The sequence below is a fragment of the Variovorax sp. 10L426 genome (genome assembly GCF_056395305.1).
The window spans coordinates 1-222,083 of sequence record NZ_JBFTJF010000001.1; the positions used below are offsets into that span (position 1 = coordinate 1).

General features: G+C 64.8%; 230 protein-coding genes and 7 pseudogenes (1 of these 237 running past the window's edge). 101 read left to right on the forward strand and 136 right to left on the reverse strand.

From position 1 onward, the window contains the following. From AC1DHL_RS00005 to AC1DHL_RS00020, 4 genes are all read left to right on the forward strand, one after another. Window positions 1-843: electron transfer flavoprotein subunit alpha/FixB family protein (locus tag AC1DHL_RS00005; RefSeq protein WP_478159638.1), on the forward strand; the 843-nt coding region annotated here is incomplete at its 5' end. A gap of 43 nt (window positions 844-886) precedes the next feature. Next, window positions 887-1,855, forward strand: coding sequence for a Bug family tripartite tricarboxylate transporter substrate binding protein (locus AC1DHL_RS00010; protein ID WP_478159640.1), 969 nt, complete (start codon window positions 887-889; stop codon window positions 1,853-1,855). Window positions 1,856-1,902: 47 nt separating this feature from the next. Beyond that, window positions 1,903-3,060 carry an acyl-CoA dehydrogenase family protein gene (locus AC1DHL_RS00015; protein ID WP_478159642.1) on the forward strand — a complete coding sequence of 386 codons (1,158 nt, stop codon included), beginning with the start codon at window positions 1,903-1,905 and terminating at the stop codon, window positions 3,058-3,060. A gap of 41 nt (window positions 3,061-3,101) precedes the next feature. Further along, complete coding sequence (locus AC1DHL_RS00020) at window positions 3,102-3,905, forward strand: enoyl-CoA hydratase/isomerase family protein (RefSeq protein WP_478159644.1); 804 nt, start codon at window positions 3,102-3,104, stop codon at window positions 3,903-3,905. A gap of 21 nt (window positions 3,906-3,926) precedes the next feature. On the opposite strand, the gene AC1DHL_RS00025 is transcribed toward AC1DHL_RS00020, so the two are convergent. The 5 genes from AC1DHL_RS00025 to AC1DHL_RS00045 form a co-directional block, all read right to left on the reverse strand. Further along, window positions 3,927-4,832: a LysR family transcriptional regulator gene (locus AC1DHL_RS00025; protein WP_478159646.1), complete on the reverse strand. Its 906-nt coding sequence runs from the start codon at window positions 4,830-4,832 to the stop codon at window positions 3,927-3,929. A 19-nt stretch (window positions 4,833-4,851) separates the two neighbouring features. After that, window positions 4,852-6,339, reverse strand: coding sequence for an aldehyde dehydrogenase family protein (locus tag AC1DHL_RS00030; RefSeq protein ID WP_478159648.1), 1,488 nt, complete (start codon window positions 6,337-6,339; stop codon window positions 4,852-4,854). A 42-nt stretch (window positions 6,340-6,381) separates the two neighbouring features. Further along, window positions 6,382-8,076 carry a GMC family oxidoreductase gene (locus AC1DHL_RS00035; protein ID WP_478159650.1) on the reverse strand — a complete coding sequence of 565 codons (1,695 nt, stop codon included), beginning with the start codon at window positions 8,074-8,076 and terminating at the stop codon, window positions 6,382-6,384. A gap of 142 nt (window positions 8,077-8,218) precedes the next feature. Continuing rightward, window positions 8,219-9,007 (reverse strand): SDR family NAD(P)-dependent oxidoreductase, encoded by a 789-nt coding sequence (locus AC1DHL_RS00040; protein ID WP_478159652.1) that lies wholly within the window; start codon window positions 9,005-9,007, stop codon window positions 8,219-8,221. A gap of 33 nt (window positions 9,008-9,040) precedes the next feature. Beyond that, complete coding sequence (locus AC1DHL_RS00045) at window positions 9,041-9,832, reverse strand: SDR family NAD(P)-dependent oxidoreductase (protein WP_478159654.1); 792 nt, start codon at window positions 9,830-9,832, stop codon at window positions 9,041-9,043. A gap of 113 nt (window positions 9,833-9,945) precedes the next feature. On the opposite strand from AC1DHL_RS00045, the gene AC1DHL_RS00050 reads away from it, so the two are divergent. Together AC1DHL_RS00050 and AC1DHL_RS00055 are read left to right on the forward strand one after the other, a co-directional pair. Then, window positions 9,946-10,980, forward strand: coding sequence for a zinc-binding dehydrogenase (locus tag AC1DHL_RS00050; protein WP_478159656.1), 1,035 nt, complete (start codon window positions 9,946-9,948; stop codon window positions 10,978-10,980). Window positions 10,981-11,125: 145 nt separating this feature from the next. Further along, window positions 11,126-11,713 carry a histidine phosphatase family protein gene (locus AC1DHL_RS00055; protein WP_478159658.1) on the forward strand — a complete coding sequence of 196 codons (588 nt, stop codon included), beginning with the start codon at window positions 11,126-11,128 and terminating at the stop codon, window positions 11,711-11,713. A gap of 13 nt (window positions 11,714-11,726) precedes the next feature. On the opposite strand, the gene AC1DHL_RS00060 is transcribed toward AC1DHL_RS00055, so the two are convergent. The 13 genes from AC1DHL_RS00060 to AC1DHL_RS00120 all read right to left on the reverse strand — a co-directional run bounded on the left by AC1DHL_RS00060 (window position 11,727) and on the right by AC1DHL_RS00120 (window position 24,846). Further along, a complete protein-coding gene (locus AC1DHL_RS00060; RefSeq protein ID WP_478159659.1) occupies window positions 11,727-12,872 on the reverse strand; it encodes a CaiB/BaiF CoA transferase family protein in 1,146 nt (381 codons plus the stop codon). Between the two features lie 19 nt (window positions 12,873-12,891). After that, a complete protein-coding gene (locus tag AC1DHL_RS00065) occupies window positions 12,892-14,448 on the reverse strand; it encodes a class I adenylate-forming enzyme family protein (RefSeq protein ID WP_478159661.1) in 1,557 nt (518 codons plus the stop codon). A gap of 26 nt (window positions 14,449-14,474) precedes the next feature. Further along, entirely contained in the window at window positions 14,475-15,662 is a 1,188-nt protein-coding gene (locus AC1DHL_RS00070) for an ABC transporter substrate-binding protein (RefSeq protein WP_478159663.1), read from the reverse strand. 31 nt (window positions 15,663-15,693) lie between these two features. Continuing rightward, the gene (locus AC1DHL_RS00075) at window positions 15,694-16,389 is read right to left on the reverse strand and encodes an ABC transporter ATP-binding protein (RefSeq protein ID WP_478159665.1); all 696 of its coding nucleotides are present in this window, start codon (window positions 16,387-16,389) and stop codon (window positions 15,694-15,696) included. After that, window positions 16,386-17,084, reverse strand: a complete 699-nt coding sequence (locus tag AC1DHL_RS00080) for an ABC transporter ATP-binding protein (protein ID WP_478159667.1) — start codon at window positions 17,082-17,084, stop codon at window positions 16,386-16,388. The genes AC1DHL_RS00075 and AC1DHL_RS00080 overlap by 4 nt, the downstream gene beginning before the upstream one ends. Further along, window positions 17,071-18,129: a branched-chain amino acid ABC transporter permease gene (locus AC1DHL_RS00085; RefSeq protein ID WP_478159669.1), complete on the reverse strand. Its 1,059-nt coding sequence runs from the start codon at window positions 18,127-18,129 to the stop codon at window positions 17,071-17,073. The genes AC1DHL_RS00080 and AC1DHL_RS00085 overlap by 14 nt, the downstream gene beginning before the upstream one ends. Then, the gene (locus AC1DHL_RS00090) at window positions 18,129-19,001 is read right to left on the reverse strand and encodes a branched-chain amino acid ABC transporter permease (protein WP_478159671.1); all 873 of its coding nucleotides are present in this window, start codon (window positions 18,999-19,001) and stop codon (window positions 18,129-18,131) included. The genes AC1DHL_RS00085 and AC1DHL_RS00090 overlap by 1 nt, the downstream gene beginning before the upstream one ends. A 12-nt stretch (window positions 19,002-19,013) precedes the next feature. Continuing rightward, on the reverse strand, window positions 19,014-19,880 hold the full coding sequence (locus tag AC1DHL_RS00095; protein WP_478159673.1) for a MaoC/PaaZ C-terminal domain-containing protein: 867 nt from the start codon (window positions 19,878-19,880) through the stop codon (window positions 19,014-19,016). Between the two features lie 97 nt (window positions 19,881-19,977). After that, window positions 19,978-20,643 (reverse strand): nitroreductase, encoded by a 666-nt coding sequence (locus AC1DHL_RS00100; protein ID WP_478159675.1) that lies wholly within the window; start codon window positions 20,641-20,643, stop codon window positions 19,978-19,980. 3 nt (window positions 20,644-20,646) lie between these two features. Beyond that, window positions 20,647-21,696, reverse strand: coding sequence for a phosphotransferase family protein (locus AC1DHL_RS00105; RefSeq protein ID WP_478159677.1), 1,050 nt, complete (start codon window positions 21,694-21,696; stop codon window positions 20,647-20,649). Between the two features lie 61 nt (window positions 21,697-21,757). Further along, complete coding sequence (locus AC1DHL_RS00110) at window positions 21,758-23,005, reverse strand: acyl-CoA dehydrogenase family protein (protein WP_478159679.1); 1,248 nt, start codon at window positions 23,003-23,005, stop codon at window positions 21,758-21,760. 137 nt (window positions 23,006-23,142) lie between these two features. Beyond that, window positions 23,143-24,051, reverse strand: coding sequence for an acyl-CoA thioesterase (locus AC1DHL_RS00115; RefSeq protein WP_478159681.1), 909 nt, complete (start codon window positions 24,049-24,051; stop codon window positions 23,143-23,145). Window positions 24,052-24,054: 3 nt separating this feature from the next. After that, window positions 24,055-24,846: an enoyl-CoA hydratase/isomerase family protein gene (locus AC1DHL_RS00120; RefSeq protein ID WP_478159683.1), complete on the reverse strand. Its 792-nt coding sequence runs from the start codon at window positions 24,844-24,846 to the stop codon at window positions 24,055-24,057. 126 nt (window positions 24,847-24,972) lie between these two features. On the opposite strand from AC1DHL_RS00120, the gene AC1DHL_RS00125 reads away from it, so the two are divergent. Further along, window positions 24,973-26,088, forward strand: a complete 1,116-nt coding sequence (locus tag AC1DHL_RS00125; protein WP_478159685.1) for an Rv3169 family protein — start codon at window positions 24,973-24,975, stop codon at window positions 26,086-26,088. A gap of 22 nt (window positions 26,089-26,110) precedes the next feature. Here the strand turns inward: AC1DHL_RS00125 and AC1DHL_RS00130 are convergent, their stop codons facing one another. From AC1DHL_RS00130 to AC1DHL_RS00170, 9 genes are all read right to left on the reverse strand, one after another. Then, complete coding sequence (locus tag AC1DHL_RS00130; RefSeq protein ID WP_478159687.1) at window positions 26,111-26,884, reverse strand: enoyl-CoA hydratase; 774 nt, start codon at window positions 26,882-26,884, stop codon at window positions 26,111-26,113. A gap of 17 nt (window positions 26,885-26,901) precedes the next feature. After that, the gene (locus AC1DHL_RS00135) at window positions 26,902-28,113 is read right to left on the reverse strand and encodes an ABC transporter substrate-binding protein (protein WP_478159689.1); all 1,212 of its coding nucleotides are present in this window, start codon (window positions 28,111-28,113) and stop codon (window positions 26,902-26,904) included. A 22-nt stretch (window positions 28,114-28,135) separates the two neighbouring features. Next, window positions 28,136-28,630 (reverse strand): hypothetical protein, encoded by a 495-nt coding sequence (locus AC1DHL_RS00140; protein WP_478159691.1) that lies wholly within the window; start codon window positions 28,628-28,630, stop codon window positions 28,136-28,138. Then, the gene (locus AC1DHL_RS00145; RefSeq protein ID WP_478159693.1) at window positions 28,627-29,661 is read right to left on the reverse strand and encodes a phosphotransferase family protein; all 1,035 of its coding nucleotides are present in this window, start codon (window positions 29,659-29,661) and stop codon (window positions 28,627-28,629) included. The genes AC1DHL_RS00140 and AC1DHL_RS00145 overlap by 4 nt, the downstream gene beginning before the upstream one ends. A gap of 6 nt (window positions 29,662-29,667) precedes the next feature. Next, entirely contained in the window at window positions 29,668-30,279 is a 612-nt protein-coding gene (locus AC1DHL_RS00150; protein ID WP_478159695.1) for a histidine phosphatase family protein, read from the reverse strand. A 4-nt stretch (window positions 30,280-30,283) separates the two neighbouring features. Further along, entirely contained in the window at window positions 30,284-31,153 is an 870-nt protein-coding gene (locus AC1DHL_RS00155) for an SDR family oxidoreductase (protein WP_478159697.1), read from the reverse strand. A 13-nt stretch (window positions 31,154-31,166) separates the two neighbouring features. Further along, the gene (locus AC1DHL_RS00160; RefSeq protein ID WP_478159699.1) at window positions 31,167-32,312 is read right to left on the reverse strand and encodes an acyl-CoA dehydrogenase family protein; all 1,146 of its coding nucleotides are present in this window, start codon (window positions 32,310-32,312) and stop codon (window positions 31,167-31,169) included. A gap of 25 nt (window positions 32,313-32,337) precedes the next feature. After that, a complete protein-coding gene (locus AC1DHL_RS00165) occupies window positions 32,338-33,894 on the reverse strand; it encodes a long-chain-fatty-acid--CoA ligase (protein WP_478159701.1) in 1,557 nt (518 codons plus the stop codon). Between the two features lie 112 nt (window positions 33,895-34,006). Next, a complete protein-coding gene (locus AC1DHL_RS00170) occupies window positions 34,007-35,272 on the reverse strand; it encodes a 3-hydroxyacyl-CoA dehydrogenase family protein (RefSeq protein WP_478159703.1) in 1,266 nt (421 codons plus the stop codon). A 49-nt stretch (window positions 35,273-35,321) separates the two neighbouring features. Between AC1DHL_RS00170 and AC1DHL_RS00175 the strand changes: the two genes are divergently transcribed. Next, a complete protein-coding gene (locus AC1DHL_RS00175; RefSeq protein ID WP_478159705.1) occupies window positions 35,322-36,308 on the forward strand; it encodes a ketopantoate reductase family protein in 987 nt (328 codons plus the stop codon). Window positions 36,309-36,323: 15 nt separating this feature from the next. Here the strand turns inward: AC1DHL_RS00175 and AC1DHL_RS00180 are convergent, their stop codons facing one another. The 11 genes from AC1DHL_RS00180 to AC1DHL_RS00230 form a co-directional block, all read right to left on the reverse strand. After that, window positions 36,324-37,118: an enoyl-CoA hydratase/isomerase family protein gene (locus AC1DHL_RS00180; protein ID WP_478159707.1), complete on the reverse strand. Its 795-nt coding sequence runs from the start codon at window positions 37,116-37,118 to the stop codon at window positions 36,324-36,326. Then, on the reverse strand, window positions 37,111-38,928 hold the full coding sequence (locus AC1DHL_RS00185) for an AMP-dependent synthetase/ligase (protein WP_478159709.1): 1,818 nt from the start codon (window positions 38,926-38,928) through the stop codon (window positions 37,111-37,113). Before AC1DHL_RS00185 ends, AC1DHL_RS00180 begins: the two co-directional genes overlap by 8 nt. Beyond that, complete coding sequence (locus AC1DHL_RS00190; protein ID WP_478159711.1) at window positions 38,925-39,758, reverse strand: ABC transporter ATP-binding protein; 834 nt, start codon at window positions 39,756-39,758, stop codon at window positions 38,925-38,927. Before AC1DHL_RS00190 ends, AC1DHL_RS00185 begins: the two co-directional genes overlap by 4 nt. Further along, window positions 39,743-40,945, reverse strand: a complete 1,203-nt coding sequence (locus AC1DHL_RS00195) for an ABC transporter substrate-binding protein (protein WP_478159713.1) — start codon at window positions 40,943-40,945, stop codon at window positions 39,743-39,745. The genes AC1DHL_RS00190 and AC1DHL_RS00195 overlap by 16 nt, the downstream gene beginning before the upstream one ends. 23 nt (window positions 40,946-40,968) lie before the next feature. After that, on the reverse strand, window positions 40,969-42,006 hold the full coding sequence (locus AC1DHL_RS00200) for a branched-chain amino acid ABC transporter permease (protein ID WP_478159715.1): 1,038 nt from the start codon (window positions 42,004-42,006) through the stop codon (window positions 40,969-40,971). A 2-nt stretch (window positions 42,007-42,008) separates the two neighbouring features. Next, window positions 42,009-42,896: a branched-chain amino acid ABC transporter permease gene (locus AC1DHL_RS00205; RefSeq protein ID WP_478159717.1), complete on the reverse strand. Its 888-nt coding sequence runs from the start codon at window positions 42,894-42,896 to the stop codon at window positions 42,009-42,011. Further along, window positions 42,896-43,759, reverse strand: coding sequence for an ABC transporter ATP-binding protein (locus tag AC1DHL_RS00210; RefSeq protein ID WP_478159719.1), 864 nt, complete (start codon window positions 43,757-43,759; stop codon window positions 42,896-42,898). The genes AC1DHL_RS00205 and AC1DHL_RS00210 overlap by 1 nt, the downstream gene beginning before the upstream one ends. Window positions 43,760-43,909: 150 nt before the next feature. Then, on the reverse strand, window positions 43,910-45,556 hold the full coding sequence (locus tag AC1DHL_RS00215) for an AMP-binding protein (RefSeq protein ID WP_478159721.1): 1,647 nt from the start codon (window positions 45,554-45,556) through the stop codon (window positions 43,910-43,912). A 162-nt stretch (window positions 45,557-45,718) separates the two neighbouring features. Continuing rightward, window positions 45,719-46,186, reverse strand: coding sequence for a MarR family winged helix-turn-helix transcriptional regulator (locus AC1DHL_RS00220; RefSeq protein WP_478159723.1), 468 nt, complete (start codon window positions 46,184-46,186; stop codon window positions 45,719-45,721). A gap of 119 nt (window positions 46,187-46,305) precedes the next feature. Further along, window positions 46,306-47,238, reverse strand: coding sequence for a 3,5-dioxohexanoate:acetyl-CoA acetone transferase (gene kce, locus AC1DHL_RS00225; protein WP_478159725.1), 933 nt, complete (start codon window positions 47,236-47,238; stop codon window positions 46,306-46,308). 28 nt (window positions 47,239-47,266) lie between these two features. Beyond that, window positions 47,267-48,181 (reverse strand): SDR family NAD(P)-dependent oxidoreductase, encoded by a 915-nt coding sequence (locus AC1DHL_RS00230; protein ID WP_478159727.1) that lies wholly within the window; start codon window positions 48,179-48,181, stop codon window positions 47,267-47,269. 139 nt (window positions 48,182-48,320) lie between these two features. Here AC1DHL_RS00230 and AC1DHL_RS00235 point away from each other — a divergent pair, with 139 nt between their 5' ends. The 9 genes from AC1DHL_RS00235 to AC1DHL_RS00275 are packed head-to-tail and all read left to right on the forward strand — an operon-like array spanning window position 48,321 to window position 56,759. Next, the gene (locus AC1DHL_RS00235; protein ID WP_478159729.1) at window positions 48,321-49,799 is read left to right on the forward strand and encodes a 3-oxoacyl-[acyl-carrier-protein] synthase III C-terminal domain-containing protein; all 1,479 of its coding nucleotides are present in this window, start codon (window positions 48,321-48,323) and stop codon (window positions 49,797-49,799) included. Continuing rightward, a complete protein-coding gene (locus AC1DHL_RS00240) occupies window positions 49,800-51,005 on the forward strand; it encodes an acetyl-CoA acetyltransferase (RefSeq protein ID WP_478159731.1) in 1,206 nt (401 codons plus the stop codon). It abuts the gene before it with no gap. Between the two features lie 50 nt (window positions 51,006-51,055). Beyond that, window positions 51,056-51,826, forward strand: coding sequence for a glucose 1-dehydrogenase (locus AC1DHL_RS00245; protein ID WP_478159733.1), 771 nt, complete (start codon window positions 51,056-51,058; stop codon window positions 51,824-51,826). Between the two features lie 13 nt (window positions 51,827-51,839). Continuing rightward, window positions 51,840-52,637, forward strand: coding sequence for an enoyl-CoA hydratase-related protein (locus AC1DHL_RS00250; protein ID WP_478159735.1), 798 nt, complete (start codon window positions 51,840-51,842; stop codon window positions 52,635-52,637). 25 nt (window positions 52,638-52,662) lie between these two features. Continuing rightward, window positions 52,663-54,192 (forward strand): enoyl-CoA hydratase-related protein, encoded by a 1,530-nt coding sequence (locus tag AC1DHL_RS00255; protein WP_478159737.1) that lies wholly within the window; start codon window positions 52,663-52,665, stop codon window positions 54,190-54,192. Next, a complete protein-coding gene (locus AC1DHL_RS00260) occupies window positions 54,189-54,641 on the forward strand; it encodes a MaoC family dehydratase N-terminal domain-containing protein (protein WP_478159739.1) in 453 nt (150 codons plus the stop codon). The genes AC1DHL_RS00255 and AC1DHL_RS00260 overlap by 4 nt, the downstream gene beginning before the upstream one ends. Further along, the gene (locus AC1DHL_RS00265) at window positions 54,638-55,036 is read left to right on the forward strand and encodes a MaoC family dehydratase (RefSeq protein ID WP_478159741.1); all 399 of its coding nucleotides are present in this window, start codon (window positions 54,638-54,640) and stop codon (window positions 55,034-55,036) included. Before AC1DHL_RS00260 ends, AC1DHL_RS00265 begins: the two co-directional genes overlap by 4 nt. Continuing rightward, complete coding sequence (locus tag AC1DHL_RS00270) at window positions 55,033-56,271, forward strand: acetyl-CoA hydrolase/transferase family protein (RefSeq protein ID WP_478159743.1); 1,239 nt, start codon at window positions 55,033-55,035, stop codon at window positions 56,269-56,271. The genes AC1DHL_RS00265 and AC1DHL_RS00270 overlap by 4 nt, the downstream gene beginning before the upstream one ends. Next, window positions 56,268-56,759 (forward strand): PaaI family thioesterase, encoded by a 492-nt coding sequence (locus tag AC1DHL_RS00275; protein WP_478159745.1) that lies wholly within the window; start codon window positions 56,268-56,270, stop codon window positions 56,757-56,759. Before AC1DHL_RS00270 ends, AC1DHL_RS00275 begins: the two co-directional genes overlap by 4 nt. On the opposite strand, the gene AC1DHL_RS00280 is transcribed toward AC1DHL_RS00275, so the two are convergent. Continuing rightward, complete coding sequence (locus AC1DHL_RS00280; RefSeq protein ID WP_478159747.1) at window positions 56,756-57,775, reverse strand: NADP-dependent oxidoreductase; 1,020 nt, start codon at window positions 57,773-57,775, stop codon at window positions 56,756-56,758. The genes AC1DHL_RS00275 and AC1DHL_RS00280 overlap by 4 nt on opposite strands. Before the next feature lie 118 nt (window positions 57,776-57,893). Between AC1DHL_RS00280 and AC1DHL_RS00285 the strand changes: the two genes are divergently transcribed. From AC1DHL_RS00285 to AC1DHL_RS00310, 6 genes are read left to right on the forward strand one after another with little or no spacing between them, the layout of a single operon-like run. Next, window positions 57,894-58,346 (forward strand): MaoC family dehydratase, encoded by a 453-nt coding sequence (locus AC1DHL_RS00285; RefSeq protein WP_478159749.1) that lies wholly within the window; start codon window positions 57,894-57,896, stop codon window positions 58,344-58,346. Further along, window positions 58,343-59,224, forward strand: a complete 882-nt coding sequence (locus AC1DHL_RS00290) for an HpcH/HpaI aldolase/citrate lyase family protein (protein WP_478159751.1) — start codon at window positions 58,343-58,345, stop codon at window positions 59,222-59,224. Before AC1DHL_RS00285 ends, AC1DHL_RS00290 begins: the two co-directional genes overlap by 4 nt. A 33-nt stretch (window positions 59,225-59,257) precedes the next feature. Next, window positions 59,258-60,424 (forward strand): acyl-CoA dehydrogenase family protein, encoded by a 1,167-nt coding sequence (locus AC1DHL_RS00295; RefSeq protein WP_478159753.1) that lies wholly within the window; start codon window positions 59,258-59,260, stop codon window positions 60,422-60,424. Window positions 60,425-60,440: 16 nt separating this feature from the next. Further along, window positions 60,441-61,640, forward strand: a complete 1,200-nt coding sequence (locus AC1DHL_RS00300) for an acyl-CoA dehydrogenase family protein (RefSeq protein ID WP_478159755.1) — start codon at window positions 60,441-60,443, stop codon at window positions 61,638-61,640. A gap of 10 nt (window positions 61,641-61,650) precedes the next feature. Beyond that, window positions 61,651-62,553: an SDR family oxidoreductase gene (locus tag AC1DHL_RS00305; RefSeq protein ID WP_478159757.1), complete on the forward strand. Its 903-nt coding sequence runs from the start codon at window positions 61,651-61,653 to the stop codon at window positions 62,551-62,553. A gap of 5 nt (window positions 62,554-62,558) precedes the next feature. Continuing rightward, window positions 62,559-64,103: an AMP-binding protein gene (locus tag AC1DHL_RS00310; RefSeq protein ID WP_478159759.1), complete on the forward strand. Its 1,545-nt coding sequence runs from the start codon at window positions 62,559-62,561 to the stop codon at window positions 64,101-64,103. A gap of 48 nt (window positions 64,104-64,151) precedes the next feature. Here the strand turns inward: AC1DHL_RS00310 and AC1DHL_RS00315 are convergent, their stop codons facing one another. Continuing rightward, window positions 64,152-65,027, reverse strand: a complete 876-nt coding sequence (locus AC1DHL_RS00315) for a DMT family transporter (RefSeq protein WP_478159761.1) — start codon at window positions 65,025-65,027, stop codon at window positions 64,152-64,154. Window positions 65,028-65,191: 164 nt separating this feature from the next. Between AC1DHL_RS00315 and AC1DHL_RS00320 the strand changes: the two genes are divergently transcribed. The 5 genes from AC1DHL_RS00320 (at window position 65,192) to AC1DHL_RS00340 (ending at window position 71,007) form a co-directional block, all read left to right on the forward strand. Beyond that, window positions 65,192-66,463, forward strand: coding sequence for a phosphotransferase family protein (locus AC1DHL_RS00320; RefSeq protein ID WP_478159762.1), 1,272 nt, complete (start codon window positions 65,192-65,194; stop codon window positions 66,461-66,463). Then, a complete protein-coding gene (locus tag AC1DHL_RS00325) occupies window positions 66,463-67,017 on the forward strand; it encodes a hypothetical protein (protein ID WP_478159764.1) in 555 nt (184 codons plus the stop codon). Before AC1DHL_RS00320 ends, AC1DHL_RS00325 begins: the two co-directional genes overlap by 1 nt. Before the next feature lie 40 nt (window positions 67,018-67,057). Further along, a complete protein-coding gene (locus tag AC1DHL_RS00330) occupies window positions 67,058-68,893 on the forward strand; it encodes a TRAP transporter large permease (RefSeq protein WP_478159766.1) in 1,836 nt (611 codons plus the stop codon). A 64-nt stretch (window positions 68,894-68,957) separates the two neighbouring features. Continuing rightward, entirely contained in the window at window positions 68,958-69,962 is a 1,005-nt protein-coding gene (locus AC1DHL_RS00335) for a TRAP transporter substrate-binding protein (RefSeq protein ID WP_478159768.1), read from the forward strand. A 25-nt stretch (window positions 69,963-69,987) separates the two neighbouring features. Continuing rightward, complete coding sequence (locus tag AC1DHL_RS00340) at window positions 69,988-71,007, forward strand: DUF7064 domain-containing protein (protein ID WP_478159770.1); 1,020 nt, start codon at window positions 69,988-69,990, stop codon at window positions 71,005-71,007. A 366-nt stretch (window positions 71,008-71,373) separates the two neighbouring features. Here the strand turns inward: AC1DHL_RS00340 and AC1DHL_RS00345 are convergent, their stop codons facing one another. Both AC1DHL_RS00345 and AC1DHL_RS00350 read right to left on the reverse strand, forming a co-directional pair. Then, window positions 71,374-71,889, reverse strand: coding sequence for a CinA family protein (locus tag AC1DHL_RS00345; protein WP_478159772.1), 516 nt, complete (start codon window positions 71,887-71,889; stop codon window positions 71,374-71,376). Window positions 71,890-71,907: 18 nt separating this feature from the next. Next, complete coding sequence (locus AC1DHL_RS00350; RefSeq protein WP_478159774.1) at window positions 71,908-72,813, reverse strand: LysR family transcriptional regulator; 906 nt, start codon at window positions 72,811-72,813, stop codon at window positions 71,908-71,910. A 103-nt stretch (window positions 72,814-72,916) separates the two neighbouring features. Here AC1DHL_RS00350 and AC1DHL_RS00355 point away from each other — a divergent pair, with 103 nt between their 5' ends. From AC1DHL_RS00355 to AC1DHL_RS00370, 4 genes and pseudogenes are all read left to right on the forward strand, one after another. Further along, complete coding sequence (locus tag AC1DHL_RS00355) at window positions 72,917-73,780, forward strand: aldo/keto reductase family oxidoreductase (protein WP_478159776.1); 864 nt, start codon at window positions 72,917-72,919, stop codon at window positions 73,778-73,780. A gap of 108 nt (window positions 73,781-73,888) precedes the next feature. Then, the gene (locus AC1DHL_RS00360; protein WP_478159778.1) at window positions 73,889-75,061 is read left to right on the forward strand and encodes a M20 aminoacylase family protein; all 1,173 of its coding nucleotides are present in this window, start codon (window positions 73,889-73,891) and stop codon (window positions 75,059-75,061) included. Window position 75,062: 1 nt separating this feature from the next. Further along, window positions 75,063-76,259: pseudogene (locus AC1DHL_RS00365) on the forward strand (diaminopropionate ammonia-lyase); the annotation flags it as partial. Window positions 76,260-76,283: 24 nt separating this feature from the next. Continuing rightward, the gene (locus AC1DHL_RS00370; protein WP_478096818.1) at window positions 76,284-77,480 is read left to right on the forward strand and encodes a M20 family metallo-hydrolase; all 1,197 of its coding nucleotides are present in this window, start codon (window positions 76,284-76,286) and stop codon (window positions 77,478-77,480) included. Between the two features lie 26 nt (window positions 77,481-77,506). On the opposite strand, the gene AC1DHL_RS00375 is transcribed toward AC1DHL_RS00370, so the two are convergent. From AC1DHL_RS00375 to AC1DHL_RS00425, 11 genes are all read right to left on the reverse strand, one after another. Then, window positions 77,507-77,863, reverse strand: coding sequence for a hypothetical protein (locus AC1DHL_RS00375; protein WP_478096614.1), 357 nt, complete (start codon window positions 77,861-77,863; stop codon window positions 77,507-77,509). 145 nt (window positions 77,864-78,008) lie between these two features. Further along, the gene (locus AC1DHL_RS00380) at window positions 78,009-78,449 is read right to left on the reverse strand and encodes a hypothetical protein (protein WP_478159780.1); all 441 of its coding nucleotides are present in this window, start codon (window positions 78,447-78,449) and stop codon (window positions 78,009-78,011) included. A gap of 125 nt (window positions 78,450-78,574) precedes the next feature. Continuing rightward, window positions 78,575-79,258, reverse strand: coding sequence for a murein hydrolase activator EnvC family protein (locus tag AC1DHL_RS00385; protein WP_478159782.1), 684 nt, complete (start codon window positions 79,256-79,258; stop codon window positions 78,575-78,577). Window positions 79,259-79,292: 34 nt separating this feature from the next. Then, window positions 79,293-79,916: a hypothetical protein gene (locus AC1DHL_RS00390; protein WP_478096608.1), complete on the reverse strand. Its 624-nt coding sequence runs from the start codon at window positions 79,914-79,916 to the stop codon at window positions 79,293-79,295. A gap of 150 nt (window positions 79,917-80,066) precedes the next feature. After that, a complete protein-coding gene (locus AC1DHL_RS00395) occupies window positions 80,067-80,303 on the reverse strand; it encodes a hypothetical protein (RefSeq protein ID WP_478096606.1) in 237 nt (78 codons plus the stop codon). 58 nt (window positions 80,304-80,361) lie between these two features. Next, on the reverse strand, window positions 80,362-81,555 hold the full coding sequence (locus AC1DHL_RS00400) for a multidrug effflux MFS transporter (protein WP_478159784.1): 1,194 nt from the start codon (window positions 81,553-81,555) through the stop codon (window positions 80,362-80,364). Next, on the reverse strand, window positions 81,555-83,021 hold the full coding sequence (locus AC1DHL_RS00405) for an efflux transporter outer membrane subunit (protein ID WP_478159786.1): 1,467 nt from the start codon (window positions 83,019-83,021) through the stop codon (window positions 81,555-81,557). The genes AC1DHL_RS00400 and AC1DHL_RS00405 overlap by 1 nt, the downstream gene beginning before the upstream one ends. After that, window positions 83,018-83,947: an efflux RND transporter periplasmic adaptor subunit gene (locus AC1DHL_RS00410; protein ID WP_478159788.1), complete on the reverse strand. Its 930-nt coding sequence runs from the start codon at window positions 83,945-83,947 to the stop codon at window positions 83,018-83,020. The genes AC1DHL_RS00405 and AC1DHL_RS00410 overlap by 4 nt, the downstream gene beginning before the upstream one ends. A gap of 7 nt (window positions 83,948-83,954) precedes the next feature. Continuing rightward, a complete protein-coding gene (locus tag AC1DHL_RS00415) occupies window positions 83,955-84,161 on the reverse strand; it encodes a DUF1656 domain-containing protein (RefSeq protein WP_478159790.1) in 207 nt (68 codons plus the stop codon). After that, window positions 84,158-86,251 carry an FUSC family protein gene (locus tag AC1DHL_RS00420; protein WP_478159792.1) on the reverse strand — a complete coding sequence of 698 codons (2,094 nt, stop codon included), beginning with the start codon at window positions 86,249-86,251 and terminating at the stop codon, window positions 84,158-84,160. The genes AC1DHL_RS00415 and AC1DHL_RS00420 overlap by 4 nt, the downstream gene beginning before the upstream one ends. 4 nt (window positions 86,252-86,255) lie before the next feature. Beyond that, the gene (locus tag AC1DHL_RS00425; protein WP_478096594.1) at window positions 86,256-86,762 is read right to left on the reverse strand and encodes a MarR family winged helix-turn-helix transcriptional regulator; all 507 of its coding nucleotides are present in this window, start codon (window positions 86,760-86,762) and stop codon (window positions 86,256-86,258) included. 118 nt (window positions 86,763-86,880) lie between these two features. Between AC1DHL_RS00425 and AC1DHL_RS00430 the strand changes: the two genes are divergently transcribed. After that, the gene (locus AC1DHL_RS00430) at window positions 86,881-87,453 is read left to right on the forward strand and encodes a DedA family protein (RefSeq protein WP_478096592.1); all 573 of its coding nucleotides are present in this window, start codon (window positions 86,881-86,883) and stop codon (window positions 87,451-87,453) included. Window positions 87,454-87,634: 181 nt separating this feature from the next. On the opposite strand, the gene AC1DHL_RS00435 is transcribed toward AC1DHL_RS00430, so the two are convergent. Both AC1DHL_RS00435 and AC1DHL_RS00440 read right to left on the reverse strand, forming a co-directional pair. After that, on the reverse strand, window positions 87,635-87,946 hold the full coding sequence (locus AC1DHL_RS00435; protein WP_478159794.1) for a type II toxin-antitoxin system RelE/ParE family toxin: 312 nt from the start codon (window positions 87,944-87,946) through the stop codon (window positions 87,635-87,637). Then, the gene (locus AC1DHL_RS00440) at window positions 87,943-88,242 is read right to left on the reverse strand and encodes a YlcI/YnfO family protein (protein WP_478096588.1); all 300 of its coding nucleotides are present in this window, start codon (window positions 88,240-88,242) and stop codon (window positions 87,943-87,945) included. Before AC1DHL_RS00440 ends, AC1DHL_RS00435 begins: the two co-directional genes overlap by 4 nt. Before the next feature lie 275 nt (window positions 88,243-88,517). Between AC1DHL_RS00440 and AC1DHL_RS00445 the strand changes: the two genes are divergently transcribed. Continuing rightward, window positions 88,518-89,759 carry a D-alanyl-D-alanine carboxypeptidase family protein gene (locus tag AC1DHL_RS00445; protein ID WP_478096586.1) on the forward strand — a complete coding sequence of 414 codons (1,242 nt, stop codon included), beginning with the start codon at window positions 88,518-88,520 and terminating at the stop codon, window positions 89,757-89,759. 150 nt (window positions 89,760-89,909) lie between these two features. Here the strand turns inward: AC1DHL_RS00445 and AC1DHL_RS00450 are convergent. From AC1DHL_RS00450 to AC1DHL_RS00465, 4 genes and pseudogenes are all read right to left on the reverse strand, one after another. Then, a pseudogene (locus tag AC1DHL_RS00450) lies at window positions 89,910-90,552 on the reverse strand (IS6 family transposase). Between the two features lie 73 nt (window positions 90,553-90,625). After that, window positions 90,626-91,591: a tripartite tricarboxylate transporter substrate-binding protein gene (locus AC1DHL_RS00455; protein ID WP_478096585.1), complete on the reverse strand. Its 966-nt coding sequence runs from the start codon at window positions 91,589-91,591 to the stop codon at window positions 90,626-90,628. Between the two features lie 27 nt (window positions 91,592-91,618). After that, window positions 91,619-93,142, reverse strand: coding sequence for an argininosuccinate lyase (gene argH, locus AC1DHL_RS00460; protein ID WP_478159796.1), 1,524 nt, complete (start codon window positions 93,140-93,142; stop codon window positions 91,619-91,621). Window positions 93,143-93,164: 22 nt separating this feature from the next. After that, window positions 93,165-94,511, reverse strand: a complete 1,347-nt coding sequence (locus tag AC1DHL_RS00465) for an MmgE/PrpD family protein (RefSeq protein WP_478096581.1) — start codon at window positions 94,509-94,511, stop codon at window positions 93,165-93,167. Window positions 94,512-94,603: 92 nt separating this feature from the next. Here AC1DHL_RS00465 and AC1DHL_RS00470 point away from each other — a divergent pair, with 92 nt between their 5' ends. Then, entirely contained in the window at window positions 94,604-95,527 is a 924-nt protein-coding gene (locus AC1DHL_RS00470; RefSeq protein WP_478096579.1) for a LysR family transcriptional regulator, read from the forward strand. 196 nt (window positions 95,528-95,723) lie between these two features. On the opposite strand, the pseudogene AC1DHL_RS00475 reads toward AC1DHL_RS00470, so the two are convergent. Together AC1DHL_RS00475 and AC1DHL_RS00480 are read right to left on the reverse strand one after the other, a co-directional pair. Beyond that, window positions 95,724-95,988, reverse strand: a pseudogene (locus AC1DHL_RS00475) (transposase); the annotation flags it as partial. A 342-nt stretch (window positions 95,989-96,330) separates the two neighbouring features. Continuing rightward, window positions 96,331-96,843, reverse strand: coding sequence for a Bug family tripartite tricarboxylate transporter substrate binding protein (locus AC1DHL_RS00480; protein ID WP_478096577.1), 513 nt, complete (start codon window positions 96,841-96,843; stop codon window positions 96,331-96,333). On the opposite strand from AC1DHL_RS00480, the gene AC1DHL_RS00485 reads away from it, so the two are divergent. From AC1DHL_RS00485 to AC1DHL_RS00515, 7 genes are all read left to right on the forward strand, one after another. Beyond that, window positions 96,825-97,712, forward strand: a complete 888-nt coding sequence (locus AC1DHL_RS00485) for a LysR family transcriptional regulator (protein ID WP_478159798.1) — start codon at window positions 96,825-96,827, stop codon at window positions 97,710-97,712. The genes AC1DHL_RS00480 and AC1DHL_RS00485 overlap by 19 nt on opposite strands. Window positions 97,713-98,022: 310 nt before the next feature. Continuing rightward, window positions 98,023-99,366, forward strand: coding sequence for an NADP-specific glutamate dehydrogenase (gene gdhA / locus AC1DHL_RS00490; RefSeq protein WP_478096573.1), 1,344 nt, complete (start codon window positions 98,023-98,025; stop codon window positions 99,364-99,366). Between the two features lie 369 nt (window positions 99,367-99,735). Further along, on the forward strand, window positions 99,736-100,137 hold the full coding sequence (locus tag AC1DHL_RS00495) for a GreA/GreB family elongation factor (RefSeq protein WP_478096571.1): 402 nt from the start codon (window positions 99,736-99,738) through the stop codon (window positions 100,135-100,137). 120 nt (window positions 100,138-100,257) lie between these two features. Continuing rightward, window positions 100,258-101,217, forward strand: coding sequence for a universal stress protein (locus AC1DHL_RS00500; RefSeq protein ID WP_478096569.1), 960 nt, complete (start codon window positions 100,258-100,260; stop codon window positions 101,215-101,217). Between the two features lie 61 nt (window positions 101,218-101,278). Next, window positions 101,279-102,109, forward strand: a complete 831-nt coding sequence (locus AC1DHL_RS00505) for a universal stress protein (RefSeq protein ID WP_478096568.1) — start codon at window positions 101,279-101,281, stop codon at window positions 102,107-102,109. A 5-nt stretch (window positions 102,110-102,114) separates the two neighbouring features. Continuing rightward, complete coding sequence (locus tag AC1DHL_RS00510) at window positions 102,115-102,720, forward strand: hypothetical protein (RefSeq protein WP_478096567.1); 606 nt, start codon at window positions 102,115-102,117, stop codon at window positions 102,718-102,720. A 5-nt stretch (window positions 102,721-102,725) separates the two neighbouring features. Continuing rightward, window positions 102,726-103,358: an N-acetyltransferase gene (locus AC1DHL_RS00515; RefSeq protein ID WP_478096565.1), complete on the forward strand. Its 633-nt coding sequence runs from the start codon at window positions 102,726-102,728 to the stop codon at window positions 103,356-103,358. A gap of 250 nt (window positions 103,359-103,608) precedes the next feature. Here the strand turns inward: AC1DHL_RS00515 and AC1DHL_RS00520 are convergent. The 3 genes and pseudogenes from AC1DHL_RS00520 to AC1DHL_RS00530 all read right to left on the reverse strand — a co-directional run. Continuing rightward, window positions 103,609-104,568, reverse strand: a pseudogene (locus tag AC1DHL_RS00520) (DUF6351 family protein); the annotation flags it as partial. Between the two features lie 535 nt (window positions 104,569-105,103). Next, window positions 105,104-106,624, reverse strand: coding sequence for a tripartite tricarboxylate transporter permease (locus tag AC1DHL_RS00525; protein WP_478096563.1), 1,521 nt, complete (start codon window positions 106,622-106,624; stop codon window positions 105,104-105,106). A gap of 16 nt (window positions 106,625-106,640) precedes the next feature. Beyond that, window positions 106,641-107,129 carry a tripartite tricarboxylate transporter TctB family protein gene (locus AC1DHL_RS00530; RefSeq protein WP_478096561.1) on the reverse strand — a complete coding sequence of 163 codons (489 nt, stop codon included), beginning with the start codon at window positions 107,127-107,129 and terminating at the stop codon, window positions 106,641-106,643. Window positions 107,130-107,376: 247 nt separating this feature from the next. On the opposite strand from AC1DHL_RS00530, the gene AC1DHL_RS00535 reads away from it, so the two are divergent. Together AC1DHL_RS00535 and AC1DHL_RS00540 are read left to right on the forward strand one after the other, a co-directional pair. Further along, window positions 107,377-107,796, forward strand: coding sequence for a MarR family winged helix-turn-helix transcriptional regulator (locus AC1DHL_RS00535; protein ID WP_478096560.1), 420 nt, complete (start codon window positions 107,377-107,379; stop codon window positions 107,794-107,796). Continuing rightward, complete coding sequence (locus tag AC1DHL_RS00540; protein WP_478159800.1) at window positions 107,741-108,310, forward strand: DUF4158 domain-containing protein; 570 nt, start codon at window positions 107,741-107,743, stop codon at window positions 108,308-108,310. Before AC1DHL_RS00535 ends, AC1DHL_RS00540 begins: the two co-directional genes overlap by 56 nt. Window positions 108,311-108,464: 154 nt before the next feature. Here AC1DHL_RS00540 and AC1DHL_RS00545 read toward each other — a convergent pair whose 3' ends face one another. The 5 genes from AC1DHL_RS00545 to AC1DHL_RS00565 are packed head-to-tail and all read right to left on the reverse strand — an operon-like array spanning window position 108,465 to window position 113,210. Beyond that, entirely contained in the window at window positions 108,465-109,142 is a 678-nt protein-coding gene (locus AC1DHL_RS00545) for a GntR family transcriptional regulator (RefSeq protein WP_478096557.1), read from the reverse strand. 48 nt (window positions 109,143-109,190) lie between these two features. After that, window positions 109,191-110,162, reverse strand: coding sequence for a tripartite tricarboxylate transporter substrate binding protein (locus AC1DHL_RS00550; protein ID WP_478159802.1), 972 nt, complete (start codon window positions 110,160-110,162; stop codon window positions 109,191-109,193). A 39-nt stretch (window positions 110,163-110,201) separates the two neighbouring features. Continuing rightward, on the reverse strand, window positions 110,202-111,188 hold the full coding sequence (locus AC1DHL_RS00555; protein ID WP_478159804.1) for a zinc-binding dehydrogenase: 987 nt from the start codon (window positions 111,186-111,188) through the stop codon (window positions 110,202-110,204). 19 nt (window positions 111,189-111,207) lie between these two features. Further along, entirely contained in the window at window positions 111,208-112,017 is an 810-nt protein-coding gene (locus AC1DHL_RS00560) for an enoyl-CoA hydratase (protein ID WP_478159806.1), read from the reverse strand. Between the two features lie 2 nt (window positions 112,018-112,019). Continuing rightward, complete coding sequence (locus AC1DHL_RS00565; protein WP_478159808.1) at window positions 112,020-113,210, reverse strand: CaiB/BaiF CoA transferase family protein; 1,191 nt, start codon at window positions 113,208-113,210, stop codon at window positions 112,020-112,022. Window positions 113,211-113,346: 136 nt separating this feature from the next. Here AC1DHL_RS00565 and AC1DHL_RS00570 point away from each other — a divergent pair, with 136 nt between their 5' ends. The 7 genes from AC1DHL_RS00570 to AC1DHL_RS00600 all read left to right on the forward strand — a co-directional run bounded on the left by AC1DHL_RS00570 (window position 113,347) and on the right by AC1DHL_RS00600 (window position 118,750). Beyond that, window positions 113,347-114,039: a GntR family transcriptional regulator gene (locus AC1DHL_RS00570; protein WP_478159810.1), complete on the forward strand. Its 693-nt coding sequence runs from the start codon at window positions 113,347-113,349 to the stop codon at window positions 114,037-114,039. A gap of 44 nt (window positions 114,040-114,083) precedes the next feature. Next, window positions 114,084-115,055, forward strand: a complete 972-nt coding sequence (locus AC1DHL_RS00575; RefSeq protein ID WP_478159812.1) for a Bug family tripartite tricarboxylate transporter substrate binding protein — start codon at window positions 114,084-114,086, stop codon at window positions 115,053-115,055. Window positions 115,056-115,116: 61 nt separating this feature from the next. After that, window positions 115,117-116,487 (forward strand): MmgE/PrpD family protein, encoded by a 1,371-nt coding sequence (locus tag AC1DHL_RS00580; protein WP_478159814.1) that lies wholly within the window; start codon window positions 115,117-115,119, stop codon window positions 116,485-116,487. Window positions 116,488-116,620: 133 nt separating this feature from the next. Further along, window positions 116,621-116,809 (forward strand): hypothetical protein, encoded by a 189-nt coding sequence (locus AC1DHL_RS00585; RefSeq protein WP_478096542.1) that lies wholly within the window; start codon window positions 116,621-116,623, stop codon window positions 116,807-116,809. 73 nt (window positions 116,810-116,882) lie between these two features. Continuing rightward, window positions 116,883-117,272, forward strand: a complete 390-nt coding sequence (locus AC1DHL_RS00590; RefSeq protein ID WP_478096540.1) for a nuclear transport factor 2 family protein — start codon at window positions 116,883-116,885, stop codon at window positions 117,270-117,272. Between the two features lie 21 nt (window positions 117,273-117,293). Next, on the forward strand, window positions 117,294-118,298 hold the full coding sequence (gene glsA, locus AC1DHL_RS00595; protein ID WP_478159816.1) for a glutaminase A: 1,005 nt from the start codon (window positions 117,294-117,296) through the stop codon (window positions 118,296-118,298). A gap of 62 nt (window positions 118,299-118,360) precedes the next feature. Then, the gene (locus AC1DHL_RS00600) at window positions 118,361-118,750 is read left to right on the forward strand and encodes a hypothetical protein (RefSeq protein ID WP_478159818.1); all 390 of its coding nucleotides are present in this window, start codon (window positions 118,361-118,363) and stop codon (window positions 118,748-118,750) included. A 12-nt stretch (window positions 118,751-118,762) separates the two neighbouring features. Here AC1DHL_RS00600 and AC1DHL_RS00605 read toward each other — a convergent pair whose 3' ends face one another. Genes AC1DHL_RS00605 through AC1DHL_RS00615 form a run of 3 tightly spaced genes read right to left on the reverse strand, consistent with a single transcriptional unit; the run spans window position 118,763 to window position 121,464 of the window. Then, a complete protein-coding gene (locus AC1DHL_RS00605; protein WP_478159820.1) occupies window positions 118,763-119,617 on the reverse strand; it encodes an ABC transporter permease in 855 nt (284 codons plus the stop codon). Between the two features lie 39 nt (window positions 119,618-119,656). Continuing rightward, the gene (locus AC1DHL_RS00610; protein ID WP_478159822.1) at window positions 119,657-120,457 is read right to left on the reverse strand and encodes an ABC transporter ATP-binding protein; all 801 of its coding nucleotides are present in this window, start codon (window positions 120,455-120,457) and stop codon (window positions 119,657-119,659) included. After that, a complete protein-coding gene (locus tag AC1DHL_RS00615) occupies window positions 120,454-121,464 on the reverse strand; it encodes an ABC transporter substrate-binding protein (protein ID WP_478096530.1) in 1,011 nt (336 codons plus the stop codon). Before AC1DHL_RS00615 ends, AC1DHL_RS00610 begins: the two co-directional genes overlap by 4 nt. A 171-nt stretch (window positions 121,465-121,635) precedes the next feature. Between AC1DHL_RS00615 and AC1DHL_RS00620 the strand changes: the two genes are divergently transcribed. Together AC1DHL_RS00620 and AC1DHL_RS00625 are read left to right on the forward strand one after the other, a co-directional pair. Beyond that, window positions 121,636-122,310, forward strand: coding sequence for a response regulator (locus tag AC1DHL_RS00620; RefSeq protein ID WP_478159824.1), 675 nt, complete (start codon window positions 121,636-121,638; stop codon window positions 122,308-122,310). A gap of 1 nt (window position 122,311) precedes the next feature. After that, window positions 122,312-123,748, forward strand: a complete 1,437-nt coding sequence (locus AC1DHL_RS00625) for a sensor histidine kinase (protein WP_478159826.1) — start codon at window positions 122,312-122,314, stop codon at window positions 123,746-123,748. Window positions 123,749-123,767: 19 nt separating this feature from the next. Here the strand turns inward: AC1DHL_RS00625 and AC1DHL_RS00630 are convergent, their stop codons facing one another. Continuing rightward, window positions 123,768-124,004 (reverse strand): hypothetical protein, encoded by a 237-nt coding sequence (locus AC1DHL_RS00630; RefSeq protein ID WP_478096525.1) that lies wholly within the window; start codon window positions 124,002-124,004, stop codon window positions 123,768-123,770. A gap of 110 nt (window positions 124,005-124,114) precedes the next feature. Next, window positions 124,115-125,104: a hypothetical protein gene (locus AC1DHL_RS00635; protein WP_478159828.1), complete on the reverse strand. Its 990-nt coding sequence runs from the start codon at window positions 125,102-125,104 to the stop codon at window positions 124,115-124,117. A 272-nt stretch (window positions 125,105-125,376) separates the two neighbouring features. Between AC1DHL_RS00635 and AC1DHL_RS00640 the strand changes: the two genes are divergently transcribed. Next, window positions 125,377-125,874, forward strand: a complete 498-nt coding sequence (locus tag AC1DHL_RS00640; RefSeq protein ID WP_478096521.1) for a hemerythrin domain-containing protein — start codon at window positions 125,377-125,379, stop codon at window positions 125,872-125,874. Between the two features lie 25 nt (window positions 125,875-125,899). Here AC1DHL_RS00640 and AC1DHL_RS00645 read toward each other — a convergent pair whose 3' ends face one another. Next, window positions 125,900-126,922, reverse strand: coding sequence for a lysylphosphatidylglycerol synthase domain-containing protein (locus tag AC1DHL_RS00645; RefSeq protein WP_478159830.1), 1,023 nt, complete (start codon window positions 126,920-126,922; stop codon window positions 125,900-125,902). Between the two features lie 310 nt (window positions 126,923-127,232). On the opposite strand from AC1DHL_RS00645, the gene AC1DHL_RS00650 reads away from it, so the two are divergent. Together AC1DHL_RS00650 and AC1DHL_RS00655 are read left to right on the forward strand one after the other, a co-directional pair. Continuing rightward, window positions 127,233-127,385, forward strand: a complete 153-nt coding sequence (locus tag AC1DHL_RS00650) for a hypothetical protein (protein ID WP_478159832.1) — start codon at window positions 127,233-127,235, stop codon at window positions 127,383-127,385. A gap of 118 nt (window positions 127,386-127,503) precedes the next feature. Beyond that, window positions 127,504-127,887: a hypothetical protein gene (locus AC1DHL_RS00655; RefSeq protein WP_478159834.1), complete on the forward strand. Its 384-nt coding sequence runs from the start codon at window positions 127,504-127,506 to the stop codon at window positions 127,885-127,887. Window positions 127,888-127,938: 51 nt separating this feature from the next. Here the strand turns inward: AC1DHL_RS00655 and AC1DHL_RS00660 are convergent, their stop codons facing one another. The 6 genes from AC1DHL_RS00660 to AC1DHL_RS00685 form a co-directional block, all read right to left on the reverse strand. Continuing rightward, window positions 127,939-128,850, reverse strand: coding sequence for a hypothetical protein (locus tag AC1DHL_RS00660; protein ID WP_478096517.1), 912 nt, complete (start codon window positions 128,848-128,850; stop codon window positions 127,939-127,941). A 93-nt stretch (window positions 128,851-128,943) separates the two neighbouring features. Next, entirely contained in the window at window positions 128,944-129,234 is a 291-nt protein-coding gene (locus tag AC1DHL_RS00665) for a DUF1330 domain-containing protein (protein WP_478159836.1), read from the reverse strand. Between the two features lie 107 nt (window positions 129,235-129,341). Continuing rightward, the gene (locus AC1DHL_RS00670) at window positions 129,342-130,022 is read right to left on the reverse strand and encodes a TetR/AcrR family transcriptional regulator (protein ID WP_478096513.1); all 681 of its coding nucleotides are present in this window, start codon (window positions 130,020-130,022) and stop codon (window positions 129,342-129,344) included. Window positions 130,023-130,105: 83 nt separating this feature from the next. Then, a complete protein-coding gene (locus tag AC1DHL_RS00675; RefSeq protein ID WP_478159838.1) occupies window positions 130,106-132,385 on the reverse strand; it encodes a DUF6351 family protein in 2,280 nt (759 codons plus the stop codon). 135 nt (window positions 132,386-132,520) lie between these two features. Continuing rightward, complete coding sequence (locus AC1DHL_RS00680) at window positions 132,521-134,065, reverse strand: nitronate monooxygenase (RefSeq protein WP_478159840.1); 1,545 nt, start codon at window positions 134,063-134,065, stop codon at window positions 132,521-132,523. Window positions 134,066-134,078: 13 nt separating this feature from the next. Then, window positions 134,079-134,522: a universal stress protein gene (locus tag AC1DHL_RS00685; protein ID WP_478096510.1), complete on the reverse strand. Its 444-nt coding sequence runs from the start codon at window positions 134,520-134,522 to the stop codon at window positions 134,079-134,081. Between the two features lie 333 nt (window positions 134,523-134,855). Between AC1DHL_RS00685 and folE the strand changes: the two genes are divergently transcribed. Continuing rightward, window positions 134,856-135,602, forward strand: a complete 747-nt coding sequence (gene folE / locus AC1DHL_RS00690; RefSeq protein ID WP_478096508.1) for a GTP cyclohydrolase I — start codon at window positions 134,856-134,858, stop codon at window positions 135,600-135,602. 27 nt (window positions 135,603-135,629) lie between these two features. On the opposite strand, the gene AC1DHL_RS00695 is transcribed toward folE, so the two are convergent. Then, window positions 135,630-136,985, reverse strand: coding sequence for a class II 3-deoxy-7-phosphoheptulonate synthase (locus tag AC1DHL_RS00695; protein ID WP_478159842.1), 1,356 nt, complete (start codon window positions 136,983-136,985; stop codon window positions 135,630-135,632). Window positions 136,986-137,129: 144 nt separating this feature from the next. Here AC1DHL_RS00695 and AC1DHL_RS00700 point away from each other — a divergent pair, with 144 nt between their 5' ends. Further along, window positions 137,130-137,399, forward strand: coding sequence for a hypothetical protein (locus AC1DHL_RS00700; protein WP_478096505.1), 270 nt, complete (start codon window positions 137,130-137,132; stop codon window positions 137,397-137,399). Between the two features lie 88 nt (window positions 137,400-137,487). On the opposite strand, the gene AC1DHL_RS00705 is transcribed toward AC1DHL_RS00700, so the two are convergent. The 7 genes from AC1DHL_RS00705 to AC1DHL_RS00735 are packed head-to-tail and all read right to left on the reverse strand — an operon-like array spanning window position 137,488 to window position 143,823. Then, window positions 137,488-138,195, reverse strand: coding sequence for an HAD-IA family hydrolase (locus AC1DHL_RS00705; protein ID WP_478159844.1), 708 nt, complete (start codon window positions 138,193-138,195; stop codon window positions 137,488-137,490). A 4-nt stretch (window positions 138,196-138,199) separates the two neighbouring features. Then, window positions 138,200-139,084 (reverse strand): phosphoribulokinase, encoded by an 885-nt coding sequence (locus AC1DHL_RS00710; protein WP_478096502.1) that lies wholly within the window; start codon window positions 139,082-139,084, stop codon window positions 138,200-138,202. A 25-nt stretch (window positions 139,085-139,109) separates the two neighbouring features. Next, window positions 139,110-140,204 (reverse strand): class 1 fructose-bisphosphatase, encoded by a 1,095-nt coding sequence (locus AC1DHL_RS00715; protein ID WP_478159846.1) that lies wholly within the window; start codon window positions 140,202-140,204, stop codon window positions 139,110-139,112. A 28-nt stretch (window positions 140,205-140,232) separates the two neighbouring features. Beyond that, complete coding sequence (locus AC1DHL_RS00720) at window positions 140,233-140,961, reverse strand: HAD-IA family hydrolase (RefSeq protein WP_478096499.1); 729 nt, start codon at window positions 140,959-140,961, stop codon at window positions 140,233-140,235. Beyond that, entirely contained in the window at window positions 140,958-141,905 is a 948-nt protein-coding gene (cbbX, locus tag AC1DHL_RS00725; protein WP_478159849.1) for a CbbX protein, read from the reverse strand. The genes AC1DHL_RS00720 and cbbX overlap by 4 nt, the downstream gene beginning before the upstream one ends. Next, window positions 141,902-142,342, reverse strand: coding sequence for a ribulose bisphosphate carboxylase small subunit (locus AC1DHL_RS00730; protein ID WP_478159851.1), 441 nt, complete (start codon window positions 142,340-142,342; stop codon window positions 141,902-141,904). Before AC1DHL_RS00730 ends, cbbX begins: the two co-directional genes overlap by 4 nt. A gap of 14 nt (window positions 142,343-142,356) precedes the next feature. Continuing rightward, window positions 142,357-143,823, reverse strand: a complete 1,467-nt coding sequence (locus AC1DHL_RS00735) for a form I ribulose bisphosphate carboxylase large subunit (RefSeq protein WP_478096495.1) — start codon at window positions 143,821-143,823, stop codon at window positions 142,357-142,359. A gap of 114 nt (window positions 143,824-143,937) precedes the next feature. Here AC1DHL_RS00735 and AC1DHL_RS00740 point away from each other — a divergent pair, with 114 nt between their 5' ends. From AC1DHL_RS00740 to AC1DHL_RS00760, 5 genes are all read left to right on the forward strand, one after another. Then, window positions 143,938-144,864 carry a LysR substrate-binding domain-containing protein gene (locus AC1DHL_RS00740; protein WP_478159853.1) on the forward strand — a complete coding sequence of 309 codons (927 nt, stop codon included), beginning with the start codon at window positions 143,938-143,940 and terminating at the stop codon, window positions 144,862-144,864. 94 nt (window positions 144,865-144,958) lie between these two features. Continuing rightward, entirely contained in the window at window positions 144,959-145,129 is a 171-nt protein-coding gene (locus AC1DHL_RS00745) for a hypothetical protein (protein ID WP_478159855.1), read from the forward strand. 81 nt (window positions 145,130-145,210) lie between these two features. Further along, window positions 145,211-145,861 (forward strand): glutathione S-transferase family protein, encoded by a 651-nt coding sequence (locus AC1DHL_RS00750; protein ID WP_478159857.1) that lies wholly within the window; start codon window positions 145,211-145,213, stop codon window positions 145,859-145,861. Then, complete coding sequence (locus tag AC1DHL_RS00755) at window positions 145,861-146,202, forward strand: ArsR/SmtB family transcription factor (RefSeq protein ID WP_478096489.1); 342 nt, start codon at window positions 145,861-145,863, stop codon at window positions 146,200-146,202. The genes AC1DHL_RS00750 and AC1DHL_RS00755 overlap by 1 nt, the downstream gene beginning before the upstream one ends. After that, on the forward strand, window positions 146,199-146,681 hold the full coding sequence (locus AC1DHL_RS00760; protein ID WP_478096488.1) for an SRPBCC family protein: 483 nt from the start codon (window positions 146,199-146,201) through the stop codon (window positions 146,679-146,681). Before AC1DHL_RS00755 ends, AC1DHL_RS00760 begins: the two co-directional genes overlap by 4 nt. Here AC1DHL_RS00760 and AC1DHL_RS00765 read toward each other — a convergent pair. Then, window positions 146,673-146,840, reverse strand: a complete 168-nt coding sequence (locus AC1DHL_RS00765; RefSeq protein WP_478159859.1) for a hypothetical protein — start codon at window positions 146,838-146,840, stop codon at window positions 146,673-146,675. The genes AC1DHL_RS00760 and AC1DHL_RS00765 overlap by 9 nt on opposite strands. A 107-nt stretch (window positions 146,841-146,947) precedes the next feature. Beyond that, complete coding sequence (locus AC1DHL_RS00770; protein WP_478096485.1) at window positions 146,948-147,448, reverse strand: hypothetical protein; 501 nt, start codon at window positions 147,446-147,448, stop codon at window positions 146,948-146,950. Window positions 147,449-147,626: 178 nt separating this feature from the next. Here AC1DHL_RS00770 and AC1DHL_RS00775 point away from each other — a divergent pair. Further along, window positions 147,627-148,582: pseudogene (locus tag AC1DHL_RS00775) on the forward strand (flavodoxin family protein). Between the two features lie 6 nt (window positions 148,583-148,588). On the opposite strand, the gene AC1DHL_RS00780 reads toward AC1DHL_RS00775, so the two are convergent. After that, window positions 148,589-149,086 carry a DUF421 domain-containing protein gene (locus AC1DHL_RS00780; protein ID WP_478159861.1) on the reverse strand — a complete coding sequence of 166 codons (498 nt, stop codon included), beginning with the start codon at window positions 149,084-149,086 and terminating at the stop codon, window positions 148,589-148,591. Window positions 149,087-149,155: 69 nt separating this feature from the next. Here AC1DHL_RS00780 and AC1DHL_RS00785 point away from each other — a divergent pair. After that, window positions 149,156-149,766 (forward strand): annotated as a pseudogene (locus AC1DHL_RS00785) (ParB-like protein). A gap of 6 nt (window positions 149,767-149,772) precedes the next feature. On the opposite strand, the gene AC1DHL_RS00790 reads toward AC1DHL_RS00785, so the two are convergent. Both AC1DHL_RS00790 and AC1DHL_RS00795 read right to left on the reverse strand, forming a co-directional pair. Continuing rightward, window positions 149,773-150,903: a YihY/virulence factor BrkB family protein gene (locus tag AC1DHL_RS00790; RefSeq protein ID WP_478159863.1), complete on the reverse strand. Its 1,131-nt coding sequence runs from the start codon at window positions 150,901-150,903 to the stop codon at window positions 149,773-149,775. Window positions 150,904-150,945: 42 nt separating this feature from the next. After that, window positions 150,946-151,656 carry a glycosyltransferase family 2 protein gene (locus AC1DHL_RS00795; protein WP_478096479.1) on the reverse strand — a complete coding sequence of 237 codons (711 nt, stop codon included), beginning with the start codon at window positions 151,654-151,656 and terminating at the stop codon, window positions 150,946-150,948. 181 nt (window positions 151,657-151,837) lie between these two features. Here AC1DHL_RS00795 and AC1DHL_RS00800 point away from each other — a divergent pair, with 181 nt between their 5' ends. The 3 genes from AC1DHL_RS00800 to AC1DHL_RS00810 all read left to right on the forward strand — a co-directional run bounded on the left by AC1DHL_RS00800 (window position 151,838) and on the right by AC1DHL_RS00810 (window position 154,223). Then, a complete protein-coding gene (locus AC1DHL_RS00800) occupies window positions 151,838-152,875 on the forward strand; it encodes an acyl-CoA dehydrogenase (protein ID WP_478096477.1) in 1,038 nt (345 codons plus the stop codon). A 122-nt stretch (window positions 152,876-152,997) separates the two neighbouring features. Further along, window positions 152,998-153,621: a PIG-L deacetylase family protein gene (locus AC1DHL_RS00805; protein WP_478096476.1), complete on the forward strand. Its 624-nt coding sequence runs from the start codon at window positions 152,998-153,000 to the stop codon at window positions 153,619-153,621. Beyond that, complete coding sequence (locus AC1DHL_RS00810) at window positions 153,618-154,223, forward strand: methyltransferase domain-containing protein (RefSeq protein WP_478096474.1); 606 nt, start codon at window positions 153,618-153,620, stop codon at window positions 154,221-154,223. Before AC1DHL_RS00805 ends, AC1DHL_RS00810 begins: the two co-directional genes overlap by 4 nt. 8 nt (window positions 154,224-154,231) lie before the next feature. Here AC1DHL_RS00810 and AC1DHL_RS00815 read toward each other — a convergent pair whose 3' ends face one another. From AC1DHL_RS00815 to AC1DHL_RS00845, 7 genes are all read right to left on the reverse strand, one after another. Then, complete coding sequence (locus AC1DHL_RS00815; protein WP_478096472.1) at window positions 154,232-154,606, reverse strand: response regulator; 375 nt, start codon at window positions 154,604-154,606, stop codon at window positions 154,232-154,234. A 119-nt stretch (window positions 154,607-154,725) separates the two neighbouring features. Then, window positions 154,726-156,735, reverse strand: a complete 2,010-nt coding sequence (locus AC1DHL_RS00820) for a hybrid sensor histidine kinase/response regulator (protein WP_478096470.1) — start codon at window positions 156,733-156,735, stop codon at window positions 154,726-154,728. Between the two features lie 3 nt (window positions 156,736-156,738). Next, a complete protein-coding gene (locus AC1DHL_RS00825; protein ID WP_478096468.1) occupies window positions 156,739-157,629 on the reverse strand; it encodes a sensor histidine kinase in 891 nt (296 codons plus the stop codon). Between the two features lie 2 nt (window positions 157,630-157,631). Further along, window positions 157,632-158,657 carry an ATP-binding protein gene (locus AC1DHL_RS00830; protein ID WP_478159865.1) on the reverse strand — a complete coding sequence of 342 codons (1,026 nt, stop codon included), beginning with the start codon at window positions 158,655-158,657 and terminating at the stop codon, window positions 157,632-157,634. Beyond that, window positions 158,648-158,947 (reverse strand): anti-sigma regulatory factor, encoded by a 300-nt coding sequence (locus tag AC1DHL_RS00835; protein WP_478159867.1) that lies wholly within the window; start codon window positions 158,945-158,947, stop codon window positions 158,648-158,650. Before AC1DHL_RS00835 ends, AC1DHL_RS00830 begins: the two co-directional genes overlap by 10 nt. Before the next feature lie 101 nt (window positions 158,948-159,048). Then, window positions 159,049-159,423: an STAS domain-containing protein gene (locus AC1DHL_RS00840; protein WP_478096462.1), complete on the reverse strand. Its 375-nt coding sequence runs from the start codon at window positions 159,421-159,423 to the stop codon at window positions 159,049-159,051. 7 nt (window positions 159,424-159,430) lie between these two features. Continuing rightward, window positions 159,431-160,276, reverse strand: a complete 846-nt coding sequence (locus tag AC1DHL_RS00845; RefSeq protein WP_478096460.1) for an STAS domain-containing protein — start codon at window positions 160,274-160,276, stop codon at window positions 159,431-159,433. A gap of 281 nt (window positions 160,277-160,557) precedes the next feature. Between AC1DHL_RS00845 and AC1DHL_RS00850 the strand changes: the two genes are divergently transcribed. Next, complete coding sequence (locus tag AC1DHL_RS00850; RefSeq protein ID WP_478159869.1) at window positions 160,558-161,028, forward strand: hypothetical protein; 471 nt, start codon at window positions 160,558-160,560, stop codon at window positions 161,026-161,028. A gap of 22 nt (window positions 161,029-161,050) precedes the next feature. Here AC1DHL_RS00850 and AC1DHL_RS00855 read toward each other — a convergent pair whose 3' ends face one another. Genes AC1DHL_RS00855 through AC1DHL_RS00870 form a run of 4 tightly spaced genes read right to left on the reverse strand, consistent with a single transcriptional unit; the run spans window position 161,051 to window position 165,209 of the window. Beyond that, window positions 161,051-162,220, reverse strand: coding sequence for a HupE/UreJ family protein (locus AC1DHL_RS00855; RefSeq protein ID WP_478096456.1), 1,170 nt, complete (start codon window positions 162,218-162,220; stop codon window positions 161,051-161,053). A 34-nt stretch (window positions 162,221-162,254) separates the two neighbouring features. Then, window positions 162,255-163,454 (reverse strand): tetratricopeptide repeat protein, encoded by a 1,200-nt coding sequence (locus AC1DHL_RS00860; protein ID WP_478159871.1) that lies wholly within the window; start codon window positions 163,452-163,454, stop codon window positions 162,255-162,257. After that, window positions 163,454-163,714, reverse strand: a complete 261-nt coding sequence (locus tag AC1DHL_RS00865; RefSeq protein ID WP_478096452.1) for a hypothetical protein — start codon at window positions 163,712-163,714, stop codon at window positions 163,454-163,456. Before AC1DHL_RS00865 ends, AC1DHL_RS00860 begins: the two co-directional genes overlap by 1 nt. A gap of 10 nt (window positions 163,715-163,724) precedes the next feature. Beyond that, entirely contained in the window at window positions 163,725-165,209 is a 1,485-nt protein-coding gene (locus tag AC1DHL_RS00870; protein WP_478159873.1) for a DUF4331 domain-containing protein, read from the reverse strand. Window positions 165,210-165,462: 253 nt separating this feature from the next. On the opposite strand from AC1DHL_RS00870, the gene AC1DHL_RS00875 reads away from it, so the two are divergent. Next, window positions 165,463-165,978 carry a hypothetical protein gene (locus AC1DHL_RS00875; RefSeq protein WP_478096448.1) on the forward strand — a complete coding sequence of 172 codons (516 nt, stop codon included), beginning with the start codon at window positions 165,463-165,465 and terminating at the stop codon, window positions 165,976-165,978. A 15-nt stretch (window positions 165,979-165,993) separates the two neighbouring features. Here the strand turns inward: AC1DHL_RS00875 and AC1DHL_RS00880 are convergent, their stop codons facing one another. From AC1DHL_RS00880 to mprF, 3 genes are all read right to left on the reverse strand, one after another. Beyond that, window positions 165,994-166,203, reverse strand: a complete 210-nt coding sequence (locus AC1DHL_RS00880) for a hypothetical protein (RefSeq protein WP_478096446.1) — start codon at window positions 166,201-166,203, stop codon at window positions 165,994-165,996. Window positions 166,204-166,644: 441 nt separating this feature from the next. After that, window positions 166,645-168,060: a virulence factor family protein gene (locus tag AC1DHL_RS00885; protein ID WP_478159875.1), complete on the reverse strand. Its 1,416-nt coding sequence runs from the start codon at window positions 168,058-168,060 to the stop codon at window positions 166,645-166,647. Beyond that, window positions 168,057-170,657, reverse strand: coding sequence for a bifunctional lysylphosphatidylglycerol flippase/synthetase MprF (gene mprF / locus AC1DHL_RS00890; RefSeq protein WP_478159877.1), 2,601 nt, complete (start codon window positions 170,655-170,657; stop codon window positions 168,057-168,059). The genes AC1DHL_RS00885 and mprF overlap by 4 nt, the downstream gene beginning before the upstream one ends. Window positions 170,658-170,841: 184 nt before the next feature. Between mprF and AC1DHL_RS00895 the strand changes: the two genes are divergently transcribed. From AC1DHL_RS00895 to AC1DHL_RS00910, 4 genes are all read left to right on the forward strand, one after another. Further along, window positions 170,842-171,258, forward strand: coding sequence for a universal stress protein (locus AC1DHL_RS00895; RefSeq protein ID WP_478096814.1), 417 nt, complete (start codon window positions 170,842-170,844; stop codon window positions 171,256-171,258). A gap of 303 nt (window positions 171,259-171,561) precedes the next feature. Continuing rightward, window positions 171,562-173,064: a Do family serine endopeptidase gene (locus AC1DHL_RS00900; RefSeq protein ID WP_478096441.1), complete on the forward strand. Its 1,503-nt coding sequence runs from the start codon at window positions 171,562-171,564 to the stop codon at window positions 173,062-173,064. A gap of 154 nt (window positions 173,065-173,218) precedes the next feature. Next, a complete protein-coding gene (locus AC1DHL_RS00905; protein ID WP_478096439.1) occupies window positions 173,219-173,695 on the forward strand; it encodes a DUF3619 family protein in 477 nt (158 codons plus the stop codon). A gap of 238 nt (window positions 173,696-173,933) precedes the next feature. Continuing rightward, window positions 173,934-174,359 carry a hypothetical protein gene (locus tag AC1DHL_RS00910; protein ID WP_478159879.1) on the forward strand — a complete coding sequence of 142 codons (426 nt, stop codon included), beginning with the start codon at window positions 173,934-173,936 and terminating at the stop codon, window positions 174,357-174,359. Window positions 174,360-174,463: 104 nt separating this feature from the next. Here AC1DHL_RS00910 and AC1DHL_RS00915 read toward each other — a convergent pair whose 3' ends face one another. The 3 genes from AC1DHL_RS00915 to AC1DHL_RS00925 form a co-directional block, all read right to left on the reverse strand. Beyond that, window positions 174,464-175,102: a cupin domain-containing protein gene (locus AC1DHL_RS00915; RefSeq protein ID WP_478159881.1), complete on the reverse strand. Its 639-nt coding sequence runs from the start codon at window positions 175,100-175,102 to the stop codon at window positions 174,464-174,466. 61 nt (window positions 175,103-175,163) lie between these two features. Beyond that, window positions 175,164-175,640 carry a cache domain-containing protein gene (locus AC1DHL_RS00920; RefSeq protein WP_478096433.1) on the reverse strand — a complete coding sequence of 159 codons (477 nt, stop codon included), beginning with the start codon at window positions 175,638-175,640 and terminating at the stop codon, window positions 175,164-175,166. A gap of 91 nt (window positions 175,641-175,731) precedes the next feature. Continuing rightward, the gene (locus AC1DHL_RS00925; protein ID WP_478096431.1) at window positions 175,732-176,097 is read right to left on the reverse strand and encodes a SpoIIAA family protein; all 366 of its coding nucleotides are present in this window, start codon (window positions 176,095-176,097) and stop codon (window positions 175,732-175,734) included. Between the two features lie 252 nt (window positions 176,098-176,349). Between AC1DHL_RS00925 and AC1DHL_RS00930 the strand changes: the two genes are divergently transcribed. The 5 genes from AC1DHL_RS00930 to AC1DHL_RS00950 all read left to right on the forward strand — a co-directional run bounded on the left by AC1DHL_RS00930 (window position 176,350) and on the right by AC1DHL_RS00950 (window position 180,471). Then, entirely contained in the window at window positions 176,350-176,775 is a 426-nt protein-coding gene (locus tag AC1DHL_RS00930) for a hypothetical protein (protein ID WP_478096429.1), read from the forward strand. 98 nt (window positions 176,776-176,873) lie between these two features. After that, a complete protein-coding gene (locus AC1DHL_RS00935; protein WP_478096427.1) occupies window positions 176,874-177,290 on the forward strand; it encodes a MarR family winged helix-turn-helix transcriptional regulator in 417 nt (138 codons plus the stop codon). 195 nt (window positions 177,291-177,485) lie between these two features. Continuing rightward, a complete protein-coding gene (locus tag AC1DHL_RS00940) occupies window positions 177,486-178,196 on the forward strand; it encodes a hypothetical protein (RefSeq protein WP_478159883.1) in 711 nt (236 codons plus the stop codon). 125 nt (window positions 178,197-178,321) lie between these two features. Beyond that, on the forward strand, window positions 178,322-180,241 hold the full coding sequence (locus AC1DHL_RS00945; protein WP_478159885.1) for a hypothetical protein: 1,920 nt from the start codon (window positions 178,322-178,324) through the stop codon (window positions 180,239-180,241). A gap of 53 nt (window positions 180,242-180,294) precedes the next feature. Further along, on the forward strand, window positions 180,295-180,471 hold the full coding sequence (locus AC1DHL_RS00950; protein WP_478096421.1) for a hypothetical protein: 177 nt from the start codon (window positions 180,295-180,297) through the stop codon (window positions 180,469-180,471). Window positions 180,472-180,499: 28 nt separating this feature from the next. Here the strand turns inward: AC1DHL_RS00950 and AC1DHL_RS00955 are convergent, their stop codons facing one another. Then, on the reverse strand, window positions 180,500-181,249 hold the full coding sequence (locus AC1DHL_RS00955) for a metallophosphoesterase family protein (RefSeq protein WP_478159887.1): 750 nt from the start codon (window positions 181,247-181,249) through the stop codon (window positions 180,500-180,502). A gap of 182 nt (window positions 181,250-181,431) precedes the next feature. On the opposite strand from AC1DHL_RS00955, the gene AC1DHL_RS00960 reads away from it, so the two are divergent. Then, the gene (locus AC1DHL_RS00960) at window positions 181,432-181,764 is read left to right on the forward strand and encodes a cell envelope biogenesis protein TolA (RefSeq protein WP_478159889.1); all 333 of its coding nucleotides are present in this window, start codon (window positions 181,432-181,434) and stop codon (window positions 181,762-181,764) included. 70 nt (window positions 181,765-181,834) lie between these two features. Further along, entirely contained in the window at window positions 181,835-182,218 is a 384-nt protein-coding gene (locus tag AC1DHL_RS00965) for a DUF1622 domain-containing protein (RefSeq protein ID WP_478096417.1), read from the forward strand. Between the two features lie 17 nt (window positions 182,219-182,235). On the opposite strand, the gene AC1DHL_RS00970 is transcribed toward AC1DHL_RS00965, so the two are convergent. After that, window positions 182,236-182,619: a glutaredoxin gene (locus AC1DHL_RS00970; RefSeq protein WP_478096415.1), complete on the reverse strand. Its 384-nt coding sequence runs from the start codon at window positions 182,617-182,619 to the stop codon at window positions 182,236-182,238. Window positions 182,620-182,746: 127 nt separating this feature from the next. On the opposite strand from AC1DHL_RS00970, the gene AC1DHL_RS00975 reads away from it, so the two are divergent. Both AC1DHL_RS00975 and AC1DHL_RS00980 read left to right on the forward strand, forming a co-directional pair. After that, window positions 182,747-182,980, forward strand: a complete 234-nt coding sequence (locus tag AC1DHL_RS00975; RefSeq protein WP_478096413.1) for a hypothetical protein — start codon at window positions 182,747-182,749, stop codon at window positions 182,978-182,980. 157 nt (window positions 182,981-183,137) lie between these two features. Next, on the forward strand, window positions 183,138-183,584 hold the full coding sequence (locus AC1DHL_RS00980) for an SRPBCC family protein (protein WP_478096411.1): 447 nt from the start codon (window positions 183,138-183,140) through the stop codon (window positions 183,582-183,584). A gap of 10 nt (window positions 183,585-183,594) precedes the next feature. Here AC1DHL_RS00980 and AC1DHL_RS00985 read toward each other — a convergent pair whose 3' ends face one another. Beyond that, window positions 183,595-183,861: a hypothetical protein gene (locus AC1DHL_RS00985; RefSeq protein WP_478096410.1), complete on the reverse strand. Its 267-nt coding sequence runs from the start codon at window positions 183,859-183,861 to the stop codon at window positions 183,595-183,597. 55 nt (window positions 183,862-183,916) lie between these two features. Between AC1DHL_RS00985 and AC1DHL_RS00990 the strand changes: the two genes are divergently transcribed. Further along, window positions 183,917-184,405 (forward strand): OsmC family protein, encoded by a 489-nt coding sequence (locus AC1DHL_RS00990; RefSeq protein WP_478159891.1) that lies wholly within the window; start codon window positions 183,917-183,919, stop codon window positions 184,403-184,405. On the opposite strand, the gene AC1DHL_RS00995 is transcribed toward AC1DHL_RS00990, so the two are convergent. From AC1DHL_RS00995 to AC1DHL_RS01010, 4 genes are all read right to left on the reverse strand, one after another. Beyond that, window positions 184,389-184,811 carry a hypothetical protein gene (locus tag AC1DHL_RS00995; protein WP_478096407.1) on the reverse strand — a complete coding sequence of 141 codons (423 nt, stop codon included), beginning with the start codon at window positions 184,809-184,811 and terminating at the stop codon, window positions 184,389-184,391. The genes AC1DHL_RS00990 and AC1DHL_RS00995 overlap by 17 nt on opposite strands. A 16-nt stretch (window positions 184,812-184,827) precedes the next feature. Next, complete coding sequence (locus tag AC1DHL_RS01000; protein WP_478096405.1) at window positions 184,828-185,142, reverse strand: NIPSNAP family protein; 315 nt, start codon at window positions 185,140-185,142, stop codon at window positions 184,828-184,830. Window positions 185,143-185,229: 87 nt separating this feature from the next. Further along, a complete protein-coding gene (locus tag AC1DHL_RS01005) occupies window positions 185,230-186,009 on the reverse strand; it encodes an adenylate/guanylate cyclase domain-containing protein (RefSeq protein ID WP_478159893.1) in 780 nt (259 codons plus the stop codon). Next, window positions 186,009-187,097: a carboxymuconolactone decarboxylase family protein gene (locus AC1DHL_RS01010; RefSeq protein WP_478159895.1), complete on the reverse strand. Its 1,089-nt coding sequence runs from the start codon at window positions 187,095-187,097 to the stop codon at window positions 186,009-186,011. Before AC1DHL_RS01010 ends, AC1DHL_RS01005 begins: the two co-directional genes overlap by 1 nt. Window positions 187,098-187,266: 169 nt before the next feature. Between AC1DHL_RS01010 and AC1DHL_RS01015 the strand changes: the two genes are divergently transcribed. Then, window positions 187,267-188,187, forward strand: a complete 921-nt coding sequence (locus tag AC1DHL_RS01015) for a protein NO VEIN domain-containing protein (RefSeq protein WP_478159897.1) — start codon at window positions 187,267-187,269, stop codon at window positions 188,185-188,187. On the opposite strand, the gene AC1DHL_RS01020 is transcribed toward AC1DHL_RS01015, so the two are convergent. Next, the gene (locus AC1DHL_RS01020) at window positions 188,133-189,170 is read right to left on the reverse strand and encodes an SDR family oxidoreductase (RefSeq protein WP_478096399.1); all 1,038 of its coding nucleotides are present in this window, start codon (window positions 189,168-189,170) and stop codon (window positions 188,133-188,135) included. The genes AC1DHL_RS01015 and AC1DHL_RS01020 overlap by 55 nt on opposite strands. 94 nt (window positions 189,171-189,264) lie before the next feature. On the opposite strand from AC1DHL_RS01020, the gene AC1DHL_RS01025 reads away from it, so the two are divergent. The 10 genes from AC1DHL_RS01025 to AC1DHL_RS01070 all read left to right on the forward strand — a co-directional run bounded on the left by AC1DHL_RS01025 (window position 189,265) and on the right by AC1DHL_RS01070 (window position 197,497). Continuing rightward, window positions 189,265-190,158, forward strand: a complete 894-nt coding sequence (locus AC1DHL_RS01025) for a LysR family transcriptional regulator (protein WP_478159899.1) — start codon at window positions 189,265-189,267, stop codon at window positions 190,156-190,158. A 159-nt stretch (window positions 190,159-190,317) separates the two neighbouring features. Next, window positions 190,318-190,725 carry a hypothetical protein gene (locus tag AC1DHL_RS01030; protein WP_478096395.1) on the forward strand — a complete coding sequence of 136 codons (408 nt, stop codon included), beginning with the start codon at window positions 190,318-190,320 and terminating at the stop codon, window positions 190,723-190,725. 48 nt (window positions 190,726-190,773) lie between these two features. Further along, the gene (locus AC1DHL_RS01035) at window positions 190,774-191,028 is read left to right on the forward strand and encodes a hypothetical protein (protein ID WP_478096393.1); all 255 of its coding nucleotides are present in this window, start codon (window positions 190,774-190,776) and stop codon (window positions 191,026-191,028) included. 99 nt (window positions 191,029-191,127) lie between these two features. Further along, window positions 191,128-193,020, forward strand: coding sequence for a GAF domain-containing sensor histidine kinase (locus tag AC1DHL_RS01040; RefSeq protein ID WP_478159901.1), 1,893 nt, complete (start codon window positions 191,128-191,130; stop codon window positions 193,018-193,020). 11 nt (window positions 193,021-193,031) lie between these two features. Further along, window positions 193,032-193,643 carry a response regulator transcription factor gene (locus tag AC1DHL_RS01045; protein ID WP_478096389.1) on the forward strand — a complete coding sequence of 204 codons (612 nt, stop codon included), beginning with the start codon at window positions 193,032-193,034 and terminating at the stop codon, window positions 193,641-193,643. Window positions 193,644-193,756: 113 nt separating this feature from the next. Next, window positions 193,757-194,188, forward strand: a complete 432-nt coding sequence (locus AC1DHL_RS01050; protein WP_478096387.1) for a response regulator transcription factor — start codon at window positions 193,757-193,759, stop codon at window positions 194,186-194,188. Window positions 194,189-194,209: 21 nt separating this feature from the next. Further along, complete coding sequence (locus AC1DHL_RS01055) at window positions 194,210-194,764, forward strand: hypothetical protein (RefSeq protein ID WP_478159903.1); 555 nt, start codon at window positions 194,210-194,212, stop codon at window positions 194,762-194,764. A 146-nt stretch (window positions 194,765-194,910) separates the two neighbouring features. Next, window positions 194,911-195,696, forward strand: coding sequence for a DUF3313 domain-containing protein (locus AC1DHL_RS01060; RefSeq protein ID WP_478159905.1), 786 nt, complete (start codon window positions 194,911-194,913; stop codon window positions 195,694-195,696). A 16-nt stretch (window positions 195,697-195,712) separates the two neighbouring features. Further along, entirely contained in the window at window positions 195,713-196,474 is a 762-nt protein-coding gene (locus tag AC1DHL_RS01065; protein ID WP_478096381.1) for a porin family protein, read from the forward strand. Window positions 196,475-196,483: 9 nt separating this feature from the next. Then, window positions 196,484-197,497: a formylglycine-generating enzyme family protein gene (locus AC1DHL_RS01070; RefSeq protein WP_478159907.1), complete on the forward strand. Its 1,014-nt coding sequence runs from the start codon at window positions 196,484-196,486 to the stop codon at window positions 197,495-197,497. On the opposite strand, the gene AC1DHL_RS01075 is transcribed toward AC1DHL_RS01070, so the two are convergent. Next, a complete protein-coding gene (locus AC1DHL_RS01075) occupies window positions 197,482-198,714 on the reverse strand; it encodes a cation:proton antiporter (protein WP_478096377.1) in 1,233 nt (410 codons plus the stop codon). The two genes, AC1DHL_RS01070 and AC1DHL_RS01075, sit on opposite strands and share 16 nt — an antisense overlap. Before the next feature lie 189 nt (window positions 198,715-198,903). Between AC1DHL_RS01075 and AC1DHL_RS01080 the strand changes: the two genes are divergently transcribed. Beyond that, the gene (locus AC1DHL_RS01080; protein ID WP_478159909.1) at window positions 198,904-199,347 is read left to right on the forward strand and encodes a YidH family protein; all 444 of its coding nucleotides are present in this window, start codon (window positions 198,904-198,906) and stop codon (window positions 199,345-199,347) included. 131 nt (window positions 199,348-199,478) lie between these two features. Further along, window positions 199,479-200,972 carry an arylsulfatase gene (locus AC1DHL_RS01085; RefSeq protein ID WP_478096373.1) on the forward strand — a complete coding sequence of 498 codons (1,494 nt, stop codon included), beginning with the start codon at window positions 199,479-199,481 and terminating at the stop codon, window positions 200,970-200,972. Between the two features lie 72 nt (window positions 200,973-201,044). Here the strand turns inward: AC1DHL_RS01085 and AC1DHL_RS01090 are convergent, their stop codons facing one another. From AC1DHL_RS01090 to metE, 5 genes and pseudogenes are all read right to left on the reverse strand, one after another. Beyond that, complete coding sequence (locus AC1DHL_RS01090; RefSeq protein WP_478159910.1) at window positions 201,045-203,456, reverse strand: DUF6351 family protein; 2,412 nt, start codon at window positions 203,454-203,456, stop codon at window positions 201,045-201,047. 75 nt (window positions 203,457-203,531) lie between these two features. Then, the gene (locus AC1DHL_RS01095) at window positions 203,532-203,798 is read right to left on the reverse strand and encodes a hypothetical protein (RefSeq protein WP_478159912.1); all 267 of its coding nucleotides are present in this window, start codon (window positions 203,796-203,798) and stop codon (window positions 203,532-203,534) included. Next, entirely contained in the window at window positions 203,773-204,633 is an 861-nt protein-coding gene (locus AC1DHL_RS01100; protein ID WP_478159914.1) for an isocitrate lyase/PEP mutase family protein, read from the reverse strand. The genes AC1DHL_RS01095 and AC1DHL_RS01100 overlap by 26 nt, the downstream gene beginning before the upstream one ends. Window positions 204,634-204,666: 33 nt before the next feature. Beyond that, window positions 204,667-204,756 (reverse strand): annotated as a pseudogene (locus AC1DHL_RS01105) (PrpF domain-containing protein); the annotation flags it as partial. A 92-nt stretch (window positions 204,757-204,848) separates the two neighbouring features. Next, window positions 204,849-207,140 carry a 5-methyltetrahydropteroyltriglutamate--homocysteine S-methyltransferase gene (gene metE, locus AC1DHL_RS01110; RefSeq protein ID WP_478159916.1) on the reverse strand — a complete coding sequence of 764 codons (2,292 nt, stop codon included), beginning with the start codon at window positions 207,138-207,140 and terminating at the stop codon, window positions 204,849-204,851. A 108-nt stretch (window positions 207,141-207,248) separates the two neighbouring features. Between metE and AC1DHL_RS01115 the strand changes: the two genes are divergently transcribed. Beyond that, complete coding sequence (locus AC1DHL_RS01115) at window positions 207,249-208,148, forward strand: LysR family transcriptional regulator (RefSeq protein ID WP_478096363.1); 900 nt, start codon at window positions 207,249-207,251, stop codon at window positions 208,146-208,148. A 15-nt stretch (window positions 208,149-208,163) separates the two neighbouring features. On the opposite strand, the gene AC1DHL_RS01120 is transcribed toward AC1DHL_RS01115, so the two are convergent. From AC1DHL_RS01120 to AC1DHL_RS01145, 6 genes are all read right to left on the reverse strand, one after another. After that, window positions 208,164-208,418 (reverse strand): hypothetical protein, encoded by a 255-nt coding sequence (locus tag AC1DHL_RS01120; RefSeq protein ID WP_478159918.1) that lies wholly within the window; start codon window positions 208,416-208,418, stop codon window positions 208,164-208,166. A 12-nt stretch (window positions 208,419-208,430) separates the two neighbouring features. Continuing rightward, the gene (locus tag AC1DHL_RS01125; protein ID WP_478159920.1) at window positions 208,431-209,645 is read right to left on the reverse strand and encodes a pyridoxal-phosphate-dependent aminotransferase family protein; all 1,215 of its coding nucleotides are present in this window, start codon (window positions 209,643-209,645) and stop codon (window positions 208,431-208,433) included. 102 nt (window positions 209,646-209,747) lie between these two features. Continuing rightward, window positions 209,748-210,146 carry a hypothetical protein gene (locus AC1DHL_RS01130; protein WP_478159922.1) on the reverse strand — a complete coding sequence of 133 codons (399 nt, stop codon included), beginning with the start codon at window positions 210,144-210,146 and terminating at the stop codon, window positions 209,748-209,750. 75 nt (window positions 210,147-210,221) lie between these two features. Continuing rightward, window positions 210,222-210,935 (reverse strand): hypothetical protein, encoded by a 714-nt coding sequence (locus AC1DHL_RS01135; protein ID WP_478159924.1) that lies wholly within the window; start codon window positions 210,933-210,935, stop codon window positions 210,222-210,224. Window positions 210,936-210,947: 12 nt separating this feature from the next. Next, window positions 210,948-211,964 carry a phospholipase D-like domain-containing protein gene (locus AC1DHL_RS01140; protein ID WP_478159926.1) on the reverse strand — a complete coding sequence of 339 codons (1,017 nt, stop codon included), beginning with the start codon at window positions 211,962-211,964 and terminating at the stop codon, window positions 210,948-210,950. 8 nt (window positions 211,965-211,972) lie between these two features. Next, window positions 211,973-213,823, reverse strand: coding sequence for an ABC transporter ATP-binding protein (locus AC1DHL_RS01145; protein ID WP_478159928.1), 1,851 nt, complete (start codon window positions 213,821-213,823; stop codon window positions 211,973-211,975). 285 nt (window positions 213,824-214,108) lie between these two features. Here AC1DHL_RS01145 and AC1DHL_RS01150 point away from each other — a divergent pair, with 285 nt between their 5' ends. Together AC1DHL_RS01150 and panD are read left to right on the forward strand one after the other, a co-directional pair. Then, window positions 214,109-215,494: an aldehyde dehydrogenase family protein gene (locus AC1DHL_RS01150; protein ID WP_478159930.1), complete on the forward strand. Its 1,386-nt coding sequence runs from the start codon at window positions 214,109-214,111 to the stop codon at window positions 215,492-215,494. Between the two features lie 126 nt (window positions 215,495-215,620). Further along, window positions 215,621-216,022 (forward strand): aspartate 1-decarboxylase, encoded by a 402-nt coding sequence (gene panD, locus AC1DHL_RS01155; protein ID WP_478096348.1) that lies wholly within the window; start codon window positions 215,621-215,623, stop codon window positions 216,020-216,022. 22 nt (window positions 216,023-216,044) lie between these two features. Here the strand turns inward: panD and AC1DHL_RS01160 are convergent, their stop codons facing one another. Genes AC1DHL_RS01160 through AC1DHL_RS01180 form a run of 5 tightly spaced genes read right to left on the reverse strand, consistent with a single transcriptional unit; the run spans window position 216,045 to window position 221,558 of the window. Beyond that, the gene (locus AC1DHL_RS01160) at window positions 216,045-217,727 is read right to left on the reverse strand and encodes an ABC1 kinase family protein (protein ID WP_478159932.1); all 1,683 of its coding nucleotides are present in this window, start codon (window positions 217,725-217,727) and stop codon (window positions 216,045-216,047) included. Between the two features lie 3 nt (window positions 217,728-217,730). Beyond that, a complete protein-coding gene (locus AC1DHL_RS01165) occupies window positions 217,731-219,452 on the reverse strand; it encodes a Cj0069 family protein (protein WP_478159934.1) in 1,722 nt (573 codons plus the stop codon). Next, window positions 219,449-219,613: a hypothetical protein gene (locus AC1DHL_RS01170; protein ID WP_478159936.1), complete on the reverse strand. Its 165-nt coding sequence runs from the start codon at window positions 219,611-219,613 to the stop codon at window positions 219,449-219,451. The genes AC1DHL_RS01165 and AC1DHL_RS01170 overlap by 4 nt, the downstream gene beginning before the upstream one ends. Before the next feature lie 5 nt (window positions 219,614-219,618). Then, a complete protein-coding gene (locus AC1DHL_RS01175; RefSeq protein WP_478159938.1) occupies window positions 219,619-220,488 on the reverse strand; it encodes a hypothetical protein in 870 nt (289 codons plus the stop codon). Continuing rightward, window positions 220,476-221,558 carry a type IV toxin-antitoxin system AbiEi family antitoxin gene (locus tag AC1DHL_RS01180; RefSeq protein WP_478159940.1) on the reverse strand — a complete coding sequence of 361 codons (1,083 nt, stop codon included), beginning with the start codon at window positions 221,556-221,558 and terminating at the stop codon, window positions 220,476-220,478. Before AC1DHL_RS01180 ends, AC1DHL_RS01175 begins: the two co-directional genes overlap by 13 nt. Before the next feature lie 289 nt (window positions 221,559-221,847). On the opposite strand from AC1DHL_RS01180, the gene AC1DHL_RS01185 reads away from it, so the two are divergent. Further along, window positions 221,848-222,083: the 5' portion of a nuclear transport factor 2 family protein gene (locus AC1DHL_RS01185; RefSeq protein WP_478159942.1), read on the forward strand. The gene runs 166 nt beyond the window's last position; only the first 236 of its 402 coding nucleotides appear in the window; the start codon lies at window positions 221,848-221,850; its stop codon lies beyond the right edge, outside the window.

The window sequence follows — 222,083 nt, forward strand, 5'->3', positions numbered from 1 at the left end:
GTCCACGTGCTGGTGGCTGGCGCCAACGCCGCCGAAGCCGGCAAGGCTGCCGCCCAGGTGGCAGGCGTTGCCAAGGTGATCGTGGCTGACAGCCCGAGCCTGGCGGACAACCTCGCGGAGAACGTCGCAGCCCAGGTGCTGGCGATCGCCAAGAACTACAGCCACATCCTGTTCCCCGCTACCGCCAACGGCAAGAACGTGGCGCCTCGCGTGGCTGCCTTGCTGGACGTGGCCCAGATCAGCGACATCACCAAGGTCGACAGCCCCGACACCTTCGAGCGTCCGATCTATGCGGGCAATGCGATCGCCATCGTGCAAAGCTCCGACGCCATCAAGGTCGTCACCGTGCGCACGACGGGCTTCGATGCGGCGGCAGCCACGGGTGGCAGCGCAGCGGTGGAAACTGTGGACGGCGTGGCCGACAGCGGCAAGTCGAGCTTCGTGGGCCGGGAAGTGACCAAGAGCGAGCGTCCCGAACTCACCGCTGCCAAGATCATCGTCTCGGGCGGCCGTGCCCTGGGCAGCGCGGAGAAGTTCACCGAGGTGATGGCGCCTCTCGCGGACAAGCTCAACGCGGGCCTCGCTGCCAGCCGCGCCGCAGTGGACGCAGGCTACGCGCCGAACGACTGGCAAGTGGGCCAGACGGGCAAGATCGTGGCGCCGCAGCTCTACATCGCCTGCGGCATCTCGGGCGCCATCCAGCATCTGGCAGGCATGAAGGACTCCAAGGTGATCGTGGCGATCAACAAGGACGAAGAAGCCCCGATCTTCTCGGTGGCCGACTACGGCCTCGTGGCTGACCTGTTCGTTGCCGTGCCAGATTTCGCCCGCGAACTCGGCTGACCCGGACCACCCCGATCCAGGCGATACCTACAACGGAGACAAGATGAAACCCCTCGAACGCATCCTCGGTGTGCTGATTGCAGCCGCCCTCCCCCTCGCCGCCCAGGCCGCCTACCCCGACAAGCCGATCCGCCTGGTCGTGCCCTATGCCGCGGGTGGTCCCACCGACGCGATGGCGCGCATCCTCCAGGCGCCGCTGCAGAAGGCGCTCGGCGGCGCCACGGTGATCGTCGACAACGTGCCCGGCGTCGGTGGCGCTCTCGGCGCGCAGCAGGTGTTGCGCGCACCAGCGGACGGCTACACGCTCTTCCTCGGCAACAACGGTCCCAGCGCCGTGACCCCGCTGCTGCAGAAGAACGCAGGCTTCGATCCGATCAAGGACTTCGCACCCGTCTCGATGGTCGCGAAGTCGACGATGGTGCTCGCGGTCGGTGCCGGCGTGCCTGCGAACAACATGAAGTCCTTCCTCGCCTGGGCGAAGAACAGCGGCGGCAACGCCAACTACGCCAGCGCGGGCATCGGCTCGCTCGGCCACCTGGGCACCGAACTGCTGCTCAAGCAGGCGGGGCTCAAGATGACACACGTCCCCTACAAGGGCCAGGCGCCGACGCTCAATGCCCTGCTCGGCGGCGAGGTGCAGGTGTTGCTGACGACACCCACCGAAGCGATGCGCGGCCAGATTGCCTCCGGCAAGATCAAGCTCGTCGGCGTGACCTCCGAAACTCCTTCCCCGCATGACCCGAACGCCGATGTCATCGCCAAGTCCGTTCCCGGCTTCACGCTGTATTCGTGGTTTGCGATTCTGGTCAAGGCCGGAACACCGCCCGAGATCATCGACCAACTGCACAAGGCTGTCGTCACCGCCGTCGCATCGGACGACGTCCGCAAGCGCTTCGATTCGCTCGGCGTCGACGCCGAGAGCAGCACACCCGCCAAGGTAATGGACTACGTCAATCAGGACGTTTCGCGCTGGAGCGCCATCATTCGCGAGCAGAACATCCAGCCCGAATGAACGCGACCGAGCCGCCCCGCCCCATACGTTGAATACAGGAAGCCTTCATGGACTTCACAACCGAAGAACTGGCCTTTCGCGACAGCGTTCGCCGGATGGCTGAAAAACATGTGGCGCCGATCGCCGCCGAGATTGACGAGAACGATCGCTTCCCAACCGAACTGATCCCGATCTACGGCGACATGGGCCTGCTGCAGCTTTGGGTGCCCGAGGAATACGGTGGACCGGGCGCGAATCTCACGATGGTCTGCATGGCGCGCGAGGAGATCTCGCGCTACTCCGAAGCCTGCGGGCTGCTGGCCGGCGAGACGACGATGTTCGTGCTACCGCTCATGCACTTTGGCACCGAGGCGCAGAAGACGCGCTTCCTGCCTATCGTGGCGGAGGGCCGCACGCTGACCGCCATCGCGCTGTCCGAGCCCGGCGCCGGCTCGGACGTGAGCGCCATCCGCACCCGTGCCGTTCGCGACGGCAACGACTATGTCATCACGGGCCAGAAACAGTGGTGCTCCTTCGGCAGCGTGGCCGACTACATCATGGTGTTCGCAAAGACCAGCGATGCGGGCGGCGTCGACAACATCAGTCCCTTCATCGTCGATGTCAAGGCCAGCCCGGGTGTGAGCTTCGGCAAGAAGGAACGCAAGATGGGCATGCGCGGCGCCGTGAACGTGCCGGTCTACCTCGACAACGTGCGCGTGCCGGCCGAGAACATGCTCGGCGAGGAAGGCAAGGGCTTTCGTGCGGCGATGCGGGCGCTGGACCTGAATCGCCCAGCCATCGCTGCAGCGTCCGTCGGCCTCGCGCAGGGAGCGCTTGAAGCGGCGGTCGCGTACGCGCAGGATCGCAAGCAGTTCAAGCGTGCGATCTCGGAGTTCCAGGGCATCCAGTTCATGCTGGCCGACATGGCGATGCAGATCGAAGCCGCGCGTTGCCTGCTCTATGAATGCACGCGCGCCGGCGATCGCGGCGAGTGGGAGCGCCTGCCGATGCTGGCGAGCATGGCCAAGTGCTTTGCGAGCGACATGGCGATGAAGGTGACCACCGATGCCGTGCAGGTTCTCGGCGGCTACGGCTACGTCAAGGACTATCCAGTCGAACGGATGATGCGCGACGCCAAGCTCAACCAGATCTTCGAAGGCACGAACCAGATACAGCGCGTCGTGATCGCGCGCGAGTTACTGCGCCATGGCGCGCAGCGCGCCTGATCGTCTCCGCTCTTCTCCATCAGCCACCCAGGAACTGTTCGATGACCTCGCCCGAATACACCAGCCTTCTCTATGAGCGCCGCGGTAGCGTGGCCATTCTCACTTTCAACCGGCCCGAGCGCATGAATGCGATTGGCGGCACGTTGAAGCAGGACATCGTGGCCGCCATGACCCACGCCGAGCAGGATGCTGATGTCAGGGTCATCGTGCTGACAGGCGCTGGCGCAGCCTTCTGCGCGGGCGGCGACGTCAAGGAAATGGCCGAGTCCCGCAGCAGCGGCGCCAGTCGCAGCTTGCAGGAGAAGATCCGCCCTGCACGCGACGCGATGCTCCTCGCGATCCATGAAGCGTGCAAGCCTGTCATCGCCGCCGTCAACGGCGCGGCGGCCGGCGCCGGCATGAACATGGCGCTGGCCGCCGACATCCGCATTGCATCGACCACGGCCCGTTTCGCGCAAGCCTTCGTCAAGCGCGGCCTTCCACCGGACACGGGCGCCACCTACCTGCTGCCTCGCATCGTCGGCATGGCCAAGGCCTGTGAGCTCGCGTTCACGGGCGACACGATCGAAGCCGATGAGGCGCTGCGACTCGGCGTCGTCTCGCGCGTCGTGCCGGCCGACCAGCTGATGCCGACTGCCCTCGACCTGGCCGATCGGATCGCCGCAGGTCCGCCCATCGCGATCCGACTGGCCAAGCAGTCGCTCTATCGCGGACAGCATGGCGACTTGCGCGATGCGCTCGGCCGCGAGGCCGCCGCCTTCAACGTCTGCTTCGAAACCGAAGACGCGGCCGAGGGAGTCAATGCCTTCTTCGAGAAGCGCACGCCCCAGTTCAAGGGTCGCTGATCGACGGGCCCCAGAAAGGGTTCAGGCTTCGACCCAGCCGGCGCGAAACTTCTCGTTGATGAAGTCGAGAAACGCCCGCACCCGCAAGCTCTGGTTGCGCTTGCTCGCATAGACCACATACAGTGGCTCTTCCGCATCCACCTGGAGCCCCTCCAGCACACGCACGAGGCGACCGGATTCGATGTCCGGTCCGATGTGGATGTCCGACAGTCGCACGATGCCGAGGCCGTTGACGGCGAATGTGCGCAGCAGCTCCGCCGAGTTGCTGCCGATGTTGCCCTTGACGTCGAGCGTGATGTGCTCGTCTCCGTTGCGCAACGGCCAGCCGCTTCGGAAGGATCCGGCCAGGAAGTTCAGGCAGTTGTGTTGCGACAGGTCTTCGAGCGTCAGCGGGATGCCGGCCCGGGCCAGGTACTTGGGCGCTGCGCACATGCTCCAGCGCGTGGTGGCGATGCGCCTCGCCACCAGCGACGAATCGGGGATGCTGCCGCTCTGAAACGAGACGTCGACCTGGTTTTCGAACATGTCGATCGGTGCCGCGGTCAGCACGAACTCGACACGCATCTTCGGATGCCGTTCCAGGAACTCCGGCATCAACGGCGAGATCTGGTACTGCGCCAGCAGCAGCGGGCAGTTGATGCGCAGCACACCCGATGCCTCCAGCCGCGACTGGCCGAGGCCGCTCTCGGCCTCCTCCAGCGCGTCGATCACGCGATGCGCACCTTCGAGGAACCGCTCGCCCTCGCGCGTGAGCTTGAGCACGCGCGACGTGCGGTGGAACAGGCGCACGCCGAGCCGATCCTCCATCCGCTGGATCAACTTGCTGACGGTCGACGGGTTGCAGTCGAGGCTGCGCGCGGCGGCGGAGAAACTGGTCTCTTCGGTGACGCGAAGGAAGACGTCGAGTTCCCGGATGCGATCGTTCATGACACGGCAGTATCCACCGTCAATCGGTCTTGATCCACACCGCTTTCGTCTGCTGGTATTCCTCCATGTGCTGGGCACCGGATTCGCGGCCATAGCCGCTCATCTTGTAGCCCCCGAAGGGCACGGCCGGGTCCATCACCTGATAGCAGTTGACCCAGACCGAGCCGGCGCGCAATCCCTTGGCGACGCGGTGCACCTTGCTCACGTCGCGCGTCCACACGCCGCTTGCCAGGCCGTAGTCGGTGTCGTTGGCGCGCCGGAGCATGTCGTCGATGTCGTCGAAGGGAAGCGCGGAGATCACGGGGCCGAAGATCTCCTCGCGCGCGATCTTCATCTCGTCCCTGACGCCGGTGAACACGGTCGGCTCGACGAAATAGCCTTTGGAAAGCCCGTCGCGGTCGATCCGCTTCCCGCCTGCCAAAGCCTTGGCGCCCTCCTCCTTGCCGGCAGCGAGATAGCCGCAGACCCGATCGAGTTGCTCCTTCGAAACGAGCGGGCCGAGTTGCGTGTCGGCATCGAGCGGGTTGCCCACGCGCAGGGTTCGCGCGAATTCGGCCACCTTGTGCACGAACTCGTCATGGACCTTGCGCTCGACGAACAGTCGCGTGCCGGCGCTGCAGATCTGGCCCGAGTTGCCGAACACGGCCATGGCCGCGCCTGGCACGGCCGCATCGAGGTCCGCGTCGGCGAACACGATGTTGGGCGACTTGCCGCCCAGTTCGAGCGAGACGCGCTTGATGTTGCCGGCCGAGGCGCGAATGATCTTCTGGCCCACTTCGGTCGAGCCTGTGAACGCGATCTTGTCCACGCCGGGGTGGGCAGCAAGCGCCGCCCCGGCTGCACCCAATCCGGTGACGACATTGACCACGCCCGGCGGAATGCCCGCCTCCGCGCACAGTTCGACCAGGCGCAGCGGCGACAGCGGCGCCTGTTCGGCCGGCTTGAGCACGATGGTGCACCCCGATGCAAGCACCGGACATAGCTTCCAGATCGCCAGGCCGATCGGCCCATTCCATGGGTTGATCGCGCCGACCACGCCCACCGGTTCCTTGAGCGTGTAGCTGAAGACCTCTCCCGGCGCCGAGTTCTCGATCGTCTCGCCGTGGGTCGAGGTCGCCAGTCCTGCGTAGAAGCGCAGCAGACCGACCGCGCGTCGCCGGCCCAGCGTGGTGCGCGAGATCGGTCCGCCCATGTCCAGCGTGTCGAGCATTGCCAGTTCGTCGTAGTGCTGGTCCACGAGGTCTGCGAGCCGAAGCATCACCTGCTGACGGTCGAAGGGCTTGAACTTGCTCCAGGGACCGGTGAAGGCGCGGCGCGCGGCGGCGACAGCAAGCGCGATATCCTGCTCATCGGCCTCGGCCACTTCGGCCAGCACCTCGCCGGTGCTGGGATTGACGGTCTTGAAGGTGCGGCCCGAGTTCGATGCGACATGTTTGCCGTCGATGAACATCCGCTTGACGCTGCCGTCGAGAAAGGCCGGCATGGGGAGAGTGCTTGGCTGCTGCATGGTCGTGTGCCTCGTTGAATGAATCGAGTGGTTCGCCGGGCGTCAGTCCACCTCGGCCGGGGTGCCATGTCGCACGTCGAAGTGGGCGGCGTTGGCAGGTGTCTTGCGAACAGCGGCCAGACCTTCGCCGCGCAGGAAGGAGGCGGCGCGCTCGCCGATCATGGTCGCCGGCGCGCTGGTATTGCCTCCGATGATGTTGGGCATGATCGAAGCATCCGCGACGCGAAGGCCCCGTATGCCATGGACGCGCAACTCGGCATCCACGACGGCCATCGGATCACTGGCCGGCCCCATCTTGCAGGTCCCCACGGGGTGATACGCGGTGTTGACCTGCGCCCGCAGCGTGGCTTCGAGGTCGGCATCGTCCTGTACGCCGGCGCCGGGCTCGATCTCACCGCCCGAGAACGGCGCCAATGCCGAAGCGCCGAAGATACGGCGCGCCTCGCGCACGCCGCGCACCAGCGTCGCCATGTCGGCCGGGTCTTCGAGGAAATTCGGATGCATCACCGGCTTGGCGGCCGGATCGGCCGATGCCAGTTCCAGGTGCCCACGCGAGACCGGCCGAAGCAACTGCACGAGCACCATGAAGCCGTGGTCCCGGGGAATGACACGCGCATTGCCCTTCAGGCCGACCAGGAAGGTCATCTGCACATCGGCGCGGTCGAGTCCAGGCAGCGTGCGCACAAAACCGCCGGCCTCGGCCGCGTTCGACGAAAGCATGCCCGTGCGGTTGAACAGGTAGCGCAACGGGCTGAGCGCCACGCGTGCCCATGATTGGGGGGACAGCGCGTAGGATTCGCCGCTCGGATTGCGGTGCGAGACATAGACGGTCGGGTGGTCCTGCAGGTTGTGACCCACGCCGGGCAAGGCGAGCTTCACAGGAACGCCCATGCGCCGCAAATGCGCTTCAGGGCCGATGCCTGAGAGCATCAGAAGTTGCGGCGAATTCACCGCACCACCGGAAAGCACGACCTCGCTCGATGCGCCCAACAGCCGTCGCTGGCCGTCCTGGACGATGCGCACGCCCACCGCATGGTCGCCCTCCAACTCGATCTTCTCAACCAGCGTGTCAGCGAACACCGTGAGGTTGGGGCGCTCCAGCACCGGATGCAGGAACGCTCGCGAATTGCTCAACCGCACGCCCTCGCGTTGGTTGAGTTCGTAGATGCCGTACCCGTCCTGCTCGGGACCATTGAAGTCATCGCTGCGGCGATGCCCGGCCTCGACGGCAGCATCGACGAAGGCGCGGGAGAGCACATTGGGGGACTTCGGCAGGCTGACATCCAGTTCCCCGACCGTGCCGTGGTACGCCGAGCCGCCCGCATGACGCTTCTCGTGCTGCCGAAACACCGGCAACACGTCGTCGTAACCCCAGCCGGGATTGCCGAGGGCTTCCCACTCGTCGTAGTCGCGGCGGTGGCCGCGGATGTACACCGAACCATTCACCGAACTGCACCCGCCGAACAGCTTGCCGCGCGGGCAGCCTATGGTGCGGTTGTCGACAGCCTCGCCGCCCGCGAAGCTGTGCCGCCAGTTATAACGCGCATGCGGCAGGAGAAAGATATTGCCCACCGGAAGCGCTGTCTTGAGGTTGACCGGAAAGCGCCGGTCCGAAGGTCCCGCTTCGATCAACGCGACACGAACGGCCGGGTCTGCCGACAACCGGTTCGCGATGACGCAGCCTGACGATCCGGCACCGATCACGATGTAGTCGAAGGCCTCTGGGGAACGATTCATGCAGTCTGTCTCCTGCTGATGGAATGCGTGCCGTTCTGCGCGGCATCGCTCCTGCTCGAAAGGGCCAGCATCGCGTGCGGCCGCGCCTGCAACAAGGCCGCACATGGCACATCAGCTGTGAACCGCGATCACAGACTTCGCATCACAGCGCGATGCGCCCGTGGGGATGGGTGCTGCTCACCCCGCCGTCCACCGCGTAGCACTGGCCGGTGACGAAAGAGCTGTCGTCGCTGGCGAGGAAGGCGGCCATCGCCGCGATTTCGTCGGGGCGGCCGGCGCGCTTCAACGGCGTCATGTGGCCGATGCGCGCCTCGATGCCGCGCTCTCGCGCCTGCTCGAAGACCTTGCGCGTCATCTTGGTCTCCACCAACCCGGGAAGGATCGCGTTGACGCGCACGCCCGTGCCGGTCAACGCATTGGCCGCGCATTGCGCCAGGCTGTTCACGGCGGCCTTGCTTGCGCTGTACTGGATCGAGCCTGCGTTGGCTCGCAACGAAGCTGCCGAAGAGGTGAGGATGATCGATCCACCACCCTTCTGTGTCATGAATCGCCCGGCATGCTTCACCGCGAGGAAGGCGCTGATGGTGTTCACCCGCCACACGTCGTTCCACTCTTCCACGGTCTGCTCCAGGAGCGGCGTATTGGTTCCCGGCGTTCCCGCGTTCGCGAAGAACACGTCGAGCCCGCCGAACTCGGCGATGCACTGCGCGACGACGGCCTCGACATCGGCCTCGGCGGTCGCGTCGGCCACCATCGCGACGGCGCGGCCGCCCGCCGAGCGGACGATCGCAGCGGTTTCTTCGGTGTTGTCGGCACTGCGGCCGACGACCAATACCGAGGCTCCTTCATGTGCAAAGCGGATCGCGCTGGCGCGCCCGATGCCGCTGCCCGCGCCAGTGATCACGCAGCGCTTGTCGGCGAGTCTGCTCATGCTGTTTCTCCTTGGGAATCGCGTTCAATGGATTCAGCGTGTCGCGATCGTCCAGCCGCCGTCGACCGCCAGTTGCGCGCCCTGGATGTAGCGGGCGTCGTCGCTCGCCAGGAAGGCCGCGACGGACGCGATCTCGTCGGGCTCGCCAAAGCGACCGAGCGGCATGGCGGCCAGACGGGCGGTCACCGTCGCGTCGTCGAACTTCCCGATCGAAGCCGGCGTGCAGATCATTCCGGGAAGAATCGCGTTCACGCGGATGCGGTGCGGGCTCAACTCCACCGCAGCGGCACGGGTCAGGCCGAGCACGCCGGCCTTCATCGCCGCGTAGGCGATGGAATGGGGCAGCGATTGCACGGCGGACGAAGAACTGAGATTGACGACGGCGCCCGAGCCGCGGCGCTTCATCTGGGGCACTGCCGCCTGCGTGGTCCAGATCAGCGCCTTGAGCCCGACGTCGAAGGTGTGCGTGGCACTGTCCTCGTCGACCTCTTCGAGCGGCTGGAATCGGGCCCAGACTGCGTTGTTGACCAACACCCCGACCGGTGCACCAAAGTCCCGCTCGACGGCCTCGAACGCGGCAGCGACCGCATCGCGACGGCCCACGTCCGCCACGTAGCCACGCGCCTCGATGCCGCGCGCCACGAGCCCTGAAACTGCGCCATCGAGCCGGCTGGCGCCGACGTCGAGGCAGGCGATGCGACCACCTTCGGCACCGAAGCGCTCGGCGATCGCGAGGCCGATGCCGCGCGCGGCGCCGGTGATGAGACAGACCGTGCGTGCAAGGCGGCGCGGCATGGCGGCGTTCGTATCCAATGGCCCGGGCATCACAAAGCTCCTTGTAGATCGGACGACACAAAACCTCTCCGGTCAGTGTTTTCCATATGTCGTACGCTATCGCACTATCCACATACTAACTGTATTTTTGGAAGGATGCATCGATGAAAGCCGCCGTACTGCAACAGCGGGGCCGTGACGGCCTCTTCGTGCGCGAAGCGCCCATGCCGGTACGCCGCGAGGGCGAAGTCCTGTTGCGCGTGCACGCCGCGGGCCTGAATCGTGTCGATCTGTACATGCGCGACAACGGCAGCGGAATCACGCATGACCTGCCGCAGACGCTGGGTGTCGAGGCGGCCGGCGTGATCGTCGAAGCCGATGCCGACGGCGGACTCAAGGCGGGACAGAAAGCCGTCGTGTATTCCAACGCCTTCTGCGGCACCTGTCGCTACTGCCTGGCCGGCGATCAGCCGTTGTGCCTGCGCGCGAAGATCATGGGCGAGCACCGGAACGGGGGCTTTGCGGAATACGTCGCGATGCCGGCGCGCTGCGTGCTGCCGCTGCCCGATCATGTCGACCTCGTCGACGCCGGCGCTCTCCTCGCCGCCTACCTGACGGCGTGGCGCATGCTCTTCGGCAAGCGCGCACTTCGGCCCGGAGAGACCCTGTTGATCGTCGGCGTGGGCGGCGGCGTCGCCGTGGCATGCCTGCAGTTGGCGCTGCACGCGGGCGCTCGCGTGCTCGTGACGTCATCGAGCGACGAGAAGATCGAGCGCGCGCTATCGCTCGGCGCCGCGGCAGGGGTCAACTACCGGCGCGAGAAGGTCGCGAAGCGCATCCTGGAGCTCACCCATGGCGAAGGGGTCGACATGGTGATCGACAGCGTTGGTGAGGCAAGTTGGGACGATTCACTGAGGTCGCTGCGGCGCGGAGGCCGTCTTGTCACCTGCGGCGCGACGACCGGCTCCAACCCGTCGGCGGACCTCCAGCGGCTCTTCATCCGACAGTTGGAGGTGTACGGCTCGACCGGCGGCAGCATGGAGGAATGCAGGCAACTTCTGGCGCGCTTCGCCGCCGGCAGCATCAAGCCCGTGATCGACCGGCGCTACACGCTGGACGAACTGCCCGCCGCGTTCGATCGCCTCGAACACGGAGAGCAGTTCGGAAAAATCGTCATCACGATGGGCGCGGAGAAGTAACCGGGACGTTCCGCTCCAGAAACGCGATCATGCTGCGCACGAAAGCGTCGTTGCGGTCGCCGGCAATCATGTGCGCGGTCGTTGCGCGGGTTCATGATGGTATTTCGACTATGTCGTACACGTGCATACGGTTATTATGCGCAATATGTCGATCAAGCAACTTCTGCTCGTGCGCCACGGCCGTCCCGACGAAGGCCACGCACTGAATCCCGGCGATCCGCCGCTGCACGCAAGCGGGCATGCACAGGCTCGCGCGGTAGCCATCAGGCGTCTCGGTTTCGAGCCCATCGATCGCATCGTGAGCAGCCCGCAGCAGCGTGCGCTCGATACCGCGGCCCCGCTGTCGCGGCTCCTGGGCATCGAGATCGAGGTGGTCCCGGGGCTGGCCGAATGCGACCTGAACACGACGCGCTACCGGTCGCCGGAAACCATCCGTCGCGAGGAACCGCATCGCTGGGCCGAATTCCTGGCCTCGCCGCCGCGCTTTCTGGGCATCGACCCTGACGAGTTCAGGCAAACCGTGCTCGGGGCTTTCGCGCAATTGCTCGCAGAGCCGCGAGGCAACACCATCGCGGTGTTCTCTCACGGCATGCCCATCAAGACGCTGGTCGCGCACGCGCTGCGCACGCCGGGCACAGACACCTTCTCGATTGACCATTGTTCGGTGACACGCGCTGTGGGCACTTCGCTTGACGACGTGCGCGTGCGCACGCTCAACGAATCCACCCCGTGAGCAAACGCACGCCCTAGCGCGCGCCGAAAGCGCCTTCGGCCTTCAATGCCGCCACCTCGCCGGACTCGAAACCCCACGACGACAGGATCGCTTCCGGGTCCCCGCTTGCGACGCTCGGCAGCTTCGGCGCTTCCGGCACGGTGCGGCTGAAGCGCGGTGCGGGCGCAGGCTGCATGACGCCGCCCACCTCGACAAAGGTCCCGCGCGCACGATTGTGCGGATGCGCGACCGCCTCGGCCAGCGTCAGCACAGGTGCGAAGCACACGTCGCTGCCTTCCATGATCGCGCACCATTCCGCGCGGGTCTTTTCGCGAAACACCGCCGCCAGCCGCTCCCGAAACGCAGGCCAACTGTCCCGGTCGAGTTGATCCGGCAGCGCTTGTCCCGCCAGGCCCGTGAGGCGCAGCAATTCCGCATAGAACTGCGGCTCCGCCGATGCGATGCTGATGTACCCGCCATCGGCAGTCTCATAGACGCCGTACCACGGCGCCGTCTCACCGTCGAGCGAGTTCTCGCCGCGCCGGTCGCTCCATTTGCCGTCTGCAAGCATGGCGTAGATGTAAGTCATCAGCGAGGCCGCGCCATCGACCATCGCGGCGTCGACGACCTGGCCCTTGCCAGACTGCCGTGCCTCGAGCAGCGCACACACGATGCCAAATGCCAGGTACATGCCGCCGCCACCGAAGTCGCCGACCAGGTTCAACGGCACGGCGGGCGGCCCGTCCTTGCGGCCGATCGAATGCAAGGCGCCGGTGAGCGCGACGTAGTTGATGTCATGGCCTGCCGCCTTGGCGAGGGGCCCGTCCTGGCCCCACCCCGTCATGCGCCCGTAGACGAGCTTCGGATTCAGCGCGAGAGCGGGTTCCGGACCCAATCCAAGGCGCTCCATCGTGCCCGGCCGGAATCCCTCGATGAATGCATCGGCATCAGCAAGCAGACGACGCAGTGCGCCCATGCCAGCCGGCGTCTTGAGCTCGAGCGCGATCGCCGAGCGGCTGCGATTGAGCAGTTCGATGCGCGGATGCCCCGGCGGATGCGCCTGCCCGGGCCGCTCGATGCGCAGCACCTCGGCACCCATGTCAGCCAGCATCATTGCCGCGAAGGGCCCGGGCGCGAGGCCCGCCATTTCCACGACCCTGATTCCCTTGAGTGGTCCCATTGCCTGGTCCTTTGTCGATCTAGTTCGAAGCGACCGCACCGTAGCTGTCGCGCAATTGGCGCTTGAGCACCTTGCCGATGTCGCTGCGCGGGAGACTCTCGACGACGCACACCGCGGAGAGCCGCTGTGGCTTGCCGAGGCGCTCGTTGGTCCAGGTCTGAAGCTGCTCCGCCGACACTGCGGAACCCTCACGCAATACCGCACAGGCCACCGGCGTCTCGCCCCATCGCTCGGAGGGCACGCCGAATACGGCGACATCGGCAACATCCATGTGCGTGCGCATCACCGCTTCGACGTCACTCGGATAGACGTTGAAACCGCCCGAGATGATCATGTCCTTCTTGCGGTCGAGCAGGACGAGGAAGCCATCCTCGTCGAAGCGCCCGACGTCACCGCTGCGGATGAAACGCCGCCCCTCTGCATCGAACCATTCGACTTCGGCAGTCTTGGCCGGGAGGTTGTGGTAGCCGGCCATCATCGTTCCCGAGCGTCCCACGATCTCGCCGATCGATCCGCGCGGCAATTCCTGCCCGTCCTCGTCGATCACGCGCATGTCATGGCCGGGTGCGGGCTTGCCGACGGTATGCAGCTTGTCCGGACGCTCGTGCGCGGGCAGCGCACACACGCCGCCGCCCTCCGTCATGCCGTAGTACTCGGTCAGCCCACCGGGCCATCGCGCCAGCACGTCGGCCTTGAGCCCCGACGGAAACGGCGCGCTTCCGCAAGACTTCATGCGAAAAGACGAAAGGTCGAATTGGTCGAACTGCGGATGCGCCATGATCCGCTGGAACTGCACCGGAACCATCATGCTGTGCGTCACGCGATGGTGTTCGGCCAGCATCAGGTAGGCGCCTGCATCGAACTTCTTCATGAGCACGACCTTCGCGCCCAGCGACAACGCCGGCAGGAAGCTGGACAGCGTCATGTTCGAATACAACGGGATCGACACCAGGACCGATGCATGCGGGCCGTAGCCCAGGCTCGTGAAGAGCCTGACGTGCGCCCATCGGTACGAGTAAGGCACCGCGATGCCCTTGGGCGTGCCCGTGGTGCCCGACGAATAGATGATGTTGAAGGTCCAGTCCGGCTTCACATCCACCGGCTTCGGTGCCGTGTCGGACGGCGCAAGCCACGCGGACAGAGCCTCGCCGGCCGGCGAGTCGTCGAGCGCGATCCGGCGTGCGGCGATGCTGCCCGACATATCTTCGAGCGACTTCGCGACCACCGCGTCGAGAAACAGGATTCGCGCGCCCGCATCGGCCACCATCGCGGCCAGGCCGGCCGGTGTGGTGTCAGGGGCCAGCGGCGCGACGGCCAGCCCTGCACGCAGGCCGCCGAGGAACACGGCTGCGTATTCGATCGACGTGGAAGCGGAGATCGCGACGACCTCGCGTGGCTGCACGCCATCTCGCTGCAGGGCGGCGGCCACCCGGTCCATCATCGCGTCGAGCGTGCCGTAGTCCACCACACGGTCGTCGAGCACCAGCGCAGGGTCGCGCGGGCGATATTCGGCATGTGCCCGGATCAGTGCCGGGAGGGTGCCGAAGTCCTGTTCAAGTATTTCGGAGAGCCGCATCTTCCGTCCTGGCCGCTCGGCGCGGTCTACATCTTCATCTTGCATTCGGGACTGACCGGGGGCGCGATCTGCGCGGTCGGCTCGATCGATCGCATCACGATCTCACCCTTGCCGTCGCCGGCCTTGACCGCCTGCACCACGACCAACGGACGCAACAGCTGATGGTCGGCGGCGCGCATCTCAACTTCCCCGACCACCGTGTTCGCCTTGAGGCCCTCGAGTGCCGCGCGCACCGCAGGCACCTCGGCCGACTTCGCCTTCAGGATGGCCTGGTGCACGAGATCGAACGACAGGTAGGCGTCGACGTCGATGTAGGTCGGCTTCCGCTTGTAGCGCTCCTCGAAGGCTTTCACGAAAGCCGTATTCCGCTCGCCGGGCATGGTCCAGAAGTAGCTCTGCGCGGACCAGAGGCCGACGCTCGCGTCGCCGTGCGCGCCGATGAGGATCTCGTTGACCATCGAGGCGGACACCACTGTCTTGTACTTCTCGAACAGCTTGAACGGCTGCTGCTGCTTGATGAGCGCGATGCCGCCCGACGACGGGTAGTACATCAGCAGGCCTTCGGCCGGCTTGTCCAGCAGTTGCGCGATGTAGCTGCCGAGATCGGACGCGGTGATCGGCGCGAACAGCGTCTTGTTCACCTTGCCGCCACTCTCCTGCATCGCGGCTGTGAATCGCTTGGCGGTGTCATGCCCGACCGCGATGTCGGCCATCAGCAGGTCCCAGGTCTTGACGCCGCTTGCCTTGCTCTGCTCGCGCAGGCTGTTGACCTGCATGCCGTCGGTGATGCCGATGCGGAAATAGTTCTGGCCGCAGTTCTTGCCGGTGAGGTCGTCCGATGCGGCCGTGGCGTCGATGAACAGCGCATTCAGCCCCGACATCTTCGACGCGATGGCGAGCGATGTGCCCGATGGATTCAAGCCGGTGAAGAAGGAAACGCCCTGTTGCTCCACCAGCCGATTGGCAGCGGCGATCGCCGTCGCCGGCGTGCCTGCGTGGTTCTGCGTGATGAGTTCGTACTTGCGGCCGAGCGCGCCGCCCTGAGCATTGAGACGCTCCACCGCGAATGCCGCGCCGTCGTTCACGTAGGCTCCGCTGACGGCGAACGGACCGGTGTCGATATTCACCACACCCAGCTTGATGGTCTCCTGTGCCCACGCGGGCCCCTGCAGGACGGCCGAGATGGCAAACAGGGCGCACAACTTTCTGATCATGAGGATCTCCTGTGGGTAGGGAACTAGAAGGCTAGAAGGCCAGGGCCGCGCGATGCTGCTCGGCATCGATGTCGGCAGTGCGGCCACGGTCGATGATTTCGCCCTTGGCCATGACCACGAAGCGCTGGCTGACGCGGCGCACGAGGTTCAGGTGCTGCTCGACCATCAGCACGCCGGTGCCGGCGGCGCGGATCTTGTTGAAGATGTCGGCCAACTCATCGACCAGCACGGGCGACAGGCCTTCGGAAGGCTCGTCCAGCAAGAGCACGCGCGGATTGCCGAGCAGCGCCCGCCCGACCGCCAGCATCTGCTGCTGGCCGCCGCTGAGCTCGGTACCCATCTTGTCGCGCCGCTCGCGGAGCACCGGGAAGAGCTTGTAGACCGACTCCATGGTCCAGTGGCCCTTGCGCCTGCAGGCGGCACCGAGCAGGAGATTCTCGCCCACGGTCAGGTGCGGCAGGATCATGCGGCCCTGCGGCGACAGCGTGACACCCTGCATGGCGGCCCGGTAGGCGGGCAGCTTCTGCAGCGCGATGCCGCCGACTTCCACGGAACCGCCACTGATGGTCGTGCCCCCGAAGAAGGACATCAGCAGCGTGGACTTGCCGGCCCCGTTCTTTCCGACCACCGCGACGGCCTCCCCCTCCTCCATCTGCAGGTCGACATCGCGCAGCACCACCGACTTGCCGTAGCCGGCCCGCAGGCCCTTGACATGGATGAAGCTCATGCGGCGGTCCCCAGGTAGGCGGCAATGACTTTCGGGTCGCTGCGCACCTGCGCCGGCGAGCCGTGCGCCAGCAGCCGGCCCAGGTCGAGCGCAGTGATCGAGTCGCAGAAGCGAAACACGGCCTCGACGTCGTGCTCGACCACGAGCGCCGAGACGTTGCGTTTGTGCGCCACTGCCGCCAAGTGCTCGAACAGCGTGATCGTCTCGCTGGTCGAAAGTCCGGCCGCGGGTTCATCGAGCAGCATCAGTGCGGGTTGGCCGATCAACGCCAGCGCGATATCGACGCGCCGCTGGTCACCGTAGGCGATGCTGTCAGCCATCTCGTCATACACGCCGCCGAGTTCCAGCGTATCGACGATGCCTGCCAGATCTTCCTCGCCGAGTTGCGATGCCACGAGCTCCAGTTGTTCGCCAACGCGTATGCCCGGCAAGATGCTGGTGCGCTGAAACGATCGCGACATGCCGAGACGGCGGCGTTGCACCACGGAATGGTGCGTGATGTCCTGGCCGTTGACGAAGACCCGTCCGCGCGTCGGCTTGCGCCGTCCGGTGATGGCATCCATCAAGGTCGACTTGCCCGCGCCGTTCGGTCCGATCACGCCGTGCAGCACGCCGCGCTGCGAAACTTCCAGGTTGATGCCTTCGAGCGCCTTCACGCTGCCATAGGACACGCTCAGGTCTTCAACGCGCAACATCGCGGCCTCCTGAAGTCGGTGCGGTGCTCTTCCCGAAGAGCTTCGCCAGGTTGTCTCGAATGAAGCCCATGGTGCCCTCCGGGAACGCGACGATGACCAGCACCACGGCCAGGCCGGTCAGCAATTCGAGGTGTCCGGTTGCGCCGAACTGGTCTTGCCCGATGACGTAGAGGAGCGCGCCGAGCACGGGCCCGGCAACGGTGCCGACGCCACCGATCAGGGTCGACACCAAGGCATGGCCACCGGTCACGAAGTCCAGCAATTCGGGCGAGGCGAATGCCGTGTGCAGGCCCGTCAGCAGGCCGGAAATCGCCGCGATGAATCCCGATATCGTGAACGCGAGCACCCGCGGCGCGTAGGTGTTGAAGCCCGAGAAACGCATCCGCTCTTCATTGGCGCGGATCGCGCGCAGCACGCGGCCGGTGCGCGAATGCCCCACGCTCCAGGCCAGCAGCATCACACCACACAACGCCAGCCAGGCGACGGGCCAGAACAGCTCGGGCCTGGCGAGCTGCGCCTGGGTCAGTCCGAAGAAGCTCCCCGTGAAGTTCAGCGCGAGGCCGTCGTCGCCGCCGGTCACCGGCCGGAAGTCGGTGATCATCACCATCGATCGCAGCATCTGGGCCAGGGCCAGCGTGAGCATTGCGAAAGGCAGTGGTCGCGCGCGGACCACGAGCGCGCCGATCGACGCGGACAGCAATGTCGACGCGAGCAGCGTGAAGCAGGCCGCCGTCATCACGTTCCAGCCCAACTGGGTGACCGCGATCGCGAAGAGGTAGGTCGCGCTGCCCGTGAAAGCAGCCGCGCCGAACATCATCAGCCCGCTCTGGTGCGCCAGGAACCCGATCGCGACGGCCGCAATGCCCAGCACGATGGCATTGATGAGAAGCCCCAGGTAGAACGAACTCTTCACCACCGTCGGCAGGAACAGCCCCAACACGACGAGCACCGCCACGACGAGCGCCGGCTTGAGAAGACTCGGCACCTTGCGGGTGACAGCAGAGGGCGGCGGCGCAACCATGCTGAGTCCTTGTGCGATGGCCATCAGGCAACCCTCCCTCGGCCAAGCCCTTGCGGCCGCCACAGCAAGACGAAGAACAACAGCAGGTAGGGCGCCATCACGGCCAAGGTCGGCGAGACCAGCGTGCCGATCACCTGGATCAGGCCGTAGACCACCGCCGCGGCGATCGCGCCACCAATGCTGCCCAGCCCGCCGATGACGACGACCATCAGGCAACTGATCAGGATGCTGCCGCCCATCGCGGGGTCGACGGACAGGTAGGGTCCGGCCAGCACGCCGGCCAATCCGGCGAAGCCCGTGCCCATGCACACCACGAGCAGGCTCAGGCGATCGGTGTTGACGCCCATCATCCGCGCCACCATTGGCTGCTGGCTGACGGCACGCACGTGCATGCCCGATCGCGTGTACTTGAGCCACACGGCCAGGGCCACGCAGGTTCCGAAGCCCACGGCGATCAGGAAGATCCGGTACGCCGGATAGCGCTGGCCGAACAGATCGATCGACCCGGCCAGCGACGCCGGCGCATCAAGCTGCAACGGCGCCGTGCCCCAGATCTTGATCACCACCTGGCTGAGCACCAGCGCCAGCCCGAAAGTAACGAGCGCCACGTCCATGTGCGAGCGATGCTGCAACGGCCTGATCACCGCGTACTCGAACGCCACGCCCAGCACCGCCAGCAGCAGCGGGACAATCAGCAGGGCCGCCCAGAAGCTGAAGAGGCCCGAGAAGGTATAGCCCAGGTAGGCGCCCAGCATGAACAGCGCGCCATGCCCGAAGTTCATCACGTCGCGCAGGCCGAAGATCAGCGCGAGGCCGCTGGCGAGGATTGTCAGCAGCGACGCCAGCGCCAGCGCGTTGGCGAGTTGGGCGACGTTGAAGATGCTTGAAAGGTCCATGTCCACTCCCGTCTAGTGGCCGACCAGGATGCACTCGCCCCGGTCGAGCACCGTCACGTAGCGTTCGACCGCCAGCGCGCGGAAGCGCAGCGTGTCGCCCTCTTCGAACAGGTCGATGCGAATGGTGTCGCCCGGAAGGGCCGGTTGGACGAAGCGCACGGACATCGAGCGCAGGCGCTCGGGGCGCCCGGGGCTGAAGTGCTTCAGGATCGCCCGGCAGGCCAGGCCCATCGTGTTGAGCCCGTGCGAGATCGGCCGCTCGAAGCCCGCTTGGCGCGCCACCACAGGATCGGCGTGGATCGGCATGTAGTCGCGGCTGACCAGGCGGTACAGCAGCGCAGCCTGCGGCGTGGTGCGGTACTCGACGCTGACGCTCGGTTCGGCATCGTCGCGCAGCGCGGGCATGGCGGGCGGCGCTACGCCATGGCTGCCGCAGCCGCCATCGCCGCGCAGGAACTGCGTTGAAGACAGGCTGGCCAGAGGCTCGCCGGATCGCGCGTCGGCAATCTCGGTGTCGAAGTAGATCAGCGCGCCGCGTCCGACGCCCTTGTCGACCACGGCACGCACGCTGTGCGCGGCCCGGATCTCGGCATTCAGCGGCAAGGGCCGGTGCAGCACGAAGCGCTCTTCCCCGTGCAGGATGTTCACCCAGTCGATACCGGCCTCGGGATCGGCGTGCCAGAACGCAGGCCAGCCCAACACCATGCACTGACTGGGCACGGCGTGCTGCTCTCGGCCCTCGAAAACGTAGGGCAATTCGTCTTCATCGAGTGGGTCGGAGCCCATGCCCAGGCCGAGGGCATACAACGCGGAGTCCCGCCAGTCGTAGCTCTGGTCCGTCGTTTCGAAACTGCGTCCGATGACGTTCTGCAGGTTCATGAAGGCGCTTGTCTCCGTTCAAAACGTCAGCATAACGTACCATACGCATGCGTACTACCTATGGTTAGTACGGAGTACCATGCGGCCCGGCGCGGGATCAGCGATGGAAGCGAACGGCCTCGCCGGTCGGCGCGCGGCCGACGCGTGCAGTGTTGGCCTTTTCGGCCGGATCCTCATGGCCGAAGGAGACACCGAACAGCAGCCGCTGTGTGTCTGGCAGCCCGAGCGTGGCCCGCACGATGCCGGGGTACAGGCCGAGCGCGCCCTGGGCGCAAGTCGCGATGCCCCGGGCCGTCATGGCCAGCATGAGCGTTTGCGCGTACATGCCGATGTCCGTGGCCTCGCGTGTATCGAAAGGCTGTGGCATGAAGATGAAAACGGCATGCGGCGCGCCGAAGAAGTCGAGATTGCGAACGTACGCAGCACGTCGTCCGACGAGATCGGTTCGCTCGACACCCATGGCGCCGTAGAGCTGCACCGCCGCGTCGACCTGGCGCGCACGGTACACGCCGTCGAACTTGCCTTCGGCGGGCCAATCGGGGTCGATCGGATCACCGCGCAGGCCGGCTTCGACCAGTGCGGTCCGAAGCCGCTGGAGCGCCGCACCCGAGACGACATGCGGTATCCAGGGCTGAACGTTGCAGTTGGATGGTGCACGCTGGGCGATGGCAAACACCTCATCCAGCGTGCGCTGCGGCACTTCGTCGGGCAGGAAGCCGCGCACCGAACGCCGCTGCAGGATGGCTTCGTCGACAGTCATCATGACTTACCGGCCCGCTATCAATGCGGCCCCGCGCTGGGCGTATGCGCGCGCAAGCTTGCGCCCCACGCGCGCCGCGTCCGGCAAGAAGCCGTTGCCCGCATCGCCACGCGCCGCCACACCCGCGCTGCCGACAGCCCCCCGGAACATCGCGAACACCTGGTGGAAGGTCGTCATGCGCTCGTGCGATCCGGCAAGCCGGTAGTAGCGCCGGAGGTAGTCCTCCTCGGTCGGGATGCCGAGTTCGGCCAGCGGCAGGCCCAGCAGACCGCCGTTCTCGTCGGTCGCCATGCGCCAGGCCTGACTGTTGAAGGCCACATCCACCAGCGGATGGCCGAGCGTCGACAGTTCCCAGTCGAGCACGGCCACGACGCGCGGCTCTGTCGGATGGAACATCATGTTGGTGATGCGGAAGTCGCCGTGGCACAAGGCGAGGGTCTGGCTCTCCGGGACTCGCTCGCCGAGCCAGGCCACGATGCGATCGAGATCGGGGTTGTCGTCGTCGCCTTGGCGGAACTGCGCCCACTGCTGCGACCAGCGGCTGAACTGCCGCGCAAAGTAGTTGCCCGGACGGCCGAAGTCGGCGAGGCCCACAGCGCGGAAGTCCAGACTGTGCAGCGCCGCCATCGTGGCGCCCATCGAGTCATACATCGCGCGACGCTCTTCGGGCGCCACGCCGGGCATCGCAAAGCCTTCGAACACCCGCCCGTCGACGCGCTCCATGAGATAGAACGGCGTGCCGAGGACTTCCCGGTCGTCGCAATACAGCAGCGGCGCCGGAACGGGCACGGCGCTCCCGCGCAGCGCGGTCAGGACGCGGAACTCGCGATCGATCGCGTGGGCCGACGCCATCAACACCGCGTTGGGCTGCTTGCGCAGCACGGCCTGCCAGTCGCCGCGACGCAGGAAGTAGGTCGGGTTGGACATGCCGCCCACCGTCCGCTCGACGGCGAGATCGCCGGCGAGGCCCGGCACAGCCCGGCGCAGGTAGGCATCCAGCCGCGCCGGGTCGAAGTCAATGCCGCGGCCGGCCGGGGCTTCGACGGCGTTGCTCATGGGGTAACCTCCGTGCTTCGCACTGCGGTGCGAGCTTGCTTGGAGCGGTCCGGCGCGGCGCTCATGACGTCGCGCGCTTGCCCGCGAAGCCGAACAGGTACTGCGCGACGCGGCGCATCTGCACCTCTTCCGACCCTTCGGTGATGCGGTAGCGCCGGTGGTGTCGATAGATGTGCTCGAACGGCAGCGCGCGCGTGTAGCCGATGCCGCCATGGACCTGGATCGCGCGGTCGGCGGCCTCGCAGCACAGCCGGTTCGCGCGGAAGTTGCAGATCGAGACGAGGTCGCTGATCTCCAGCGGGTCTTGCTGGTCCATGCGGCTCGCGACCTGGAAGATGAAGTTGCGCACCATCTCGCACTCGGCGTAGAGCTCCACCAGCGGGAACTGGATCGCCTGCTTCTTCGACAGCGGCTCGCCGAAGGCAATGCGGTTGACCGCGTACTTGGCGGACTCGGTGATGCAGTAGCGTGCCGCGCCGGCGCTGGCCGCCGCCTGGCGGATGCGGTTTTCGTGGATGAAACGCTGCGCCAGCACCAGCCCCTTGCCCTCTTCACCCAGGATCGCGCTTTCGGGCACGCGCACGTTCTTGAGTTCAACCTCCGCATGGTCGCTGGGCATGTTGAAGGTCCAGTGGTTGTAGGCGATGCGGTGGCCGGGCGAATCGGTGGGCACGATGAACGCGGTGATGCCGAGCGCATCGCCCGGCTTGCCCGAGGTGCGGGCGAACACCAGGTTGCCGTGCGCGCGCTGCACCTGGCTGTTGAAGCGCTTCATGCCGTTGATGACCCAGCCGTCGCCGTCGCGTACGCCTGTGGTCTCAAGCCAGGTGGCGTCGCTGCCGTGGTTGGGCTCGGTCAAGCCGAAGGAGAGGTGCCGGTCGCGCTTGATGATGCCCTCGATGTAGCGTTTCTGTTCGGGCGTGCCGTACGCGTTGAGCACCGGCACGATCGGGAAATTGCCCACGATCGACGACTCGTCCTGGAGATCGTTGTGAAGCCCCAGGCCCTTTGCGGCCAGGTGTTCGCGGATGGCCGCAATCGCGAGGTTCGGCGCGGCTTGCCCGCCGCACGCCTTGGGAAGCCCGTAACGGAGGTGCCCCGCCTTGTCGGCACGCCGCTCCATCTCGGCGATCAGGTCGTGCCATTCCTTGCGCGGGAAACCATCGTTCTCCCAATCGGTACGGGCGTATTCGCGGCGGTGGTCGAAGAACTTCATGTTCTCGCGCTCCAACGGCTTGATCTCGGCTTCGATGAACGCGTCGAGTTCGGCGAGCTTGGCGACGATCTCGGGAGGAAACTGGTAGTCCATGGGGGGATGTTCTCCTGATGATGGCGATCCGGTCGCCGGTGATTCATTCGGCTCTATGTATGCATTAATGACCATACACATGCGTACGACAATCGTCAACGGGATCGTCCCTGCGCCTTGCTGGCGGAAGGCGCGGATCAGCCCATCGGCGTCATGAGGTTTTCCTGGGTGGCGCTTGCCACCAGGGCGCCGTCGAGGTCGTGCACAGTCGCGATCGACAGGCCCCGACCCCGCCCGGCACAGGGGCTTTGCACGTCGAAGTGCAGCCAGCAGTCGGCGCGCAGCGGACGATGGAACCAGATCGCGTGGTTGAGGCTCGCCACATGCAGCCGTGTGCCGTCGCGCTGTAGTTCGGGCACATGGATGCCGACGCTCGGGAAATTGAGCCACCAGTCCGACAAGTACGCGAACGCCGCGGCCTGCAAGGCGAGCTCGTCGGGAAGCGGGTCCCGCGCGCGCAACCAGAATCGCAGTGCAGCACTCGACGAGGACAGCCCCAACGCCTGGGAAGGGTCCGCAACGCGAAAGTCCAGCGCACGGGAGTCAAGTGGGTAGCCGAGCGTCTGCCAGATCGCCTCGGCCGTCTCTTGCGACACGTCCTCCAAGCGAAGAAGTGTTTGCGGATCGACATCGCCGGCGCGCGAGGACGTCGCATGATCCGGGCCGGCCAGCGGCGTCGCGAAGGTGGCTTGGGCGTCGAGCACGACGCGGCGACCCGCTCCCGAATCGCTCTCCTGCGTGCCACGCACGTGACGCGAGGCAAAGCGCTTGCCGTCCTGCAACGGCGTCACCTCATAGTCGATGGCCCGATCCGGGGAGGCACTCTGCAGAAACATGAACTGCAACGCGGTGGCATCACGACCCGGCGGCACCGTCATCGATGCCGCCATCAGCGCATGCGCCAGTAACTGCCCGCCGTAGACGGTTCCACGCGCGTTCGGGCTTGCATGGCGGCTGCGAAAACGCGACGGGCCGACCCGCTGCAGCCTCAGCAGCGCTTCCAGGTCATGAAAGTTCCACGGCTCGAGCGCAGGAGGGCCGCTCATCGCTCAACGGCCCTGGAATGCGGGCTTGCGCTTCTCGACTTGGGCGGCAATGCCTTCCTGGGCGTCGAGCGTGGCCGAGACGCGCGCCAAGGTCAGCGCCTCGTCTTCGAGTTGCGCCTCGAGTTGCGCCGCACCGGCCTGCATGAACAATCGCTTGGTTTCGCCATAGGCAATGGTTGGTCCGGCCGCGAGCTTGCGCGCGAGCGCGAGCGCGTCCTCCTGCAACTGCGCATCGGCCACGATCTGGTCGACCAGACCCGCGCGCTGGGCCTCCTCGCTGCCGAGCACTTCGGCGAGCAGCACAAAGCGCCGTGCGCGAGCCACGCCCATGCGCGCGCTCAAGGTCACGCTGGAGCCTGAATCGCAACTGAAACCGAGCTGCGCGAAGGCGGAGCCGATGCGCGTCGAGGCGCCGGCGATCACCACGTCGCACCCTGCCAGCAGCGCCACACCACCGCCCATCGCGAAACCCTGCACAGCAGCGACGACGGGAACCGGGAGCCGCCAGAAGCGCTGCAGCCCCATGTGCAGATCGCTGGTCCACTCGCGCACCAGCGGCGGCAGCCGGTCGCGCGCCGGATAGAACACCTTGAGGTCGCCACCGAAGCTGAAGTTCGCGCCATCGGCGCGCAGCAACACGGCGCGAAGGCCGGTGCAATTGAGCAGGTCCGAGGCAACCTGCCTGAAGTCGCGCGCGAAGCCACCATCGAAAGGGTTGCCCCGAGCCGGCTGGGTGAGCGAGAGAATGGCCAGTCCGTCCTGCAGTTCGACACGGATGGAATCGGTTGAATTCATGGGATTCATGTCTCCTGGTTCAAGATGAGGCTCGTCGGGGACTATCTCGGGCTTGCTGCCGCTGCGGGGAAACCCGTCTATCGTGCTATAGCAGACTATACGCTACTGTATTAGAATTCCGCAACCATGCTGACCCCTCAAGACGACCTCATCGGCCACCAGTTGCCAACCACCTTCGACCAGATCGACAACAGCGATCCGGCCTGGATGGAACGGCTCTGGTACACCGGGCACCCCACGCCCGACGGCAACCTCATCTTCGACATCGGGTTGGGCTACCACCCGAATCGCAATGTCATGGACGCCTTCGCCGGCGTCGCGGTGCCGGGGAGGCAATGGAACTTCCGCGCGTCGCGCCGCCTGCGTCCGGACCCGCTCACGACGAGCGTGGGGCCGCTGTCGATCCAGGTCATCGAAGGTCTTCGCCGCCACCGCCTGACGCTCGGCGCCAACGCCTCGGGCATCCGCTTCGACATCGAGTTCATCGCCAACCTGAACGCGCACGAGGAAAAGTCGCACCTGAGGCGCCGTGACGGCCGCATCACCGAGAACATGGCGCGCGCGCAGCAACTCGGCCGCTACAGCGGATGGCTGGAGTTCGACGGCCGCCGCATCGAGATCGACAGCACCAGCTGGATGGGCCAGCGCGACCATTCCTGGGGTGTGCGCGCCGAGATGCGAAGCGACGAGACGACGCCTCCGCTGACCTTCTACCCGCCCTTCTTCTACTGCTGGACCACGGCGCAGTTCGCGAACCGCGGATTGCACATCTTCTTCAAGGAGCGTGCACCGGGCGAGAAGATCTATCTTTCGGGCGAAGAGGTGTTCACCGCCGGGACGAAGGTCTCGGGCCGCAACCAGCTCGTGGACGTGCGCCACGAAGCGCAATGGCATGACGATCCGCACGGACAGTCGATGGCGTCGATGGCGTTGCAGCTCAAGTTCGCCGACGGCAGCGAGCGGCCGGTGTCGGTGCGCGTGCTGCCCACGAAGTATTTCCTGAAGGGCGGGCTCTATGGTGGCCTCGACGGCTGGTTCCACGGCGATGATCGCGGCAAGCTCTACGTCGAACACGACGTCTGGGACCTGAACGACCCCGGTACGCGCCGGCGCGTGCGCACGCTGGCCGACCAGGTGATCGAGGTGCGCGACGGCGATGAGGTCGGCTACGGGATCATCGAATACGGCGTTGGCAAGGGCTACGCGATGTACGAGAGCGTGCAGGCCCATCCGCCTATCTGAAGGTGAAGACGAAGCCGGGTCCCTACTTCGATTTCTTCCGGCGCGCCACCATCGCTGCGACCCGGGCATCGATCGCGGCGCGCTCCGCCTTGGCATTGTTTTCGATGGAAAGCCGTCGCTCGAGCGCGATCGCATCACCCATCGAGAGGCCCGCGCCATCGTCGAGCAGTTGCTTGTAGGCGATCAGCGTCTCCGGAACGGCCGCGGCCATCTGCCGCGCGATCTCCTCGGCCTTGGCCATCAGCGCCTCGGGCGCGACCACATGGTTCACGAGCCCCCAGGCCAGCGCCTCTTCGGCGCCGAGATAGCGCCCGGTCAATGCAAGCTCCTTGGCACGGTTCAGGCCGATCGCGCGCACCATGCGCACCGACCCTCCCCACCCCGGCAGCAGCCCCACGTGCGCATGCGTATCGGCGAAGCGCGCCTGGGTCGATGCCACCAGCAGGTCGCAGGAAAGAGCGATCTCGAGGCCGCCCGTCATCGCGAGCCCGTTGATGGCACCGATCACGGGGCCTGAGAACGCGCGGATCGCACGCACCGGATCGTTGTCGTAGGCACCGGCGGCGAGTTCGCTCGTGGCACCCCATTCGTCGAGATCCATGCCGGCGGAGAAGGCACGCCCCGCCCCGGTCAGGATCAGCACGCGCACTGACGGATCAGCCTCCAGCGCCTCGACCGCGGCGACGAACTCGCGCCGAAGCTCGTTCGACAGCGTGTTGAGCTTGTCGGGCCGGTCGAACACGAGGGTGGCAAAGCCCTCCTCGCCGCGAAGAAGCCGAAGGGTCTTGAAGTCCATGAGGCCCAATGTACCCCTCACTGCACCTTGCACTCGGGGCTCGGCGGCGGGAACAGCGTCGTCCCCGGCTCGATCTGCCGCATCGCGAAGGTGGTTGCCTTGCCGTCGGCCGTCTTCACGACCTGTGCCACCCCGTGCTGGCGGATCAGGGTGTGGTCGGCGGCGCGCATCTCGACTTCTCCGTAGACCGTGGGAGCCTTCAGTCCGGCGAGCGCACTGCGCACGGCGGGCACGTCGGTGGAATTGGCCTTGATGATCGCCGCGCGCAGCATTTCGAGCGCGACCATCATGTCGGCATCGGTGTAGATCGGCTTGCGCTTGTTGCGCTCCTCGTAGGCTTTCACGAAGGCGGCATTGCGTTCGCCGGGCATCGTGTTGTGATAGCTCAGCCCGTTGAGCACGCCCAGCACCGCGTCTCCTTGCGCCGAAAGCTGGAACTCGGTCGCAAAACCGTTGCCCAGCACTGTCTTGTACTTGTCGAACAGGCCGAATTGCTTCTGCTGCTTGGCGAACGAGTTCCCGTCGGACATGTAGAGCGTGACCATCAACGCGTCGGCCGGCTTGGAAAGCTGCGTGATGTAGCTGCCGAAGTCAGTCGTTCCCTGGGGTGCGAACAGGCTCTCCTGCACCGTGCCGCCTTGCTCCTTGACCATCTCGGTGAACTTCGCCGCGAAGGAATGGCCGACCGCGTAGTCCGGCGAGATCACGTTCCACGTCTTGGCGCCCGACTTCTTGACGAAATCACGCAGCATCGCGGCGTAGACGGCATCGGGCGTGGTGACGCGAAAGAAGTTCGGCTGGCAACTCTTGGTCATCAGGTCGTCGCCCTGCGAATAGACGTCGATCATCAGCGCGTTCATCGCAGCCAGGCGCGGCGCGATCGCGAGCGAATGCGAGGTGGGCGTCTGGCCCGTCAGGAAGCTCGCGCCGCCCTGCTGCACCAGCTTGGTCGCCGCGGCAATGGCGCTCGCCGGCGTACCGGCATGCGACTGCAGTACGACCTCGAACTTGCGACCCAGCGCGCCGCCCTGTGCATTGAGGATGTCGACGGCGGTTCGCGCGGAGTCTTCCACGAGGCTGGCGTAGGTGGCGAAAGGACCGCTGTCGATCGTCAGCACGCCAATCTTGATCGGGTCCTTCGCCTGGGCTTGTACCACCGGTGGCATGGCGAGCAGCAGCGCACCGGCCACGGCCGAGAGCGCAACGAATCTTCTGGAAAGGGAAGTCATGGGTTTGTCTCCTTGGGGAATCTCAGTCTTCCGAGCCGCTGGACATCTCCGCGAAAAGCGGCCGGGGCGAACTCTTCAGCTCGATGGCGAGTTCGGCACGCATGGCGGTGCGCAGCAAATCTTCGATCCGGTCGGCCACATCGGCCGGCAAATGCGCGCGCTGCGCGTCGAGCCAGCCGAGCAGTTCTCCGACCGCGCGATTGCCCTCGTCGCGCAGTGCGAGCAGCGCGACGATGGGCTCGGCCTGCGGGGCCGGGCCGGCCGGCAGCGGCGGCAGCGAGGCCGCCTCGGGTCGGTCGAGCAATAGCGAGGCAACGCCGTCGATTGCGACGCGCTGCGCCGCGATCTGCTCCAGCAGAAAGCCAGATGACCAGTCGGCGCGCACCTTGAAGGTGTTGAGCAGGTTGATGACGCCGAAGACCTGTCCGCGAGCGAACTCGTCGTCCAGTCGGGACAGCACTTCCTTGCGGAGGGTGGCGTTCATGCCATCGATCAGGCGAGCGAAGGAGTTGTTCATTTGGCGGCCTCGATCGTCTTTTCCATCTGGCGCAGGCAGGTCGCGACCTGGCTGCCCATCGCCGGCATGCGCATGTCGTTGAAGCGCCCTTCCTCGAAGCAGCGCGCCGCCGCCATGTGCGTCGCCGCAAGCTTGAGCAGCGACAGCGCCTGGTAGTAGCGCACCGATTGCATCGAGACCTCGAAACCCGCCTTCTCGGCGTAGCGGGCGTAGAACCATTCGGGTTCGGCGAGCCGGCAGATCAGCTTGCTGCCGCCCATGTACATCGGCAGGCTCGCCCAGCCGAGGTCTTCGTGCGGATCGCCGAGGTGCACGAGTTCCCAGTCGAGGATGGCGGTGATGCGGCCGTCCTGTTCGAGGAAGTTGCCGGTGCGGTAGTCGCCGTGGACGATTGCGACGCGCGGCGCGGTCGGGCAATGGGCCTTGAGCCAGCGCAAGCCCCATTCGGCCATCGGGTAAGGCCGCATCGCCCAGCGCGCGATCTGCTGTTCCCAGTACTCGACGTTGATGCGCGCGGCATTCGCGGCGGTAATGCCATGCGCCATCTCGGCCACCGGCTTCTCCTGCCATGGAATGCGATGCAAGGCTGCAAGCGCATCGATGAACTGCTCGGCCAGGCGTTGGCGATAGCCCTCTTCGAGGCCGGGCTCATTGGCCGATACCCAGGGTACGACCGCGTCGCCCGAAACCTTCTCGCAGAACATGAAGGGTGCGCCGAGGATCGTGGGATCGTCGCTGCTCCAGTAGGCGCGCGGCACGGGTATCGCGCTGCCTTCAAGCGATTGCATCGATAGCACCTGCGGCCGGGCGCTGTACGGGGCAAAGAGACCGTAGTCGGGGCCCAGGCGCAAGATGAGTTCGCGCGGGCCGTCGTCACCGTCGATGCCGGTCACCGGCACGGCGTAGGTCAGCCACGAGAAACCCACCGGAAAGCGGCGCACGGCACCGACCTGCACCGGATGGCCGAGTTGCGCGGCCAGGTAGTCGGCGATCTTCGGTGCCAGCGTGGCATCGTCTATGAGCGTTGTCATGGGGATTCAGTCTGAACGGGGGACGGCACGTCGCACGGGAAGATGGCCGCGCTCGTTCACGCTGGCCACGCCGATCGCGCCGCCGGAGAGCGCACGCAGCCGCGTCATCGACGCGTAGCCCGGCGCGAAGTGCACGATGCGCGAAAGGCCGAGCGCGTGCGACAGCACGACGTTGATCGGCAGGCCATGCGTGAAGACGGCCACGTGATCGCTGCGAGGCTCGTGGCCGATCGTCGCGGAAAGCGCATCCAGCACGCCCCGGCGAAACTTCGTGGCATCGCCGCCGAAGAACGCAATCGGGTCGTCGAGAAAGCGCGACCATTCGTCGCTGCCGAGTGCGCGCAAGGTTTCGGTCGACCGGTAGCGATCGACATGGCGATCGGCTTCGGCCCATCCGTCCACCTCTTCGATCGGGAGGCCGAGCCGGTCGGCCAGCGGCTGTGCGGTTTGCCTGGCGCGCGCCATCGGGCTGCTGACGATGCGGGTGATGCCCTCCTGCGCGAGCCGGTCGGCCACCGCCTCGGCCTGCGCCCTTCCGTCCGCGCGCAGTGGCGGGTCGTGCGGGCGCTCCGTGTCATCCTCGTCGGGGCGCCCATGGCGGACCAGCACCAGCTTCATGGCGTCAACCTTCTCGCTTCAGCAACTCGGGCAGGCTCGCGCGATGGAAGCCCTCGAACGGCTTGCTGTTGTGGTGCGGCGCCTGCTTCCAGGTGCCGCGCGCATTGGGCGTCCCGCCATCGACACGGACGCAGCTGCCGGTGATGTAGGCCGCAGCGGGCGACAGCAGGTAGACGATCGCAGCCGACACTTCCGCCTCCGTGCCGAAACGCTGCATGGGCACGGTCGGCGGGAATTCGAGGATCTTGGCCTTGGCTTCCGGCGCGTAGGTGTCGAAGCCGCTGGACGCGATCCCGCCCGGCGCGACGGTGTTCACGCGCACGCCCGATGCGGCCCATTCGCAGGCGGCTGTCTCGCTGAGCGTGAGCATGCCGCCGCGCGCTGCGCCCGAATGGGCGAAGTCGGGCCAGCCGTGCCAGATGTCGGCAATGATGTTCACGATGGCGCCGCCGTGCTGCTCCATCCAGCGGTTGTAGGCTTCACGCATGAAGATGAAACCGCCGGTGAGGTTGTTGCGGACCACCGCTTCGAAACCCTTGGTCGAGATGGTCTTCATCGGCGTGCGGTACTGGCCGCCTGCGTTGTTGACCAGGCCATCGAGCCGGCCGCGCGCCTTCAACACTGCGTCGATGGTCTGGCCGACGGCGATCTCGTCGCGAATGTCGCAGGGATGCGCGCTTGCGCTGCCGCCGTCCTCGGCGATCTCGCCGCGGACCTTCTCCAGCTTCTCGGCGGTGCGGCCGACCAGCGCAACGTGTGCAGCGAGCGATGCCAGCTCATGGGCGGTGCAACGGCCGATCCCGCTGCCACCGCCGGTCACAATGAGGGTCTGGCCTTCGAAGATGCCGGGACGAAAGACTGATTGGTAAGGCATGGCTGCTTTCTGTTCACTGCACCGCGGCGCGGCCGATGCGATGGCGTGCGATCACCAGTTTCATGATGCCGGCAGTGCCGTCTCCGATCTCCAGGCCCATGACGTCGCGCATGCGCTGCTGGTGCGGCAAGTCCTTCGACCAGCCGTAGTGGCCGAAGGTCAGCAGGCACTGGTGGATGACATCGAAGGCCGTCTTCGGCCCCATCCACTTGACCATGGCCGCCTCCGCCGTGTGGGGTAGGCCCGCGTCGCGCAGCGCCAGCGCGTGATAGGAGAGCTGACGCACCGCCGCGATATGCGACTCGCCCTCGGCCAGCGGAAAGCTCACGCCCTGGAACTGCCCGATCGGCCGCCCGAAGGCCTCGCGCTCCTTGGCGTAGTCCCAGGCTTCGTCGAGCGAGGCCTGCGCCGCGCCGCAGCATTGAAGCGCGATCAACGCGCGGCTGTAGTCGAAGCCCTGCATGACCTGCGTGAACCCCTTGCCCTCGTCGCCGAGCCGATGGCTGGCCGGCACCTTCACGTCGTCGAAGAACACGGAGCCGCGCCCGATGATGGCGCTGCCGACATCGTCGAAGTGTGTGCGCTGGATACCCGGCGTCTCCGCCGGGATGAAGAACGCCGAGACCCCCTTTGCGCCGTCTTCCGGCCGGCCGGTGCGCGCGAAGATCAGGTACGCATCGGCGCGATCCGCGAAGGTGATCGAGGTCTTCTCGCCATTGATGATGTAGTGGTCGGCGTCACGGCGCGCACGCATCTGCAGGTTGCTGGCATCGGAACCGCCGCGCGGCTCGGTCAGGCAGATCGCCACCACCGCCTCGCCGCGGATCATTCGCGGCACCCATTCCTCGACCACTTCGGGCTTCGCATGCCGGATCAGGATCGCCGCGTTGAGCGAGACGCCGACCGGCACCGCACTGACGTTGAAGTCGCCGTAGGCCAGTTCTTCCGCGATGAGGCCGGTCGTGACTGCGTCGGCGCCGAGACCACCCAGGCGCTCCGGCAGGTCGACGCCGATGAGGCCAAGACGCCCCATCTCGGCCAATAGGTCGCGGTCCAGCACGCCGAGCTTCTCGCGCTTCTGGTAGTCGGGCAGCAGGCGCTCGCGCGCGAAGCGGCGTGCAGACTCCTGCAGCGCCTTCTGGTCGTCGGTCAGAACCATGGGTTGTGTCTCGTGAAGTGGACGTTCAGATCTTGCGTTCGTGCCCGACCCAGTACGGGTCACGCAGCACGTTCTTGCGCACCTTGCCGACGGGTGTCACCGGCAGCGGCTCGGCCCGGAATTCGACGCTGCGCGGGCACTTGTAGCCACCGATGAGCGTGCGGCAGTGCGCGATGAGCTCTTCGGCGGTGGCGCTCGCGCCGTCCTTCAGCACGACCACTGCATGCACGGCCTCGCCCCATTGCTCGCTGGGAATGCCGATCACGGCGGCCTCGCGCACCGTCGGATGCAGGAACAGCGCCCGCTCTGTCTCGGTCGAATAGACGTTCTCGCCACCGGTGACGATCATGTCCTTGACGCGGTCGGCCACATAGAGATATCCGTCTTCGTCCAGGTAGCCCGCATCGCCGGTGTGCATCCAGCCGTCACGCAACGCGGCGCGCGTGGCCTCGGGGTTGTTGAGGTAGCCGACCATCAGGAAGTCGCTGCGCACGATGATCTCGCCGATGCCGCCGACGGGTGCATCGGTGCCGTCCGGCAGCACCACCCGGATCTCGTTGCCGAAGCCGGCCTGCCCGGCCGAGCGAAGGCGCGATGATTTCTCGCCCGAGACGATGTGGTCGCGCCAGCGCAGCATGGTCGCAAAGCCGCCGGTCTCGGTCATGCCATAGATCTGATAGAAGCCCCAGGTCGGCACCTTGTCCATGGCGCGCAGCATCAGCCCTTCCGGCATCGGCGATCCGCCGTAGATGCACGTCTTCAGGCTCGTCAGGTTGTACTGGTCGACATCGGGATGGCTCAACAGCATGTTGACCATGGTCGGCACGAGCACCGCGTTGGTCACCTTGTGTTCGCCGATCGCCTTCATGACCGGCAGGGCCTCGAACTTCGGCAGGATCGCATGTGTGCCGGCGGCGAGCGTGATGTACCAGAGGGCGCTCGCGCCCGCGAAGTGAAAGTAGCCGGCCACGTACAGGAAGGTCAGGTCCTCCACGCTCGGCAGCAGTGCGAGATAGCAGCAGGTCGCGAGGTACACGCCCTTGTGCGACATCGCCACGCCCTTCGGATGCGCAGTGGTTCCGCCGGTGTAGAAGATGACGTAGAGGTCGTCGTCCGACCGATTCGCGTCGGGCATCGGCTCGTACTGCGCGATGAGCTCTTCGTAAGAGAGCATGCCGGGCGGCGTGGCGCCGTCGCCCATGTAGATGAAGGTCCGGACGCTGGGCATTTCGGCACGCAGGCGCTCGGACTGATCGAGGAAACTGTCGTCGATGAAAAGGATCGACGCCTTCGAATCGGTCAGTGCATAGATGTTCTCGGCCACCGACCAACGGATGTTCAACGGAGCGAGCGCGCCACCCGCCCAAGGCACAGAGAAGAACAGCTCCAGGTAGCGGTCCGAATTCATCGCCAGCACCGCGACGAACTCGCCATCGCGCACGCCCAGCGAACGCAGCGCCGCCGCCATGCGCGGCACCCGTTCGCCCACTTCCTTCCAGGTGCGCCGACGCGCGCCGGAAATGGTCGCCACGCGATGCGCGCTGCATTGGACTGCCCGCTTGAGCAGCTGGGTTCCCTGCATGATGGGTCCTTGGCCGTTGATGAATCGATGGATGAAGCGCACGGAGCCGGAGGCATCCAGTACACGGACGTACCGTACACTACCGCACTATATGTTGCACCCGGGATTCCCCTTAGCCCAGGTCGCCGGACCCGAAGCCTCGGCCGCTGGCCGCGAGTTCGCGCAGCCAGGCCGAGGGCCGGAACCGGTCGCCGTACGCGTCGGCCAATGCATCGCATTCGGCGACGAATTCGGCCACGCCTCGGCGCTGGACTTGCGCCAGCACGCCGCCCTCGCCACGCGGAAAACCCAGGCCGAGCACAGAGGCGGCGTCGGCATCCTCAGCACTCGCCACGGTGCCGTCCTCCAGGCAGCGCGCCGCCTCCATGGCCTGCGCGTTCAGCAGGCGTCGCTGCGCCGCCTCGAGGGATGGCTGTTCAGCGAGCAACGGAAACGATCCTGCGAGCCCGGTCCAAAGCTGCTTGGGGCCTGAAGCGGGATAGTCGTAGAAGCCGGCGCCTTCGCGGCGGCCGCGCCGGCCCAGCACCGTTACCATGTGATCGAGTACCGGCCAAGCCAGCGCCCGGCAGGCGCGGGCGTCCAGTCCGTCGGCCCGCGCCTGAAGCGCCTGCTGCCGGTTGAGCGCGATGCCGGTTTCGTCCAGCATCGCGAGCGGGCCAACTGGCAGGCCGGCCTGCATTGCGGCGGATTCGATCCGGTCAGATGCGACGCCTTCGGCGAGCATCGCCAGCGCTTCGTCGAGATAGGCCGCGAAGACGCGCGAGGTGAAAAAGCCGGGGCCGTCGCGCACGACGATCGGCGTCTTTCCGAGGCGCCGCACCCAATCCAGCGCGCGGTCAATCGTTTCGCGCTCCGTGGCGCGTCCGACCACGACCTCCACCAGTGCCATGCGGTCGACCGGCGAGAAGAAGTGAAGGCCAATGAACCGGCCCGGTCGCGCCAGCGCGGTGGCCAATCCCGTGACCGGCAGACCCGAGGTGTTGGTCGCAATGATCGCGTCCGGCGCCGCCACCGCCTCGATGCGCCGAAGTACTGCTTCCTTGACGGCACGGTCCTCCGCGACGGCCTCGACGACCAGGTCGCAATGCGACAGCGCGCCGTCGTCGGGCGCGACGGATACCACCGACAGCAGCGCTTCGCGTTTCGGTGCGTCCAAACGCCCGCGCGCGACTCGTTGCTGGAGGTCGGCGCCCAGGCGCTCCAGGCCGCGCCGGCCGGAAGCCGCATCGCGGCCCGCCAGCGTCACCTGAAGACCCGCGGCAGCAGCTGAATGGCAGAGGCCGAGCCCCATCAAACCGGGCCCGACGATGCCGAGACGCCCGCTGTACCGAGGGAAATCACTGATCGAAGGGGCTTCGCGTTTGTCTTGCACGTACATACGATACGCATGCACATGACATGCGTCAATCAATGATCGGAGCATCCCGATGAAGATCTGCGTCTTCGGCGCCGGCGCGATCGGCGGCTACCTTGCTGCCCGCCTCGCGCAGGTCGACCGACTATCGGTCAGCGTGGTCGCACGCGGCGAGCACCTGGCAGCGATACGGCGCAACGGGCTTGCCATCGAATCGCCTCAAGGCACATTGCGTGCTCGCGTCGCAGCGACGGACCATCCTGCGGACCTCGGCGAGCAGGACGTCGTTTTCCTCGCCCTGAAATCGCAGCAGGTGGCGCCGGCGCTCGACAGCCTGAAGCCCTTGCTGGCGCCGCGAACAGCCGTGCTGCCGCCCACGACCGGAATCCCGTACTGGTACTTCCATGGCCTGCCCGGCCCGCTGCGCGACCGGCAGATCGAACGCCTCGACCCCCAAGGCCGCCAATGGGCGGCGCTGGATCCTGCGCGCGTGATCGGCTGTGTCTACTGGGTGGCCTCCGAGGTCACGGCGCCGGGCGTCATCCACCACGACGGCAGCCTGTCGCGTTTCCCGATTGGCGAACCCGACGGCACGCAGAGCGAGCGCCTGATGCGGCTTGCCTCGGCAATGGCCGATGCCGGCCTCGACGCACCGGTGGTGCCGGACATTCGCGCCTGGATCTGGGCCAAGATGATCAGCAGCCTGTGCTGGAACCCGGTCGCCGTGCTGACCCTGGGCACGCTGTCCGAGATGAACGCGCGCCCGGAGGTCCTGGCGGTCGTGCGTCGCATGATGGCCGAGGCCGACGCGCTGGCGCATCGCGTCGGCGTGGAACGGATGCCGATCTCGATCGAGCAGCGCATCGAAGCCGCGCGGCATGCGGGCGACCACAGGATGTCGATGCTCCAGGACCTGGAACGGGGGCGCGCGCTCGAACTCGACGTGCTTGTCGATTCCATCGACGCGATGCGCGAACTCGTGCCAACACCCACGCCGACGATCGACACCGTGTATGCGCTGTTGAAGCTGAGGGCGGCAACGCAGGTACAGGCGCCCTGAGCGCCTGCGCCGCCTTCAATCCTGGTTCTTCTTGCGCAGCATTGCCTCGGCCTTGCGCTGCAGCTCTCCCGTCGTACGCGCCAGAATCTGTGTCCGGTTTTCCAGCTCGATCGCCCCCGCCAGGCTCGCGCTCTCTAGGTTGGCCCAGCCCCCGCGCTTGGTCATCCATACGCCGAAGGCGCTGTTCGCCGCGATGCTTCGCGCCAGCTCGACGGCATGCGCCATCAGCTTGTCGTCGTCCACCAACTCGGACACCAAGCCGATGCGTTCGGCCTCGACGGCATCCACCATGCGTCCCGTCAACATCATCTCAAAGGAACGCGAAGTGCCGACGGCGCGCGGCAACAGCCAGCTCACGCCGATGTCGCAACTGGACATGCCAACCTTCACGAAGGCTGCGTTGAACGAAGCCGACTTTGATGCGATGCGGATCTCGGCGGCCAGCGCGAGGCCGAATCCCGCACCATTGGCAGGCCCGTTGACCGCGGCGATGACCGGTTGCCGCAGCCCTCGCAATCGCGTGACAAGGCCGGCAAAAAGCTCCTGCCGCTTCATCCATGCCTGCGTCTCGCCGGCCTCGCTGCCCGGCGCATCGCCCGCGAGGGAGAGGTCGAATCCGGCGCAGAATCCCCGCCCCGCACCGCTCACGATCAGCACGCGACAAGCCTCGTCTCCGTCGACTTCGTCGAGCAGGCGGCCGATTTCGCGCACTGTGTCGTCGTCCAGGGCATTGAGCCGCTGCGGCCGATTCAGGCGCAGCAGCGTGATGCCGTCGGCCAACCGTTCGAGCAGCGCGCCGGACTCAGGCATAGATTCCCTCGATCACATCGGCGTACTTCTCGGCAATGGACTTGCGGCGCACCTTCATGGTAGCGGTGACTTCGCCGTCGTCATGGTCGAGCTCCTTCGACAGCAGATGGAACTTGCGCACCTGCTGCACCTGCGCGAGCCGCGCGTTCACGGCCGCGACTTCGTTCTCGATCATCGTGCGCACCTGGGCTTGCTCCACGAGGCTCTTGAAGTTGGTGTAGGCCAGCCCCTGCCCTTCCGCCCAGTTGGCGACGCTCTCGAAATCGATCTGCAGGAGCGCCGACACAAAGCGCCGCCGGTCGGCGATGACGATCGCTTCCTTGATGAAGGGCGAGATGCGCAGCGCATTCTCGATCTCGGACGGCGTGATGTTCTTGCCGCCGGCGGTGATCATGATGTCCTTCTTGCGGTCGATGATTCGCAGCTCGCGGCCGGCCGGGCCGTCGTCCCAGCGGGCAACATCGCCGGTGTGCAGCCAGCCATCGGCGTCGACGGCCTCGGCCGTCGCCTCGGGATTGCGGTAGTAGCCCCTGAACACCACGTCGCCGCGAATGAGGATTTCGCCGTCGTCAGCGAGCTGAACCTCGACGCCTGGATACGGCACGCCGACCGTGCCCACCGGCGATGCATCGCTCGGCTGCATGGTGGTCGCGCCCGAAGCTTCGGTGAGGCCATAGGCTTCGCGGATCGGCACGCCGAGCACGCGGAAGAAATGCAGGATGTCAGGCGCGATGGGCGCGCCCGACGAGATCGCGACTCGGCACCGACGCAAGCCGACGTAGTTGAGCAGCGCTCGCAGCACCAGCACATACCAGAAGGCCCACACTGCCCGTTGCGCAAGAGTACGCTGGCGCACAGGCACCGTAGCGAAGCGTCCCACCGAGGCCATCGCGCGCTGATAGAGGGCGAGGCGCCAGCCGCCCGCTTCGCGTAACTTCGTCTGGATGGAGGCGTGGAATTTCTCCCAGATCCGCGGTACGCCGAAAAACACCTGCGGCGACAGTTCGCGCAGATCTTCTTGCACCGTGCGCAGGCTCTCCGCGAAGTTGACCACGGCACCAGTGGCCAGCGGCACGTGGATCGAGAACATCTGCTCGGCCACGTGGCACAACGGCAGGTAGGAGACCAGCGAATCTCCCTCCGTACAGCCAAGCACGCTGTTGAGGCCGAGCGCCGCGCTGCCCAGGCCACGCCAGCTCATCTGCGCGGCCTTGGGCTTTCCGGTGGAGCCGGAGGTGAACACGATCAGCCCGATGTCGTCCAGCTTCTGCGCGGCCGCGAGCGTCTCGATGCGTGTGGGCTGCGCGGCTGCAAGCCGGCGGCCCTGCTCGATCAGCGCCTCGAATTCATGGATGCCGGCGCGGTCGTAATGGCGCAGTCCGCGCGGGTCGATCAGCACGATCTGCCGCAATTCGGGAAGGTTCGCGCGCACCGAGAGCACCTTGTCGAGCTGCTCCTGGTCCTCGCAGACGATGACGGGCGAGCCCGCGAGCTGCAGCAGATATTCGACCTCGACGCCCGGCGAAGTCGGGTACACCCCCGCCACGATGCCACCGGCCAGGCCGACGCCGAACTGCGCGATCACCCACTCGCTGCGGTTCTCGCCGAGGATCGCCACCTTCTCGCCCGGCTGCAGGCCGAGTTCGAGAAGCGCTAGCCCGAAGCAGCTCGCGCGCTCGGCGTACTCGCGCCACGTGACCGGCTGCCAGACGCCAAACTGCTTCTGCCGCAGCGCCACCGTGTCGGGACGCGCGCGCGCCCAATGCAGCAGTTGCTGCGACGTCGTTAGCCCCTTCAACTCCTCGATCATGACAACCACCGTTTGCGACGCTTGTAGTGCTTGACGTCGCGGAAGCTCACGCCCTCGCCCCCTTCGCCGCTGCCGAGATAGAAGCGCTGCACATCGGCATCGCCCAGCAGCACTTCCTTCGGGCCGTTGATGACGATGCGTCCGTTTTCCATGATGTAGCCGTAGTCGGCCACGCCGAGTGCGACGCGCGCGTTCTGTTCGACCAGCAGCATCGCCACGCCCTGCTCCCGGTTGATGCGGGCGATGATGGAGAAGATGTCCTTGACGACCAAAGGGGCCAAGCCCAGCGAGGGCTCGTCCAGCAGGATGAGCCGCGGCTGCCCGACCAGTGCACGCGCGATCGCCAGCATCTGCTGCTCGCCGCCCGAGAGATAACCCGAGAGTTGCCGCCGGCGTTCCTTCAGGCGCGGGAAATATTCGAACACCGCCTCGATGTCGAGCGGCTTGCCGCAGCGGCCTTGCAGCGCGTTGCCTGCCGCCACCAAATTCTCGTCCACCGTCAGTTCAGCGAACACGTGCCGGCCCTCGCGCACGTGCGCCAACCCGCGGCGCGGCAGGACGTGCGGCGCCCAGCGATCGATGTCCTCCCCGAAAAAGCGGATGCGTCCACTGGCCACCCGTCCGTTTTCGAGCGGAAGGATGCCCGACGCGGCCTTCAGCGTGGTGGTCTTGCCCGCGCCGTTGGAGCCGAGCAGCGCCACCACCTTGCCATCGGGCACTTCGATGGACAGCCCCCGCAGCGCCTGCACGGTGTGGTGATAGACCACCTCGATGTTGGCGATCGACAGCGCGGGCGCCGGCGTCGGCGTCGGACTCACACCTTGATCCATGAGCTCGCCGGTTCCATCTGCTTGGACTTCGGGTCGTAGCGGTAGAAGCGGCCGACCGGCGCCTGGTGCTTGCTGAGGTCCACCAGCGTGCCAAAGATGCCGCCCGAATCCCAGTCCTTCATCGATTCCAGCGCGGCCTTCATGTTGGGCAGCGTGAGCGGCTTGTTGGCCTTGATGCAGCGCTCGGCAACCTCCGCGAACACCATGCCCGAGAGCCAGGAGCTGATGTAGAACGGCGAGATGTTCTTCATGTCCGGGCGATTCTTGGCCGCAAAGTCGCGCATCGCGTTGATCATCACGGAATCGGTTTCGTGGCCGTAGCGATAGGGGCTTACGCCGCTGAGCGATTCGCCCATCGCGCCGAGCGCGTCGTAGGCGGGCTTGTCCAGGCCCCATGCGGTGCCCATGACCTGGCTCTGCAGGCCCGCCTCGCGCATCTGGCGCACGAACTCCGGCATCGGCGCCAGGATGTAGCCCTGGAAGATCACGATGTCGGGCCGGGCGCGCCGCAGTTTCGCGACCTCGGGCGCCACGTCGATGCCGGCCTGCTTGGTCACGATCTCGGCGACGATCGGGAGGCCGAGCTTCTCGGCACGCGCCTTGCCGCCCGGGATGCCGTCGCGGCCGAACTCGGTATCGGCATACACGTAGGCGATCTTGGGCTTGTCCGACTTGGACCAGGTCTTGGCGATGTACTCCATCAGGATCTCGTGCATCGAGCCGTAGATCGGGCCCGGCACGAAGTGCTGGGGCATGCCGACCGGATCGGCCATCGAACTCGCCAGCGACGTCGATGAGGTCATGATCGTGCCCGACGCAATGGCATCCTGAGAGACGGCCTTCGCCCACTGCGTGCTGTCGCCGTAGAAGAAGGTCGGCTTGTCGGACGCCATCAGTTTCTTGAAGATGGCCACGCCCTGGTCGAGCTTGAAGCCGCTGTCTTCCGACACATAGCGCAGCTTGCGCCCCGCCACGCCGCCGTTGGCGTTCTTCCACAACACGAAGTCGTTGAGCCCGTTGTTCATTGCCGCGCCCGCGAAGGCGAAGATGCCGGTGATGGGCTGCGAGGCCGCGATCACGATCTCGCCCTTCTGGGCTTGCGCCGAGGCGCCGCGGATGGCGAAGGGCCCGAGCGCGGCGGCGGTGCCGGCAGCCTGGATCAATTTGCGTCTCAGAAAGTCGGTCATGGTCTGTCTCCTCTGTTTGCGGTTCAGGTAATGAAGGGCCAAAGGTGGAAAACTCGCCGCACGCGCGCCCACATGGCTGACAGCCCATGGGGCTCGAAGATCAGGAAGACGATGATCAGCAGGCCGAACACGACCTGCCCCATCGGCAGCAGAAGGCCGGCGATGCCGGGCAGCCACTCCGCACCCGCATGCGCGACCAGCCGAAGGATTTCGGGCACGAAGGTCATGAAGACCGCACCGAGGATGCTGCCGAGCACCGTGGCACCGCCGACGATGATCGCGGCCAGGTAATAGATCGACAGCGTGACCGTGAAGTATTCGGGCGTGATGTTGCCGTAGAAGTAGCCTAGCAGTCCGCCCGCGACACCGGCATAAAACGCACCGAGAGCGAAGGCGAGCAGCTTGGTGCGCAGCAGGCTCACGCCCAGGATCTCGGCCGAGATGTCGCGGTCCCGCACGGCGATGAAGGCCCGACCGATGTAGCCGCGCTGGAGATTGCGCGTGGCCAGTGCCGCCAGCAGCACGCAGCCGTAGATCAGGTAGAAGTTGCGCCGGTCGCCGATGAACTCGAAGCCGAACAGGTTGGCGCGCGGAATCGACGTGCCCGGCACGCCGCCCGTCACCGGCTCCCATTCCCGGAACACGAAGGTCAGGATGAAGTGCGCGGCCAATGTGGCGATCGCCAGGTAGATGCCCTTCACGCGCAGGCTCGGCAGCCCGACCACCATGCCGATCATGGCGGCCAGAAGGCCCGCGAGCGGCAAGGCGACGTAGAACGGCACGCCGTGCTTGCCGAGCCAGGCGACCGTGTAACAGCCGACCCCGAGGAAAGCCGCGTGGGCCAGGGAGATCTGGCCGGTGCTGCCGGTCGTGATGTTGAGGCCCAGCGTCGCAACGATATGGATGCCGACGATGCAGGCCATCGCCAGCACATAGTCGCTGCCGTAGAACGGCAGTCCCAGCAACAAGACGATGAAGAGGGCCATCGAGCGCCGCGAAGCCGGCGAGTCCCATAGCTGCTCTTCGGAGCGGTGCGTTTCGTGGAAGACACCCGTTCGCATGGTCAGAGCCTCTCGATGGTTCGGGTGCCGAAGATGCCGTGCGGTCGCATCACGAGGATCGCGAGCACCACCACGTACGGAACGAGGTCACGCGCCTTGCCGCCGAGGTAGCCGGCGGCCACCGCGTCGAGCCAGCCGACGATCAGGCTCGCGACGATGGCGCCGACGATGCTGTCCAGGCCGCCCAGGATGATCACCGCGAAGGCCGCCAGCGCCGTCGAGGCCAGCAGCGGAGACAGGTTGGCCGAGGTGGCGATCAGCACGCCGGCGACTGTGCCGACAAGGCTGGACAGGATCCATGTCAACCGCTGTGCATGGTGGATGTCGATGCCCATGGTCGCAGCGGTCACCGGGTCGCTTGCGGTCGCGCGCAAGGCAATCCCGGTCTTCGAGTAGCGAAAGAATGCGATGAACGCGGCGATCAGCACTGCCGCCACCAGGAAGTTGCCGATGGCCGTGCCCGGGATCATCACCTCGCCGAAATTGAGCGGCATGCGCGGCAACAGCGGCGGCACCGTGAAGGTGTCGCCACCCCAGATCGCCTCGACGCTGCCGTGAACGATGCTGGCCATGCCGATGGTGGCCATCAGCACCGAGACGGGCGACTGGCCGGACAGCGGCCGCAGCACCATCCGCTCGACCACCACGGCGAGCAGCGCGATCGCGGCCAGCGCAACGCCGAAGGCCAGCAGCGGCGCGAGGCCGAAGGTCACGTGCGCCGCGTAGTAGAGATAGGCGCCTAGCATCATCACCTCGCCGACTGCGAAGTTCACGACGCCCGTCCCCTTGTAAACGAGCACGAAGCTCAGCGCGACCAGCGCCAGCACGCCGCCGGACAGCAGGCCGATGGTGCTGTACTCGATGAATTCGTACCAGGTGGCCATGTCCATCAGGCAGCCTCCTCGTCGGCGCCCAGGTAGGCCTGGATGACGCCCGGATGACTGCGCACCTCCGCGGGCGTACCGCTCGCGATAACCTCGCCGAAATTCAGCACGACGACGTGGCTGGAGATGTCCATCACCATGCCCATGTCGTGCTCCACCAGCAGCACCGTGACGCCCCACTCTTCCTGCACGTCGAGGATGAAGCGCGCCATGTCCTCGGTCTCCTCGCGGTTCATGCCGGCGACCGGCTCGTCCAGCATCAGTACGCGCGGTCGCATGGCCAGCGCCCGCGCGAGTTCGACGCGCTTCTGCAGGCCGTACGAAAGCGCCTCTACGGGCCGATGGCGCAAGTGGTCGATCTGCAGGAAGTCGATGACGCGCCGCTCGACCTCGTCGCGCAGCGCCAGTTCCTCGTTGCGAGCCGACCGAGTCTGAGCCAGGCTCTGCAATAGCCCAGCGCGCATTACGTGGTGTCCGCCCAGCTTGATGTTCTCGAGCACGCTCAGTCCGTGGAACAGCGCGATGTTCTGGAACGTGCGCGCAAGCCCGCGCGACGCACGCTGATGCACCGGCACGATGGTGATGTCCTGCCCGTCGAGCACAACACGGCCGGCCGCGGGACGGTAGAAGCCCGAGATGGTGTTGAACACGCTCGTCTTGCCGGCGCCATTGGGGCCGATGACCGCCGTGATCTGTCCTGGCGCTGCCGCGAACGAGACCCCGCGCAATGCATGGATGCCACCGAAGCGCAGATCGACGCCTTCGACCGCCAAGGACGCACCGGCAGCAGCGGCCGATTGTGCCCCACCCGTCGTGCGGCCGGTCGGCAGGGAGGATGTCCGCTGTATCGTCGAAGCCGCGATGTCCATGCGCCAATTCCGAAGTTCTGGGAGGGGCGCCGACCCCTCGCGCCCAAGACCGTCCGGCACCCAGGCCGGACACAAGAACATAATACGCTACTGTACCGTATGCAATATCAGTGCTTACCCGTGCGCTGGCAATGGCGGGGTGGCGAATGACTATTGCGTGACAGCGCCGAAGGCCTTCGCGCGTTCCTTCAGGATGAACTTCTGGATCTTTCCGCTGGGGGTGCGCGGTACCGCCGCGAGCACTTCGACACGCTCGGGCCAGTACTGCTTCGCGACCTTGCATTCGCCCATGTAGGCCTGCACGCCGGCGAGGTCGAGGGTCGCACCGGGGCGCAGTTCCAGGAAGGCACAGGCGCGCTCCCCGAGGCGGTCGTCCGGGTAGCCGACGATCGCCGCCATCGCGACGGCGGGATGCTTGTAGAGCAGCGCCTCGATCTCCACCACGGGGACGTTCTCCCCGCCGCGGATCAGCACGTCCTTGGTCCGGCCGTTGATGCGGATGTAGCCCTCGTCGTCCATATAGGCCAGGTCGCCGGTGTCGAACCAGCCTTCCGCGTCGTAGGTGTGGATGTCTGGCCGCTTGTAGTAGCCGAGCGACATCTGCGCACCGCGCACCAGCAGTCGGCCGGTCTCGCCGACCGGCATGGGCTTGCCGTCGAAGTCGACGATCCGGATACCGACGCCGTCGAGCGCGCGACCGTCGGTCTTCGACGATTTGTCGGCCGCGCGGGAAGGCTCTGTCAGGGTGCTCGAGAGCGATTCGGTCATACCCCAGAGTGAGCAGACCTTCAGATTCAGTTCGCTTGCAGCGCGTTCGATCAGCACCGGCGGAATGGGCGCGCCGCCGCACAGGAACGAGCGCAGGCGGTCAGGTCTCGGCGCGCCGTCGGCGACTGCTCCGCAGATGTCCGAGAGAAACGGCGTCGACGCTGCCGTGTAGGTGACGCCCTCCTCGGCCATCAGGGTGACGCCGCGCCGGGCCTCCCAGATGTCCTGGAGCACGGCGGTTGAACCGAGGTAGACACCCAGCACCATCACGGCGGCATAGCCCGTCATGTGACCGACCGGCGAGCAGGCGAGCAGCACGTCGTCAGAGGTCAGCCCGAAGCGGCCCGAAAGCGCCTTGTTGCAGGCCAGCAGCGTGTTGCATGAGTGCATCACGCCCTTGGGCGAGCCGGTGGTGCCGGAGGTGAACATCATCACCGCGAGTTCCTCGGGAGCGAGCGCCCGCTCTGCCGGGCTGTCCGCCGCCTCGACCCGCTTGCTGCCCTGCAGCAACAAGCGATCGAAGCCATTGGCGCCCTCCCCGTCGACGACCACGATGTGCTGCAGCTTGGGCAACTTGGTCTTCAGGCTTTCCGCCATCGCGGCATGGTCGAAGCCGCGGAATGTCGCTGGCACCACGAAGACCTTGGCCTCCGCGAAGCCCAGCATGAATTCGAGTTCGCGCTCCCGGAAGATCGGCATCAGCGGATTCACCACGGCGCCGATGCGGCCGCAGGCCAGCGTCATGACGACGAATTCCCACCAGTTGGGCACCTGCACGGCGACGATGTCGCCATGTCCGACGCCGAGATCGCGCAGCGCGCCGGCGGCCAACGCCACCTTGTCGCCGAGCTCGCGGTACGAGATGCGCGCTGGGTCAGCCTGGTCCGCGCGGTAGCTCACCAGGGCGAGCTTGTCGGGTGAGCGGCGGATCGCGGCGACGAGGTAGTCGTCGATCGTCCTGTCCAGCCAGAATCCCGCCTCTCGCATGTGCCGCGCGTGGGCGGCGGGATCGAATCCTTTGACCGTCATGCCAGTATCTCCAAGGTAGTCGCCAGCGGCACAGAACCCATTGCCATGCCGCGACTGAATTAGTTCACTACTGTACGATACGTGGATTCACGATCCATCGCAAGCCCGGACACCCCCGGGAAAGCGAGCACATGGACGGCCCGGAAGGGCCGCGGAGGCGGATCAGGCCGACTCAGTGGCCGTGAGATAGGTCAGCAGGTTGCGCTTCATCGCGTCCAGCGTGGTCGCCGCTGCCTCGAGCTTGGTGTCGGCCAGACCGTCGAGGATCTGTTCGTTGAGCTGGTGGCTGACCTTGCGCATCCTGGCGATCAGCTGCTTGCTCTTGGGTTCGAGGAAGACGCGGTTGACGCGCCGGTCCGTGGCGTCGGCACCGCGCCGTACCAGGCCGGATTTTTCCAGGCGGTCGATCAGGCCGCCGACGGCCACCTTGCCGAGGTCGAGCTCCTCGGCCAGTTGCGACTGCGTCATGCCGTCCTCGCGGGACAGATAGGCCAGCACCCACCATTGCGACCGGGTCACATTCAGCGGCTTCAGGCAGCGGTCGAAGGCGCTGCGTCGCAAGCGCGAGACGTCGTGGATCAGAAAACCGAGCCGAAGCTCCCAGTCGGTTGAATGTGCGTCTGTTGCCATGGTGCGTCCCACGCCGCGGGGCGGCGAGCCTATTACTGTAATGATGCGTACATTCTAGCAACTGACTTTAAGCGCCCAGGGTCCGGAAGGCGACAGGCGCCCGTGGGACTGGACGGGCGCTAGAAGGCGACCGCGTCCTTGCCCTTGAGCTGCAGGATCTCACGCGCCTCGGCGGGCGTGGCAACCGCCAGGCCCAGCCCTTCGATGATTTCGCGCGCCTTGCGCACCTGCTGCGCGTTCGATTCGGCGAGCTTGCCCGCACCGATCCACAGGCTGTCCTCCAGGCCGACGCGGACGTTGCCGCCCATCGAGGCGGACATGGCTGCGATCGGCATCTGGCTGCGCCCCGCCCCCAGCACCGACCAGCGGTAGTCGCCGCCGAAAAGCCGGTCGGCCGTGCGCTTCATGTGCATGACGTCGTCAGGGTGGCTGCCGATGCCGCCGAGGATGCCGAACACCGTCTGGACGAAGAACGGCGCCTTGACCAGCCCGCGATCCACGAAGTGCGCGAGGTTGTACAGGTGCGAGGTGTCGTAGCACTCGAACTCGTAGCGGGTGTCGTTGACCGACAACTCCGTCAGCACCGTTTCCAGGTCACCGTAGGTGTTGCGGAAGATCAGGTCCTTGCTGCCTTCAAGATAGGGGCGCTCCCAGTCGAACTTGAATTCCTTGAAGCGCTGCAGCATCGGAAAGAGGCCGAAGTTCATCGTGCCCATGTTCATCGAGGCGACTTCGGGCTTCAGCACCTTGGCCGGTTGCATCCGTTCCTGCACGGTCATGTAGGGCGAGCCGCCGGTCGTGAGATTGATGACCGCGTCCGAACGGGCCTTGATGCCCTTCAGGAACGGGACGAAGGCCTCGGGCCGCTGGTCGGGCTTGCCGGTGACGGGATCGCGCGCATGCAGGTGGATGATGGCCGCCCCCGCCTCGACGGCGCCGACCGCGGCATCCGCGATCTCCTGCGCTGTGACCGGCAGGTACGGCGACATCGAGGGCGTATGGATCGCGCCGGTCACGGCGCAGGTGATGATGACTTTGCGTTGTGTGGACATGCGAGTCTCCTTGGCTTCAAGACGGGGTCTAGACGGGGTCCCAGGTGAACACATCGCCCGAGCGATCGAGCGGGAAGAAGCTGGCGCGCAGCATGGGCAGCGCGGTGTCGAGCACGCCTTCGGGGGTCCAGCCTTCGCCGCAGTGCGCTGTGCGAATGGGACGAGGCTGGCTGAACAGATAGATCTCGTTGTTGCGCACGCCGAAGATCTGCCCGGTGACATCACTCGCCCTGTCGGCACAGAGCCCGACCACGAAGGGGGCGATCTTCTCCGGCACCAGTTTCTTGAGCCCCTCCACCCGCTTCTTCTGCTCCGGCGTTTCGCTCGGGATCGAGTCGATCATGCGCGTCCACGCGAACGGCGCCACGGCATTCGAGCGGACACCGAACTTCTGCATATCGAGCGCGATCGACTTCGACAGCCCCGCGATGCCGAGCTTGGCCGCGCTGTAGTTAGCTTGCCCGAAGTTGCCGATCAGCCCCGACGTGGACGTCATGTGCACGTAGACCCCGCTGCCCTGCTCCTTGAAGTGCGGCGCCGCAGCCCGGCTGACGTTGAAACTGCCCTTCAGGTGCACGGCCAGCACCTGGTCGAACTCCGATTCATTCATGCGGTGGAACATCACGTCGCGCAGGATGCCGGCGTTGTTGACGACGATGTCGATGCGGCCGAAGGCGTTGACCGCCGCCTCGACCATCTTGTTTGCCTCGCCCCAATCCGCCACCGAGCCGCCGTCGGCAATCGCATCGCCCCCCATCGCCTTGATGGCCGAGACGACTTCGTTCGCAGGTTGTTCGTTGTCCGGCTTGCCGTCCAGAGACGCGCCCAGGTCGTTGACGACCACCTTGGCGCCCGCTTCGGCCATCGCCAGCGCGATGCCGCGTCCGAGGCCCCGGCCGCCGCCCGTGATCAGCGCCACTTTGCCTTCGAGTAGTTTGCTCAATTCAGGTCTCCTTGGGTGCCGCCGTCGAGGGTAAACCCCTGTCCATCCTCGAACTTGCGGCTTGCAAAAATATCGTGCGCTAGCGTACCATGCACCACATGATCATGTACAGCAGGCGGGCGCTGCGACGCCAACATCCATGAAAGAATCCGACAGCATGTTCGGCCTTCTGGCCACCAACCGCTATGTGCCCCGACTGCGTCTGGAACGCAACGAAGTGGCCACGCAGCACCGCTGGATGGCACCGGGGCTCAAGTCGCTCGCCAAAGGGCAGCGCGCCATGGCGAACTGGGACGAGGACGCGGTGACCATGGCGGTCGAAGCCAGCCGCTCGCTGCTGGCCTCGGCGCCCGCGCCCGACGCGACGGAACTGACGCTGGCCTCCACCACCCTTCCCTTCGCGGACCGCCTCAATGCCGGGATCGTCGCTGCCGCGGTCGGCCTCGCCGCTGACGCCGTCGTGCGCGATGTCGCTTCGAGCGCGCGCGCCGCGTTGACCGAACTGTCTGGCGCGCTGCGTCACCCCGCGCCCGCCGCCACGCGCATCGTCGTCGCGGCGGAACGCCGGACCGCAAAGCCCGCCAGCGCGCAGGAACTGATCTTCGGCGATGGCGCCGCAGCGGCGTCCGTCGGAACCGGCCGAGCCGTCGCCACCTTCGTCGCGGCGCGTAGTCTGCATGCCGATCTGGTGGATCACTTCCGGCAGGCGGGCGAGTCCTATGACTATGGCTGGGAAGAGCGCTGGATTCGCGACGAGGGCTACATGAAGCTCGTCGCCGACACCATCAGGCAATGCCTGGCCGATGCAGGGGTGGGCGCCTCGGACGTGGGCCACTTCGCGCTCTCGGCACCGCTGGCGCGCATCAACGAGGCGGTGGCCAAGCGGGTCGGCATCGCGCCGGCAGCGCTCGTTGCCACTGCATCCGACACGGTCGGCGATCTCGGCTGCGCACAACCGCTGTCCATGCTCGACATCGCGGTGCGGGCGGCGGCACCCGGCGCGCTGATCCTGGTCGCAGCATTCGGGAGCGGCTGCGACGTGCTGCTGCTCAAGCGCACGTCCGTCCCCTGCCCGGGCAGCGCCCCCGGCACCGGCAAGTCCGAGACGAACTACCTCAAGTACCTGTCCTTCACCGGGCAGATCGAACTAGCCTGGGGCATGCGCGCCGAGATGGACAACAAGACGGCACTCACCGCGGCCTGGCGGGATCACGCACGCACAGAGCGCTTCGAAGGCGGGCGCTGCGAGCGCTGCGGCACCGTGCAGTTTCCGCGATCCCGGGTGTGCGTCAACCCGGCATGCCGCGCGCAGGACACGCAACAGCCCGCCAACCTGGCCGATGTGCCGGCCCGCGTGATGTCGCACACCACCGACTTCCTGGGCTACACACCCGATCCGCCATTCCAGTTCGGTCACATCGACTTCGAAGGCGGTGGCCGCGTGCTGATGGAGTTCACCGACACCGACGTCGGCGAACTCACCGTCGGCCTGCCTCTGCGCATGGTCTATCGGGTGAAGGAGTTCGACCACAACCGCGGCTTCCGACGCTATTTCTGGAAGGCGACGCCCACGCGAGCCGCCGTCAGCCACGCCCCATCCACCCTGGAGAGCAAGTAAATGGCCAGCGGAATCCGCGACAAGGTCGCCATCATCGGCATGGGCTGCACGCGCTTCGGCGAGCGCTGGGATTGCGGTCCCGAAGACCTGATGCTCGAAGCGTTCAATGAAGCCGTCGCCGATGCCGGCATCGACGCCTCGCAGATCGAGGCCGCATGGTTCGGCGTCTGCCTCGAGGAAAACAATGTCGGCAAGACCGCCGGCCCGCTTGCACAGGCGTTGCGTCTGCCGCGCATCGCCGCGACACGTGTCGAGAACGCCTGCGCCACAGGCACCGAAGCGTTGCGCGGCGCGGCCTATGCGGTGGCCGCCGGCGCCTACGACATCGTGCTCGCGCTCGGCGTCGAAAAGCTCAAGGACACCGGCTACGGCGGCTTGCCGGCACGCACGCGCGGTGTCGCCAATGACCTGTGGCTGCCGAATTCGACGGCACCCGGCGCATTCGCCCAGCTCGCCTCCGCGTACGCAGCCAAGCACGGCGTCGCGATGACGGAACTCCGCCGAGCCATGGCGCATATCTCCGTCAAGAGCCATGCCAATGCGGCGCTGAATCCGAAAGCTCACCTGCGCAACAAGATCACCGAGGAAGACGTGCTCAAGGCGATGACGATTGCCGCGCCGCTCGGTCTGTACGACTGCAGCGGCGTGAGCGACGGGGCGGCCTGCGCGATTCTCACGACGCCCGAAATCGCACGCGCCCTCAAGGCAAACGCCGAGATCGTCACGATCAAGGCGCTGGAGGTGTCGGTGAGCAACGGCGAGGAAGCGAGCTTCAACAACTGGGACGGCGCGAACATCGCGACCGCCAGGACGGCCGCCGAGCACGCCTACCTCGCAGCCGGCATCAGCGAGCCGCGCCGACAGATCCAGATGGCCGAGGTACACGACTGCTTCTCGATCACCGAGGCGGTACTTATGGAGGACCTCGGCTTCAGCGCGCCCGGCCGTGTGATCCACGACGTGCTCGACGGCGTCTTCGACCGTGACGGCGCCTTGCCCGTCGTTCCCGATGGCGGGCTGAAGTGCTTCGGTCATCCGATCGGTGCGTCCGGTCTGCGCATGGTCTACGAGGTGTATCAGCAGATCCACGGCCGTGCGGGCGAGCGCCAGCTCAAGAACGTCGACCGCGGCCTCACGCAGAACCTCGGCGGCCATCCGCACCAGAACGTGAGTGCCGTCGCCATCATCGGTCGCGCGGGCGCCTGAGCGCGCGACCGGATCGAATTCCCATTTCCCTTTTCAACTGGAGACTTCCCATGCGAGGACTGAAAGGCAAGAAGGCCATCGTGACCGGCGCCGGCAGCGGCATCGGCCGTGCCATTGCGTTGCGGCTTGGCGCAGAAGGCGCGATCGTCGGCGTGTTCGACATCAACCCGACCGGCGCCGCCGAAACCGTCAAGGCCATCGAGGCTGCGGACGGCAAGGCGATCGCGGTGACCTGCGACATCACCGACTACGCCGCGGTCACCGCGGCGGTCGTCAGCTTCGAGAGCCAGGCAGGTGCGGGCACCGACGTCCTCGTCAACAACGCGGGCTGGGACACGCCCATGCCCTTCCTGAAGACCGAGGAGGCCTTCTGGAAGAAGGTCACCGCGATCAACTGGTTCGGCCCGCTGCACATGACGCACGCGGTCGCCAAGGGCATGGCCGAGCGCAAGAGCGGCCGTGTGGTCAATATCGCGTCGGACGCCGGCCGCGTCGGCTCGACCGGCGAAGTCGTCTACTCCGGCTGCAAGGGCGCGACCATCGCGTTTGCAAAGGCACTGGCGCGTGAAGTCGCACGCAGCAACGTCACCGTCAACACCGTGTGCCCGGGCCCGACCGACACGCCGGCCATGGACGCCTTCGTCGGCACCGGCGAGCAAGGCCAGAAGATACGCGACGCGATGGTGCGCGGCGTGCCGCTCGGCCGCATCGGCGTGCCCGACGACTACCCCGGCATCGTGGCCTTCCTGGCCAGCGACGACGCCGCCTTCATCACCGGCCAGACGATCAGCGTCTCGGGCGGCCTCAGCATGCATGGATAACAGGAGCAGAAAGATGAGCAAGGAATACAAGGACATCCTCTACGAAGTGCGCGACGGTGTCGTGAACATCACGATCAACCGGCCCGACGTCTACAATGCGTTCCGCAACCAGACGCTGGAGGAACTGATCGACGGCCTGCGCCGCGCCGACGAGGAAAAGAGCGCGAATGTGATGGTTCTCTCGGGTGCAGGCGACAAGGCCTTCTGCACCGGCGGCGACCAGAAGGTGCACCTGAGCGAGGACGGGCTCTACGGTCCGCGCGGCACGGTCGGCATGCCCATCGAGGAGATGCAGACGGCGCTGCGCGACCTGCGCAAGGTCTCGATCGCCAAAGTGCAGGGCTTCGCAATCGGCGGCGGCAATGTCTTCGCGACCATGTGCGACCTGACCATCGCGAGCGAGAAGGCCGTCTTCGGACAGATGGGCCCCAAGGTCGGTTCGGTCGATCCGGGCTGGGGCACGGCCTACCTCGCGCGCATCGTCGGCGAGAAGAAGGCGCGGGAGATCTGGTTCCTCTGCCGCAAGTACAGCGCCGCCGAGGCCGAGAAGATGGGTCTGGTGAACAAGGTGGTGCCGCACGACCAGCTCGACGCGGAAGTGGCGCAGTGGTGCAAGGAAATCAACGAGATGAGCCCGACCGCACTCGCGATCGCCAAGCGGTCGTTCAACGCCGACAGCGAAAACATTCGCGGCATCGGCTTCCTGGGCATCCAGACGGTCAAGCACTACTACCAGACGGAAGAATCGAAGGAAGGCGTGCGCGCGTTCAACGAACGCCGCAAGGCCGACTTCAAGAAATACGCGAGCTGAGTGCAGCTGGCTGGAGGTAGACAAGTTGGAAACGCTGATCCATACGACTCTTGAGTCCGACGGCGTGCTCGTCGCCACCATCGACATGCCGGGCCGCACAATGAACGTGTTCTCGGCGGACCTGATGGATGCGCTCGATGCGCTGATGGACCAAGTCGACAACGACGCGCAGGTGCGCAGCGTGGTGCTGACGTCGGGCAAGTCCACCTTCCTGGCTGGCGCCGATCTCGTGATGGTGCGCGGCTACACCGACAGCGCGAAGACCGGCACGCACGATGAGCTGTTCTCGACGTGCGGCCGGCTGGGACGCCAGTTCGTCCGGCTCGAGCAGTCGGCCAAGCCGTGGATCGCCGCAGTGAACGGCATCGCCCTTGGCGGTGGGCTCGAGCTTGCTCTCGCCTGCCGTGTGCGCCTGGTGACCGACGAGCCGCGCACGCAAATTGGCGTACCCGAAGTGCGATGGGGTCTGTTGCCCGGCGCCGGCGGTACACAGCGCCTGCCGCGCCTGGCCGGCTTCGACGCGGCGATCGACCTGCTGCTGAGCGGCCGTTCGATCTCGCCCGCCGATGCAGTGCGGCTCAGCATCTTTGCCCGCGCGGTGCCGGCGCCACAGTTGCTGGACGAGGCCCGCGCCGAAGCACGCGCGCTCCACGGCAAGGCCTTTGACGTGAAGGCGAAGTTCGCCCGCCTCGAGCAGACCGACGTGCCTGCGTACAGCGAGGAAGGCGCACGCGCCATCGCGCTCAAGCATGGCGTCAGCCCGACGGATTTCGACCACTATCCCGCCTACAGCGCCATCGTCGACAGCGTGCTCAAAGGCGCGCGTTTGCCATTGGCCGAGGCGACGGATGTGGAGATGACGCAGTTCCTGCGGCTCATGTTCAACCCGGTCGCCGGCCACATGGTGCGCACCCTGTTTCTCGAACGCCTGCGCGCCGAGCGCGAGTTGGCGGCGCCGAAGGGCACGGGTATCGAGCGCATCGAAGTGGGCGCATCGGGGCCTGCACACAAGGCATGGGCCGACGCGCTTGCCAGAACGAAAGTGGCGCAGGCAGTCAATGCATCGCTGCCGGAGGGAACCATCGAGATCGTCGACCTGCAAGGCAGGCGCCATCGCGTGACGCTCGCAACCCTCGACACAACGGCCTCCACCGCTCCGGTGCTGGCCCTGCTCGCGCCCATGAGTCCCTATGGGCGGGTGATCGAGATCATCAGCACGGACGATGCGGCGGCGACCGCGCTCGCCGCCCTGGCGCCGCGTCTCGGCGCGTTGCCATGGCGCACACCGGGTCCGGCCAGTGTGCTGCAGAAGCTGCAGGGCGCGTCGCTCGAAGAGCAGGCGCGTATCGCGGTTCAAAGCGCGGCCACGCCGGGCGCAGGCGACGTGGCGTTCCTCGATGTCGCAGCCTGCCTGGCCGGCGCGACACCCGCCTGGAGCGGCGGACCTCTCAGCTGGCTCTGGGCCGAACGCGCCAAGGTCGTGCCCGGCTTCGACGCCGGATCCCGCGACGCGTGGAATCGGCTGCAGCCCGCCCTGCACCGCGCCTTCGCATGATCGACCGGACACGCGTCAGCTTCGAAACCGAGTCCACCACGGCGGACATCGATGGCTGGCGCGTGAAACTCTTCTGCCAGGCGATCGGCGAGGACGATCCGGTCTACCGTGATCCCGAGGCCGCACGCGCCGCTGGGCACCCGGCATGCCCGGTGCCGCCGACCTTCCTGAAGGCGGTGGAGGGGGACCACTTCAGCAGTGCGCAACTGATGTCGCTGCTCCAGGTGCCGCTGCGCGGCGTGCTGCATGCGGACCAGAGCTTCGATCATCTCGCGCCGGTCTATGTCGGCGACCGGATCGAGGTCAGCCGCAAGGTGGCCGACATCTTCGACAAGAAGAACGGCGCATTCACCTTCATCGTCGTCGATACGCACTACCGACGTGCGGGGCAACCCGTGGCAAGCAGCCGGCAGACGATCCTGGTGCGCAACGGGCTCGAGGCGACATGAGCGCAACGGCGTTTCCCGATCGGCTCGAACTAAGCTGCGGACCCGTCACCGCGGTCGACCTCGCCCTGTTCGCAGCCGCTTCGGGTGACCACAACCCGCTTCACCTCGACGTGGATGTGGCGCGCGCCGCGGGCTTCGACCGCCCGCTGGTGCACGGCATGTTGACGATGGCGTTCACCGCCCGTTTGTTCACGAAGAACTTCGGTGCAGGCAGCGTCCGACATCTCCACACGCGCTTCACCGGTGCCGCCCGACTCGGCGACACGGTCGTTCTGAGCGCGACCCTGACGGGCACCGACAACGCAGTGGGTCTCTACGACGTCGATGCGCGCACGGCGACAGGTGACGAACTGATGTCCGGCAAGGCACGCGTGACGAACGCGCTTTCGCAATGAGCCGCCTGGTCGATGCATTGCGACCCGGCATGCGCGTGTTCGTGCCGACACTGAGCACCGAGTCTTCGCTGCTCCTCGACGAACTGCGCGACGATCCGGGGCGTGCTCGGGGCGTGGTCTTCACTGGTGTTCAGTTTCCGGGCATCGACCGCGCTGACTATCTGGCGCTGCATCCCGAGGCACGGCAGACGGCCTTCTTCATGACGCGTCCGGTGCGCGCCGGCCTCCTCGAAGGACGCGCAGAACTGCTGTCGCTCGACTACCTCGGCATTGCGCGTCATCTCCGCGACGCCTCGCCGATGGACCTCGCCGTTGCCCAGCTCACACCGCCCGATGCCGAAGGCTGGTGCAGTCCGGGCCTCGCGAGCGATTTCATGCCTCTGATCTGGTCGCGCGCCAGGAAGCGCATCGCGCACCTCAATCCAAGGATGCCGCGCACGCAAGGCTCGTTCCGCGTGCACATCTCTGAGTTGGATGCCGCCGTGGAAGCCGATACGCCACTCAACGACTTCATCGAATCGCCGTCCGGCGAGGTCGAGGCGCTGATCGGACAGCATGTTGCGAAGTTGGTGCGTGACGGCAACACCCTCCAGTTCGGCATCGGCTCCGTCCCGCTGGCGCTGGCGGGTGCACTGAGTGCGCACCGCGGATTGCGCTTTCATGGCGGGTTGGTGTCGAGCGCCTTGCAGACGCTGTGGGAAGCCGGTGCCCTGGATCGCGATGCGCCAATCACTACCGGCGTCGTGCTGGGCGACACGTCTTTTCATGACTTCGTCGCGCGCCTTGCGCCGCTTCGCCTGGTTGACGTGACGAAAACGCACGACCCGGCCATCGTGGCGGCGATCCCGCGCTTCGTCGCGATCAACGCTGCGGCCGAAGTCGACCTGTTCGGCCAGGTCAATGGCGAACGCGTGGGCGGCATGATCCAGGCGGGCTCTGGCGGCTTGCCGGCTTTCGCGCAGGGCGCGATGGCCTCGCCCGGCGGCAGGCTCCTCATCTGCCTGGGCGCGACCGCACGCAAGGGCACCGTCTCGCGCATCGTGCCGGTGCTGGGTGATCAGAGCCTTTGCACATTGCCGCGCTATCTGGCGGACGCTGTCGTCACGGAGCATGGGGTCGCCGAACTCCGAGGCATGTCGCTGGATGCACGGGCCGAGGCCCTGATCGGCATCGCGGCGCCAGAGCACCGCGCGAGGCTCCAGGAAGCCTGGGGCGCGATCCGCAAAGTCGCATGACCACCATGACTGAAGACTCGCAAGCCACGCCTCCTCCCGGCTTCGAGGCCGTGGATCTGGGCGGCACCTTCGCGACCGCGAACGGACCGTTGTTCGCGCGCTGGCATGGCGAACGCCTGCAACTGGGCTTCCGTGTCGGGTCCGGGCACGTCAACCCCGGGCGGAACTGCCACGGCGGCATGCTGTGCACCTTCGCGGACATCCTGATTTCGACGGCCGCGCAGTACCAGACCGATATCCCGCGACAATTTCTCCCCACGATCAGCCTGCAGGCGGACTTCCTGGCCGGTGCGCCGCTGGGAAGCTGGGTTCAGGGCCAGGCCGAGATCCTCCAGGTGACGCGCAACCTCATCTTCTCGCAGGGCCTCATCCATGCCGACGGAGAGTTGGTGATGCGCGCGAGCGGCGTGTTCCGGCGCGGGCCGCTGCTGCCGGAATCCGCCGATGACCAGGCATTGCGCCTGCCCGGTATGCCGCAGCGCGCTTAGTCTTCGGCGCACAGCCGGATCAGCCGCTTGCCGAGGTTGTCGCCGCGGTAGAGTCCCGCGATCGCATCCGGCGCGCTCTCGATGCCTTCGAGAACCTCCTCCACATAACGCAGGCTGCCGTTGCGCAGCCATGCAGCCAGGTCGCCGCGCGCTCCAGCGGCGTATTCAGGGTGGTCGAAGATCACGAAGCCTTGCATGCGGGCACGCTTGGTGAGCAGATGGCGTTCCACGCGCGGGCCCTGCGGAGGTGGGTCCCAGCTTGCAACCGAGGCCGTGCCGCAGATCACGATGCGCCCGCCGACGTTCAGATGAGCCATCACGGCGTCGCTGATAGGCCCTGCCGTGTTGTCGTAGTGGACGTCGACGCCACCAGCACAAGCCTCGGCGAGGCGCTGCTCAAAATCGGCCGCCTTGTAGTCGATCGCTGCGTCATAACCGAAGCGGTCCAAGCACAGCACCCGCTTGGCGGCCCCGCCCGTGATTCCGACCGCGCGGCATCCTTTGAGCCGTGCGATCTGCCCGACGCACGAGCCAACGGCGCCCGCCGCCGTCGAAACGACCACCGTTTCTCCGGCACGGGGCTGACCCAGTTCCAGTAGCCCGTAGTGCGCAGTGACGCCATTGATCCCCATGACGCCGAGCGCAGTCGACATCGGGAGATCGTCTTCGACGATGCCACGCTGGATGCCGGCGCCATCGACCACGGCGTAGTCCTGCCAACCGAAGAGCCCCGTCACCGCGGTGCCGACCGGCCACGCCACATCGTTCGACTCGACGATGCGCCCGGCAGCGAAGGCGCGCATGACCGCGCCGACAGGCACCGGCTCCGAATAGTTGGCGACGGCACTGACCCAGCCGCGCATCGCCGGCTCGACCGACAACCAGATGTTGCGCACCAGCACCTGGCCCGGCCCCGGCGAGGGTGCCGGGGACTCCACGATCTCGAAATGCTCCGCCTGCGGGATGCCGGTCGGGCGGCTTTTAAGGCGCACCTGGCGATTGACGCGTGAGTTCATCGAATTGTCTCCATCAAGGTTCCCCCGGAGTTGCAAAGCCGCGAGACTTGCTATAGTACACATGCGTACCATGCACATCCATACGCTGTAGCAACTTTCTATTCACGAGGTAAACCCGATGGCAGGCCGCTGGTTTGAGGAGTTCGAAGTCGGTCAGACGTTCGACCACGAGATCCGTCGCACGGTGACCGAGGCCGACAACATGTGGTTCAGCAACGCCACCTGCAACCCCGCGGCGATTCACATCGACGCAGAGTACTGCAAGGGCACCGAATTCGGGCGGCCGCTGGTCAACAGCATCTTCACGCTCGGGCTGGTGATCGGCCTGTCGGTGCAGGAGACGACGCTCGGCACGACGGTGGCCAATCTCGGCATGACGGACACGCGCTTTCCGGGGCCGGTGTTCGCAGGCGACACGATCCGCTCGCGCACCACCGTCAAGGAAGTTCGCGAAAGCAAGTCGCGCCCGAATGCCGGCATCGTGACCTTTCTCCACCAGGGACTGAACCAGCGCGGCGAAGAGGTGTGCGTCTGCACGCGCCAGGCACTGATGCTCCGGAAGCCCCAATGAAGCCGCTCAAGCTCCGTTCGATGCTCTTCGTGCCGGCCGACAGCGAACGCAAGCTGGCGAAGTCGGTCGGCAGTCCGGCGGACGTTTTGATCCTCGATCTCGAGGACTCGGTCGCCGATTCGCGCAAGGTCGGCGCGCGCACCACTGCGGCCGAGTTCATTGCCGCGCAGGCGCCGAGCATTGCGGCCAGCCTCTTCGTGCGCATCAATCCGCTCGACACGGCGCTGGCGATGGGCGACCTCGCGGCGATCGTCGTGCCCGGACTGGCCGGCATCATGCTTCCCAAGACGCGCAGCGCAGCCGACATCACGCGCCTGGGGCACTGCCTTGACGCACTGGAAGCGCGCGCCGGCATCGAGCCCGGCACCGTGCGGGTCGTGCCTGTCGCCACCGAGACGCCGCAGGCCATGCTGACCATGCAGGGCTTCGCGGCCGGCCCGATCGATCGTCTCGCAGGCGTCACCTGGGGCGCCGAGGACCTGTCGACCGCCATCGGCGCCGTGTCGAACCGCGACGAGGACGGCACCCTCTCACCGCTTTACGTGTGGGCCAACTCGCTGTGCCTCTGCGCCGCGGCGTCCGCCGGGGTGCCGCCGATCGACACCTTGCACGCCGACTTCCGCGACCCCGAGGGTCTCGCCGCCGCCTGCCGCGCATCGCGCCGGCGGGGCTTTCGCGGCCGCATCGCGATCCACCCGGACCAGGTCGCCATCATCAATGAAGCCTATACGCCATCGGAGGCAGAGATCGTGCATGCGCGTCGCATCGTCGATGCCTTCGCTGCCGCGCCGGAGGCAGGCACCCTGAGCCTCGACGGCGTGATGCTCGACAAGCCGCATCTGACACAGGCGCTCGAGACCTTGCGGATGGCCGCGTAGACGGCCGACAACACCAGGACCCACGGAGACCTTATGGATTTCTCAATCAGTGAAGACCATCGTGCGATTCGCGACGGCGTGAGCGCGGTCGTGCGATCCTTCGACGACGAGTATTGGCTCGCACGCGACGACGACGGCGAGTTTCCGCGGGCCTTCCACCGCGCGATGGCCGATGCCGGCTGGCTCGGCATCACGATGCCGCCGGAATACGGCGGCGCCGGCCTCGGCGTGACCGAAGCCGTGATCATGCTGCACGAGGTCGCGAGTCACGGCGGTGGCATGGCGGCCGCATCGACGGTTCACATCAATCTCTTCGGCCCGCACCCGATCGTGGTGTTCGGCACGCCGGAGCAACGTCAGCGCTGGCTGCCGCGGCTGGTCGAGGGCAAGGACCAGTGCTGCTTCGGCTTCACCGAGCCGGATGCCGGCCTCAACACGACGGCGATCAAGACCTTCGCGCAGAAGGTGCCCGGCGGCTACATGGTGCACGGCCAGAAGGTCTGGACCTCGACGGCGCAGGTGGCCAACAAGATCATGCTATTGACGCGCACCACCAAGCTGGAGGATTGCAAGAAGCCGACCGACGGCATCACGATCTTCTATACCGACCTGGACCGCAGCAAGATCGACGTTCACCGCATCCCCAAGATGGGCCGCAAGGCGGTCGATTCGAATTCCATCTTCATCGACGGCCTGTTCATCCCGGAGGCAGACCGCGTCGGCGAAGAAGGCAAGGGCTTCTCCTACATCCTGCACAGCCTCAACCCCGAGCGTCTGCTGGTGGCGGCAGAAGCCGTTGCCATCGGTCAGGACGCGCTGCGCCGTGCCGCCAAGTACGCCCGGGAGCGCGTCGTCTTCGATCGCCCCATCGGCCAGAACCAAGGCATTCAGCATCCGTTGGCCGAACGCTGGATGGCGCTGGAGGCCGCATGGGCGATGGTGATGAAAGGGGCCTGGCTCTACGACCAGCACCAGCCCTGCGGCGCCGAGGCCAACACCGCCAAGTTCCTCGGCGCACGCGCGGGCTTCGATTCGTGCATGCAGGCCGTGCTGACGCATGGCGGCTTCGGCTACGCGAAGGAATACCACGTCGAGCGCCTGCTGCGCGAAGTGACGGTGACGCGCATCGCGCCCGTGACCGAGCAATTGATCATGTCGTTCATCGCCGAGAAGGTGCTGGACCTTCCCAAGTCCTACTGACCGCAAGGGAGCCAAGGTGTTCAAACGAAATCTCTTCAACGAAGACCACGAGTCGTTCCGCAGCATGGTGCGTCGATTCATCGACAACGAGATCGCGCCCCATCACGCACAGTGGGAGGAGTCCGGCGTCGTGCCGCGAGAACTTTGGCTGAAGGCGGGTGCTGCTGGCATGCTGTGCTGCACTGTGCCGGAGCAGTATGGCGGGGTCGGCGCCGACTACCTCTTCGACGTGGTGGTGTTCGAGGAGATGGCGCGCTCCGGCTTCTCGGGGCCGGGCTTCATGATCCACTGCGATCTGGTCGCGACCTACATCGCCAGCTTCGGCACCGAAGCGCAGAAGAAGAAGTGGCTTCCGCTGATGGTGGCCGGCGAGGCCATCGGCTCGCTCGGCATGACCGAGCCCCATGCAGGATCGGACCTGAAAGCCATCCGGACCAAGGCCGTGCGCGACGGCGACGACTTCGTCATCTCCGGCCAGAAGGTGTTCATCTCGAACGGACAGCTATGCGACGTGATCGTGCTGGCGACAAAGACCGACTCGACCGCCGGCGCCAAGGGCGTGACACTGTTTCTGGTCGACACCAGCCTGCCGGGTTTCCGCCGCGGCAAGAACCTGCACAAGCTAGGGATGAAGGCGCAGGATACGTCGGAGCTGTTCTTCGACGAAGTCCGCGTGCCCGCGACCGCAATGCTCGGCGAAGAGGGTCGCGGCTTTGAGCTGATGATGACCAAGCTCGCGCAGGAGCGGCTCGCGCAGGCCATCCGTTCCGCCACCGTGGCAGAGACGGTGATCGACTGGACGATCGAGTACACGGGCAATCGCAAGGCTTTCGGCAAGACGATCGGGGATTTCCAGAACACTCAGTTCAAGATGGCCGAATTGAAGACCGAGGCTGTCGTCGGTCGCCAGTTCACCGACAAATGCATCGAGACCTTCATGAAGGGCGAGCTCAACGCGGTCGACGCCGCGATGGCCAAGATGTGGCTCAGCAACATGCACTGCAAGGTCGTCGACGAATGCCTGCAACTTTTCGGCGGCTGGGGCTACATGTGGGAATATCCGATCGCGCGCGCCTATGCGGACGCGCGCATCGTCAAGATCGCCGGTGGATCGATCGAGGTGATGAAGCACATCATCGGCCGCCAGCTCTTCCACGAATTCCGCCCGGGCAAGGACGCTGCCGTCAATGGCGTCGCGGGCATCAACCCCGTCTAGGAGACAAGCAGTGATCCCGTCCACCTTTCGCCCCGACGTGCTGTCCGGCAAGCGCATCCTCATCACCGGCGGCGGCACCGGCCTTGGCAAGGAACTGGCGCGGCAGTTCGCCGCCCAGGGTGCCGCGGTGCACATCTGCGGACGCCGCGAGGCGGTCCTGCAAGCGGCCGTTGCAGAGTTGAACGAAACGGCGCGGCACGGCGGCAGTGTCGAGTACCACATCTGCGACGTGCGCGAAGCCGATCAGATCGAGGCGATGGTCGATCGCATCTGGGCCGGCGGCCCGTTGACCGGCCTCGTCAACAACGCGGCTGCCAACTTCATCTCACCGTCCATCGACATCAGCCCGCGCGGCTTCGCCGCCGTGCGCTCGACGGTGATGGACGGCGCACTCTTCGCCACGCTCGCATGCGGAAAGCGTTGGATCGCCCAGGGCCTGCCCGGCTCCGTCGTGAGCATGCTCGTGACCTGGGTCTGGACGGGCTCGGCCTACGTGCTGCCTTCGGTCATGGCCAAGACCGCGGTGCATGCGATGACGATGTCGCTCGCGGTCGAATGGGGTTCGAAGAACATCCGCGTCAATGCCGTGGCGCCGGGACCGTTCCCCACCGAAAGCGCGTGGGAAAAGCTCGCGCCGATCCCGAAAGCCAACGTCGGTGCCGCGTCGGCGGACGAAGTGCCGATGCAGCGCTTCGGTCGCATGCCTGAGCTGTGCAACCTGCTGACCTTCCTGCAGGCCGATGGCTGCGAGTACCTCACGGGCCAGAACATTGCGATCGACGGCGGACACCACCTGGCGGCCCCCAGCACCTTCGCCGCGTTGGGCAAGCTGACTCCGGAGGATTGGGCCGAGGCCAAGACCATCGTGCGTGGCCGTGCCGAACAGGAAAAGGCACAACGCAGCGCAGGCTGATGCCGATGGCCGAAAGCGACAGCGCCACGCGCGATTTGCGGGTCCATGCCCGTGCGACGCCGGACCATCCCGCCATCGTCTGCGGCAGCGAGTCTTGGACATACGCCGCGCTCGAATCGATGAGCAACCGCCTGGCCGCGGTGTTGCGCAGCCTGGGACTCGCACGCGGCGATCACGTCGCTTCGTTGATCGGTAATCGCGCCGAGGCGGTGGCCCTTGCCTGGGCGGCCTGGCGTGCCGGCGTCTACCTGACGCCCATGCCGACCGGCCTCACAGCCACGGAGTTGCGCTACATCGTCGACGATTGCGATGCGAAGGTCGTGGTCGCCGATACGGCGCTCGCAGACGTGGCGGCGCAGCTTCCCGCTCTGCTGAAGCCTGGCATCGCATGGCTGTCGATTCGTGGCGAGATTCCGGCGTTCACAGCGATCGAGCCGCAGCTTGCCGAGGCCTCGCCGGAACTCCACGCCGACGAGACGCCCGGCGCGCTGATGGTCTACACGTCCGGCACGACGGGCGCACCCAAGGGCGTGTTCCGGCCGCTTCCTCCTGCCGACTACCGCGGGACGCCGCCATTCGCCGGGGATCTGCTGACGCTGTTCGGACTCGGTGACGCCGACGTTCGATACCTCTCGACGGCCCCGCTCTACCATGCAGCCCCTCTGCGCTTCGCGCTGGCCGTTACCGCCGCGGGAGGCACGGTGCACGTGATGGAGCGTTTCGATGCGGGCGAGGCGCTCGATCTTCTAAAGCGCCATGCCATCACCCACAGCCAATGGGTGCCTGCGATGTTCCAGCGGCTCCTCGAGCTCCCCGCCGAGCGTCGCTCAGCCTTTTCCGCGCCATCGCATCGCTGTGCGATCCATGGCGCTGCGCCCTGCCCTCCCGCGCTGAAGAAGGCCATCATCGAATGGTGGGGACCGATCCTGCTGGAGTACTACTCCGGAAGCGAAGGCGTGGGGCTCACCCTCATCGATTCGCAGGAGGCGCTCGCCCATCCAGGCTCAGTCGGCCAGTCGCGCAAGGGCACACTGCACATCGCAGACGAAGCGGGCCAGGTATTGCCCGCCGGAGCCACCGGCCTCGTGTGCTTCTCGGGCGTGACCCCGTTCGCCTACTACAAGGCGCCCGAAAAGACCGCCGCTCGCACGTTGCCGCAAGGCTGGCAGACCTTCGGCGACATCGGCCATGTCGACGAGGCAGGCTATCTCTACCTGACCGATCGTCAGGACGACATGATCATCTCCGGCGGGGTCAACGTGTATCCGCAGGAAATCGAGTCGTCCATTCGCGGCGTGCCGGGCGTATGGGACTGCGCCGTCGTCGGTGTGGAAGACGAGCGTTTCGGCGAACGGCCTGTGGCGTTCGTGGTGCCCGTGCGTGACATGCCCGCAGGCGAGCCGTCAGCTTTGATCGCCGCCGTGCGCGCGCATTGCGAGCTGCATCTGGGCCGCATCAAACGGCCCTCCGATTTTCATGTCATCGAGAGCCTCCCGCGATCGCCGACCGGCAAGCTATTGCGTCGGCGCCTGCGTGATGTGATGTGCTGAGCGTCGCGCGGCCCACAGTCTGACGAGCACCGTCGCGGCGGAGGCACCTCAGGCGCGGCTGTACGTGCCCAGCGCTGTCCCGACGATCACGATCAGGAGGCCCGCAGCGTGCCAGATCGTCAGCGTCTCGCCGAGCAGCAGCGCCGCAAAGCCCACGCCAAACACAGGCACCCAGTAGAACCATAGCGAGACGCGTGCGACGCCGATCTTCACGATGGCGTGGTTCCAAGCCAGGTTTCCGAAAGCCGTTGCAATCAACGCCGAGAACAACACCAGCATCAGGGGCCAGAAGCCGGGCATCCAGGCGTCGAGCGCAGGCGCCGCGCCGACGGCAATGGTATGCAGTGCGAGCATCAAGGTGCCGAAGGCGTAGATCATGGCGCTCGCGTAGAGCGCGTCGGTTTCCCGGGCGAGCCGTTGGATCAGTACGCCGCCAATCGCGAATGTCACGACCGAGGCGACGACCATTGCGTCGCCAAATCCGGCTTCGGCCGCACGAGCGCTCTTCGACTGCAACACCACGAGCAGCACCCCGCCAAAGCCGAGCACAACGCCCGCGATATTGGACGATCGGATGCGTTCGCGCAGGATCAATGCAGCCATCAGGGATGACACCAGAGGACTGAGCGCGATCGCCACCGATGCGTTCGTGGCGGTGGTCCTCACCAGGCCGGCCGCCAGCAGGATCTGGTTGACGTAGACCATCAGCAAGGCACAGACCAGCACCGTGCCCAGCTGATGCCTGGTCATGCGCGCCCGCGGCAGCGTTTCGCGCTGCTGCCAGAGCATCGCGCCCATGAACAACGCAGCGATCGCGGCCCGCTCCGTCGCCATGACGGCAGGGTCGAAGTAGGACGAGATTGTCTTCATCGCCGTCATGTTCAATCCCCAGAGCGCCGTGACGAAGAAAAGAAGCGCAGACAACCGATGTCCACCTGAGGGAGCGCGACGAGCAGAGGACGACATCAAGGCTTCCGATTCAAAGAGCAATCTGATTCTTCTGAAGTGTCGCACGCGGGATTTCCCTAGCAGCGCGTGATCGTTCTCTAACTAGTATTGCGCTAGTGTACGGTACACATGCAACTCCAATGAATCTCCAATCGACGCTCGCGCCAGGCCGGCCCTCGCAAGAGGGTCCGGCCATACCGCTGCCGTGGACGGTCACCGATGCCGACCGCGACAACCCTTCTGCCTCGTTCATAGAGCGCATGAGGGCGCAATTCCCCATGGAGCGCGAGGCGGACCTGATGCTCACCCGCAAGATGCAGCGGCGTGCGGGCCCCCGCTTCGACGGAGCGAGCTTCGAGGCGATGAACGGATACATCACGGCATTGCTCAGAAGCAAGATCACCGGTGAGTTTCGCCTGACCGACCCACGGTGGTTCTCAGGCGGTGCCTCGAAGATCCAGATGGGCTTCACCTTGCATTGGGACGAACCGGGCGTCGGCCCGACGTCGACCCGCCTGGTCGCGCGCATGGAGCCGGCGGAGTCGCTCAACTCCACCAGCCGGCAACGGGAGTTCGAGCTGCTGGCTGCGTTCACGGGCGTCATTCCTGTGCCTCGCGTGTACTGGGTGGATCCGGACGGCACCTGGTTTCCGGAACCTGCGCTGGTCTATGCGTTTGCCGAAGGAACCACCAAGCCCAGGGCGCACCAGGGGAAAGTCGCAGGAATCGGCACGAACTTCGGTCCCGAACTGAGGAAGCGCCTGGCTCCCCAATTCATTGAGACTCTCGCGAAGATTCACAATTTCGATCAGGCGCAATGCGCCTTCGCCTCCTTCGATCGTCCATCCGTGGGGACCACCGAGAGCGCCCTGTGGCAACTCAATCGTGCACGCCGGATCTGGGAAGAAGATCGTGGAGAGGAACTGCCCCTCATGGAGGTGGCTTCGAATTGGCTGGAACGCAATCTGCCCACACTGGACCACGTGAGCGTGGTCCATGGCGACTATCGCAGCGGCAATTTCCTGTTCGATGAGGAGTCGGCGCGCATCACCGCAGTGCTCGACTGGGAGCGCGGCTACCTGGGCGATCGCCACCGTGACCTGGCCTGGACCACCGCCGAGCAGTATGGCCACTGGAGCGAAGACGGGAAGACTTTCCTGGCTTCGGGAATCGCTCCCATCAGCGAGTTTCTCGAACGCTACGAGGAAGCCTCCGGGCTACCTGTCGATGCGGCCCGCCTGCGGTACTACCGGATCTTCAATTGCTACCAGATCGTCGTGACCGCCCTCGCGTCGTCCTATCGCGTCGTGCGCCTTGGCAAGACACACCAGGACGTGCTTATCGCATGGATCGAAGCAGCGGCCTTCGGTGCCATGGAGGAGCTCCGTCACGAAATGGAAGGGAGCGCCTGATGGCCGACTACACCGACAACGCACTGCTGTCTTGCATCAAGGCGCTCGACAATGTTGTCCTGCCCGCCGTGGATCCGGAAGATCCCCTGGCCAGTGAGCAGCTCCGACTGGTCTCCGGATTCATGAAGTTCCTGCGTTCGAGATTGCCTTATTGGCAATCCCGGCAGTTCTTCGAGCTTCATCACTACCTTGGTCTGGCGCGCAGCCTCGCTGCTGACGCGCGGCTTGCCCCGGACGAGGTCTCGCAACGCCTGGACTCGGCCATCGAACAGGCGAATGCAGTGCAGCTACAGGCTTCGCCGCCGCTCGCAGAGATTCGCGCAGCGACCGCCGCTCTCGCGGCCCCGATCAGCGCTTTGGTGCGCGTTGTTGCCAAGGCAGACCCGGTTCTGCGTCAACGCGTGGAGCAGCAGATCCTCAAGCACTCGAAGCAATGGGTCGACATGCAACGCACATGGTTCCTGCCGCAGGGTTTCGAGCTTCGCGCTGGCGAGCTGCCATCGCTTGACGATGTGTTGACTGGTCCCGCGCCGACGCAACTCGCTACCGGCTAACCTGCAAACAGGGGCAAAGATGAGCACCATCGATACGCCAATGTCAATCCGGTCAAGCGTCTCCACCGGCCCTGAACGCGTGCTCCGCTACGTGCTGGAAATTCCGGCGGTGGTGTTCATCCTGGCGGAGATCGTCATCCTCCTGTCGGGCGTCGTCTCCCGCTACCTGTTCCACAGCCCCATCGGCTGGACCGACGAACTCGCCAGCGTCCTTTTCCTCTGGATCGGAATGCTCGGGTCGGCCATCGCCTTTCATCGGGGCGAGCACATGCGACTCACCTTCCTGCTTGAACGCATGAGCATGCGGTCTCGGACCCTGGCGGAAGCCTTCGGCCTGGTGATCGCGCTTGTGTTCCTCGTTGTCCTGATCGCTCCTGCGGTGCAATTTGCCGTCCACGAGCACATGATCACCACACCTGCGCTGGGCATTCCCAACAGCCTGCGAGTCGCCGCGCTTCCTGTCGGCTTTGCCATGATGATCATCATCGCGTTGGCGCGACTCTGGCGGACTTCCAGCATTCGCGACGTCGGGATCGCATTCGCTGTCGTCGGCTGTGCGGCCGCTGCCCTCTATCTCTTCGCCCCTTCTATGAAGTCCGTCGGCAACTGGAATCTGCTCGTCTTTTTCGCGCTGATCGTGACGGCGTCGCTGCTCCTGGGAGTTCCCATCGGCTTCTCCTTCGGGATTGCGACGCTCGCCTACGTCCTCCTGGCGACACGCGCACCCTCAACAGTGATCATCGGACGCATGGAGGAAGGTTCTTCACACTTGATTCTGTTGGCCGTACCGCTGTTCGTACTGCTCGGTGCTCTGATGGAGGTCGCGGGGCTGGCACGTGCGATGGTCGGCTTCCTGGTGGCCCTCATCGGCCACGTGCGCGGGGGACTGAACTACGTTCTTCTCGGGGGCATGTATCTCGTTTCGGGAATTTCCGGATCGAAGGTCGCCGACATGGCCGCAGTGGCTCCCGTGCTCTTCCCAGAGATGAAGAAGCGAGGGCAAAAGCCCGGCGAAATGGTGGCAGTGCTGGCGACCTCCGGCGCGATGGCAGAGACGATCCCCCCAAGCCTCGTCCTCATCACGGTCGGCTCCGTCACCAGCATTTCGATATCGGCCCTCTTTACCGGCGGACTGCTACCGGCGCTCGTGCTTGCCGTCGCACTGGCCCTCCTGGCGTACTTCCGTTCACGAGGGGATGACATGAGCATGGCGGTGAAGTCATCGCGGCATGTCATCGGCAAGGCCTTCCTCGTCGCCCTGCCGGCGCTCACGCTGCCCTTCGTTATCCGATTCGTGGTCACCGAAGGCATCGCGACCGCAACGGAAGTGTCCACCATCGGCATTGTCTACACCGTGCTATTGGGTGTCTTCGTCTACCGGCAATTCGCATGGCGCCGGGTCTATGGACTGATCGTCGAGACGGCATCGATGTCCGGCGCCATTCTGTTCATCATCGGGGCCGCCAGTGCAATGGGCTGGGCTCTGACTCAATCGGGTTTTTCGACGCAGCTCGCATCGATGATGTCCGGAGTTCCGGGTGGGAGATGGGGGTTCCTGCTCATCTCGATCGCAGCGTTCGTCGTGATGGGCAGTGTCCTCGAAGGTATTCCAGCACTCGTGCTGTTTGCGCCGCTGGTGTTTCCCATCGCCCGTTCCTTCGGTATCCATGAAGTCCAGTACACGATGGTGGTGATCCTCTCCATGGGTATCGGCGTGTTTGCTCCGCCCTTGGGTATCGGCTACTTCATCGCATGTGCCATCGGGAAGGTGCCTCCGACCGACGCCATGCACTCCATGTGGCCGTACCTCGGTGCACTGCTCGCCGGCCTGCTGCTGGTCGCCGCCGTTCCCTGGATTTCAACGGGCTTCCTGTAGCCGCCGCCTCTTGTTCGACCCACCGTTGCCAGCCATCTGGCAGCGAATCCTCACTGGAGACATCATGACCATCCAACGTCGCTCCTTCCTCGCCGCTACCGTCGGAGCACCGCTCTTCGCAGCAAGCGGCCTCGCGAAGGCTGCCGAGTTCGATCTCAAATGGGGTTCCTTCGCCCCGCCGGACCACCCCCTGAGCGTGAACGCACTCGAAGCGGCGAAGCGGATCAATGCCGAATCGAAGGGTCGTATCTCGATCCAATACTTCCCTTCGAGCCAACTCGGCGGCGACACCGACATGCTCTCGCAGGTGCGCTCCGGTGCGCTCGATCTGTACACCACGTCGGCCTCTTTCATGACGACCCTGTCCCCGGCCGTGGGTGCCAGCGCCCTGGGCTTTGCCTTCAAGGACTACCCGTCCATCTGGAACGCCGTGGATGGAGATCTCGGAAAGGTTGCGCGCAAGGCCGCGGCCGCCGTGAACATCCACATCTTCGAGAAGTACTGGGACCTCAGTTTCCGCACCGTCTCCAGCGGCAGCAAGCCCGTGCTCGCGCTCTCGGACATGCAAGGCCTGAAGATCCGGGTGCCGGTACTGCCGATGTTCTTCTCGATGTTCAAGGCACTGGGCGCGGCACCCGTGAGCATGAACTTCTCGGAGCTGTACACGTCGCTCCAGACGAAGCTGGTCGACGGACAGGAGAATCCTCTTGCAAACGTCTATACGGCAAAGCTCTATGAGGTCCAGAAGTACATCGCGCTCACGAATCACTGCTGGGAAGGCATGCTGATCAGCGCCAACCGCACGCAGTTCATGGGCTTGCCGGCCGACGTCCAGGACATCATTACCCGCAACATCAACGCGGCAGGCCTGCAGCAGCGCGAGGACATGCGCAAGCTGAACGCAGACGTGAAGTCCAAGCTCGAAGCCGCCGGCCTCAAGTTCAACGACATCGACATCGCGCCTTTCCGCGAGAAGCTGAGGCAGGCGGGCTACTACAAGGACTGGCGAGCCAAGATGGGCGAAGAGGCCTGGACCGCGCTCGAGAAATCCACCGGCCCGCTCGCCTGATGACGATCTACTGGAGATTCAAGAAATGATCACTAGCAAGGACTCCGAATTCCATCCGGTGAGTCGAGACAACTGGCGCTGGACCGAAACCACACCACTGAGCTTCTCGGTGCCAGAGGCAGGCATCCTCGGGAATCTTTACATCGCCGCGCGTCCCAATCTCGGCGTGGCTCTGTCGTCGGTCGGGATCGTGCAGGGGTTCCGCTTCCATCCCCACGAGGTGGATTTCAGCGACGCGCAGATGCACCTGCCCTGCCCCGACAATTTCACCAACTACGAATTGGAAAGCGGCCTGCGAGTCCACGTGACCAAGCCGCCGAGCGAGGTGCACTTCCAATACGAATACAAGCTGGGAGGGGGATGCTCGTTCGACCTCCGGTTCCGGGGTCTGCACGAGCCCTTCGACGCCGGCGACCCGGACCAGAACCCGCTGCTGAAAACCGATGCCGGCCACACATTCGACGAGCGGCTCGGTACGCAGTGGGGCAACCCTTCGACCGACCCCAACGATCCGAGCGGACATTTCGAACTGCTCGGTCATATCACCGGACATCTGGTCCTGCGTGACAAGCGCTACGAAGTGAACTGCTATGACTGCGTCGACCACAGCTGGAGCCGGCGAACGGAAACCAGCAAGCGCGCCGTCGGTTGGATCTCCGCAGCCTTCGGTGAAGACTACGGCATTCACCTCACGATGCTCCTGGACGTCCAGAACGGCCAGACGGTGTACGAGAGCCTGCGGAATGGCTACGTGATGGAGGATGGCGCCGTTTACGGCCTCGTTTCGGCCGCCGTCGACGGATACGGCGCGAACCTCAACCCCATGAACTGCCGCATCGTTGCAACCGATATCCGGGGCAAGAAGCATGAGGTATCCGGGAACGCGATCGCGGTCCACCCCTGGTACAACTACAACCCCTCGCACGTGGCGTTTCAGTCATTGATGCAGTGGCGCAGCGGCAATCGCATCGGCCACAGCGAGATGGCCAACATCTTCGGCTTGGAATACCTGGCCGGGCGGCAGGCGCGCAAGTCAGCGTTGTGAACCGGCTCTTGGCGGCCCGGGCATGAAGGGTCGCCAAGGAGCGCGGGTTGACCCGGTCTTGCACCATCGCTTTCAACGGCAAAACAACTTCGCGTCACTCCAGACTGGCCTGCAGGCGGGACCGTGTGCAAAATCGAGGCATGACTGAACCGGGTGAACTGTCCGACGAGGAACTGCTGGATCGCGCACACCAGCTTCGGCTGCTTGCATTGCGCGGTCACCGCAATGCGAGGGGCGCGGCCCACCAGCATGAGGCCGAAGTGCGGCGGCGCTTCGGAACTCCATCGACAATGAGCGCTTCGCTCGAGTCGGCGCCAGCCCGTCGGCGGCCGTTCTGGCGCTTTTGGTGAGCGGGTGCGCGCCGCTTCAGCCGTTCCCCGCAAGCAATGCCTCTTCGAACAGCACAAGAAGTTGGCGCCCGAACAAGTCCATGTTCGCCGCACGATCACCGCTGCCAGTCTCGATGGTCCTGCTCAGCGTGGTCGCGCCAACGACGGCGACGCACACGTGTCCCGGCGCATCGCCATAGGGACTGCCCGAGGGCCCAGCCGCGCCGCTTTCACTGATACCCCACGACGCGCGATGACTGTCGCGCATCTTGCCTGCGATCATGACAGCGTAGGGCTCGGTTTCTGCGCGAATGCCCGCGACGTCGGCCGTCGTGAGACCGAGCAGCGCCTTGCCCGCACGCCTTGAGTAGACGACCGCGCCACCAAGGAAGAAACGTGACGCGCCCGGTACGGCAAGCAGTGCGGCCGAAACAAGCCCGCCGGCCGACGATTCCACGACCGCAATCGTTTCCTTGCGCTCTATCAATATGGCGGCGACACGTTGCGCGAGGTCCGCGAGCGACGGAAGGTTGGAGCTTTCAGAGGTGACCATTTTTGGAGGGAGCAAGGCTCAGGCCCAGGGCTGCATCGCCTTGGCGAAGTCGACGAAGGCGCGCAGTGGCGCTGGCAGGTGCCGACGGCCGGAGAAGTAGAGAAAGGGTCCGGAGAAGCTCGGCCACCAAGGTTCGAGCACGGGCTCCAGTTCGCCGCGTTCGATGTAGGGACGCAGCCAGTCCTCGAACAGGTAGACGATCCCGCTGCCAGCCACGGCGGCATCTACCGCGAGGTCGGTGGTCGCACCAATGCCGACGATCAACGGCCCCTTCGGATCAACCTTGATCAACTCGCCGCCGCATTCGAACTCCCACGCGTTCATCGTCCCGCTCGCGAAGCGCCCGCGCAGGCAGGCGTGTTCCAGCAGCTCGCGCGGGTGCACAGGGCGGCCACAGCGATCGAGGTAGGCCGGCGACGCGGCGGTCGCGAAGCGCTGCACACGAGGACCGATGGGAACGGCAACCATGTCCTGCTCGAGCCGTTCCTCATAGCGAATGCCCGCATCGCAGCCTTCGGCCAGCACATCGACGAAACGATCTTCCGCGACCACCTCGAGGCATATGTCGGGGTATTTTGCGAGGAAGGGCGGCACGATCCGTGGAAGGACGAGTCGCGCGGCGCTCACCGGCACATTGAGCCGCAGGCGACCGGCCGGTCGGTCGCGGAAGCCGTTCATCACGTCCAGCGCCGAGCGCACTTCACCGAGCGCTGGCGCCAGCCGCTCCAGAAGGCGCGCTCCGGCGTCCGTCGGCGCAACGCTGCGCGTGGTGCGATGAAGCAGGCGGACGCCCAACCGGGTCTCGAGCCGACGGACCGCGTCACTCATGCGCGATGCACTGGTACCAGCCACACGCGCTGCGCCGCGGAATCCGCCCTCACGGGCAACTGCCAGAAAGGCGGTGAGGTCTGCCAGATCATCCATCGACTGTCCTGATTTCCGCACGGCCTGTGCAGATTGCAATGGATTGTCGCGCAGTGCTTGCAGTTCTAGATTCGTGGCATCCCATCCATTGAAGGACTGTTCCATGACCGACATTCATCTCGCAGGCACCTACCGCCTTGGCTCCCGCACCGTCAACCGTCTGGGCTACGGTGCCATGCAACTCGCCGGCCCCGGTGTCTTCGGCCCACCCAAGGACGAGAGAGCCGCGCTCGCAGTACTGCGGGAGGCCATCGCCCAGGGCGTCAGCCATCTCGACACCAGCGACTTCTATGGGCCGCACATCACCAACCAGCTGATTCGCAAGGCGCTGCATCCCTATCGCGACGACCTGGTCATCGTCACGAAGGTCGGCGCTTGCCGCGGCAACGACGGATCGTGGAACCCGGCCTTCTCCGCCGCGGACCTGGAACGCGCTGTGCACGACAACCTGCGCAACCTCGGTCTGGACGTGCTCGAGGTCGTGAACCTGCGCGCCATGTTCGATGTTCACGGCCCGGCCGAGGGATCGATCGAGGCGCCCCTGAGTGCACTGGCCGAACTGCAGCACCGCGGACTGATCCGGCACATCGGCCTGAGCAACGTCACGCCCGCCCAGATAGCGCAGGGCCGCACGATCACCCGGATCGTCTGCGTGCAGAACCACTACAACCTCGCGCACCGCGACGATGACGCCCTGATCGACCAGCTCGCCGCCAGCGACACGGCCTATGTGCCCTACTTCCCGCTGGGTGGCTTCACACCACTGCAGTCGAGCGCCCTGAGCGATGTGGCCGCACGACTCGGCGCGACGCCGATGCAGGTCGCCCTCGCGTGGCTCCTGCGCCGCTCGCCGAACGTGCTGCTCATTCCGGGCACGTCATCGATCGCGCATCTCAGGGAGAACCTCGCGTCTGCAACACTCGCCCTGGCCGCCGAAGATCTGGACGCCTTGGACCGCCTTGCATAGCGCTGCTGTGCGCCGCTGAGCCCGCACGGGCGGGCAATCCCCCACGAAATCACGCGAATCCGTCGCGTCGAACTATCCTTCGACTCCCACCTTGTCGAGAGAAGTCCGATGTCCGACTCCGATTTCGAAAAACTACTGCAAAGCTGGCGCCACCACCTGCACCGCCATCCCGAGATGGGCTTCGACGAGAAGCGCACGGCGGACTACATCGCGCGGGTGCTGGGGTTGCTGGGGCTCGAAGTGCATCGCGGCATCGGGGGGACCGGCGTCGTGGGCAATCTCAGCGTGGGTGATGGCCGAGGGGTGATTGGCCTGCGCGCCGACATGGATGCCCTCGCCATAGCGGAAGCCGCCGAAGGCCGGGCGCACGCCTCGCTCCATGCGGGCTGCATGCATGCCTGCGGACATGACGGCCACATGGCGATGCTGCTGGGTGCTGCGCAACTGCTTGCGCAACGGCGGGATTTCTCGGGAACTGTCCGTTTCATCTTCCAGCCCGCCGAAGAGCACGGCCGAGGCGCGGCCGCGATGATGGCCGACGGCCTGTTCGAGCGCTTCCCCGTCGACGAGATCTACGGCGCGCACAACATCCCGGGCATGCCCACCGGCCACATCGCGACGCGCGTCGGCGGCCTGATGGCGAGCGAGGACAACTTCGTGATCCGCATCAAGGGCCGCGGCGGCCATGCGGCGAGACCGCAGATGGCGATCGATCCGTTGGTGATCGGCGCCGAGATCGTCCTCGCATTGCAGACGGTCGTCTCGCGTTCATTGGAGCCCGGTCAGCCGGCCGTCATCTCCTGCACCGAGTTCATCACCGACGGCATTCGCAATGCGATCCCGACGCACGTGATGATCAAGGGCGACACGCGCAGCTATTCACTCGAAGTCCAGGCCCTGCTGGAGCGGCGCATGCGCGAGATCTGCGATGGCATTTGCGGCGCGCACGGCGCGTCTTGCGAGGTCGAGTACACGCACGAGTTCGCGCCGACCATCAACTGGCCCCAATGCGTGCCTGTGGCGATCGCGGCGGCCACGGCCGTCGTCGGCGCCGACAAGGTCGATGCACAGGTGCCGCCGATGATGATTTCCGAAGACTTCGGCGCCTTCCTTCGCGCGGTGCCGGGCGCCTTCGTCTTCATCGGCAATGGCGACGGCGACAGCGCCGGCGCCATCCCGCTGCACAACGCACGCTACGACTTCAACGACGCACTGCTGCCTATCGGCGCCCGCTACTTCGCCGAGATCGCTCGCATCAAGCTTCCCCAAAGTGACAACTGACATGCTGTTCGCCAACCCGCAAGCCCGCCGCCAGCCCTACGACGACGCGCTGAAAGAGATCATGAACGCCGACCGCGCTCGCGAATGCCGGCGTTGGTTGTCGCCGTGGCATCAACTTCATCCGGGCGCGACGCCGCTTTGGAGCTTGCCGCGCATGTCGCTGGCGCAGATCGAGATCAAGGACGAATCGAAGCGATCGCCGCTCGGCAGCTTCAAGGTGCTGGGCGCGCCCGTCGCCCTGTTGCGATTGATCCTGCGACGACGGCCGGATCTCAAGCCCGACGATCTGCTGGCCGGTCGGCATGCCGATGCCTTGCGCGATCTCGTCGTCATCAGCGCGACCGACGGCAACCACGGACGCGCACTCGCTGCCGCGGCACAGAGCGTCGGATGCCGGTGCGTGATCGTGCTGCATGCGCATGTCAGCCCCGAACGGGAAGCACCGATCGCGGCCCTGGGTGCGGAGATCGTGCGCATCGCAGGCAACTACGACGAATCGGTGCAGGAAGCCGCGCGACTCGCGGCGCGCAACGGGTGGACCGTCGTGTCCGACACTTCGTACGAAGGCTATGAAGACATCCCTCGCGACGTGATGCAGGGTTATGGGGTGATCGCCGACGAACTGCTCGACGATGCGCCGGCCGGCCCCGCCAGCCCGTTCACGCATGTATTCCTGCAAGGCGGGGTCGGCGGATTGGCAGCCGGCATGGTTGCCCCGTTGTGGGAGCGCTATGGCGCCGAGCGGCCCGTGTTCGTTGTCGTCGAGCCCGAGCAGGCCGACTGCCTGCTGCAGAGCGCGCGCAGCGGCCGCGCCGATCGCGCCACCGGCTCGGTGGACTCATTGATGGCCGGGCTGGCCTGTGGGGAGACATCGCCGCTGGCCTGGCGCTTCCTGCAGCCGACGGTGGATTTCTTCATGACCGTGACCGACGACCAGGCGGTGCAGGCGATGCGCGCGCTCGCCGAAGGCGTCGCCGGGGACGTGCCCGTTCTCGCTGGCGAATCCGGCGCGGCAGGGCTGGCCGGCCTGATGGCGGCGATGGCCGATCCGGATATGGCGCGTCGCATCGGGCTCGACGCGTCGTCCCGCGTGCTGCTGGTGAATACCGAAGGCGCGACCGCGCCGGCCGTGTATGCATCGGCCGCTGGGCAATCCGCCGACGCAGTGCTTGCCGCGCAAGCCGACTGGCTTTCACGCGAAGGCATTGCCGAAGCTGACCTCATGGCGCGCATCGAAGCGCACGCCCGCATCGGCGCGATCGACGGCGGCGGGGTCAGCCGCGTCGCACTGACTGATGCGGACAAGGCCGGGCGCGATCAACTCGTGCGCTGGATGAAGGATCTCGGCCTCGACGTGCGCATCGACGAGATCGGGAACATCTTCGGGATCCGGGCCGGCATCGACGACGCAGCGCCGGTGATGACCGGTTCGCACATCGACACCGTTGCCACCGGCGGCCGATACGACGGCATCTACGGCGTGATGGCGGGCCTCGAAGTCATGCGATGGCTCGATCGTCACGGCGTGACGACCAGGCGCCCGCTGGTCGTCGCGGCTTTCACCAACGAGGAAGGCGTTCGCTTCATGCCAGACATGATGGGCTCGCTGGTCCATGCGGGCGGCTATCCCTTGCAGCAGGCCCTGGACACGAAGGGTACGGACGGCGCGCGACTCGGCGACGAGCTGCGACGCATCGGCTACGCCGGCGACATGCCTTGCGGCACGCTGAGGCCGCACGCCTTCGTGGAGTTGCACATCGAGCAAGGTCCCGTGCTCGAAGCCGAGGGTTTCGCGATTGGCGCCGTGCAGGATCTGCAGGGCATCTCATGGCAGGAGATCACGATCATCGGCCAATCGAACCATGCAGGCACGACACCGATGCGCATGCGCCGCGATGCCGGGTACTGCGCGGCGGCGATCGCGGTCTTCGTGCGCGAGTTGGCGGAGCGCTACGGCGGCGGCCAGGTGAGCACGGTCGGGGCGATCGAGCTGCATCCAAACCTGATCAACGTCATCGCATCGCGCGCGACGCTGACCGTCGACATGCGCAACACGGACGAGCCGACGCTGCAACGCGCGGAGCGGGAACTCGGGGAATTCATTGCGCGACTGGCGCGCGAGCAAGGTGTCGATATCAAATCCAGAACGCTGGCTCGCTTCGACCCCGTGGTGTTCGATCAGCGGCTTGTGCGCCGCGTCGAGGAGGCCACCGCATCACGCTGCCTGTCGCAGCGACGGATGACCTCGGGTGCCGGACACGACGCGCAGATGATGGCGCGCATCTGCCCGGCAGCAATGATCTTCGTGCCCAGCCAAGGCGGGATCAGCCACAACCCGCGCGAGTTCACGCGGGCGTCCGAACTCCGCAACGGCGCGAACGTCCTGCTGGACGTCCTGCGCGCGCTGGCGAACGAGTGACGATGTGAGCGCCTTGGCGCGGTGCGTCAGGGCTTCTGCTTTTCCGGCGCGTCGGCGTTACCGCCGCGGGCAAGTTCGCCTGCCTTGTTGGCTTCGCGTGCGGCGGCACGGCGCTTGGCATTTGCAGCCTTTCGGTCGGCCCTCGACACCTTCGGCGCCGCCGTCGGCTCGCTCTGTCCTTCTCCGATCTGCGGGCCACGTGCGGCTTCCTGGCCCGTCGTCTTGCGCTCGGCGCGACCGGCAGCTCGTGAGTCAGGCGTCTGCTTCGCCACCGGCGGTGCCTTGCCTTGTGCAGGATCTACTTCACCGCTGGACTGCGCAAAGGCCGACGTCGCGACCAGCTGGATCAGGGCAAAGCTTGCAGGCAGGAGAATCTTTCTCATTTGGACTTTCTTGAAGTTGGACAAACCCACCGCGTGGGCATGGGCATATTGCCAACTCTCGCTGTCCGTGTCCACCAATCCGGCCTGCGCTGCGTGGTGTCCTGCCCACGATCACGTCATTGCGACGCGCCCATGCGCGCGCTTCCTAGTGGGCGGCGCGGACCTTCAAGGTGGTGAAGTTCAAGAAATCGGTAGGCGCAAAATTCGACTCGGGTGCTTCCCGCTTGCGGGACTTGAGCACCGGTTGCGCGAAGTCCATGAAGTCGGTGGGCGCGAAGCCGATGTCGCGCGACACGGGCGCCTGCACCTGACGCTTCCTCGACTTCTCGCGCAGGCGAGCCAGGTCGGCCCGGACTTCTTCGAGCGTGCGCATCGGCTTCGTGGGTGCGGCAGGTACAACCGATGCAGCCGGCACCACAGGCGAAACAACGGGCGGCTCGACCCTGTGGGTTCGTGTCGGCGCCGTCGAAACACTGCGTCGTACCGCGGCTCGCGGGGCCGGCCGCATCGGCACGGGCTTCGTGAGCACGGCCCACAGGCCATGGAGGATTCGATGGAACGTACCGAGAGCGTGGGATGCTTCCATGACACAGTTGAGCCAAATAAGGATTGGCGCGATTGTGTGACCGAGGCGACTGAAGCCAAATGACCTACAACACATCGCAACTGGTGAACTGCGCAAAATTCCACGCAGTTCGAAATTTAGGTGTTTCAGGGTGCCGATGGGGCAGCAGCCTTCAGATACGGCATCGGATCGACCGCATGTCCCCCGCGCCGAAGCTCGAAGTGCAGCCTGGTGACGTTCGAATCCGTGTTTCCCATTTCGGCGATCTGCTGGCCGGCCTGCACTTGCTGGTTCTCCCGCACAAGAATCTTGCGGTTGTGCGCATAGGCCGTCATCAGGTCGTTGTCATGCTTCACCATGACCAGATTGCCGTAGCCCCTCAGCGACGAGCCCACAAAGACCACACGTCCCTTTGCCGCAGCCACGACGGGGGCGCCAGGATTCCCGCGAATGTCGATGCCCTTGTTGGTGCCACCGTTGTATCGCCCACTGACCTGGCCTGAGGCGGGCCACAGGAACGTCCCTGCCGCGGTGCCGGGCGCCGGCGAAGCCGCTACCTTGGGTGCAATGGACGAGCCTGACTTGCCGGCAGCCGCTGAGCGCGTCTTGCCCTTGCCCTTTGCTTGACGTTTCGCCTGGCGCTGCGCCGGTGGCTTCGACGCCGCGAACTTGGGTGAAGCGGCGCTGGATGAAGAAGATGCAGAGTCAGCGCGCGCAGCCGTCGTCGAAGACGCAGCGCGTGGACGCGAACTCTCCTTGGGCGATGTGCCGCATGCGACGACGAGTGCGCAAAGAATCGCGCCGATCCCGAAACGGATACCCGAAACCAAGCTTGTACGTGTGAAGACTCCTGCCACCTGACTCCTAACCCCCCCGTTCGATGCGGCCAGCGGCCCGGACCCAGTAGAAGTCCTTGCCCGGCCGGGCGGGGCCAACCCGCAGCACGTGCCGACGGGTGGACTGGATCTCGTCTTCCGCCCCGCAGTAGAGCGGCAGCCCTTTCGCCGTCGTGCGGTGCGCGTCCAGCAACTCTCGCAATGGCACGCGGATGCTTTCGATCCCCTTCGACGACGACCGCACCGTCACGAATTCTCGCGACACGATCAGTTTGCTGGGCGCCTGGAACTCGACGGTCTCCATCAGCCGCCGAGTCTTCCAGATGGCCTCGACGGCCGGCGCCATCATCACCGAGTCGGGTGTCGAATAGCCTGGAAGATGCGCGCTGTTGGCCGCGGCGAGACAGGCGAGCAGGTGCGGCGTGAGCTCGATGCTGACGGAGCCGGAATCCACGGCGGCCGAGGCTTGTATTTCGATGATTGCGGTTCGGGCAAAGTGGCGCACGCTTTCCGCGATGGCGGCGCGCGCGCGCCGACGTCGGGCCCTGACATGTGCGTAGGCCGCCAGTCCCGCGACCGGCGAAGCGGCCGCGAAGACTTTGATCGCGAAGAGATCGTCCCCGGTGAATATCACCACCGCGTCCTCGGGCAACGAAGGTGGCGGCGCGCCGTGAAGAGAGAGTCGGTCATCGGAAGTGGTTCGTTCGCAAGTCGTTCCAGCGGTGACGCTTTGCGGAACGCATGTTACCTGCGAACCGCTGTTTCACAGGATAGACGCGCGCGTCGTGAGGGAAAGACTGGATCAGCTCCCGGCCACCCAGCGCTTCCACCAAGGGCGACGCGGGGCCGGTGGCTCTTCGGCGAGCTGTTGCATCAAGCTCGTCCTGACGCGCCGGCGCAATTCGACTTCCAACGCGTGCGCGACGCCGTAGGCCGATTTGTCTCCACGCGAGGCGCGAGCGCGCCACTCCATTGCATAGGCTACCAGCGCCTCCTCGTCGAGGCTGGCGAGTTCTTCATTGGAGGGGATGGCGGACATGGAACGATGGTCGCGAAAAGCAGGCTGCAATGGCGAGAATCTACACGAGGTCGGCACGTCAGGCCTTCCTTCTGTTGCGCAGCGCCATCGCGAAAGAAAGCTGCGCCACCACGCCCGAGGCCGCGAGCACCAGTGCCGACGACAGCGCGGGGTTGGACCCGATGCCGGCCAGCATGGTGCAGAACGCGCCGACCGCCATCTGCGTGAAGCCATACAGCCCCGACGCCGAACCGATGACCTGCGGGTCGACACTGATCGCCTGCGTCAGAGCCGCGGGCGAAGCACTGCCCACGCCGACGGTGAAGAGAAACATGGTCCCGATGATCAGCGGCACCGACAGGTGGTCCAACAAGACCGCCGCAAGGAACGCAAACGCGGCCAGCACGCTCACGGCATTGGCGCGGATCAGAAGACGATCGAGACTGACCTTTGCGATGAGACGACTCGTCAACGCACTGCCGAGCCACATGCCGGACACCAGGAAGGCGATGTAGATGCCTGATTCGTGCACTGAGCGATGCAGCTGATTCACGAAGATGAACGGCGCAGAGGCGATGAACGCATACATGGACGTCGTGGCGCAGCCTCCTCCCACCGAAAAGCCGAGGAAGGCCCGCGAACCCAGCAGGCGGCGATAGTTGCGCGCAAGCACCGAGACGCCACTGCCTGAAGACGGCGTACCCGTTTCCGGCAGCATGCGCCATGCGAAGAACAGGCACACGACGCCCAAACCGGTGAGCGCAAGGAAGACGGAACGCCAACCCCATGTCGTCGCCAATGCACCACCCGCGATCGGTGCAAGGCTCGGGCCCGCGGTGATCATCAGGTTCATCAATGCGAGCCGCCGCGCGGCCTCGGACGGCGCCGCCGTGTCGCGAACGATCGTCCGGCCCAGCACGAGTCCGGCACAGCCGCCGAGTGCCTGGAAGAGGCGCGCCGCAATCAGGACGTGAACCTGCGGCGCCAAGGCCGCGACAAGACCGGCCACCGTGTAGAGCGCAAGGCCGCCCATCAATACCGGCCGACGCCCCAGCCAGTCAGCCAGCGGCCCGTAGAACAGTTGCCCGGTGGCAAGGCCGAGGATGTAGAGGCTGACCGTGCTCTGCATCGCCGCGATGCCCGTGCCCAGGTCTGCGGCGGCGCTCGGCAACGCGGGCACGAAGATATGCATGCCCAGCGTGCCGCTGAAGGTCGCCAGCGCGAGGAGCCAGAGCGGCGCGTGAACCGGGCGTGATGCATTGGGACTCGACATCACCAGCCCCCGCCCAATGCAAGGAACAGCGCGACCTGTTTGTCGGCCAGTTGCGCATCGGATGCGGCAAGCGCCGACTCGCTGGTTGCGAGCACACGCTCGGCATCCAGCGCCTCGAGATAGCCGGTCTTGCCATTGCGATAGAGCTGCCGCGCCTGTGTCGCCACGATGGCGCTCTGTTCGCGCGCGGCTTCCAGCGCGGCGCTGCGGTCGAGTTCGCGGGCATACGCACTGAGCGCCGTTTCGGTTTCGCGCAGCGCCGTGAGCACGGTGCCGTCGAACTTCGCGAGTGCTGCGCGCGTGTCGGCATCGGCCTTCGCGATACGGGCTTGCGCTATGCCGTTGACGGGCAGCGACCATGAGATCAGCGGACCCAGGCTCCAGTTGATCGTGTCGCCATGGCCAAAGCCGCTGGTCGGCCCGGCGGATGCAGCAGCCAGGCCGAGCGTGACCTTCGGATAGAGGTCTGCAGTGGCCACGCCGATGTTCGCGGTGGCTTGCGCCAGACTGCGCTCCGCCTGTCGGATGTCTGGCCGTCGACGCAAGAGCGCGGCGCCGTCGCCAACTGGAATGGTGCCTGCCACGCGCGGTGGCTCGGTGCACGCGGCGACGTCGGCCGGGAAGTCGCGCGGCATCGATCCCGTGAGCGTCGCGAGTCGAAAAAGCGCGCTGTCATGCTCTGCCTGTAGCGGCGGCAGCGCGGACTTCAGTTGTTCCAGTTGGGCGCGCGCACGCGCTTCGTCGATGGCGGCGACGCGCCCTGCACTGTGCAATCGTTCAGAAACATCGACTGCCTCTGCCTGCAACTGAACCGACTTCTGCGCGACCCGCAGGCGCAGGCCCAGCGCGCAGGACTGCGCATAGGCACGCGCGGTACCGGCGGCCACGTTCACTCTCACGAGGTCGCGACCGGCCTCGGCGGCGCCGGTGCCGGCCTCGGCCGCTTCGACGGACCGTCGAATCTGGCCGAACAGATCGAGTTGATAGGACAGCGCAAAGCCGGCGTTGTAGAGAAACTCGTTCGGCGGTACGTAGCCCGGCTGCAAATACGACAGGCCCGACTCGTGTCCGAACACCGGCGCGCCCTCGAAGGCGACGCCTGGCTTTTTCGCGCCAGCGACCTCCGCCTCGTTGGCGCGCGCTCGTTCGAGGTTCGCGGCTGCCTGCCGCAAGTCCGTGTTGTGGGCCAGCGCCTGCGCGACGAGTCGATCGAGCACGGGGTCCTCGTAGAGCCGCCACCAGTCAGACGGCAATGGTTCGGACGAGAAGGGATGGCTTGAAGCCTTGGCGGTGGCGTGCCCAGTCGCTTCGACGCCGGCAAAGGGCCGCGCGGCCGAGACCTGGCTCGCAAGCGCTTCATCGGGCTGTCGGTAGTCGGGGCCGACCGGCGCGGTACCGCAGGCCGCGAGGCCCATCGCAGCGAGCAACGAAATCAGCCGCAACACAAGATGACGATTCGGGTTCATCCTTCGTGCGCCTCAGCGTTGGCCGCGTGCGTGCTGCCAGTGGTCTTCTCGACCACCTGCACCGTCACCGTCTGGCCCGCGATCAAACGAGCGCCTTCGGGCAACGCGTCGAGGCGAACGCGCACGGGAATCCGTTGCGCCAGCCGCACCCAGTTGAAGGTCGGGTTCACGCTCGGGAGCAGGTTGGTGCCGGTGCTGCGGTCGCGTTCCGCGATGCCGGCGGCCACGCTTTCGACCGTGCCGCCCAGGACGGCGCCGCCGCCCATCTGTGTCACGCGCACGCGGTCGCCTGTATGGATGCGAGGCAACTTGGTCTCTTCGAAATAGCCTTCGACGTAGAACGAGTCACCGTCCACCAACGCCAATGCCGGCCGTCCCGCCGTTGCGTAGCTGCCTTGCCTCAGATCGAGGTTGGTGACGAGCCCCCCGGCTGGCGCCCGCACCTGCGCACGCTCGAGGTTCAGCGCCGCCGCATCGACCGCCACCGTGGCCTGCGCCACTGCGGCCTGTGCCTGGTCGAGACGTGCGCGCGTCTGCTCGCGTACTTCCTGCGAGACCAGCGTCTCGAGTCCCGTGTTCCGCGCGTCCTCGCGTCGCGCTTGGCCGAGCGTGACGCGCTGTGCGGCCAGTACGGCTTGGGCCTGACGGAGTGCGAGTTCGAAGCGCGCCCGATCGACCTCGAACAACAGCGCACCCTTGGCGATCGGCTGGTTGTCGTGGATGGGCACCGCCGTGACCAGGCCCGAGACGTCGGGGGCGATCTGGACGACGTTGGCGCGCACGCGGCCATCGCGGGTCCATGGCGCCATTTCGTAGTGGTCCCAGAGCCGGAACGCGGCCCATACAGCAGCCGCCACGACCAACACGGTAACCAGGATTCGGGACAACTGCATCGCCCATGCGATGCCTGTGGAATGGTTCTTCATCTTTGACTCATTGAAGCAGGGAGGTAGCGCGGTGAATGCCGTAGAGCAGCAACACATAGAGCGCCATGTCGAACAAGGCGGGGTGCCAGACCCGGCGATAGAAGCCCGTGGCGGCCAATACGCGTCGCACGACCCACAGCGCGGGCAACGCAAGCAGGGCCAGCAGCATCAACCATGGAAAGTAGAGACCGTAGAAAGTTGCCTCGCCGATCATGGGGCGGCTCCTTCGGGAAGACTGAGCGCCGGCTGCGCCTTGGGAAAGAGATTGCGGCGCAGCCCCACCAGGGCCGTCACCGCCGAACGCCATTCGTCGATCGGTGCCGGAAAGCGCAGCGCTCGCTCCAGCGCCAGGTCGATCTTCGGCAGAAGGCCCGGCAACGCCTCGGCCTTGCGCCCGATGCCACGAGATGCAAAGAAGCGCGCGATGTCCGCCAGCAGTTCGGATACGGCCGGCAGCGGAAGCGCAGCGCGCGTCCGCTGCAGCGATGCGATGTCGGCGCCGACGCGCAGATCGCGCAGCGCGTCGTTGGCAGGCACGCCTTCGATGGCGCCGCCTGCTTCGGACAGTCGCGGTGCCAGCAGGCCGATGCGATCGAGCATGCGCGATACCTCGGCCTGTGCCCGATCGGGTGCCCGCGGCGCCGCCGCCATCGCGCCCAGTTCGCGCCATGTCGCTCGCTGGATGCGGCGCGCGCTCCAGTCGGCACCCACGGACCGCACCAGCCGCGTCACGCGTGCAGCCACGATGATGCCGACCACCTGCGCCAGGGTGCTGTTGATGAAGGTCACGATGTCGGCAGAACCCGTGTCGTGCAGCGCCATCGTTCCGGCCACACCGGTCAACAGCATCGCCATCGCGGCCATGAAGTGGCTCGGACGTCCGAGGTAGAGACCCAGCACGAAGAAGGTCGGCGCGCAGATCAGGACGAGCATGCCGAAGTCCTGCGCCAGCGGCAGCAACACCAGCACGTAGACGGCGGACAGCGGCACGGACCAGAGGGTCCATTTCAGGAAGGTATGGATCGCCGGCACCGGATCGTCCATCGTCGCGAAGAAGCTGCAGAAGACCGCGGCCATCATGGTTGCCGCAGAGCCCGAGGGCCAGCCCGTGAGAATCCAGATCGCGCTGCACAGGCAGATCGATATGACTGCGGCCAGCGCCGACAACAGGGCCATGCCGTGATCGCGATGCAATGCCCGGCTGTCCAGCGCGGATGTCCCCCGCGACGGGATCGCGGCGCCCGTCAATCCGTGGTCGATGTCGCGCCGCAATTGGTCGCACGCGTGCCAGCCATCGACGAGTTCTTCAAGACGCGCTGCCAGTGCGATTCGCAGCGCGCCATTCCAGCCGACAGCCATCTCGGGCGGCGGGTTGGTCAGGCGCTGGATGTCGTCTCGCAAGGCTTTCATCTCGATGGCGTCACCCGCGTCTTGCGCCTCGCGCGGGTGTTCGAGCCATGCGCCAACGCGCGCCAGCAATGCGGTCGCCTCGGATGGCAGAGCGCCCTCCGCCTCTTCCAGCGCCTGTAGCAGTTGTTCGACAGCGGACAGCGTGGGCGTGAGCGCCACGACACGGTCCTGCATGCCCCGGATGGCGCCCGCTGTCCAGCGCAGGTGCGTGGTATCGAAAGGAACGTGCGTGGATAGCAGCCGCAACTGCGTGATGTCGCCCGCCAGCCGGCGGCGATCGTCGGCGATCGCGCGCGAATCAGGTGCGATGCGCTTGCGGTGCGGCGCCAGCAGGTCGGCCATCCACTGCCTGGCGTCGCGCAGCGTGCGGTCGAGAAGGCCCAGCACGCTCGGCGCCAGTCCGCTCGGAAGAATCAGGCTGTGAACCAGGGTCGCGCAGAGGATGCCGATCCATATCTCTTCCACGCGGACCGTGGCGACGTCGAACAATGTCTGCGGCGTCTCGACGGCGGGAAACCCGATCAACGCCGCCGTGTACCCCGCGAGCATGAACACGTACGAACGCGGCGTGCGATCGAGCAGCGAAACATACAGGCAGAACCCCACCCAGAGGGCCAGCGCGAGCGTGAGCAGCTCCGGCGCGTTCGACAGGGCCGGAACCATCACCAATGTGACCGAGCTGCCGACGAGCGTTCCCAGGAAGCGGTAGATCGCCTTCGACCTCACGGCACCGGCGAGCGGATTCGCGACGATGTAGGCCGTCATCAGCGACCAGAACGGCCGCGGCAGTCCGACACGGCTTGCGCAGTACATGGCAAGCATGGCCGCGGCAAGGCTCTTGAGGGAGAAGATGACTTCCGCGCGCGAAAAGCGCGGAAGCGAGGGCAGGTTCATCGCGCTACTCCGCCGTCCCGCCCGCGTTGCCCGGCGCCCCGGGAAGCACGCAGCCAAGGCGCTCTTCCAGCGTCGCGAAGACGCGCAGACAAGCGGCCACGTCGTCGTCCGGAACGCCTTCGAACAGGTCGGCGCGCAATCGATGCAAGCTTTCCTCGATCTGCGCCTGCGCGGCCGCGCCGGTGGGTGTCAGGTGCAGCGTCTTGGCCCGCCGGTCGCTCGGATCTTCGCGGCGCTGGAGCAGACCGGCCGCCACAAGCTGGTCCACCGAACGGACCAGCGAAGGTCCTTCGATGCCCAGCAGATCGGCAATGGCGCCCTGCCGCACGCCGCTTCCCTGACGGCCGACCATCACGAGCGGCCACGCCATCGCCTGCGAGACCCCAACGTGCGCGACCGCCTTGTCGGCGGTCGCGCGGTACGCCCGCTGCAGGACAGACAACAGGATGGTCAGCGCCATGAGCGCTGATTCGCGCTCCTTGCCTGCGGTGGGCGTGGTGGTGGTGGTCATTTCTTCGCTCAATTAGATAGCTTGCTAACCATTATAGAAAATAAAGGGAAAACCCTAGCACCGGCTTAGGATGGTGCGTTTGGCGGGATGATGTGGAAACGAATGGTTGCCAAAATCGATGTCCCTGCACCACCTGCTCGCTAACTACGGGTATGTCGCCGTGTTGGCGGGCAGCCTGCTTGAGGGTGAGACCATCCTGATCCTAGCGGGCTTCGCCGCGCACCAGGGTCACCTGTCGCTGCCGTGGGTCATCGCCGTGGCCTTCTTCGGCGGAACCCTGGGCGACCAGATCTTCTTCTTCCTCGGTTGGCGCTACGGCGAAGCGCTGTTGAGGCGCGTGCCACGCATGGCGTCCAACGCAGAGCGAATCAACCGGTTGTTGATGCGGCACCATGCGTGGCTGATCGTCGGCGTGCGCTTCATGTATGGGGTGCGGATCGTCGGCCCGGTGGTGATCGGGATGAGCGATGTTTCGGCCCGGCGCTTCCTGTTTTTCAACCTGATCGGCGCGGCGATCTGGGCAGTCGCCGTGACCGGGGCGGGCTACCTGTTCGGCCACACGTTGAAATGGCTTCTCGCGGATGTGGAGCGTTACGAGGTGATCGCCCTGGTGGTCATCGTCACGCTGGCTGCGCTGGTGGCCCTGGCGCATCGCTGGCGGACCCGCAGGAAGTTGCCTCCTCACCGCTAGCCTCAATACTCGTCACTTAAGAATCCGAATCGTCGGCGTTGTCACGTTGAGGGTCCGTGGTCGCAACGTCCCCTGCCGATGTTGCGACCACGGACCCTCAACGTGACACCCTTCAACCAACGCGGGCCCGCCATTCCATTGATGTCGCTTCTCTGGATTGCCGAGACGCTGGCACTGATAGCTAGTGGTAGTCGTCCTCACGCTGGTGCCGGATCGCTGCGACCACGACCTCCTTCTCGCTGACGATTCGAAACAACGCTACATATCCCGACGCCCCGAAAGGAATGACCAATTCTCGCTCGAGCCGGTCATCGTCGGCGATGCGGCAGGTGAACGGATTCGTCTCGAGGATTCGGAGTTCCGTGCGGATCGATGCCACTGCGCGACGCGGCAGATCGAAGTCCCCGTGTTGCAGCGCCGATTCAATGAGAAAGTCCTCGAGACGCATCAGATCCTCAAGGGCCTCATGCGTCAGGGAGACGGTGTATGTCACGAACGAGCGGCTGTGCCGCGCTTTCCTCGCGCAAGTTGCGCCATCCGCGCATCAAGGCGCGCCTGCATTGCATCGAGCGCATCCTTCGCGGAGTAGTACTGACCACTCTTCTTTGCCCGCTCCAAGGATTCGCGGCCACGCTTGAGGAAATCCTGCTGCGATCTGCGCCGCTGAGCGGCTTGCACAGCCGCATTCTCCACAAACTGCGAAAGAGTTTCGCCCTGGCGTAGCACGCTTTCGATCTCTTTGCGCACGGCTGGTTCTACACGAACGGGCGGCAGCTGGGCAGTTTTCATGCATCGATTGTAGAGCAAATGCTATGCGATCGGCTCAAGTTCCTGCGGCTCGCTGTGCGACACTGGGCGAAGCCTTTCCGCATCTCAAGATTGGCGTCGTCCAGCCAGTGTGGCCGCAGGCCGAAGAGCGCACCTCCCGGTACCGTGCGGATCGGACCGTTTCCAGAAAGCTCAGATAGTTGGCTGAACTTGCACTGCGGTTTTCAATCCTCTATGCAAGTTCGAAAATCGACGCCTGCTCCCGCCACAATCTCCGTTCTGCCCCCTGAACACTCATGCAACCAAAGATTTTCTCCATCCTCCCGCTCGTCTTCGCGATCGCCACGGGCGCTCTGGTTCCCAACTCGGCGTCTTTCGCGGCCTCCCACGCCGCCAAGCATGCAACCCCTAAGAAGCCCACGGCCGATGCGCCTGCCCCGGCGCCAGTAGCCGGACAGACCGCTGTTGCCGGCGGGCCCCCAGCGCTCCCCGCCAAGGCATGGCTGTTGATGGACTTCGACTCTGGCGAGGTACTCGGCTCTGCCAACCCCGACGAACCGCTGCCGCCAGCGTCGCTGACCAAGATGATGACCAGCTTCCTTGTCGAACAGGCACTTCGCTCGGGCAAGCTCAAGAAAGACGATCTTGTCTCGGTCAGTCAGAACGCTTGGTGCCGTGGCTCGAGCACTGAGTCATGCATGTACCTGCCGCTAAACAGCCAGGCCACGGTGATCGACATCCTGCGCGGCATCATCATCCAATCGGGTAACGACGCGTCCAAGGCGATCGCCGAGCATCTGGCAGGCTCCGAAGAGGGCTTTGCCAAGCTCATGAATGCCGAAGCCCAGCGCCTCGGGATGACGCACACGCATTTCGTGAATGCGACGGGCCTGCCCGACCCGGAGCACAAGGCGTCTGCGCGGGACCTCGCGATCCTGGCGCGAGCGATCATCCGCGACAGTTCCGACTATTACCCGATCTACGCGGAGCGCGAGTTCAAGTACAACGGCATCAAGCAGGGAAATCGCAATGCCCTGCTCTACACCGATCCAACAGTTGACGGACTGAAGACGGGCCACACCCAGGAGGCGGGCTACTGTCTCGTCACTTCGTCCAAGCGCAACGGAATGCGCCTGATCACGGTGATCCTCAACACCAATAGCGCGCAGGCGCGTGCCGACGAGACGCGCCAGCTACTCGGGTGGGGCTTCGGCAACTTCGAGAAGGCCACGCCCATTCAGCCGAACACGGTAGTGACGACGGCCAAGGTCAACTTTGGCAAGGCCGACACTGTGGCCGCGGCTCTGGGGTCGCCATGGACGGTGACGGTGCCGCGTGGTCAGCAAGTGCAGACCTCGGTGCAGGTCAAGCCTGATCTGGAGGCGCCGGTGGCCAAGGGTGCGGTGATCGGCAAGGTGGTCGCGAACTCGAACGGCAAGCCGGTCGGAGAAGCGCCACTGATCGCGCAGGCCGATGTGGAACGCGCGGGCTTGATGCTGCGCACGTGGCAGCACGTGGCCAAGTTGTTTGGCAAATGAACGACGGCGACGCACGACGTGCCGTGATCTCGCGTGCCGCCACGTCGCGTTGATCAGGTGCTAGAAAATGTGGATCGGGGCAGACATACTTCAGAACGGCATTGTCACGTTGGCGATGACGGGTTGCAAAGCTGGCAAAGGACTGATGGCTCAGAAGGCGGCGGACGGATTTTGGGCACTGCCTGTGAACAGGCGCCATGCTTCGAATCGCGCGGCCAGATGTTTACGATAGAGCGAGGCGCGCAGCAGATGGCGCTTGATCGCAAAGTGCTGGCGGATGGGCCCGAAGCTTGAGAGAAAGCCTGGGTGCGCTCAGGCAGGCGGAAGCCATTGGCAAGCTGCGCGATCTCGGCCTTTGCGGCCGGATAGCTGCGCGGTTGATCGGTGACGATCTTGCGGGGAGCCTCCGGGCAGGCGGCGAGCACGCGCTTGAAAAGGCGTTTCGCTGCGAGCTTGTCGCGGCGCTCCTGCAGAAGAATATCGAGCTCGGCGCCATGCTGATCGACGGCGCGCCACAGCAAGTAGGGCTCGCCGCGCAGCGTCACGAACATCTCGTCCAGGTGCCAGGTCAAACCCGGCTTGCGGCGTGCGCCCTTGACGCGATGCGCGAAGCTCGCGCCGAACTTGTCGCACCAGCGCCGGATCGTCTCGTAGCTGACGACAACACCGCGCTCGAACAAGCAGCTCTTCGATGTCGCGCAGGCTCAGTTGAAATCGAAAGTACCAGCGCACCGCCTGGCTGATCACACCGCAGGAACCGATGACCGTGATACAGCGACTTCTTCTTTTGCATCCAGCAAGCTTATGCCATCGCCAACGTGACAATGCCTGCGTCTCTGTTGCGGGTGCGTGCCGACATCAAAACCCTATTCGATGTGCGCTCCCGTCGCCTTCACCATGACCCCGGCCGCCTCGTAGTCACTCTTCAGCATCTTGTTCAGCTCGCCGACGCCCATGCTGCCCGGCTCCATGCCCAAGCGCGAAAGCCTCTCCTGGACGGCGGTCTCCGCCAGCACTTTCTCCATGGAATCGTGGATCCGGTTCACTTCGGCGCGCGGCATGCTGGCGGGCGCCAGGATGGCGAACCAGGTGTCGTACTTGAAGCCGGAGAATCCGGATTCAGCGACCGTCGGCAACTCCGGCAGGAAGCGCGAGCGTTTGGCACCGGTGTAGGCGAGCAGCTTGATCCGAGGATCATTGCCAAAACCGGTCAGGGCCACCGTCGCTGCCATCGTGCCCTGTGCCCGACCGGACAGCACCTCGTTCACCGCTTCGCCCGTGGCCTTCATCGGGATGTGCTGCATCTGGGCGCCTGTCGTCGACAGGAAATGCGCCATGCCCAGATGCGTCGCGCCGCCGTTGCCTGCGGATGCGTAGTTGAGCTCGCCAGGCTTGCTCTTGATCAGCTTGACGAAGTCCGTCAATGATCCGACGCCGAGATTGCCAGGTGCCGCAATAACGAAGCCCGAGTTGCCGACATAGCTCACGCCGGTGAAATCCTTGATCGGATCGTAGCCGGGGTTCTTGTAGAGATAGCTGGCGAAGTTGTGGCTCGCGGCTGTCATCAGCAGGGTGTTGTTGTCGGTGGCTCGGGCCACAGCGGTCGTGCCGATGCTGCCGCCCGCGCCCGGCCGGTTCTCCACGATGACAGTGGCGCCGAGCGCCTTCCCCAGTTCAGTGCTGACGCTACGCGCAACCACGTCCAGCGAGGCACCACTGCCGTAAGGCACCACCAGCTTGATCACGCGCTCGGCGTGGGCGGCGCCGGCCGCGCCGGCAGACAGCAGCAGCATCAGCGCTGCGCGTCGGACGTTGAAGGCCATTGTTTTCATGCTTGTCTCCATTGATCGATCGATGCCTTACTTGGAAACAATCCGGTCTATCGCAGTTTCCAGTCGCCGATCGGATTCGTCCAGACGCCTCCGGATGGCCACCGTTGCCGCGACATCCTGCTCGACGCGCGCACGCGCACGGTCGATGTCTTCCTGCACGCGTTCAGGCGCTGGGCCGCCGGTCAGCTGGCGGGCCTTGACGCATTCCATCGGCGTGAGTGCTTTTTGAATCGTGGCCTCGGAAAGACCCAAGGGCTTTCCCATGTACTCGATCGAGGCCTCGTCCACCAGCACGCTGGTCACCCCAGCCTGGGTCAGTCCCTTATCGATGCCGATGCGCACCAGGATCGCAGTGATCTGGTGCGCAGTGCGGAACGGCAAGCCCTTCTCCAGAACCATCATGTCGGCCAGGTCGGTGGCGCAGATCCAGTTCATGGTGGTTGCATTGGCCAGCATGCGGTCCTTCTTGATCTGCAGGCTGGAGAGCACGCCCGTCATGATCTCGGTGGCTTCCAGCACGTCGTCCAGCGTTCCGCCCAATTGGCGCACGTAGCCCATGCAGACATCGTGCATTTCATAGAGGTACGAGGCCAAGTGACCGTAGGTACGGGCCGCCGCGCCGCGCACCCACATCAAGGTGTACGGATTCTTTTTCTGCGGCATGATGCTGCTCGTGCCGCAATACCGGTCGGCCAGTTCCACATACGAGAACTCGGTGGTGGACCAGAGGTACAGCTCCGAAGCGATGCCCGAGACATTCATCATCAACAGCGACGGCACCGTGTAGGCCTCGGCGGGCACGCCCAGCCAGCCGTCGAAGCCCAGCACGGCATAACGCGTGTTGGTGATGGTGGAGTCGAAGCCGAGCAACTCCGCCGTGCGTTCGCGGTTGATGGGATAGCGCGAGCCGGTCATGATCGCTGCACCGGCGGGACTTCGATTCACCCGGTCGTACAGCTGGGAGAGGCGCTCGAAGTCATTCTCGAGCGCCAGTTCCCACGACATCACGTAATGCGCGAAGGTGGTGGGCTGCGCATGTTGCGACCAGGTCGAGGCCGGCATCACAGTGTCGATGTGGTCCTCCGCCATCTTCACCAACTGTTTTCTGAGCGCGATCGACGCGTCCATCACCTTCAGGATGAATTCGCGGATGAAGATCCGGCTGGTGACGGCCATGAAGTCGCCCGAGCTGCGACCCGCGTGAATGCGGCCGCCGACTTCCTCCCCCAGCTGCGTGATCAGCCAGGCCTCGCCGGAATGCTCCCCGGCCGTGGTTTCCGCGCGCACGGTCTCGACTCCCAACTCTTCCATCCGGCGCAGCGCCTGAAGCATGGCGGACGCATCGGCGTTCGTCAGGAAGCCCTGCTCGGCCAGCATCACCAAGTGGGCCTTGTCGAAACGGTGGTAGATCTTGAATTCGCGCATCTGTTGCGCCGGATCGCCCAGCTTGGTGCGGTATTGCACCTCCTCCGCGTCCTCGGTCAGGCGGGCGCCTGCCTTGCGATAGGGCTCGCCCTTGGCGACCTTGCCGTAAATGCTTTGCTCGTCCATCAGTTGGTTCTCCTTGAGTTGATCAGTTCATTTCGCGCATGAGCGTCGCGCAGCCGGTGCCGCGCCCAAACGAGCCCAGTCGATCCAGGATGCGGTCGCAGCGCTCACGGCCGATCACCGGTGCTGCAATGGCCCGGAACTTGGCATCCACGCGCCTCGCCTGCTCCCCCTTGTCGGCAAGGGCGGCCCCGACGTCCAGGTGACGCGTCAGGGTGCGACCGTCGGCCCGCTGCAGCGTGACGGTGGATTCCGAAAGCCCCTGACCCGGGCCCAGCTCCACGTGCACACGCTCGAGCACCCTGCGCACGTGTTCCTCGCGCACGCCGTCCCAGGCCTGGAGGCTGCTGGTATCTATCCCCAGCAGCGCCAAGGCTGCCGCCGCGCGGAGACTGAACTTGGCTTCAAGGCCCGTGAATGGCTGCTGGATGTTGCAAATCGCGCAGGCCTGTCCCGCAGACACGTGAACTTGCACGACGTCATCAGCGGCCAGGCCGTGCTCATTTCGCAAGGCCAGAACGGCCTCGATGGTCGAATGCGTGCTGAAACAGGCCGCATGAATCTTGAAGATGCTGTGCAACAGATGCCAACCGCCGGCAGGCGTCGACAAGGCCTCTTCGACGTGGAAGGCGGCGCCGTGCGCGCGGCCGAATCCGCCTTCGCATTCCAGCGCGTCGATGCGGCTCTCGAATCCCTTGCTCGCCAGCAAGGCGGCCCTGACCCCCGCCTGCGCCGCCTGGCCGGCATGGAGCGGCTTGGCCATGCTGCCGAACATCGATTTCAGGCCCGCCGCCTGCGTCGCAGCCACGCCGAGCGCGTGGGCGGCCTGTGTCGGGGACAGCTGCAGCAGATGGGCACAGGCCATTGCCGCACCGAGGGTTCCGATGGTCGCAGTGGCGTGAAAGCCGTTGGCGTAGTGGTCTGGCGCCAGAAGCACCCCGAGGCGGCAAGCGGTCTCGTAGCCGGCGGCAAACGCCGCCACTACCGCGTCCCCTGGCGCGTCGCGATGCTCTGCAAGCGCGAGCAGCGCCGGCAGGATCGCCACGCTGGGATGTCCCGGCAAAGCCAGGTTCACGTCGTCGTAGTCCAGCGCGTGAGATGCCGTCCCGTTGGCCAGTGCGGCTTGCGCCATGCTGGCCTTGATGCCGCGCCCGACCAGAGTGGACTGTGGCGCGCCGCCCTCCTCCAGCACGGCGCGCGTGACGATCGCCGCGGTCGGCTCTTGCAAGCCGGCGAACGTGCAGCCCAGCCAGTCGGCGAGGCAATCCCGCGCGACGCCGCGGACAGCCGCAGGCATCTCCTCGTGACGTATCTGGAGGGCCTCTGTCGCCATTCGCATGGTGAGGCCCTGTTCGCGCTTGTCTGTCTCCATGCGCCGCATCTTGTCCGGGCTTCGTATTTGGAGCCAATGAATATTCTTCGGTACCTCATCACTTAAAGTGATGGCTTTTTCGGGGCATCGTCGTGAATCTTCGCCACCTTGAGGTCTTCCACGCTGTGATGCAGTCCGGGTCCGTGACAGGCGCCGCACAACTGCTCAACGTGACCCAGCCGGCGGTCAGCAACGTCCTGCGCCATGCCGAACAGCAACTCAAGTTCAAGTTGTTCGAGCGGATCGCAGGACGGCTGCAGCCCACGCCGGAGGCAACCGACCTTTTCCCTGATGTGCAGGAAATCTTCGGCCGCATCGAGACCCTGAACCGCTCGGTCGACCAGCTGCGCGACGGCCGCATCGGACGGTTGGCCATCGCCGCTTCGCCCACCTTCGTGAACGCCTATCTGCCTCGGGCGGTGTCGCGCCTGCACCGGCACAGTCCGGGGGCGCAGGTGACCATTCATGCGCTGCCGACGGCACGCGCCATCGAGGAGCGCGTGGCCAGACGGGACGTGGACATCGGACTGGTCTATGCGCCGGTGATGGACCCCAGCGTCGTGGTTGAGAAGGTGGGCAAATCGAGTGTCGTGTGCGCCGTGCCCGGCAAGTCGCCGCTCGCACGCCGCAAGCACCTGACCCCCAAGGATCTCGCCGGCCAGACTGTGGTGGCCACCGGCCCGGCAACGCGCACCGGCATGGCGATCCAACAGACCTACGGCGCGCACGGACTGGATTCCCCCGTGGTCGCCGTCGAGGTCAATTCGTCTCAAGCAGCCTGCTTGATGGTGGCTGAAGGCGTCGGCATCGGCTTGGTGGATCTGGCCACGGTGCATCAGTATCCACTTCCCGACGTCGTGTTCCGGAAGTTCCGGCCGCTTGTGGAACTCAGCCTGTGCCTGATCTTTCCGAGAGACCGGCCGCGTTCGCGGTTGGCGATGCGCTTTGCCGAGGGGCTGCGCGCGCAGTTCCTTGACGATGCGAAGGACGCAAACTCTTCGTCCGCTATCGAATAGGTGCGATCTCGCTTCGCAGTTGCAGCACCAGCATGCGCAGTCGGAGCGCGAGATCGCGCATCTGCGCGAGAGTCTGGCCGCAACGGCGGCCGCATTTTCGAGGCCCATGCGAAAGGCAAGAAAGCCGCATCGTCCGCGCGCGCCAGGAAACCTTCCAAGTGAGCGCTGCGTCGACGGACGCGATGGCGCGTGTGCCCAGGCGCCGGAACTTCAGCAATGTCATCGCGTCGGGCACCGACTCGCGCGACAAGTCGATGCCCACGAAGTCGCGCAGCGACTGGCTATTGCACAGCGCCTCCTCCAGCGCCTCGTCGGCCAGACCGTACCACTGCTGAAGGCAATATATGCGCAGCATCTTGGACACGCCGATCGGTTGTCGACTCACGGCGCCCGCTCTTGGGGTGGAGCGGTTCGATCACCACGATCAACCGTGCCCAGGGCACAATGCGCTCCATCTCGGCGTCTCAACGGGCACGATCCGTAGGCCGACCTGCGGAACATGTTCCTGCGCTTGCCGACGCAGCCACATAGCGACATCGACGAACTGCTTCCGCATCGCTGGCAGCAGAGCTGAACGTCCTGTCACGCAGGCTACCGTCCGCTGTGACCGTCGCCAAGATGTGTTCGTTCGCCGCATGCTCACACTCAAAGTCAGCAACGGGCGGCCGATCACAAATTACGACGTGGTGTCGCGTTGCAAGGCCAAACCTGGAGAAATGACCATCACGGATCCGTCGATCACCACCGCGAGGAACCCACTCGCGCGTGTGGGGCGCACTGCTGCGCCCTGGAATTCGCGTTCATCATTCGGCTGTGATATTCGCGGACTTGATGATCTGCGCCCACTTGCGCGTCTCGCTGGCGATGAACGCACTGAACTCGGCGCTAGTGCTTCCGCGCAGCTGCAGTCCAGCGGCCTCGGCTTTGCGACGGACATCTGCGTCGGCCACTGCAGCATTGATCTCAGCGTTTAATCGCGCGACGATGCTCGCTGATGTTCCTGCAGGCGCGAGCATGCCGTACCAGCCATAGCCGACGACGGAGGGCAGTCCCTGCTCCCGGAAGGTCTGCGCATCCGGGTAGAGCGGCGTGCGCTCTTCCGTGGCGACTCCCAAAACGCGCAGCCTGCCGGCTTGGATGTGGGGGACCGCAGTCGTGATGGCCGTCAAGGTGGCGTCGATCCGCCCGGCAAGAAGCTCGGTGTAGGCCGGCGCATCGCCACGGTACTGCACCACGATGCCTGTGACGCCAGCGGCGCGCAACAGGAGCTCGGCCGTCAGGTGAGGCGACACCCACGATGCGCGGTGCGGCGGCACGGCTGCATCTCAGCCAGCCTGCCATCAGCAAAATGCTCGGCGAGCTCGAGAGCTGCTTCGGGGCCAAACTGTTCGAACGCAGCCATCAAGGGATTCATGCGAACGCCTTAGGATCAAGTGCCGTACTCCGAGCGCGAGCAGTGCTGAATGAGCTGGCCTGCGCCACCGAGGACGTTGATGCCATGCAAAGCGGGATTACCGCAGTGTTGCGCGTGGGTGCCCCGTCGGTCACCGCGACCGTTCCAGCGGCCATCGTCGAGCTGCGGCGGCGAATGCCGGGCGCGGCCGTTCAGTTGCGAGAGGGCCGCGTCCATGAGCTCATCCATCGCCTGCTCGACGGCGAACTCGACTGCGTCTTCGGAGCCATCACTCCGGAGCTGATCTCCAGTGACGTGATCGGCTTGCTCGAGCCTGTCGTGCTGCTGAAGGACCAGCTGTGTGTGCTTGCGTCCAGTGCGAACGAGAGCGTGACAGGGCGGAGGTTGCGGTGGGCCGATCTGCGAGCCGCGCCGTGGGTGGTGCCACCGAAGGAAACGCTGGTGAGGCAAGCATTCATGACCGCCTTCCTCAACAGCGGCGTGACGCCGCCCTTACCGGTCATCGAGGCGATGTCCTCGGTGACTATCGGCACCGTGCTTCGCAAGGATCCTTCACTGGTGTGCGCGGTGCGACTGGAGCATGCGCTGGACGAAGTCGCCCGAGGCGGTGTACAGAGACTCAGAGTCCTGCCGCAGATCATCCTGCCCTCGTTCGGCCTGTTCTTTCGACGAGGCGGAACGAAGAGGCCTGCGATCCTCGTCGAGTTCGCAGATGCAATACGCTGCGCCAGCGGAAATTTCGTGCCGAAGAGGCGAGTAACCGGGAGATAGCGCCAGGGCCTCTCGTAGAAGAAAGTCGTGAAGCGCGACTACGACCGTTGGGGCGCCTACGTGAGACAGGCCAGGATCGCGCCGGAATAGCCCGTCTCGGCACGATCCGAACGCCACGCAGCCCATCGGCACGCTCGCTATCCACTGCGGACGGCAGCAACCCGTTGGCCAAGGCGTCGGCCAGGCGCTCGAGCGCGAAATCGCAAGTCCGGGCGTTGATAAGATTCAGCGGCGTCGCGTTGGCTCGCGACGTCGCAAGCGCAGGGCCGCATTTGGCCGTCTCACCACACCCCTGGCCAACCCTCAACAAATGAAATACCGATCGTCAGAAGAATTCCTGAACTGCGTTGCAACGCGCAATCCCGACCAGCCGGAGTTTCTGCAGGCTGTCGGGGAAGTGATCGAAAGCTTGTGGCCGCATATTCAGAAGCACCCCAGGTATGCGGACCACGGACTGCTCGACCGCCTTGTCGAACCTGAGCGGGCCATCATTTTTCGCGTGTCCTGGGTGGACGACCACGGCGATGTGCATGTGAACCGCGGCTACCGTATCCAGCACAGCTCGGCGATCGGGCCCTTCAAGGGTGGATTGCGCTTTCATCCCTCGGTGAACCTTTCGATTCTGAAGTTCCTCGCGTTCGAGCAGACTCTGAAGAATGCGTTGACGACGCTCCCCATGGGCGGTGGCAAAGGCGGATCCGACTTCGATCCCAAGGGGCGCAGCCCGGGCGAGATCATGCGGTTCTGCCAAGCCTTTGTCAGCGAGCTTTTCCGCCACCTGGGTGCCGACCGGGATGTTCCCGCGGGCGATATCGGCGTCGGCGCGCGTGAGATCGGGTTCATGGCGGGCATGATGAAGAAGCTCAGCAACAGCGCTGACTGCGTCTTCACCGGCAAGGCGTTGAGCTATGGCGGATCACTGATGCGGCCCGAAGCCACCGGTTACGGCGTTGTTTACTTCGTCGACGAGATGCTCCGGCAGGAGGGGCGCTCGCTTGAAGGTCTGCGGATCAGCGTCTCCGGGTCAGGGAACGTGGCGCAGTTTGCGATCGAAAAGGCCATGGCGCTTGGCGCCCGTGTCGTCACGGTGTCCGACTCGAGTGGCATGGTCTACGACGAGGCCGGTTTCACGCAGGACAAGCTGGCGCAACTGATGGAAGTGAAGAACCATCTCTATGGCCGGGTGGACGAGTACGCTCGGCGGGTTGGCGCCGAGTTCTACGCAGGAAAGCGTCCGTGGAATGTACCTGTCGACGTTGCGCTGCCCTGCGCCACGCAGAATGAACTCGGCGGCGAAGACGCGGCTACGTTGGTCCGCAACGGCGTGCGCTGTGTCGCCGAGGGCGCGAACATGCCCTCCACCATGGACGCCATTCGAACGTTCGAAGGCAGCGGCGTTCTGTTCGCGCCCGGCAAGGCCAGCAACGCCGGGGGCGTGGCAACCTCCGGACTTGAAATGAGCCAGAACGCGATGCGCATCTCATGGCCGCGCGAGGAAGTCGACACGCGGCTGCACGGCATCATGCGCAGCATTCACGAGGCTTGCCTTCAGCACGGCCGGCGAGAAGACGGCACGATCAGCTACGTGAGCGGCGCCAACGTCGCTGGATTTGTGAAGGTGGCCGACGCGATGCTGGCGCAAGGCGTCATCTAACCGTCCGGCGCTTGGCGTCTCGTGACGGGCCTCGTCATCAGAGAGCCCGGAGTCTTCAGGACGTGCAATCTGGCAGAGGCCGTGAGGACATTGGGTTCCGACGATTGCGGAATAAATTGAACCGCCTACACTCCCCCTCATGACGACCACCCTGATTTGCACCCACGCTGCCTTGGCTGCACTGCTTCTCGCAGTGAGCTACGCGAGTGCGGCCGCAAAGACGGCGCGTCGTCAGCTGACGCCAGCACATTCCTAAGCCCGGCGGTCCGCTCTCTCCCCTTTTAGCGCAACCATCCACCGCCGGGCACAAGCCCCGCGCGTTGGCGAACGCCATTCTCAGACGGCGTTCGCATTCGATGGAGTGCAGCCATGCATGCAGTTGTTCACGACGAGCGCACGCTTACCGACCTTGATTTTGCCCGCCTGACGAAGCTTCCAAGCCAGCAGCTTCCACCCGCTCTCGCGGATTTGCTTGCCACCGCGGAGGTCACCAGCTCCCGCGCCGTCAACGCGGATGTCGTCACGATGTACTCACGCGCGGAAGTCGTCGACGTGCGCACGCGCCGGCGCCAGGTGCTCACGATTTGCTACCCGGGAGACGCCGAGCCCGTCGCGGGCTTCATTTCTGTGCTCTCGCCAGTGGGCAACAGCCTCTTGGGCCTGAAGACCGGTGACGTCGCCCGATGGCTCACACCGACCGGCGAGGAGTGCGCCGCCGAAATCGCGGCGATCCAGTACCAGCCCGAGGCCACCGGCGACTACTCCCGGTAATCCCCCCGACCACCAGGTCGACCACGGCTCGCCTGAGAGCCGCCGCACTCCGCACCCGCATTCCCGTGTCGCAATGCCTGCGCCGGGAGGCTGGCGCTAGCCATATCGAAAGGATTTGCCATGACCCCTCACTCCATCCTCGCTGTGACCGATTTCTCCCCGCGCGGGAACAACGCGCTGGCTCGCGCGGCCCTTCTCAGTGCGGAACACAGCTCGACGCTCGAGCTCGTCTGCCTGGCCTACTCAGGCGAGGCACCGCCTGCAGATGCTGCCACCAGGCTGGCGCACCACGCTACACAGCTCAGTCAGCGCCATGGCATCCGGGCACGTGCAGTGAGCCGCCGTGGCTTCACTGTCGAGGACCTTCTGCCTGAAGTGCGACGCGCTGACCTGGTCGTCTGGGGTACTGCGTCGGTGAAGGGTCTGCGGTCCTTCTTCATGGGCCAGCCGGTCGAAGAGCTCCTTCGAACCGCCAAGCGGCCCGTTCTCGTCGTGCGGCGCGAGGCCGAACATGATTACCGCAGCCTGCTTGTTGCCGTCGACTTCACGGAGGCGTCCCGCGGGCTTGTCGACCTTGGCTTTGCTCTCAGCAAGTCGGCCCAGGTCGAGCTCTTCCATGCGGTGAGCACGGCCAACGAGGGAAAGCTTCGGTATGCCGAGGTCTCGGATCGCGCCATCAAGGCCTACCGCAGCGAGTGCCGGCGCTACGCTCAGGACAGGATGTTCTGGCTGACGGATTCGTATGACTCCAGGCGCAATCGTGTGATGTCCGCTGTCGGCCACGGCGACGCTGCCAGGCAAACGGTCGTGCAGCAGCAGAACAGCGGCGCTGAACTCATCGTCGTTGGCAGGCATCCCTCATCGCGACTGAGGGACCTCTTCTTCGCAAGCACCGCGAGCAGGATTCTTGGCTACTCGAACACGGACGTCCTCGTGGTACCTCACGACTACGAGCCCGCGTCCAGCGCCACTGCTGCGAAGAGGCTGTCGACGGGCGAACCTGCAGTGCGCAGGGTCAGGGCCGGCGCACCCAAGCCACCTCACCTCCCCAATCCGGCTGCGGTGTTTGGCGGAGCATAAGAAGCCTCAGCCGAATCGATCAGCCTCGGATAGCTGCGACTTGCCCATCAGGAGAACAACGATGAACTTCCATTCCATTCTCGCCGTCACCGACCTTTCGCCGCAGGGCAATCGCGCAGTGCTTCGTGCTGCGATGCTCGCTGCACAGCAGCGCTCCCTGCTGAAAATCATGTATGCGCCGTGGGATCTTGGTGGTTCCACCAACACAGATGTCGAGCAGGACGTGAAGCGACTCGCCGCAGAGATCTACACACGCTTCGACATTCTCGTAAAGAACGTTGCCGACACCAGCGGACACCTGCAAGCGGTCGCCGAGGAAGCTCGGTGGGCAGACTTGCTGGTTGTCGGCGAACGTTGGAAAAAAACCGCCAAAACCTTCTTCTGCGGCCAACCCATCGAACGCCTGCAGCGCATCGTGCCTTGCCCGATCTTGTTGGCACGGCTGGAGGTGTTTCATCGCTACCGCCGGATTCTGGTGGCGATCGACTCCACGCCCAACTCCCAGAAGCTGTTGAAACTGGCTCGCTCGCTCGACGCTGAAATCGAGCCGTTCCACGCGCTGAGCACCAAGCGCGCGAGCGAATCGTCGACTGGTCGACGCAACCGGGTCGCCACCAGGATCGGCAGGAGCGATGTGGCGCGCCAGTCAGTCATTCAACAACAGCATTCCAACGCCGAACTCATAGTGGTCGGCAAGCGCAGGCGTTCTGGCTTCTCGGATTTCCTCTTTGGGAGCGTGGCACACCGCGTGCTGTGGTGGTCCAGGGGCGACGTTCTGTTGGTACCCCACGATCTGCGCATCGAGCCAAAGCCTCAAATGGACGCTATTCAATGGGCCGACCGTCGATGCACGGCTCGTGGCGCTCAGACCTTCCAATTTTCGAAGAGGTGATGTGAATGTTCAATAACGACAGACTTGCCCACTATCCGCTGCGGCAATCGCTGCTACCGGGCGCAAAAGGACTCCGGATCTTCGAGGAACGTGGCGTGGTGGAGTGGTTGTCACGCCCGGATCGATATCTCGTGGTGTGCGAAGGCCGGGGTGGGCGGATCTACGCCGCCGACGAGCGCTTCCTGGAAGAGGCGCAGCATGTGATTGGGAATGTGCATGACGCGAAGGTCGTCTTCCGCAAGCCCGAGATTCACACGTACATAGACCCCGAGTTGGACGCATGGGTCGAGCCCGTGATGTTTCTGCGCATCAAGGTTCCGCATGCCCATGCTCGTGAAGTTCTGGCCGAACTCAGTTTCCGGGGGGTACGGATTCTGGAGCAAGACATGCAGTCGTATGACCTGGTGATTCGTGCTGAAGGCCGACTTGTCAATCTCATTGGATTGGCGCGCATCGTCAATTCATTCGGACACGGTTCTGCCGCCTTCTGGACATGGCTGGACCGGTATGAACGAGCGATGACTACTTCTGTCGACCTACTCCGAGCCGAAAGCTGGGCAGCAGACGGGAAGACTCTTCCTGGATCGACACCTTCCAATCCCACGGGCTGACAGCCATGATCCTTGCACTGCCGTTTCCCCATTTCCGAATCCCTTTTCACCGCCCGGCTGAACTTCGGCTCGATGTCGACCCGTCCACGGACCGCGGCAAGTCGCTCGCGTCCGTTTACGACCGCATTCATAAGCCGGGCGACCCACTGCACGGCCTGCCGACCTTCGGTCTTCGCGATCCACATCTCAAAGTGCGCATCCGGGAGGCCGACGGCGAGCTCTACGCGTACGTCGAAGACATGCAGCGGCGATGTCTTGCGGGCTGCACGGTCTTCAACAGATTGGTCGAAGTCGACCGTCGGGCGGATCGACATCTTCGCTCTCCTCACTCACGCTATAGGGCGGAATACCAACGGCTGGGTATCGCAACGGCGGTTTACGACTGGGCGCTCGCCACCGGAATCTGCCTGATGACAGGGGCGCGTCAGTCAGCGGGTGCGCACGCCCTGTGGCGTAGTCTGGCGCGGCGCTACGAATCGGGGTTCGCCGAACTTCGCAACAAGAAGCTCACGTATCTGGGCCGTGATATTGATCCCGGGGATCTCGATCGACTGGAAACTCGGATGTTCTTGCTCCCGGCGAAGTGGTCGCTGCCACAGTTCTGCGCGGCGGTCGGAATGCAACATGTCCCGTTCTGAAACCGGATGCCTCCGCCGCAATCGGTTCAGGCGAAGCCGGCGTACTCGTATCGCGCGCGTGGCGCAGCGCGGCCGAACATCCGAGGCCTTTGGCGTCGCGCGCGAACGCTGATCGGGGAGGCAGTAGATCGCGCGTTGACCACGGCCGCCCACAGGGTGGCTTCGTGGGCGGCCTGAGAGGGCGTTGCGGATCGACGCACGGATAATTCGCACACTTCGATCCACCCCGACCTCCGATGAAGACGTTGAGCGTGGAGGTGGTCACCGCCAGGCCGCGGCTCTGGTAGGTGGGGTTGATCAGCGTGGCGAAGTCGTTGCCCTGCTGGAACCAGCCGCCCTGGCAGCCGCCGCCCAGCGGATAAATGAGACCACCGGTCCAACCCGCCGGGCGCGAGCTGGGCGACGGCGGCGGCTCGTTGAGCACGTCATGCAGGATCGCCGACTGGTACAGGCCGCGGTTGATGGTGCCGCTTTCCAGCCGCACCACGTAGGGCACCGTCTTGCCGTCAATGGTGAGGTAGCTCATGTTGGCCGGGTACGCCGTGATGCTCTCGGGGATGAAGCGCGTGTTGCCGCCCGAGGTGTTGCGGTAGTAGTAGTCCACCCGCGTCACGACCGAGCACTTGTCGTCGCCCGTGGGGGTGAGCGGCTGCCCGCCCATGCGGGTGAAGGTTGCGTAGCCGCAGACGAAGGGCTGCTCGTGCGGGCCCGAGATCATCGGCCCCGTCACGGGATAGGCCGTGAGCACCTGGTGCGCACGGTAGCCGCGGAACTTGGCCACCAGGTCGTTGTCGCCCGGCTTCAAGCCCGTGAGCTTGCCGACGAGTTTGCCGGTGGTCGGAAGCGTCTGGAACACGTCGGTCACGTCAACGTCGTTGAGCGTCACCCGGAAGTCCGCACTGGGCTGCGGCACCAGCTTTTCCAGCTCGACCAGGGCGTCGTCGCCCGACACCAGATGCGGCTTGGAAGACAGCACGTTGATGCGGATGGTCGGCGCGCTGTTGCGCGGCTCGCCGAGCACCGAGTTGTCAGACTTGGCGAACGTGGTGCCTGCCGTGCCTGTACCGCTGCTGCCGCTGCTGCCGCTGCTGCCGCTGCTGATGCTGCCATCGCTTCCCCCGCCGCAGGCGGCCAGGATGAGCGCCGCGCTGAGCGCACTCAGCTGCGCGGGCACGCGCCGGCTGCGAAAGACCTTGTCGATCGTGTTCATCGTCTCTTGTCTCCTTCTTGGACTTGCGAAAAGTGCCCAGGGCCGCGGTCCGCACCACCACCGCGCGGTGGCGCCCGATGCCGGGGCGCACGTCAATAGCAACGCACATGCCAAGCGAGGCCTTGCTTGCAAGTCCTTGAATTCAAAGGAGACAGGAGATGCCGCTCATGGTTTTCCCTGGCCTGGGCGGATGGAAAACCGCACGGCGGAAATCAGCTTTGTCCGGAAAATGGCACAGCGCGGCGAGCGACGGGATGCTGGGCACCCAATGGTTCTGTCGCGATAAGGCCGCGCTGGTAATCTTGTAGTCGGTGCACGATCGAACGAAAAAGGCCAAGACATGTCCGCAGCATCGACGTTCTACTCGTTGGCATTTTGATCGACCTGGAAGACCAGGGTCGCTCATTCCGGCGCTGCTACTGCGACAGAACCGGATCCCCCGCTTCGCTGCATCGCGCGCCAAGTCGCCGAGCACCCAGCTCGGACTGGGCAATGTCCTCAGCGACCTCACGACCGAGCCGCCGCGACAGAACCCCTATCCGGCCTCTTCGACGAAGGCTTCTTCGCGCTTGGATCGAATCGACGGCAAGAGTACGATCACCATCAGCAGCACAGTTGCGATCAGCAAACCCAACGAGATCGGACGCGTGACGAACACGCTCCAGTCGCCGCGCGAGAGGAGCAGTGCCCGCCGCAGGTTTTCCTCCATCATCGGCCCGAGAATGAGCCCGAGCAGTAGTGGCGCAGGTTCGCAGCCGAGCTTGATGAAGGCATAGCCCACCACGCCGAAGATCGCGACCAGCCAGATATCGAACACGTTGTTGTTGGTCGAGTACACGCCGATGGCACAGAACAGCACGATCGCCGGGAACAGCCACTTGTAGGGAATCGTGAGCAGCTTGATCCAGAGGCCGATTAGCGGCAGATTCAGGATCACAAGCATCAGGTTGCCGATCCACATCGACGCGATCAAACCCCAGAACAGTTCCGGGTTGCTGGTCATCACCTGTGGGCCAGGCTGGATGTTGTGGATGGTCATGGCGCCGACCATCAGGGCCATCACAGGGTTGGGCGGGATGCCGAGCGTCAGCATTGGGATGAAGGACGTCTGCGCACCAGCGTTGTTGGCCGCTTCGGGGCCGGCCACCCCGCGGATGTTGCCCTTGCCGAACGGAACCTCTCCTGTCTTGAGCCTTACTTTCTTTTCCAGTGTGTAGGACGCGAAGGCCGACAGCAACGCGCCACCCCCAGGCAAGATGCCGAGAGACGAGCCGAGCGCAGTGCCGCGCAGCACTGCGGGCAGCATGCGCTTGAAGTCATCCTTGGTCGGGAACAGGCCGGACACCTTGGCCGTGAATACCTCACGCTCTTCCTCGGGCCTGGCCAGGTTCGCGATGATCTCGCCGTAGCCAAACACGCCCATCGCAATGGCAATAAATCCCAGTCCATCCGTGAGTTCGGGGATGTCGAAGGTGTAGCGCGCAACGCCCGAGTTGACATCGGTGCCGACTAGGCCCAGCAGCAAACCGAGCAGGATCATGCAGATGGCCTTGATCAGCGAGCCGGAAGCAAGCACGACGGCACCGATCAGACCTAGGATCATCAGCGAGAAATACTCGGCGGGGCCGAACTTGAAGGCGATCTCGGTCAGCGGAGGCGCAAAAGCCGCCAGGATCAGCGTGCCGACGCAGCCGGCGAAGAACGAGCCGAGACCGGCGGCCGCCAACGCAGGCCCCGCCCGCCCTTGCTTGGCCATCTGGTGACCGTCGATCACGGTCACGACAGACGAGGCCTCGCCGGGGAGATTGACCAGGATGGCGGTGGTCGACCCCCCGTACTGCGAGCCGTAATAGATGCCGGCCAGCATGATCAGCGCGGCCACAGGTGGCAACGCGTAGGTGGCCGGCAGCAGCATAGCGATCGTGGCCGTGGGGCCGATGCCCGGCAAGACGCCGATCAGCGTGCCCAGCAGGCAACCAAAGAACGCGTAGACCAGGTTCTGCAGCGTCACCGCAGTGGCGAAGCCGATCGAAAGGTTGTTGATCAGATCAGTCATAGGTGCGGGTTCGTGTTCAACCGCTGATGAAGGTGGGCCACACCTGGAACTGCAGCTTCAGGCCGATGATGAAGATCAGGTAGCAACCGATGGCGAGCACGGTCGCGAGGATCAGTGCTAGCCTCATCGAGAAATTGGTGCCTGCCATGCACGCCACGATGACGAGCGCGTAGATCGCAATGATCAGTCCCATGGCCGGCAGGCCGACGCTATGCAGGCCCGCGAGCAAGATGCCGAATAGCAGGTTGGCGCCGATGACGAAGCCGAGTGGCTTCCAGGCGATCTTGCCGACCGGATCCCCGTCGACCGTCTTCCCAGTGAGCGATCCGGCGACCACCACAAGTCCCAGCGCCGCCAGCAGCACACCGACGATCAGCGGGAAGTAGCCCGGCCCCATTCGAGCCGCACTGCCGACGTTGTAGCTGGTGGCTCCCAGCGCGAACGCCGCACCCACGCAGGCGAACATGAGGCCGGAGACGAAGTTCTTCTTGCTCTTGATTGGCATAGGCGGTCTTCCCATTGATCAGAATGGGTTTGGTCATTTGCGCCGCAGGCGCAGCATGGAGCGAGGGCTTGCATGGAATCTGCGTTCGGCGCCCCAAAGAGCGCACCGCCTACGCGAGTCAGACAGCAGTCTGACTGCAGTCAGGTATGTCATGTTATGAGGATAAATACATCATGTTGTGAGTAAATACCCTCATGTGACCACGCCGCTGCTACATTGCATTGCCTCATCTCCTTCAGAGCCAACAATGTCCAGCACGCGGGGACCCATCGACAAGCAGCGTTTCGAAGCGCTTTCGGACTTCAGGTTCAGACTCCGAAGCTTCCTTCGCTTCAGCGAGGACGCGGCACGCGCCGAAGGCATTACCGTGCTTCAGTACCAGGTGCTGCTGCACACGCAGGGTTTTCCGGGGCGGGAGTGGGCCTCGATCAGCGAGATCGCGGAAAGGCTGCAGGCCCAGCCGCACGGGGTGGTTGCGTTGGTGTCGCGTTGCGAGGAAGCGGGTCTCGTCAGGCGCAGTTCAAGCACCACGGATCGCCGCCAGGTGGAGGTTCATCTGCTGCCTGCGGGCCGCGGGAAACTCGATGCGCTCGCCACCCAGCATGCGGACCATGTGGCCGAGCTTGCAGAGGTCGTGGCTTTCGCCAAGCGCACACGACTTTCCTGAAGCGTTGAGATCGCCCAGCGTGAGCATCGCCAGCCTCCGGTCACTCTACGAACGTCGCCAGACGCTGTACGAGCACCAAGTCTGGGCTCGCACCTATCTTGGACTGAACGACCTGGATGAGGTCCAGCGGCAGAAGCTCGAACAGGTTCTCGCGGTCGCTGCCCTGGAGGCCGCTCACCCGGACGACCTGGTGCGAACCGCCCGCATCTGGCTGTACGGCAGACGAATCATCATTCCAGGCTCACGCCGAATTGCCGACTGGGCCCGCAAGGCGTTCGACGCCACGGAGGCTGCGATGGCCGCAACGATCGAGACGGCGATTGGAAAGGCGGCGTTGCGCCAGGCCATCGATTGGCCTTATGCACCCTCCCCCGCAGCATCAGGCAGCCACCTGGAGTGGCTCAAGACACCGCCCCAGCGTCACTCGCGAGCACGATCGCGGAGACCCTGGAGAAGATCCGCGCCCTCAAGGCATTGTGGGTGCATAACTGGGCGCTGGATTCGATCGCCCTGAGCAAGCAACAGGCCTATGCGGCTCACGTCGTGATGCGCCGCCCATCGATGACCGCGCGCATCGAACAGCGACGCCAGGCTGTGGAGGTCGTCGATCCAGGACCTGCTAGCCTTGGGCTAGGTGGTCGGCCGACCGTCGCGGTGCCTCGGTGGGCTCAAGCGCCCGGGAGCGGCGCCTCGAAGTTGGACAGCAGCCGCTCCCTGCCGGCGAGCACGTGGCGTTCCGCCGCCGCCCGCGCGCGCGTGCGGTTCGATGCCGCGATGGCATCGTAGATCGCGCGATGCTCCACGTTCGAACGGCGCATGTTGCCCGGCGCGTTGAAGTACTTTCGCCGCACGAGGTGCAGTTCCTTCACGTAGTCGTCGTAGGCCTGATGGGCGCGCCGGTTGTTCGAAAGTACGAGGATCAGGGCGTGGAACTGCAGGTTGAGTTCGTAGTAGAGCGTGCCGTCCTCCGCCTCGCAGGCAGCGTCCATCGCTGCAAGCAGTTCCTCAAACTGCTTCTTGTGATCCTCCGTCAGATGCTCGCAGGCACGCTCGGCGGCGTAGCCGAACACGAGCGCGCGCAATTCGTAGATCTCGACCATCTCACGCAGCGACAGTTGCCGCACGAACACACCGCGGTTGGCGACGGCCGTGACGATGCCCAGGCCTGCCAGCACCTTGATGGCCTCGCGGATCGGCCCGCGGCTGGTGCCCATGCGCAACGCCAGCGCCGCTTCGTTGAGCCGCTCCCCCGGCTTGAATTCGCCGGTATAGATCAGCTGCTTGAGTTCAGTGACGATCGCGTCCGACAGTGCGGAACCACGAGTGCTGGAAGATGGGGGCGGCATGACCAATCCTAACGTCTGACGATGTGGGGGACCTTGCCGGCCAGCCCTTCACTCCACCTTGACGTTGGCGCTCTTGACCAGGTTGACCCAGAACTTGCTGTCTTCGGCCAGGAAGCTGTTGAACTGCTCGGGCGATTTCGAGAGCGACACCTCGGTCCCTTCGCGCGCCAGCGTTGCCTTGACCGTTGGTTGCTGCATGGCGCTGATGGTCGCGTCATAGACCTTCGCGACGATTGCAGGTGGGGTTCCGGCCGGCAAGAACATGCCGTACCAGAATTCGAGGTTGTACTCAGGCAGCCCCGCCTCCTTCATGCCGGGCAGCCCCGGCACCAAAGGCGAACGCTCTCGCGTGCTGACTGCGAGCGCGATCAGGCGCCCTCCGCTCGCCATCGGCAGCACCGAGGGCGAAGTGCCGAAGGTCAACTGCGTATCGCCCGCCATCACCGATTGGATCGCCAGGCTGCCCCCACGATAAGGAATGTGGGTCATGACCGCGCCGGTGACCTGGCTGAACAACGCAGCGCCCAGGTGCGGTGCCGAACCGTTCCCCGACGTGGAGTAGTTGAGCTTGCCAGGCTCCTTCTTCGCGGCGGCGATGAGATCGGCGACCGAGTGAATCCCGGTGGAAGGATTGACGGCCAGCACGAGCGGCGAAGTCGTGATCTTCGTGACGGGCGCGAGATCGCGCGCCGTGTACGTCAGCTTGGGATTGAGCGCGGGATTGACGGAAATGCTGCTCGGGCTCGCGATCAGCAGCGTGTAGCCATCGGGCGGTGCCTTGGCGACCAGATCCGCGGCGATGCTCGATCCATTGCCCGGCTTGTTGTCGACCACCACCGGTTGGCCGAGCGCCTTGCCCAATGAATCGCTCATGGCTCGCGCAACCAGGTCGGCTGCACCACCCGGCGCGAAGCCGATGACCAGCCGGATCGGTTTGTTCGGATAGTCGGCCGGCTGCGCCCACACCGTGCAGCCGAATGTGCACAGGCCAAGTGCCAATGCAAGGGTTTTCATCTTCATGCGCTTGTCTCCATTTTTTTGCGTTGTCTTGTCTTGGGATCAGGCCGCGGCCGGCATGCGCAGGACGATCTTTCCGATGTGGCCTCCGGCTTCCATGTGCGCCTTGGCGTCCTGAAGCTGCGAGAAGTCGAACACCCGATCGATCTGCGGCCTGATGACGCCGGATGCGATGTGCGGCAGCACGTCCGCGACGAAAGCAGGCACTGCGGCCGCCCGCTGCGCCTTGCTCCGCAGCTTGTTGGAAACCCCGAACAGCGTGAGCCGCTTTGCATGAAGCACCGCAAGGTCGAGGTCCGCATGCACGACGCCGTCGACGTAGCCCACGGTCGCAAGCCGGCCTTCGAAGGCCATGGCGCGGATGTTCTCCGCGAAGACCGTCCCGCCGACCGTGTTGACGACCAGGTCTGCGCCGTGCTGCCCGGTCGCCTCCATCACTGCTGCTGCGAAATCCGACGCGCGCGTGCAGAGCGCGACGTCCAGACCGAGGTGCTTCAGCGAAGCCAGCTTGTCCGCCGAACCCGAGGTGCCGATGACTTTCGCACCCAGGACCTTGGCAAGTTGAAGTGAGGCCACGCCGACGCCCGACGACACACCGTTGATCAGAACCCACTCGCCAGCCCGGAGCCGGCCCTGCAACACCAGCATGTCATACGACACGAGAAAGGTCAGCGCGACGCTCGCGGCTTCTTCCCACGACAGGCCGGACGGCATGGCCATCGCCTCGGCTCCCTCCATCAACGCGTACTCGGCAAACGCACCGGCGCATCTGCCCATGACCCGGTCGCCCGGCCTGAAGCGGGTGACTTCGGCCCCGACGGCGACAACCTCGCCGGCGCCCTCCCCGCCGATCGCCTTCCAGCTGCCGGCCTGGCCGTGCAGGCCGTGTCCCGCGACGAACTCGCCGCGGTTGAGCGCCGCGGCGTGCATGCGCACCAGCAACTGCTGCGGTCCGGGCTTCGGCACATCGGTTTCGCGCACTTCCAACACCGTGGCCGTGTCGGTCATCTGCATCCAGTAAGACTGCATGGTGTCTCCGATTCCCTGGCTAGCGGCCCTTGAAGACCGGCTTGCGTTTCTGCATGAAGGCCGTGCGGCCTTCGGTGTAGTCGGCGCTCTCGAAGCAACCGCGTATCAGCGACGTGCACAGCGCCAGGTCCAGCTCCGGCGAAGCCTTGAGGATCTCGCGCGTGATCGCCTTGCCGGCCGCCACCGTCAATGGCGCGTTGTCGGCGATGGCGCCGGTGTACTCGGCCAGCAGTTGCTCCAGCGCTGCCGGAGCGGCAACGCGTGTCACCAGTCCCAGTGACTTGGCTTCGACGGCGTCGATGCGACGGGCCGTGAAGAACAGATCCTTCGCTGCGCCGGGGCCGATCAGGTCGACCAGGTTCTTCATCGCCGAATAGCGGTAACCCAGACCCAGGCGCGCCGCTGGGATCGAGAACACCGCGTCGTCGGACGCAATACGGATGTCGCAGCTGATCGCCACATTCACGCCGCCGCCGATGCAGTAGCCGCGAATGCAGGCGAGCGTCGGCTTCGGGAAGTCGTGGATGCTCATCAGCGCCTCTTCGGCCATGGCTTCGTAGCGGGTCACGGCTTCGCGCGCGGCGCGCATGTCCTCGAACTGCGAGATGTCGGCGCCGGAGACGAAGGCCTTCTCCCCAGCCCCTGAGAACACGACGAGACGCACACGATCGTCGTGCTGCGCCAGACGAAGCAGCGGCGGCACGGCTTCCCACATGTCCACCGAGAGCGCGTTGTGACGCCCCGGGTTGTTGAAACGGATGTGCAGCGTGCTTGCGTCGAGCCAGGTCTGGACACGTTCGGTTGGGGATTCGTAGGTGGGATTCGACATGATCAAAAAACTCCGGTCGCTTTCATGCGTGCGAGCTCGTCCGCGTCGATGCCCAGTTCGCGCAGGATTTCCTCGGTGTGTTCTCCCCGGCGCGGGGCGGCGCGGGCGATGGTGCTCGGCGTGCGCTCCAGTTGCATCGGCTGCCCGACAAGGCGTTGCGGACCCAAGCTCGCCGAGACGACTTCCTTGACCATGCCCAGATGCTCGATCTGCGGCTCCCCGAAGACCTCGCGCATGTCGCTGATCAGGCCGCAGGCCACGCCGCCGGCATTGAACTGCTCGATCCAGTGGCTTCGGTCATGCGTGGCAAGGCGGCGGTTGATCTCCGCGTTGAGCGCATCGCGGTTGACCGAACGCGATGGCTTGTCGTGATAGCGCGCATCGGTGATCCATTCCGGCGCGCCGAGGATGTTGCAGAAGCGCTCCCAGATCTTGGAGCCGAACACCGCGATATTGAGATAGCCGTCGCGCGCCTTGTAGACGCCCGTCGGGATGCTGGTCGGATGGAAGTTGCCAGCCTGCGTGCCGACCTCGCCGTCGATCAGGTAGCGCGAGGTCTGGAAGTCCATCATGTAGACCATCGACTCCAGCAACGAGGTGTGCACCCACTGGCCGCGGCCGGAGGTCTCGCGCTCCAGCAGTGCAACCAGGATGCCCTGTGCCGCAAAGATGCCGGCGCACAGGTCGGCGATCGGAATGCCGACGCGCACGGGGCCGTCGCCCGGCAGGCCGGTCACGGACATCAAGCCACCCATGCCCTGCGCGATCTGGTCGAAACCGGGACGCGTCGCAAGCGGGCCGGTCTGGCCGAAGCCCGAGATGCTGGCGTAGACCAGCCCCGGGTTGTCCGCCGCCAGCGTCTCGTAGTCGATGCCCAGGCGGTATTTCACGTCGGGGCGGAAGTTCTCGACGACCACATCCGCGCCGGCAATCAGTCGCTTCAATGTCGCGATGCCCGCCTCTTCCTTGAGGTTCAGCGTGATGGAGCGCTTGTTGCGATGGGTGTACTGGTAGTCGGAGCCGTCCTGCCCACCGAGCGTGTCGTCACCGCGCATGTGTTCGGGCATCTGAACCTGAATGACATCGGCGCCCCAGTCGGCCAATTGCCGGCAGGCGGTGGGGCCTGCACGCACCTGGGTGAGGTCGATCACGCGAAAGCGCTGCAGGGCGGGTGAGGCGGGCAGATGGGGCATTCGGAGAGGATGGGAGGAAGTGCTGGGATGCGCCAGATTGTTTTCATTTGATCTCTAAGTGTCAACACTTATCGATGAAACGTGGACATTTGATGGAGTGGTCGTATACGATATGCCAATTTTGAAGGACATCCGGATGCTGCCCTGGCTCTCCGACACACCCGCCGATCAGCTCTCGACCGTGCGCGACATTCCGCTGGCCAAGCTGGTCCGCGACGACATGCTGGCCATGATCCTGCGGGGTGAGCTCCAGCCCGGCCAGCGCATCAACGAGCCCGACGTCGCCGCGCGCCTCGGCATATCGAGAGTTCCCGTGCGCGAGGCACTGCGCGAACTCGAGAGCACCGGCCTGGTCGTGGCGCGCAAGCACGCTGGGGTGTTCGTCCGCGAGCCGAGCGCCGAAGAGGTGCGCGACCTCTACGAGATGCGTGGCGTGCTCGACGCCTTTGCGGGGCGGCGCGCGGCGCGGCTCGACGATGGCGCTCGCATTGCATTGGCCGATGTGCTCGATGCCTCCATCGTCGCCATGAACGCCGCCTTTGCCGCTCACGATGTACAGCGCTACTACCGCGAGAACCTTCGCTTCCACTGGGCCATCGTCAAGGCCGCGGGCAACAATGCCATGGCAGACACCTATCGGGGCATCGTCCAGAAGCTGCACCTGTCGCGCCTGAAGAATCTTTCGCAGGACACAGGCATGCGCGCGTCAATCACCGAGCACACCAGGATCGCCGCCGCCCTGCGCAAGGGCGACATCGCACGCTGCGAACAACTGATGGCGCGCCACGTCAGCGACGCCTACGCCCGCTTGCAAAGCAGCCGGCGCTGACCGACAGCGCAGCCGCTTCCCTCAAAAGCAACAGGAGACATCCCATGCAACGCCGTACCTTCACCCTCGCGATCCCTTCGACCCTGCTGGGCCTCCATGGCATCGCACATGCGCAGGCCTTCCCGAACAAGCCCATCCGCTACATCGTGCCGGTGGCTGCCGGAGGCGGCAGCGACATGGTGGGCCGCACGGTGACGGAGCGTTGGGGCAAGCTGCTCAACCAGACCTTCATCGTTGACAACCAGGGCGGTGGCGGCGGCGTGATCGCATCGCAGAACACGGCACGCGCAACTGCGGACGGCTACACCCTCATGCAGGGCTATGTCGCCACGCACGGCACCAGCCCGGCCACGCGCCGCGTGCCCTACGACCCCATCAAGGACTTCACCCCGATCGGGATGATCGGCGGCACGCCCAATGTGCTGGTCATCAATGCCGACGTGCCTGCGAAGGACTTCAAGCAGTTCGTCGACTACGTGAAGAGCAATCCGAACAAGCTCAGCTACGGCTCGGCGGGCGCTGGCTCGCTGACCCACCTGACCATGGAACTGTTCAAGCAGCAGCTGGACCTCCAAATGACGCACGTGCCCTACCGCGGCATCGCACCCGCCTTCACCGACCTGATCGGCGGCCAGACCCAGGCCATGTTTCCGGGCTTGGCCGCCGCCATGCCGCACATCAAGTCGGGCCGCGCGCTTCCCTTGGCGGTCACGGGCAAGACGCGCCATCCGCAAATCAAGGACGTGCCGACGCTCGAGGAACTCGGCCTGCACGGCTTCGACGCCATGCAGTGGTACGGCGTGGTCGGCCCGGCCGGCATCCCTGCCGACGTGGTGCAGACGCTGAACAACACCCTGAATACGGTCCTCAAGGCGCCTGACATGGCCGAGAAGCTGTCGATCGAAGCCATCCAGCCCATGCCGATGTCCTCGAAAGAGTTCGGCGACTACATCCGCGCCGATGTCGCGCGCTGGACTCGACTCGCGCAAGACCGACACATCCAGCTCGAAAACTGAGCCCTACTCCCCTTCCCTTTCTTTCTCCTTCTTCAACCGATCACGCGAAGACTTTTCATCCATGGCCCGCAACACCCAGGTCGCCGCAGACCACAACGCCCCGCCCATCACACGCATCCTTGCCGACTACGTGGCAGGCCACGCCTCGCGCGGCTGGAGCGACACGGTGGACCACGAGGCCCATCGCACCTTTCTCAACTGGCTCGGTTGCGCCGTGGGCGCCGCACGGCATGAGGCCGTCGAGGCCGCGCTGGCGGCCGTCAAGGAGTTGCAACCCGCGCCGCAGGCCACGATCCTCGGGCGCGCCGAGAAGGTCGACATCGCGAACGCGGCGATGCTCAACGGCATCACCTCGCACACCTTCGATTTCGACGACACGCATCTCAAGACCATCATCCACCCGGCCGGCCCCGTGGCCTCGGCCCTGCTGGCACTGGCCGAGCACACCGGTGCGAGCGGCCGCGAAGTGCTCGACGCACTGGTGCTCGGCATCGACGTTGCCTGCCGCCTGGGCAACACCGTCTATCCCGAGCACTACGACCGCGGATGGCACATCACCGGCACTACCGGGATGCTCGGGGCCGCTGCGGGTTGCGCGCGCCTGCTCGGCCTGGACGCGGACCGGACCGCGATGGCGCTCGGCATCGCGGCTTCGCAGCCGGTCGGCCTGCGCGAGCAGTTCGGCACCATGACCAAACCCTTTCATCCGGGCGGTGCGGCACGTGCCGGCCTGATGGCTGCGTTGATGGCCAAGCATGGCTACACCGCGAGCCCGAAGGCGATCGAAGCGCCTCGCGGCTGGGCGCAGGTGGTGTCGACGAAATACGCGTGGAACGAAGTCACCGACGAGCTCGGCGAACGTTTCGAGATTTCGTTCAACAGCTACAAGCCCTTTGCCTGCGGCATCGTCATTCATCCGAGCATCGATGCCTGCGTCCAATTGCGCGAACGCGGCATCAAGGCCGAGCAGATCGAGCGCATCGAACTCAAGGTGCATTCGCTGGTGCTCGAGCTCACCGGCAAGAAGGAACCGTCCGACGGCCTGCAGGGCAAGTTCAGCGTCTATCACGGCTGCGCGGCCGGCTTGCTGTTCGGCCGCGCCGCCGAAGAGGAGTTCGCCGACGCCATCGTGGCACGCCCGGACGTCGTCGCGCTGCGCCGCAAGGTCGTCGCGACGGTGGATGACCAGATCAACGAGGCCAGCGCCGACGTGACCGCGGTGCTCATCGATGGCCGTCGTGAGCATGTGTTCGTCGAGCATGCGATCGGCTCGCTGCAGCGCCCGATGAACGACGCCGACCTGGAGCGCAAGTTCCATGGGCTGTCGGACGCCATTCTTGGCGCCGAGCAGACCACCGCACTGTTGAACGCCTGCTGGGCGCTGGGCGGGGCTTCGGACGTTCGCGAATTGACCAGGCTGGCGCGCCCCTGAGTTCGGCCTCGGGAATTCACCTTTTCCAATCCCGGAACCCCCTCATTGTTTCCTGAGAACGAACACTGCAGTTCGTTTTGTGTTGTTTCTGCCCGGGTAATTTGCCCCAAACTCTCTTCCCTGAGAGGCAGCAATGAACACGACATGGAACTTCATCTTGGCCGGGGCAGTGACCCTGGCATCTGCGGCCGGAATCGTCACCGGCGAAGCCGCAAAGGGTGAGCTGAGGCTCGCCGAGGCGGCCACGACAGTCAGTGTCGCAAGCCCCGACGTGTTTGCGTGGCTGAGCCACAGCACGGCGTCCGTGGCTTCGGCCCAGTAGGAACGACAGGCGCGGGCTTGTCTTTCCTGCCGGGGCGAGGCAGAGTCGGGCATCCATTTTCCGGAGCCCATCCATGTCGCCCAGCCCGATCGAGATCTGGCACCGCCTCGTCAAGGAACGCGATGTGCACGGCCTCGATGCGCTTCTTGCCGATGAGGCGGTCTTCCATTCGCCGGTTGTGCACACGCCGCAAATCGGCAAGGCCATCACGAAGGGCTATCTGACCGCCGCCTTCGACGTTTTCTTCAATCCGTCGTTTCGCTACGTCCGGGAGTTCACGGGCGACCGCGATGCGGTTCTCGAATTCCAGGTCGAGATGGACGGCATCAGCGTCAATGGCGTCGACATGATCAAGTGGAACGACGACGGCAAGATCACCGAGTTCAAGGTGATGTTGCGTCCCCTGAAGGCCGTCAACCTGATTCACCAGAAGATGGCGGCGATGCTTCAGGCAAATCAGTAACTCCGGCCGCGAGAAAAGCCTGTGCACACATCGGTCCCTGCGGACAAACCGTCGGACCTGTCCCGCGTTTCAACCGGTCGGCTTCCTCCACCGGACGAAGTGCGGGCGCTGGTGAATGAGGCGTACGCGCTTTACAAGACCGCAGACGAGGGCAAGGTCGCCGATTACATCCCGGCCCTGGCAAAGGTACCCAGGGAGCTTTTCGGGGTCTGCGTCGTTTCGGTCGACGGCTCGATTCACGCCGTCGGCGACACGGACCACGCGTTCTCGATCCAAAGCGTTTCGAAGCCCTTCGTTTTTGCGCTGGTCTGCGAGGCGATCGGGGCGGAAGAGGCTCGAAAGAAGCTGGGCGTCAACGCGACCGGAATGCCGTTCAACTCAGTGATCGCTCTCGAGATCAACAAGGATCGGACGATGAATCCAATGGTCAATGCCGGCGCAATCGCTGCGACAAGCCTGGCGCCGGGTTCAAGCGCGGAGGAAAAATGGCAGTTCATCCATGAAGGGCTGTCGCGCTTCGCAGGACGGAGGCTCGAACTCGATTCGGAAGTCTATGAGTCCGAGTCGGAGACGAACATGCGCAATCGCGGGATCGCCAAGCTGCTCGAAGGCTATGGCCGGCTTTACTTCGATGCCTTGGAGGCCACGGACATCTACACGCGGCAGTGCTCGTTGATGGTCACGGCCAAGGACCTCGCCGTGATGGGTGCCACGCTGGCGGACGGCGGTGTCAATCCGCTGACGGAGGAGCGCATCGTCGACGAGTCGGTCTGCAAACGCGTGCTCGCGGTCCTGGCGACCGCCGGGCTCTATGAACTCTCGGGCGACTGGCTCTACGAGATCGGCCTGCCCGGCAAGAGCGGCGTCAGCGGCGGCATCGTGACGGTCGCTCCCGGCAAGGGCGGCTTGGGCACCTTCTCGCCCGCGCTCGACGAAGCGGGAAACAGCATCAAGGGTCAGCGGGTTTCGAAGTACCTCTCCGAAAAGATGGGCCTGAACCTGTTCGCATCCAAACCAGATCATTGAACGCGCCGGAATCCAAAACGTTCGCCTTGCGTGAAGCGCATGCGAGTGCAATATTCCGTGCCATGAAGAAATTGATCTCGGCAATGCTCCTCGCGATCGCAGGGCTCACGACGGCCGGGTCCGCCATGGCCCAGTGGCACAACAGCCCCCAGTTCGATCGCGACCTCAGGGCTTGCGACCGGCGGGGCGTGAACTTCGACCGCTGCATGTGGGAAAGGGGCTGGCAGCGCGGCCCCGGCCAGCGGTGGAATCACAACCAGAACTGGCACCAGCCCCCTCGCCATCCGAACTGGCACAGCCCTCCGCCGAATCGCTGGAACAATTCGCCTCCACGGCGCAATCAGCCGCGGCTGAGCGACATGCAGCAACGCGCCCTGGACAACTGCCGCCTGCTGCCGCCTGCCGAGCAGCCCAGGTGCCGCGCGACCGTGATGTCGACGGTGCGTCGATAGCGCGCGACGTACTCAGAAGGCCGCGGGCCTCCATTTGAGAAGGCGCTTCTCGAGCGACGTCAGGAGGAAGTCCGCAGCCAGTGCCACCACGGCCAGCACGATCATCGCGGCGAACACGCCGCTCGCGTTGAACGCGCCCTGCGCGGTCGAAATCAGCAGGCCGATGCCCTCTTTCGCGCCGAGGAATTCCCCGACCACGGCGCCGACCAGCGCAAAGCCGAAGCTCACGTGCAGGCTCGCCAGGATCCACGACATCGCCGAGGGAATGACGACCGACATCGTGACCTGCCGCGGCGAGGCGCCGAGGATCTGCGCGTTCGCAATCATGTACTTGTCCGCTTCGCGCACGCCCTGGAAGGCATTGCCGAAGACGACGAAGAACACCATCACCACGGCGAGCGCCACCTTCGACGCCATGCCCAGCCCCAATGCGATCACGAAGATCGAACCCAGCACCACGCGCGGAATGGAGTTGGCGATCTGGATGTAGAGGCTGAAGACATCCGACAGCAGCTTGTTGCGGCCCAGCAGGATGCCGCACACCACGCCGGCGATCGAGCCGATGAGGAAGCCGATGACGGTTTCTTCCAGCGTCACGGCGACCTGCATCCACAGCGAGCCTTGCGCGGTGCCTTCACGCATCCACTCGACGAGCTGGTCCCAGATCATCGAAGGCATCGAATAGAAGAACGGGTCGATCCACTTGTGGCGGGCGGAAATCTCCCAGCCGCCGAGCACGACCAGCAGCACCAGCACGCGCAGCGAGATGATCATGGAGCGTCGACGGCGGATGCGCGCCTGCGCGCGCTCGGACTCGCGGGCCAGCGCCTCGTCGCTCAGGACGGCGGGCAGGACTAGTTCGGTCATTGTTGAAAAGGCTCCGGAAAACGAAATTCGGCAAGGGACTCAGGCAAGGACCACCTCTTGGCGAAGGTCGTCCCAGATGTGCTTCGAAAGCTCGATGAACTGCGGCTCGTAGCGCACCTGCGAAGTGATGCGCGGCCGCGGCAGGTCGATGTCGTACACACGCTTGAGCGTGCCGGGACGCGCCGACAGGACGAACACGCGGTCGGCGAGCGCGATGGCCTCTTCGAGGTCATGCGTGACGAAGACGACCGAGCCGCCTGTGCCCGACCAGAGCTTGAGCAGTTCGTCCTGCATCAACGTACGGGTCTGCATGTCGAGTGCCGAGAAGGGCTCGTCCATGAGCAGGATCTCGGGGCTGTTGATGAAGGTCTGCGCCAGCGCGACGCGCTTGCGCATGCCACCCGACAACTGGTGCGGGTAGTGCCCGCCGAACTTGCCGAGGCCGACGCGGTGGATCCATTCCGCGGCCATCTCGTGCGCTTCCTTCTTCGACTTGCCGCGGAACATCGGGCCTGCGGCGACGTTCTCGGTCACGCTGCGCCACGGGAACACCGCATCGGCCTGGAACACGAAGCCGATCCGCGGATCGATGCCCTGCACCGGCTGGCCCATCACCCGCACCTCGCCCACCGTGGGGCGAAGCAGGCCGGTCACCATGTTCAGCGTGGTCGACTTGCCGCAGCCCGTCGGACCGACGATGGCGACGAACTCGCCGCGCGCCACCGACATGCTGAAGTTGCGCAACGCGACCGTCGCGTTGCCGTCCGCCGAGATGAAGCGAAGCGAGACGTCGCGGAACTGGATGGCTGGCGTGTCCGCCGCGTTCGTCGCGTTCGTCACTTGGCGCTCGCTGCGAGGTAGGCGTTGGTGTAGGTCTTCGACAAGTCGATGTTCTTGCTCTTGATGAGCGGCTTGTAGGTGGCCAGCACCTTCAGCACCGTCTCGGGACCGCCCGCGGGCATCTTCGCGTCGGCGGTGAACATCGGAAGCGAGGCGCCCAGCGCTTGCACGTACAAGGCCTTGTCGCTGCCGTAGTAGTCGCGCGGCACCTTCTCGGCAATTTCCTCGGCGCTGTGCGTGTGGATGTATTCCATCGTGCGCGCGAAGGCATGGGCCAGCTTCGCGGCCTGCTCCTTGTGCGATTCGGCCCATGCGTTCTGCACGTAGAAGCTCGCGGCCGGATAGAGGCCGCCGAGCGCCGCGCTCGTGTCCTTCTCGGTGCGCAGGTCGACCAGCACCTTGGCATCGCCGGTCTTGAGCATCTCGGAAACGGTGGGCTCGGTGGTCATGCCCGCCTGGATGCGGTCCTGCTTCATGGCCGCGATGAAGGTGTTGCCTGCGCCGACCGGCAACAGCGAATAGTCCTTGGTGGCGACGCCCTGGCGATCGGCGAGATAGCGGGTGAGGAATTCGGTCGACGAACCCAGGCCGGTCACGCCCAGCGTCTTGCCCTTGGCGTCGGCCATCGTCTTGAAATCGGCTGCGGCCTTGGTCGACACCAGTTCGACTTCGCCCGGGACCTTGCAGAACACGGCGATCGCCTGGATTTCCTTGCCCTTGCTCTGCAGGTCGATGGTGTGGTCGTAGAAGCCGACCACGCCCTGCACCGCACCGGCGATCAGCTGATTCTCGGCATCGACACCGGCCGGCTGCGATTGCAACTCCACGGTCAGGCCTTCGTCCTTGAAGTAGCCCAGTGCCTCGGTGAGCTTGGCCGGCAGGTAGATGATCTTGTTGATGCCGCCGACCATGATGGTGATCGGCTCGGCAGCCTGGGCGAAGGGGGCCGCTGCTGCCAACGCGGAACACAGGGCGGTGGCAAGCAGGTTGCGGTGGAAAGCACGCATTGGAATGTCTCCTGGAGGCTGGAAGGAATGCCGCGCGACCGAGGTGTCGCAGGACGCGGCCAGTCTAGGTTTCGCGTTCTTTCAGCCGGCTTTCGGTGCATACCGCGATTTCTGCTGGTAAACCCTAGGCCGTGCGGACCTTCGCCGGGTTTTCTAGAATCCCGCACCTCCATGAAACTCCTGCTCGTCGAAGACAACCCGCAACTCGCCCTATGGCTTGCCAACCTGCTGCGGGAACAGGACTTCGTGATCGATCACGTCGAAGACGGCGATGCCGCCGACCGCCTGCTGCAGCAGACCCGCTACGACGTCGTGCTGCTCGACCTCAACATTCCGGGTCTCTCGGGCAAGGGCGTCCTGCGGCGCTTGCGGGCGCGGCGGGATGACGTGCCGGTACTGGTCCTGACCGCGACCGCATCGCTGGACCAGAAGGTGATGTGCCTGGAGATCGGCGCCGACGACTACCTCGTCAAGCCCGTCGAAGTCCGAGAGCTGGTCGCGCGCATCAAGGCGCTGGTTCGCCGCCAGGTGCCGGGCAAGGCCAACGACATCCTCTGCGGCGATCTGCACTATGACCTGCGCACACGTCAGTTCGCGCTCGCAGGCGCAGAGTTGGCGCTGCCGCCGCGCGAGCGCACGTTGCTGGAGACGCTGATGCTGAAGGTGGGTACCACCGTTTCCAAGCCAACGCTGGTCGACGCCATCTTCGGCCTCGACGAGGAAGCCAGCGCCGACGCCGTGGACCTCTACGTGCATCGCCTTCGGCGCAAGCTGGAGACGGCGCAGGCCACCATCATCACCCTGCGCGGCGTCGGCTACCTGCTGCGCACGCGCGACGAAGGCTGACTTGCTCGCGAGCCTGCGCGTGCGACTGGCGGCGTGGCTGCTGCTGCCGCTGTCGGTGTTCGTCGGCGTGTGCGGCTACCTGAGTTGGCGCAACGCCGCGGCAGTGGCCGACTATGTGCAAGACCACGACCTGCTGGCCTCCGCCAAGGTCTTGTCGGAGCGCCTGATCTGGGAAGGCGACAACGTGCGGGCCAGCGTGCCGCCCTCGGCGCTGAGTCTCTTTGCCTCGCCCGATCGCGACCAGGTCTTTCTCAGCGTGACCGATGCCGCCGGCAACGTGCTCGCGGGGATGCCCGGATTCCCGCTGCCGGCGAAACGAAAACTGGTGGGTGTGGACCGCGCGCAGTGGTATGACACCGAGTTCCAGGGCCTGCGGCTGCGCGCCGTCGTGACCCAGCGCGCCATGTACGACGTCGGCGGCGGCGCGGAGGTCACCATCGCCGTCGGCAAGACCACCCGCAGCCGGGATCACATGCTGCGCGCGCTCTGGCTGCCGACGGTCGGCTTCCTGCTGATCGCCCTGCTGCTGGCCATCGGGCTCACGACGCTGGCGCTGACCTGGGAACTCCGCCCGGTCCTGCGGCTGAGCCGGCAACTCGCGCAGCACGATCCGATGCGGCTGGATTTCGCGGTCGATCCGCGCTCGCTGCACACCGAATTGCGCCCCGTTGCCGAGACGATCAACGGCTTCGTCCGACAACTTCGTGCGCACGCCGAAGCGCAACGGCGCTTCATCGCAGACGCCGCGCACCAGTTGCGCACGCCGCTCGCGCTGCAAGCCTCGCAGATCGAATACGCGCGCTACACGCGGCAGCATCGCCAGGAGTGGGACACACGGCGCGCGGACATGGACGCCATGTGGGTCGCCATGCAAACCAGCAACCGGCGCCTCGTCGACGTCACCAACAAGCTGTTGCTGCTCGCCCAGGCCGAGCACCGCGATGCGTCCGCGAGCCTCGAGCGTGTCGACCTCGCGGCAGTGGCGCTGCACAGCATCGAGCAACTGGCTGCGCTGGCCGACCGGCGCCGCATCGATCTGGGGATGGAACTGCCCGAGAAGGCCGACACCGCATGGGTGGTGGCACAGCCCGCGTTGCTCGATGCGCTGGTGAGCAATCTCGTGGACAACGCGCTGCGCTACACGCAGGAGGACGGCCGCGTGACCGTGCGAGTGCGCCGCATCGGCGATCAGGTCGAACTCTCGGTGGAAGACAACGGCCCTGGCATTCCGGCCGAAGCGCTGGGGCGCGTGTTCGAGCGCTTCTACCGCGTATCGCAGAACACCGACGGCACCGGCCTCGGCCTCGCCATCGTGCGCGAGATTGCGCGTGCATTCGGCGCCACCGTCTCGCTGGCTTCGAACGAGAGCGGCCGGACAGGTCTGCGCGCGTCGGTGTTGTTTGCGGCGGCAGGCAACGAAGACCGGGCGGCGACATAGGTCCGGCAGGAAGCGACGGTCACATACTCGGCTCCGTCTTGAACAGACCCCGAACATTCAGCGCGGCCAGGCAAACCTGCAAGGCGATCAGCGCCCAGGCGCCGGTGTGAAGCCCCCAAGCCACCCACAGGACATTGCTGAGCAGAAATATCCAGAAACCTGCATTGCGTCTGCCCCTTGCATTCGAAGCGACGAGATAGGCCGCCGCGATCGATGCCGCAAACGCGGGCCACTGCACGAGGTCCAGGAGTTCCATTGCCCCGGGGGTTCACCGGGAGAACAACGCAATCAGGATGATGATCGGGATCGGCACGCCAAGAAAATAGAGCAGAAATGAGCGCATGTGAGTTCTCCTTGAGTCGAGGATCAGAGATCACGACGACGACCGCCATAAGTGGCCGCGAAGCTCGCCACGAAGGCACCGACCAGCATCGAGATCACGAGCCAGAGGGATGCATAGGCAGAAGCCTTGCGCGCCGCGTCCGCGGCCTCCTGTGCCTTGGCCTTCGCATCGTTGAGCGCCGCCTGGGCCTTGGCGAAGGCATCGGTCACGCGCTTCTCGGCATCCTGCTGACTGAGCCCTGTGCGCTGCGCCACGACTTGCCCCACGTACTTGCCGTCCTCGGCCGGCAAGGCGCCGGTGCGAATGCCGTTCATGAAGATGCGGGTGACTTCGGTGGTGATCACCGCATTGCTTCGCTCGGGCATCGTCGGCGCGCCGGTCGTTGCAGTCGACGCGGCGCCTGCATCGGCCGGAGCCGCCGCAGGTGCGCCGCCCTCTCGGCGGAACAGCGAGTCAATGAAATAGCCGACGGGGCCGGACGAAGAGTTGCTGGCGGAAGCCCCCGCGGCCGTCGCAGAGGCTGCGGCGGTTGCCGCACCGCCCGCCGCCGTGGCACCCGCCTGCGCACCTGCCCCGATGATCGATCCGACGGCGGATGTCAGAAGCGCAGCAGTGAGCAGCGTTGCGACAGCCCACGCCAGGAAGCCGTGCGCGGTGTCTCGGAAGTACACCTCATCGATGTCGACCCCTGCCCACTTGGTGCGCAGCCTGCCGGCCAGATAACCGCCCATGCCCGATGCGGCAAATTGCGTGAACGACAGCCAAAGAATGGATGCGACGCCAATGGCCGTGGCGCTGGCGCCCCTGTTTGCCCACGGGCTGACCGTCGATAGCCCGAGGCCGGCGCCGAGCAGCAGAAGAACAAGCGACAAGGCTGCGGCGCCGGCAGCACCGGCAAATATGGCGCCCCATGAGACGCCACTGCCACCTGCGGGAAGCCCGCGCACGGACAAATCCGCCATATGGGCGGCGCCACGCGGCTCGGCGGTGGGGTTGATGCTGTACTCGGCCATCGCATTGCTCCTCGTGTGTGAAGGCTGCAATGTCCGTTTCGACGCGTTCGACCCTGGTCATCCAGCGGCCAGACGTCGAGTAGGCGATGGACCCACTTGGCCGCGCGATGAATTCCACGCCCGCCCGCGCCGGCGACAGGGTGCCTGAACCATCTCGGCAATCACGGTGGGAGAGGTCCTACCGCTAGTCAAGACGCAGCCGACACGCGTGCCGCGCCTGCGTACGGATGCTCCCCCACTCGTCCAAGTCAACAACCCAACCGGAGCCCACGATGCCGACCACCACGACCAAACGCGCCGCACCCGACGCCTGCAGCCTTCTCGACGCGGACCATCGCAGCGTCAAGAAGCTGTTCAAGGCCTATGAGGAGCTGACCAAGTCCAAGGCGGCCAGCGCCCCCCAGAAGAAGCGCGATCTGGCGCAGGAGATCTGCTCGGAGTTGACCGTCCACGCGCAGATCGAGGAGGAGATTTTCTATCCCGCCTTGCGTGAAGCGATCAAGGAGACCGACCTCCTCGACGAGGCCGAGGTCGAGCATGCCAGCGCCAAGGACCTGATCGCCCAGATTCAGGAGGCGACCGACGTCGATGACAAGTTCGACGCCAAGGTGATCGTGCTCGGGGAATACATCGATCACCACGTCAAGGAAGAACGCAACGAGATTTTCGTCAAGGCGCGTGCGGCGCACGGCCTCGACCTGATCGCCATGCGCGAGCAACTTGAATCGCGCAAGGAAGAACTCATGGCCGAGCTGACCGCGACCGCATGACCATGACGCTCGCGCGCGCGGGCCTTCAGCCAGCACCAGCCGGGCCTTCGTCATCCAGGTACCGCGCGGTTGGCTGTGATACTGGATCACAGTGACCACAGCGGGCGACATCCTGACCCCCTCGTCTGGACAAGTACCTCTCCAGCCCGAAGTAGATCCCCACGGCGCCCGCGAGCGGGACCAGGTAGTAAACCGCCCGATAAGCCAGAACAGCGGCCACGAGCCTGCCCTGGGGAACGGTGCCCGATAGCAATGCCAGAAAGACGGCCTCCAGCACACCCAGTCCGGCAGGAACGGGCGTGACGACGCCGGCGATCGCCGCCGCCATGAGCACGGCGAGCACGATCGGATACGGGACCTCCATGCCCAGCAGCAGATACATGACAGCCCCCATGGTCGCCCAATGGCCCGCAGAGACAAGAAGCTGCGGCAAGGCAAGGCCCGGCGCTGGAAGGCGGATCTTGCGCTTGCGTACTTGCCAGGTGCGCCCGCGGGCCATCGCACAGACAGCGACATAGGCGAGTGCCAACAGAATCATCGCCATGCCGAGCGCCTGAAGGGCTCCCGGCGTCAGATGAGATCGGGAAGGCGGTGCGATGGCCCCGGCGGCGAACAGGGTCCCCGCAACGACGCCATAGCCCATCCAATTGGTCGTCGCCCCCAACGCGATCAATTGTGCGATCGTGACCTCGTCGAGATTGGCGCGCGCATAGAGGCGCACGCGCGTTGCGACGCCTCCCAGCAATGCTCCGAGGTTCAACGTGAACGCATAGCTCGCCATGCCGATGCACCAGGTGTGCCAGCGCGGGAGCTCGTGGCCTGTGTGTCGCCTTCCCAGCAAGTCGAAGCACCCATACAGCATGTGGCTCAGGACAGCCATTGCAAGCGCCTCCAGCAGAACCGTTGGTGGGTATCGCCTCAGGCTTTTCCAGGCACCGGCCCAATCGATCTCATGCGCATGCGAAAGCAGCACGCCCAGGACAACGATCGACACGAGGATGAAGCCCCAGCGCCTGAAGACACGCAGGATCGTTTTTGTGTTGGCCATTGACGTGACGGGAACTTGGCGCCAATCACAGGCTGCGGCTGTCGGTCGAGAGCGCTGATTGCGGGTGCAAAAGGCGGACACCGCGGCATCGCGACCCCTCACTTGAATTTCTCGCCCCTCGCCTTTTCCTTACAACCACTCCCGCACGCCACGCACAACGCAATCCTTGCAACGGTGCAATCTCGTGCGGCGATCAGGCATTGAGAACTGCGAGGAGCCGATGAACACGTCCGACCCCAGCATTCGAAAGACGCAACACTCGACGCAACAGTCCGAAGAGTCCGTCCAAATCGAGGATCCTCGTTCAACGATGTCCCCGGGCGACGAGGCGCCGGCAGGTACGCCTTCCACCGGCCAAGCCCTCTGCCGCGTATGCGGTGGCTCCGGCCGCGATCCGGAACGCCGCGTGTGCCAGGCCTGCGGCGGCACCGGCAAAGTCACCGTCGGAATCGGCGGCGCCTGAAGACGGGAACGTGGCAAGGAGACGACGATGGCAACCGCTTTCCGAGAGCCCGCGAATCCCAACGGAGCGCCACTGCCCGAGGTCATGCCGACGCAAGCGGAGGCAAGGGCCTTGCAGCTTGAAAGCGCCGAAGCGGCATCACCAGCACGGCGCGAGGCATCGGCAGGCCCGCGGGGCCGTGCCGTTCCGCTATGTGGCGACCAAGGCCATCAGTCATCCGTTGCACGATGCGGACGCGGAGGGCCCGCGCGACTGGGAGGAGTTGCCTCACACGCTCAGCGACAAGACAGTGCCGCATCCGGTCATCGAGAGCTATCTGGGCGCTTTCAAGCACGTCAAATCGGTGACCTCTCGTTGCATCGCGGGAGCCGACCACGCGCTGTCGGATGAAAGAAGCCGGCAGGCCCACGGCATGCTCCTGGTATCGTGGATGACGGAGATGACCCTCGGCGCCCGCGCCGCGAGCGGGCTGCTGCGACCCGCACCGGGCAGTCCCGCCTAGCCGCGGGAGAGCGAGGCTCTGAAGGAGACCACGCGGTCCTTCGGCACACCGTCACTGGAGATCTCGAAAGGTCGAGTCCCTTGCAGTCTGGCCGGGCGGCAGGTGCACCAAGGTGAGCGCGGTCCAGCCTATCCGCAGACCTCGGCCCATCTGAATCAGCTGAAGCCCTTGCAGCGGCCGCAGAAGCTCATGAAACTTGTCATCGAGCGCGTTTTGCGAGGCCGTGCTCCGCTCGGTAAAGCCCAGCCTGTCTCGAAGCACCGGGTCCGGCGCCGAAGCCTCGCGACCAGCGCCTGTCGCAAAGTAGAGCTCTACCAGCACCCGCGCATGTGTGCTCGTCAGCTTGCCTCTTTCCGCCCCTAGAACCGTGGCCAGTGCTGCAGTGAACGCCGCGGGCGGAGCCTCCCATTGGCCCGGAGCAGCGCCCAACACGTCGAGCAACGTTCCGACCAGTGCCCAGCTGGGCAAGTGCAGGCGCCTTGGTTGACGGTCCCCGGCGACATCCAACGTGGCCGCCCGGACCGCCGCCGCCAGATTTCCGGTCAGGTATTCGGCCACTCCCTGCACCGAAGGCCACGGATAGATTTCGTTGCAGAACTCCGTGAGTTCGCTGGGTCGCTCCCGGCCGGTCGCAAGCGCTTCGAGCATCGCGCGGAAGACCAATTGCTCTTGCTCTGTCGGCACGGGTCGCCAAGGCTGCATGAGGACGCTCTCGGCCTTTGGCGCCAGGTCATCGAGTACGCCTCGTCGCAACACCCAGAGCAACCGCCTTCCGCTGGACGGCAAAAAAGTCTCGGGGTGAAAAGCGTTCCAAAGGTCGACCTGCCTCGACGGCGGCAATTCGGCCATCGCCGCATCGAAGGCGGCCTGGCACGAAGCCACCAGGCCGATGTACTCAGGAACGGTAAGGCGGCGCTCGCCACGCAAGAATGCGTGTCCGAAGACATGCGCTTCGCCATCCATTCTGAGCTCCCGAGTTAACCGACGAGCCAGAGTGTCGCACTACGAGCGCTTAAATGGGAACTTTTGTTTTCAAGCCTTGCAAGACGGGCGCGCTCAAACCCCCTCGATGATCCGGAGATCCCTTTCGGCCCCATCGCCCAGCGCGGCCAATGCAGCTTGGTAGTCGGGGCTGTCATGCGTGGCCGTGGCCTGCTCGACGCTGTCGAACTCGATCAACACGGTGCGCTGGGCCACCCCGAACTCGTAGACCTTGGCGGGCAGACCGCGCGCCAGGAAGCGCCCGCCGCCCGCGGTGATGGCGGGGCCCGCCAGCTTGGCGTAGGCCGCCAGTTTGTCGGCATCCTTGACGGCACGGTATGCGCTGACCCAATAGGCTTTTGCCATGGTGAATTCTCTTTCTCTGCTGCTGCGTCATCGAAATGGCCCGAGGCCACTGAATGGCCCTCGCGACATCGATCATATTTGAACGCCGAGGTTGTCGCGCTGAAGATTCAAGCCTCAAAGCGTGCCTCGAATCCTCGCCACATCAGATCCATCAAGAGATCCACCACCACCGGACGTTCGACCTGTTCGTTCTCGACCCACCACTTGGCCAGCTGCTCAGCCGCCCCCGAGAGCGCGTGGGCATGCATCACGACAAAGGGTTGCGCGACCTGGGGCATCAAGGGGGTGAGCAGTGCTGCGATTCGGTCGACCGTCTCGAATCGCATCCGCCTGGCCTCGCCGACGGCGGACCCTGCGACCGCAGCACCCCCGCCGAAAAGCAAACGCCACGCGGCACGATCCTGCTCCACGAATTGGAAATAGCCTTCGATGCCTGCACGCAAGCGTTCGCGCCCAGTGGCGTCGACATGCGCGCCAGCTGCTTCCATCAGGCGCTGATCGAGGCAGCGTCGGGCCAGCCGAAGGCATGCCAGATAGATGGCGTCTTTCGCGCCGAAGAGGTTGTAGACAACAGGCCGGGTCACTTCGGCGGCCTCCGCGATGTCTTCCATCGTCGTCCCCTGGTACCCCTTCGAAATGAACAAATCGAGTGCAACGCCCAGGATCTGGCGCTCACGCGCGGGTCGCGGCAGTCTGAGTTTCTTCGAAGTGGGAGGAGTCAACTTGGTGCTTTCGACTTGTATTCGGTGGCCCGTATTGTGTCCGGGCGCTACGGCACCGGTCGGCATCGCCGCACTGAAAAACAAGAAGCCGGGACCGAATGGAGTCCATCCGATCCCGGCTCGGCCTTCATGGCCGCTCAACGCTCAGCCTACAAATCAGCAGGGCGGCCCTGGTCCGGCTTGCTGTAGTCGCACACGCCGGTGCCGAAGATCTGCAATAGCCGTTGCTCCTGGGCGACGCTGAAGAACACGCTGCCGTACGTACCGTCATGCAGAGCGCTGACGACCGGTTTGAGCGCGCACTTGAAGATCGATCCGGACACAGGTGCACCCGAAGCCACGCGGGCGTCCGAGTAGATCGGGAACTGCTTCGTGCAGGCGCCACCGTTCACAGTGTCGGCCACGACTTGGGTGCCGTCCGCCGAGAGCTGACCATCCCAGACGTGTGGGCCCGCCGCGATGACGCCGCCGTTGCTGTCATAGCACTGGTCCTGAACGCTGCTGGGGCGACTGCCGGCCAGCAACCACTGGGTCTCGGCCTGCAGCGCCTGCTGGACGTAGGGAGCCAGGCTGGCATCGTCGTCGCCCGTTGACGTCATCCAGATGGCCAGGTTGTCGGCATTGCCCTGGTTCTCGATCAGGCGCTGGCGGGCAGCGAATGGCTCGCGCGTCGCGTGTTCGTTCAGTCCGGCTTCGAGGTAAGGCTCAATGTGGATGAACGGCGTGTTGACCTTGCCACGGAAGACCAGGCCCGCCTTGTACGCATTCTGGATAGCGGCCAGGCTGGCTGCATTCGCGACGGTACGGGGCGCGATGTCGTTCGGGTTGCCGGCATGCGTCGAGGCCGATCCGTTGCGGGCGCTCCAGGGATCCCAGTCGCTCATGTTGCTCCCGTCGCCAAGATACGGGAAGCCCTCCGGCAGGAAGTCCTGCCCCGCCTTCCAGCCGCCGACGTGAGCGTTCAACGACAGGAACTCGTCGACCGTGATCTTGCCGGCCTTGAGCGCGGTCAGTCCGTACTGCACGCCTTCGTTGTCGAAGGTCGACGGCGTGGTGGCCGACGGTTTCGCGTTCGGGTCGCCGGCGAAGACTGTCACGACGTCGTTGAAGTAACCCCAGAAGGTCGACGCGATGCCCTTGGCGCCCAGCACCTTCAGGCTGCCGTCGGTGTAGTAGGTCTGGCCCCAGTACGGGTCCATGAACTCGGGGACGGCCCCTCGCCACTCTTCCATGCAGACATCCGAGCCTTTGACGGCGCTCGAGGTGCCCGGAAGGATCGCGTCGGTCGGCTTGGCGTAGCCGTCGATGCCGTGCAGGCCTGTGACCATGGCGCGGTTCGCCCAGGACGTCCATTTCGGGTTGACCACGCCGGTGCCATTGACCTGCGCATCGACCTTGTCGAAGTAGTAGTGCAGCAGTTCGCAGTCGCCGACCGGCGCAACCTGCGTCACCATGTCCGGGAAGTTCTGGATCGGGATGCCCGCGTCCAGCAGTCCGGGGTAGTTCTGGGCGAAGATCGTCTGCTGCACAGCGCCGCCCGAGGAACCCACCGCGAACGTGAAGCGCGGCTTGCCGTAGGCAGCCGTGAACTGCTGCTTGATCATGGACGCGGTCTGGCCGGAGAGCATCAGGTTATAGGTCGTGGAGGTGGCCATGCCGGACGACATCACAACCGCGTAGCCCTGCTGCAGCAGGTAGGGCATCTGTTCCTCCTGGCCCGGGTTCACGAAACCGCGCGTGGCGTTGCCGATGTGACCCTGGGTATGGCCGGTTCCCACGCCCCCGATCAACTGGAAGACGAGATCCTTGTTCCAGACCGATGTGTCGATCGCGGTCGGATTCTTCGGGTCCAGGTTGGGCGCCAGCATCGCGATGCCGTAGAGGAAGCGATTGATCGTCCCGCGTTCATAGCGGACGATGAACTTCACGCTCTTGCCGTTGACGTTGATCGTCGCCACGTCGTTCGGCGGATTGGCAGGATCGTAGGGAGTGAGGTCCGTGTTGTTGTTCGGGTCGCTGGCCTTCCGGTAGAAGTAGTCGACTCGCGTGGCCAGGCCGCAGTCGGCACTGTAGCCGATGACCTTGCCGTTCGAGTCCGTCACCGGGAGGCCGTTGCCGTTCTGGTTGTCGACGACAGGTTGTCCCATTCCGATCTGCTGGCTCACGCACGCAAACGGCTGTTGGCGCGGGTTGTCCGCCGCGATGGGCCCCACCTTCCCGATCTGCACGGGATAGTCAGAAGGGGCGCCGGGAACAGGAGCGCTGGGCACCGGAGCGCTGGAGACAGGACCACTGGGGGCGGGAGCGCTTGGACTCGGGGCAGCGGCGCTCGGCACGCTCGGAAAACTTCCTGAGCCCCCTCCTCCTCCGCAGCCATAGAGCAGCGTTGCCGCGGCCGCGGCAACAGTAATGGTTATCCGTTTGGACACGCTTGTTTCCTTCGTTGTTCGAGCACTCGGGATGAGTTCGCCTTGTTAACTTACAACTCTGTAAGTTACATGACTGTAATTTCCGAACGCGTGCTGCGAATCGGGGAAACCCCGGTGCCTCTCCCGGCGAGTCGATCACGAAGTTGAACGCGAGACGGGGGAAGTTCCGGAATCGCGAAGGTAGTCGTCCAAGCCCGCGATGTTCTGCACATGCGAGGACAGCATTTCGGCCAATTCATTTTGAAGGCGCTTTTCGCGCAATCGAGGCGTCAAGGTCTCGAGCTTCCTGGCCACCCACGCCTGGCCGCGATTGAGAAATTCCAATCGTTTTCTCAAATCCGGGATGGCCATCAATTTGTCGTAGAACTCGCCAGTGCGAGTGCTCGGCACTGCGTTGCACGCTTGTATCGCGCGGATCAGGACACCGCACCACTTCACTTCGTCTTTCCATATGCCCCGTGCGATCACTCTCAGCGTGTCATCCTCGGTCTGGCGGGCAAGTTCCATCGACACACGAGCGCCGGCGCGTTCGGCCTCCAACAGTTCGTTCAGCGCGCCAAGCACCTCCTCGTCGCTTGCGAGGTCCAGATAGGCCTCCTCCAACTCGCCCGCATAGCAGACCGGCGAGGAGACCTCAACCCTCTCGGCCACAGCTTCGGTGGCAACAAACAGAGACGCGGCCGCTTCGCGCGCAATGCTCTCGATACGCTCGCCCGCGGCCCGAACATCCCGGATGCGTGCAGCACCCTCCCCGGCGTACAAGGCCATGGCCTCCAGGTCGCCCGTCGTTGTTCGCAGAGGCGAGTCGGTGCTGAAAAGATAGATCGGTCGATCGGGTTCCCGGCCGATGGCCGTCAGTCCAGGCCCAAAAGGATCACCCCGATCGCCTCGGGTCACGCTGTTTTGCAGCACTCGAACCCGTGCGCCACGCGGCCAGTTGATGTGGAACGCTTGCGTCAGGATCGTGTCGCCGTCCCCCGCGTCGACGATCGCCTGCTTGTGGAAGTCATGAGCGAACGACTCCCGCGTCGCCAGCAAGGCCGTCCCCAGCATTGCGCCTTGTGCGCCGAGCGACAAGACAGTCGCCACGTCCTGACCATCTGCGATGCCGCCCGCTGCGAGGACGGGAAGGTCCACCTTGGCGAGCACGTCCGGAAGCAGGTCGCACAAGGGTTGGCTGCCGCGCACATGACCACCAGCCTCCCTCCCTTGCGCGATCAGGACTTGGGCACCCGCTTGCTGTGCCAGCACTGCCTCGTCGGCACTGCCGACCTGGCACATGACCAGCGCGCCCGCTTCACGCAGACGGCCGATGATGGCGTGCGAGAGATCCCAGAACAAGCACACCACGGGCACCTTCAGGTCGATGCAGGTCGCGACTTGTTCGTCAAGCAGTTTCTGATCCGTCGCGGCAGGAATGATGCTCACACCGAAGGGGCTGCTGGTGAGTGAACGAACCTTCCCGACCTCTTGCCGGATCAAGCCTGGCGATTCCCTCACCATGCCCAACAGCCCGAAGGCTCCCGCCTGGGTGACTGCTCCCACCAGTTCGGAGCGCGCAACCCCGCCCATTCCCGCCAGAACCAGCGGATAACGGCATCCCAGCAAATCGCACACGGGGCGATACAGCGCGCCGGAGCGCAGAGGCTCAACGGCCGGCAATCGATCAGACATCGCCATGGGCGGCTTCCTTTCAGCGGATGACCAGCACTGGGACTTTTGAATGAGTCAGGACCTGGTCCGTGTCGCTGCCGATGAGCAGCCGTGCAAACCCCGATCGCGCGTGAGAAGCCATCACGATCAGGTCGCAACCGTATTTGGCCGCCGCGGCGATGATCGCATCCGCAACGCCGTCCGAGACGGTGATTGAAGGTTTGAGTCGCACGCCGCTGGCTTCGGCGCGCGTCACCATCGGCTGCAGTGACTGTTCGGCTGCATCGACGGAGAGGGCTTCCGCACGGGCAATCTCGTCGGGCGTGAACACCGTCATGCCATCGAAGTAATTCATCGCGTATCGCGGCACGACACGCAGTGCGACGACATCCGCATTGCGCTCCATCGCCAGGTCGATCGCACGATCCACGGCCTTGTCGCAAAAGCGGGTGCCGTCCGTGGGCACCAGGATGTGATGGAACATGAGTCTTGTCCTTCAGGAAGATTGATCGAGCCGCAAGTCCTCTTGAGCGGAAAGCTCCGCCTCACAGGCACGCGCGCCAGTGATCTATCGTGTCCTGATCCATGCTCCATGTAAAACGACATTTATTGCCCGTTGAATGCAATGATCTTGCATTGATCTCGGTAGTCGCGGCCTTCGAACAGCGCGCTGTCACATCCAGCCCGGTTGTTGCATCTAAGGGGAAGGACTGCGAAGTCGCAAGTCCGCATCCCCGACGAAAGGGAATCAGAGCTCGCGCAATACCTCAGGTCGCTTTGACGGCGCTCTTCATCATTCACCACGGCAAGAAGACCCATGTTCCGAACGACAGAGACCTTGGACCCGATCCTCACGACCGGCCCAACGCCTGCGCCGATGAGCGCATCCGATCGCATCCGCTACCGGCTGATCGGTGCCGCCGCCCGCTACCACGCCAACGACAACATCTCGGCCTTCATCCTGCCGGGTGAACTCGAAGAGCTGAAAGCCGAAGTCGAGCATCGGATGCAGGAGGTGCTGCGTGCACTCGTCATCGACACTGAAAACGACCACAACACGAACGAGACCGCCCGGCGCGTCGCTCGCATGTTCCTGACCGAAGTCTTTCGCGGGCGCTATGTACCGATGCCGGCGATCACGGAGTTCCCGAACGCCTCGCGTCTCAACCAGATGATGATCATCGGCCCGCTCAACGTGCGCAGCGCCTGCTCGCACCACCTGTGCCCGATCATGGGAAAGTTGTGGATCGGCATCATGCCCAACGAGCATTCCAACTTGATCGGTCTTTCGAAGTACGCCCGTATCAGCGACTGGATCATGGGCCGCCCGCAGATTCAGGAGGAGGCCGTGATGATGCTCGCAGACGAACTGGAGCGGCGGGTGAAGCCCGATGGGCTGGCACTCGTGATGGCGGCGGATCACTCCTGCATGCACTGGCGCGGCGTCAAGGACAACGGCGCCAGCATGACCAGCAGCGTGATGCGCGGCGCCTTCCTGAAAGACGCCACACTGCGTCGCGAATTCCTGGCCTTGCTGCACGAGAAAAATTCCAGCGACCACTAGCGGTCCGCGTCCGTCGCGGGACGCCAATTACGGCTTCGAACGCCGGGCCCGCAAGACATCAGCCACGAGGAAAGCCAGTTCCAGGCTTTGCGATCCATTCAATCGCGGGTCGCAGGCGGTGCGATAGCGCTCTGACAGTGCCTCGTCGCCGAGGCCTTGGGCGCCTCCCCTGCATTCCGTGACGTCTTGTCCCGTCATCTCGAAGTGCAACCCGCCCGGATAGGTGCCTTCCTGCTGATGGGCCGCGAAAAATCCCCGCACTTCGTCGAGGATGCGACCGAAGTCACGCGTCTTGTAGCCGTTGGAAGAGGTGACGGTGTTGCCGTGCATCGGGTCGCAGGACCACACGGGCGTGCGTCCGGCATCCCGGACCGCGCGCAACAGTGGAGGCAGCGCATCGGCAACCTTGTCGCTGCCCATCCGGGCAATCATGACGACGCGACCAGGCTGCTGATCCGGGTCCAGACGATCCAGCAAGGCAAGCACATCTTCGGGCTTTGTGGAGGGTCCCAGCTTGACCCCGAGGGCGTTGTCGACGCCGCGGAGGTATTCCACATGGGCATCGTCGATGGCGCGCGTGCGATCGCCCAGCCAGAGCATGTGGGCAGAGGCGCCGTACGCGCGGCCGGTGTCCTCGTCATTGCGCGTGAGTGCCTCCTCGTAGGGCAGATGAAGCGCCTCGTGCGAGGTGTAGAACTCCACCGCATGCAGTTGTGGCGCCCTGGCAGCGTCGAAACCACACGCCTCCATGAAAGCGAGCGACTGCGCGATGCGATCCGCCAGTTCCTCGAACCGCTCGCCCTGCGGGCTGCCGCGCACAAAATCGGCGGTCCACCCATGCACCCGGTGGAGATCCGCGAAACCGCCCTGTGCCAGCGCCCGCAGCAAATTGAGCGTGGCCGCCGAATGGGAGTAGGCGGTCAAGAGTCGTTCCGGATCAGGTGTACGCGCCGCGGTACTGAACTCGGCGCCATTGATGATGTCGCCCCGATAGGAAGGAAGGGTGACGCCCTGAATCGTCTCGGTATCGGATGACCTGGGCTTGGCGAACTGCCCGGCGATCCGACCGACCTTGATGACGGGGCAGGCGGCGGCGTACGTGAGCACGACGGCCATCTGGAGGATCACGCGGAAAGTCGACTCGACGGGCATCTGGCCCAGCTCGTCGAAGCTCTCGGCGCAATCACCCCCTTGGAGCAGGAAGGCCTCGCCGCGGGAGACGGCCGCAAGCCGATCCTTGAGCTGGGTGATCTCGCCAGGAAAGATCAGGGGCGGCAGGGAAGCAAGACGCGCCTCGACCGCCTTCAGCGCCCCTGCATCCGGGTACGTCGGAAGCTGCAGCGCCTTGCGTTGACGCCACGAGAAAGGTGACCAGGATTGCACGCCTGCGATGCTATTGCAGGTTCGGATGCCGGGATAGTCCAGGCTCACCTGGCGCGACGGGTGGGCTGGCATTTGTGTTTACTTTGGCATTAAATTCGAAGCTCGGCTGGTTTCCTTCTCTTCCGGCAAGTTTCGGGGGGTGTCATGAGAATTCAATCGAGTTCACGCTCGCCGGCGGTCGAACCGCTGCAGTCCATTGAAAATCAAGAAGTCGTGCGGAACCAGTACGAATGGACGCTGAGTTCCTTGGAGCGCGAATATCCGGTCATCGATCCTGACTCGAGCGAATACGACGAAGACCTGATGTTCGAGGTCTATCGCCGCTTGAAGCAGCTCGTCAGCAAGGACTCACCGCCAGCACGAGCCTTGGAGATAGCGGCCGCCGAAGTGCTTCGTCCATACGGCACGCATTGAGGGCGCGCTCGCTGCTCGCCTCCGTCCCGCCAGCGGACCCGTCGGTGGCATGGCCGCCTGCGCGAATGACGCAGTGAGAGAGTCCGGCTCATGCAGAGACCCGCGCCTCTGCTGCGGGCCGGTTGGCGAGCACGAAGTCGGCGACCTGGATCAGCCCGGGAAAGATGCGCTGCGGATGCGAGTCGGCAATCGGAACGCCCGCGTTGTAGCCATAGGGCACCGCCCAGGCGGCCACGCCGGCATTGCGCGCAGCGTCCATGTCGGTGCTCGAGTCGCCAACATGCGCGGCGCGGCGCGTGTCGCCGTTCAGCGCTTCGACCACGTGGCGCAGCACGCTCCCGTGGGGCTTCTTGTGCGGCAGGGAGTCGCCGCCAATCACGAGCTCGAACAGGCTGTGGAGCCGAGTGGCCTCGAGCACCCGGCGCGCGTGGCGCAGTTCCTTGTTGGTCACGCAGGCGAGTCGAACGCCTGCTTCGCGTAGCCGCGTCAGCGCCTCGTGCGCGCCGGTGTACGGCACGCACATGCTGCCGATCGCGGCGTTCAGGTCGTGCTCGAAGCTTTGCAGCACGGCGTCGACGCGGACCGTTTCCGCCAGCGCCGGCTGCTCGAGGTACAGCCGTGCCAGAAGCTTGAGCATCAGCTGTCGGGCGCCGTCGCCAATGAGATGGGTGATCTCCTCCGTAGGCCGGCGTGCCACGCCGTGCGCGCCGAGCGCGAGATTGACCGCCTCCGCGATCTCGGCGGCGGTATCGACGAGCGTGCCGTCGAGGTCGAAGCTGACGATGTCGTAGACCATGTATTCACAAGGCGCTCAGGGCCGCCTTGCGGCGCTCCATCATTCGCCAGATGAAGGGCGTGAAGATCAGTTGCATCGCCAGCTCCATCTTTCCGCCGGGCACCACGATCGTGTTGGCGCGCGACATCCACGAGTTGTTGATCATGTTGAGCAGATACTGGAAGTCGATGCCCTTCGGATCGGCGAAGCGAATGACCACCATGCTCTCGTCGGCCGAGGGGATGTCGCGGGCGATGAAGGGGTTCGAGGTGTCCACGACCGGCACGCGCTGGAAGTTCACGTGCGTGTGCCTGAACTGCGGGCAGATGTAGTTCACATAGTCGGGCATGCGGCGCAGGATCGTGTCGGTCACGGCTTCGGTGCTGTAGCCGCGCTGCGTCTTGTCGCGATAGAGCTTCTGGATCCACTCCAGGTTGATCACCGGCACTACGCCGATGAGCAGATCCGGATGCCGGGCGACGTTCACCTCGGGCGTGACCACGGCGCCATGAAGCCCTTCGTAGAACAGCAGGTCGGTGCCCTCGGGCAGGTCTTCCCAAGGCGTGAAGGTCCCCGGCTGCTGATCGTAGGGTGCGGCCTCCTCGGCGTCGTGCAGATACTTGCGATGGCGGCCGACGCCGGTGTTCGCATAGTCGCGGAACAGTGCCTCCAGCTCCGGGAACAGATTGTTCTCGGCGCCGAAGTGGCTGAAGTTCATGTTGCCCTCACGCTCGGCCTCTGCCTGGCGCAGCTTCATTTCCTTGCGGTCGAATCGGTGGAAGCTGTCGCCCTCGACGACCGCGGCCTTCACGCGCTCGCGGCGGAAGATGTTCTGGAATGTTCGCGTGACCGACGTGGTCCCCGCGCCGGAGGAACCCGTGATCGAGATGATGGGATGGCGTTCAGACATGGTGTGTCCCCGAAGCTGGAATCTCTCATTCGCGGAACAGGCTGTGCCGGGCGAACAACGGGCTTTGCAGTTCGCCCCTGGCGGGCTCGGTGTGATACCGCTCGATGCGCTCGACCTCGATCTTCGAGCCGAACACCAGGCCGATGCGCTGGTGAAGCGACGTGGGTTGCACGCCCAGCACAGGCTGGCGCCCGGTGCTGGCGCGGCCGCCGGCCTGCTCCACGATGAATGCAATGGGGTTGGCCTCGTACAGCAGGCGAAGACGACCCAGCCTGGTCGGGTCCTTCGAGTCGCGCGGGTAGAGGAAAACGCCGCCGCGCATCAGGATCCGATGCACCTCGGCCACCATCGACGCGATCCAGCGCATGTTGAAATCCTTGCATCGCGTGCCGGTCCTGCCGGCCAGGCATTCGTCGACGTAGCGCTTGACCGGCGCTTCCCAGAAGCGGCTGTTGGAGGCGTTGATCGCAAACTCCTGCGTGTCGATCGGCACCCTGATGTGCGGATGGGTCAGCATGAATTCGCCGAGGTTGGGGTCGAGCGTGAACCCGGCCACGCCGTTTCCCACCGACAGCACCAGCATCGTCGTCGGTCCATACAGTGCATAGCCCGCAGCCACCTGCACCGCACCAGGCTGCAGGAAATCGGCCTCGGTCACATCGCGACCACTGTCGACCACCTCCTGCGGCGCGCGCAGCACACTGAAGACGCTCCCGACCGAGACGTTCACCTCGATGTTGCTGGAGCCGTCCAGCGGATCGAACACCAGCAGGTACTTGCCGCGCGGGTGCTGCGGAGGGATCTGGTAGGGCTCATCCATCTCCTCCGACGCCATGCCGGCGCAGTGGCCTCCCCACTCGTTCATGCGCACGAAGATCTCGTTGCTGATGACGTCCAGGGGCTTCTGGGTTTCGCCCTGCACGTTGAGATTGCAGCCGAGTTCCCCGCCCTGCTCGCTCGCTGCGCTGCCGAGTTCGCCGAAAGCCACCGCGCGAGCGATCGCCTTGGCTGCGAGCGCCACGTCCAGGATCAGCGCGTTGAAGTCGCCGCTGGCCCCGGGAAAGCGCCGGCGCTGTTCGATCAGGTATTGCGTGAGAGTCGATCGATGGGACAAGGGCATGGTCGTCTTTCGATGCGTGAATCCGGATTCAGCGCTGCGCGCTTGCGTGCCAGTTGCTCAGTTCGGCCACTGTCGTGCCCTGCAGGTCGGACAGGACATGCAGCGCGCCCACGAAGTTGTGATGCACCGTGAAGTCGTTGGGGGTCACGATGGTCGGCAGACCGGCGTCGATGGCCGACTTGAGTCCGTTGGCCGAGTCCTCGAAAGCCAGGCACTGCGCGGCGCGCAGCTGCAGCCGCTGCAGCGTTTGCAGGTACACCTGCGGATGCGGCTTCTTGCGAGGGGCGGTGGAGGCGTCCTCGACGACCTGGAAGGTATCCGCCCAGTCGAGACCGATTGCCGATCGCAGCACGAATGCGATGTTGACGGGCGACGTGGTGGTCGCGATCGCCAGGCGCAGCCCCGCATCGAACGCCGACTCGATCAGATGCAGCACGCCGGGTCGCAGCTGCACGGCACCTTCGTGCACCCTGCGCTCGTAGTGCGCAGTCTTGAGATCGTGAATGCGCTGCACGGTGTCGGCCAAGGCGCCGGCATCGATGACCTTGATGTCTCCGCGCACCTGGCCCCAGTAGTGCAGGATGCGCTCCTTGCCTCCCGAGACCTCCAGCAGCTGCGTGTAGAGCGGCTCGTCCCAATGCCAGTCGAGGCCGGCCTCGTCGAAGGCATCGTTGAACGCGGCGCGATGCGCGCTCTCGGTGTCGGCGAGCGTGCCGTCGAAATCGAAGATCAGGGCGCGCAAGGGTTCGGGCTTCACGGCGCCTCCTTTTCAGCGTTTGCAAACACCCGGCTGGCGAGGATGTCGCCGGCGGCGATGGTGCTGAGCTCGTCCGCCCCGAGCACGCGCTTGCGGTCGGCGTAGAGCCGGCTGGCCTGGCGCAGCCGCGCCCGGTCGAGTGCGTTGCGCACGCTGCGCGCGTTGGCGAAATGCGGTTGGGCGATGCGCAGGCGCAAGTAGTTGTCGAAGGCTTCGCGCGCCTCGGCGCCGAAGCGGTAGTGCGTGGCCGACAGCATGCGGTCGGCAATCTGCAGCAGCTCCGGCGTGGCGTAGTCGGGGAAGTCAAGGTGGTGCGCAATGCGCGAGCTCATACCGGGGTTGGACTGGAAGAACGTGTCCATGCGGTCCTTGTAGCCGGCGAGGATCACCACCAGGTCGTCGCGCTGGTTTTCCATCGTCTGCAGGAGGATCTCGATCGCCTCCTGGCCGTAGTCGCGCTCGTTCTCCGGGCGGTACAGGTAGTACGCCTCGTCGATGAAGAGCACGCCGCCCATCGCCTTCTTCAAGACCTCCTTGGTCTTGGGCGCGGTATGGCCGATGTACTGGCCCACCAGGTCGTCCCGCGTCACGCTGACCACGTGCCCCTTGCGCACATAGCCCAGCCGGTGAAGGATCTGCGCCATCCGCAGCGCCACGGTGGTCTTGCCGGTGCCGGGGTTGCCGGTGAAGCACATGTGCAGAGAAGGCGCCTGCGCGGCCAGGCCGTGCTGGGCGCGCAGCTTGTCGATCACCAGCAGCGCAGCGATGTCGCGGATGCGGCTCTTCACCGGCACCAGCCCGATCAGGTCGCGGTCGAGTTCTTCGATGACCGTCTCGACCTGGCTTTGTGCCAGGACCTCGGCGACCGTGCGCGCGGCCTGCGCCGGTTCATCCAGCGTGGCGGCGGCAGGGGTGCCAGGGATCGCGTACAGAGGTGCGGTCATGGAGGTGACCGCTCCCCTTCGGGCTTGTCGGTCGCATAGCTGCGCACCGTGTAGCGCATCGTGCGGCCATGGGACTCCTGGCGCACGAGGCTGAACCCGGCCTCGCTGGCGGGCCGGTTGACGATGAAGCTCATCGTGATGGTCTCGACGCCGCGTGTGGAATCAAACGCCATCAGCCGGATGTAGTGATGAGGGAAGGTCTTGCGGCATTCCTTCAGCTCGAGCATCACGCCCGCCGCGTCCTCCAGATCGAACATCGGCATGCCGTACATCTCCCAGTACGTGTTGCGCGGATGGGGGTCGTCGGTGTATTCGACGCTCCAGGCGTAGCCCTTCCTGAGGCCGTAGTCGATCTGCATCGAGATCTCGCGGTCGGTGAGATCGGGCAGAAAGCTGAACTGGCCCTGGGTGATGCGGCCGGTCGGGTTGGTCATCATGGTCGGGATCTCCTTCAAGCCACCGATGCGGTGGTGGCGAAATCGCTGGTGTCGGTGGACGCGTAGTTGAAAGACACGTCCTTCCATGTGTCGAGCGCCTGCTTGAGCGGTGTGCAATGGCGCGCCGCGGCCTGCAGGATCTCGGGGCCCTCCTGCCTGATGTCGCGGCCTTCGTTGCGCGCCTTGACGATCACCTCGAGCGCGACGCGGTTGGCAACCGCACCGGCCTGGATGCCCGCCGGATGGCCGATCGTTCCGCCACCGAACTGCAGGATCACGTCGTCGCCGAACAGGTCGATCAACTGGTGCATCTGCCCGGCATGGATCCCGCCCGAGGCGACCGGCATCACCTTGCGCATGTCGGCCCAATCCTGGTCGAAGAACAGGCCACGCGGCAGGTCCTGCTTCGTGAAGCTGTCCCGGCAGACGTTGTAGTAGCCCTGGACCGTCATCGGGTCGCCTTCGAGCTTGCCGACCGCCGTGCCGGTGTGCATGTGGTCGACGCCGGCGAGACGCAGCCACTTGGCGATCACGCGGAAGCTCACGCCGTGATTTTTCTGCCGTGTGTAGGTGCCGTGGCCGGCGCGGTGCATGTGCACGACCATGTCGTTCCGGCGCGCCCAGTTCGCCATGCTCTGGATCGCCGACCAACCGATCACCAGGTCGAGCATGACCACCACCGAGCCCAGTTCCTTCGCGAACTCCGCCCGCTCGTAGATGTCTTCCATCGTCGCGCCGGTGACGTTCAGGTAGCTGCCCTTGACCTCGCCGGTCGCCGCGCTGGCCTTGTTGACGCCGTCCATCACGTACAGGAACCGGTCACGCCAATGCATGAAGGGCTGCGAGTTGATGTTCTCGTCGTCCTTCATGAAGTCGAGCCCGCCCTTGAGCCCTTCGTAGATCACGCGGCCGTAGTTGCGGCCCGACAGGCCCAGCTTGGGCTTGGTGGTGGCGCCGAGCAGCGGACGTCCGAACTTGTCGAGCCGCTCGCGCTCGACCACCAGGCCGGTCGGCGGCCCCTTGAAAGTCTTCACGTAGGCGACCGGGATGCGGATGTCCTCGAGCCGTGCCGCCTTCAGAGGCTTGAACGAGAAGACGTTGCCGATCAGGCTCGCCGTCATGTTGGCGATCGAGCCCTCCTCGAACAGGATGAGGTCGTAGGCGACCCAGGCGAAGTACTGGCCGGGTTGGCCGGGCACCGGATCGACCTTGTAGGCCTTCGCGCGGTAGCTGTCGCAGGCGGTCAGCCGGTCGGTCCAGACCACGGTCCACGTCGCCGTGCTCGATTCGCCGGCCACCGCGGCGGCAGCCTCGATCGCATCGACCCCCTCCTGCGGCGTGATGCGGAACAGGCAAAGAACGTCAGTGTCCTTGGGTTGGTAGTCGGCGTCCCAGTACCCCATCTGCCGGTATTTCAGGACGCCTGCGCTGTAGCGCTTCTTCGCGTCGGTGATGACGCCCAGTTCAACGGGTAGGTTCACAGGAGCCTCCAAGCAGTTTTGGGTGAGTGGTGAGTGGGTGAACTCACTTTAGAAGTCGAATCAAGTAAGGTAAATTCAGACATTCTTTGCGTTTGAATAAGCATTTGCTTAATCATGAACATCACGTTCCGCCAATTGCGGGTGTTCGTCGAAGTGGTGCGCCACGGCAGCGTGCTGCGCGCCGCGGAGGCGCTGCACCTCACGCCGCCTGCGGTGTCGATGCAGATCAAGGAGGTGGAGTCCCAGGTCGGCCTGCCGCTTTTCGACCGCGCCGGGCGACGGTTGTCGCTGTCGACCGCCGGTGAATACTTCGCGGTCTACGCGCAGCGCCTGCTCGGCACCCTGAAGGATGCCGAGGACGCCATGGCGCGCTTCAAGGGCGTCGAATCGGGCGTGCTGACCATCGGCATGGTCAGCGCGGCGAAGTACTTCCTGCCGCAACTGCTGGCGCAGTTCCATGCCGAGCACCCTGCCGTCGAGGTGCGATTGCGGTTGGGCAACCGCGAGCAGTTGGTGGCGCTGATGCAGGCGAACGAGGTGGAGCTCTCCGTGATGGGCCGGGCACCCAAGGAATGGCCCAACCGCGCCGAACCCTTCGCGATGCATCCGCACGTCCTGGTGACCGCGCCGAGCCATCCCTTCGCGAGGGCGGAGAACGTGCCCGCGGGCGCGCTGGCGCGCGAAGGATTCATCGTGCGCGAACCGGGCTCCGGCACGCGCGCGGCGCTCGAGGAGTTCCTCGCCGTGCACCGCCTGGAGCCGATGTTCATCATGGAGATGCCGAGCGACGAGGCGATCAAGCAGTCCGTCATGGCCGGATTGGGCGTGAGCCTGGTCTCGCTCCACACCATCGGCCTGGAATGGCGCAGCGGGCTGATTGCTGCGCCGTCCGTGGAAGGTCTGCCGTTGATGCGGCGCTGGCACCTCGTGAACGCAGCGGCCAAGATCCTGTCGCCGGCGGCGGAGGCCTTCCGCTATTTCATCCTCGAGCGCGGCGAAGCGCACCTGGCCGCGATGTTCAGCGAGACGGCACTGGCGTGAATCTCACGCCCCGTCAACTCCAGGAAAATCGAGATCCCTGCAGCGAAATCCGTCTGGTCGTACCATGCGGCCCTCGCATCTTCCGGAGGCGGCCATGCCCGACGGCAACGCGAAATTCGACAAGGAAGCGCTTTCCCTGATCGAGTCCCTCAAGGGCCGGCGCAAGCCCGCCAAGCGCGCTCCAAGGAAGGCGGCAGTGGCGCAAGGTGAAAAGCCACCGGTCAAGGGGACAGTCGTCGTTCGACGGGCTGCGAATCGCTTCTAGGCATTGGCTGGCGAAGCCCCGCTTGACGCCCAGCCGAGCCGCAGACATACTTAGGCAACCACCTAAGTATTGAGCTTTGCGATGCGCTGGACCCTTTACTACCACCCGCTCTCCTCCTTCTGCTGGAAGGTGCTGATCGCGCTCTATGAGGCAGGCGTCGACTTCGAGCCGCGACTGGTCAACCTCGGCGATCCCGCCGACCGCGCCGCTTTCGAGGCGGTCTGGCCCCTGGCCAAGTTCCCTGTGTTGCGCGACCACGCGCGAGGCAAGACGGTCCCGGAGTCGAGCGTCATCATCGAGTATCTGGCTCGCACCGAGCGCTCCGCGGCCTCCCTGGTTCCGGAAGACGCGGACCTGGCGATGCAGACCCGCCTGATCGACCGACTCATCGACAGCTATATCCACCTTCCGTTTCAACAGGTGGTCGCCGAGCGCTTGCGTCCGCAAGGGCAGCACGATCCTTTCGGGGTCGAGCAGTCGCGCGGCCAAATCCGCTCTGGCTACAACCTGATCGCCCCGATGATCACCCGGCCCTGGGCCATGGGGGAGACCTTCACCTTGGCTGACTGCGCCGCCTTGCCCGCGCTGTTTTATGCCGACTACGCCGTTCCCCTGGCCGATTGGCCCGAACTCGATGCCTATCTCGGCCGCCTGAAGGCACGGCCCAGCGTGGCCAGGGTGCTGGCCGAGGCCGAACCCTTCTTCCAATACTTTCCGTTGAAGGACGGCTGATGCGTCCGAGGGCCGTCGATCTCGACCTGACCTTCCAGGCGCTTGCGGACCCGACCCGGCGCAACATGGTCGAGCGCCTGTCCCGCGGTCCCGCGACGGTCAGCGAGCTGGCCCAGCCCTACGGCCTGTCGCTGCCGGCCATCGTCCAGCACCTGGCGATGCTGGAGGACAGCGGCCTGGTGCGTTCCGAAAAGGTCGGCCGGGTGCGCACGTGCCGGATAGAGCCTGCCGCGCTCAGCCTCGCCGAGCGGTGGTTCAACCAGCGCCGGGCGGAATGGGACAAGCGTCTCGACCGTCTCGGCGAGCACCTCCAACGCTTTCCACACGGAGAACCGAAATGACCACCCCGACCGGACCGGACCGCAGCGTCGCCCATGGCGTTTTCGCCATCGAGCGAACCTATGCGTCAGTGACACCGCAGCGGGTGTTCGACGCCTTTGCGAGCATCGAGGGCAAGAACGGCTGGTTCACCGCGCCCAATGAACAATGGGACATCGTCGAGCGGGCCATGGATTTCAAGGTCGGTGGCCGCGAGCGATTGAAGGGCCGGTGGAGAAGCGGCCTGATCACCGAGTTCGACGCGACCTACTTCGACATCATCCCCGGAGAGCGAATCGTCTATGCGTACGAGATGCGCCTGGACGGGCGGAAGATTTCGGTCTCGCTCGCCACCTTCGAGTTCAAGCCTGCGGGCGCCGGCGCGAGGCTGATCATGACGGAACAAGGCGCCTTCCTCGACGGCTACGATGACAACGGCAGCCGTGAGCGCGGCAGTCGCGACATCATCGACAAGCTCAGCGCCTATCTGACATCAGCATGAAGCGTCCTTGCGACGCTCACGGCCCAGCTGCTCCATGAGCTGTTCCCCTTCGTCGTCCTTGCCGTCGCTCGGTATCGACTCTTCCTGGGTCAGCTCGGGCTCTTCGTTCGTATCGGTGTTGCCACGCGAAGGGCGTGGCGCCATGGCTTTGTGGTTCATCTGCGCTCCATTCGGTTGATGAGGCGTCGATAGTGAGCCGGTGCCTTGCCCCGGGTCTCGGATGGAATCTCGCGCCGCTGTCGGCGTTCGCCGACGGGTTTGTCGGACTACTTCAGCTTGGCGTCTTCCCGCTTTGCTTCGGCCATGGCCTCCGGCTCCAGCTCTTCCGCATAGCGGTTGAACCGTATGAAAAGCCCCCATCCGGCCAGGATCACCCCGACAGAGCACAGCGTCGCCGCAGCGTAGAGCAGCAGCGAAGCGGATTGACGCGCCTTGAAGGTGGCGACGAGCGCTTCAACCGCGACCGCCACGACCACCACGACCATGAAGCGCGAGAGGAAACGTCGCACCCGGGTGGGCGCGCTGATGTGCGCGTCGCGGATGACTTCCTCCTCCGCGATGGTCTGGGAGATCTGCAATGCGACCACGGCAGCGGCCAGCAGCCCCATGGCCTCGATGATGGCTTCCGCCGCCGAGGCGTCCAGTTCGTTGGCGAATGCCGCCCACGCGATGCGCGCCGCAATGGCAATCAACATCAGTGCGGCCACCGCAAACAAGGCCGCCATGAACGCGTGGATTGCCGAGTAAAGGCCGAGCATCAGCTTCATGAGACCCTGATGCTGGCGTTCCCTTGCGCGCTACGGTGTCAGTCGCAACCTCGCGTCACCTCCCCATGGATCGAAAAGTCGTGTCAGGTTTTCGGATTCCACGATGGAATTTCGCCTACGCCGAGACGGCCTTCGCGAGTGACTGTCGAGCACATTGCAGCGCCATACATTCCGCCCCATGACCGATGTTCGCAAAGGCCAGGCGCCAGGCCATCTCGAACGCCGCGAGTTCCACGAGCGCTTCATGGAACCCTACCGCGACCCGGCGTTCAAGCCTGAAGCGAAGCCGCTCGAACGACTCGAATCCATCGCATGGAAGGCCTACGAGCAGGGGCGCAAAAGCCCGGTGACTCGCAAGGCGGGAGCCGGATTCGAAGACCCTGACTACGAGCTTTCCGTCGATTGGCTCGCGGCAAGGGATCGCATCCAGAAGGCGCAAGTTGAATGGGGCAACCCGCGCACGCCTTCGCGTGTCCTGCTCGTCAACGGCTCCCCGCGCAACGATGGTATGGGCGGACGATTCACCCGTGCAAGGGTTGCGTGTCCACTGCCATGCCGCTTTGCCATTGGCCTTGCAGCTGCTATCCGAACCACTCGCTGCGCCAGACTGGCGACTGGATGAACGAGATCTACGAGCGATGGGTTGCGGCGCATGGGGTGATCCTCTTCACGCCGACTCACTGGTATCAGGCCCCGAGCGCCCTCAAACTCATGATCGACCGCCTGGTTTGCTCGGACGGCGGCAACCCTGATCCCACCACCACGCACGGCAAGAACGCCGAAGAAGCCAAGGCGCTGGAGCTCAAGGGATGGAGCTACCCCAAGCATCTGCAGGGCCGCGCCTACGGTGTTGTCGTGCATGGCGACGTGGCCGGCATCGAAAGCCTGCGGCGCAATCTCTGTGACTGGCTCGAATGGATGGGCTTGATCGACGCCGGAGCCCAGGCGCGGCTGGATCGGTACATCGGCTACTACGAACCTTATGCGACCAGCCAAGAGGCACTGGATCGCGAGCAAGCCTTGCAGGAAGAGGTTCGAAATGTCGCGCGGGCCGTTGCGCGCGCCGTGGCCCAATTGCGAGCGGGGCAACTGAAGCCTGCCGACTCCTGCCTCCACCGCCCGCGGCCTAAATGAATGGCGTCATGAATCTTCCTTGCCAATGACGGTCACCTTGCCATCCGTCTCCAAGACGGCGCGAGCGACGTCCGAAATCTGCTTGTTCCCAAGCGCTTGGCGAATGGCCTCATGGAGGTTTCTCTCGGTGACGAGGGCTTTCCGCATGGCTGCGTGGTCCATTTGGCCGGCACGGACGAGTTCGATTTCATGCCCGTTGACCAAATCCTCGAACCAATGCCAGCGTGTGCTTGCCAACGCCACTGCGCGGTGGATGAGCACGAGGACCGCAGACGCGGCGACGGTAGCCCAGAACGGTGAAGCACCCACCACCGCCCGGCTGAGCACGGCACCGAGAAGAACGGTGATGCCTGCGTCGAACGGGCTGTGCTGGCCGAACGAGCGCCGTCCCGATGCGCGAATGAGGATGAGCGCGACGACGAACACCACCGCCGCCCGCATCGCCATTTGCCAGATTTCCAGATCGGTGCCTTCTCCGAATACCAGGCGGACGAGTTTGATCACGGCGTTCTCCTACTACGTGGCGCCAAAGGACTGCGCGAAGATTCTTCCCTCATTCCCAGGGGGCCTTCGATGTACAGCATTGGCTCAGAGCTCAAGGATGTGAAGCTCGAGAAGCTTCGTCCAACGCAGATCACTGTCGGGTTCAAAGAGGTCGACAAAAAACGTCAGTCGTGGGCTAAGTTGGGCCGCAAGGAAAGGCGCGATGCCATGCGCCGAGAGCTGTTCCCCGCCGTCAAGGGTCCGGGGAAGACCTACTACATCCTGAACCACCATCACACCGCCGCGGCTCTGGTCCGGGAGGAATCCGAATGCGTTCTGGTGGGCGTCGTGAAGGACCTGTCCCAGTTGGAGCCGGAAGGCTTCTGGATCTTCATGGATCATTACAGTTGGGTGCATCCCTACGACGAGACAGGCAACCGGCGGAAGTTCGACGATATTCCCAAGGCCTTCGAAGATCTCCGGGACGATCCGTACCGAGCCTGGCCGGCGAGGTTCGGGATGCCGGCGGCTTTGCGAAGTCTGAGGCGCCCTTTCTCGAGTTCCTCTGGGCGAATCACTTTCGGAGCGCTATTCCGAGAAAGCTTTTCGAGAAAGATCCGAAGAAGGCCTTGGCCCAGGCGCTCGCGCTGGCCCGATCGAAGAAGAGCTCATTTCTGCCCGGCTGGCCAGGGCACAGCTGATACTTCCTATGCCGCCCGGCGTGCCTTGCGCCGACTTTTCGATCGTTCCACCCGTTTCGTCCACCGAATCGCCAATGCATTGGCGGTTGCGAGCAGGCACAGCACCACGAGCCGCTTGGCAAGCAACCGCATGGCTCTTTCCACGCGGCCGTCAACTTCGCGTTGCACATCCGCGGTTCGACCCAATCCGGAATAGTCGGGCAACGGCTGCCGAACGACCGGGGCCATCGATCCTCTGCTCGGCGCCGCGCCGTCTGCGCTGTCCTGGGTGGCCTCCATCGCCCTGGCAGCGGCGCGCGAGCCGTGTTCATCCGCATAGGCTTTCGTGAACTCCGCACCGAGCAGGAAGATCTGCGCCGCGTAGTAGACCCAGGCCACCAGCACAACCAGGGAGCCCGCGGCCGCAAAGGCCTGCTGGAAGCCGCTCTTGCCAAGATAGAGCCCGATCAGCAGCTTTCCCAGTTCGAACAACAGCGCGGTGACGAAGGCGCCGATCGCCACATCCTTCCAGGCAATGGGCACCGTCGGCATCAGCTTGAAGATCATCGCGAAGAGAAGCGTGAAGATCCCGATCGAAAACAACTCGTTGACGCTCTGCAGGATGAGCTCCCGCCCTGGGAGCAAGGCGCCGAACCAGGTATCGAATGCGGCGAGCAGTGCGCTCACCATGAGCGACACGATCAGCAGGAATGCCAAGCCGAGGATCAAGCCGAAGGACAAGAGGCGCGCGCGCAGCACGGCCCAGAGCCCCGAGGGCTTCTCCTTGTCGGGGACATGCCAGATGCGATCGAGCGCACTCTGGAGTTCTGCGAAGACCGAGGTCGCGCCGACCAGCAGCACCACGACGCTGATCGAACCCGCGACCAGGCCACGCTCGGGCGCGCTCGCGCTGCGCAGCAGTGCTTCGACAGCCGAAGCGCCGTCGCGCCCGACGAGGCCGGCAATCTCCGCAACGATCTGCCCCTGCGCGGCTTCGCGGCCGAACAGCGCGCCCGCGATGGCGATGACGATCACAAGCAGTGGCGCCATCGAGAAGATCGTGTAGTACGAGATGGCTGCGCCCATGCTGGGCGCATAGTCATCGACCCACGCGGATGCCGACGTTTTGCAAAGTTCGATGAAATGGGTGGCCTTCATGGCTGACTCCGTCTGCGGGAGAAGCTTGGGGGACGGTTCGGTTCAGGTCGTCGCGTTCGCCGGCGGAGCGATCGGAGGGGCGAGCGGAATGTGGGACGCGATGGCGTTGACCAGCGCGTCGGCAAAGCCGCCTTTGGCCCGGCCTTCCCGGCGGGCGCTGGTGAAGACGCGCGGCTTTGCGCTCCAAGCAATGCGCGCGCCGCTGCGTTCGAGGGTGCGCACCAGTTCGACATCCTCATTGCAGGCCAGATGCCTGAAGCCTCCTGCGCGGCGATAGGCGACGGCGGAAACACCGAGATTCGCACCGTGGATGTGCCGATGTCCGTCGACGTCGGAATAGGTGCGCAGAAAATGTGCGCGCAACCAGTCGGCGTGGAGGCCATGGGTCGACCAGTCTTGTATGGCGACGCAGCCGCATACGGCATCTGCATCCAGCACCAACTGGTCCACCAGCCAGCTTGCCGAGACCTGGGTGTCGGCGTCCGTGAAGGCAAGCCAGCGTGCACCCATCGCCAGTCCGGCTTCGGCACCCACGGCCCGGGCGACGCCGACGTTGTGGGCCCGAATGCTGACGGTGCGAGCGCCGGCACGCGTCGCGTGCACGGAGGTGGCGTCGGTGCAAGCGTCGAGCACGACGACGATTTCGACCCGCTCGCCGCCGAGTCCCGCGTCGCTGGCTGCAAGCCGCGCCGCCTGGACTGTTTCGCCGATGACCTTTTCCTCGTTGTGCGCGGGAATGATGATGCAGATCATGGCGATGGGTGGCGTGTGCGTTGAAGGCTATTCGCCTCCGGTTCGGCGCGCCGCCAGGTCCTTTGCGCGAATCGCTGTAGGCAGCCACCTGACCGGGTAGCAACGCAACGTGCACCGCGGTCGCTTCCTACAGCTGTGGCCGCCATCAAGGAGTAGCGTCTTTGGCTGCAAAGGAGCCGACATGCAACTCGTTCGTCCGCGCCGCGGGTTCATACCTGCAAACACGATCGAAGAGAGGCTGTGCCAACTGCAGCAGCGACATGAAGGGACGTTGACACTCGAGCTGCTCACCGATGCCGGAATCGATCGCCTGCCCTTTCCCGGTGCCGGCGATACGCTCGCGCGATGGCGGGTGTTGGCGGAGGTTGCGGCGCACGATCTTTCGCTCGCCAAGCTATTCGAGGGGCATACCGACGCGCTCGCGATTCTCGAGGAGTGCGGGGTGCCGGGGCCCGAACAAGGACTGCAGTGGGGTACCTGGTGCGCCGAACCTCCCGACGCACGACTGAAGATCCGCGAGCATGACAAGAAGGCATCCAAAGTGCGACTCACCGGCAGAAAGGCATGGTGCTCCGGCGCCGCGACCGTCACGCACGCGGTGGTGAGCTGCTGGAACGCCGCCGACGAACCTTGTCTCGCTGCCGTCGCCATCGCACCCCCGGCGGTGACTGTCACCGACAAAGGCTGGCAGGCCGTGGGCATGGCGGCGAGCGGCAGCGTGGATGTCATCTTCGACGCGGCCGACGCAATTCCAGTCGGGCGGCCCGGCGACTACGTGACCCGCCCCGGCTTCTGGCACGGTGGCGCGGGCATCGCAGCAGTTTGGTTCGGGGGCGCGCTCGGCATCGCGCGCATGGCCCATGAATCGACCGGGCGCGCACCCGATCCGCATCGATTGGCCCATCTGGGTGCGATCGACGCTGCGCTCGCTGCAGCGGCTGCAGTGTTGCGCGAGACGGCCGCCGCCATCGACCTGCATCCGAAGCGGAATGCGCACCGAGATGCCCTGCGAGCGCGGCTGTTCGTCGAGCACGCGGCCGAAGAAGTGATGCACCACGCCGGCCGGGCGACGGGCGCAGGTCCGTTGTGCCGCAATCCACGCTTCGCGCGCGCGATGGCCGACTTGCCGGTCTTCCTCCGGCAGAGCCACGCAGAGCGCGACATGGCGCAACTCGGCGAACTGGCACTCGAAGCCGGAGGCCAGCCGTGCGCGCTTTGACAGGCTCCTCTTTCACCGGGCAAGGGACGTCTGAGGTAGCTTGGAGCGCATGGCACGGCCTTTCTCGCCTACCGCCTGTCTCTCTGGAGGATCTCGTTCCAGAGGGCTCACGCGCGGTCGTTGTGGCACCGCATCCCGACGACGAAGTGCTGTGCGCGGGTGGCTTGCTCGCGCTGCTGGCACGCGCCAGGATTGCGCCAAGCATCGTGGCGGCCACCGACGGCACTGCCAGTCACCCGGGCTCGACCGAATGGCCGGTCGGTCGCCTTCGCAGTGAGCGACCGCTCGAAAGCCGGCGCGCGCTGCGTTGTCTCGGCGGCGACGTCGAGTCGGTCCGGCTGGGGCTGCCCGATGGTGGACTGCACGCATTGAGTGGTCTTCTCGCGGACCGCCTCTTGGCGCTCCTGCGTCGCTCCGATGTGATCTTCACGACTTGGCGAGGCGATGGCCATCCCGATCACGAAATATGTGGTCACATTTGCGCGCTGGTGGCCGGGCGCATCGGCGCGCGCCTCGTGGAAATCCCCGTGTGGGCCTGGCACTGGGCCGAACCCGGCGATGCACGGCTTCCATGGGCCCGTGCACGGCGCTTGGCGCTCGACGATGAAGCGACGCGCCAGAAGCGCGAGGCCGTCCAATGCTTCACCAGCCAGTTGCGGACCGACGCGTCCACAGGGTCCGGCCCGATTCTGCGGGCCACCACTGTCGAGCGTGCTGCGCGCCCCTTCGAGGTGATGTTCACATGAGCGCCGGTTCCAGTGCCTATTTCGATGCGCTCTACGGCGCCAGCGACGATCCGTACGAGTTGCGCGTGCGGTGGTACGAAGCACGCAAGCGCGCGCTGCTGCTTGCAGCCCTGCCGCAACGACACTACCGGCGGATCTATGAGCCTGGTTGCGGCATTGGCGAGCTGACGGCCCAACTCGCGCCGCGCTGCGATGAACTCCTCGCCAGCGACGGGTCTGAATCCGCCGTCGAGATCGTCACGGAGCGTGTGCGCGGACTGCGCAATGTGCGCGTCGAGCGGCAGACGCTCCCGGCCGAATGGCCCTTCGCTGCCGGGCCCTTTGATCTCATCGTTCTGAGCGAGGTCGGCTACTTCCTTGAGAAACAAGGGATGAACAGCATCGCACTAGCCTGTCTCCGGTCCCTGAGCGACGATGGCGCTCTGGTGGCCTGCGACTGGCGCGCAGACTTTTCGGAACGCGTTCTGCCGACCGAGTCCGTGCATGCCTCGCTCGCAGCACTGGGCCTCCCTCTCGTCGTGCGGCATGAGGAAGAAGACTTCCTGTTGCAGGTGTGGGCGGCGCGCGGCCTTTCGGTCGCTCGACGCGAAGGCATCTGCTGACGAGCCGCCTACCGCCGGCTTTCCGTGCAGAAATCGAAGAACTCCTCGAGTTCGGTCGCCTTGTCGAAGAAACCGTCGGCACCGGCTTCCTTGCAGGCTATCCGCATGGCGTCCGTGGCGTCGTTCGTCAGGACGGCCACCCGCTGGCGCGGTTCTCGCCCATCGCACCAGCGCACGACGCCGAGCCCATTGCCTTGTTCCAGAAAGAGGTCCACGACCGCAAGATCCCATTGCCCCTTGTGCTGAGCCAGCCAATCGATCGCCTCGTCCTCCGACGCAGCAACGGCCATCACGGTCGCGCCGCCCAGAACCGCCAAGGCAGGGACCAATTGCTCCCTGATCTTGCGGTTGTCTTCCACGAGGAATACCAATAGCGCGGTCATGAAGAGCGTCCCGGTCTTGTTTGATTCGACCGTAACGCACCGCATGCAAAGCGAAGTGGGCGCTCAGGACTTGCCCGAGTAGGCGCTATTCCCCATGGAGCGCAGCGGGTTGCGCGGTACTAGGACTGACCAGCGACACGCTCTGTTTCATCCGGCATACGCCCGACGAGCTCTGCGATGGCGGTGATCAACCGGTGCGGCTGCAACGGCTTGCCCAGGTGCATGTCGAAGCCTGCGGCCAGCGCGCGATCCCTGTCCTGATCGCGAGAGAAGGCCGTCAGCGCAACGGCACGCAAACGCCTTCCCTGCCCTGCGCCCGCGGCGTTGCGAAGCTCGCGAACCAGTTCGTAGCCGTCTCGCCCGGGCAGTCCGATGTCACTGACCAGCACGTCCGGCCAGCTTTCCGTTGCGGCTTCAACGGCACTGACGTAGTCCGTTGCCATTCGCACGCGAGCGCCGGCATCCGCCAGCACGACGTGGAGCATTTCGCTGGCATCGGTGCTGTCCTCGACGACCAGGACGTCAACACCCTTGAGCGGCGAGCTCTCCTGGGTTGAAGGGACTTCATCGGCGTCACTGACCATGCACGCCGCGGCGTCCGTGTCGGTCTGGGCCACCTGCAACTCGACTTCGAAAAGCGCCCCCTTGCCCTCCCCTTCGCTCGCGGCGACCACGCCGCCGCCGTGCAACTCCGCGAGGTGCTTGACGATCGACAGCCCCAGCCCCAGGCCACCGTGAAAGCGACTGTCCGGGGAGTCGCTCTGGCTGAACCGGTCGAACAGATGGTCGATGAAGTCGGCCCGGATGCCTCTGCCGAAATCCTGAACGGAAAGCCTGAGCATGTCCCCTTCATGCGCGAGCAAGACCTTGATGACGCCCCCATCCTTCGAGAATTTGATGGCGTTGGTCGTCAGGTTCCAGACGATCTGCTGGAAGCGCGTCGGGTCGAACCATGCGGGGCGAGATTCGGTCGGGCATTGAATCTCCACAGTGAGCCGCTTGGCCTCGATCGATTCGCGAAGCGCGTCGATGGCGGTGTTCACGACCTCCGTCGGGTCGGACCACTGGCGGTCGAGCCGCAGCTTGCCCGAGTTGATGCGCGACACGTCCAGGATGTCCGAGATGATGCGCGCCTGGGCATGGACATTGCGGTCGATGGCCTCCAGTCCTTTCAGGATCTCGGGGGACGCGCCGCGGTTCTTGAGGATGTGCACCCAGCCGGAAATCGAGTTGAGCGGCGTACGCAGCTCGTGCGAGAGCACAGCCACGAAATCGTCCTTGGTGCGGCTTTGGCGCTCGGCCACCGTGCGCGCCGCCTGTTCGCGCTCCAGCACTTCCTGGCGCCGGCGATCCAATTCCTGCCGCTCGGACACATCGACCGCGATGCCGATTCGAAGCCCCGGTTCGAGGTGCGCAGAGATGCTCCATTGCAGGTACACCCAGGTGCCGTCGGAGCGCACGAGCGGAAACTCGCCGTGCCAGGACGCTCCTTCCTCCAGGGCCGTGATGGTGCGGTGGCTCACGAATTCGCTCCACTCGGGCGGCGCGAAGTCGCTGATGGGTCGACCCAGCAATTCTTCCCGCGACCGGCCCAGCATCCGCGCCATGGCCGCGTTCACATCCGCGAAGGCCCCGTTGGCCTGGAACAGCGCCATGCCGCTGAGTGCCTGGCTGAAGACTGCACGAAAGCGGATGTCGCTGCGCCGGAAGCTGTCTTCCGCAAGCCGCGCGCGGATCAGCGCCTGCAGCGTGGCCGTGAGCACCGCCGGCTCCACCGGGTGTACCAGGTAGGCGTCGGCGCCCGCGTTCAGGCCCGCGACCTTGTCCTCGTTCTCCACGTAGGTGGCCGACAGATGGATGATGGGTAGCAGCGATGTCCGCTCGTCGGAGCGAATCCGCTGGCACACCTCGAAGCCGCTCATGTCCGGCAGATGGACGTCCAGCACCACCGCCGAAATGCCCTTGATGGATTTCTCCACCGCCTCGCCGCCGGTGGCCGCTTCCTCGGTTCGAAAGCCGGCTGCACGGACGAAGCGTGTCGTGGAATAGCGCGTCGTCGGGTTGTCGTCGACCACCAACACGGTGTGCTGGCTGCGATCGATGGTGATCTGGATGACGCTTTCGGGCACGAATCACTCCCTGGTGCCGGCGCTTTGCTGCGGAGAAGAAATCTCCAGTTGAAACGGGACGATCACCGAGAACGTCGATCCTTTGCCCAGCACACTCTCCATCTCCACGCGGCCACCCAGCAGGATGGCCAACTGCCTGCTCAGCGAAAGACCAAGGCCCGTGCCGCGCAGGCGCTTCTGAACCGGCGAATCGATCTGGGAGAAATCGCTGAACACCGCACCGTGGAACTTCGCGTCGATGCCGATGCCGGTGTCGCTCACGGAGAACCTGACGTAGTCCTCGCCCTCGCGCGTTGCCGATACCCGGACTTCCCCATGCGTCGTGAACTTGAGCGCGTTGGAGATGAAATTGCGCAGGATCTGGGACAGCTTCCGGTCGTCGGTGTAGAGCTTGGGCAAACCCTCCGGCTCCTCGAACACCAGCGACACGTCGGGGTTCGTCAGCACCGACTTGAACATGCCGCGCAGCGCCGAGAAGAGATCCACCATCTCGAACCAGGCCGGCGAGATCTCGACCCGCCCGGCCTCGATCTTGGCGAGGTCCAGCAGGTCGTCGACCATTTCCGAGAACTCCGTCGCGGTCGACTGGATGAAGGTGACTTGTTTTTCCTGCTCCGGCGTCAGGGGGCCATCGACGCGGTCCACGAGCAGGCGCGCAATGCTGCGGATCGCGCTGATGGGCGTTCGGAACTCGTGGCTCATGTAGGCCAGGAAGCGGCTCTTGAGTTCGGTTGCCCGCTTGAGCTGCTCGGCCTGCGCGTCGAGTTCGGCGTAGAGCGCGACCACGCCCCGGTTTGTTTCCTCGAGTTCGGATCGCAGCGCGTCGATTTCTTGCCGGCTCGCCATCAGGGCTGCCGCATCGATGCTGGCCTGCGCTGTATTTGTCGTCGACATCCCTAGGTCCTCCGACGGAGCACCACGATGGTGGCGTCGTCGCGCTTTCTGGAATGGTGGCGCATCAGGATGGCGGCCACCAAGACAGGGTCTCGCCCAAGCACCGGCAAGAGGTGTTGAGTATCCCACCGTGTTGCGATGCCGTCGCTGTGCACGATGATGAGCGCATGGGCGGGCAGTGCCATCGAGGATTCCTCGGGCTTTCGTATCTGCAAGCCCGCAGTGCCGTGCTGGGTCACCATCGAGCGGTCGAACACGCCGGACACCACCCGCACCGACACATTGCCGGCGCCGGCGCACCGCAGCGTGTCGTCCGAGCCGGAAATCCGGACCACGCACACCGCCGCGCCGCGAGTCGTCTTGAGCTCCAGATGAACCTTGTCAACGATGCCCCGGAGGTCGAGCTCCGGGTCTTCCGAAAACGCGGTGACCGCGAGCTGTGAAGGCTTGGCCGCATCCGGTCCGTGCCCAAGTCCGTCCGCGACCAGCACTGTGGCGCCGGCGGCGTCCAGGGCCGCCCCCCAGGCGTCACCGCACACGACCTCGCCTGGAATCGGCACGCAGACAGCGCCGACCTCGAAGGCGGGCCTGTCGGCGGTGTCCGCCGTGACTGTCGCGCCCTGCTTGCGTACGCGCGCGAGGCACACCGTGCCATGCGGCACCGCGCTATGGATGTCGAAGTCGCTCGCCAGGCGCTTGACCGCGCCGAGGCCGGTCCCCGGGGAACTGCCCGTCGTGAAGCCGTCTTCCAGGGCTTGCGCAACGTTCTGAATACCGGGCCCCTCGTCGACGGCCAGCACCTCGACATCCGCATGCTCCGGCCGGGCTGCAATCAGCAGCTGCCCATGGCGCGCATGACGCAGCAGATTGGTGCCAAGCTCCGTGACCACCAGCGCCAGGCGCCCCGCCTCGATATCACTCAAGCCCAACTGCGCCGCGGCTTGCGCGGCATGGCGCCGCGCCTCGCCGACACGGCTGGCATCGCCCATGGGAAAAGGGATGTGGGTCCAGCCCCGGATCACTTCCACTTCGTGATGCTCACTCGCGTGCCCCGACCGGGTGCCGAGTCGATCAGGAATTCATTCACCAACCGCTTGCTGCCGGGCAAGCCCAAGCCCATGCCGCTACCAGTCGTCCAGCCGTCCGTCAAGGCAAGCTTCACATCGGCGATGCCGGGTCCTTCGTCTTCGAAATGCAGTTGCAGGCCCTGCCTGCCTTCGCGCTCCACCAGCTCCCAGCGCATCCGTCCGCCGCCACCGTGGGTCAGCGTGTTGCGCGACAACTCGCTGGCCGCTGTGATCATCTTGGTCTGGTCCACCAGGGAGAGCTTCAACTGCTGGCAAAGAGCACGCACCAGCTGGCGGCTGGCGGCTGGCCACGATGTTCTGTTCGGACAGCACCGGCACCTCGCCAGAGCGTTCAGTTTCCAAGATGGCTCTCCTGGCGCGTCCTGCGCAGGAGCTCCATGCCGCGCTCGACATTAAGCGCGGTCCTGACGCCTTCGAGCGACAAGCCGAGTTCGATCAGCGTGATGGCGACCGCCGGCTGCATGCCGACGACGACCGTCGTTGCGGAGAGGATGCGGGCGATGCGCGAAATGCTGGAGAGCATGCGCCCCACGAAGGAATCGACGATCTCCAAGGCCGTGATGTCGATCATGACGCCGCTGGCGCCGGTCTTGGCGATCTTGTCGGCCAGGTCGTCCTGCAATTGCAATGCAGTCTGGTCCTGCATGTCCACCTGGATGGTGACCAGCAGGGTCTCGCCCATGCGCAGGATCGGGATGCGTTCCATGGCGATGTCAATCGCTGCGCGTGATGCGCCAGCCCGTCTTCTGCAACGCCAGGGCAAGCGCATCGGCCAGCGTGGCCTTGGTGCTGATGCCCTGCAAGTCGATGCCCAGGTGGACGATGGTCTGCGCAATCTGGGGACGGATCCCGCTGATGATGCAGTCGGCGCCCATGAGGCGGATCGCGCTGACGGTCTTGAGCAGGTGCTGCGCGACCAGCGTGTCGACGGTGGGCACGCCGGTGATGTCGATGATCGCAAGCTCCGATTCGGTTTCCACGATCTTCTGGAGCAGGGTCTCCATGACGATCTGCGTCCGGTTGCTGTCCAGGATCCCGATCATGGGGACCGCCAGCACGCCGTTCCAGAGCTTGATGACCGGCGTGGAAAGCTCGAGAAGCTCTTCCTGTTGACGCTTGATGATGTCCTCGCGCGCCTGCTGGAAGCTGGCGGCTGTTCGCTGCGCGAGCTTGTCGACCATCGTTGTCGCGGCCCACAACGCCTGCATCTGCGCGCCGGGGTCGGAAGCGAGTTTGCGCTGCAGACCATCGAACAGCGGCTTCTTCAGGGCCAGGACGAACAGGCTGGTTTCGCCCGCCGACTGGCCCCTTGCAGCGCGCGAGCGCGACAGCGACTCCAGGACATGCCGGACGCTTGTCCATGCCGGCGCTTCCATGGCATTCGGATCGGCGTCCGCCGCCAGCGCCTCGCGCAGCAGCTTCAGCAGTTCCTCCGCGTCCGGTTGAATGGCCCGACGCGCACCCGCCTCTTTCACTCCGAGTTCGTCGAGCCAGGTTTCGACGATGGTGCCTTCGTTGCCCTGCAATATCGACAGGATCGCTTGGAGTTCACTCTTCATGGTCTTGATTTCCCCGTCTTGTGGCGATGGCGCTCGTCCCGAAATGCCCTGAACAGGCGTCAAGGCGCGGGCAATTCTAGGACGCGGCGGCCTGTCTGAATGCCCCAAATTTCCTGGTGCGGCATTGGCCTACAGGGCGACGACGCGCTCGCCTACCGGCCGCGGTTGACGGTTTTCGGCGAGCCCCTCCGAACCTCGCGCTCCCTCGTCGTCTCCGGGCCTATGAGAGCTGGCGACTGCTTCCTACGACGGTGCGATTGCCGCTGTCCGAAGCTGTCGGAATGATCCGAACCGTGCGCAGTCGAGCCGTCACTCATGCCATGCGCCGCATGGCGAGTGTGAGCGTCGTCGCTGCAATCACCTCCCTGCTTGCAGCGTGTTCGGGGAACCTGCAATTGCTGGAGGAGGGACGCAGCCATCCAGGGACCTGGAACTCGGCCACGGGGCAGATCGAAGCAGTGATCGACGGTCAGAGTTTCACAGGGACCTACAGCGATCCGCCGGCGATCGGCATTGGCATCGGCGTGGGTGGTGGAAGCGGCTGGGGAGGCGGTTGGGGCCGAGGCGGCTGGAGCGGCAGCGGCGGCGCGGTGGGCCTTTCGACCGCCACCGGCGGCACAGGAGGCCATGCGGTGCTGACCTCAGCGGATGGACGCGTCATCGAATGCTTCTTCGCGACATCGTTCGGCAGGGGCCAGGGGGAATGCCGTGGCATGGACGGACGACGCTTCCTGATGGTGATCGGCAGTTAGCCGTCGGACCACCCCTTTCTTCTCAAGAGAACGGCAGCACCTTGAGGTCGAAGATCCTCTCCAGGAACCAGACCGCCGCGATGAGGACCGCCATGGTCGACCCGCCGTGCAGCAGCACCGGCTCGTAGCGACGCCAGTTTCTCATCGCCAGCAAGAAGCTGAGCGCCGCGAACACGACGATGAGTTGACCCGCCTCCACGCCGAGGTTGAACTGCAGAAGGGTCAGGACGAAACTCTGCGTGGGAAGCGCCATCTCGGCCAACGCGCCGGCAAATCCGAAGCCATGGATCAGACCGAACAGGAAGCTGAACAGCTTGCGCCGGCGGCGCAGCAAGGGGTAGATGTTGTCGACCGCCGCGAGCGCGATGGTCACCGCAATGGCGGGCTCGACCAGCCGCGGCGAGAGGTTCACGATCTTGAGCGCCGCCAGCGCCAGTGTGATCGAGTGCGCAACGGTGAACATCGTGACGATTCCGAGCATCGGCAAGACCGCCTCGCGCCAGGTCACCACGGGTTCCCGTCCGCCGGGCCGACGGCGCAGCACCGAAGGCAGCAATAGGCAGATCAGGAAGAGGATGTGGTCATAGCCGATAAGGATGTGATGAACACCATCGCGAAACACGCTCGCGTTTGGCGATGCGGCATTCGGTGCAACCCCGCCCTGACCGCCGTCGTGCGATGCCGAAGCCCAACTCAGGGTGATCGGGCCTCCAGACGGGTCCAGGGAATGCACCAGCGGATCTGCTCCGCCGTGACCCACGATGCGCAGCAGGCCCCGGTGCGTGGGGTCGACTTCGCGGAACAGGCGATAGTCGATCGACAGCATCGTCGAGACATCGCATCGGGCCTTGAGCTGGAAGACGAGGTAGACGCCGTCGATGCGATCGTCCACGGCGGGTGGCGCGTTGGGGGTCAAGGCGCAGCGTCCCTGCTGCAGCCGCAGGTGCGCGAGCGCATAAGCCCGGATTTCGTCCATGCGGGCGTTGACCTCGCCCCAGGTCAGCTTGCGGTCGCCATTGCGGTCGAGATCGAGCGCTGCATCGAGGTCGCGCAGCGCGATGTCCCAGCGAAGATCGACCTCGTCGCTGCCCACCTGCAGTTGCAGGTAGGCGTCGCTGGCCTTGTGCGCATGCGCGGTGCGCGGTCCGACCGCAAGCAGGGTGAACAGCAAGACCACCGCACACGCGCTCATCCATCGCATCAGCCGCGCGGACGGAGGTGCCGTGTCAGAGCAGGGATTCGATACGCGCATCGCGAAGCCCCGTCTTTTGCATGAGCGCCCTGAGTTCGCTTCGCGCTTCCTCGTCGTTGGCCGCGGCGGCGGCGCGCGCAAGCAGAAGCAGGTCGATCGGCTCGCGCTGCAGCCGGACGTTGACGCGGGCGAGGTCGAGCGCTCGCATGGCGTCGCCTTGGACGTCGAGCGCGAACAACGCACCTTCGCGTGCGTGTGCCTCGGCATTGCCGGGCCGCTGCGCCGCCGCATCGAAACGAGCCTGCAGTTCTTCTGAATCCTGGCGTGCGATGCCTGCGCTGTCTGCCCGGCGTGCGGCAATGGCCAGCCGCAGCAGCACCGCATCACTGCGGGGCTCCTTGGCGAGCAACGCAGGCACCTCGGCGGGCCGTTTCTGGCGCAGCAGGAAGTCGCTGTACGCGAGCAGGAGGTACCCCGAGCGCTCGGCTTGCAGCGCCTGCTTGTACAAGGCCTCGGCTGCGCTGGGGCGGCCTGCGAGTTCCTCGACCTCAGCCAGGGTGGTGAGCAGCCACTGACGCGTGCCCGCCTGCTGCGCACCTTGCAGGTTCGGATCGGCGAGCAAGCTGCGCAGGGTGTCACGTGCCGATGCATGGTCGCCGCGCAGGCCGGCGTTCTCGGCCAAGCAGGCCAGACCATAGAACGCCGGTCCGGCGCGGCCGAGCGCACGGCACGCGGCGTCCGACTCGGCATAGCGGCCACGCACGCGCAGGATCGTGGCCAGCGTGATCCACGCCTGCGCATTGCCGGGCTGCCGGGCCAGCGCCGACTTCAAAGTGGTTTCGGCGGCATCGAAGTAATGCAGGAACTGCGCAACCGTGGCACGCATCACCAGCACTGCTGGCGGCGTCTGCATCTCCGCCGTCGAGTCCCAGGCCTGCAGCGCGCCCATGGCGTAGCCGGCGTAGCGTGCATCGCCCTGCGTTCGCGCCAGCTCCAGGTAGGCTTGGGCGGCAGCGATCGCGGTGGCTTCGTCATGCGGATGCTGTGCCAGCGCCTGCCGCAATCGCCGCTGTTCGAGCGACCACCCCGCGATGGCGGGAAGGGTCTCGACGATGACGTCGTCGCCGGCCGGGACGCGCGGCGCGGCGCCCAGCGGCACGCTGGCTGCAAGCAAGAGCGCCGCCAGCATCCCGCATCGCACGAGGCCGGCCCTGTGGGCATGAAGCGTGCGCATCACTGCGTACCGATGGGCTCTCGAGTCTCCGTGGTCTTCGGCGGATCGAAGGCCGTCACATCGGCCGGTTCTGCCGTGTCCGCCGCGGTCGCGACGAGCGCCTTGACATAGGCCAGGAACTCATCGAGGGCGTCCGTAGTCGTGGCGGACGTCGCGCCGCCTATGGGCGGAACATAGCCGCCCCCACCACCACCGCCACAGGCGGCAACAACCAATGCCGTAACCAGCGGGAGACCGATTCGAATGAACATGCGGTTCATGGCGTGCTCCTTACTGCGCACCCGGCAGCGGCGTGTTCAGGTAGGGAAACGCATCCGGGAATTGCGCCGGACTCTGTAGTGCGCCATCGGTCAACGCCGCACCGCCTGCAGGAGCGTCGCCTGGCTTGCAGCCGACCTTGAGCGTGTCGGTCGCACCGGTGGCCACGCACAGCGCGCCCATCGCAACGCGCAATTCGGCGTCCACCACGTCGTCGCCGGGGCGGCGGCCGTTGGGGAATCCGGCGGTGTCGCCGGCCAGCACACCGAGATTGTTCTGCTTGGCCCTGGGTGTCGGCGCCACCGATGTGTTGAGCCGCAGCATTTCCGAAGCCTTGCCGTCGGCAGGCTTGTTGACGCCCTCCACGCCGGTGAGGAAAGCAGCCACCAGGTCGGTGCGCGGAAAGTTGGTCGGTGCAGCAGCACCTGGGAAGAGCGTCTGGATCAGGGCAGGCAGCGTCGGATTGGTCACGTAGTCGGCAAACTGGGCGTCGTCCTTCGGCTTGGAACTGTTGAACCTGTCCTTGTCCTTCAGCCCGATCACGACCTCATTGACCAGCGGCATACCCAGGCGCGAGACCTGTGCCCACGGCCCGCCGTTCAGCGCTGCCGTGCCGTGGCCGCTTTTTGGCGGGTTCGCAATCAGTCGTCCTTGGCGCACGCTGGCGGTGGTCCAGCCGCCGATGATGGGTCTGCCCGCAGTGGTCACGCAGGAGATCGGAACTTCCAGCGCCATCGTCGTCACGTTCCTGCCGGCGAGCGCGTCCGGATTGGCGTTGGTCGAGCCGAGCGGATTGAGATTGACCAAGTCGAACACCTGGCCCAGCGCGACGGTGAACGGGTCCTTGCGCTGGCCCACGAACACGCGGCCGGGCGTGGCACAGCCCGGGATGTTGACCGCATAGAGATGCTGGTCCGCGTAGCTTGCATAACCGGTCGGGCCGCCGAAGGTCTTGTCACCGATGTTGTCCGTCGGTTTGTCGAATACCGTGCCTCCGCCGGCCATGGAAACCGCCTCGACCCTGCCTGCGCGGCGATCTCCGCGCACGATGTCCAACGTGTAGGTCTCGCGCAGATTGCTCGTGGCCTGGTTTGGCGCCGAGATGGGGCCCGCCTGCACCAGCGGAATGGACACCTTCTTGTCGGCAACGGGCAACTGGATGTCGCGCAGCGTGTTGGTGAACTTGAAGCGGAAAGTGATGTCCTCGACTGCGTCGCCGTCCGTGTCGAGATGGATCTCGTAGAGCGCGTTCGGGTCCATCGAGTAGTAGTTCGGGCCGCCATACGGGCTCTGGTCGGGCTGGTAGTTGGCGATCAGCGTCACGAAGCCCTCGCGGCCGGCTTCGTAGCTTCGGAACATGTAGAAGTCGGTGGCATCGACCTTTGGCATCCCCGTGATCGAGGGTGCCTCGCGGTGACTGGATGCCAGTGCGCTGGCGGCGGCGATCGCACATGTGGCGAACACACCGAACTGGATGGATGGCTTCGAGAGTCTCATGGGCATCACCTCAAGAGGTTGTTGGCGTACAAGTGGGTCCTGCAACGGGTGCATGAATGACCCGAGCCTTGTACGCAGCAACAGCCCCCTTGGATGTGTAAATAAGTGCGTCGCGGCGACTGCTTTGATCAGCAGTCCCGCTGATGCGATGGAGCACAATTTGGAGATTGATCCCAACTCACCCCCTCTGGCCGACGCCGACATGACGGCATTGGATGCAACGACGCCGCCGTCATCACACCCTGGACGGAACATGTTGAGACAGGCGATCGAGACAGGCTCCAAATGGGTTCTGGCAGCGGCCATCCTGCTGTCCGCCGCAGTGCTTGCAGGATGTGCGAGCGATCCGTCGCGCGTACCACTCGGCGCCGACCGGGCGCAAGTGCTGCAGCAAGCAGGGGCGCCCACCGCCATCTACCAGATGCCGGATGGCCAACGGCTTCAATATTCCCGGGGGCCGGCCGGCTTCGCGGTTTTCAATGTCGATCTCGACAGTTCGAATCGCGTGATCTCGGTGCGGCAGGAGCTCTACGAAGGTCTGTTCGGCAGCACGATCAAGCCCGGAGAGTGGCGCGTGGATGACGTGCTCCGCACCTACGGGCCGCCTTACCAGCAAAGCCGTGTGACCTCCTTCAACGGGACTGTCTGGTCATGGCGCTACCTGAACATCAACAACCGGCGTTTCCTGTACATCTACATCGATCCGACCGGCCGGGTCGATCACTACAACGTAGGTGACGATCTGGAGTACGAACGCTGGCGCTGGTGAAGAAAGCGCTCCGCTTCAGGCTTCGCTCCTTCGGCGGCGACCGAACAACATCGCAGCGAGCGGAATGGTCGTCAGCACGCCGACGGCCACCAGCGTCCAGCCGATGTTCTTGCGTTGCTCCTCGCTGAGCTTGTCGGAAAGCAGCAAGCCGACGCCCGCACCCAGGGCTCCGCGGGTCCCTGCCAACAAGGCGAGTTCAGGCAAATGAACTTCAGTTGTGAACACGATTGCACCCCTTTCATGACGGACTCGTCTTGCAGTATGCACGGGAGCCGTCCGTCACCGTCTTCATCCGAACGCTGAATCCTCGTTGCCTGCCCTTGCGCCATATTTCTCATACGGTCCCGGCAAAACCTTCACGGGTACTCCGAAGCCGCGAGGGCCCTTCGGAAGAACGCAAGTCTCCGGAGGGCCCTTCGTCGTGCCCGCAAGGGCCCTCAGCTCAGTCGTGTCGCCATTGATGGCGGGGAATCCACCCCTGCTCAAGGATAGAAGCCCGAAGCCACCAAGCTTGGAATCCATCCACCTTGACGGCCTTGACGTAAGCCCACTTTTGCGATGGTTGGGACTGCCTCGGCTCCAGGCGGCGTCAGATTGCATTGGGCGAGAGGCCCGGCACGAAGTTCACTTGAATCAGACAACTGTCGGGAACACTCTGGGCGGACGCTATCGAACTCCCGGTGGGACCGCTGCGAGAACGCGCGCCGCAAGCGCCTCATAGTCGCCGCCAAAGTGATGGCCGCCCGGCATGGCGACGACCTGCGCGCCGAGGCTTTCCAGTAGCGGGCACAAAGAGTCCTTGCGTTCGTCGGCCCCATAAACGCAGAGCGTCGCCTTGGCGGGCAATTTCCGCGCTTCAGGAGCGATTGGCAGGTCGCCGCTCTTGCCGATCCAGTTGCTCAGGTGGAATTCGAAGGACGCCTTCTCGCCGGGGCCGAGCAGTGCGGTGAGGCTCACCTTGGCGCGCGTGCGCGCCGGCAGGCGGTTGAACGCAAACGGCAGGACGTCGGCGCCCTGGGAATATCCGATCAGGACCACCTCGCTTCGCTTCCAGCGTGCCGTGTAGTAGCGGATGACTCGATCCAGATCCGCGGCGAACCCGTCCGGCGTGCGTGCGGACCAGAAGTACCGCAGAGAATCGATGCCTGCGACCGGTACCCCGCTCTCGGCAAGGGCCGCCGCAACGCCCTTGTCGATGCCGGCCCAGCCGCCGTCGCCCGAAATCATCACGGCAAAGCGCGCACCTCCTTGGGTCGCTGGCACTTCGGTGATCGGCAAATCCACGAGCTGGGCGGGGGGGACGTCAAGGGCAGCGCGTCGGCCAGCGAGTTGTTCGAAGGCAGGACCGAAGCCGGCCGGTATGTCCTCGATGCCCGGCTTGGCAGTCGCGGTCGCGTCGACCCAAGTGGCCCCCGGCACCTTGCGCGTGAACGCCTCTGCCTCTGCCGCACAAGACTGCGGAGCGTCACCGCGCAACGCAGTCCAGGCTGCTGTGGGCCGAGCGCCGGCTTCGAGCTCGACGCCATCGACTGCCGGCCTCCATCGAAGCACCCCTTCGGCACACAGCGGCATGGGCAGCGCCAGTCGTGGACAGAAGTCCACCGAAAGTGCCGCCGTGAACGAATCGGCGGGCGCCTGGGCGAGCAACCCATAAACGAATGCGCCGCCGTTGCCCGTGCCGACAAGCAGCGGCTCGATGTAGCCGGTCAGCTTCTCATACGCCTGCACATAGCGCGCGAAGTTCTCGACGGCGCCGGGTCCATGGACGCATTGACGGCTCACTGCCGCGATCCCGTCGTAGAAGACCGGAAGCGGCACGACCAGCACCATGGCGCCCTTGCGCACCATCCATTGCACGAGCCGCAGGTCCCTCGAGGTCGGCTTGGCGCCGCCCGAGAAGAGAAGGACAAACTGCTGTACCTGCCCCGCCGGGCGAAAGACCGGGATGTCCACGAACACGCCGTGCGTGATGACATGGGTGGGCGTGAGCGTCATTGCCGGTTCACGCGTCTGCGCGCCGGCAAACCCAACGAGGCTCGCGAAGAGTACGGAAAGCAGCGCGCGCGCAAGGCGACTTGTCATTTCGTTATCACTCCTTTGGCGCCACCACCGATCAAGGCCGCCAGATCAATCAGCACAAGCAGAGGCGAAACACCGCCCGAGGCGGCCAGGTAGCGCGCTTCCCAGACGGGTTCGAACTTGTCCTTGAAGCTGTACAGGCCGCGGAAGTTGTAGAAGCGCTCACCGTAGTCGAACAGAACGCGGCCCAGTCGCTGCCAACGCGGCGCGTTCTGGCGCGTTGCCATCCCGGCCATCGGCGACATTCCGAGGCCGAATCGCTGAAACCCTTTGGCCTGCAGGTGAAGCAGGATCCTTGCAAACAGGAAGTCCATGGTGCCTGGCGGCGAATCGGGCAAATGACGCATGAGGTCGACGCAGGCCTCCTGCGCCGCGTCCGTGACGAACAACGTGGCAAAGGCGATGATCCGGCCTTCATGCCGCACCACCGCAACCGGGAAGCGCCGCAGGTGATCGGGGTCAAAGCGCCCCACGGAGAAGCCCTTTTCGCGGGTGTTTTGCTTGTCCAGCCAGGTGTCGGAGACGGCCTGAAGCTCTGGCATGGCGTCCATCGTGGCTTCCGGCGCCAACACTTCGAACGACAGGCCTTCGCGTTCGCCGCGATTCATGCCTGAACGCAGATTGGCTCTCTTGGCTCCCTTGAGGCTGAACTCGGGCAATTCGATATGCGCGTACTCGCCCAGTTTGAATGCCTGCAATCCGCAGTCAAGGTACAGGGGCAAACTGGCGGGCTCGACCTGGTAGAACGCCGGCCGGCCGCCATGGGCCGAGGCAAGTTCGACAAAGGTCCAGACCAGGTCCGGCCATTCATTCGGTTCCCCGAACGGGCCGAAGAGGGTTATCCACGAGCGCCCGCGCTTGCCGTACATCAGGAAACTCTTGCCGGTCGGCGAAAACAGCAGGTGCTTGTCTCCCATCAGGGCCATGCAGCCTTCCGGCGCAGAACCGGATCGGACGATGGCGGCCGCGCGATCGATTTCTTCGTCGGACGGAGATCGGACTTCGCCGGCCGGAGGACGCAGCAACTGCCACAGCCCGAAGCTCAGGGCCGTCAGCGCCACCCCCAATAGCGCGCGCAGCGAACGCGGGGCCTGTGCATCGAGCTCGAACTCCCACCACAACCGACGGGTGTAGCTCACCTCCTGGTAGGCGAAGAGAAGTATCCAGACACAGGCCGCAAGGACGGCAGCCAGCGCAAGGAGCCATCCGGGTTCCAGACGTTGGGAAATCAGCGACGACGGTCGATCGAACTGGCGGTGTGAGAGCAACAGCAACACCGCGAGGGCCGACATCAGCGCGGCCTCGTTCAGTGCGATGCCCTTGGGTAGCGCAAGGACGGCAGACACGACGGAGAGCCCCAGTGCGACCCACCATGCCGCATCGAGCCGGTGGAACAGCCCGCGAGCCACCAACAGAAAACCCAGGCCGGCAACACTGCCGAGAAAGTGCGACGCCTCGATCAGTGGAAGCGGGACTTTCAACGCTTCGAGCAGATCTCGCGCGTCTTCGGTCAACGGCGTCACGCCCGACACCAGCAGCCAGATTCCCGCAACCAGCGCCAGCGCCGCCAGGAGGCGCGGGCTCAGGCGTACCGCTGCGCGTCCTGCGGGGGCGGCGACGCCCGAACGAAGTTCGTAGGTCAGCGCGATGGCTGTCGCGACCACCAGAGGGAGCACATAGTAGATGCCGCGATTGAGCAGCAACGCACCAAGCATGGCTTCGGTCGGCACGTGCGAGCCGCTGGTCAACAGCATGACCGCCTCGAAGACACCGACGCCACCCGGAACATGGCTCACGATCCCCGCTGCCACCGCGATGGCATAGAAGCTGATGAAGGTCGGCAAGGGAATGCGATCTGCGGGCAACAGGAACCACAGCGCCGCTGCCGAGGCAGACAGTTCGACGGCTGAAATCGCCAACTGACGCGCAGCAAGCCCGACGGGCGGAAGTCGCAGCGTCCAGCGCGCGCCCAGGTCGAGCGCCCGCCGTCGATGGCAAAGCCAGAGGAACACGGCCAGCCCCAGAAGCGTGAGTCCTGCCATCAGTCGTAAAAAGGCAGGAGGCAGGCGCAGGAGCGGCGCAACGTCGGATGCGCCCCAAAGAACGCCGAGTGCACCGAATGCCGAGATGCCCAGGCCGAACGCCAGGGCGTTGAAGGCGATCACCTGCGCAATCTGGTGCGGCGTCAATCCAGCCGCCGTGTAGATCCGCGTCCGGACCGCGCCGCCGGTCAGCGGACCGAAGCCGATGGTGTTGGAAAGCGCGTAGGCCACGAAGGAAGTGAGAAGCACCGTGCCGCGTTGGACACGGGCGTGTGCATACGAGAGCGAAGAGAAGTCGTATCCGGTCAGGGTGAGATAGCTCAGCGTCGTCGCTGCCAATGCAAGGCCGATGTGAAGGCTGGGCGTCGCCGCAATCGCCTGCATGACGCTGCCGTAACGCACTTCGCGCAACAGCCCGTGAAGCGCCGTACCGATCAACACGCACAACAGCGCACCCAATGCCGCCACCAGCCATGGCTTGAGCCGTGGCCAGGAGTTGGCAAACCGGTAAGTCAGTTGCGCGAGACCTCTGGGAATTGCGGCTGGCAATTCAGTCACGACTGGGTGCACATCCGTGGGAATTCTTCTCACCAGCCAACAACGCAGCATCGCGCTTTCGGTTGTCATGCATTCGGCGTTCCATGAAAGCCGGGGCACTACTTTGGCGCAATGGAGTCTACGAATAGCCGGTTCGGTCGAGCGCGAGTTCGAAGCTCAGGAACATTCAAGACGGAGGTACATCATGGTCAGGCGAATCCTGTTGGCGTATGACGGGTCGCAAAGCGCCGAGAACGCGTTGACGTTTGCAGTGGACCTTGCGCTTCGGTATGACGCACAGCTTCACGTTCTGACGGTGGCGAGGTTGCCTGACTTCGCCAACGAAATGGCAGTTTCCGCAGGAATGGAAGGTGTGTACGAACACTGCAATGAACTACTCCGATCCGTCAGGGAGAGACTGGAAAAGGACTCGATCGCCTTGACACTCGAAGTCGCAATGGGACAGCCCGGAGAGCAAATCGTGCTCTATGCGGAGAAGCACGCCATCGATCTGATCGTTGTCGGTCATCGGGGACACTCATTGTTCGATCGCTGGCTGATCGGGTCGGTCGCGCGCCAAGTCATCGGCTATTCACACTGCACAGTGACGGTGGTGAGGTAGTACGTGCCCGCCCGGGATTTCGCGCCGCGTAGCGGCTCCCCTTACGGCCGCGGAGTTCCTCACATTATGAGGTATTCGTCGACCCTGGGGCATCGGACGCCTCGCCGTCGGATGAAACCTTTGTCGGAACGCCGGTGTCTATCAACCTGTCGGACGAGGCCGCCGACCTCCTGTCGCGGCGCTGATCCAGATGCCTTCTGCGCAATCCATCGGCTCTGCCCGGGCCGTCGGGTGGTTCTGCGCGCTGACGCTGGTCCGCTGCCGGATTCAATCACCGGCCTCCTTCCAATGAAAGGAGAAGTCATGAACTTCGACGCAAGCAGCGGCATCCGATTTGCTCTCTCGCTCGTAGCCGCCGGCATCCTCGGTTGCACCGGGGCGACCCCGATTGCAGGTGCATACGCAAATACGGCGCCCCCGCAGCCTGCGGACGTTCGGGCCCCGACGAGCGCACTGGACTTCACGGCCATCGCGCAGCGCAGCGGGCCGGCTGTCGTCAATGTCAGCGTGACTGCGGCGCCAAAGAAAACGCGGCTCGATGGCAACGGGTCGAGCGGACGGCGCGGCGACGGGCCTGGCCTCGATCCACGCGATCCACGCGATCCGTTCTTCGAGTTCTTCAAGCGCTTCGGGATACCCGGTGGCGGCATTCCGGGTGAACCCGATTTGCCGTTGCGCGGTCAAGGCTCCGGATTCATCATCAGCCCCGACGGCGTCATTCTGACCAACGCCCACGTGGTCCAGGGCGCGGCCGAGGTCACGGTCAAGCTCACGGATCGCCGCGAATTCCCTGCGAAGGTGCTCGGATCAGACCCGAAGACTGACGTGGCGGTGCTCAAGATTGCTGCGCATGACCTGCCCGTCGTGACGCTTGGAAATGCCCGCGATCTCAAGGTCGGAGAATGGGTCCTTGCCATCGGGTCGCCGTTCGGCTTCGAAAACAGCGTGAGCGTGGGTGTCGTCAGCGCGAAGGGCCGATCGCTTCCCGGCGACAGTTTCGTGCCTTTCATCCAGACCGATGTCGCCGTCAATCCCGGAAACTCAGGTGGTCCCTTGCTCGATGCTCGCGGCGAAGTGGTTGGCGTCAATTCGCAGATCTACAGCCGCAGCGGAGGCTACCAAGGGCTGTCTTTCGCGATCCCGATCGACGTGGCGATCCGTGTCAAAGACCAGATCGTCGCGACCGGGCATGCCACTCATGCGCGCCTCGGCGTGTCGGTCCAGGACGTGAACCAGACGCTGGCTGACTCCTTCGGTCTCGCCAAGCCCGAGGGCGCGCTCGTGTCCGACGTCCAGAAGGATGGCCCCGCCGACAAGGCTGGATTGAAGGTCGGCGATGTGATCAGCAAGATGAACGACCAGCCGATCGTTGCGGTTGGAGACCTTCCGTCAGTTGTCGGTGCGGCGCATCCCGGCGCAAATGTCAGGCTGGATGTCTGGCGACAGGGAAAGGCGTTGACGCTGACAGTCAGATTGGGAAACGCCGACAACAGGGTCCCGACCGATGTCGCCAAGTCCGGCGAATCTGCCGATGGAGGGCAAGGCAAGCTCGGTCTGACACTGCGGTCGCTGCGACCATCCGAAATGCGCGAAGCGGGCGTCGATGGCGGACTGCTGGTCGCAGGTGTGAGCGGGTCGGCGGAACGGGCCGGCATTCGGCCTGGCGATGTGCTGATAGCAATCAATGGAACGCCGACTCAGAGTTCCGCACAGGTCCAGGCGCTGGTGAAGAAGTCCGGCAAGACGGTGGCGTTGTTGATCGAACGGGATGGCAGCAAGATCTATGTGCCGCTGCGTCTGGGGTAAAGCTGGCGTTGGCCTCGATCCAATATCCCTCATGGCGTGAGACAATTTTCATCATACTGTGACTAATTTGAGGCGGCGTGCATTCCTGAACGGGTTCGTCCGTTTGATGCTTGGCCCCCACATTTTTTTCTGCTCTCCGACCCTGAGGTATCCCATGGCAGCCCGTCCATCCCTGTCCAATGGCTTATGCGACGAGTACGGACGCGCGATCGCGAGGCGGCTGTCCGACGCGGAGCGCGGCCTATCGGGCGAGATTGTCGAGCGGTTGCGGGCTGGGCGCTGCCGGGCGATTGCCAATCGCAAGGTGGAGCCACAACGGGTGCGACAAGCTCTCCCATGGCCGAATCTTTCCATCTCCCTTGAAAGCAGCCGGCGCTGGATACGCATCGCATCCGTCGCCCCGCTCGTCCTGCTCATCGCAGGGCTTGTCCTCATCAAGGGTGAACTTGACGACCGTGCGGCGCAGATGGAGGCAGACGTCGACGCGCAGTTGCTCACGGATGTCTTGCCACCGTCCGCATACGTCGACGCCGGCTTTCGCGAATTCCTCAGACCCAGCCATCGGCGACGGGCAATTCACCCGCACCCGTTGGAGCCGGGCGCCGTCCAGACAGCCAGTCAACACGCCTGAAGCTCCGCTCGTGAACAAGCGCACGATGAGCATGGCCGCTACCACCCCGGTCTTGAAAGCAGGGGCGAACAGGTAGCGCCCGATCTCCGGACTCCGCAACCGCGCGCGATGACCTCTCAAAAATACAAGTTGAGCGAATCGCCCGTTCCGCCGCAAAGCGGGGTCAAGGCAGCTACGTTCCGATTGCTGCTCGACACTGCCCAGACTCGGCTCCGACAATCCGGACGGTCGTGAGCGGGTGCGCGAATTGTTCCTGCAGACGTTTCCGCGTTTCGGGGAATTCGAAGCGCAACTCCGCGCGGCCGTTCAACTGTCGCTCGAGCAATGGGCTCTGGAGCGCGCAGGACTGCTGGATGAGGAGCCGTATCGACGCGGCCATCGCGTGCGCATCCTCGAACACGCAATCAGCCCCCTCGCGCCGCCCATGCGGCCGGCCGTTCGGATCCGCCTCCACCGCGCCTTGTCGGTCGTCTATGGCATCGAGGCCTATGTGATCCTGAGGGATATCTGGGGGCTGGGTGATCGCGAGATCGAGCGCATCGCTCTGTGGATGGCGGACGCACTGGTCGACGCGGCGTTGCGTGAATCCGCGCAAAGGCCGATGGATCGGCCGCATCCTCGCAAAGGTTCAAAGGCCTTGGCGGTCATGGCCGAGTCGTTCTAGACCAGGGACGATTTCGGCTGATACGCGTCGAGCACTGGCCCGCTCCGCCGTCCCGATGGCAGCTACGGGGCCCGCTCCGGTCACAGTGCCTTCCCGAGCGCTATTCAGTGGAGCTCAACTGGAGACGAAAACGGCTTGGTCGCGTCCACCACGAACAGGACAAGGGCGCTCAGTTCAGTCTTTCCGCTGTTGAAAACTTCCATCGGCATGCCGGCAGAATGTCCATTCATCGTGTGCCCGGCCTCGACATGACTAACTCCCTGTGGAGTTCTTTGGCCTAGCTCGCCCGAGATCACGTAGAAGGCTTCGGAGCCCGGATGACTATGCTGCGGTGTCTTCGCTCCGGGCGGCCCCGAAGCGTGGTTGATGCGCAGCAGGTACTCGGGTGCGGTGATCGGCGGCACGGGCCCTATCTCGGCGACCTCGGTTCCGCCACGTGTCGAGCCACCCTTGGGACCGAGCGTAAAGAGCCAGTCCTTGCCCGCGACTTCAGCGGCCAGCGACGGCGCGCCGTCATAACTCACCGTGTTTGGATTCCAACGATCAGGGCCAATGGCGGCCTGCGCCTGCGCCAAACTGGGGAAATTCTCAATCCGCCAATACAGGGGCCCATCCGGTAGTTGCTTGACCCTCTTCTCGGCCACGGGTTTGACGACATAGACTGCGTCGGCCCCCGCTGTCGATTGCACTGCACATAGCCCCAAACCCAATACCGTAGCCATAGCAATCAGGAGCCGTTTCATCGCTACCTCCGATCCGGCGACCATTTCCCGCGGCCAAACATTGCAGGGAAAGCCACCTCCGCTAGGGATAGAAGCCCGAAGCCACCAAGCCCGGAACTCCATCCACCTTGACGGCCTTGACGTAGGCCCACTTTTGCGATGGTTGGGTCTGCCCGGGTTTCGGGAACATGTAGTCGACCCACCCTGACCCCTTGGTTTCGGCTGTTCGAATCATTGCGTCATGGAAGAGCTTGCCGTTGGCGTCTTTCTGACCCGTGACCTTGGTCCCCTCGCGGGCTGGGAAGGCGGGGTTCAACAAGACATCCGACTTCAGATCGTAGACAAACAGATATGTATCGCCGTGGAACCACTCGGAGTCCTTCACTCGGAACTCGGGGAATGCTGCCTTGCCTTTACTGTCGATCAAAGCCGCGGCCTTGTTGACCAACGTTTCTATCTGCCTGGCTTTGTCGGATGCCGGCGGAGCCTGCTGGGCAGTAGCAAGGTCGGCCATCGCCAAGTTGATCAACATTGCGCAAATCACCATTTGCTTGAGCATCGATTTCTCCTGCACAAAGACGGGCCAATGTCTTTGCCCCGCCTCACGCAACGACGCGCACGTTGCCTGATCAGCATGGGCATTCGATCGGTCAGCCGGTGGTCAGCCAGTCGGTGGCCTGCGCGATTGCGCTGTTGGGGAAGACTTTTATCGGGCACGGCATGGCAAAGCTGAAAAAGCGACTGAGGTTGGCAATCCAATCGACATCGGTCACGATGGCGATCCTTTCCCACGCCTTCCAATGGCCGACGCCGAGTTTCAGGTCGTCCCACATCGCTCCCGCGGAGAAGCCTTTGAACTCGGGGCCGACTTGATAGAGAAGCCGCAGCTTGTCGAACTGCTTCACCCTCGATTCGACGGTCGGAACGAAGACCGCCTCATAGTCGCTTGCGCTCACGTAGCCGGAAGCGACGATGCCAACGACATTGTCGGGAAGACCGGAAATCGGTTCGATCATGTTCGTGCCCCATCGGTCGGGTGGAAAGATGGAAAGCAACTCCGGCTCTAGCCGGCGTCAGAGTGCATTGGACGGCGGGCCCGGCACGAAGTTCACTTGTGAATCGGGCATCTGTCGGGAACACTCGCTTCTGGGCGGATACGGGCTGCTACCGAAAGGACCGTGTTCGCGGCGCGCGCTTGCACGACCAGCCGATCGTCGCAGTCGGAGACCTTCCGTCGAGTTCCGTTCATGGATCCGGAACCTTCCTCAATGTTCATCGATCTGCTCAACAGGACGTCCCGCATTCTGGTGCTGTCCTCGGAAACGTGGTCGGCACATGCGATTGCTCCTCAGCTATCCTGCCAACTGCGGCAGATCTTGAGCGTCGGATCGAAGGCTCACAGCCCGATGGCGCGACCAAACAGGGCAGGCGCCTTCATAACGAAAGGACCGCGCATGACTCAGATCACAGGTGTGCTTGGCGACGTCGATCCCGATCGCGTCTTCAAGGACCTTGCAGTCCAATATCGATTGCTGCCGGACCATGGCGAGTCTGTTGGCGACGAGCTTTGGGGATACACGATGGCTGTGGTGACTCTCTGCGCCAAGATCGCTGATGCTCACGACAACACACAAAGTGGCGGCTCTCCGGGTGACTCCATTCGAACGGCGCTCCTCGACTATCGAATCCGCTAGCGGCATGCGAGTGTGACCTCGCGACCCTCCCTTGGCCGCAGCGCCGAGGCAGTTCGCGTCTGGCTGCTACATTCGTAGGCAAAACCCAGCCAATCGCCATGCCGACCCCTACAGGTGACCCTGAAAAGCAGCGTTTCGAAGCTCTTTCAGATTTTCGGTTCAGATTGCGCAGCTTCCTGAGATTCAGCGAGGACGCCGCGCGAGTTGAAGGAATCACCGTGCTGCAGTATCAGTTGATGCTTCATACGCAGGGCTTTCCGAACAGAAACTGGGCGACCATTAGCGAGATCGCGGAACGGCTGCAGGCTCAGCCTCACGGCGTGGTCGCCTTGGTCTCGCGTTGTGAAGAGGCCGGCTTGGTAAAGCGCAAGACAAGCAAGACCGATCGAAGGCAGGTCGAGGTCCACCTCCTGGCCGCAGGCCGCAGAAAACTGGCCTCGCTCGCCGCTCAGCATGCGGGACGGCTCGATGCGCTTGCGGAGGCGGTCAAGCTGGCCAACCGCATTCGCGATTGAGACTGGACTCTTTGGCGGGCCGCGTCCCATTCCGCGTACGTCCACGGCCCGGCCGCTTTCGACTCCAAATGTAAACTTCTGTTTCAGCGCGTGAACTTTCACACACTGCAAAACGCGGGCACTCTGTCAATCTAAGCAGATGAGCAATTGCTTTCCGACAGACCCAGCGTGTCCGGGACATGACGCGGGTCCGTCGTGCTCATGGCCCTGATCTGTCCCAAATGCAAGACGCGGAACCGAACGGTCGCCAAGTTCTGCATCGAGTGCATCGCATCGCTGCCGACGGGCTGCTCGGACAGTGATTTCGCGCCCTCGACGCTGGCCGCGCAAAAGGCCTCGTACCTGAATCTGTTTCGCGCACTGGACGCTCTGGGACGCGGTTCGCAGCCCACCCCGCGCGCAACCAGAGAAACGGCCGCCAAGAGGGTGGCTCCTGCCTCCAAAGGCCTTTGGATCAGCGTAGCCAGCCTGATCACTTTGCTGGCAATCGGATCGGCCGGGTGGCTCGCGGCGGGCGCGGGAGGCTGGTATCCCTTTACCGCCGGCAGCGCACAGGTGGACCCTCCGCGGCCGGACGGCTTTGCCAACGAAGTAGCGCCAACGAAAAGCGCTCCGGAGATTCAGGAAGCGCCCGCCCTGACTGCTGTCCAACGGCAGATCGCCCCGGTCCTGGAACCATCGCCTCCCGCACACGCCTCGCAACCCGCCGTGAACGAAGCCCCAAGGCCAAAGGCCGTCGCGCCAGCCGACCCGATGCCAGCTTGCTTGGGCATGAATTTCATCGCCAAGGCGCAATGCATGGCCTCTCAATGCCTGAAGCCGGCCTTCAAGGCGCATGCGCAGTGCGAGGCCGTTCGCCGCCGGCAACAACTGGAAGAGGAGAAACGCAATCCGGTCGCCCCATAGGCATCGCCGCCAAAGTTGAATGCCCGTCGATCGTCATGGGTCGTTCGAAAGATGCGAACAGTTTCAACGTTTAATGGCGTTCCGAACCGGACAGCAACCGGCATCTCCTCCGATCTTGAGGTTTCATGAAAAGACCCTATCGAAGCTCTGTTCTGCTCGTGGTTGCCGTCGGCGCATTGGGCGGCATGAGCGCGATGGCTGGCCCGACGACCACGCAGGCCCAGGCGCAGGTCGGCGACATCGTCGATTCGTCGGGGACGGTCATCCAGAGTTCGTACGTCAGGATGGCGGCCCAACTCAGCAAGGAAGCGGGCATCGCGTATCGCTATGGTCCCGATGCGAACTCTTACGGCACGGCCAACAAGGGTCCTGTGCTGTCCAAGCCTGCGGACACCAAGCTCACCGCGCCGGCGCAGAACGTCCCGTTCTACTGGTCGGTCGGCGGTCCTGTGACGGGCAATTCCGCGGCGTATTCCACGAATCAGGCCAACGCGATCTTCGTGGCCGACGACCCGACGCGGCGTGTCGGTGTGAGCCTGCTCCAGGTCTCTGGCTACATGTACAACGTGTTCGCCCAACTGCCGCAGCTTCCGTGGCAGATCTATCAGGCGGGCCAGGGCATCGATACGCCGAACGTCATGAACTACAAGGCCGCCGGCATCACGAGCGGCGACCCGGTGGCCATCGCCCGATGCGAAGGCGCCGTCGGCTTCTGCGCCGAAGCCGTGGTCGCCTTCCAGAACGGCGTGCTCGGCACGGTGGGGAGCAACACGGCAAGCAACAACGCGACCACCATGCTCGCGCCCAACAAGGTGCCCACGGGCGTCGCTGTGACCAACGGCAACGAGTTCGCGCTGGTGACGGTGTGGGACACCGCGGCGCTGAAGGGCCAGGTTGCCGTGGTGGCGCTGGCGGGCCTGTGCGACGGCTGCGACCCGATGAACTCCGCGCCGCACAAGTCCAATGGTGTCACGTATGCGGCGTGGTACGAATGGTGGCATGAGTGGAAGGGCGTCTACCCCGGCCTGCCCAACATGGGCAACACCGCCTTCATGAAGGTCCTGGGCTATGTGGACATCCCCGGCATGGCGGCGCCGACGGAAATCGCGGTGACCACCAATCTGCACCAGTTCAGCGGCATCCTGGGCGGCGGAAGCTTCATGGGCGAACCCAACTCGCCCTTGACGAGCAATTGGGCGAACTTCGTTCGAGGCGCCGACCACTACGGCCGCTATGCCAAGGGCGGCGTAGCAGTGGTGATTTCCAAGTCGGAACAGAAGGCCGCCTTCATCGACCTGAAGCCGCTCTTCAGCTACTTCAACGACATGTACTTCAGCGCCAACGTGACGAGTACGTCCAACCTCGGGCGGGCCGCCAATCAGTGGCCCTACACCTTCGATCACGTGTCCTCGCAGAAGCCGACGGTGATCAAGACCATGTCGCTGGGCGCACGTCCGACGGCCGTGAGGACCACGGTGACGACCAACAACCCGCGCGCCTGGATCGCCACGCAGGACGGCACGCTGCACATCTACAGCCTGGRTGGCTACGCGCCYGGCGCGACGGTCGCYWCGCCMTCGSCGAGCGCCATCGCCGAGGTGGGCASCGTGMSCGGCATCGGCCGCAACCCGACCTCGCTGGCCGCGTCGAAGRGCGAACCGAGCGRWGSCRYCRACGACTCGATCAAYCRGCAGGTSATCGTSGGTTCGCGCGGCGACAACARGATCTCGTGGGTGCGCTTTTCCAAGGACGGSAACAGCGGCAGCGTCGTGCGGACCATYCRRCACAACCTGCTGACGGAYCTGRTCGCSGTGGAGGACRMSGASAACTTCGCCAACKCGAACAACSTGGTGAGCGTGGCCGACTACGGCGGCAAGGCCATCCGCAACTACCGCTACGGGCCGGTGATCTTCTCGGACGGCGGCGCCTGCCCGCCACCCAAAGGATGCCCGGTCAATGCGATCAACGGCAGCATCGCCGAATACGCTGGCGCACTGCCGCTGCCGGGCAAGCCCTTCCAACTCTCGACAGCCAACGTGCCCTGAGGCAAATCGCCGATGCACTCGTCGTCGAGCGGCAGTTGGCCTACCATCGGCCCATGCACGAAATGCTCCAGCTCACCGTCGGTCTGCCGGAGATTGGGCTTGCGCCCGGCGAGGCCGTCGTGCGCGAAGGCGGCCTGGCGATGGTTTCGGAAGTGCTGGACCAACTGGCGCACCGCCAGGGACCGCCCGCGAGCCCCGGCTCGGCCAGGGACCCGAACCCCGAATACTGAGGGCCTTCTTCTCCGCGCCGTTCGAGACTCAGAAGACCGATCGCGCAGGCGGGCGTTCGGCGTCCAGTTCCAGCGCCTCTTCACCCATCAGCGAGCGCCACGACGCGGTGCCTGCCGCCAGGTCGATCACGATGTGCGCGGGAACCGGCCCGATCTGCCTGCCGGCATTGAACACCCAGGTGGTGCCGAGGCGGTCAGCCCACGCTCCGGCAGGCTTGAAAGGCGGCTCGTGCACATGCCCGGTGAGCACAAGGTCGGGCCGATACTTTGCAATCCAGGCGGCGACATCCGGATCGCCGTACTCCCGCTTGCCGGTCCAGCAGGTGGGCAAGCCGAGCGGCGGCCAGTGATAGATCCAGACCCAGCGTGCGGGTCGCCGCCCAGCGTTCGCGGCCAATCGCAGCTCGAGCTCTGCCCGTCCCTTCGGGCCGTCCCACCACGGACAGATCGTGATCAGGGTGTCGCCGATCGTCACCGAATCGCCATCCGTGGAGACGCCTGCACGCCGGCTCTCCGGCAGCCACAACGCCGCCCTTTCCCCATGCCGGTCCGTGCCCGTCAGGTCGTGATTGCCCGACGCCACCACCAGCGAGTGGCCTGGATTCATCAACGAAAAGTAGCGCAACAGGACGACCGATTGCGCATCGAGCGAAACCGGCGAACTCACATCCAGATGATCGCCGGCGATCACCACGAGATCGTAGGAAGGCGCCAACCGCACCACCCAATCGAGTTGAGGCAGCGTGTAGTGAAGGTCCGAGACAAGAAGGATGCGCACGACATTCCCTGCAGCGGCGGACCTCGCATTGTGACCTGCTGCCTCCGCCACGTACGTGCTGATAGGTGGCGGCCGGGATTTACCCGTCTAGCCACCGGGACAAGAATCGGTTCGCGTCTGCTGGCAGGTCGCATGAGGTATGCGACCCCGCGCGGGCACACCATTTCATCAAGGAGCCCGAAATGAGCAAAATTCTTGCAGCCATGATCACCGCGCTGATTGCGGCAGGTGCTTACGCCCAGAACCCACCGGGTGCTTCGTCGCAGGAGCAGGTCATCACCAACACCAAGCCGCAGCAACGTGCTCAGGCGAAGGACAAGACAAAGTCGCAGAAGGAGGTAGGGAACACCGGCGGCGATGAAGCGGGCTCGGCCATGAACGATGACATCGGTTCCGGCAAGGCAGCGGCGGCCGGCCAGGCGAAAGCCAATGCGCGCATGGCCAAGAATCCAAAGGACAACGCTGGCCAGTTCCCCGCTCCGCCCAATACTCCCGGCATGCCGGCAGCCAAATAGGCCAGGACTTGCCTGAGCGGCTTGGGTCCTCGATCGGAACCGGGGGCTCTTGGAGGACCCAGGATCGCAGATGGAAGAACTGCTGCACACCTCTGCGCACATCCTCTCGCGACTGCTCGAAGCCGCTACGCTGGTGCTTCTTGCGCTGGGTGCGTTGATGGCCATCACAAGGCTGGTCGCCGGCGCGCTCGCACGTCGGCCGGCGAACGAGGTGGCGTTGGACGTGTGGCAGGGCCTGTCACGCTGGACGATGGTGGGCCTCGAGTTCCTCCTGGCCGCGGACCTGGTGTCGACGGTGGTTTCGCCGAGTTGGGACGAACTCGGACGCCTGGCCACCATTGCGGCGATACGGACCGTGCTCGGCTTCTTCCTCGGGCGTGACCTTGAAGCCGCTCGCAGGATCGCACGCGAGAACGCCGAGATGGCCGCCGCGGTCGGCAAGGGCCGAAGTTGACCAAGCGCTCCCAGCTGTCAGCTCGGAACTGTCGCGTCGGTCATCAACCTCGGCAACTCGCCACTCGCGATGAGCTTCTGGAGATCCTCGGCTCCACCGATCAGCGTGCCCCGCACGAACACCATCGGCAGCGTTGGCCAGCCGGTCCACATCTTGAGCGCATTGCGCTGGCGCCATTTCGAGAAATAGCTTCCATAGCCGATGTAGTGGTAGGGCACCCCGGCTTCATCGAGCAGGCGCCGGGCCTTCTTCGGAAATGGGTTGATCCCCATCCCGACCACGACGACCGGATGCGCCGCCACGGCGCCCTGCACCTCGCGGACGATGGCGGACTGGTGCCGGGCAATCTTGTCGCGGACGGCGGGATGAATGTGGGTTTCGGCAAGGACTGCCCGGGGCATGAGTGCTTTCTTTGGCTTTCTTTGAAAGCAAGGCAGCTTACATGCGCCGCACGACTGGGTAAAAGTCTCCTGGGGAATCGAATCGCCCCCGGCGTTCGCTTTGGGGGCTCTTTGATCGGCGATCTCCGTGGACGATGAGCAGATGACTCGCGCGGCGCTCATCTCCGACCGGATCGTCGTCTTCGTCTTCATCGCCGGGGTCGACCAGGCGACCCGGATCGACGTCCAGGCGATCATGAAACGCGTTGAGATGAACCCGCAGCGCGGGCTCGAAGTCTGGCTGGGGCATGGCGAGCGACATGATGGGCACTCCAGTTACGTTTGCGAGGAAGGTATGTCCCTTGGCCCGCACCCGGTGTAGGAGGCCGGGCGCGGCGTAGCGCTCCGCCGGCTAATTCGATGGCTCAATGAGTCCTACGAAATCGCGTCCTTGTCGGCTCTGTCGTACATCGCTTCGTTTCGATTGCGGACGCGCCCTGCCCTGCTCTATCGTCGGGGCTCTTCAGGAGAACACATTCATGGCAACCAACACCGTCCGTCTGCACCGCGTGCTGCGCACCCCGCCGGAGCGGCTCTACCGTGCATTCATCGACCCCGGCGCCTTCGAGCGCTGGCTGCCGCCATTCGGGTTTACCGGCAAAGTCCACAGCATGGAACCTGTGGTCGGGGGCGCCTGGCGCATGTCCTTCACCAACTTCGGCACCGGCCACAGCCACTCGTTCGGCGGAAAGTACCTGGAACTCGTTCCCGGCCAGCGCATTGCATACGACGCGACATTCGACGACCCCAACCTGCCGGGCAGCATGAAGACCACCGTGACGCTGACCCCGGTGTCCTGCGGCACTGAGATGTCCGTCGTGCAGGAAGGCATCCCCGATGTGATTCCGACCGAGATGTGCTACCTGGGCTGGCAGGAGTCGCTTGTCGCGCTGGCCCAGTTGGTCGAGCCGAACATCCCGGGTTGAGCAAGCGAATCTATCGCCCTGCGACGGACCAACCCGCCTGCTGGTTCGTTTTGTCGTTTTCATACTCCCACCGCGTGCCGCAGGCGTCGCAACGGTAGCTGGTGATGGTGACCGTGTGACCGCCGGTGTCGCCATCACTGCGTTCCGCCTTGCGACTGGAAGTCTGAACGAGCTCTGCGTGCCCGGGCGCACGGCGCCAATTGCGCTGGATTCCTGCGCACGAGGTGCAAAGCACCATCTTTTTCTGGTCTTCTCGTCGGTCGGAATCGTTGGTCATACAGTTTCGTCACCCAGTCAGTCGTTTTCGAGCATGGGCCGGGACGCGTTCGACCATGCTTCAGGAAGCACAGATTGTCGGTCCAAGCACCTACGCCATGGAGCATGCCGTGCAGATATCCGCCACCGTCAGGAACTCGCGAGCCCACCACGAAGTCGCCGTGCGCACCGGCGGAAACACGCAATCGCTCGCCGTGCTCTCCAAGCCCTCTGGCAGGGGCTCCGCGATCAATGGCGGCGAGTTCCTCATGCTCGCGCTCGCAACGTGCTACTGCAATGACCTCTACCGGGAGGCTGAGCGTCTGGACATTCCGGTAGAAGGGGTCGCGGTCGAGGCGACGGCAGAGTTCCCGGGCATTGGCCTGGCGGCATCCAACATCCGATACGAGGTCACCGTGTCGTCTCCGGCGCCGCTTGAGGCCATCGCCGCCCTGGTGCGCCAGACGGATGCGGTCGCCGAAGTACACAACACCATTCGTGCAGGAGTTCCGGTCGCTCTTTCAGAGCCTCCCGCCGGCTTGGCGGCAGCTACCGGCTCAATTTGATGAGACTGAATACGATCGCTGCGAGCTGGGCGATGTTGATCAGGATCGCGGTGATGTGAGTCCTGCGGAATCCCGGAATTGCATCCATGTCATTCGACTGGATCTGCGTTCCGAGCGAGTCCATCTTGGGGATGATCATCTTGCGCAGGACGACGGCAATCAACGCCAGCGCTGCAGCACCCGCCGCGATCCCCGGACGACCCGCAGATGCAAAGCTGACCGCTGTTGCACTCGCCGTCAAGAATGCGGCGCGGTAGTAAATGTTGAAGAAGCCCCGCACAAAGCGGGCGTCGAGCGGCGTGTCGTGCTTGAGGATCAACAGCGGAATGGAACCCATGATGAAGTAGGCCGTCGTGACGAGGAGTGCCACCGTAAAGAACAGGGCAAGAATCAAGGCGGCAGACATGACTGTATGGAAGCCTTCATGCGAGCGGCAACTCGCGCATCAGGTTGCTGCGCACCCACGTGAACGCCCCCGACTGGACATTGCTCGCTTGCCAGCGGCGGAATTCGGGATCGGCCGACAACAGATCCGTGACCTTGGCGTACGCCGTCGCGTTCTCGAACTGAACCGTCATGACGTAGTTGCCCAGCTCCCCAGCGGCCACGGCCCACAGTTGGGCGTCGGGCGCTCCGTGCTTCTTCCAGAGCGCCGCGCCCGCCTTCACGGCTTCGATGACGGCTCCGAGATCGGCTCCGGGGTTGGGTCGCAGGACATATCGCGCTTCGTAGGCCATGGAAGTCTCCTTCGATGCAGAAAGAGCCGACATTGAAGCACTTGGGCGGTTGCAGGGCAATCGAGAAAGACTTGCCGCTGGCGATGCTCACCCTTCGGCCTCCACGCAATAGGTCTGGATCGGCTCCGCCTTGCCCTTGACCATTGCCGGCGGCATGGCCCGCAGGCGAAACTGATCGCCCACCGTGAGGCGAATGTCCTCCGTGATCAACAGATCGACTTCGTACTTGCTGGTCAGCCCTTCGACCCGGGAGGCGACGTTGATCGGATCGCCCGTCACGCTGAACTTCGAAAGGCCGGCGGTGCCGATCACGCCCGCCACCACCTCCCCGCCGTGAATGCCGATGCCGAAGCGCAGTTCGGGCAGGCCCTTCTCGCGCAAGGTGGCGTTGTACCGCGCCAGTTCCGATCGCATTTCCAGGGCGGCCAGTACGGCGTCCCGCGCCTGCCAGGGGTTGGCCTCCATGGCGCCGAACAGGGCCAGCAAACCGTCGCCCACGAACTCGGTGACATGACCATGATGACGAGTGATCGCAACCGTCATGTGGCGGAAATAGTCGTTCAGGATGCTCACGGTGACTGCGGGATCGAGCCGGTCGCACAGGGCCGTGAAGCCGCGCAGGTCCGCAAACAACATCGTCACTTGGCGCCGCTCGGGTGCGAAGGCGTCACCGGTACGGGTGAGCCGCTCCACCACGTCAGCCGGCACGAAACGCTCGAACTGACGTTGCAGTCGCTCCAGCCTGTCATCGGCCGCCAGCAGCAACTTCTCGAGTTGTTCGTTCTGGCGACGGCCGCGCAGAACGAACACCACGACGCCCGAAAGGACGATGACCCCGACCGCGGCAAGGACCCACGTCAGCGCCATCACTCCAGCAACATGGCCAGCCGGACGGTTCCATTCGCCAGCGAAGCCACGCCGATGGCTTCGAGCAGCGCGTCATCGGCGCCCAGTTCGGCACCGAGGGCGCGTGTCTTTTGCTGGATCGACGAAGGTTCGTAATACACCGTGTCGCGCGCCCAGGCCAGGAGGCCGGCTTCGCGTTGCGCCAGTCGGGGGCAGCGAAGCGTCGACATGGCGTCTGCGATTTCGGCCTGGCTCAGGCCCTCTTGGAGCAACATGCGGGTCGCCGCGCCTTCGCAATACGGGCAGCCGAGCGTTCGCGCGACCACAGCGAACATCAGCGCCTTGGCGTTGCGGCTCAGCACCCCCGACTCGAACGCGCCATCGAGCGCCGCCTTCACGACCCTGCCCGCAGGCAGACCGGCAAGCGGCGCCACCACCACGCCAAAGGGGCCGGTAGCCAGCGCAGCCTGATCCTGCGGCGCTTGCTCCGGCCTGCTCGGCGCGAACTTCTTCATCGTCCGCATCATGAGCGCGAGCAGCCAACGGAAATGTCCGCTGGCCATGCGTTCGAACTTCTGCTCCGGCGGACATGCCAGCAGGGTGCTCACGCGGTTGTAGAAGCAGCCGAGCGAGATCGCAAAGGCGATTTCACCGATTTGCGCCGGGGTGTAGCCAAGTTCGAGCAGCTTGGCACGCTCCGCCGCGGCCGGGCGTGGCCTCGATCGCGCAAGACTGCGGCAGAAGGCGATGTAGGCGCGCTCCTTGTCGTCCAGTTCGGCGGTCTGCACGTCACGCTCGACCTGCTGGATGAAAGACTCGGAATAGCCCAGCACCTTCATGTAGGCGCGGTTCGCGCCATAGCAGTAGCGGCACGAATTCTCCTGGGCCGTCACCATGTTGCCGATGCGAAGCAGCCGCTCCGGCAGCGCGACCCCCACATAGTTCGTCGCCTCGTAGGCAGCCTCGCGCAGCCAGCGGCTGGGTGCAACCCGGCGGTCGACCTCGAGGACCTGGGCACCGCGACGCTTCAGTTCGGCTTCCCACGCCTTGTCGTGCGCCGCCGGCAGGACCGGCTCGCTCCACTGGATTTCACTCAGCAGTACAGCCATCTGCCGCTCCGGTGTCGGATCGTTTGCACATGGGACAACTCCTCAAGGACGGCTCGAATGCTACCCAATGCGGGCCGCCTCCGCTTGCCTTGCAACGTTCGAAGCAGATTCGCGCGCGGTGGCTTCACGGCATACTTGAAGCAGTCACAACTGTGTTGAATGCTCCCGTATGGACAAAGAAGTCGACCCTGCAGTACTTGCGGTCATCAATGAAAAGCGCCTGACAGGCGAAAAAAGAACGCCCGTCGAGATCATCGCCAGGATGGGCGTGTTCGAAGCACGCGAAAAAGCCTCCGAGCACGCCTGGCTGGCAACGGGCGACAACGTCATCGCCACCGTCTGGGCCGAATTCGTGAGCGTCGGCGCCGGCGGGCGGTGGTTCTATCTCGAATCCCTGGACACCCATCATCGGATTGGCGGCGGCGAGCGCAGTGCCCTGCAAATGCAGCGCGCCAAGGACCGGCTCAACCTGCTCAAACGCACGCTGGACGCGGGGCAGGGGTTGAGGGTCGTCCTGCAGACGAACCGTGTCGCCATTCTCGATATGGAGACCGACAGGGCCGCGAGGGTTTCGACGCGGGTGCCGGACGACGAGCACTGGCATATCGCGGCGTGGAATCCCGAACAGAGATTCGCGGTCATGGTTCGCGGCCCGCAAGGCTGGCAGCCGACCGAGGAAGAGATCCAGGCCGCACGGGCGCGAGGAAGCCTTCCCGCAGTGGCCGTGGTGCCGGAGGGCACGTCCGGCCAGGCGTCCCGGGAAGACGTCCAGACGGCCGCGCTGGACTACCTGACGCGTCATTTCGCGGGCTACGGCTACAAGGCCGAGAACGTCGCGAGCCAGAAGCTCGGCTACGACATCGAGGTGTCGGACAAGAAGGGCAACACCTTGCTCAAGCTCGCGGTCAAGGGCACCTCGCCCGGCATGACCAGCTTTCAGCTGACGGGTGAAGAGCGCGCGTGCGCAAAGCGCGGAGATCCGTGGCGCCTCGTGGTGGTGACGGACGCAACCAGCCCTGCGGCGCAGCACAAGCTCTACAAGCCCTCGGAGGTCGAGAGCGCACCGGGTCTCGAACCGCTGCTCGAATAAGGCGTTGCGCCCTCGGCCGCGAGGCTGCCCATGCCGACCAGCGCGGCCTCGACGGCCTGATCCAGCGGCGTATGCGGCTCGTACCCCAGGGCTGCGACGAGCCGTGCGTTGTCCATGCGTATCGGCGTGCGCCACAGGTAGCGCATCTCGCGCATTTCACGGAAAGTCGTCACGAATGGCGAAGCCAGCATCAGCAGCCACCAGGGGAAGGCCGAGACGCGCGGCTCGCTGCCCGTGCGGCGCAGGACCACGCGCCGGATGGCGTCGCTCATCTGCGTGCCGTCCGCGTCCCAGTGGCCTGCCATGTGAAAACTCGCGAAGGTGCCGAGCGAGTCGCGGCGCGCCAATAGCTCCACCATCGTTCGCGCCACGTCGGGCAGGTACGACCATTGGTGCCCGACGCCACGCTCGCCGGGATCGCTCACAGTCTTGACGGGCTGCCCGGCCTTGACCAGCCCCTGCGAGAACCAGTTGTTGGCCGCCTTCGGCCCGAAGAAATCACCGGCCCGCACGATCAGCACGCGCGCGCCGTCCTGGCTGGCTTTCAGCAGGCGCTGTTCCATCTCCACGCGAATCGCACCCTTGCGCGTCAACGGGTGCTGCGGCGAATCTTCATGCAGCACCGGGAAGGCGTCCGGTCCGAAGTTGTAGACCGTGCCCGGCAGCACGATCGTCGCGCCTTCGGCGATGGCAGCGGCAATGGTGTTGTCCAGCATCGGCAGCACCCATTCGGACCACCGGCGATAGCCGGGCGGATTGACCGCGTGGACGATGACCGAGCAGCCTTTCGCCGCATTGGCAACGTCTTGCCGATTCAGTGCATCGCCGCGCAACCATGTCAGGCCGTCCTTGCGCTCCACGGCTTGCTCGGCGCCGCGTTTCAGCGCGCGCACCTGCCAGCCTGCGTCTTGCAGTTGGCGGGCAAGTTCGCCGCCGATGCCCCCTGTGGCGCCGAGAACCAGAACCGTTCTGCTGCTGCTCATGACTTTTCTCCATTCGTTGCTGATGGACGAATTCTTGGCGGTATCCCATCGGATTGAAATTGCATGGAACCATCCAGCCGCTATACATTGATGTATGAGAGAAGACATTGGCTGGGAGCTCTACCGCTCATTTCTTGGCGTGCTGAAGGAAGGTTCGCTGTCCGGTGCCGCACGGGCGCTCGGCATCACCCAGCCGACCGTGGGCCGCCATATGGCGGCGCTCGAAGGGGCGCTCGGCGTCGTGTTGTTCACGCGGTCGCAACTGGGGCTGATGCCCACCGAGCTGGCGCTGGCGCTCCGGTCCTACGCCGAGGCCATGGAAAGCACCGCCGCCTCCCTGGAGCGCGCAGCTTCCAGCCACGGTGAGGGCGTGCGTGGCGTCGTGCGTGTGTCAGCCAGCGAAGTGGTCGGCGTCGAGGTATTGCCGCCCATCGTTGCGCGGCTGCGAGAACGCCACCCGGACCTGAAAGTCGAACTGGTGCTGACCAACCGCGTGCAGGATCTTCTTCAGCGCGAAGCCGACATTGCGGTTCGCATGACGCGTCCGCGTCAGGAGCAACTCGTGGCGCGCCGCGTGGCGCAGATCGAACTCGGCCTGCATGCGACCAGCGATTACCTGAGCCGGCACGGCACCCCGCGCAACGTGCGCGATCTGGAAGTCCACTCGATCATTGGCCACGACCAGCCAACCGACTTCATCCGGCGCATGGGCAAGTCCCTGCCAGCCTACAGACGCGAGGGCTTCTCGCTGCGCACCGACAGCGATCTCGCGCAACTGGCGCTGATCCGCTGCGGCGCGGGCATCGGCTTCTGTCAGGTCGCACTGGCCAGGCGCGACGACTCGCTGCGGCGTGTGCTTGCGAAGTCGTTCTCGCTCCAGCTGGAGACTTGGGTCACGATGCACGAGGACCTGCGCAACAGCCCGCGGTGCCGCGCCACCTTCGATGCGCTGGCCGAAGGAATGCAGGAATACGCCGGAAACATGTAACAGGGCCCGCTAATTCTTGCCAGAGGTAACCAGTATTGGCAAATCGTGGGTGTGTCCGGGTCTCGTACGTGGTTGCTACGTGGCCGCCGGGATTTCGCCTCCGTGCGTTGCATTCCATCATGTCCAGCGCCAACAACCAGCCGACAACCGGTAACCACCATGACCTACCTTCCCGTTTCATCGCTCAAGCACCTCGCGGCCGTCGCCTTGATCGCTCTGGCGGCAGGATGTGCCAACAACGCGCTCAACAACGACAACCTGGCCATCGCCTCCGGCTTCAAGGTCGTCACGCCCGTCAAGCCGGAACAGCGCGCCATGCTGGCGAAGCTGCCCAAGGACCAGGTCTCGCCGGTCAATTACCAGGGCAAGACGTACTACGTGATTCCCGATTCGATGAACAATCTGGTCTACGTGGGCGGACCGACGCAATACCAGGACTATCAAAAGCTGCGGGTGGCCAAGCAACTCAGCAACAACAACCTCGAGGCAGCCCAGATCAATCAGATGGACATGGACTGGGGTGGCTGGGGCGGATGGGGTGGTCCGGGATTCATCGGATTTCGCTAGCACGATCGTCGTTGAACGTGCGCTTTTTCCCTCGAGAAAGGCAGTCCCATGAAAAAGATCATCGCCATCGCATGCGCCGTCCTGGCCATGGCGGCTTTGCCAGGGTTCTCGTCGGCACAGGGGGACGGCGGCAGCCAGACATCCTGCGAGTTGCAATTCAGCACTTGCAAGCAGACGGCCCACGCTGACTACCAATTCTGTGTCCAGGCCTCGGAACAGAACTGCAAGCGGAATCTGGACAGGGCACTGCAGCAATGCAGCAACGCGCAGTACCGTTGCAACATGGCCACGGGCAATTACTAGCCATAGCAATAGCGAAGAACAACACTCCCGAACGGCCTATTGCCGTTCGGCAAATCGCGGCGTTAGCATCGGCGCCCTGACAGCAACTGGACGTCGTCGATGGCCGTGCGCCCCTCCGAAGCCTGCGCGACACCGGCTGCCATGCGATTCGCTTCCGATTCGCCGGTGGCCCAGGTGAAAAGGCCAACTCTGGCTTCGGTGCACGACTTGCTGCGCTTCGAGCGCCTCCTGTCGGATCTGTCGGCGACATTCATCGCCCTGCCCTCCCAGGAAATCGATACGGCGATCCAGGACAGCCTGGCGCGCGTCGTATTTGCGCTGAACATCGATCGATCCACCCTCAGTCGGGTCTTCCCCTTGAGCGGACGGATCGAGGTCACCCATTCGTTCGCTCGGGATGGCATCGAGCCGGTGCCCAAGAGCCTTGCGGCGCGCGAAGTCAGCCCCTGGGCGCTCAAGATGGCGATGGCCAACCGGCCGGTGGTTTTCGAGCGCCTCGACGACCTGCCGCCTGAAGCCAGCGTCGACAGGGAAACGCTGCGCAGCATCGGGCTCAAGTCGCATGTGACGATGCCGATCATCGTGGCCGGCGAACTGCATGGCGGCCTGAGCTTCGGTTCCGTCCGTGCGGAACGTAGCTGGTCGGACGAGCTTCTGAGTCGCATGCGGCTGCTGGCGAATGTTTTCGGTAGCGCCCTGGCGCGCAAGCGCACACAGGAACAACTCGACAATGCGATCGGGTTCGAGCGGCTGGCCAGTGGCATCCTGGCCTCCCTGGTACTGGCCGGGCCGGGCCAGACCGAAGCCGCGATCGGGATCGGCCTGCGCCAGATCGGCCAGTTCATGGGAGCCGAACGGGTCGGCCTCTGGGATCGCGTATCCGGTGACGCGACGTTTCGCACCGTCCAGCGCTGGCATGCCGATGGCTTTGAGGCGCCGTTCGCCGTGGGCGACACGCCTGATCTCCCCTGGATCATGCAGCGACTGGCGGCGGGCAACATCGTGCGCCTGCCTCGGGTCGGCGATCTTCCGTCTGCAGCCGAGGTCGACCGGATCGCATTGCAGGCATCCGGGGTGCGCTCCTTGCTGGTGGTGCCGATCTCCGTATCGGGCAGGATCGCCGGTGCCTTGTCGATCGCCAGCACGCAGCTCCAGCACGAGTGGCCGGACGCGCTGATGCCCGGCGTCAGCCTACTGGCCGAAGTGTTCGGCAGCCTTCACGCGCGCGATTCGGCCGAGCGCCGCAAGCTCGCCGCGGAGGTGGAGGCGGCACATTGGCGCGAGCGGCTGGCGCATCTTGTCCGGGTTCATACGGCGGGCGAGATGTCGGTCGCACTCGCCCACGAGATCACCCAACCGCTCGGCGCGATCGAGAACTACGCGCTGGCGGCACGCCGGCGTGCCGGCGAATCCGCGCCTGACCTGCCGCGTGTGTCTGAACTGCTGGACAAGGTCATCGGACAGGCCACACGTGCCGGCGACGTGGTCACGCGCATGCGAAGCATGGTGCAGCGGCATGAACTGGATCCGAAGCTCATCGACATCGAACGCGCGATCGCCGAATGCATCGGGATGGTGAAGATGGACTGCGAGCTGCGCGAGATCGATGTCCGTATGTCGGCAAAGAGCGGGCTGCCGTCGGTCACGGTCGACGAGATCCATTTGCAGCAGGTGGTGCTCAATCTGCTGCGCAACGCGATGGAGGCGATCGAGAATGGCGGCGGTGCGCGCGTGATCAGCGTCTCCATTGCACTCAACCAGCGCGAGGAGATCCAGGTGGAGGTCGCGGACACCGGCAGCGGCATTGCCGAAGGCGATCTGGAGCGGATCTTCGAGTCTTTCTACTCGACCAAGCCGAGCGGCCTGGGGGTTGGCCTGGCGATCTGCCGCAAGCTGCTCGAGGCGCATGGCGGCATGCTGTGGGCGTCGCACAATCCGGAAGGCGGCGCCCTCTTCCGATTCACGATTCCGGTCGCCGCACAGGCGGATTGACGATCAAAGACATGGCCGAACCCACTGTATTCATCATCGACGACGACGAGGGCTATCGCGACTCGGTACAGGAACTCGTGAGTTCGGTCGGCCTGCCCACCGAGACCTTCAGTTCGGCGCTCGAATTCCTCGACGTCTTCGATCCCGCGCGCCCTGGCTGCCTGGTGCTGGACGTTCGCATGGCACGCATGAGCGGCCTGGCGCTGCAGGAGCGACTGCACGCGATGGGCGCCACCATCCCGATCGTCTTCATCAGCGGCCACGGCGACATCGCCATGGCGGTCAAGGCGGTCAAGGAGGGCGCGGTGGATTTCGTGCAGAAACCCTACCGCGAGCAACAGCTGCTCGATGCCATCGACGAAGCGCTGCGCCGCAATGCAGCGCCGCGTCCGTATAGCGGGGACACGCAGCAGGCCCTGGCGAGCCGCATCGCGGCCCTGAGCCCGCGCGAGCGCGAAGTGATGACACTGGCGCTCAGGGGCCTGCCAAGCAAGGTGATCGCGAAGGAACTTGCGATCAGCCATCGCACCGTCGAGCAGCACCGCAGTCGCCTGCTCGAAAAACTGGGCGTGGGCTCGATTACCGAGCTTCTACGCCTCAATCTCCAGGTCTCGCCCGACTAGACCGCCCGCGGGCGCTACGTACGTGGCGCTGCGTGGTCGCCGGGATGGACTGCCCGCGTGCGCGCGTTCACCATGGGTATTCGAAAGGGCCGATCCGGCGGGCGCCGAAGGGCATGCCGCTGCCAAACGGTGGCGTGGCGGTGTCAGTCGAGATGCGTGCCGCCTCGTCGGAATTCATGCCTACACACGTGTATGTCGTCGCCGCCGATTCGCACGATCGCGCATGGATCGAATCGGCGCTCGTGCGCTGGGTGGACTCCTTGGTCTTCCTCGACGATGTCCGCGGGCAGCTCGCGAAAGTACCGCGCGCGCCGGGGCACTGCCTGATCGCCTCTGCCGACGAAGACGAGGCCGCGACGCTACGGCTGGTGCGCGAACTCAGAAGCTCGGGCGCCACCTTGCCGGTCATCGTGCTGGGCCCGCACACGGCGTTTCGGACGGCGGTCGACATCGCGCGGCTGGACGCGACCGATTTTCTCGAACGGCCGGTCAGCGTCCGACAGCTGTGTGCAGCCGTGCGCCGCGCCTGCTCGGAGACGCAGTGACATCGAGCGGCGCGCCCGACCATGGCCGACACGAAGATTGATACCGACCTGCTTCCTGGCGCCCTGTCGACGGCCACGTCTGAACTGTCGAACATCCGCCCCAGCCTGATCGAGAACGCGCTGACCCAGGCGTTGCCTCTGCCCGACATCATGTTCGGGGGTTTCGTGCTGGTGGTGGTGATCATGTTCCACGCGTTCTGGATCCGCATCATCACCAACTCGTTTCTGAAGCGATCGCAAGACATCCGGATGCGCGAATCGTTGTGGCGGACCGACCTGCTGTTTGCCGCCGCGGTGATGGCGATGCTGGTGCTGCATCTGGCCGAAGTGGTCGTATGGGCGGCCGCGCTGGTCTTCGGCGAGATCGTCGGCAACTGGGCCAGTGCCACCTACTTCGCAGCCAACTGCTACACCGCACTCGGAGAGCCGTTCTCGCTGCCGCGCGCCTGGCGCGTCGTGGCGCCCATCATTGCCATGTCGGGCATCTTTGCCTTCGCCTGGACGGCGAGCGTGCTGGTCAATTTCGTCGCTCGGTACAACGAGCTTCGGGCAGCCACCCTGGTGTCCGGACACTAACCGCGCGAACGCCATGCCGTCGCCTGCAGTACGTGGCAGCACCTACGGACTTCCGTGTGCGCACTGCATTCGCAGTCGTGCGCGCCCCGATGTCGGCAGCCTGCGGCCGGACCTAATCTTCCCCCTGCTTCCCAACAGGAATCCTCATGAACGCGTCTCCCCTCTTCGCCGCTTCGCTGGCCTGCGTGGCGATCTGCGCCGCCCAGCTGACAGGTTGTGCCGCGCCAGGCGGCGGCGCCGACGTGGTGGCGTCCGAAAACTCGAAGGACAAGGTCCGCAACGTTGGCTTCCTGAGCGAGCCGGGCCGGCTCAAGGCGGTTTCAGCCGATGGCGGACTGCTGTGCTGGCGCCAGTCCGGCGTCGATTGGAAGCGCTATGACAAGGTGATGATCGAGCGCATCCAGGTCTACATCAAGCCGACGGCCGACCAGCGGCCGATCGACCCCAGCGATCTCAAGACGCTGCTGGACTACTTTCATGCTGCGCTCGTGCGCGATCTGAGCCCGGAAGTGAAGATCGTCGACACCGCCGGACCGGGCGTGCTGCGGGTCCGGCTGGCATTGACGGCATTGGTGCCGACCAACACCGTCAAGAGCCTCGCGGGCACCGCCGTGCCCTATGGCTTCGTGGCCGAACTGGGGTCGGGCGCCAGTACCGGGCGCCCCGTCGGCTCGACACCCTACATGGGCCAGACCGGCCTCGAAGCGCAGTTTCGCGACGGCGCCACCGGCGCCGTGGTCGGCGAATGCGCCGACACCGAGATCGGACTCAAGTACGCGGCGGACCTGAACAGCGGCGCATCCACGGCGGCGCAGGCGTGGCTGGACGGCTACGCCAGCTCGTTCCAGAGCTGGACCTACGCACAGGATGCTTTCAACAAGTGGTCCGCCGTGTTCGCCCGGCGATTCGCCCAGCTGCGCGCGGGATCCTGATTTTCCTTGCAAGGCCATGGCACGCTCGAACACCCTTTCCATCACGGCAATCGGTCTGGTCTCGCTGCTCGCGGGCCTGCCCGCGGCCGCGCAGAACCTGGCTTCGGCGGACGCATGGCAATTCGAATTCGTCCCCTACCTGTGGTTCGCCGGCATTCGCTCGGACATCAAGCTCGGTCCGCTGCCCGGAAGCACCGTCCATATCAAGAGCAGCAGTGTGCTGGATGCGCTCGACTTCGGCGCGATGGGCACGCTGGAGGCCCGCAAGGGCCCCTGGGGCGGGCTGCTCGACATCATGTACGTGAAGCTCGGCGTATCCAACCAGTTTCTGGGCGGACTGGCGGGTGGCTACAACTTGAAGTACGACCAGACGGTCGTCACCATGGCCGGCTACTATCGGTTCGTCGACAACCCTACGGTGCAAGTGGATGTGCTGGGCGGCGCCCGCTACATCGACGCAAACAGCACTCTCGACGTCCCGCCCAGCCTGGTCGGGCCGGGACGACGGTTTGACAATTCCGCGGCTTGGTGGAACGGAATCATCGGCGTGCGTGCGCTCATGCCGGTTGGCGACAAATGGACCCTGATGGGCTACCTGGATGGCGGCGAAGGCAACTCGACATCGAGCTGGCAGGCGATCCTCGGAACCAGCTATGCGTATTCGCCCACGACTTCGTTCAAGTTCGGCTACCGCCACCTGGCCGTCAAGCTCGACGAGCACGCTCTCAACAAGGTGGCGCTGGGCGGCTTCTATGCGGGCGTCGGATTCAAGTTTTAATTCGACCTCATGAAGATTGAAGAACTCGCATCGAGCAACGCCATCGCTTCTCCCTCTCCCGGCATGCGATGGGTACCCGGCGGCACCTTCCGCATGGGTTCGGATCACCATTACCCCGAGGAAGCGCCAGCCCATCGCGTGACAGTCGACGGTTTCTGGATGGACGCGACCCCGGTGACCAACGCGCAGTTCCGGTCCTTCGTGGAGGCGACCGGCCATGTCACCTTCTGCGAGTTGCCGCCCAATCCCGGGGACTACCCCGGCGCGCTGCCGGAGATGCTCAAGGCTGCCTCATCGGTCTTCGTGCCGCCGCCTCATCGCGTGAGCCTGCACGATCATTACCAGTGGTGGCAATTCGTCGCCGATGCCAACTGGCGCCAGCCGCAGGGCCCGGGCAGCACCATCGCGGACAAGGACGACCATCCCGTCGTGCACCTCGCCTTGAGCGATGTGGAGGCCTATGCGAAGTGGGCCGGCAAGCAGCTCCCCACCGAGGCCGAATGGGAGTTCGCCGCCCGCGGCGGGCTGGATGGCGCCGAGTACGCGTGGGGTGACCAGTTCACCCCCGGCGGTCGGCACCAGGCCAACACGTGGCAGGGCGAGTTTCCGTGGCAGAACCTGGCCGAGGACGGCTTCGTGGGCACCTCGCCCGTGTGCAGCTTCGAGGCCAACGCCTACGGTCTCCACGACATGATCGGCAACGTCTGGGAGTGGACCGACAGCTGGTATGCGCCGCGCCACCCGGACGAGCAGCGCAAGGCCTGCTGCATTCCACTGAACCCGCGTGGCGCATCGATGGCGCAGAGCTTTGATCCGGGCATGCCGCAGCTGCCGATCCCGCGCAAGGTGATGAAGGGAGGCTCGCACCTGTGCGCGCCGAACTACTGTCGCCGCTACCGGCCCGCCGCCCGCATGGCGCAGCCGGTCGACACCTCGACCTCGCACCTCGGCTTCCGATGCATCGTGCGCACCGCGCCGGCGGCGGTCGAGACCCCTGCGAATTCGCGTCAGGGCGCCGGGTAGCCCCGCTCGACCACCGACGCGCGTTGCGCAAAGCGCTCCGTCAACAGGGGCCCGACGATGGACGTGAACAGAACCATGATCAACACGCCATCGAACATCCGCCCGTCGAGCAAGGGCTGTCCGGCTGCGTTGAACGTTTGCTTGGCGACCAATGCGGCTGCGAGCGTCGCCGCCACCTGCGGCAACGTCAACGACCACATCGTCATCCGCGCATCGGAAAGATAGCCGAACGCCCGCCCGCAGCCCTCCGACGCGGCCAGCTTGCCGACGAAAAGCGCACCGATGATGCCGGCCGCGAGGACCCCATCCGCCGACAGGCTTCGCAGCAACGCCAGCGGGTCGATCAGAAAGCCCGTGACGACGAAGAAGACCGGGATGAACAAGGTGGTGCCCATGAATTCGAGCTTGTTCTTGGCGGGCTTGTCCTTCACCGCGGCATTGACCGCCAGGCCTGCCATGAAGGTACCCACGATGCCCGGCAGGTTGATGGCCTGAGCCAGCAGCGCCGTGATCGCGAGGATGGCCAGCATGATCACGAAGTAGGTTTCCTCGTCATGCTCCACCCTCTTCAGGATGTAGGCCGCCGCGCGACTCAGTCCAGCCAGCACGAAGGCGACGAACGCGACGATCTCGAAGACCTGCAACGCCAGGCCCGATGCCGAGAACCCGCTCACGAACATCGGGACGCAGGCGGCGAAGACCAGCAGGGACAAGGTGTCCGACACCATCGTGGCGCCGATCGTGACGACCACCGGCTCCGTTCGCGTCAACCCGCGTTGCGTGACGATGGGCAGCGCGAGCAAGGTGTGGGAAGCCAGCAGCGACCCGACCACGATGGCGGGCAGGAGCTGGTATCCCAGCCAACTGGCCACGAGCGCACCCAGCACCAGCGGAACGGTGGTCGTGACCACGCCGAAGATGATCGATCGCGCGAGCTTCTGACGGAACAGTTCCAGATCGATCTCGAGGCCGGCAAAGAACATCAGCAGCAGCATGCCGAGCTCCGAGAAGAACTGTGCGATCGGATGATCCCTGGGAAAGACATCGAGCATGTGCGGCCCGAGCACCACGCCACTCAACAGCAGCCCGACCACCACCGGCACACGAAGGAGGCGCGCGATGTGCGGCATCACCAGGATCAGCGCCATGAAGATCGCCATCCTCGCAAGGACGGGAAGCAACTCGAGCGCCCGATGTACGACTTCAAGGAACACCATGTCGAACTCCCGGTGGTTGGCTGACGGAGCGACTATCGCCTGACGATTCTGGATGCCGCAGGCGGCGCTGCCTATGCCTGCGCGTACTGACCACCACGTACGTGATGAAGCCGTGTCCGCCACGATTCTCCCGGCGTCGATCAGCGCCTAGTCTTCCTCTCGCACTTCAATCTGTCCCGGCGGCCTTCCATGAGCTCCTCATCACGACGTCCATCGATCCCGAGTCGGGCACCGCCGCCACCGTCGGCCCCTGCCTCTGCCTCGGCGGCGCAGACGAACACGGACCTGGCGGTTTCTCGCACCGTCATGGCGGCGGATCGGACCTTGATGGCGTGGACGCGGACCGCGCTCTCGATGATCAGCTTCGGCTTCACGATCTACAAGGTTCTGGAGGCGCTCATCAGCCAGAGCACCATGCCGACGAGAGCGGGTCTGCCACGCGACGCAGGCCTTTTCCTGTCGGGGCTCGGCACCTTGGCGATGTTGATGGGCGTGATCGAGTACTGGGTCCACATCAAGGAGCTGCAGCAACTCAAGCGTTTGCGGCTCTTTCAGCCTTCATTCGTCATGGCGCTGATCATGCTCGTGGTGGGGGTATCGATCTTCTTCAGCATCGTGTTCAGGACGCTCTGAGCACGAGAGAAAAAATCACGTACGTGGTGCTGCGTGTGCACTCGGATGGCATTCGCGGACCCGTGTCATGAGAATTTTGACCGGTGCAATTCCGGGGTGATCCGACACCTCTTCACTAGCGAGGACTAACCATGACGACGACGAAGAAGCCCAACATCCTGATCCTCTGGGGCGACGACGTGGGCTGGTGGAACATCAGCTACAACAGTCGAGGCCAGATGGGTTTCCGCACACCCAACATCGACCGCGTCGCCAACGAGGGCGTCGCCTTCACCGACTACTACGCCCAGCAGAGCTGCACGGCCGGGCGCGCGGCCTTCATCACCGGCCAGAACCCGATCCGGACCGGCTTGACGAAGGTCGGAATGCCGGGTGCCGCCGTAGGTCTGCACGCGGAAGACCCGACCATCGCCGAGATGTTGAAGCCGCACGGCTACGCAACAGGCCAGTTCGGCAAGAACCACTTCGGCGACAAGGACGAGTACCTGCCCACGCTGCATGGCTTCGACGAATTCTTCGGCAACCTCTACCACCTCAACGCCGAGGAGGAGCCCGAGGACCCGGACTACCCGAAGGACCCCGAGTTCAAGAAGCGCTTCGGTCCGCGCGGCGTGCTGCACTGCCTGGCCGACGGCAAGGGCGGACAGACGATCGAGAACACCGGCGCGTTGACGAAGAAGCGCATGGAAACCATCGACGACGAAACGACCGAAAGGGCGCTCAAGTTCATCGACAAGTGCCACGCCGACGGCAAGCCTTTCTTCCTCTGGTACAACACCACGGCCATGCACTTCCGCACCCATTGCGCGGAAAAGCACAAGGGCAAGAGCGGCGGGCAGGGCGACTACAACGACGTGATGGTCGCGCATGACGAACACATCGGAGAGATGCTCGACAAGCTGGACCAGCTCGGCATCGCCGACGACACGATCGTCATGTACTCCACCGACAACGGCCCGCACTACAACAGCTGGCCCGATGCGGGCATCACGCCCTTCAGGGCCGAGAAGAACACCAACTGGGAAGGCGGCTGGCGCGTGCCGTGCTTTGTCCGCTGGCCCGGCAAGTTCAAGGCCGGGACGGTCATCAACGGCATCGTGTCCCACCAGGACTGGCTGCCGACGCTGCTGGCTGCGGTCGGCGAAGACGACGTGAAGGAGAAGCTCCTCAAGGGCTGCAAGATCGGCGAGAAGAGCTTCAAGGTGCACATCGACGGCTACAACATGCTGCCGTACCTGACCGGGCAGGTGCAGGAAAGCCCGAGGCAGTTCTTCTTCTACATCAGCGACGACGGGGACATCATGGCCATCCGCATGAAAGACTGGAAGGTCGTGCTGATGGAGCAGCGGGCGAAGACCCTGCAATGCTGGTTCGAGCCCTTTGTCAGATATCGGGCACCGAAGATATTCAACTTGCGCCGTGATCCGTTCGAGCGCGCTGACGAGAATTCGAACAGCTACTGGGACTGGGTCATCTCGCACGCCTACATCATCTACGCGATGCAGGGTGCCGTCGCGAATCAGATGGAAGCGTTCGAGAAGTTCCCGCCGCGCCAGAAGCCCGGTTCGTTCAACCTCGATGAACTCATGCGCAAACTCCAGGAAGCGAACAGCGCTGCGCATTGACCGCGCGCCGCATCCCGCGATGAACCACTGGCCCATCCGGATCGGCAAGCCGACCCGGATGGGACGCAGAGACTAGATCGGCGTCGACTGCGGGGCCGCCGGCAGCGGCACGCCGCCCGGGCCGTTCACATACGTGCGCGGCGAGACGGGCGCTTGCTGGCCGACCCCCGGCTTCGTGTAGTCGCAAACGCCGGTGCTGAACACCGTCTGCAGACGGCTCTGCTGCGACCCCGTGAAAGTGATGCCGGTGTAGTCGCTGAAATCCAGCGGCTTCAGCGTGCACTTCAGGATGTTCTCCGCGCGCGGGCCACCGGCGACCTGCCGCGGCGAAGCGTGGATCGCGAGCTTGGGGTCCGCATCGCATGTTGCCTGGTCAGTCACCTTGGTCGAGAAGGTCGTGTCCGTGCTCAGGTAGCAGAAGTCGAATGCCGCCGCCGGCTTGGACGCGAGAACCTGGGCCGGTGTGCGCTCGCTGTTCAGCGTGGCCTTCGGGGCGGCCGTGACCAGACTGGAAAGCCAGGCGTCCATGGTCAGGAAGGACTGGAGCGTCAGCGGTGCCGGTGCAACCAAGCCGGTCCCGAAGCGCCACATCACCTGATTGGCATGACCACCGCCGTCCTGGTCGAGGCGGTCGCGCTCGGCGAAGCTGCGCCAGATGTAGTGAATGCCGGTTTCGTCGTAGCCCCGCAGATCGATGATCGGGAGCTTCGCCAACTGCGCGCCGCTCGACAGGATTCCACTCTGGTAGGCAATCGGTAGTGCAGCCGCATCCGCCACCGAGCGGGACGTCGTCAAATTGGAGTCCGCGTCGCTGCCGCCGACCCCTTCGTTCAGCGTGACGAATTCCTCGGCATTGATGGCGCCGGAGAGCAGCGCCTTCAGGCCGTACTGAACGCCGACGTTGTCGTTCGTCTGGTTCGCGCGCGTCGTCCCCGGCGCGAGGCCCCACACCGCGACTGCGAGATCGGGGTCGCCGCAACGTGGCCCGGTCGGATTCGTCAACAGGTCGTAGACCTGGCTTGCCGGCAGCTTGCAATTGTTGGTTGGCCCACTCGGCGACGGCGCGAGAGTACCGTCGGCTTTGACGAGATTCGGCGTGTAGTTGCCCGGCTTGTTGTTGTATCCGAATGAGTTGACCCAGGACTGGCAGCTCGTTTGATCGATGTGGCCATTGATGGCGGTTTTCTTGGCGTTGATCTGTGTCGGCGTAAGGCCTTCACTACTCGTGAGAGTCCCCCAAGCACTACCGGCGTAGAAATTCACAAGCTGCACGCAGTCCGCCACTTCGATGCCTGTCGTGATCGAATCGGAAAAGTCGCATTGCACCTGAATGCCGTCGAGCAGACCGGGGAATGTCGAGGACACAGTGTTCTGCCCGATCGATCCGCCGGAACACCCGTTCCCCATCGTGTACTTGATCTCGCCGTAGGACTTGGTGATGTATTCCTTCATCATCATCACGGTCTCGCCGGCCAGGATGCGACTCGAGTTGTAGAGTGAATCGGTCATGCTGTTGTCGACGACCATCACCCCTCGGGAAAGCGCGCTGTCGTCCGCCCAATTCTGTTCAGAGCGGAACTGCAGGCGCGGCTGGCCCGTGCTGGCGCCGAAGGAATAGACAACCTTGCCGGTCCACTGCGCCTGGGGCGCGTTGGCAGTCCACGGCTTGGTGGGATCGAACAGCACGGCGATGTCGAAGATGCCGCGGTTCACCGTGCCGCGCTCGACCCTGACGATATAGGGCACTGGTGCCGTCGCCCCAAGCGGCGTGGTGGTTGCGACCGATGCCATCGGCGTCGTGCCCGGCACGTAGGGCTGCAGGCAGGAGGTCGCTGGGGTCGTCGGATTCGGGTTGGCGATCGTCGGTGAGGGATCTGGCAGTTGCGAGAACGTGCAGCCGCCGTCGTTGGCGGCCACGCTCAGTGGAGTGAGTGTTCGATAGAACAGCTTGGTCTCGGTCTTGATATTGCATTGCGCATCGATCGCGGTCGTGGAGAGCCCACTCGCATTGGTCGCAGCAGACGACGCCGTTGCGGCTGTCGGCGCTGGCGTCGCGCAAACCCACGGCATCACCTGCGTGCTCAAAAGCACAGGACCGCCGATCGGATGGTTCGTCAGCTTGAGTGACGCGCCGCGGAACGAGTCGTCCGTGGCCGTCACCTTGAGTGTGTTGTCGCCATTGGCGAGCCCCGTCACGAGGCCGACGGTCCGTCCGTCGCTACGGGTTTGCTTGAACGCACTCGTCACGTCTGCAGAGCCGAGTGAGACTTTCAATGCGGAAGTCTTGCCCCCCGACGGCAACTTGATCTCGACCAATGCCGATCCGCCCGAAACCATATCGGGCCGCGTTGACAGGGACTGCACTTGGACTTGCTGCGCAGTCGGAATGGGGAGCCCTCCTCCCCCACCGCCGCCGCAGGCGACCAGAAAGACGCACAAGGTCGAGCCCGCGGCACAAGCCGCCACCTTTCGATAGAGCCTCATAGGTTGTCTCCGTTTTTGGCGTTGGAAGCCGGCTCATGCTATGGATCACTCAATGGCGGATAGACGAGGTTTTCCCTAGTCCGGAGTCCGCGCATGTGACTGAGAGTCGCATCGGAGACACTTGAATAGTTCGGTCTTAAAGGGTTGCCCCAATGTGCCGGCCACACCCTCGATCAGGTAGTCCATCTTCTCGAGGATCGGGTCGTAGTTGCCGTAGCCCTTGTCCAGCACCACCGCGCCGGTGTTGCTCTTTACGGGCGCGGTCCAGATCGGCTTGCCGGCCTTCAGGTCGGCGATCGCAAGGCGGGAGTACAGCTCAGGTGTAGCGCTTTTCCAGCGCATCCCACTCGGGCTTGCCGACCAGGCGCTGGCGTTCAGCGAACGGTGTCACCAGCGCCGGGTCCTCGTCGATGCGCCTGGTGTCGCGCAGCACCGCCAGCGCCTTTTGCATGCCAGCCACGGCGCCTTGCAGCGCAGCGTTGGCATACAGCACGATGCCGTAGCCCAGTCCGCCCAGTTCCTCGGCACCGAAGATCGGCGTCCGGCCACCGATCACCATGTTCATCAGTTGAGGCTTGGCCAGCCGCTGGGGCAATGCGCAGATCTCCTCGGCCGTGGTCACGGCTTCGACGAACAGGATGTCTGCACCGGCCTCGGCGAACTTCCGGGCGCGCTCGACGGCAGCTTCGAAGCCTTGCATCGCGCAGGCGTCGGTGCGCGCCAGGATGAGAAAGTCCGGGTCGTGCCGGGCATCGACCGCCGCCTTGATCTTGCTGACCGCCTCCTCGGTCGAAATGACTTCCTTGCCCGAGAAATGCCCGCAGCGCTTGGGGGCGACCTGGTCTTCGAGCTGAATGCAATCGGCGCCGGCACGCTCGAGCACGCGCACTGTGTGACGCACGTTCAATGCGTTGCCGAAGCCGGTGTCCGCGTCGACGATCAGCGGCACGCTCACCGCATCGCGAATGCGCGCCGTGTGGTCGGCGATCTCGTGCAGGCCCATGAAGCCCTGGTCCGGCATGCCGAACCACATGTTGGTGACGCCGGCTCCGGTGACGTAGATGGCTTCGTAGCCGAGGTCTTCGATGACCTTGGCCGACAGCGCGTTGAACGCGCCGGGCACGATCACGCCACGGCGGGCTTCGGCCAGGGTCTTGAGTTGTTTGCGGGTGGACATTCGAGATTCCTTTGAGATTCAATAATTGTCGCCAGGCACGTCTTGAGGGCGGAAGAAGACGCCCTTGCTGGTGCCGCCGCGCATGGACGTGGCGGGGACCTTGATCTGTGGAGCGTGTGGCATCAGGCAGATTGTGCAGATGCAAAGAAGTCTTGCGCAAGACGTTGCAGCACGCCGCCGGCCTCCTAGATCGAGACCTCGTCGGCCGTGGTCGCTCAGGCTGTCGCGCGCAGGGTCCTGGCGGCTTCCACCATGTGGGTCAGCGCGGGAATCACTTCCGCCCACTGGCGCGTCTTCAATCCGCAGTCCGGATTCACCCACAGCCGCTCGGCCGGAATGCGCTCGGCGGCCTTCCTCATCAGTTGCACGATGTGCGCCTGCGTCGGAATGTTGGGCGAGTGGATGTCGTAGACGCCGGGTCCGATTTCGTTCGGGTAGTTGAAATTGTCGAATGCATCGAGCAACTCCATGTCCGAGCGCGAGGTCTCGATCGTGATGACGTCCGCATCCATGTCGGCGATCGACGCGATGATGTCGTTGAATTCCGAATAGCACATGTGCGTGTGAATCTGCGTCTCGTCGTCCACGCCGTTGGCGGTGATGCGGAAGGACTCGACGGCCCAGTCGAGATATGCCTTCCACTGCGCCTTGCGCAACGGCAGGCCTTCGCGCAAGGCTGCCTCGTCGATCTGGATCACGCGCACGCCGGCCTTCTCCAGATCGAGCACTTCCTCGCGGATGGCGAGCGCCAATTGCTTGCAGGACACCGAGCGCGGCTGGTCGTCGCGCACGAAGGACCAGTTCAGGATCGTGACCGGTCCGGTCAGCATGCCCTTCACCGGCTTGTCGGTCAGCGACTGCGCATAGCGGATCCACTCCACCGTCATCGCCCTGGGGCGCATGATGTCGCCGAACAGGATCGGCGGCTTCACGCACCGCGAGCCATAGGATTGGACCCAGCCGAATTGGCTGAAGGCATAGCCATCGAGTTGCTCGCCGAAGTACTCGACCATGTCGTTGCGCTCGGCTTCGCCATGCACCAGCACATCCAGGCCCAACGCCTCCTGCTCGCGCACGCTGCGGGCTATTTCCGCCTGCATCGCGGCCTTGTAGGCCGCTTCATCGAGTTCACCGGCCTTGAACTGGCTCCGCGCCTGACGGATCTCCGCGGTCTGCGGAAACGATCCGATGGTGGTGGTCGGGAAGGCGGGAAGCTTCAGCCGGGCCGCTTGCAGCGGGGCACGTTGTGCGTAACCGCTCTTGCGCTGTCCAAGCTTTGCATCGAGCCGGGCCATCGCTGCCTTGACCGCCGGGTTGTTGACGCGCGGCGAAGAGCGACGCGTCGCGATGGCGGCATGGTTGGCTGCCAGCGCATCCTTGACTGCATCGCGGCCCTGATTGAGGGCTGTCGACAGCACCTTCAGTTCGTCCAGCTTCTGCAGTGCATAGGCAAGCCATGGCTTGACTTCCGGGTCGAGCTTCTGCTCGCTTGCCAAGTCGACAGGCACATGCAGCAGCGAACACGATGGGGCAATCCACAAACGGTCGCCCAACTGCTGCGCGATCGGCTCGATCCAGTCAAGGACCGCGGTCAGATCGGTCTTCCAGATGTTGCGGCCATCGATCACGCCCAGCGACAGTACCTTGTGGGATGGCAACAGGTTCAGCAATGGCTTCACGTCGTCGCGCCCATTGATCGCGTCGATGTGCAGACCTGCCACTGGCAGGTTGACCGCGAGATAGCGGTTGTCCAGCAACTCTCCGAAGTAAGTAGCCAGCAGCAGCTTGATCCGACCGCCCTTGAGTTGGTGATAGGCGACGTTGAAGGCATGCTGCCAGTCGGCATCGAGCTCGGTGACCAGCAAAGGCTCGTCGATCTGCACCCATTCGACGCCCTGCGCAGCGAGCGTGGCGAGCAAGTCGGCGTAGACCGTGAGAAGGCGCGGCAGCAGGGCCAGCTTGTCCGATCCGTCCTTCGCCTTGCCGATGGCCAGGTAGGTGACGGGCCCGATGATCACTGGCTTGGCCTTGACGCCTTGTGCCTTGGCTTCTGCCAGTTGTTCAAGCAGGCGGGCGGCATCGAGTTGGAACTCGGTCTGCGCAGTGAACTCCGGCACGATGTAGTGGTAGTTGGTGTCGAACCACTTGGTCATCTCGCCGGCGGCGACCCCACCGCAGCATGCGCTGTGGTCGTCGGTGCCTTGCGCCGAGCGTCCGCGAGCGACCCGGAAATAGTTGTCGAGCGCGTCGCCGTGGAACCCCCGCACGCGCTCGGGCAGATTGCCCAGCGTGAAGCTCATGTCCAGCACCTGGTCATAGAAGGCGAAATCGCCGACCGGGGCGAGATCGAGGCCGGCTTGGTGCTGCCAGTGACGCTGGCGCATCTGTGCGCCCAAGGCTTTCAGCTCGTCGCGTGACGATGTGCCCTTCCAATAGGATTCAAGCGCGAACTTGAGTTCGCGCTTCGCGCCGATGCGGGGAAAACCAAGACTGTGCGTATGGACCATGAGACTGCTTCGAATGCTTCGGATTGCGGGAAGACGCGATCCTAGGCTCCGAGGTCCATGAAGTAAAATGGTCTTATTTCAACGATCGATTAATTTCATTCATACCAAATGCTGGAGCGAATTCATCTGTCCATCGTGCAGGAAGTCGCCAGGCAAGGCTCCCTCACCGCAGCTTCGGCCACGCTTTGCCTCACCCAGTCGGCCCTGAGCCATGCGATGAAGAAACTCGAGCAGCAGCTGGGCACTGCGATCTGGCATCGTGAAGGCCGCAGCCTTCGGCCCACGCAGGCCGGCGAATATTTGCTCGCCGTGGCCAACCGGGTTCTGCCTCAGCTCGACGTCGCGGAAGAGCGTCTCCGGCAATACGCCCAGGGCGAGCGCGGCACGCTGCGCATCGGCATGGAGTGCCACCCCTGCTACCAGTGGCTGCTCAAGGTGGTGGCGCCGTATCTGGCCGGGTGGCCCGACGTCGATGTCGACGTCAAGCAGAAATTCCAGTTCGGCGGCATCGGCGCGCTGTTCGGTTTCGAGATCGACCTGCTGGTAACGCCCGACCCGCTGTTCAAGCCGGGTCTGCGCTTCGAGCCGGTGTTCGACTATGAACAGGTCCTGGTGGTCGGTGCCAGCCATCCGCTGGCGTCAGCCCCCTATGTCAAGCCGAGGCAACTGACATCGGAGGTCCTGATCACCTATCCGGTGGCGGCCGAACGGCTCGACGTCTACAACCAATTCCTGATGCCGGCCGGCATCACTCCCAGGCGCCACAAGACCATCGAGACGACGGACATCATGCTGCAGATGGTGGCCAGCGGCCGCGGCGTGGCGGCCCTCCCCCGTTGGTTGGTCGAGGAGTACGCGGGAAAGCTGGAGATCGTTCCTGTCCGGCTCGGCCGCCATGGGATCGCCAAGCAAATCTTTCTCGGAGCACGCGAGTCCGACCTGGAAGTGGACTACCTGAAGGCCTTCATCGAGCTGGCGCGCCACGTGCCCGCACAACAAAAGGCATGACCCGCCCGCGAAGTATCAGCGAATCGTCGAGAGCCGCCCGGGCGCGGATCCACCCGCACCGCAATCCCTCAGCAGTTCGGCGGACTGAGTGACTTGATCGGCCATCCGGTCGTTCAGCGAGCCCCACACGCGGTACACGGGGCGAATGACGAAAAGCCACCCGAGACCGGCAGCAAACGCGATGAAGGCGGACACGAACAACCAGTGCATCGATTCCATCCGGGATTCCTCTTGTTCTTGTTGATCCCGGAGTTTCTTGCCTGTGCCCATGGAAAAGCATCCTCAATTTTGGTGAGGAAGGGCCAGCGTATCCGAGGCCAGGCTGGCGACGGCGCGCTCCATGCCTCCACGGCCGAAAGGAATGCCCTGTACCGTCATCGCCGCCTCGACACCTGCGAGGCAGCCGAGGATCATTGCCGGGTTCATGTCGCCCAGATGGCCAATGCGGAACGCGCGGCCCGAGAGCGGACCCAAACCACCAGCGATCGCGACCTGGAAACGCTCGCGCGCGACGCCGCGCATCGCTTCCGGGTCGATGCCTGGCTCGACTGCGATGGTTGTGACGGACACCGAGCGCGATGCCGGCGTGCGGGCAAAGTAGCGCAGCGCACCCGCCTCGCTCCAGCAATCGACCGCCGCATGCACCGCGTCAGCGATGCGTCGGTGACGCGCGATGACTTCGTCAAGGCCTTCGCGGAAGATCAACTCCAGCGATGCCTCCAGGCCGGCCAGCAGGCTCTGCGGCGGCGTGCCGCAGAACTTGCGATACGACTGCGGGCTTTGCCGCCGCCGCCAGTCCCAATAGAAGCGAGGCGCTGGATTGCGGTGAGAGACTTCCATCGCTTGCGCATCGACCGCGACGAATGCGAGCCCCGGTGGCACCATCAGCCCCTTCTGGCTGGCGCCGAGCGCGACATTGATGCGCAACGCATCCATCGCGAACGGTGCGGCCGCGAGCGATGCGACCACGTCGACCACCAGGAGCGCCGGATGTCCGCTTCGATCGATCGCCGCTCGCAACGCGGCCAGATCGCTGGTGATGCCGCTGGCCGTGTCGGTGTGGACGACGAAGACCGCGGCGATCTCATGTTCCGCGTCATTGCGCAGCGCAGCCTCGACATCGGCCGGATCGATCGGCAACCCTTCGACCCACGGCGTGCGAATCACGCGGCCGCCCATGCCTTCGGTCTGCAGTGCCCAGGATTCCGAGAAGTGCCCGGTGCCGGCCACCAGCACCGCCTGCCCCGGCGCTATCAGATTGGCGATCACCGCCTCCCAGGCGCCGTGGCCGTTCGCGGCATAAAGGTACACCTCTGATTGCTCGGTTCCGAGCAGGCGCTTCAGTCCGGTCTCACAAGACGCTATGCATCGGTCAAGGCGCGGGTCGCCCAGATCCATCGGCTGGCGGCTCATGGCGTGCAGGACCTCGTCGGGCACCCGGGTCGGGCCGGGAGAATGCAGGAATCGGTGGCCTGGCAGGCGGGTGAAGTCGTTCATGCTGGGATGGCTCGAGGCAATGGAGCGCCGATGCTAACGCTCGGCGAAGCGTGCCCATGGTGCGCGACGACGCAGGTCTCACACCCGAAGGAGTTGGCGCAGTCACGTTCTGCGACTGTGGAGCATCCAGGCACCCATGCCGAGGGCGGGGTCAAGAATCGCAAAGGCTCCAAACGTATGTGGAAATATGCCAGCGATCACCAACGGCACGAGCACCAATGGAACGAGGATCACCCGGTCGAGCACGGAAGCGGGGCCGAAATTTCGCCCCCCGGAACGACCACCGAACACATAGAGCCAGCCGATGACGGCGACCGTCATCCCGAGTACTCGGAAGAGCGCTCCTTCGTTTCCAACGAAAGGAGGATCGAACAAGAGCGTCTGCACCGCGCCCGGCCACACAACGAGCAGGCCTCCGGCCCCGAGGTAGATATAGCCGTTCATCACCGAGTACTTCGATGCCATGGACAAGTTGGCTGGCTGGGCGAGAAGATCACTCATGAACGACATACCGTTCTCCTTGGCTGAATTCACTGGTACCAATGCGCGCACGACGACCCAACTCACGCACCGACACTAGCAACCGCTGCCCAGCGCCGTCTTGCTTTCGTGCAGAGGCTTGACGCCACGCTCCATGAGCGGACGCGCGACCCGGCCCGCAAATTTCTCCAGGTCGGCGGCGGTGTCCTCCCCATTCCAGGACACCTCGATGGAGAGCGCCCCCTTGGGCAGGCTCCAGCGTTCGATCTTGATGCCTTTCGCCTGCGCGCGCAGCACGTGGCTGGTGCAGCCGAGCGGCTTTGCCTTGAATCGCGCCGGCAACAGGAGCTCGACCTCGCCGTCGACCTGGCAGCTGAGCGAGTAGCTCTTCCTCGTTCCGCCGTCGGCCGTCCAACCGACATCGACTTCACTTTTGGCCTTCGCGCTCGCCTGGGTCGGAAATGGGCACTTCCAACCAGCCAGCGCATCGGCACCCGGGAACGGTTGGGCGCTTCGTTCCTTGTACATGGATTCGTGCGCATGCCCGGAGGACCGCTGCCGGACGATGGCGGTGTACCCACCGGCCGCATCGGAAGGCTGCTTGATCGAGAAATACCGGACCTTGAAAGCCTTGTGTTTCCCGCTAGGCAGCTGAAGCAAGTCGGCCACCTCTTCGATCGTCTTCGGCCCGCCCTCGGCCGGGTCCCAGCGAATGGCGAACTCCGCAGGAGCGGCTGCAAGCGCGGTGCTGGCCAGCGAGAGCCACGCCGCGGCCGCGAGGACCGCGCGAGCGCAAGTGCGCACCTTCATCGAGTTCAGCCTTCAGCCTTTGCCCTTGTGCTTCTTTGGCTGGCTCGAGCTTCCGTCGAGCACGAGATGACTCGGATCGAGTTCGCGCTTCTTGAGATCCTGCAGCAGACCTGCATCGCTGAGATCGATCTTGTGCGAGGACTCCCAGTCGCGCAGCGCGGTTTCCTCCAGCCGTTGCACGGTGCCGGGATCGTCGGTCTCGATCGCCAGTTCGCGCCGGCCATCGAAGCTGCCGGGCGCCAGGTTGATCGACCCGACGATGGCACGCTTGCCGTCGGCCAGCATCATCTTCGCGTGCAGCTTCAGATGCTTCATCGTGTGCACCTTGACGCCGACATCCTGAAGGATCCGAAGGCCGCCGACGCCCTCGATCAGCTTGTCGACCTTCAGCGAATGGGGTGGCTTGGTCAGGATGTGGACCTTCACTCCGCGCACGGCCGCGCGCACCAGTCGTTCGATGATCACCATGTCCTGGTAGCGTTCGTTCTGCACCCAGAGCGTGCTTTGTGCCGAATCGACGAAAGCGGCCACGCGCTCACGGCCGTTGTCAGGGCACCAGATCAGCCGCGACTCGGCGTGAGGCGCGAAGTCCTCGTGCGCCCAGTCGGCGTCGAAGCAGGCGACCATTTCGCGCGTCTCGAGGTCGTGGGTGGTGATGACCGCGTAGTCGCGCGTCTCGGTCAAGTCCCTCGGTTCCCAGTTCAGCGACTCGACGAAGCCGGTCTGATGGTCGACCACCATCGACTTCTGGTGGGTCAGGCTGAACTTCGGATTGCTGTCGCGCACCTCGATGCCTGCGGCGACCAGCTTGTCGCGTGATTCCTCGTTCTCGCTTTCGCCGCTGCGGCGCGCCGGGTTCAGCATCACGCGGACCTTGACGCCGCGTTGTTTGGCAGCAATGACTGCCTGGAGCAGCGTCTCGTCGGTGAACAGGAACATCCGGATGTTCAGCGCGATCTTCGCCGCGTTGATCGCATCGAGGATGGGCTTCGCCGTATCGTCGGGCAGGACAATCAATTTGTGCGACATGGTGGGCCTCATGCGGATACGGCAACGGTGGACGGCTCGGATTCGTATTGGATGCGGTGCAGTTCGGCGTACACGCCGCCGAGCGCGACCAGTTCGTCATTGGATCCTTCTTCGACGACGACGCCGTCCTTCAGGACGATGATCTTGTCGGCGTCGCGAATGGTGCTGAGCCGGTGCGCGATCATGATCACGGTCCGCCCCTTCATCAGCCGTGTCAGTCCCTCGATCACGAGGCGCTCCGATTCGGTGTCGAGCGCGGCGGTCGGCTCGTCGAGAATCATGATCGGGCTGTTGCGGATCACCGCGCGCGCGATGCCGATGCGCTGGCGCTGCCCGCCGGACAAGGTGTCGCCGCGCTCACCCACCACCGATTCGTAGCCGTGGGGCATGCGGCTGATGAATTCATCGGCATTGGCAAGCTTGGCCGCGGCGACGATTTCTTCCTTGCTGGCGCCCGGCTTTCCATAGGCGATGTTTTCAGCGATGGTGCCGCGGAACAGCACGGTTTCCTGCAGCACGAAGCCGATCTGCGAACGCAGCGCGGCGAGCTTGTACTTGCTGATGTCGTGGCCGTCGATCAGCACGCGCCCGCCGGTGGGATCGTAGAAGCGCGGCATCAGGCTGACCACGGTCGACTTGCCGCTGCCGGTAGGCCCGACAATGCCCACGACCTGGCCGGGCTCGATGGTGAACGAGACGTCGCGCAGCACCTGCGGCTCATCGGCACCGTAGCCGAAGGCCACGTGCTCGAAGGTGATCTTGCCCTCGGCCCGACCTGGATCGACCGCGTCGGGTCGCTCATGGATGACCTCGTCGGCGCCGAGGATCTTCTGGATCCGCTCGAGTGCCACCGTCGTCTGCGCGATCGTGCTGGCCATGCTGGCGAGGTCCTTCACCGGCTTGAAGAACTTGTTGAGATAGGCCAGATACACGGTCAACGCGCCCGCGGTCATCGTGCCGGCGATGATGAGCGAAGTGCCTTTCCAAAGCACGATGCCGGTGCAGAACGCAACCACGACGGCAACCACCGGCGACAACAGCGACTTGACCTTGCGCGCCCGCAACGCGGTTTCGACCGTGGCGTGGCTTGCGGCTTCCATGTGGGTCACTTCGAGATCCTGGCGACCAAAGGCCTTGACCGCGCGCACCGAGCCCAGGCCTTCCTGGACGACGGCGACGACCTCGCTCTGCCGCGCGCGAACGTCGCGCGTGACTTCCTTCACCGCCTTCTTGAAGCGGAACACGAACAGCAGCAGGAAGGGCATCACCGCCACCGCGATCAGCGTGAAGTCCCAGTCCAGCCAGATCATCAAGCCCAACATGAAGATGATGGTCAGGAGGTCGATGGTGATGCCCAGCGTCGACGATGAAGCGAAGTTCTGCACCGTCCCCACATCGCTGGTGATCGTCGACATCAAGGTCCCTGTCTTGGCGCTGTCGTAGAACGCGAGGGACAGCCGATGCAGGTGCTCGTAGATGCGCAGGCGCAGGTCGTTCGCGACCCACTGGCCGATGCTGGCGGTGTAGTAGTTGTCGATGTAGGTCGCGATGCCGCCGATGACCGCGATCACCAGGGTCGCGATACCGGCGAACAATGCGACGCCGAGGGTGTGGCGGCCAATGCCAAGCTGGTGCGCCCATTCCAGCCACGACGGCAAATGGTGCTTGCCGAGCGCGTCGTCGAGCACCAGCTTGAGCGGCCAGGGTGCCGCCAGGCTCATCAGGACTTCGATCAGCATCGCGATCAGCACGATCACCAGCCAGGCGTGATAAGGCTTCATCAAGGCCAGCACGAGGTGCGTCATGTCCTGCCTCTGCGCCTTGGCGGCGCGGGTGGCGACAACGGTCGCTGAATCCAACGGCGCCGCCGGCGGTTCAGGTGCAACCGTCGCTTCGGAGGGAATCGGTATTGACATGGCGAATGGCCCAAGGGCTGGCTTGCCTGGATTTTCGATTCGAATGTGCCGACGGCACATCCCGGGGGCCACCTACTGACACGTACGTGATGCCTCGCGATTTGATGCACTCACCCGTGGCCACCGGGATTGACCCGTCGTATGCGCGGTTCGACGATGTCGACCTTCGATGTCGACCTTCGATGGCGGCGCCGGTCTCTCGCCTATCTGCAACAGGAGCCCATCAACATGTCATCTCCCGACTTCGCCCCACTCGTCGCCAGCCAGAGAGCCTTCTTCCTGGAAGGCCATACCCGACCCGCGGCGTGGCGCAAGACCCAGCTGGAAGCGGTCAAGGCCTTGTTCACCGACCATCACGACGAACTGTGCGACGCGCTCTGGAAAGACCTGAGGCGCAACCCGAACGACGCCGACCTGATGGACGTCGACTATTGCGCGAAGGAGGCCGCCTACGCGCTCGAGCACATCGACACCTGGATGAAGCCGATTCACGAACCGATGCCGCTGGTGTTCGAGCCCGGCTACATCCGGGTGAATCGCGACCCCTTGGGCGTCGCGCTGATCATCGGCGCGTGGAACGAACCTTTCATGCTCGTCTTCGGGCCGCTGGTGGCTGCACTGGCCGCAGGTAACACGGCCGTGCTGAAGCCCTCCGAGATCGCCACGCACTGCGCGGCCGCCGCGGCGCGCCTGGTGCCGAAGTACTTCGACCCGCGCGCGGTCGCGGTCGTCGAAGGCGCCGTGCCCGAGACCACGGCACTCCTTGCGCAGAAGTGGGACATGATCTTCTTCACCGGCAGTCCGCCGGTCGGCAAGATCATCCATCAGGCCGCGGCCAAAAACCTGACGCCGTGCGTGCTCGAGCTCGGCGGCAAGAGCCCCACCATCGTCCATTCGTCGGCCAACCTGAAATCGGCCGCGCGGCGCATTGCCTATGGGCGCTTCCTGAATTCGGGCCAGATCTGCACCGCGCCCGATCACGTGCTGGCATGGCCGGAAGTCAAGGACGAATTCGTGCAGCACATGAAGGACACGATCCGCGAGTTCTACGGCGATGACCCGAAGCAGAGCCCGGACTATGGACGCGTCATCAACCGCCGCAGTTTCGATCGCCTCGCCGGCCTGCTTGGGAGCGGCAAGGCGGTCGCCGGCGGTCAGTCCGACCCTGATGAGCTGTACATTGCGCCGACCGTGCTGGTGGACGTTGCAATCGACTCTCCGATCATGAAGGAAGAAGTCTTCGGACCGATCCTGCCCGTGCTCGAGATCGACTCGGTCGAGGCGGTCATTGAATGGGTCAACAGCCGTCCGAGCCCGCTCGGTCTCTACATATTCGCCGAGGACAAGCATGTGGCCGACAAGATCCTGTCGGCCACGCGCTCCGGCGACGCGGAAGTGAACGACTGCACCATCCATCCGCTTTTTCCGGAACTCCCGTTCGGTGGCGTGGGCAACTCCGGCATGGGCAAGTACCACGGACGATGGGGTTTCGAGGCCTTCACCAACGCCCGCGGCGTGCTCCATCACAGCAGCAGTGTCGACCCTGGCGTGCGCTATCCGCCTTACGAGAAGCATGGTCTCGAGCGCACCGTCGTGAACAAGCTGATGCCGTAGTCGCTGCGGCTTCATGACCCTCGCACTGGCACATCTCCACGGCTTTAAACGCACGCCGGCGTAGCGCAAAGGTCGGTTATCGTTCGTCCGTTCATCCCTTTGTACAGAGAGAAAGAGCTTTCCCCCATGTTCCGTACGCTGCTCAAGTCCAAGATCCACCGTGTCGCGGTCACTGATTGCGAACTGCACTACGAAGGCTCCTGCGCCATCGACGAAGACCTGCTGGACGCCGCCGGCCTGACGGAGAACGAGCAGGTCCATATCTGGAACATCAACAACGGCGAGCGCTTCGTGACCTACGCGATCCGCGGCGAGCGTGGAAGCGGCATCATCTCGGTCAACGGCTCGGCCGCAAGGCGCGCCGCCGTGGGCGACCTGATCATCATCGCGGCCTTCGGACTGGTGCTGGAGGAGCAGGTGGCCACGCATCGGCCGAAGCTGGTGTTCGTCGACGACGCCAACCGCATCAAGGAAGAGCGCGCGCACGTCCCCGTGCAGGCAGCCTCGAGCGAGGCTGTCGCGGTCTGATGCCCCAGGCACCTGGCCGCTCTCAGTGCGACCGCGTACGCCAAATCGACAGCACGACCCACACGCTGTTCACGAATGCGAGCAGATAGCCGAACGAGCCGAGCACCGTGAAGATCGGGATGCCGAAGACTTGCGGACCGGAGGTGACCGTCATCACGATCGATGAGCCGATGACGACCGAGGCGGTCATGATGCCGATGGTGATGCGGTTGATCGTACGGTCGAGCTTGTGCACGAAGATGTCGAGCCGCTTCAGATCGAAATCCATTCGCAGGCGGCCGCGGCGCGCATCCTTGAGCAGCCGCGCAAGGTCGCGCGGCGCGGCTCGCATCAGATCGAGAAACTGGCCGACGCCCGCGCCACCACGGCGCCCCAATGCCGCCGGCGCGTAACGCGCGGCGAGCGCGCGCTCGACATAGGGCTTCAGCCGGTCGGCGAGCACAAACTCCGGATCGTATTTTCGTCCGGAGCCTTCCAGTGTGATCAGCGCCTTGAACATCAGCGTGAGGTCGGGTGGCAGCACGATGCCGTGCGTTCGCAGCATCGCCGTGATTCGACCGATCAATTCGCCGATGCGCATGTCCTTGACTGGCAGGTCGCCGTAATCGGCCACGAGTTCGTCGACGTCGGCGGCGAGCCCTTCTTCATCGACCGCCTCTGCACCGGCCCAGTCGAGCAGCACATCGACCATCGGCTCGCTGTCGCGGCGCGTGATCCCGGCCAGCAAATCCATGATCTGATTGCGGCGCCCAGGCGACAGCCTGCCGGTCATGCCGAAGTCGATCATCGCGATGCGATTGCCCGGCAGGTAGATCACGTTGCCGGGGTGCGGGTCGGCCTGGAAGAAGCCATGCTCGAGAATCATCTTGAGCACGTTGTCAACGCCGCGCTCCGCGAGCAACTTGAGATCGAGTCCGGCACGCTCCACCGCGGCCAGGTCCTCGCCGCTGATGCCGTCGATGTGCTCCTGCACGTTCATCACTTCGCTGGTCCACTGCGGGAAGACGTGCGGGATGAGGACGTGTGGCTCGCCCCGGAAATTGCGTTCAAAGCGCTCGATGTTGTGCGCCTCGGTGGCGAGATCCAGCTCGCGCATTGTCGAGCGGCGAAACTCTTCGACGACGTGCACCGGCTGATAGCGGCGCATGTCGGGTACTTCCTTTTCGACGAACTGCGCGAGACGCGACAGAAGCCGCAGGTCGGCCTCTACCTTGGCTTCGATGCCGGGGCGGCGGACCTTCAACACGACCGCGCGGCCGTCGTGCAATCGCGCGCGATGCACTTGCGCGATAGAGGCGGCCCCCGTCGGTTCCTCTTCGAGATCGACGAAGGCTTCCGCGTGCGGCATGCCGAGCGACCGCTCGATCACCGGCAGGATCTGTTCGAACGGCACCGGCGCCGCGTTACTGCGCAGGCGCGCGAGTTCCGTTGTCCACTTCGGTGGAAGCAGGTCCTCGCGCAGCGAGAGCATCTGCCCCAGCTTGATGAAGGTGGGGCCGAGCTCTTCGAGAGCGAGACGCAGACGCTGTTGCGGTTCGAGCTGCGCACTATGCGTCACTTGGCCCCAATGGAGTATTTCGCCAGCGCGCTCCAGGAGCGAGGCGACGCCGAGCCGCCGCACGAGATCGCCGAGTCCGTGGCGGATGAATACCAGGCTGATCTCGTGGAGGCGCGGCAGGTCACGCACCGCACTGGCCTCGCGCACGACCTACTTCGCTTTCTTGATTTCCGACTGCTGGCGCAGCGCGTCTGCGAATCCGGCAAGCAGCCCGCTGGTAAGCATCGTCATGTGGGCGCCGTATTGGCGCACGGAGTCGATCCCTGGCGCCGAACCCGCGCGATACGAGCCGATGCGATTGGCGAATTCGCTCATCACCTGCGCGAAGCGCACGCTGGCATCTGCGCCGACACGCTGCGCATGCAGCGAGAGATCGACGAGTTCACGGCGCAGGTTGCCGGTGGTGGCATCGGCAATCCGGTCGGCGACCGCGACGTAGTCCTGCTGCAGTATCTGCAGGGCCGCGAACGCATTCTTCAGATCGTTGTCGGAAAACTCCTTGCCGCGCGCCACCAGCGCCTGCAGTGCCGCGTGGGTCGCCAGCGATGAAGCGTGCAGCGCCTCATCAAGGCCGCGGATCGCCTCCGCGAAGGCCTCCCGTGCCTGCGCGCCCTCGAGCGGCGGCTTCGACACGCCGCCGCTCATGGTCCGCACGACTTCCTTGACGCCCTCGGTGTCGAGGCGACCGCCCGCCAGCATCTGCGCGGTCAGTTCGCGCACCCGCTCGCGGATCGCCTGTTCTTCGGCCTGCGCTTCAGCCGGCGCGGAGGCAGCGTTCCCCGCCGGCGCTGTGGGATCGGTCATTTCGCGCCCTCCTGTGAAACGATGGGGAGGAGAGGATAGACCAATTCGCGCCTTCACGGCCGCCACCAGCGGCTCGATCGACGAAGGCGGGAAGGGCGAGACACTGCTGACGTTGATCTCGCAGAGCACGAAGCGTTCGGGTTGATCGGCAGTTGGCTCGCCGAGCATGAAGTCGCAGTCCCACAGCATCGGCAGCTGCACGCGCGTCAACCCGAGGCGTTGTTGCAGTTGCGCGATCCATTGCGTTTCCAGTTGGCGCTTCAGCGTCTGGAATCGCGGCAGATCGGCGCCGTGATAGAGACGTGGCCCGGGCGTGGGTGCCGCTTCACCCAAGCGTGCCGGATACAGGGCATTGATCGCCTGGTGGCCGAAGCCGGTCACGCGGTCCTCGACCAAATAGGCGCGCACCATGCCGTCGACCAGACGCGGTTGCCAAGGCTGGTCGATCATGTGACCACCGTTGGTAGATTCGAAATACGGCGCCATGCGCTGGAGCAATGTCGGCAGGTCGATGTGCTCCTCCTCGCTGCCGCGTTGCGCATGCCGCACGCGCAGCAGCGGCGAGTCTTCGATGCGCTCGACCCGCCACACGCCGATCCCGCCATGCCCTCGATATTGCTTGAGCACGCGCGCTCCGTGGCATAGGCGATCGGGCAGGCCGGCTGCGAGGTCGTCGAGGCTGTCGACGTAGACCGCATCGCTGCCGAAGGGCAGGTCGCGCGTTTCGACCAGCACGTCCTTGGTCCCGAGGCGCAGGATGGTGTCGGGATGCGTGCTGACGAAGACGCCAGCCTGCGCGGCTTCGCGCAAGACGGCGTCGAGCCGGTCACGGCGGCGGCCGGCCTCTACCGGGTTGCACCAAACGAGCACGGCGTCGACGCCTCGCAACTGCACGACGACTTCATCGGCGAAGTCATCGTGGTAGACGGCGGGTGCGGCGGCCACGTCGGCGGCTGCGAATGCGGTGAATAGCGCCGCAAAGCGGCTTTCGCCAGGGTCGCTTCGGTCGCGTGCCGCGCGGTCCCCCGGGTAGAGCAAGGCCACAGAAACGGGGCGTGCTGTGGTCATGGCGCGGGCTTGTCATTGTTCCGCTGCGCATAGTCCTCGCTGCGATCGAAAAGCTGACGGTAGGTCGTGGCCTCCTCGGCGGAGCGTGGCTGAACAGCCATCAACCAGGCTGTGCCACCTTCGCGCAGGCATTCGAGGTTGTTGAACGGCACTTGCGCCACGGTACCTATCCTCTCAAACCAAGTGCGCGCAACCAGGCATCTACCTGACCGAAAGCATCCTGCTGCCACTGCTCGGGGCTGCGTTCACCGAGCACTTTCGTTTCCTCGACAAAGCGACGCACACAGGTCGGTCCGAAACCATCAACGGTGTCGAACTTGCCAGCAATGAATCCGTAGCCTGCCGCACCACTGTCATGATTGAGCAAAGGCCGGCATTCCTCGGCCAACGCCTCCGGCCCTCCGGGGAAGTTCCGGACGCAGTAGTAGATGTCATAGGCGTCTTTCTGCTTGTAGCGCCCCTCGATCGCATGCCCCTTCATGGCCAGAAGGGCCGGTATCGAACTAACCGCGATCTCGACGCGGTTCGTACCACCGGCGGGCATCGAGCCGGTGATCGCCACCAGTTGATAGAAGCGAAGGGCCAGATCAGCGCCGTCCGCTCTTTGCACCGCGAAGTCGCTGATCAGCGGCGGCACGTTCTTGGCGATCTCGGCATTGCGAGGCATCAAGAAGTCGACAACGATGTCGATCGGAGCACCGCCATCTTCGGTCGCGATCTGGCGAACGAGCTGAAAACGCCGAAGGTCATGACGCTGCTGGTAGCCGTGCCCCTGCAGAGCCTCGACCAGCGTGGCGTATTCGCCGTCACCCAAGGCCTCGGAATCCAGACCGAGATCCACATCGAGCGTGCCGACGTGCGGCATGTCCTCACTGCCAAGCAGCAGCCACGGTACGGCACCGCCGACGATGGCGAACTTGCCCTTGAAACTTCCGAGGATCTGGCCGATTTCGATCAGCACCGTTTTGACGGCCGCCGTGGTGCGGTCGTCGTAGTCGGCGGCGGACTGTGGCTCACCTGGGGTCATTTCTGCCATTTCAAACTTTCTTGTCGTAGATAGTCGGCCGCCTCCCGCCCCCGCTCCCCTGCCGCGGCGAGATCCAGGTACGTCTGGACAGGGCTGGTGCAGATAACGCCAGGTGCCGGCTCCACCATGTCGCGGAATACGCCGAGATCCTTGAGCAAGGTCACCGTCACGTTCTCGCCTTTCGAGGCGGAAGAAAGCTTCAGGCCCGACCGTAGCTGGTCAAGACCAGCATCGTCCGCATAGAAGTACTGCGTACCGGTGCGGCCATACGGCGCAAGCCAGTGCGCCGCCGAGAAGGATGCCATTGCCAAAAGTCCCGTTTCACGCTCCGCGCTCATCACTCGCCGCGCAGCCTCCTCGAACCAACTGCCGTGCAACGTCGTGTAGAAACTCATATGCCGGCCAACTGGCGACTCGTAGGCGTCGCGCCATTCATCGAGAAGCGCGTCGGGCTCGGACAGGTACAGGCCCTCGCCGGACACTTGCGCCCACTCGCGATCCAACAAGCCAACGCGCACATTGCTTACATGGCCCAGGCTGACCTCGGCGGCCTCTGCAAGTTCGGTGACGCGCCATGCTCGCTGCGGATCCCGAAGCATCACGCGCAACACCTGGGCGGACTTCGGCTTGAAAAGCGACCTGAGTTCACGCCGCTCCGCCGCAGGCTTGCTCGCAACCTGGCGCTCGATGAAAACACTGCCGAAGGCCAACCTCGCGTTGCCTTCCAGGTCGAGGTAGCCCACCTCGTGCTCGCGGCACAGCGCCTGGGCTTCAGGCGACAGGTAGGGAGCGATGAAGACGGGCGCGGCATCCTTTGCTTGATCCGCGACGAACGCCCGTAGCTGCAGAAGCGCCAGCCGGACGTGGCGCGGCTGGCCACTGGACTTCACTTCGCAGACCAACGCCTGTCGCCTGCCATACACCTCGAGGTGCGCCACGATATCGACCCCGTGATCGGGGGGCAGCGCCTCGTGCTCGATGTCCAGAAGCTTGATCGCGGGCACCTGCTCCAGGAGCAGGCGAAGAGCACTCGCTGCCTGGCGTTCCAAGTCTTTCATCAAATCAGCGGCTTTCAACATTCGTTGAAATTACCATTTCCGATGAAATCGTCAAGAGTATTTCACCAACGGCACCTATTTCAGCATTTGCTGAAATATGTCAAACTGGTGAAATACATCGATTTTAGGGACCGAGGGCAGTGCCGCCTCATCGATGTTCTGGACAGGCCCGCTGAGGTGCAGACAACCCAGTGCGGTCCAGCCTGGCTCCAACAATTGCCGTGATCTGGTGCCACGGCCATGCGTCATCGGCTCATACGCTGCGTACATCGCACAACGCATGAACCGAAACCCGCATGGAGACACACGCATGACCACCCGGCACGCCACCCCGCCCGACGCGCGATTCCTGCAAGCGTTCGCAGACGCCTGGAACGCGCACGACATCGACGCACTGATGTCCTTCATGACCGACACCTGCGAGTTCCATGCCGTCGGCGGCCCCGAACTCCTCGGCCGCAGTTTCATCGGCCGCCAGGCCGTGCGAGAAGGCTTCGAACTTGCCTGGAAGAACTTCCCCGATGCCGCCTGGCTCGACGGCGACCA

Coding starts and splice junctions, on each gene's coding strand:
- AC1DHL_RS00010 (WP_478159640.1), top strand. CDS start 887: ATGAAACCCCTCGAACGCATCCTCGGTGTGCTGATTGCAGCCGCCCTC.
- AC1DHL_RS00015 (WP_478159642.1), top strand. CDS start 1,903: ATGGACTTCACAACCGAAGAACTGGCCTTTCGCGACAGCGTTCGCCGG.
- AC1DHL_RS00020 (WP_478159644.1), top strand. CDS start 3,102: ATGACCTCGCCCGAATACACCAGCCTTCTCTATGAGCGCCGCGGTAGC.
- AC1DHL_RS00025 (WP_478159646.1), bottom strand. CDS start 4,832: ATGAACGATCGCATCCGGGAACTCGACGTCTTCCTTCGCGTCACCGAA.
- AC1DHL_RS00030 (WP_478159648.1), bottom strand. CDS start 6,339: ATGCAGCAGCCAAGCACTCTCCCCATGCCGGCCTTTCTCGACGGCAGC.
- AC1DHL_RS00035 (WP_478159650.1), bottom strand. CDS start 8,076: ATGAATCGTTCCCCAGAGGCCTTCGACTACATCGTGATCGGTGCCGGA.
- AC1DHL_RS00040 (WP_478159652.1), bottom strand. CDS start 9,007: ATGAGCAGACTCGCCGACAAGCGCTGCGTGATCACTGGCGCGGGCAGC.
- AC1DHL_RS00045 (WP_478159654.1), bottom strand. CDS start 9,832: ATGCCCGGGCCATTGGATACGAACGCCGCCATGCCGCGCCGCCTTGCA.
- AC1DHL_RS00050 (WP_478159656.1), top strand. CDS start 9,946: ATGAAAGCCGCCGTACTGCAACAGCGGGGCCGTGACGGCCTCTTCGTG.
- AC1DHL_RS00055 (WP_478159658.1), top strand. CDS start 11,126: ATGTCGATCAAGCAACTTCTGCTCGTGCGCCACGGCCGTCCCGACGAA.
- AC1DHL_RS00060 (WP_478159659.1), bottom strand. CDS start 12,872: ATGGGACCACTCAAGGGAATCAGGGTCGTGGAAATGGCGGGCCTCGCG.
- AC1DHL_RS00065 (WP_478159661.1), bottom strand. CDS start 14,448: ATGCGGCTCTCCGAAATACTTGAACAGGACTTCGGCACCCTCCCGGCA.
- AC1DHL_RS00070 (WP_478159663.1), bottom strand. CDS start 15,662: ATGATCAGAAAGTTGTGCGCCCTGTTTGCCATCTCGGCCGTCCTGCAG.
- AC1DHL_RS00075 (WP_478159665.1), bottom strand. CDS start 16,389: ATGAGCTTCATCCATGTCAAGGGCCTGCGGGCCGGCTACGGCAAGTCG.
- AC1DHL_RS00080 (WP_478159667.1), bottom strand. CDS start 17,084: ATGTTGCGCGTTGAAGACCTGAGCGTGTCCTATGGCAGCGTGAAGGCG.
- AC1DHL_RS00085 (WP_478159669.1), bottom strand. CDS start 18,129: ATGGCCATCGCACAAGGACTCAGCATGGTTGCGCCGCCGCCCTCTGCT.
- AC1DHL_RS00090 (WP_478159671.1), bottom strand. CDS start 19,001: ATGGACCTTTCAAGCATCTTCAACGTCGCCCAACTCGCCAACGCGCTG.
- AC1DHL_RS00095 (WP_478159673.1), bottom strand. CDS start 19,880: ATGAACCTGCAGAACGTCATCGGACGCAGTTTCGAAACGACGGACCAG.
- AC1DHL_RS00100 (WP_478159675.1), bottom strand. CDS start 20,643: ATGATGACTGTCGACGAAGCCATCCTGCAGCGGCGTTCGGTGCGCGGC.
- AC1DHL_RS00105 (WP_478159677.1), bottom strand. CDS start 21,696: ATGAGCAACGCCGTCGAAGCCCCGGCCGGCCGCGGCATTGACTTCGAC.
- AC1DHL_RS00110 (WP_478159679.1), bottom strand. CDS start 23,005: ATGGACTACCAGTTTCCTCCCGAGATCGTCGCCAAGCTCGCCGAACTC.
- AC1DHL_RS00115 (WP_478159681.1), bottom strand. CDS start 24,051: ATGAGCGGCCCTCCTGCGCTCGAGCCGTGGAACTTTCATGACCTGGAA.
- AC1DHL_RS00120 (WP_478159683.1), bottom strand. CDS start 24,846: ATGAATTCAACCGATTCCATCCGTGTCGAACTGCAGGACGGACTGGCC.
- AC1DHL_RS00125 (WP_478159685.1), top strand. CDS start 24,973: ATGCTGACCCCTCAAGACGACCTCATCGGCCACCAGTTGCCAACCACC.
- AC1DHL_RS00130 (WP_478159687.1), bottom strand. CDS start 26,884: ATGGACTTCAAGACCCTTCGGCTTCTTCGCGGCGAGGAGGGCTTTGCC.
- AC1DHL_RS00135 (WP_478159689.1), bottom strand. CDS start 28,113: ATGACTTCCCTTTCCAGAAGATTCGTTGCGCTCTCGGCCGTGGCCGGT.
- AC1DHL_RS00140 (WP_478159691.1), bottom strand. CDS start 28,630: ATGAACAACTCCTTCGCTCGCCTGATCGATGGCATGAACGCCACCCTC.
- AC1DHL_RS00145 (WP_478159693.1), bottom strand. CDS start 29,661: ATGACAACGCTCATAGACGATGCCACGCTGGCACCGAAGATCGCCGAC.
- AC1DHL_RS00150 (WP_478159695.1), bottom strand. CDS start 30,279: ATGAAGCTGGTGCTGGTCCGCCATGGGCGCCCCGACGAGGATGACACG.
- AC1DHL_RS00155 (WP_478159697.1), bottom strand. CDS start 31,153: ATGCCTTACCAATCAGTCTTTCGTCCCGGCATCTTCGAAGGCCAGACC.
- AC1DHL_RS00160 (WP_478159699.1), bottom strand. CDS start 32,312: ATGGTTCTGACCGACGACCAGAAGGCGCTGCAGGAGTCTGCACGCCGC.
- AC1DHL_RS00165 (WP_478159701.1), bottom strand. CDS start 33,894: ATGCAGGGAACCCAGCTGCTCAAGCGGGCAGTCCAATGCAGCGCGCAT.
- AC1DHL_RS00170 (WP_478159703.1), bottom strand. CDS start 35,272: ATGTACGTGCAAGACAAACGCGAAGCCCCTTCGATCAGTGATTTCCCT.
- AC1DHL_RS00175 (WP_478159705.1), top strand. CDS start 35,322: ATGAAGATCTGCGTCTTCGGCGCCGGCGCGATCGGCGGCTACCTTGCT.
- AC1DHL_RS00180 (WP_478159707.1), bottom strand. CDS start 37,118: ATGCCTGAGTCCGGCGCGCTGCTCGAACGGTTGGCCGACGGCATCACG.
- AC1DHL_RS00185 (WP_478159709.1), bottom strand. CDS start 38,928: ATGATCGAGGAGTTGAAGGGGCTAACGACGTCGCAGCAACTGCTGCAT.
- AC1DHL_RS00190 (WP_478159711.1), bottom strand. CDS start 39,758: ATGGATCAAGGTGTGAGTCCGACGCCGACGCCGGCGCCCGCGCTGTCG.
- AC1DHL_RS00195 (WP_478159713.1), bottom strand. CDS start 40,945: ATGACCGACTTTCTGAGACGCAAATTGATCCAGGCTGCCGGCACCGCC.
- AC1DHL_RS00200 (WP_478159715.1), bottom strand. CDS start 42,006: ATGCGAACGGGTGTCTTCCACGAAACGCACCGCTCCGAAGAGCAGCTA.
- AC1DHL_RS00205 (WP_478159717.1), bottom strand. CDS start 42,896: ATGGACATGGCCACCTGGTACGAATTCATCGAGTACAGCACCATCGGC.
- AC1DHL_RS00210 (WP_478159719.1), bottom strand. CDS start 43,759: ATGGACATCGCGGCTTCGACGATACAGCGGACATCCTCCCTGCCGACC.
- AC1DHL_RS00215 (WP_478159721.1), bottom strand. CDS start 45,556: ATGACGGTCAAAGGATTCGATCCCGCCGCCCACGCGCGGCACATGCGA.
- AC1DHL_RS00220 (WP_478159723.1), bottom strand. CDS start 46,186: ATGGCAACAGACGCACATTCAACCGACTGGGAGCTTCGGCTCGGTTTT.
- kce (WP_478159725.1), bottom strand. CDS start 47,238: ATGTCCACACAACGCAAAGTCATCATCACCTGCGCCGTGACCGGCGCG.
- AC1DHL_RS00235 (WP_478159729.1), top strand. CDS start 48,321: ATGAAAGAATCCGACAGCATGTTCGGCCTTCTGGCCACCAACCGCTAT.
- AC1DHL_RS00240 (WP_478159731.1), top strand. CDS start 49,800: ATGGCCAGCGGAATCCGCGACAAGGTCGCCATCATCGGCATGGGCTGC.
- AC1DHL_RS00245 (WP_478159733.1), top strand. CDS start 51,056: ATGCGAGGACTGAAAGGCAAGAAGGCCATCGTGACCGGCGCCGGCAGC.
- AC1DHL_RS00250 (WP_478159735.1), top strand. CDS start 51,840: ATGAGCAAGGAATACAAGGACATCCTCTACGAAGTGCGCGACGGTGTC.
- AC1DHL_RS00260 (WP_478159739.1), top strand. CDS start 54,189: ATGATCGACCGGACACGCGTCAGCTTCGAAACCGAGTCCACCACGGCG.
- AC1DHL_RS00265 (WP_478159741.1), top strand. CDS start 54,638: ATGAGCGCAACGGCGTTTCCCGATCGGCTCGAACTAAGCTGCGGACCC.
- AC1DHL_RS00270 (WP_478159743.1), top strand. CDS start 55,033: ATGAGCCGCCTGGTCGATGCATTGCGACCCGGCATGCGCGTGTTCGTG.
- AC1DHL_RS00275 (WP_478159745.1), top strand. CDS start 56,268: ATGACCACCATGACTGAAGACTCGCAAGCCACGCCTCCTCCCGGCTTC.
- AC1DHL_RS00280 (WP_478159747.1), bottom strand. CDS start 57,775: ATGAACTCACGCGTCAATCGCCAGGTGCGCCTTAAAAGCCGCCCGACC.
- AC1DHL_RS00285 (WP_478159749.1), top strand. CDS start 57,894: ATGGCAGGCCGCTGGTTTGAGGAGTTCGAAGTCGGTCAGACGTTCGAC.
- AC1DHL_RS00290 (WP_478159751.1), top strand. CDS start 58,343: ATGAAGCCGCTCAAGCTCCGTTCGATGCTCTTCGTGCCGGCCGACAGC.
- AC1DHL_RS00295 (WP_478159753.1), top strand. CDS start 59,258: ATGGATTTCTCAATCAGTGAAGACCATCGTGCGATTCGCGACGGCGTG.
- AC1DHL_RS00310 (WP_478159759.1), top strand. CDS start 62,559: ATGGCCGAAAGCGACAGCGCCACGCGCGATTTGCGGGTCCATGCCCGT.
- AC1DHL_RS00320 (WP_478159762.1), top strand. CDS start 65,192: ATGAATCTCCAATCGACGCTCGCGCCAGGCCGGCCCTCGCAAGAGGGT.
- AC1DHL_RS00325 (WP_478159764.1), top strand. CDS start 66,463: ATGGCCGACTACACCGACAACGCACTGCTGTCTTGCATCAAGGCGCTC.
- AC1DHL_RS00330 (WP_478159766.1), top strand. CDS start 67,058: ATGTCAATCCGGTCAAGCGTCTCCACCGGCCCTGAACGCGTGCTCCGC.
- AC1DHL_RS00335 (WP_478159768.1), top strand. CDS start 68,958: ATGACCATCCAACGTCGCTCCTTCCTCGCCGCTACCGTCGGAGCACCG.
- AC1DHL_RS00340 (WP_478159770.1), top strand. CDS start 69,988: ATGATCACTAGCAAGGACTCCGAATTCCATCCGGTGAGTCGAGACAAC.
- AC1DHL_RS00345 (WP_478159772.1), bottom strand. CDS start 71,889: ATGGTCACCTCTGAAAGCTCCAACCTTCCGTCGCTCGCGGACCTCGCG.
- AC1DHL_RS00350 (WP_478159774.1), bottom strand. CDS start 72,813: ATGGATGATCTGGCAGACCTCACCGCCTTTCTGGCAGTTGCCCGTGAG.
- AC1DHL_RS00355 (WP_478159776.1), top strand. CDS start 72,917: ATGACCGACATTCATCTCGCAGGCACCTACCGCCTTGGCTCCCGCACC.
- AC1DHL_RS00360 (WP_478159778.1), top strand. CDS start 73,889: ATGTCCGACTCCGATTTCGAAAAACTACTGCAAAGCTGGCGCCACCAC.
- AC1DHL_RS00370 (WP_478096818.1), top strand. CDS start 76,284: ATGGCGCGCATCGAAGCGCACGCCCGCATCGGCGCGATCGACGGCGGC.
- AC1DHL_RS00375 (WP_478096614.1), bottom strand. CDS start 77,863: ATGAGAAAGATTCTCCTGCCTGCAAGCTTTGCCCTGATCCAGCTGGTC.
- AC1DHL_RS00380 (WP_478159780.1), bottom strand. CDS start 78,449: ATGGAAGCATCCCACGCTCTCGGTACGTTCCATCGAATCCTCCATGGC.
- AC1DHL_RS00395 (WP_478096606.1), bottom strand. CDS start 80,303: ATGTCCGCCATCCCCTCCAATGAAGAACTCGCCAGCCTCGACGAGGAG.
- AC1DHL_RS00400 (WP_478159784.1), bottom strand. CDS start 81,555: ATGTCGAGTCCCAATGCATCACGCCCGGTTCACGCGCCGCTCTGGCTC.
- AC1DHL_RS00405 (WP_478159786.1), bottom strand. CDS start 83,021: ATGAACCCGAATCGTCATCTTGTGTTGCGGCTGATTTCGTTGCTCGCT.
- AC1DHL_RS00410 (WP_478159788.1), bottom strand. CDS start 83,947: ATGAAGAACCATTCCACAGGCATCGCATGGGCGATGCAGTTGTCCCGA.
- AC1DHL_RS00415 (WP_478159790.1), bottom strand. CDS start 84,161: ATGATCGGCGAGGCAACTTTCTACGGTCTCTACTTTCCATGGTTGATG.
- AC1DHL_RS00420 (WP_478159792.1), bottom strand. CDS start 86,251: ATGAACCTGCCCTCGCTTCCGCGCTTTTCGCGCGCGGAAGTCATCTTC.
- AC1DHL_RS00425 (WP_478096594.1), bottom strand. CDS start 86,762: ATGACCACCACCACCACGCCCACCGCAGGCAAGGAGCGCGAATCAGCG.
- AC1DHL_RS00430 (WP_478096592.1), top strand. CDS start 86,881: ATGTCCCTGCACCACCTGCTCGCTAACTACGGGTATGTCGCCGTGTTG.
- AC1DHL_RS00440 (WP_478096588.1), bottom strand. CDS start 88,242: ATGAAAACTGCCCAGCTGCCGCCCGTTCGTGTAGAACCAGCCGTGCGC.
- AC1DHL_RS00445 (WP_478096586.1), top strand. CDS start 88,518: ATGCAACCAAAGATTTTCTCCATCCTCCCGCTCGTCTTCGCGATCGCC.
- AC1DHL_RS00455 (WP_478096585.1), bottom strand. CDS start 91,591: ATGAAAACAATGGCCTTCAACGTCCGACGCGCAGCGCTGATGCTGCTG.
- argH (WP_478159796.1), bottom strand. CDS start 93,142: ATGGACGAGCAAAGCATTTACGGCAAGGTCGCCAAGGGCGAGCCCTAT.
- AC1DHL_RS00465 (WP_478096581.1), bottom strand. CDS start 94,511: ATGGAGACAGACAAGCGCGAACAGGGCCTCACCATGCGAATGGCGACA.
- AC1DHL_RS00485 (WP_478159798.1), top strand. CDS start 96,825: ATGCGCGGTGCGGCGGCACGGCTGCATCTCAGCCAGCCTGCCATCAGC.
- gdhA (WP_478096573.1), top strand. CDS start 98,023: ATGAAATACCGATCGTCAGAAGAATTCCTGAACTGCGTTGCAACGCGC.
- AC1DHL_RS00495 (WP_478096571.1), top strand. CDS start 99,736: ATGCATGCAGTTGTTCACGACGAGCGCACGCTTACCGACCTTGATTTT.
- AC1DHL_RS00500 (WP_478096569.1), top strand. CDS start 100,258: ATGACCCCTCACTCCATCCTCGCTGTGACCGATTTCTCCCCGCGCGGG.
- AC1DHL_RS00505 (WP_478096568.1), top strand. CDS start 101,279: ATGAACTTCCATTCCATTCTCGCCGTCACCGACCTTTCGCCGCAGGGC.
- AC1DHL_RS00510 (WP_478096567.1), top strand. CDS start 102,115: ATGTTCAATAACGACAGACTTGCCCACTATCCGCTGCGGCAATCGCTG.
- AC1DHL_RS00515 (WP_478096565.1), top strand. CDS start 102,726: ATGATCCTTGCACTGCCGTTTCCCCATTTCCGAATCCCTTTTCACCGC.
- AC1DHL_RS00525 (WP_478096563.1), bottom strand. CDS start 106,624: ATGACTGATCTGATCAACAACCTTTCGATCGGCTTCGCCACTGCGGTG.
- AC1DHL_RS00530 (WP_478096561.1), bottom strand. CDS start 107,129: ATGCCAATCAAGAGCAAGAAGAACTTCGTCTCCGGCCTCATGTTCGCC.
- AC1DHL_RS00535 (WP_478096560.1), top strand. CDS start 107,377: ATGTCCAGCACGCGGGGACCCATCGACAAGCAGCGTTTCGAAGCGCTT.
- AC1DHL_RS00540 (WP_478159800.1), top strand. CDS start 107,741: ATGTGGCCGAGCTTGCAGAGGTCGTGGCTTTCGCCAAGCGCACACGAC.
- AC1DHL_RS00545 (WP_478096557.1), bottom strand. CDS start 109,142: ATGCCGCCCCCATCTTCCAGCACTCGTGGTTCCGCACTGTCGGACGCG.
- AC1DHL_RS00550 (WP_478159802.1), bottom strand. CDS start 110,162: ATGAAGATGAAAACCCTTGCATTGGCACTTGGCCTGTGCACATTCGGC.
- AC1DHL_RS00555 (WP_478159804.1), bottom strand. CDS start 111,188: ATGCAGTCTTACTGGATGCAGATGACCGACACGGCCACGGTGTTGGAA.
- AC1DHL_RS00560 (WP_478159806.1), bottom strand. CDS start 112,017: ATGTCGAATCCCACCTACGAATCCCCAACCGAACGTGTCCAGACCTGG.
- AC1DHL_RS00565 (WP_478159808.1), bottom strand. CDS start 113,210: ATGCCCCATCTGCCCGCCTCACCCGCCCTGCAGCGCTTTCGCGTGATC.
- AC1DHL_RS00570 (WP_478159810.1), top strand. CDS start 113,347: ATGCTGCCCTGGCTCTCCGACACACCCGCCGATCAGCTCTCGACCGTG.
- AC1DHL_RS00575 (WP_478159812.1), top strand. CDS start 114,084: ATGCAACGCCGTACCTTCACCCTCGCGATCCCTTCGACCCTGCTGGGC.
- AC1DHL_RS00580 (WP_478159814.1), top strand. CDS start 115,117: ATGGCCCGCAACACCCAGGTCGCCGCAGACCACAACGCCCCGCCCATC.
- AC1DHL_RS00585 (WP_478096542.1), top strand. CDS start 116,621: ATGAACACGACATGGAACTTCATCTTGGCCGGGGCAGTGACCCTGGCA.
- AC1DHL_RS00590 (WP_478096540.1), top strand. CDS start 116,883: ATGTCGCCCAGCCCGATCGAGATCTGGCACCGCCTCGTCAAGGAACGC.
- AC1DHL_RS00600 (WP_478159818.1), top strand. CDS start 118,361: ATGAAGAAATTGATCTCGGCAATGCTCCTCGCGATCGCAGGGCTCACG.
- AC1DHL_RS00605 (WP_478159820.1), bottom strand. CDS start 119,617: ATGACCGAACTAGTCCTGCCCGCCGTCCTGAGCGACGAGGCGCTGGCC.
- AC1DHL_RS00615 (WP_478096530.1), bottom strand. CDS start 121,464: ATGCGTGCTTTCCACCGCAACCTGCTTGCCACCGCCCTGTGTTCCGCG.
- AC1DHL_RS00620 (WP_478159824.1), top strand. CDS start 121,636: ATGAAACTCCTGCTCGTCGAAGACAACCCGCAACTCGCCCTATGGCTT.
- AC1DHL_RS00630 (WP_478096525.1), bottom strand. CDS start 124,004: ATGGAACTCCTGGACCTCGTGCAGTGGCCCGCGTTTGCGGCATCGATC.
- AC1DHL_RS00635 (WP_478159828.1), bottom strand. CDS start 125,104: ATGGCCGAGTACAGCATCAACCCCACCGCCGAGCCGCGTGGCGCCGCC.
- AC1DHL_RS00640 (WP_478096521.1), top strand. CDS start 125,377: ATGCCGACCACCACGACCAAACGCGCCGCACCCGACGCCTGCAGCCTT.
- AC1DHL_RS00645 (WP_478159830.1), bottom strand. CDS start 126,922: ATGGCCAACACAAAAACGATCCTGCGTGTCTTCAGGCGCTGGGGCTTC.
- AC1DHL_RS00650 (WP_478159832.1), top strand. CDS start 127,233: ATGTCCCCGGGCGACGAGGCGCCGGCAGGTACGCCTTCCACCGGCCAA.
- AC1DHL_RS00660 (WP_478096517.1), bottom strand. CDS start 128,850: ATGGATGGCGAAGCGCATGTCTTCGGACACGCATTCTTGCGTGGCGAG.
- AC1DHL_RS00665 (WP_478159836.1), bottom strand. CDS start 129,234: ATGGCAAAAGCCTATTGGGTCAGCGCATACCGTGCCGTCAAGGATGCC.
- AC1DHL_RS00670 (WP_478096513.1), bottom strand. CDS start 130,022: ATGCCGACCGGTGCCGTAGCGCCCGGACACAATACGGGCCACCGAATA.
- AC1DHL_RS00680 (WP_478159840.1), bottom strand. CDS start 134,065: ATGGCGATGTCTGATCGATTGCCGGCCGTTGAGCCTCTGCGCTCCGGC.
- AC1DHL_RS00685 (WP_478096510.1), bottom strand. CDS start 134,522: ATGTTCCATCACATCCTGGTGCCCACGGACGGCACCCGCTTTTGCGAC.
- folE (WP_478096508.1), top strand. CDS start 134,856: ATGTTCCGAACGACAGAGACCTTGGACCCGATCCTCACGACCGGCCCA.
- AC1DHL_RS00700 (WP_478096505.1), top strand. CDS start 137,130: ATGAGAATTCAATCGAGTTCACGCTCGCCGGCGGTCGAACCGCTGCAG.
- AC1DHL_RS00705 (WP_478159844.1), bottom strand. CDS start 138,195: ATGGTCTACGACATCGTCAGCTTCGACCTCGACGGCACGCTCGTCGAT.
- AC1DHL_RS00710 (WP_478096502.1), bottom strand. CDS start 139,084: ATGTCTGAACGCCATCCCATCATCTCGATCACGGGTTCCTCCGGCGCG.
- AC1DHL_RS00715 (WP_478159846.1), bottom strand. CDS start 140,204: ATGCCCTTGTCCCATCGATCGACTCTCACGCAATACCTGATCGAACAG.
- cbbX (WP_478159849.1), bottom strand. CDS start 141,905: ATGACCGCACCTCTGTACGCGATCCCTGGCACCCCTGCCGCCGCCACG.
- AC1DHL_RS00730 (WP_478159851.1), bottom strand. CDS start 142,342: ATGATGACCAACCCGACCGGCCGCATCACCCAGGGCCAGTTCAGCTTT.
- AC1DHL_RS00740 (WP_478159853.1), top strand. CDS start 143,938: ATGAACATCACGTTCCGCCAATTGCGGGTGTTCGTCGAAGTGGTGCGC.
- AC1DHL_RS00745 (WP_478159855.1), top strand. CDS start 144,959: ATGCCCGACGGCAACGCGAAATTCGACAAGGAAGCGCTTTCCCTGATC.
- AC1DHL_RS00750 (WP_478159857.1), top strand. CDS start 145,211: ATGCGCTGGACCCTTTACTACCACCCGCTCTCCTCCTTCTGCTGGAAG.
- AC1DHL_RS00755 (WP_478096489.1), top strand. CDS start 145,861: ATGCGTCCGAGGGCCGTCGATCTCGACCTGACCTTCCAGGCGCTTGCG.
- AC1DHL_RS00760 (WP_478096488.1), top strand. CDS start 146,199: ATGACCACCCCGACCGGACCGGACCGCAGCGTCGCCCATGGCGTTTTC.
- AC1DHL_RS00765 (WP_478159859.1), bottom strand. CDS start 146,840: ATGAACCACAAAGCCATGGCGCCACGCCCTTCGCGTGGCAACACCGAT.
- AC1DHL_RS00770 (WP_478096485.1), bottom strand. CDS start 147,448: ATGAAGCTGATGCTCGGCCTTTACTCGGCAATCCACGCGTTCATGGCG.
- AC1DHL_RS00790 (WP_478159863.1), bottom strand. CDS start 150,903: ATGAAGGCCACCCATTTCATCGAACTTTGCAAAACGTCGGCATCCGCG.
- AC1DHL_RS00795 (WP_478096479.1), bottom strand. CDS start 151,656: ATGATCTGCATCATCATTCCCGCGCACAACGAGGAAAAGGTCATCGGC.
- AC1DHL_RS00800 (WP_478096477.1), top strand. CDS start 151,838: ATGCAACTCGTTCGTCCGCGCCGCGGGTTCATACCTGCAAACACGATC.
- AC1DHL_RS00810 (WP_478096474.1), top strand. CDS start 153,618: ATGAGCGCCGGTTCCAGTGCCTATTTCGATGCGCTCTACGGCGCCAGC.
- AC1DHL_RS00815 (WP_478096472.1), bottom strand. CDS start 154,606: ATGACCGCGCTATTGGTATTCCTCGTGGAAGACAACCGCAAGATCAGG.
- AC1DHL_RS00825 (WP_478096468.1), bottom strand. CDS start 157,629: ATGTCGACGACAAATACAGCGCAGGCCAGCATCGATGCGGCAGCCCTG.
- AC1DHL_RS00840 (WP_478096462.1), bottom strand. CDS start 159,423: ATGGAACGCATCCCGATCCTGCGCATGGGCGAGACCCTGCTGGTCACC.
- AC1DHL_RS00845 (WP_478096460.1), bottom strand. CDS start 160,276: ATGAAGAGTGAACTCCAAGCGATCCTGTCGATATTGCAGGGCAACGAA.
- AC1DHL_RS00850 (WP_478159869.1), top strand. CDS start 160,558: ATGATCCGAACCGTGCGCAGTCGAGCCGTCACTCATGCCATGCGCCGC.
- AC1DHL_RS00855 (WP_478096456.1), bottom strand. CDS start 162,220: ATGAGCGCGTGTGCGGTGGTCTTGCTGTTCACCCTGCTTGCGGTCGGA.
- AC1DHL_RS00860 (WP_478159871.1), bottom strand. CDS start 163,454: ATGCGCACGCTTCATGCCCACAGGGCCGGCCTCGTGCGATGCGGGATG.
- AC1DHL_RS00865 (WP_478096452.1), bottom strand. CDS start 163,714: ATGAACCGCATGTTCATTCGAATCGGTCTCCCGCTGGTTACGGCATTG.
- AC1DHL_RS00870 (WP_478159873.1), bottom strand. CDS start 165,209: ATGAGACTCTCGAAGCCATCCATCCAGTTCGGTGTGTTCGCCACATGT.
- AC1DHL_RS00875 (WP_478096448.1), top strand. CDS start 165,463: ATGTTGAGACAGGCGATCGAGACAGGCTCCAAATGGGTTCTGGCAGCG.
- AC1DHL_RS00885 (WP_478159875.1), bottom strand. CDS start 168,060: ATGACAAGTCGCCTTGCGCGCGCGCTGCTTTCCGTACTCTTCGCGAGC.
- AC1DHL_RS00895 (WP_478096814.1), top strand. CDS start 170,842: ATGGTCAGGCGAATCCTGTTGGCGTATGACGGGTCGCAAAGCGCCGAG.
- AC1DHL_RS00900 (WP_478096441.1), top strand. CDS start 171,562: ATGAACTTCGACGCAAGCAGCGGCATCCGATTTGCTCTCTCGCTCGTA.
- AC1DHL_RS00905 (WP_478096439.1), top strand. CDS start 173,219: ATGGCAGCCCGTCCATCCCTGTCCAATGGCTTATGCGACGAGTACGGA.
- AC1DHL_RS00915 (WP_478159881.1), bottom strand. CDS start 175,102: ATGAAACGGCTCCTGATTGCTATGGCTACGGTATTGGGTTTGGGGCTA.
- AC1DHL_RS00920 (WP_478096433.1), bottom strand. CDS start 175,640: ATGCTCAAGCAAATGGTGATTTGCGCAATGTTGATCAACTTGGCGATG.
- AC1DHL_RS00925 (WP_478096431.1), bottom strand. CDS start 176,097: ATGATCGAACCGATTTCCGGTCTTCCCGACAATGTCGTTGGCATCGTC.
- AC1DHL_RS00930 (WP_478096429.1), top strand. CDS start 176,350: ATGTTCATCGATCTGCTCAACAGGACGTCCCGCATTCTGGTGCTGTCC.
- AC1DHL_RS00935 (WP_478096427.1), top strand. CDS start 176,874: ATGCCGACCCCTACAGGTGACCCTGAAAAGCAGCGTTTCGAAGCTCTT.
- AC1DHL_RS00950 (WP_478096421.1), top strand. CDS start 180,295: ATGCACGAAATGCTCCAGCTCACCGTCGGTCTGCCGGAGATTGGGCTT.
- AC1DHL_RS00960 (WP_478159889.1), top strand. CDS start 181,432: ATGAGCAAAATTCTTGCAGCCATGATCACCGCGCTGATTGCGGCAGGT.
- AC1DHL_RS00965 (WP_478096417.1), top strand. CDS start 181,835: ATGGAAGAACTGCTGCACACCTCTGCGCACATCCTCTCGCGACTGCTC.
- AC1DHL_RS00970 (WP_478096415.1), bottom strand. CDS start 182,619: ATGCCCCGGGCAGTCCTTGCCGAAACCCACATTCATCCCGCCGTCCGC.
- AC1DHL_RS00980 (WP_478096411.1), top strand. CDS start 183,138: ATGGCAACCAACACCGTCCGTCTGCACCGCGTGCTGCGCACCCCGCCG.
- AC1DHL_RS00985 (WP_478096410.1), bottom strand. CDS start 183,861: ATGACCAACGATTCCGACCGACGAGAAGACCAGAAAAAGATGGTGCTT.
- AC1DHL_RS00990 (WP_478159891.1), top strand. CDS start 183,917: ATGCTTCAGGAAGCACAGATTGTCGGTCCAAGCACCTACGCCATGGAG.
- AC1DHL_RS00995 (WP_478096407.1), bottom strand. CDS start 184,811: ATGTCTGCCGCCTTGATTCTTGCCCTGTTCTTTACGGTGGCACTCCTC.
- AC1DHL_RS01000 (WP_478096405.1), bottom strand. CDS start 185,142: ATGGCCTACGAAGCGCGATATGTCCTGCGACCCAACCCCGGAGCCGAT.
- AC1DHL_RS01005 (WP_478159893.1), bottom strand. CDS start 186,009: ATGGCGCTGACGTGGGTCCTTGCCGCGGTCGGGGTCATCGTCCTTTCG.
- AC1DHL_RS01010 (WP_478159895.1), bottom strand. CDS start 187,097: ATGGCTGTACTGCTGAGTGAAATCCAGTGGAGCGAGCCGGTCCTGCCG.
- AC1DHL_RS01015 (WP_478159897.1), top strand. CDS start 187,267: ATGGACAAAGAAGTCGACCCTGCAGTACTTGCGGTCATCAATGAAAAG.
- AC1DHL_RS01020 (WP_478096399.1), bottom strand. CDS start 189,170: ATGAGCAGCAGCAGAACGGTTCTGGTTCTCGGCGCCACAGGGGGCATC.
- AC1DHL_RS01025 (WP_478159899.1), top strand. CDS start 189,265: ATGAGAGAAGACATTGGCTGGGAGCTCTACCGCTCATTTCTTGGCGTG.
- AC1DHL_RS01030 (WP_478096395.1), top strand. CDS start 190,318: ATGACCTACCTTCCCGTTTCATCGCTCAAGCACCTCGCGGCCGTCGCC.
- AC1DHL_RS01035 (WP_478096393.1), top strand. CDS start 190,774: ATGAAAAAGATCATCGCCATCGCATGCGCCGTCCTGGCCATGGCGGCT.
- AC1DHL_RS01040 (WP_478159901.1), top strand. CDS start 191,128: ATGGCCGTGCGCCCCTCCGAAGCCTGCGCGACACCGGCTGCCATGCGA.
- AC1DHL_RS01045 (WP_478096389.1), top strand. CDS start 193,032: ATGGCCGAACCCACTGTATTCATCATCGACGACGACGAGGGCTATCGC.
- AC1DHL_RS01050 (WP_478096387.1), top strand. CDS start 193,757: ATGCCGCTGCCAAACGGTGGCGTGGCGGTGTCAGTCGAGATGCGTGCC.
- AC1DHL_RS01055 (WP_478159903.1), top strand. CDS start 194,210: ATGGCCGACACGAAGATTGATACCGACCTGCTTCCTGGCGCCCTGTCG.
- AC1DHL_RS01060 (WP_478159905.1), top strand. CDS start 194,911: ATGAACGCGTCTCCCCTCTTCGCCGCTTCGCTGGCCTGCGTGGCGATC.
- AC1DHL_RS01065 (WP_478096381.1), top strand. CDS start 195,713: ATGGCACGCTCGAACACCCTTTCCATCACGGCAATCGGTCTGGTCTCG.
- AC1DHL_RS01070 (WP_478159907.1), top strand. CDS start 196,484: ATGAAGATTGAAGAACTCGCATCGAGCAACGCCATCGCTTCTCCCTCT.
- AC1DHL_RS01075 (WP_478096377.1), bottom strand. CDS start 198,714: ATGGTGTTCCTTGAAGTCGTACATCGGGCGCTCGAGTTGCTTCCCGTC.
- AC1DHL_RS01080 (WP_478159909.1), top strand. CDS start 198,904: ATGAGCTCCTCATCACGACGTCCATCGATCCCGAGTCGGGCACCGCCG.
- AC1DHL_RS01085 (WP_478096373.1), top strand. CDS start 199,479: ATGACGACGACGAAGAAGCCCAACATCCTGATCCTCTGGGGCGACGAC.
- AC1DHL_RS01090 (WP_478159910.1), bottom strand. CDS start 203,456: ATGAGGCTCTATCGAAAGGTGGCGGCTTGTGCCGCGGGCTCGACCTTG.
- AC1DHL_RS01095 (WP_478159912.1), bottom strand. CDS start 203,798: ATGCGCTGGAAAAGCGCTACACCTGAGCTGTACTCCCGCCTTGCGATC.
- AC1DHL_RS01100 (WP_478159914.1), bottom strand. CDS start 204,633: ATGTCCACCCGCAAACAACTCAAGACCCTGGCCGAAGCCCGCCGTGGC.
- metE (WP_478159916.1), bottom strand. CDS start 207,140: ATGGTCCATACGCACAGTCTTGGTTTTCCCCGCATCGGCGCGAAGCGC.
- AC1DHL_RS01115 (WP_478096363.1), top strand. CDS start 207,249: ATGCTGGAGCGAATTCATCTGTCCATCGTGCAGGAAGTCGCCAGGCAA.
- AC1DHL_RS01120 (WP_478159918.1), bottom strand. CDS start 208,418: ATGGGCACAGGCAAGAAACTCCGGGATCAACAAGAACAAGAGGAATCC.
- AC1DHL_RS01125 (WP_478159920.1), bottom strand. CDS start 209,645: ATGAACGACTTCACCCGCCTGCCAGGCCACCGATTCCTGCATTCTCCC.
- AC1DHL_RS01130 (WP_478159922.1), bottom strand. CDS start 210,146: ATGAGTGATCTTCTCGCCCAGCCAGCCAACTTGTCCATGGCATCGAAG.
- AC1DHL_RS01135 (WP_478159924.1), bottom strand. CDS start 210,935: ATGAAGGTGCGCACTTGCGCTCGCGCGGTCCTCGCGGCCGCGGCGTGG.
- AC1DHL_RS01140 (WP_478159926.1), bottom strand. CDS start 211,964: ATGTCGCACAAATTGATTGTCCTGCCCGACGATACGGCGAAGCCCATC.
- AC1DHL_RS01150 (WP_478159930.1), top strand. CDS start 214,109: ATGTCATCTCCCGACTTCGCCCCACTCGTCGCCAGCCAGAGAGCCTTC.
- panD (WP_478096348.1), top strand. CDS start 215,621: ATGTTCCGTACGCTGCTCAAGTCCAAGATCCACCGTGTCGCGGTCACT.
- AC1DHL_RS01165 (WP_478159934.1), bottom strand. CDS start 219,452: ATGACCACAGCACGCCCCGTTTCTGTGGCCTTGCTCTACCCGGGGGAC.
- AC1DHL_RS01175 (WP_478159938.1), bottom strand. CDS start 220,488: ATGGCAGAAATGACCCCAGGTGAGCCACAGTCCGCCGCCGACTACGAC.
- AC1DHL_RS01180 (WP_478159940.1), bottom strand. CDS start 221,558: ATGTTGAAAGCCGCTGATTTGATGAAAGACTTGGAACGCCAGGCAGCG.